The sequence below is a fragment of the Mesorhizobium sp. M7D.F.Ca.US.005.01.1.1 genome (genome assembly GCF_003952545.1).
Lineage (GTDB): Bacteria > Pseudomonadota > Alphaproteobacteria > Rhizobiales > Rhizobiaceae > Mesorhizobium > Mesorhizobium loti.
The window spans coordinates 6,923,646-7,143,606 of sequence record NZ_CP034453.1; the positions used below are offsets into that span (position 1 = coordinate 6,923,646).

The 219,961-nt window shown below is 62.7% G+C and carries 227 protein-coding genes, 1 tRNA gene, 1 pseudogene and 1 riboswitch (1 of these 230 running past the window's edge); of the genes and pseudogenes, 93 read left to right on the forward strand and 136 right to left on the reverse strand.

Annotated elements, in window-relative coordinates; all coding sequences use genetic code 11:
* Window positions 1–76 precede the first annotated feature (76 nt).
* A complete protein-coding gene (locus EJ076_RS33695) occupies window positions 77–751 on the forward strand; it encodes an HAD family phosphatase (protein WP_126070769.1) in 675 nt (224 codons plus the stop codon).
* Between the two features lie 4 nt (window positions 752–755).
* Here EJ076_RS33695 and EJ076_RS33700 read toward each other — a convergent pair whose 3' ends face one another.
* The 9 genes and pseudogenes from EJ076_RS33700 to EJ076_RS33735 all read right to left on the reverse strand — a co-directional run bounded on the left by EJ076_RS33700 (window position 756) and on the right by EJ076_RS33735 (window position 10,960).
* Complete coding sequence (locus EJ076_RS33700; protein WP_126070770.1) at window positions 756–1,880, reverse strand: DUF930 domain-containing protein; 1,125 nt, start codon at window positions 1,878–1,880, stop codon at window positions 756–758.
* Window positions 1,881–1,912: 32 nt separating this feature from the next.
* Complete coding sequence (locus EJ076_RS35390; RefSeq protein ID WP_164548514.1) at window positions 1,913–2,089, reverse strand: hypothetical protein; 177 nt, start codon at window positions 2,087–2,089, stop codon at window positions 1,913–1,915.
* Entirely contained in the window at window positions 2,089–3,168 is a 1,080-nt protein-coding gene (locus EJ076_RS33705) for an ABC transporter ATP-binding protein (RefSeq protein WP_126070771.1), read from the reverse strand. The genes EJ076_RS35390 and EJ076_RS33705 overlap by 1 nt, the downstream gene beginning before the upstream one ends.
* On the reverse strand, window positions 3,156–4,859 hold the full coding sequence (locus EJ076_RS33710) for an iron ABC transporter permease (RefSeq protein WP_126070772.1): 1,704 nt from the start codon (window positions 4,857–4,859) through the stop codon (window positions 3,156–3,158). Before EJ076_RS33710 ends, EJ076_RS33705 begins: the two co-directional genes overlap by 13 nt.
* Window positions 4,860–4,949: 90 nt before the next feature.
* A complete protein-coding gene (locus tag EJ076_RS33715) occupies window positions 4,950–5,936 on the reverse strand; it encodes an ABC transporter substrate-binding protein (protein WP_126070773.1) in 987 nt (328 codons plus the stop codon).
* A gap of 269 nt (window positions 5,937–6,205) precedes the next feature.
* Window positions 6,206–7,599: pseudogene (locus EJ076_RS33720) on the reverse strand (pyruvate dehydrogenase complex dihydrolipoamide acetyltransferase).
* A gap of 3 nt (window positions 7,600–7,602) precedes the next feature.
* Window positions 7,603–8,601 (reverse strand): alpha-ketoacid dehydrogenase subunit beta, encoded by a 999-nt coding sequence (locus EJ076_RS33725; RefSeq protein WP_126070774.1) that lies wholly within the window; start codon window positions 8,599–8,601, stop codon window positions 7,603–7,605.
* A complete protein-coding gene (locus tag EJ076_RS33730) occupies window positions 8,601–9,629 on the reverse strand; it encodes a thiamine pyrophosphate-dependent dehydrogenase E1 component subunit alpha (protein WP_109665283.1) in 1,029 nt (342 codons plus the stop codon). The genes EJ076_RS33725 and EJ076_RS33730 overlap by 1 nt, the downstream gene beginning before the upstream one ends.
* A 2-nt stretch (window positions 9,630–9,631) precedes the next feature.
* Window positions 9,632–10,960 (reverse strand): NAD(P)H-dependent oxidoreductase, encoded by a 1,329-nt coding sequence (locus EJ076_RS33735; RefSeq protein ID WP_126070775.1) that lies wholly within the window; start codon window positions 10,958–10,960, stop codon window positions 9,632–9,634.
* A gap of 308 nt (window positions 10,961–11,268) precedes the next feature.
* Between EJ076_RS33735 and EJ076_RS33740 the strand changes: the two genes are divergently transcribed.
* Window positions 11,269–12,324 carry an acyl carrier protein gene (locus EJ076_RS33740; RefSeq protein ID WP_126070776.1) on the forward strand — a complete coding sequence of 352 codons (1,056 nt, stop codon included), beginning with the start codon at window positions 11,269–11,271 and terminating at the stop codon, window positions 12,322–12,324.
* Between the two features lie 63 nt (window positions 12,325–12,387).
* Here EJ076_RS33740 and EJ076_RS33745 read toward each other — a convergent pair whose 3' ends face one another.
* Together EJ076_RS33745 and EJ076_RS33750 are read right to left on the reverse strand one after the other, a co-directional pair.
* Window positions 12,388–13,152 carry a phosphodiesterase gene (locus EJ076_RS33745; RefSeq protein WP_126070777.1) on the reverse strand — a complete coding sequence of 255 codons (765 nt, stop codon included), beginning with the start codon at window positions 13,150–13,152 and terminating at the stop codon, window positions 12,388–12,390.
* A 72-nt stretch (window positions 13,153–13,224) separates the two neighbouring features.
* Window positions 13,225–14,013: a 3-hydroxybutyrate dehydrogenase gene (locus EJ076_RS33750; protein WP_126070778.1), complete on the reverse strand. Its 789-nt coding sequence runs from the start codon at window positions 14,011–14,013 to the stop codon at window positions 13,225–13,227.
* A 208-nt stretch (window positions 14,014–14,221) separates the two neighbouring features.
* Between EJ076_RS33750 and EJ076_RS33755 the strand changes: the two genes are divergently transcribed.
* Window positions 14,222–14,968 carry an acetoacetate decarboxylase gene (locus EJ076_RS33755; protein WP_126070779.1) on the forward strand — a complete coding sequence of 249 codons (747 nt, stop codon included), beginning with the start codon at window positions 14,222–14,224 and terminating at the stop codon, window positions 14,966–14,968.
* Window positions 14,969–15,056: 88 nt separating this feature from the next.
* On the forward strand, window positions 15,057–16,217 hold the full coding sequence (locus EJ076_RS33760) for a patatin-like phospholipase family protein (RefSeq protein ID WP_109665270.1): 1,161 nt from the start codon (window positions 15,057–15,059) through the stop codon (window positions 16,215–16,217).
* 345 nt (window positions 16,218–16,562) lie between these two features.
* On the opposite strand, the gene EJ076_RS33765 is transcribed toward EJ076_RS33760, so the two are convergent.
* The 8 genes from EJ076_RS33765 to EJ076_RS33800 all read right to left on the reverse strand — a co-directional run bounded on the left by EJ076_RS33765 (window position 16,563) and on the right by EJ076_RS33800 (window position 28,320).
* Complete coding sequence (locus EJ076_RS33765; RefSeq protein WP_126070780.1) at window positions 16,563–18,164, reverse strand: inorganic phosphate transporter; 1,602 nt, start codon at window positions 18,162–18,164, stop codon at window positions 16,563–16,565.
* Window positions 18,165–18,265: 101 nt separating this feature from the next.
* Window positions 18,266–18,937 carry an SDR family oxidoreductase gene (locus tag EJ076_RS33770; protein ID WP_126070781.1) on the reverse strand — a complete coding sequence of 224 codons (672 nt, stop codon included), beginning with the start codon at window positions 18,935–18,937 and terminating at the stop codon, window positions 18,266–18,268.
* 28 nt (window positions 18,938–18,965) lie between these two features.
* Entirely contained in the window at window positions 18,966–20,369 is a 1,404-nt protein-coding gene (locus tag EJ076_RS33775; RefSeq protein WP_126070782.1) for a GH1 family beta-glucosidase, read from the reverse strand.
* A complete protein-coding gene (locus EJ076_RS33780; RefSeq protein WP_126070783.1) occupies window positions 20,350–21,999 on the reverse strand; it encodes an amino acid ABC transporter permease in 1,650 nt (549 codons plus the stop codon). The genes EJ076_RS33775 and EJ076_RS33780 overlap by 20 nt, the downstream gene beginning before the upstream one ends.
* 58 nt (window positions 22,000–22,057) lie before the next feature.
* A complete protein-coding gene (locus tag EJ076_RS33785) occupies window positions 22,058–22,804 on the reverse strand; it encodes a transporter substrate-binding domain-containing protein (RefSeq protein WP_126070784.1) in 747 nt (248 codons plus the stop codon).
* A 22-nt stretch (window positions 22,805–22,826) separates the two neighbouring features.
* On the reverse strand, window positions 22,827–23,897 hold the full coding sequence (locus EJ076_RS33790) for a LacI family transcriptional regulator (protein ID WP_109665513.1): 1,071 nt from the start codon (window positions 23,895–23,897) through the stop codon (window positions 22,827–22,829).
* A 229-nt stretch (window positions 23,898–24,126) separates the two neighbouring features.
* The gene (locus EJ076_RS33795; RefSeq protein ID WP_126070785.1) at window positions 24,127–25,140 is read right to left on the reverse strand and encodes an amino acid ABC transporter substrate-binding protein; all 1,014 of its coding nucleotides are present in this window, start codon (window positions 25,138–25,140) and stop codon (window positions 24,127–24,129) included.
* A gap of 123 nt (window positions 25,141–25,263) precedes the next feature.
* Window positions 25,264–28,320 carry an aminotransferase class III-fold pyridoxal phosphate-dependent enzyme gene (locus EJ076_RS33800; RefSeq protein ID WP_126070786.1) on the reverse strand — a complete coding sequence of 1,019 codons (3,057 nt, stop codon included), beginning with the start codon at window positions 28,318–28,320 and terminating at the stop codon, window positions 25,264–25,266.
* Window positions 28,321–28,452: 132 nt separating this feature from the next.
* Here EJ076_RS33800 and EJ076_RS33805 point away from each other — a divergent pair, with 132 nt between their 5' ends.
* On the forward strand, window positions 28,453–28,893 hold the full coding sequence (locus tag EJ076_RS33805) for an Lrp/AsnC family transcriptional regulator (RefSeq protein ID WP_126070787.1): 441 nt from the start codon (window positions 28,453–28,455) through the stop codon (window positions 28,891–28,893).
* Between the two features lie 19 nt (window positions 28,894–28,912).
* Here the strand turns inward: EJ076_RS33805 and EJ076_RS33810 are convergent, their stop codons facing one another.
* Window positions 28,913–29,446, reverse strand: a complete 534-nt coding sequence (locus EJ076_RS33810; RefSeq protein ID WP_126070788.1) for a TetR/AcrR family transcriptional regulator — start codon at window positions 29,444–29,446, stop codon at window positions 28,913–28,915.
* A 145-nt stretch (window positions 29,447–29,591) separates the two neighbouring features.
* Here EJ076_RS33810 and EJ076_RS33815 point away from each other — a divergent pair, with 145 nt between their 5' ends.
* Together EJ076_RS33815 and EJ076_RS33820 are read left to right on the forward strand one after the other, a co-directional pair.
* Entirely contained in the window at window positions 29,592–30,929 is a 1,338-nt protein-coding gene (locus tag EJ076_RS33815; RefSeq protein ID WP_126070789.1) for an efflux RND transporter periplasmic adaptor subunit, read from the forward strand.
* Window positions 30,926–34,009, forward strand: coding sequence for an efflux RND transporter permease subunit (locus EJ076_RS33820; protein WP_126070790.1), 3,084 nt, complete (start codon window positions 30,926–30,928; stop codon window positions 34,007–34,009). Before EJ076_RS33815 ends, EJ076_RS33820 begins: the two co-directional genes overlap by 4 nt.
* 227 nt (window positions 34,010–34,236) lie before the next feature.
* Here EJ076_RS33820 and EJ076_RS33825 read toward each other — a convergent pair whose 3' ends face one another.
* Window positions 34,237–34,698 carry a L,D-transpeptidase gene (locus tag EJ076_RS33825; RefSeq protein ID WP_126070791.1) on the reverse strand — a complete coding sequence of 154 codons (462 nt, stop codon included), beginning with the start codon at window positions 34,696–34,698 and terminating at the stop codon, window positions 34,237–34,239.
* Between the two features lie 353 nt (window positions 34,699–35,051).
* Between EJ076_RS33825 and EJ076_RS33830 the strand changes: the two genes are divergently transcribed.
* Both EJ076_RS33830 and EJ076_RS33835 read left to right on the forward strand, forming a co-directional pair.
* Entirely contained in the window at window positions 35,052–35,384 is a 333-nt protein-coding gene (locus EJ076_RS33830) for a hypothetical protein (protein ID WP_109665243.1), read from the forward strand.
* A 56-nt stretch (window positions 35,385–35,440) separates the two neighbouring features.
* Entirely contained in the window at window positions 35,441–35,608 is a 168-nt protein-coding gene (locus tag EJ076_RS33835; RefSeq protein ID WP_081738724.1) for a hypothetical protein, read from the forward strand.
* 72 nt (window positions 35,609–35,680) lie between these two features.
* Here the strand turns inward: EJ076_RS33835 and EJ076_RS33840 are convergent, their stop codons facing one another.
* Window positions 35,681–36,367 carry a response regulator transcription factor gene (locus EJ076_RS33840; protein WP_126070792.1) on the reverse strand — a complete coding sequence of 229 codons (687 nt, stop codon included), beginning with the start codon at window positions 36,365–36,367 and terminating at the stop codon, window positions 35,681–35,683.
* A 46-nt stretch (window positions 36,368–36,413) separates the two neighbouring features.
* Between EJ076_RS33840 and EJ076_RS33845 the strand changes: the two genes are divergently transcribed.
* Complete coding sequence (locus EJ076_RS33845) at window positions 36,414–37,187, forward strand: response regulator transcription factor (RefSeq protein ID WP_206438756.1); 774 nt, start codon at window positions 36,414–36,416, stop codon at window positions 37,185–37,187.
* 79 nt (window positions 37,188–37,266) lie between these two features.
* Window positions 37,267–39,354 carry a sensor histidine kinase gene (locus EJ076_RS33850; RefSeq protein ID WP_164548798.1) on the forward strand — a complete coding sequence of 696 codons (2,088 nt, stop codon included), beginning with the start codon at window positions 37,267–37,269 and terminating at the stop codon, window positions 39,352–39,354.
* A gap of 121 nt (window positions 39,355–39,475) precedes the next feature.
* Here the strand turns inward: EJ076_RS33850 and EJ076_RS33855 are convergent, their stop codons facing one another.
* Window positions 39,476–39,886 carry a hypothetical protein gene (locus EJ076_RS33855; RefSeq protein WP_109665235.1) on the reverse strand — a complete coding sequence of 137 codons (411 nt, stop codon included), beginning with the start codon at window positions 39,884–39,886 and terminating at the stop codon, window positions 39,476–39,478.
* A gap of 510 nt (window positions 39,887–40,396) precedes the next feature.
* Between EJ076_RS33855 and EJ076_RS33860 the strand changes: the two genes are divergently transcribed.
* Complete coding sequence (locus EJ076_RS33860; RefSeq protein ID WP_126070793.1) at window positions 40,397–41,599, forward strand: aromatic ring-hydroxylating dioxygenase subunit alpha; 1,203 nt, start codon at window positions 40,397–40,399, stop codon at window positions 41,597–41,599.
* Window positions 41,600–41,653: 54 nt separating this feature from the next.
* Here the strand turns inward: EJ076_RS33860 and EJ076_RS33865 are convergent, their stop codons facing one another.
* On the reverse strand, window positions 41,654–42,169 hold the full coding sequence (locus EJ076_RS33865) for a hypothetical protein (RefSeq protein WP_245462935.1): 516 nt from the start codon (window positions 42,167–42,169) through the stop codon (window positions 41,654–41,656).
* Window positions 42,170–42,284: 115 nt separating this feature from the next.
* Here EJ076_RS33865 and EJ076_RS33870 point away from each other — a divergent pair, with 115 nt between their 5' ends.
* Complete coding sequence (locus EJ076_RS33870; RefSeq protein ID WP_126070794.1) at window positions 42,285–42,509, forward strand: hypothetical protein; 225 nt, start codon at window positions 42,285–42,287, stop codon at window positions 42,507–42,509.
* 78 nt (window positions 42,510–42,587) lie between these two features.
* On the opposite strand, the gene EJ076_RS33875 is transcribed toward EJ076_RS33870, so the two are convergent.
* Entirely contained in the window at window positions 42,588–44,009 is a 1,422-nt protein-coding gene (locus EJ076_RS33875; protein ID WP_109665497.1) for an aminotransferase, read from the reverse strand.
* Window positions 44,010–44,281: 272 nt separating this feature from the next.
* Between EJ076_RS33875 and EJ076_RS33880 the strand changes: the two genes are divergently transcribed.
* From EJ076_RS33880 to EJ076_RS33890, 3 genes are read left to right on the forward strand one after another with little or no spacing between them, the layout of a single operon-like run.
* Window positions 44,282–45,199: an ABC transporter permease gene (locus EJ076_RS33880; protein WP_109665225.1), complete on the forward strand. Its 918-nt coding sequence runs from the start codon at window positions 44,282–44,284 to the stop codon at window positions 45,197–45,199.
* Window positions 45,196–46,020, forward strand: a complete 825-nt coding sequence (locus EJ076_RS33885) for an ABC transporter permease (protein WP_126070795.1) — start codon at window positions 45,196–45,198, stop codon at window positions 46,018–46,020. The genes EJ076_RS33880 and EJ076_RS33885 overlap by 4 nt, the downstream gene beginning before the upstream one ends.
* Window positions 46,021–46,051: 31 nt before the next feature.
* A complete protein-coding gene (locus EJ076_RS33890) occupies window positions 46,052–47,125 on the forward strand; it encodes an ABC transporter ATP-binding protein (protein ID WP_109665219.1) in 1,074 nt (357 codons plus the stop codon).
* Here EJ076_RS33890 and EJ076_RS33895 read toward each other — a convergent pair.
* The 5 genes from EJ076_RS33895 to EJ076_RS33915 form a co-directional block, all read right to left on the reverse strand.
* Complete coding sequence (locus EJ076_RS33895) at window positions 47,089–48,399, reverse strand: flavin monoamine oxidase family protein (protein ID WP_109665217.1); 1,311 nt, start codon at window positions 48,397–48,399, stop codon at window positions 47,089–47,091. The genes EJ076_RS33890 and EJ076_RS33895 overlap by 37 nt on opposite strands.
* Window positions 48,396–49,472 carry an extracellular solute-binding protein gene (locus EJ076_RS33900; RefSeq protein ID WP_126070796.1) on the reverse strand — a complete coding sequence of 359 codons (1,077 nt, stop codon included), beginning with the start codon at window positions 49,470–49,472 and terminating at the stop codon, window positions 48,396–48,398. Before EJ076_RS33900 ends, EJ076_RS33895 begins: the two co-directional genes overlap by 4 nt.
* 118 nt (window positions 49,473–49,590) lie before the next feature.
* Window positions 49,591–50,673 carry an ABC transporter substrate-binding protein gene (locus EJ076_RS33905; RefSeq protein ID WP_126070797.1) on the reverse strand — a complete coding sequence of 361 codons (1,083 nt, stop codon included), beginning with the start codon at window positions 50,671–50,673 and terminating at the stop codon, window positions 49,591–49,593.
* A gap of 29 nt (window positions 50,674–50,702) precedes the next feature.
* Window positions 50,703–51,416, reverse strand: a complete 714-nt coding sequence (betI, locus tag EJ076_RS33910; protein ID WP_126070798.1) for a transcriptional regulator BetI — start codon at window positions 51,414–51,416, stop codon at window positions 50,703–50,705.
* A gap of 6 nt (window positions 51,417–51,422) precedes the next feature.
* Entirely contained in the window at window positions 51,423–52,217 is a 795-nt protein-coding gene (locus EJ076_RS33915; RefSeq protein ID WP_126070799.1) for a methyltransferase domain-containing protein, read from the reverse strand.
* A 201-nt stretch (window positions 52,218–52,418) separates the two neighbouring features.
* Between EJ076_RS33915 and EJ076_RS33920 the strand changes: the two genes are divergently transcribed.
* The 4 genes from EJ076_RS33920 to EJ076_RS33935 are packed head-to-tail and all read left to right on the forward strand — an operon-like array spanning window position 52,419 to window position 57,131.
* Entirely contained in the window at window positions 52,419–54,038 is a 1,620-nt protein-coding gene (locus tag EJ076_RS33920; protein ID WP_126070800.1) for an NAD(P)/FAD-dependent oxidoreductase, read from the forward strand.
* On the forward strand, window positions 54,025–55,590 hold the full coding sequence (locus EJ076_RS33925; protein ID WP_126070801.1) for an NAD(P)/FAD-dependent oxidoreductase: 1,566 nt from the start codon (window positions 54,025–54,027) through the stop codon (window positions 55,588–55,590). The genes EJ076_RS33920 and EJ076_RS33925 overlap by 14 nt, the downstream gene beginning before the upstream one ends.
* A gap of 3 nt (window positions 55,591–55,593) precedes the next feature.
* Window positions 55,594–56,868, forward strand: a complete 1,275-nt coding sequence (locus tag EJ076_RS33930; protein ID WP_126070802.1) for an aminomethyltransferase family protein — start codon at window positions 55,594–55,596, stop codon at window positions 56,866–56,868.
* A gap of 2 nt (window positions 56,869–56,870) precedes the next feature.
* A complete protein-coding gene (locus EJ076_RS33935) occupies window positions 56,871–57,131 on the forward strand; it encodes a hypothetical protein (RefSeq protein WP_109665191.1) in 261 nt (86 codons plus the stop codon).
* Window positions 57,132–57,137: 6 nt separating this feature from the next.
* On the opposite strand, the gene EJ076_RS33940 is transcribed toward EJ076_RS33935, so the two are convergent.
* The 4 genes from EJ076_RS33940 to EJ076_RS33955 all read right to left on the reverse strand — a co-directional run bounded on the left by EJ076_RS33940 (window position 57,138) and on the right by EJ076_RS33955 (window position 60,214).
* On the reverse strand, window positions 57,138–58,196 hold the full coding sequence (locus EJ076_RS33940) for a dipeptidase (protein WP_126070803.1): 1,059 nt from the start codon (window positions 58,194–58,196) through the stop codon (window positions 57,138–57,140).
* A gap of 143 nt (window positions 58,197–58,339) precedes the next feature.
* Window positions 58,340–58,639, reverse strand: coding sequence for a GNAT family N-acetyltransferase (locus tag EJ076_RS33945; RefSeq protein ID WP_109665182.1), 300 nt, complete (start codon window positions 58,637–58,639; stop codon window positions 58,340–58,342).
* Between the two features lie 2 nt (window positions 58,640–58,641).
* Complete coding sequence (locus tag EJ076_RS33950; RefSeq protein ID WP_109665179.1) at window positions 58,642–59,277, reverse strand: alpha/beta hydrolase; 636 nt, start codon at window positions 59,275–59,277, stop codon at window positions 58,642–58,644.
* Window positions 59,278–59,281: 4 nt separating this feature from the next.
* On the reverse strand, window positions 59,282–60,214 hold the full coding sequence (locus EJ076_RS33955) for a VOC family protein (RefSeq protein ID WP_126070804.1): 933 nt from the start codon (window positions 60,212–60,214) through the stop codon (window positions 59,282–59,284).
* A 226-nt stretch (window positions 60,215–60,440) separates the two neighbouring features.
* Between EJ076_RS33955 and EJ076_RS33960 the strand changes: the two genes are divergently transcribed.
* Window positions 60,441–62,003, forward strand: coding sequence for an alkaline phosphatase family protein (locus EJ076_RS33960; RefSeq protein WP_126070805.1), 1,563 nt, complete (start codon window positions 60,441–60,443; stop codon window positions 62,001–62,003).
* Between the two features lie 93 nt (window positions 62,004–62,096).
* On the opposite strand, the gene EJ076_RS33965 is transcribed toward EJ076_RS33960, so the two are convergent.
* The gene (locus EJ076_RS33965; RefSeq protein WP_126070806.1) at window positions 62,097–63,440 is read right to left on the reverse strand and encodes a PRC-barrel domain-containing protein; all 1,344 of its coding nucleotides are present in this window, start codon (window positions 63,438–63,440) and stop codon (window positions 62,097–62,099) included.
* A 289-nt stretch (window positions 63,441–63,729) separates the two neighbouring features.
* Here EJ076_RS33965 and EJ076_RS33970 point away from each other — a divergent pair, with 289 nt between their 5' ends.
* On the forward strand, window positions 63,730–64,650 hold the full coding sequence (locus EJ076_RS33970; RefSeq protein ID WP_126070807.1) for a diacylglycerol kinase family protein: 921 nt from the start codon (window positions 63,730–63,732) through the stop codon (window positions 64,648–64,650).
* A gap of 29 nt (window positions 64,651–64,679) precedes the next feature.
* On the opposite strand, the gene EJ076_RS35395 is transcribed toward EJ076_RS33970, so the two are convergent.
* A complete protein-coding gene (locus tag EJ076_RS35395; protein WP_164548799.1) occupies window positions 64,680–64,853 on the reverse strand; it encodes a hypothetical protein in 174 nt (57 codons plus the stop codon).
* Between the two features lie 160 nt (window positions 64,854–65,013).
* Here EJ076_RS35395 and EJ076_RS33975 point away from each other — a divergent pair, with 160 nt between their 5' ends.
* Entirely contained in the window at window positions 65,014–66,546 is a 1,533-nt protein-coding gene (locus EJ076_RS33975; RefSeq protein WP_206438757.1) for an HWE histidine kinase domain-containing protein, read from the forward strand.
* A gap of 13 nt (window positions 66,547–66,559) precedes the next feature.
* Here the strand turns inward: EJ076_RS33975 and EJ076_RS33980 are convergent, their stop codons facing one another.
* From EJ076_RS33980 to EJ076_RS33990, 3 genes are all read right to left on the reverse strand, one after another.
* On the reverse strand, window positions 66,560–67,024 hold the full coding sequence (locus EJ076_RS33980; RefSeq protein ID WP_109665163.1) for a hypothetical protein: 465 nt from the start codon (window positions 67,022–67,024) through the stop codon (window positions 66,560–66,562).
* 11 nt (window positions 67,025–67,035) lie between these two features.
* The gene (locus EJ076_RS33985) at window positions 67,036–67,362 is read right to left on the reverse strand and encodes a DUF883 family protein (protein ID WP_109665160.1); all 327 of its coding nucleotides are present in this window, start codon (window positions 67,360–67,362) and stop codon (window positions 67,036–67,038) included.
* 128 nt (window positions 67,363–67,490) lie between these two features.
* Window positions 67,491–68,252 (reverse strand): Crp/Fnr family transcriptional regulator, encoded by a 762-nt coding sequence (locus EJ076_RS33990; RefSeq protein WP_109665157.1) that lies wholly within the window; start codon window positions 68,250–68,252, stop codon window positions 67,491–67,493.
* 151 nt (window positions 68,253–68,403) lie between these two features.
* On the opposite strand from EJ076_RS33990, the gene EJ076_RS33995 reads away from it, so the two are divergent.
* Entirely contained in the window at window positions 68,404–68,784 is a 381-nt protein-coding gene (locus tag EJ076_RS33995) for a response regulator (RefSeq protein ID WP_245462936.1), read from the forward strand.
* Window positions 68,785–68,817: 33 nt separating this feature from the next.
* Here EJ076_RS33995 and EJ076_RS34000 read toward each other — a convergent pair whose 3' ends face one another.
* Both EJ076_RS34000 and EJ076_RS34005 read right to left on the reverse strand, forming a co-directional pair.
* Window positions 68,818–69,369 (reverse strand): sigma-70 family RNA polymerase sigma factor, encoded by a 552-nt coding sequence (locus EJ076_RS34000; RefSeq protein WP_056587392.1) that lies wholly within the window; start codon window positions 69,367–69,369, stop codon window positions 68,818–68,820.
* Between the two features lie 3 nt (window positions 69,370–69,372).
* A complete protein-coding gene (locus EJ076_RS34005; RefSeq protein ID WP_126070808.1) occupies window positions 69,373–69,576 on the reverse strand; it encodes a NepR family anti-sigma factor in 204 nt (67 codons plus the stop codon).
* Window positions 69,577–69,799: 223 nt separating this feature from the next.
* On the opposite strand from EJ076_RS34005, the gene EJ076_RS34010 reads away from it, so the two are divergent.
* The 6 genes from EJ076_RS34010 (at window position 69,800) to EJ076_RS34035 (ending at window position 73,287) form a co-directional block, all read left to right on the forward strand.
* Window positions 69,800–70,594: a response regulator gene (locus EJ076_RS34010; RefSeq protein ID WP_109665145.1), complete on the forward strand. Its 795-nt coding sequence runs from the start codon at window positions 69,800–69,802 to the stop codon at window positions 70,592–70,594.
* A 205-nt stretch (window positions 70,595–70,799) separates the two neighbouring features.
* The gene (locus tag EJ076_RS34015; protein WP_013529282.1) at window positions 70,800–70,967 is read left to right on the forward strand and encodes a DUF1328 domain-containing protein; all 168 of its coding nucleotides are present in this window, start codon (window positions 70,800–70,802) and stop codon (window positions 70,965–70,967) included.
* 183 nt (window positions 70,968–71,150) lie between these two features.
* Window positions 71,151–72,182 carry a sensor histidine kinase gene (locus EJ076_RS34020; protein WP_164548801.1) on the forward strand — a complete coding sequence of 344 codons (1,032 nt, stop codon included), beginning with the start codon at window positions 71,151–71,153 and terminating at the stop codon, window positions 72,180–72,182.
* 139 nt (window positions 72,183–72,321) lie between these two features.
* On the forward strand, window positions 72,322–72,501 hold the full coding sequence (locus tag EJ076_RS34025) for a hypothetical protein (protein WP_126070810.1): 180 nt from the start codon (window positions 72,322–72,324) through the stop codon (window positions 72,499–72,501).
* A 129-nt stretch (window positions 72,502–72,630) separates the two neighbouring features.
* A complete protein-coding gene (locus tag EJ076_RS34030) occupies window positions 72,631–72,957 on the forward strand; it encodes a hypothetical protein (protein ID WP_109665132.1) in 327 nt (108 codons plus the stop codon).
* A gap of 84 nt (window positions 72,958–73,041) precedes the next feature.
* Window positions 73,042–73,287, forward strand: a complete 246-nt coding sequence (locus EJ076_RS34035; RefSeq protein ID WP_109665127.1) for a YMGG-like glycine zipper-containing protein — start codon at window positions 73,042–73,044, stop codon at window positions 73,285–73,287.
* 94 nt (window positions 73,288–73,381) lie between these two features.
* Here EJ076_RS34035 and EJ076_RS34040 read toward each other — a convergent pair whose 3' ends face one another.
* The 4 genes from EJ076_RS34040 to xylF all read right to left on the reverse strand — a co-directional run bounded on the left by EJ076_RS34040 (window position 73,382) and on the right by xylF (window position 78,608).
* Window positions 73,382–75,028, reverse strand: a complete 1,647-nt coding sequence (locus EJ076_RS34040; RefSeq protein ID WP_126070811.1) for a CHASE domain-containing protein — start codon at window positions 75,026–75,028, stop codon at window positions 73,382–73,384.
* A 128-nt stretch (window positions 75,029–75,156) separates the two neighbouring features.
* Window positions 75,157–75,957 (reverse strand): ATP-binding cassette domain-containing protein, encoded by an 801-nt coding sequence (locus tag EJ076_RS34045; RefSeq protein WP_109665486.1) that lies wholly within the window; start codon window positions 75,955–75,957, stop codon window positions 75,157–75,159.
* 11 nt (window positions 75,958–75,968) lie between these two features.
* A complete protein-coding gene (locus EJ076_RS34050) occupies window positions 75,969–77,321 on the reverse strand; it encodes a sugar ABC transporter permease (protein WP_109665119.1) in 1,353 nt (450 codons plus the stop codon).
* Window positions 77,322–77,567: 246 nt separating this feature from the next.
* On the reverse strand, window positions 77,568–78,608 hold the full coding sequence (gene xylF, locus EJ076_RS34055) for a D-xylose ABC transporter substrate-binding protein (RefSeq protein ID WP_126070812.1): 1,041 nt from the start codon (window positions 78,606–78,608) through the stop codon (window positions 77,568–77,570).
* Window positions 78,609–78,878: 270 nt separating this feature from the next.
* Between xylF and EJ076_RS34060 the strand changes: the two genes are divergently transcribed.
* A complete protein-coding gene (locus tag EJ076_RS34060; protein WP_109665113.1) occupies window positions 78,879–80,126 on the forward strand; it encodes an ROK family protein in 1,248 nt (415 codons plus the stop codon).
* Window positions 80,127–80,142: 16 nt separating this feature from the next.
* On the opposite strand, the gene phoB is transcribed toward EJ076_RS34060, so the two are convergent.
* The 9 genes from phoB to EJ076_RS34110 form a co-directional block, all read right to left on the reverse strand.
* Window positions 80,143–80,832: a phosphate regulon transcriptional regulator PhoB gene (phoB, locus tag EJ076_RS34065; protein ID WP_010911896.1), complete on the reverse strand. Its 690-nt coding sequence runs from the start codon at window positions 80,830–80,832 to the stop codon at window positions 80,143–80,145.
* A 19-nt stretch (window positions 80,833–80,851) separates the two neighbouring features.
* Window positions 80,852–81,559 carry a phosphate signaling complex protein PhoU gene (gene phoU / locus EJ076_RS34070; RefSeq protein ID WP_109665110.1) on the reverse strand — a complete coding sequence of 236 codons (708 nt, stop codon included), beginning with the start codon at window positions 81,557–81,559 and terminating at the stop codon, window positions 80,852–80,854.
* A gap of 25 nt (window positions 81,560–81,584) precedes the next feature.
* Entirely contained in the window at window positions 81,585–82,388 is an 804-nt protein-coding gene (gene pstB / locus EJ076_RS34075) for a phosphate ABC transporter ATP-binding protein PstB (RefSeq protein WP_126070813.1), read from the reverse strand.
* Window positions 82,385–83,236 carry a phosphate ABC transporter permease PstA gene (gene pstA, locus EJ076_RS34080; protein WP_126070814.1) on the reverse strand — a complete coding sequence of 284 codons (852 nt, stop codon included), beginning with the start codon at window positions 83,234–83,236 and terminating at the stop codon, window positions 82,385–82,387. The genes pstB and pstA overlap by 4 nt, the downstream gene beginning before the upstream one ends.
* Window positions 83,237–83,239: 3 nt before the next feature.
* Window positions 83,240–84,223 (reverse strand): phosphate ABC transporter permease subunit PstC, encoded by a 984-nt coding sequence (gene pstC / locus EJ076_RS34085; RefSeq protein WP_126070815.1) that lies wholly within the window; start codon window positions 84,221–84,223, stop codon window positions 83,240–83,242.
* A 69-nt stretch (window positions 84,224–84,292) separates the two neighbouring features.
* Complete coding sequence (gene pstS / locus EJ076_RS34090; RefSeq protein WP_109665098.1) at window positions 84,293–85,348, reverse strand: phosphate ABC transporter substrate-binding protein PstS; 1,056 nt, start codon at window positions 85,346–85,348, stop codon at window positions 84,293–84,295.
* A 513-nt stretch (window positions 85,349–85,861) separates the two neighbouring features.
* A complete protein-coding gene (locus EJ076_RS34095) occupies window positions 85,862–90,427 on the reverse strand; it encodes a PAS domain-containing protein (RefSeq protein ID WP_164548802.1) in 4,566 nt (1,521 codons plus the stop codon).
* Between the two features lie 623 nt (window positions 90,428–91,050).
* Window positions 91,051–91,287: a hypothetical protein gene (locus EJ076_RS34105; protein WP_109665088.1), complete on the reverse strand. Its 237-nt coding sequence runs from the start codon at window positions 91,285–91,287 to the stop codon at window positions 91,051–91,053.
* 119 nt (window positions 91,288–91,406) lie between these two features.
* The gene (locus EJ076_RS34110) at window positions 91,407–92,336 is read right to left on the reverse strand and encodes a DUF2865 domain-containing protein (RefSeq protein ID WP_126070818.1); all 930 of its coding nucleotides are present in this window, start codon (window positions 92,334–92,336) and stop codon (window positions 91,407–91,409) included.
* A gap of 318 nt (window positions 92,337–92,654) precedes the next feature.
* Here EJ076_RS34110 and EJ076_RS34115 point away from each other — a divergent pair, with 318 nt between their 5' ends.
* The gene (locus EJ076_RS34115; protein ID WP_109665080.1) at window positions 92,655–92,870 is read left to right on the forward strand and encodes a hypothetical protein; all 216 of its coding nucleotides are present in this window, start codon (window positions 92,655–92,657) and stop codon (window positions 92,868–92,870) included.
* Between the two features lie 55 nt (window positions 92,871–92,925).
* Here EJ076_RS34115 and EJ076_RS34120 read toward each other — a convergent pair whose 3' ends face one another.
* The 4 genes from EJ076_RS34120 to EJ076_RS34135 form a co-directional block, all read right to left on the reverse strand.
* A complete protein-coding gene (locus EJ076_RS34120; protein WP_126070819.1) occupies window positions 92,926–93,294 on the reverse strand; it encodes a hypothetical protein in 369 nt (122 codons plus the stop codon).
* Window positions 93,295–93,657: 363 nt separating this feature from the next.
* Window positions 93,658–94,521, reverse strand: coding sequence for a glutathione S-transferase family protein (locus tag EJ076_RS34125; protein ID WP_126070820.1), 864 nt, complete (start codon window positions 94,519–94,521; stop codon window positions 93,658–93,660).
* Window positions 94,522–94,543: 22 nt separating this feature from the next.
* On the reverse strand, window positions 94,544–95,125 hold the full coding sequence (locus EJ076_RS34130) for a VOC family protein (RefSeq protein ID WP_126070821.1): 582 nt from the start codon (window positions 95,123–95,125) through the stop codon (window positions 94,544–94,546).
* A 217-nt stretch (window positions 95,126–95,342) separates the two neighbouring features.
* On the reverse strand, window positions 95,343–95,675 hold the full coding sequence (locus tag EJ076_RS34135; protein WP_245462937.1) for a hypothetical protein: 333 nt from the start codon (window positions 95,673–95,675) through the stop codon (window positions 95,343–95,345).
* A 118-nt stretch (window positions 95,676–95,793) separates the two neighbouring features.
* Between EJ076_RS34135 and EJ076_RS34140 the strand changes: the two genes are divergently transcribed.
* Window positions 95,794–96,522: a glycosyltransferase family 25 protein gene (locus EJ076_RS34140; RefSeq protein ID WP_126071213.1), complete on the forward strand. Its 729-nt coding sequence runs from the start codon at window positions 95,794–95,796 to the stop codon at window positions 96,520–96,522.
* Between the two features lie 121 nt (window positions 96,523–96,643).
* On the opposite strand, the gene EJ076_RS34145 is transcribed toward EJ076_RS34140, so the two are convergent.
* The 3 genes from EJ076_RS34145 to EJ076_RS34155 form a co-directional block, all read right to left on the reverse strand.
* Window positions 96,644–96,718 (reverse strand) — tRNA-Glu (locus EJ076_RS34145).
* Between the two features lie 90 nt (window positions 96,719–96,808).
* The gene (locus tag EJ076_RS34150) at window positions 96,809–97,216 is read right to left on the reverse strand and encodes a VOC family protein (RefSeq protein ID WP_109665064.1); all 408 of its coding nucleotides are present in this window, start codon (window positions 97,214–97,216) and stop codon (window positions 96,809–96,811) included.
* 30 nt (window positions 97,217–97,246) lie between these two features.
* Window positions 97,247–97,630 (reverse strand): fimbrial protein, encoded by a 384-nt coding sequence (locus EJ076_RS34155; protein WP_109665061.1) that lies wholly within the window; start codon window positions 97,628–97,630, stop codon window positions 97,247–97,249.
* Between the two features lie 26 nt (window positions 97,631–97,656).
* Here EJ076_RS34155 and EJ076_RS34160 point away from each other — a divergent pair, with 26 nt between their 5' ends.
* Both EJ076_RS34160 and rpoH read left to right on the forward strand, forming a co-directional pair.
* Entirely contained in the window at window positions 97,657–98,706 is a 1,050-nt protein-coding gene (locus tag EJ076_RS34160; RefSeq protein ID WP_126070823.1) for an RluA family pseudouridine synthase, read from the forward strand.
* A gap of 190 nt (window positions 98,707–98,896) precedes the next feature.
* Window positions 98,897–99,808 carry an RNA polymerase sigma factor RpoH gene (gene rpoH, locus EJ076_RS34165; RefSeq protein ID WP_013529255.1) on the forward strand — a complete coding sequence of 304 codons (912 nt, stop codon included), beginning with the start codon at window positions 98,897–98,899 and terminating at the stop codon, window positions 99,806–99,808.
* A 141-nt stretch (window positions 99,809–99,949) separates the two neighbouring features.
* On the opposite strand, the gene EJ076_RS34170 is transcribed toward rpoH, so the two are convergent.
* The 4 genes from EJ076_RS34170 to EJ076_RS34185 all read right to left on the reverse strand — a co-directional run bounded on the left by EJ076_RS34170 (window position 99,950) and on the right by EJ076_RS34185 (window position 102,509).
* Entirely contained in the window at window positions 99,950–100,822 is an 873-nt protein-coding gene (locus EJ076_RS34170) for an MBL fold metallo-hydrolase (protein ID WP_126070824.1), read from the reverse strand.
* A 150-nt stretch (window positions 100,823–100,972) separates the two neighbouring features.
* Window positions 100,973–101,632, reverse strand: coding sequence for a peroxiredoxin (locus EJ076_RS34175; protein ID WP_056586735.1), 660 nt, complete (start codon window positions 101,630–101,632; stop codon window positions 100,973–100,975).
* Between the two features lie 218 nt (window positions 101,633–101,850).
* A complete protein-coding gene (locus EJ076_RS34180) occupies window positions 101,851–102,216 on the reverse strand; it encodes a cell division protein ZapA (RefSeq protein WP_109665049.1) in 366 nt (121 codons plus the stop codon).
* Between the two features lie 20 nt (window positions 102,217–102,236).
* Window positions 102,237–102,509, reverse strand: a complete 273-nt coding sequence (locus tag EJ076_RS34185; RefSeq protein ID WP_013529251.1) for a DUF4164 domain-containing protein — start codon at window positions 102,507–102,509, stop codon at window positions 102,237–102,239.
* A 261-nt stretch (window positions 102,510–102,770) separates the two neighbouring features.
* On the opposite strand from EJ076_RS34185, the gene tkt reads away from it, so the two are divergent.
* From tkt to EJ076_RS34220, 7 genes are all read left to right on the forward strand, one after another.
* Window positions 102,771–104,762 (forward strand): transketolase, encoded by a 1,992-nt coding sequence (gene tkt, locus EJ076_RS34190; protein WP_126070825.1) that lies wholly within the window; start codon window positions 102,771–102,773, stop codon window positions 104,760–104,762.
* Between the two features lie 158 nt (window positions 104,763–104,920).
* Window positions 104,921–105,931, forward strand: coding sequence for a type I glyceraldehyde-3-phosphate dehydrogenase (gene gap, locus EJ076_RS34195; protein WP_109665044.1), 1,011 nt, complete (start codon window positions 104,921–104,923; stop codon window positions 105,929–105,931).
* A 218-nt stretch (window positions 105,932–106,149) separates the two neighbouring features.
* Window positions 106,150–108,039: a potassium/proton antiporter gene (locus EJ076_RS34200; protein WP_126070826.1), complete on the forward strand. Its 1,890-nt coding sequence runs from the start codon at window positions 106,150–106,152 to the stop codon at window positions 108,037–108,039.
* 146 nt (window positions 108,040–108,185) lie between these two features.
* Entirely contained in the window at window positions 108,186–109,382 is a 1,197-nt protein-coding gene (locus EJ076_RS34205) for a phosphoglycerate kinase (RefSeq protein ID WP_109665038.1), read from the forward strand.
* Between the two features lie 133 nt (window positions 109,383–109,515).
* Window positions 109,516–110,541: a class I fructose-bisphosphate aldolase gene (locus tag EJ076_RS34210; RefSeq protein WP_126070827.1), complete on the forward strand. Its 1,026-nt coding sequence runs from the start codon at window positions 109,516–109,518 to the stop codon at window positions 110,539–110,541.
* Between the two features lie 177 nt (window positions 110,542–110,718).
* On the forward strand, window positions 110,719–111,459 hold the full coding sequence (locus EJ076_RS34215; protein ID WP_126070828.1) for a thioredoxin family protein: 741 nt from the start codon (window positions 110,719–110,721) through the stop codon (window positions 111,457–111,459).
* A gap of 62 nt (window positions 111,460–111,521) precedes the next feature.
* Complete coding sequence (locus EJ076_RS34220; RefSeq protein WP_126070829.1) at window positions 111,522–112,235, forward strand: SGNH/GDSL hydrolase family protein; 714 nt, start codon at window positions 111,522–111,524, stop codon at window positions 112,233–112,235.
* Between the two features lie 34 nt (window positions 112,236–112,269).
* Here the strand turns inward: EJ076_RS34220 and EJ076_RS34225 are convergent, their stop codons facing one another.
* Together EJ076_RS34225 and EJ076_RS34230 are read right to left on the reverse strand one after the other, a co-directional pair.
* Window positions 112,270–112,431: a hypothetical protein gene (locus tag EJ076_RS34225; protein WP_082525434.1), complete on the reverse strand. Its 162-nt coding sequence runs from the start codon at window positions 112,429–112,431 to the stop codon at window positions 112,270–112,272.
* Window positions 112,432–112,548: 117 nt separating this feature from the next.
* A complete protein-coding gene (locus EJ076_RS34230; protein WP_126070830.1) occupies window positions 112,549–113,496 on the reverse strand; it encodes a ring-cleaving dioxygenase in 948 nt (315 codons plus the stop codon).
* 311 nt (window positions 113,497–113,807) lie between these two features.
* Between EJ076_RS34230 and EJ076_RS34235 the strand changes: the two genes are divergently transcribed.
* The 4 genes from EJ076_RS34235 to EJ076_RS34250 all read left to right on the forward strand — a co-directional run bounded on the left by EJ076_RS34235 (window position 113,808) and on the right by EJ076_RS34250 (window position 115,977).
* On the forward strand, window positions 113,808–113,975 hold the full coding sequence (locus EJ076_RS34235) for a hypothetical protein (protein ID WP_109665021.1): 168 nt from the start codon (window positions 113,808–113,810) through the stop codon (window positions 113,973–113,975).
* An 83-nt stretch (window positions 113,976–114,058) separates the two neighbouring features.
* Window positions 114,059–114,649, forward strand: a complete 591-nt coding sequence (locus tag EJ076_RS34240) for a DJ-1/PfpI family protein (RefSeq protein ID WP_126070831.1) — start codon at window positions 114,059–114,061, stop codon at window positions 114,647–114,649.
* A gap of 74 nt (window positions 114,650–114,723) precedes the next feature.
* A complete protein-coding gene (locus EJ076_RS34245) occupies window positions 114,724–115,131 on the forward strand; it encodes a hypothetical protein (RefSeq protein ID WP_126070832.1) in 408 nt (135 codons plus the stop codon).
* A gap of 126 nt (window positions 115,132–115,257) precedes the next feature.
* Window positions 115,258–115,977, forward strand: coding sequence for a YafY family protein (locus EJ076_RS34250; protein ID WP_126070833.1), 720 nt, complete (start codon window positions 115,258–115,260; stop codon window positions 115,975–115,977).
* Between the two features lie 65 nt (window positions 115,978–116,042).
* Here the strand turns inward: EJ076_RS34250 and EJ076_RS34255 are convergent, their stop codons facing one another.
* From EJ076_RS34255 to EJ076_RS34265, 3 genes are all read right to left on the reverse strand, one after another.
* Window positions 116,043–116,738 carry a DUF1013 domain-containing protein gene (locus EJ076_RS34255; RefSeq protein ID WP_056586700.1) on the reverse strand — a complete coding sequence of 232 codons (696 nt, stop codon included), beginning with the start codon at window positions 116,736–116,738 and terminating at the stop codon, window positions 116,043–116,045.
* A gap of 359 nt (window positions 116,739–117,097) precedes the next feature.
* The gene (locus EJ076_RS34260; protein ID WP_013529236.1) at window positions 117,098–117,238 is read right to left on the reverse strand and encodes a DUF1127 domain-containing protein; all 141 of its coding nucleotides are present in this window, start codon (window positions 117,236–117,238) and stop codon (window positions 117,098–117,100) included.
* 257 nt (window positions 117,239–117,495) lie between these two features.
* Complete coding sequence (locus EJ076_RS34265) at window positions 117,496–118,506, reverse strand: NAD(P)H-quinone oxidoreductase (RefSeq protein WP_126070834.1); 1,011 nt, start codon at window positions 118,504–118,506, stop codon at window positions 117,496–117,498.
* A gap of 123 nt (window positions 118,507–118,629) precedes the next feature.
* Between EJ076_RS34265 and EJ076_RS34270 the strand changes: the two genes are divergently transcribed.
* The 3 genes from EJ076_RS34270 to EJ076_RS34280 all read left to right on the forward strand — a co-directional run bounded on the left by EJ076_RS34270 (window position 118,630) and on the right by EJ076_RS34280 (window position 120,458).
* The gene (locus EJ076_RS34270; RefSeq protein ID WP_027047479.1) at window positions 118,630–118,824 is read left to right on the forward strand and encodes a DUF1192 domain-containing protein; all 195 of its coding nucleotides are present in this window, start codon (window positions 118,630–118,632) and stop codon (window positions 118,822–118,824) included.
* A gap of 90 nt (window positions 118,825–118,914) precedes the next feature.
* A complete protein-coding gene (locus EJ076_RS34275; RefSeq protein ID WP_109665479.1) occupies window positions 118,915–120,162 on the forward strand; it encodes an MFS transporter in 1,248 nt (415 codons plus the stop codon).
* 32 nt (window positions 120,163–120,194) lie between these two features.
* Complete coding sequence (locus EJ076_RS34280; protein ID WP_109664997.1) at window positions 120,195–120,458, forward strand: metalloregulator ArsR/SmtB family transcription factor; 264 nt, start codon at window positions 120,195–120,197, stop codon at window positions 120,456–120,458.
* 34 nt (window positions 120,459–120,492) lie between these two features.
* Here the strand turns inward: EJ076_RS34280 and EJ076_RS34285 are convergent, their stop codons facing one another.
* From EJ076_RS34285 to EJ076_RS34300, 4 genes are all read right to left on the reverse strand, one after another.
* On the reverse strand, window positions 120,493–120,957 hold the full coding sequence (locus EJ076_RS34285; RefSeq protein ID WP_109664994.1) for an SRPBCC family protein: 465 nt from the start codon (window positions 120,955–120,957) through the stop codon (window positions 120,493–120,495).
* A gap of 11 nt (window positions 120,958–120,968) precedes the next feature.
* The gene (locus EJ076_RS34290; RefSeq protein ID WP_109664991.1) at window positions 120,969–121,304 is read right to left on the reverse strand and encodes a metalloregulator ArsR/SmtB family transcription factor; all 336 of its coding nucleotides are present in this window, start codon (window positions 121,302–121,304) and stop codon (window positions 120,969–120,971) included.
* A 5-nt stretch (window positions 121,305–121,309) separates the two neighbouring features.
* Window positions 121,310–121,966: a glutathione S-transferase family protein gene (locus EJ076_RS34295; RefSeq protein WP_126070835.1), complete on the reverse strand. Its 657-nt coding sequence runs from the start codon at window positions 121,964–121,966 to the stop codon at window positions 121,310–121,312.
* A 123-nt stretch (window positions 121,967–122,089) separates the two neighbouring features.
* On the reverse strand, window positions 122,090–122,926 hold the full coding sequence (locus EJ076_RS34300) for an alpha/beta hydrolase (RefSeq protein WP_126070836.1): 837 nt from the start codon (window positions 122,924–122,926) through the stop codon (window positions 122,090–122,092).
* Between the two features lie 99 nt (window positions 122,927–123,025).
* Here EJ076_RS34300 and EJ076_RS34305 point away from each other — a divergent pair, with 99 nt between their 5' ends.
* The 3 genes from EJ076_RS34305 (at window position 123,026) to EJ076_RS34315 (ending at window position 124,455) form a co-directional block, all read left to right on the forward strand.
* Window positions 123,026–123,547, forward strand: a complete 522-nt coding sequence (locus EJ076_RS34305) for a helix-turn-helix domain-containing protein (RefSeq protein ID WP_109664981.1) — start codon at window positions 123,026–123,028, stop codon at window positions 123,545–123,547.
* Between the two features lie 77 nt (window positions 123,548–123,624).
* Complete coding sequence (locus EJ076_RS34310) at window positions 123,625–123,858, forward strand: hypothetical protein (protein WP_023810948.1); 234 nt, start codon at window positions 123,625–123,627, stop codon at window positions 123,856–123,858.
* Between the two features lie 165 nt (window positions 123,859–124,023).
* Window positions 124,024–124,455: a heme-binding protein gene (locus EJ076_RS34315; RefSeq protein WP_023810947.1), complete on the forward strand. Its 432-nt coding sequence runs from the start codon at window positions 124,024–124,026 to the stop codon at window positions 124,453–124,455.
* Window positions 124,456–124,476: 21 nt separating this feature from the next.
* On the opposite strand, the gene EJ076_RS34320 is transcribed toward EJ076_RS34315, so the two are convergent.
* The 3 genes from EJ076_RS34320 to EJ076_RS34330 all read right to left on the reverse strand — a co-directional run bounded on the left by EJ076_RS34320 (window position 124,477) and on the right by EJ076_RS34330 (window position 126,209).
* The gene (locus tag EJ076_RS34320; RefSeq protein ID WP_013529226.1) at window positions 124,477–124,878 is read right to left on the reverse strand and encodes a hypothetical protein; all 402 of its coding nucleotides are present in this window, start codon (window positions 124,876–124,878) and stop codon (window positions 124,477–124,479) included.
* Window positions 124,879–125,123: 245 nt separating this feature from the next.
* On the reverse strand, window positions 125,124–125,306 hold the full coding sequence (gene rpmF / locus EJ076_RS34325; protein ID WP_008834724.1) for a 50S ribosomal protein L32: 183 nt from the start codon (window positions 125,304–125,306) through the stop codon (window positions 125,124–125,126).
* A gap of 141 nt (window positions 125,307–125,447) precedes the next feature.
* Window positions 125,448–126,209: a transglycosylase domain-containing protein gene (locus EJ076_RS34330; RefSeq protein WP_126070837.1), complete on the reverse strand. Its 762-nt coding sequence runs from the start codon at window positions 126,207–126,209 to the stop codon at window positions 125,448–125,450.
* Between the two features lie 222 nt (window positions 126,210–126,431).
* Here EJ076_RS34330 and EJ076_RS34335 point away from each other — a divergent pair, with 222 nt between their 5' ends.
* The 3 genes from EJ076_RS34335 to EJ076_RS34345 all read left to right on the forward strand — a co-directional run bounded on the left by EJ076_RS34335 (window position 126,432) and on the right by EJ076_RS34345 (window position 130,812).
* Complete coding sequence (locus EJ076_RS34335; RefSeq protein ID WP_126070838.1) at window positions 126,432–127,349, forward strand: polyprenyl synthetase family protein; 918 nt, start codon at window positions 126,432–126,434, stop codon at window positions 127,347–127,349.
* 167 nt (window positions 127,350–127,516) lie between these two features.
* Window positions 127,517–128,323 carry a class I SAM-dependent methyltransferase gene (locus tag EJ076_RS34340; protein WP_126070839.1) on the forward strand — a complete coding sequence of 269 codons (807 nt, stop codon included), beginning with the start codon at window positions 127,517–127,519 and terminating at the stop codon, window positions 128,321–128,323.
* A 149-nt stretch (window positions 128,324–128,472) separates the two neighbouring features.
* Window positions 128,473–130,812, forward strand: coding sequence for a response regulator (locus EJ076_RS34345; RefSeq protein ID WP_126070840.1), 2,340 nt, complete (start codon window positions 128,473–128,475; stop codon window positions 130,810–130,812).
* A 15-nt stretch (window positions 130,813–130,827) separates the two neighbouring features.
* On the opposite strand, the gene EJ076_RS34350 is transcribed toward EJ076_RS34345, so the two are convergent.
* From EJ076_RS34350 to EJ076_RS34370, 5 genes are all read right to left on the reverse strand, one after another.
* Complete coding sequence (locus tag EJ076_RS34350) at window positions 130,828–131,565, reverse strand: class I SAM-dependent methyltransferase (RefSeq protein ID WP_126070841.1); 738 nt, start codon at window positions 131,563–131,565, stop codon at window positions 130,828–130,830.
* 9 nt (window positions 131,566–131,574) lie between these two features.
* Complete coding sequence (locus EJ076_RS34355; protein WP_126070842.1) at window positions 131,575–132,126, reverse strand: chloramphenicol phosphotransferase; 552 nt, start codon at window positions 132,124–132,126, stop codon at window positions 131,575–131,577.
* 44 nt (window positions 132,127–132,170) lie between these two features.
* Window positions 132,171–133,025, reverse strand: a complete 855-nt coding sequence (locus tag EJ076_RS34360) for a lytic transglycosylase domain-containing protein (protein WP_126070843.1) — start codon at window positions 133,023–133,025, stop codon at window positions 132,171–132,173.
* A gap of 5 nt (window positions 133,026–133,030) precedes the next feature.
* Window positions 133,031–134,281, reverse strand: a complete 1,251-nt coding sequence (gene ispG, locus EJ076_RS34365) for a flavodoxin-dependent (E)-4-hydroxy-3-methylbut-2-enyl-diphosphate synthase (protein ID WP_056586899.1) — start codon at window positions 134,279–134,281, stop codon at window positions 133,031–133,033.
* 333 nt (window positions 134,282–134,614) lie between these two features.
* Window positions 134,615–134,794 carry a YdcH family protein gene (locus tag EJ076_RS34370; protein WP_056586668.1) on the reverse strand — a complete coding sequence of 60 codons (180 nt, stop codon included), beginning with the start codon at window positions 134,792–134,794 and terminating at the stop codon, window positions 134,615–134,617.
* Between the two features lie 241 nt (window positions 134,795–135,035).
* Between EJ076_RS34370 and EJ076_RS34375 the strand changes: the two genes are divergently transcribed.
* Window positions 135,036–135,239, forward strand: a complete 204-nt coding sequence (locus tag EJ076_RS34375) for a DUF465 domain-containing protein (RefSeq protein ID WP_023757446.1) — start codon at window positions 135,036–135,038, stop codon at window positions 135,237–135,239.
* Between the two features lie 24 nt (window positions 135,240–135,263).
* Here the strand turns inward: EJ076_RS34375 and EJ076_RS34380 are convergent, their stop codons facing one another.
* Window positions 135,264–136,052, reverse strand: a complete 789-nt coding sequence (locus EJ076_RS34380) for an IclR family transcriptional regulator (RefSeq protein WP_126070844.1) — start codon at window positions 136,050–136,052, stop codon at window positions 135,264–135,266.
* A gap of 121 nt (window positions 136,053–136,173) precedes the next feature.
* Between EJ076_RS34380 and EJ076_RS34385 the strand changes: the two genes are divergently transcribed.
* The 12 genes from EJ076_RS34385 (at window position 136,174) to EJ076_RS34440 (ending at window position 145,766) form a co-directional block, all read left to right on the forward strand.
* Window positions 136,174–137,046: a transporter substrate-binding domain-containing protein gene (locus tag EJ076_RS34385; protein WP_109665470.1), complete on the forward strand. Its 873-nt coding sequence runs from the start codon at window positions 136,174–136,176 to the stop codon at window positions 137,044–137,046.
* Window positions 137,047–137,261: 215 nt separating this feature from the next.
* Window positions 137,262–137,927, forward strand: a complete 666-nt coding sequence (locus EJ076_RS34390; protein WP_109664951.1) for an amino acid ABC transporter permease — start codon at window positions 137,262–137,264, stop codon at window positions 137,925–137,927.
* 1 nt (window position 137,928) lies between these two features.
* Window positions 137,929–138,579, forward strand: a complete 651-nt coding sequence (locus EJ076_RS34395; RefSeq protein ID WP_109664948.1) for an amino acid ABC transporter permease — start codon at window positions 137,929–137,931, stop codon at window positions 138,577–138,579.
* A 4-nt stretch (window positions 138,580–138,583) separates the two neighbouring features.
* A complete protein-coding gene (locus EJ076_RS34400) occupies window positions 138,584–139,378 on the forward strand; it encodes an amino acid ABC transporter ATP-binding protein (RefSeq protein ID WP_109664945.1) in 795 nt (264 codons plus the stop codon).
* A 38-nt stretch (window positions 139,379–139,416) separates the two neighbouring features.
* Window positions 139,417–139,878, forward strand: coding sequence for a RidA family protein (locus EJ076_RS34405; RefSeq protein ID WP_126070845.1), 462 nt, complete (start codon window positions 139,417–139,419; stop codon window positions 139,876–139,878).
* 27 nt (window positions 139,879–139,905) lie between these two features.
* Window positions 139,906–141,111: an aminotransferase class V-fold PLP-dependent enzyme gene (locus EJ076_RS34410; protein WP_126070846.1), complete on the forward strand. Its 1,206-nt coding sequence runs from the start codon at window positions 139,906–139,908 to the stop codon at window positions 141,109–141,111.
* A gap of 153 nt (window positions 141,112–141,264) precedes the next feature.
* A complete protein-coding gene (locus tag EJ076_RS34415; protein ID WP_126070847.1) occupies window positions 141,265–142,212 on the forward strand; it encodes a metallophosphoesterase in 948 nt (315 codons plus the stop codon).
* A gap of 24 nt (window positions 142,213–142,236) precedes the next feature.
* Window positions 142,237–142,581 carry a cupredoxin family copper-binding protein gene (locus tag EJ076_RS34420; RefSeq protein WP_245462938.1) on the forward strand — a complete coding sequence of 115 codons (345 nt, stop codon included), beginning with the start codon at window positions 142,237–142,239 and terminating at the stop codon, window positions 142,579–142,581.
* A 46-nt stretch (window positions 142,582–142,627) separates the two neighbouring features.
* Window positions 142,628–143,167 carry a sigma-70 family RNA polymerase sigma factor gene (locus EJ076_RS34425; protein WP_126070848.1) on the forward strand — a complete coding sequence of 180 codons (540 nt, stop codon included), beginning with the start codon at window positions 142,628–142,630 and terminating at the stop codon, window positions 143,165–143,167.
* Window positions 143,164–144,096 (forward strand): anti-sigma factor, encoded by a 933-nt coding sequence (locus EJ076_RS34430; RefSeq protein ID WP_126070849.1) that lies wholly within the window; start codon window positions 143,164–143,166, stop codon window positions 144,094–144,096. The genes EJ076_RS34425 and EJ076_RS34430 overlap by 4 nt, the downstream gene beginning before the upstream one ends.
* Before the next feature lie 99 nt (window positions 144,097–144,195).
* Window positions 144,196–144,693, forward strand: coding sequence for a 5-(carboxyamino)imidazole ribonucleotide mutase (purE, locus tag EJ076_RS34435; RefSeq protein WP_109664925.1), 498 nt, complete (start codon window positions 144,196–144,198; stop codon window positions 144,691–144,693).
* Window positions 144,690–145,766 carry a 5-(carboxyamino)imidazole ribonucleotide synthase gene (locus EJ076_RS34440; RefSeq protein WP_126070850.1) on the forward strand — a complete coding sequence of 359 codons (1,077 nt, stop codon included), beginning with the start codon at window positions 144,690–144,692 and terminating at the stop codon, window positions 145,764–145,766. The genes purE and EJ076_RS34440 overlap by 4 nt, the downstream gene beginning before the upstream one ends.
* A 14-nt stretch (window positions 145,767–145,780) precedes the next feature.
* On the opposite strand, the gene EJ076_RS34445 is transcribed toward EJ076_RS34440, so the two are convergent.
* A complete protein-coding gene (locus EJ076_RS34445; protein ID WP_126070851.1) occupies window positions 145,781–146,203 on the reverse strand; it encodes a lysozyme inhibitor LprI family protein in 423 nt (140 codons plus the stop codon).
* Between the two features lie 228 nt (window positions 146,204–146,431).
* Here EJ076_RS34445 and ykgO point away from each other — a divergent pair, with 228 nt between their 5' ends.
* The 3 genes from ykgO (at window position 146,432) to EJ076_RS34460 (ending at window position 148,480) form a co-directional block, all read left to right on the forward strand.
* Entirely contained in the window at window positions 146,432–146,557 is a 126-nt protein-coding gene (gene ykgO / locus EJ076_RS34450) for a type B 50S ribosomal protein L36 (protein WP_006327841.1), read from the forward strand.
* 108 nt (window positions 146,558–146,665) lie between these two features.
* Window positions 146,666–147,271, forward strand: a complete 606-nt coding sequence (locus EJ076_RS34455) for a hypothetical protein (protein WP_126070852.1) — start codon at window positions 146,666–146,668, stop codon at window positions 147,269–147,271.
* A gap of 141 nt (window positions 147,272–147,412) precedes the next feature.
* Window positions 147,413–148,480: an alpha/beta hydrolase gene (locus EJ076_RS34460; protein ID WP_126070853.1), complete on the forward strand. Its 1,068-nt coding sequence runs from the start codon at window positions 147,413–147,415 to the stop codon at window positions 148,478–148,480.
* Window positions 148,481–148,541: 61 nt separating this feature from the next.
* Here the strand turns inward: EJ076_RS34460 and EJ076_RS34465 are convergent, their stop codons facing one another.
* The 3 genes from EJ076_RS34465 to EJ076_RS34475 all read right to left on the reverse strand — a co-directional run bounded on the left by EJ076_RS34465 (window position 148,542) and on the right by EJ076_RS34475 (window position 151,376).
* Window positions 148,542–149,276, reverse strand: coding sequence for a L,D-transpeptidase (locus EJ076_RS34465; RefSeq protein ID WP_126070854.1), 735 nt, complete (start codon window positions 149,274–149,276; stop codon window positions 148,542–148,544).
* Between the two features lie 202 nt (window positions 149,277–149,478).
* On the reverse strand, window positions 149,479–150,915 hold the full coding sequence (gene pyk / locus EJ076_RS34470; protein ID WP_109664909.1) for a pyruvate kinase: 1,437 nt from the start codon (window positions 150,913–150,915) through the stop codon (window positions 149,479–149,481).
* Window positions 150,912–151,376 carry a DUF1036 domain-containing protein gene (locus tag EJ076_RS34475; protein ID WP_206438842.1) on the reverse strand — a complete coding sequence of 155 codons (465 nt, stop codon included), beginning with the start codon at window positions 151,374–151,376 and terminating at the stop codon, window positions 150,912–150,914. The genes pyk and EJ076_RS34475 overlap by 4 nt, the downstream gene beginning before the upstream one ends.
* Before the next feature lie 269 nt (window positions 151,377–151,645).
* Here EJ076_RS34475 and EJ076_RS34480 point away from each other — a divergent pair, with 269 nt between their 5' ends.
* The 3 genes from EJ076_RS34480 to EJ076_RS34490 all read left to right on the forward strand — a co-directional run bounded on the left by EJ076_RS34480 (window position 151,646) and on the right by EJ076_RS34490 (window position 154,073).
* Window positions 151,646–152,443, forward strand: coding sequence for an N-formylglutamate amidohydrolase (locus EJ076_RS34480; RefSeq protein WP_109664903.1), 798 nt, complete (start codon window positions 151,646–151,648; stop codon window positions 152,441–152,443).
* A gap of 14 nt (window positions 152,444–152,457) precedes the next feature.
* Window positions 152,458–152,766: a DUF1244 domain-containing protein gene (locus EJ076_RS34485; protein WP_109665457.1), complete on the forward strand. Its 309-nt coding sequence runs from the start codon at window positions 152,458–152,460 to the stop codon at window positions 152,764–152,766.
* A 131-nt stretch (window positions 152,767–152,897) separates the two neighbouring features.
* Window positions 152,898–154,073, forward strand: coding sequence for an MFS transporter (locus tag EJ076_RS34490; RefSeq protein ID WP_126070855.1), 1,176 nt, complete (start codon window positions 152,898–152,900; stop codon window positions 154,071–154,073).
* Here EJ076_RS34490 and EJ076_RS34495 read toward each other — a convergent pair.
* Window positions 154,037–154,945 (reverse strand): LysR family transcriptional regulator, encoded by a 909-nt coding sequence (locus EJ076_RS34495; protein WP_126070856.1) that lies wholly within the window; start codon window positions 154,943–154,945, stop codon window positions 154,037–154,039. The two genes, EJ076_RS34490 and EJ076_RS34495, sit on opposite strands and share 37 nt — an antisense overlap.
* Before the next feature lie 115 nt (window positions 154,946–155,060).
* Here EJ076_RS34495 and EJ076_RS34500 point away from each other — a divergent pair, with 115 nt between their 5' ends.
* Both EJ076_RS34500 and EJ076_RS34505 read left to right on the forward strand, forming a co-directional pair.
* On the forward strand, window positions 155,061–155,270 hold the full coding sequence (locus EJ076_RS34500; RefSeq protein WP_126070857.1) for a DUF680 domain-containing protein: 210 nt from the start codon (window positions 155,061–155,063) through the stop codon (window positions 155,268–155,270).
* A gap of 71 nt (window positions 155,271–155,341) precedes the next feature.
* A complete protein-coding gene (locus EJ076_RS34505) occupies window positions 155,342–156,301 on the forward strand; it encodes an SDR family oxidoreductase (RefSeq protein WP_126070858.1) in 960 nt (319 codons plus the stop codon).
* Between the two features lie 74 nt (window positions 156,302–156,375).
* Here EJ076_RS34505 and EJ076_RS34510 read toward each other — a convergent pair whose 3' ends face one another.
* The 6 genes from EJ076_RS34510 to EJ076_RS34535 form a co-directional block, all read right to left on the reverse strand.
* Window positions 156,376–156,534 (reverse strand): DUF3309 family protein, encoded by a 159-nt coding sequence (locus EJ076_RS34510; protein ID WP_082525418.1) that lies wholly within the window; start codon window positions 156,532–156,534, stop codon window positions 156,376–156,378.
* A gap of 141 nt (window positions 156,535–156,675) precedes the next feature.
* Window positions 156,676–159,855: an efflux RND transporter permease subunit gene (locus tag EJ076_RS34515; protein ID WP_126070859.1), complete on the reverse strand. Its 3,180-nt coding sequence runs from the start codon at window positions 159,853–159,855 to the stop codon at window positions 156,676–156,678.
* Between the two features lie 81 nt (window positions 159,856–159,936).
* Window positions 159,937–161,112, reverse strand: coding sequence for an efflux RND transporter periplasmic adaptor subunit (locus EJ076_RS34520; protein WP_126070860.1), 1,176 nt, complete (start codon window positions 161,110–161,112; stop codon window positions 159,937–159,939).
* A 154-nt stretch (window positions 161,113–161,266) separates the two neighbouring features.
* Window positions 161,267–161,875 carry a hypothetical protein gene (locus EJ076_RS34525; protein ID WP_126070861.1) on the reverse strand — a complete coding sequence of 203 codons (609 nt, stop codon included), beginning with the start codon at window positions 161,873–161,875 and terminating at the stop codon, window positions 161,267–161,269.
* Window positions 161,872–164,145, reverse strand: a complete 2,274-nt coding sequence (locus tag EJ076_RS34530) for a xanthine dehydrogenase family protein molybdopterin-binding subunit (protein ID WP_126070862.1) — start codon at window positions 164,143–164,145, stop codon at window positions 161,872–161,874. The genes EJ076_RS34525 and EJ076_RS34530 overlap by 4 nt, the downstream gene beginning before the upstream one ends.
* Before the next feature lie 2 nt (window positions 164,146–164,147).
* Window positions 164,148–164,609, reverse strand: coding sequence for a (2Fe-2S)-binding protein (locus tag EJ076_RS34535; protein WP_126070863.1), 462 nt, complete (start codon window positions 164,607–164,609; stop codon window positions 164,148–164,150).
* 123 nt (window positions 164,610–164,732) lie between these two features.
* Here EJ076_RS34535 and EJ076_RS34540 point away from each other — a divergent pair, with 123 nt between their 5' ends.
* Window positions 164,733–165,329 carry a TetR/AcrR family transcriptional regulator gene (locus tag EJ076_RS34540; protein ID WP_126070864.1) on the forward strand — a complete coding sequence of 199 codons (597 nt, stop codon included), beginning with the start codon at window positions 164,733–164,735 and terminating at the stop codon, window positions 165,327–165,329.
* Between the two features lie 33 nt (window positions 165,330–165,362).
* Here EJ076_RS34540 and EJ076_RS34545 read toward each other — a convergent pair whose 3' ends face one another.
* The 3 genes from EJ076_RS34545 to EJ076_RS34555 form a co-directional block, all read right to left on the reverse strand.
* Complete coding sequence (locus tag EJ076_RS34545) at window positions 165,363–166,493, reverse strand: patatin-like phospholipase family protein (protein ID WP_109664873.1); 1,131 nt, start codon at window positions 166,491–166,493, stop codon at window positions 165,363–165,365.
* A gap of 49 nt (window positions 166,494–166,542) precedes the next feature.
* The gene (locus tag EJ076_RS34550) at window positions 166,543–167,334 is read right to left on the reverse strand and encodes a 3-hydroxybutyrate dehydrogenase (RefSeq protein WP_164548921.1); all 792 of its coding nucleotides are present in this window, start codon (window positions 167,332–167,334) and stop codon (window positions 166,543–166,545) included.
* Between the two features lie 178 nt (window positions 167,335–167,512).
* A complete protein-coding gene (locus EJ076_RS34555; RefSeq protein WP_126070866.1) occupies window positions 167,513–168,601 on the reverse strand; it encodes a citrate synthase/methylcitrate synthase in 1,089 nt (362 codons plus the stop codon).
* 93 nt (window positions 168,602–168,694) lie between these two features.
* Between EJ076_RS34555 and EJ076_RS34560 the strand changes: the two genes are divergently transcribed.
* Complete coding sequence (locus tag EJ076_RS34560) at window positions 168,695–169,834, forward strand: citrate synthase (RefSeq protein ID WP_126070867.1); 1,140 nt, start codon at window positions 168,695–168,697, stop codon at window positions 169,832–169,834.
* A 201-nt stretch (window positions 169,835–170,035) separates the two neighbouring features.
* Here EJ076_RS34560 and phaR read toward each other — a convergent pair whose 3' ends face one another.
* The gene (phaR, locus tag EJ076_RS34565) at window positions 170,036–170,647 is read right to left on the reverse strand and encodes a polyhydroxyalkanoate synthesis repressor PhaR (RefSeq protein WP_126070868.1); all 612 of its coding nucleotides are present in this window, start codon (window positions 170,645–170,647) and stop codon (window positions 170,036–170,038) included.
* A gap of 299 nt (window positions 170,648–170,946) precedes the next feature.
* Between phaR and EJ076_RS34570 the strand changes: the two genes are divergently transcribed.
* From EJ076_RS34570 to EJ076_RS34595, 6 genes are all read left to right on the forward strand, one after another.
* Window positions 170,947–172,125, forward strand: a complete 1,179-nt coding sequence (locus EJ076_RS34570; RefSeq protein ID WP_126070869.1) for an acetyl-CoA C-acetyltransferase — start codon at window positions 170,947–170,949, stop codon at window positions 172,123–172,125.
* 94 nt (window positions 172,126–172,219) lie between these two features.
* Window positions 172,220–172,945, forward strand: coding sequence for an acetoacetyl-CoA reductase (gene phbB, locus EJ076_RS34575; RefSeq protein WP_109664861.1), 726 nt, complete (start codon window positions 172,220–172,222; stop codon window positions 172,943–172,945).
* Between the two features lie 731 nt (window positions 172,946–173,676).
* A complete protein-coding gene (locus EJ076_RS34580) occupies window positions 173,677–177,099 on the forward strand; it encodes a helicase-related protein (RefSeq protein ID WP_126070870.1) in 3,423 nt (1,140 codons plus the stop codon).
* 126 nt (window positions 177,100–177,225) lie between these two features.
* On the forward strand, window positions 177,226–177,612 hold the full coding sequence (locus EJ076_RS34585) for an RNA-binding S4 domain-containing protein (protein WP_126070871.1): 387 nt from the start codon (window positions 177,226–177,228) through the stop codon (window positions 177,610–177,612).
* A gap of 228 nt (window positions 177,613–177,840) precedes the next feature.
* On the forward strand, window positions 177,841–178,179 hold the full coding sequence (fdxA, locus tag EJ076_RS34590) for a ferredoxin FdxA (RefSeq protein WP_013529180.1): 339 nt from the start codon (window positions 177,841–177,843) through the stop codon (window positions 178,177–178,179).
* Between the two features lie 367 nt (window positions 178,180–178,546).
* Window positions 178,547–179,128 carry a CarD family transcriptional regulator gene (locus EJ076_RS34595; protein WP_013529179.1) on the forward strand — a complete coding sequence of 194 codons (582 nt, stop codon included), beginning with the start codon at window positions 178,547–178,549 and terminating at the stop codon, window positions 179,126–179,128.
* Between the two features lie 85 nt (window positions 179,129–179,213).
* Here EJ076_RS34595 and EJ076_RS34600 read toward each other — a convergent pair whose 3' ends face one another.
* The 3 genes from EJ076_RS34600 to EJ076_RS34610 all read right to left on the reverse strand — a co-directional run bounded on the left by EJ076_RS34600 (window position 179,214) and on the right by EJ076_RS34610 (window position 181,576).
* Complete coding sequence (locus EJ076_RS34600; RefSeq protein ID WP_126070872.1) at window positions 179,214–179,987, reverse strand: amino acid ABC transporter ATP-binding protein; 774 nt, start codon at window positions 179,985–179,987, stop codon at window positions 179,214–179,216.
* The gene (locus EJ076_RS34605; protein WP_109664849.1) at window positions 179,984–180,664 is read right to left on the reverse strand and encodes an amino acid ABC transporter permease; all 681 of its coding nucleotides are present in this window, start codon (window positions 180,662–180,664) and stop codon (window positions 179,984–179,986) included. The genes EJ076_RS34600 and EJ076_RS34605 overlap by 4 nt, the downstream gene beginning before the upstream one ends.
* A 138-nt stretch (window positions 180,665–180,802) precedes the next feature.
* Window positions 180,803–181,576 (reverse strand): amino acid ABC transporter substrate-binding protein, encoded by a 774-nt coding sequence (locus EJ076_RS34610; protein ID WP_109664846.1) that lies wholly within the window; start codon window positions 181,574–181,576, stop codon window positions 180,803–180,805.
* Between the two features lie 325 nt (window positions 181,577–181,901).
* Here EJ076_RS34610 and EJ076_RS34615 point away from each other — a divergent pair, with 325 nt between their 5' ends.
* A complete protein-coding gene (locus EJ076_RS34615) occupies window positions 181,902–182,765 on the forward strand; it encodes an RNA polymerase factor sigma-32 (protein WP_109664843.1) in 864 nt (287 codons plus the stop codon).
* Between the two features lie 68 nt (window positions 182,766–182,833).
* Here EJ076_RS34615 and EJ076_RS34620 read toward each other — a convergent pair whose 3' ends face one another.
* The 4 genes from EJ076_RS34620 to thiB form a co-directional block, all read right to left on the reverse strand.
* Window positions 182,834–184,303, reverse strand: a complete 1,470-nt coding sequence (locus EJ076_RS34620) for a M48 family metalloprotease (RefSeq protein ID WP_126070873.1) — start codon at window positions 184,301–184,303, stop codon at window positions 182,834–182,836.
* Window positions 184,304–184,564: 261 nt separating this feature from the next.
* Complete coding sequence (locus EJ076_RS34625; protein ID WP_126070874.1) at window positions 184,565–185,365, reverse strand: ATP-binding cassette domain-containing protein; 801 nt, start codon at window positions 185,363–185,365, stop codon at window positions 184,565–184,567.
* Window positions 185,358–186,983, reverse strand: a complete 1,626-nt coding sequence (thiP, locus tag EJ076_RS34630) for a thiamine/thiamine pyrophosphate ABC transporter permease (RefSeq protein ID WP_126070875.1) — start codon at window positions 186,981–186,983, stop codon at window positions 185,358–185,360. Before thiP ends, EJ076_RS34625 begins: the two co-directional genes overlap by 8 nt.
* Before the next feature lie 8 nt (window positions 186,984–186,991).
* Window positions 186,992–187,990, reverse strand: coding sequence for a thiamine ABC transporter substrate binding subunit (gene thiB / locus EJ076_RS34635; RefSeq protein ID WP_126070876.1), 999 nt, complete (start codon window positions 187,988–187,990; stop codon window positions 186,992–186,994).
* Between the two features lie 43 nt (window positions 187,991–188,033).
* Window positions 188,034–188,148: riboswitch (TPP riboswitch) on the reverse strand.
* A gap of 87 nt (window positions 188,149–188,235) precedes the next feature.
* Here thiB and EJ076_RS34640 point away from each other — a divergent pair.
* The 4 genes from EJ076_RS34640 to EJ076_RS34655 are packed head-to-tail and all read left to right on the forward strand — an operon-like array spanning window position 188,236 to window position 191,302.
* Window positions 188,236–188,880, forward strand: a complete 645-nt coding sequence (locus EJ076_RS34640) for a thiamine diphosphokinase (protein ID WP_126070877.1) — start codon at window positions 188,236–188,238, stop codon at window positions 188,878–188,880.
* 1 nt (window position 188,881) lies between these two features.
* The gene (locus EJ076_RS34645; RefSeq protein ID WP_126070878.1) at window positions 188,882–190,702 is read left to right on the forward strand and encodes an ABC-F family ATP-binding cassette domain-containing protein; all 1,821 of its coding nucleotides are present in this window, start codon (window positions 188,882–188,884) and stop codon (window positions 190,700–190,702) included.
* 58 nt (window positions 190,703–190,760) lie between these two features.
* Complete coding sequence (locus tag EJ076_RS34650) at window positions 190,761–191,003, forward strand: type II toxin-antitoxin system CcdA family antitoxin (protein WP_109664821.1); 243 nt, start codon at window positions 190,761–190,763, stop codon at window positions 191,001–191,003.
* The gene (locus EJ076_RS34655; protein ID WP_126070879.1) at window positions 191,003–191,302 is read left to right on the forward strand and encodes a CcdB family protein; all 300 of its coding nucleotides are present in this window, start codon (window positions 191,003–191,005) and stop codon (window positions 191,300–191,302) included. The genes EJ076_RS34650 and EJ076_RS34655 overlap by 1 nt, the downstream gene beginning before the upstream one ends.
* Before the next feature lie 29 nt (window positions 191,303–191,331).
* Here the strand turns inward: EJ076_RS34655 and EJ076_RS34660 are convergent, their stop codons facing one another.
* Both EJ076_RS34660 and EJ076_RS34665 read right to left on the reverse strand, forming a co-directional pair.
* The gene (locus EJ076_RS34660; protein ID WP_126070880.1) at window positions 191,332–192,993 is read right to left on the reverse strand and encodes a hypothetical protein; all 1,662 of its coding nucleotides are present in this window, start codon (window positions 192,991–192,993) and stop codon (window positions 191,332–191,334) included.
* A gap of 74 nt (window positions 192,994–193,067) precedes the next feature.
* A complete protein-coding gene (locus EJ076_RS34665) occupies window positions 193,068–194,366 on the reverse strand; it encodes an adenylosuccinate synthase (protein ID WP_126070881.1) in 1,299 nt (432 codons plus the stop codon).
* A 300-nt stretch (window positions 194,367–194,666) separates the two neighbouring features.
* Here EJ076_RS34665 and EJ076_RS34670 point away from each other — a divergent pair, with 300 nt between their 5' ends.
* Entirely contained in the window at window positions 194,667–195,578 is a 912-nt protein-coding gene (locus EJ076_RS34670; RefSeq protein ID WP_126070882.1) for a DMT family transporter, read from the forward strand.
* Between the two features lie 55 nt (window positions 195,579–195,633).
* Here EJ076_RS34670 and serA read toward each other — a convergent pair whose 3' ends face one another.
* Both serA and EJ076_RS34680 read right to left on the reverse strand, forming a co-directional pair.
* Entirely contained in the window at window positions 195,634–197,235 is a 1,602-nt protein-coding gene (gene serA, locus EJ076_RS34675) for a phosphoglycerate dehydrogenase (RefSeq protein ID WP_126070883.1), read from the reverse strand.
* Window positions 197,236–197,297: 62 nt separating this feature from the next.
* Window positions 197,298–198,473, reverse strand: coding sequence for a phosphoserine transaminase (locus EJ076_RS34680; protein ID WP_126070884.1), 1,176 nt, complete (start codon window positions 198,471–198,473; stop codon window positions 197,298–197,300).
* A gap of 71 nt (window positions 198,474–198,544) precedes the next feature.
* On the opposite strand from EJ076_RS34680, the gene EJ076_RS34685 reads away from it, so the two are divergent.
* From EJ076_RS34685 to EJ076_RS34700, 3 genes are all read left to right on the forward strand, one after another.
* Entirely contained in the window at window positions 198,545–199,417 is an 873-nt protein-coding gene (locus tag EJ076_RS34685) for a site-specific DNA-methyltransferase (protein WP_206438758.1), read from the forward strand.
* Window positions 199,418–199,431: 14 nt separating this feature from the next.
* Window positions 199,432–199,617 carry a hypothetical protein gene (locus EJ076_RS34690; protein ID WP_126070885.1) on the forward strand — a complete coding sequence of 62 codons (186 nt, stop codon included), beginning with the start codon at window positions 199,432–199,434 and terminating at the stop codon, window positions 199,615–199,617.
* Between the two features lie 371 nt (window positions 199,618–199,988).
* On the forward strand, window positions 199,989–200,309 hold the full coding sequence (locus EJ076_RS34700) for a hypothetical protein (protein ID WP_126070887.1): 321 nt from the start codon (window positions 199,989–199,991) through the stop codon (window positions 200,307–200,309).
* A gap of 3 nt (window positions 200,310–200,312) precedes the next feature.
* On the opposite strand, the gene EJ076_RS35400 is transcribed toward EJ076_RS34700, so the two are convergent.
* The 27 genes from EJ076_RS35400 to EJ076_RS34825 form a co-directional block, all read right to left on the reverse strand.
* A complete protein-coding gene (locus tag EJ076_RS35400; protein ID WP_164548803.1) occupies window positions 200,313–200,486 on the reverse strand; it encodes a hypothetical protein in 174 nt (57 codons plus the stop codon).
* A gap of 1,343 nt (window positions 200,487–201,829) precedes the next feature.
* Window positions 201,830–202,135 carry a hypothetical protein gene (locus EJ076_RS35405; RefSeq protein WP_164548515.1) on the reverse strand — a complete coding sequence of 102 codons (306 nt, stop codon included), beginning with the start codon at window positions 202,133–202,135 and terminating at the stop codon, window positions 201,830–201,832.
* A 16-nt stretch (window positions 202,136–202,151) separates the two neighbouring features.
* The gene (locus tag EJ076_RS34715; RefSeq protein WP_126070890.1) at window positions 202,152–202,337 is read right to left on the reverse strand and encodes a hypothetical protein; all 186 of its coding nucleotides are present in this window, start codon (window positions 202,335–202,337) and stop codon (window positions 202,152–202,154) included.
* Window positions 202,322–202,561 (reverse strand): ABC transporter permease, encoded by a 240-nt coding sequence (locus tag EJ076_RS34720; protein WP_126070891.1) that lies wholly within the window; start codon window positions 202,559–202,561, stop codon window positions 202,322–202,324. The genes EJ076_RS34715 and EJ076_RS34720 overlap by 16 nt, the downstream gene beginning before the upstream one ends.
* Window positions 202,562–202,657: 96 nt before the next feature.
* Window positions 202,658–202,882, reverse strand: coding sequence for a hypothetical protein (locus tag EJ076_RS34725; protein WP_126070892.1), 225 nt, complete (start codon window positions 202,880–202,882; stop codon window positions 202,658–202,660).
* Window positions 202,882–203,544 carry a lysozyme gene (locus EJ076_RS34730; protein WP_126070893.1) on the reverse strand — a complete coding sequence of 221 codons (663 nt, stop codon included), beginning with the start codon at window positions 203,542–203,544 and terminating at the stop codon, window positions 202,882–202,884. Before EJ076_RS34730 ends, EJ076_RS34725 begins: the two co-directional genes overlap by 1 nt.
* Before the next feature lie 291 nt (window positions 203,545–203,835).
* Window positions 203,836–205,572, reverse strand: coding sequence for a hypothetical protein (locus EJ076_RS34735; RefSeq protein WP_126070894.1), 1,737 nt, complete (start codon window positions 205,570–205,572; stop codon window positions 203,836–203,838).
* A gap of 9 nt (window positions 205,573–205,581) precedes the next feature.
* On the reverse strand, window positions 205,582–205,824 hold the full coding sequence (locus tag EJ076_RS34740; RefSeq protein WP_126070895.1) for a hypothetical protein: 243 nt from the start codon (window positions 205,822–205,824) through the stop codon (window positions 205,582–205,584).
* Window positions 205,824–206,951 (reverse strand): hypothetical protein, encoded by a 1,128-nt coding sequence (locus EJ076_RS35520; RefSeq protein WP_206438759.1) that lies wholly within the window; start codon window positions 206,949–206,951, stop codon window positions 205,824–205,826. The genes EJ076_RS34740 and EJ076_RS35520 overlap by 1 nt, the downstream gene beginning before the upstream one ends.
* A gap of 1 nt (window position 206,952) precedes the next feature.
* A complete protein-coding gene (locus tag EJ076_RS34750; protein ID WP_126070896.1) occupies window positions 206,953–207,711 on the reverse strand; it encodes a hypothetical protein in 759 nt (252 codons plus the stop codon).
* Between the two features lie 213 nt (window positions 207,712–207,924).
* Window positions 207,925–209,697 (reverse strand): hypothetical protein, encoded by a 1,773-nt coding sequence (locus EJ076_RS34755; protein WP_126070897.1) that lies wholly within the window; start codon window positions 209,695–209,697, stop codon window positions 207,925–207,927.
* Window positions 209,697–211,055 (reverse strand): hypothetical protein, encoded by a 1,359-nt coding sequence (locus tag EJ076_RS35525; RefSeq protein ID WP_206438760.1) that lies wholly within the window; start codon window positions 211,053–211,055, stop codon window positions 209,697–209,699. The genes EJ076_RS34755 and EJ076_RS35525 overlap by 1 nt, the downstream gene beginning before the upstream one ends.
* Window positions 211,056–211,070: 15 nt before the next feature.
* Window positions 211,071–211,400 (reverse strand): hypothetical protein, encoded by a 330-nt coding sequence (locus tag EJ076_RS34765; protein ID WP_126070898.1) that lies wholly within the window; start codon window positions 211,398–211,400, stop codon window positions 211,071–211,073.
* Window positions 211,400–212,089, reverse strand: coding sequence for a hypothetical protein (locus EJ076_RS34770; RefSeq protein ID WP_206438761.1), 690 nt, complete (start codon window positions 212,087–212,089; stop codon window positions 211,400–211,402). The genes EJ076_RS34765 and EJ076_RS34770 overlap by 1 nt, the downstream gene beginning before the upstream one ends.
* A 162-nt stretch (window positions 212,090–212,251) precedes the next feature.
* Window positions 212,252–212,683 carry a hypothetical protein gene (locus EJ076_RS34775; RefSeq protein WP_126070900.1) on the reverse strand — a complete coding sequence of 144 codons (432 nt, stop codon included), beginning with the start codon at window positions 212,681–212,683 and terminating at the stop codon, window positions 212,252–212,254.
* The gene (locus EJ076_RS34780; RefSeq protein WP_126070901.1) at window positions 212,680–214,140 is read right to left on the reverse strand and encodes a hypothetical protein; all 1,461 of its coding nucleotides are present in this window, start codon (window positions 214,138–214,140) and stop codon (window positions 212,680–212,682) included. The genes EJ076_RS34775 and EJ076_RS34780 overlap by 4 nt, the downstream gene beginning before the upstream one ends.
* On the reverse strand, window positions 214,137–214,301 hold the full coding sequence (locus tag EJ076_RS35410) for a hypothetical protein (RefSeq protein ID WP_164548804.1): 165 nt from the start codon (window positions 214,299–214,301) through the stop codon (window positions 214,137–214,139). The genes EJ076_RS34780 and EJ076_RS35410 overlap by 4 nt, the downstream gene beginning before the upstream one ends.
* The gene (locus EJ076_RS34785; RefSeq protein WP_126070902.1) at window positions 214,298–214,921 is read right to left on the reverse strand and encodes a hypothetical protein; all 624 of its coding nucleotides are present in this window, start codon (window positions 214,919–214,921) and stop codon (window positions 214,298–214,300) included. Before EJ076_RS34785 ends, EJ076_RS35410 begins: the two co-directional genes overlap by 4 nt.
* Window positions 214,921–215,244 (reverse strand): hypothetical protein, encoded by a 324-nt coding sequence (locus EJ076_RS34790; protein WP_126070903.1) that lies wholly within the window; start codon window positions 215,242–215,244, stop codon window positions 214,921–214,923. The genes EJ076_RS34785 and EJ076_RS34790 overlap by 1 nt, the downstream gene beginning before the upstream one ends.
* A 5-nt stretch (window positions 215,245–215,249) precedes the next feature.
* Window positions 215,250–215,423 (reverse strand): hypothetical protein, encoded by a 174-nt coding sequence (locus tag EJ076_RS35415; protein ID WP_164548805.1) that lies wholly within the window; start codon window positions 215,421–215,423, stop codon window positions 215,250–215,252.
* 70 nt (window positions 215,424–215,493) lie between these two features.
* Window positions 215,494–215,832 carry a hypothetical protein gene (locus EJ076_RS34795; RefSeq protein WP_126070904.1) on the reverse strand — a complete coding sequence of 113 codons (339 nt, stop codon included), beginning with the start codon at window positions 215,830–215,832 and terminating at the stop codon, window positions 215,494–215,496.
* An 11-nt stretch (window positions 215,833–215,843) separates the two neighbouring features.
* The gene (locus tag EJ076_RS34800) at window positions 215,844–216,833 is read right to left on the reverse strand and encodes a DUF5309 domain-containing protein (protein WP_126070905.1); all 990 of its coding nucleotides are present in this window, start codon (window positions 216,831–216,833) and stop codon (window positions 215,844–215,846) included.
* A 5-nt stretch (window positions 216,834–216,838) separates the two neighbouring features.
* Window positions 216,839–217,837: a hypothetical protein gene (locus tag EJ076_RS34805; protein WP_126070906.1), complete on the reverse strand. Its 999-nt coding sequence runs from the start codon at window positions 217,835–217,837 to the stop codon at window positions 216,839–216,841.
* Between the two features lie 75 nt (window positions 217,838–217,912).
* Entirely contained in the window at window positions 217,913–218,290 is a 378-nt protein-coding gene (locus EJ076_RS34810) for a hypothetical protein (RefSeq protein ID WP_126070907.1), read from the reverse strand.
* 10 nt (window positions 218,291–218,300) lie between these two features.
* Window positions 218,301–218,549, reverse strand: a complete 249-nt coding sequence (locus EJ076_RS34815; protein ID WP_126070908.1) for a hypothetical protein — start codon at window positions 218,547–218,549, stop codon at window positions 218,301–218,303.
* Window positions 218,550–218,645: 96 nt separating this feature from the next.
* Complete coding sequence (locus EJ076_RS34820; protein ID WP_126070909.1) at window positions 218,646–218,888, reverse strand: hypothetical protein; 243 nt, start codon at window positions 218,886–218,888, stop codon at window positions 218,646–218,648.
* Window positions 218,885–219,961 carry the 3' portion of a hypothetical protein gene (locus tag EJ076_RS34825; RefSeq protein ID WP_126070910.1) on the reverse strand. It continues 1,161 nt past the right edge of the window, so 1,077 of the gene's 2,238 nt are visible here — the last part of the coding sequence; the start codon falls outside the window, past its right edge; the stop codon is at window positions 218,885–218,887. The genes EJ076_RS34820 and EJ076_RS34825 overlap by 4 nt, the downstream gene beginning before the upstream one ends.

Below are 219,961 nucleotides of genomic sequence, written 5' to 3' on the forward strand. Positions count from 1 at the left end.
CCCAAAACACCCGCGCTATTGAACATTTGACTTTTTGCCGATAGCGATGTGCGGAATTGACTCGATGGAGAAGCTCGTGGCTCGACCAAGGCCTATCATTTTCGATTGCGACGGCGTTCTTGTCGACAGCGAGCCTCTGGCCGCCCGGGCCTATGAGCGCGTCTATGAAAAACACGGCATGCCCGGCGTCAACACCAGCATCATCGCCCAATGCATCGGCATGAAGCAGTCCGATATCATCGCCAAGATCAGGGAATTGACCGGCCACCAGTTTCCGGCGGCGGCAGACAGTGACATCTGGGCCGAGACCAAGGCGCTGTTCTCCGAAGAATTGAAGCCGACACTGGGCATCGCCGCGTTTCTGCAGACGCTTGTGGGCGACCGATGCGTGGCCTCGTCATCCTCCGTCGAGCGCATAAACCACAGCCTGGCCGTGACCGGACTTGCGTGGTTTTTCGGCGACGCGATCTACAGCTCCTCGATGGTCAAGAACGGAAAGCCCGCACCGGACATCTTCCTGTTTGCGGCCGACAAGATGGGCGCCAACCCCGCTGACTGCATCGTCATCGAGGATTCGCCCTTCGGCATCCAGGGCGCGATCGCCGCCGGCATGACGGCGATCGGTTACACAGGCGGCGGTCACACCTATCGCGAGCACGGTGCGCGGCTGACGGCGGCCGGTGCCGATTTCATCTGCGCCGACTGGCAAGAAGTTAGCCGGCAATTGGCTGGACTCGGTGTCCCCGCCTAGGCTGTTAGCGAACAGGCAGTCCAAGGCGGACCCATTGGTCGGGCGGGATCACTGGCCCGACACGGAAGTTGAAGGACAAGACTTTCGTCGCATCGGTGTCGACCTCGCACCGGAAGCCCAGATGATACCATGTGGTTGTGGTGCGGAAGGCGACATCCGGAGCGTCAAGGATATTGCCGGCCTTCAGCGGAACACTTGGGATCAACTCGGGGAAATAGGAGGCGTCCAGCAATTGCTGCTGCAACGCGCTGGCACAAAGTTGGGCTGCCCGTTTGCCGCGAGGCACACCGGCCATCGAAGTCGTGGCCGACGCATCGCCGGTCGCGCCTTGCGAATAGAGTCTGTGAACACCCGGAAGTCCGGAGTAAGTCCGCGACTTGGCAACGGCCACCTCCTTCGAGCTTGGCTTCCCGGCGCCCCCGCTTCCGGATTTCGAGACCTTTGACGGGCCGGGTTTCGGCGTATTTGCGGGTTTGGGCTTCGGCGCTTCTGCCGACGTGGGAAGCTCGATCTCACCTTCGCCGGCAGCCAATGGCGTTGGTGACGCTTCCGGCTCTTGTTTGTCGGCGTCGTGCGCTTCCGCCTCTTGTTTGTCTGCCTGCTGTTTGTCCATCTCCTGGATCGGAGTTTCCTGCTTCTCCGCATCCTGTGTGGGCTCGGCCGATTTGTTCTCTGTCTGCTTCGGCACGACAGGCGGCTTCGACGCGTCATCCTTGGTCGGTGATGGCGAGTTGTCCTGAGCGCTGTCCCCATCCAGGGATTTCCTCGGGCCGGTATCCTTCTCGCCGAACTGAAAAACAGGTTTCAGCACCTCGATTGGCGACGGCTTCTGCGGCTGCTTTTCTGGCGGAGGTGGCTTTTCAACCTTCTGCTCGGGCGGTTTTTCAACCTTCGGTTCCGGCGGCTTTTCGGTTTTGGGTTCCTTTGGCGGTGGTGCAGGAGCTGGTTTCGGTTTTGGCTGATCGGACGCAGGCACGAGCGCGACATTGACCGGCTGCTCCTCCTGCGGCTGTTGAGGAGGACTCCGCAGGCCGTAGACCACGAGCGCTACGATGAGCGCATGCATGATCAGCGATGCGGGCAAGCCCCACAACAGATTCCGACGCCGTTCTCCTGTCTTGCCCTTCATCCTGACCGATGTGGAATGAAATGGCGGCGGCTTCAAGCATAAGCACTGGATTGGCGCAATTTAGCCGCTGACAGGTTGGTGATCTGGATCACCACGCGCAGGGCCGTGTTACCGAGGCCGACGTCGAGCAGGATGCGGTCGTTGCCGCTGCTGACAGCGAGGCTGGTGCGGCCCTTTTCCCCAAAACCACCGAGCAGACCGAGCATCATCACGATGCTGCCCCCGCCGCCGGGATCAGCCAGCCGGACCGTATCCGCAGACGCGCCCTGGCTCCGCTCTCCAGCACGACCGGGTCGGGCTGTTCGAAATGCAAGGTAAGGTCGGGACTGGTCGAAGGCGTGAATTCGATGCGCGCCGAGCCGCCTTGGTAGATCACCCGCTTGACCAGGCCATCGAAGCCGGGGCCATCCGGCGACACGTCGAGATCGGCCGACCGGCAGCAGATATTTGCCCCAGCGCGCGGCCGCTCGCCAGGCCGGCAGCGGACAACCAGCTCCGCGCCGAGAACCCGGACCTTGCAGTGGCCCGCCTGCTCCGCGCTCAGCACATCGGCGGGCAGCAAAATCCCTTGCGAAATGAAGGACGCCACCATTTCATTTGCCGGCTCATGATAGAGTTCACGCGGCGTTGCCAGCTGGGCGAGACGCCCGCTGTCCATAACTGCGATCCGATCGGCCAGCGCCATTGCCTCGGCCTGATCATGGGTGATGTAGACGATGGTCGTGCCGGTGCGCTTGTGGAAGGACGCGAACTCGTCCTCCATCGAGGCCCTGAGATGCACGTCGAGATTGGCGAGCGGCTCGTCGAACAGCACCAGCGAGGGCGTGGCGACAAGGCAGCGCGCCAGCGCCACGCGCTGGCGCTGGCCGCCGGAAAGATTGGCCGGCCGACGGTCGCCCAGCCCTTGCAGATTGACCAGGGCGAGGGCATCTTCGACCTTCTGGCGCGCGACCGCCTTGTCCAGCCTCGCGACCTTCAGCGAATAGCCGATGTTCTCGGCGACCGTCATGTGCGGCCACAACGCATAATTCTGGAAGACGATGCCGACCCGCCGCTTTTCCGGCGCAACGCTGCCGCCCTTGCCCGATACGACCTCGCTGCCGATGCGGATTTCGCCTGACGTCACTTTCTCGAATCCGGCCACCAGCCGCAGCAACGTCGTCTTGCCGCAACCGGAGGGGCCGAGCACCGCCAGGAACTCGCCGTCGCCGACATCGATCGACACGTCCTTGACGGCATCGAAATTGGCGAAGCTCTTGGTCACATTGTCCAGGCTCAATCGCGCCATGGCAGCACTCCGCTGGGAAGGTAGGGGGCAAGCAGATTGGTCACCAGCATCAGCACGAAGGTGACCGCGACAGTGATGACGGACATCGCCGCTGCGTAGTTGGAATCGCCGCCCTGCTCGAAGGAAAACATCACCACGCCGATCGTTTCCGAGCCCGACGACCACAGCAGCGCCGAAACCGTGAGCTCGCTGAGCGCCGTCATGAAGATCAGCAGGCCACCGGCGATCGCCGCCGGCGCGACGAGCGGGAAGATGATGGTGCGCATGCGCGTGAACAGCCCGGCGCCTGCCATTTGCGCTGCTTCCTCCAGCGCCCGATCGATCTGGTGATAGCCGCTGATGGTCGGCCGCAGCGCCAGCACCAGGAAGCGGGCAAGATAGGCGTAGAGGATGATCCAGACGGTGTTGTAGAGCTGGATGCCGATCAGCGGGATTGGCCGCAGGAACAGCAGTAGCGAGGCGATCGCCAGCACCACACCAGGCAAGGCATAGGGCAGTTCGACCGACAGATTGAGCAGCCGCACCCAGCGCTGCTTGCCCCAGGCGATCAGATAGCCGATCGGCACGGCGACGAGGACCGCGAAGAAGGCCGCCGCGATCGACAGCCAGAAGCTGTTGAAGAAGGCGCGGCTGGCCGCGTCATGCTCGAACAGCACGAAGCGATAATTATCGAGCGTCGCCGTCGTGGCGGTGAGCGCAATGCCGTAGCCAGGCACCAGCGATGTCAACACCAGCCCGAACAGCGGCAGCAACAGCACCACCACGATCAGCAGCCACATGCCGGCCTGGACGGTGGGCCGCCAGCGGCCGAGTTCATAGGGTTCGGCCGCCAGCGAGGAGGAGCTGATGCGATAGTCGCGGCGGCGGCTCATGACCTCCTGGGCAAGGATGCCCGCCATGGCAATGACACCGATCAGCACCGACAGGAACGCGGTTTCGCCGAGCACGGCGGGGCCACCGCCTGCCAGCCGTTGATAGATCAAGGTTGGCAGCACCAGATAATTGGCGGGAATGCCGAGAAAGGCCGGAATGCCGAAATTGCCGACGCAGGAGACGAAGGCGAGTGCGGCGGCCGCCATGATCGACGGTGTCATCAACGGCAGCACGATGGTCACCAGCACGGTGAACCAGCCGGCGCCGCCGGCGCGCGCCGCCTCGACCAGTTCACGCGGCAGCTTGCGCAGGCCGGCGCGCACCAGCAGGAAGACCAGCGGACCATACTGCACGCCGAGCAGCAGGATGATGCCTGACGTGGAATAGAGCGGGTTTTTGGTGCCGAGTGGCGGTGCTGCGCCAAAGAGCTTCAGGAACGGGCTTGCCGGGCCGAACAATTGCAGCCAGGCCAGCGCCGTCACCTGCGGCGCGATCATCAATGGCATGACATAGCAAAGCACCAGGGCGCTGCGGCTGCGTATGTCGGTCAGCGTGATGAGGACGGCCACCAGCGTTCCCGACAGCACCGCAAGCAGGGTGCCGCCAACGCCGACGACCAGCGTATGCCAGGTTGCGATCCAGGTTGCAGGACTGGCGAGCCCGGCCTTTATCGCGACGGTCGACAGCGTGCCGCCAGGTGCCACGATCTCCTTGATAAGACGCAGCACCGGCAGCAGGGATAGCAGGACGATGACGACGGTTACCGCCGCCGTCAGGGCCATTTCCTGCCCCCGGCTTTCCCTGATCCGTGTTGACATGATTGCGTTTCCTGGGATCGATCAGCCGATGCGATCGGGTTTTGCCGGTCAGGGATGCCGCTGGGACGGCATCCCGCCGGGATTGCCGTCTCAGCCGCCGAACAGGTCCGAGAACTTCGCCTTGTCGGCGTCGGTCGTGGCAACGATTGCCTTGGTGTCGAACGGCATCACCTTGACCTTGACGCCTTCCGGCAGCCATTCGGGGCGGCCGACCGAGGCGCGCGCCGGCAGATAGCCCATCGACAGCGCCAGCTTCTGGCCCTCATCCGAGAGAATGAAGTCGACGAACTTCTTGGCGCCGTCGACATTCTTGGCCGTCTTCATGATGGCGACCGGCTCGGTTACCGCCGGCACGCCTTCGCTGGGGAACACGAACTCGACCGGCGAGCCCTTCTTCTTGGCGTTCATAGCCATGAAGTCGACGAGGATGCCATAGGGCTTCTCGCCTGATGCCACCGACTTCAGCACGGCGCCATTGCCGCGCACGCTGACGGTGTTGTTGGTCTTGAGTTTCTGAAAGAAATCCCAGCCATAATTGGTGTCGCCGACAAAGCCCGAAAGCAGGTAGGCGGCCGCACCCGAATAGAGCGGGCTCGGCATGACGAGGCCATCGGCATAGGCCGGCTTGGCGAGATCGGCCCAATGCTCCGGCTTTTCAGCAGCCGCGGTGTTGTAGACGATGCCGGTGGTGATCAGCTTGCTGCCGAAATAGGTCTTGCCGACGTCATAGGCATCCGCCTCGATGCCGTCGAGCTTGGCCTCGGGATAGGGCAGCAGCCGGTCGTCCTTCTTCAACAGCTCCATCGAGACCGCGTCGGCGATCAAAAGCACATCGGGCTGCGGGCTGCCGGCGGCGAACTCGGCAGCCATCTTGGTCAGGATGTCGCTGGTTCCCGAGCGATAGATGGTCACGTCGATGCCGGGCTGCGCCTTCTTGAAGGCGTCCACGGTCTTGGCCGCGTCGGCCTCCGGCTGGGACGTATAGAGCGTCAGTGTTTCGGCGCTTGCCGCGCCGGCAAACAAAGTTGCCGCGAGCGCCAGCTGGCTGGCCAGCAGCTTGATGAAGTGCGTCTTCATGAGACCTCCTGTCTTGTCTGTGCATGACCGGTCCGGCTCTCGGCCGGCTCCCCGTCCCTTCCTCCCTGCACGGTGCATATGACTGGTGGATGACAGTGCGCATGCGCGACCCGATCAGGCAACAGCTTCGCGCGAAACGCTCTCACGGCAGAACAATTATGGCCCGCGGAACCGGCGTTCCACGAGCCTCATGGCCCTCTGGCGGGCTGGCGATCCTTCGATGCATCTGGCCCCGCCCTCACCCGAGGGTTTCGCGGCCTCGACAGGTCCTAGACCAGCATGCCCATCGGGTTCTCGATCAGCCGCTTGAAGGCGACCAGCAGTTCTGCACCAAGCGCACCGTCGACGGCGCGGTGGTCGGTCGACAGCGTCACCGACATCACGGTGGCGATCTTGATCTCGCCGTTCTTGACCACTGCCCGCTCCTCGCCGGCACCGACCGCCAGGATGGTCGCATGCGGCGGGTTGATGACTGCGGCAAAATCCTTGATGCCGAACATGCCGAGATTGGACACCGCCGTGGTGCCGCCCTGATACTCTTCCGGCTTCAGCTTGCGGCTGCGCGCGCGGCTGGCCAGATCCTTCATCTCGTTGGAGATGGTGGACAGCGTCTTTTCGTCCGCCTTGCGGATAATCGGCGTGATCAGCCCACCGGGGATCGACACGGCAACGCCGACATCGGCATGCTTGTGCTTGACCATGGCGCTTTCGGTCCATGACGCATTGGCATCGGGCACCGCCTTCAGCGCCAGCGCCATCGCCTTGATGACCATGTCGTTGACCGACAGCTTGTAGGCGGGTGCGTCGCCCTTGTCGGTCTTCTTCACTGGCGCTGCCGCATTGATCTGCGTGCGCAGCGCCAGCAGCGCATCGAGCTCACAGTCGAGCGTCAGGTAGAAATGCGGGATGGTGGTCTTGGCCTCGACCAGCCGGCGCGCAATGGTCTTGCGCATATTGTCATGCGGGACGAGGTCATAGGAGCCAGCCTCGAACAAGCGCAGGACGTCCCCCTCCCCTTGAGGGGAGGGTGGCCGGCCAAGGGCCGGTCGGGTGGGGTCGTTTCGACTGGGCTCGGCGCGAAGGTGGTGCCTTCTGAGGCGACCCCCTCCGTCCGTTTCGCGGACACCTCCCCCTCAAGGGGGGAGGAAAGTGCGGCGTCGATGTCCGCCTTGACCACGCGGCCGTATGGGCCTGTGCCTGATATGTTGGAAAGAACGATGCCCGCCTCACGGGCAAGGCGCCGCGCCAAAGGTGTCGCGCGGGTTTCCCCCTCCCCCTTGAGGGGAGGGTGGCCGGCCAAGGGCCGGTCGGGTGGGGTCGGTTCGACCGGACTCGGCGCAAAGGCAGTGCCTTCTGAAGCGACCCCCTCTGTCGACTTCGCCGACATCTCCCCCTCGAGGGGGGAGATTGGCGCATAGCTTTCACCGTCGGCATAAATCCACGCCACGGCAGCACCGACAGCAATGTCTACCCCCTCTTTGCCAGTGACGTCGCGCAAGACGCCGCTGGCCGGCGCGTCGATCTCCATCGCCGCCTTGTCGGTTTCGATCTCGAACAGCACATCGCCCTTCTTGACGTGCGCGCCTTCCTCGGCAAACCAGCGTGAGATCTGTCCGGTCGCCATGTCCATGTCGACCTTGGGAAGAATGACTTCGGTCGGCATGGGTCAGCGGACCCCTTTCACGAGGTCGCGCGCGGCAGTGATGATGTCGGGAATTTGCGGCACCGTCGCTTTCTCGAGTTCCGGATTGTAGGGGATCGGCGTCTCGGCGCCGCCCAGCCGCACGATCGGCGCATCGAGATAGTCGAACGCCTCGCTCTCGGCGATCATGGCGCTGACCTCGGCGCCAATGCCCAGCGTCTTGACCGCTTCGTAGACGCACATCAACCTCGACGTCTTCTTGACGCTGTCGATGACGGTCTGCTTGTCCATCGGCCTGATGGTTCTGAGATCGACGACTTCGACGTCGATGCCTTCGCTCTCCAGCGCGGCAGCGGCGTCGAGCGCCTTCTGCACCATGATCGAGGTGGCGACGATGGTCAGATCCCGGCCCTCGCGGCGGATATCGGCCTTGCCGATCGGCACGGTGTAATAGCCTTCGGGCACCGGGCCTTTCATCTTGTAGAGCAGCTTGTGCTCGAAGATCATCACCGGATCGGGATCGGCGACCGCCGCCAAAAGCATGCCTTTGGCATCATAGGGCGTCGCCGGCTGGATGACTTTCAGGCCCGGCACATGGCCGAGCCAGGCTTCCAGGCTCTGGCTGTGCTGGGCCGCCGCACCGGTGCCGGAACCGGCGGGAAAGCGCATCACCACGGGAACCGAAACCTCGCCGCCCAGCATGAAGCGCATCTTGGCCGCCTGGTTGACGATCTGCTCCATGGCCAGCGTGGCGAAATCGGAAAACTGGAATTCGAAGATCGGCCGCATGCCGGTCAGCGCAGCACCGACGGCGACGCCCGCCCCGCCCAACTCCGAAATCGGCGTGTCGATTACCCGCTCGGTGCCGAAACGCTCGACCAGATCGCCGGTCACCTGGAAGGCGCCGCCATAGACGCCGATATCCTCGCCCATCAGGAAGACGCGTTCGTCCATGTCCATGGCGATCGCCATGGCCTCCTGGATCGCCTGGGCGTAGCTCAGTTCACGCACCATCGCGTCCATCACGCCTGCTCCGTATAGACATAATTGCCCGTGTCGCGAACGTCAGGCGACGGGCTCGCCTTGGCGAACTCGATGCCGTCGGCGATCTCTTGCGCCACGGCGTCGCGAATGGCTTCGATGCCCTTGTTGTCGATGAAGCCGAATTCCCTGAGCTCGCTTTCAAACAGGGTGATCGGGTCGCGATTCGACATCCAGTCCTCGATCTCCTCCTTGGTGCGATAGCGGTTGCGGTCGCTCTTGGAATGGCCCCTATGGCGATAGGTCTTGGATTCGATCAGCGTCGGCCCCTCGCCCGCGCGGGCTCGGGCGACAGCCTGATGCGACGCCTCGGCGACCTCGGAGAAGATGTTGCCGTTGACGATGACGCCCGGCATCGAATAGGCGGCGGCGCGTTCGGCGATATTCTTGACGGCGGTCGAGCGGGCCGTCGATGTCGACATGCCGTAGCCGTTGTTCTCGCAGACGAAGATCACCGGCAGCTTCCAGATCGCGGCCATGTTCAGCGCCTCGTGGAAGGCGCCTTCATTGTTGGCGCCATCGCCGAAGAACGAGACCACGACTTTGCCGGTCTTCATCATCTTGGAGGACAGTGCCGCCCCGACGGCGATCGGGATGCCGCCGCCGACGATGCCGTTGGCGCCGAGATTGCCCTTGCCGACATCGGCGATATGCATCGAGCCGCCACGGCCCTTGCAGTAACCGGTGGTCTTGCCGAAGAACTCAGCGAACATGCGCTTGACCTCGGCGCCCTTGGCGATGCAGTGGCCATGGCCGCGATGCGTCGAGGTGATCTGGTCATCCTCGGCAAGCGGCATGCAGATGCCCATGGCGCTGGCTTCCTGGCCGATCGACAGGTGCATAGTGCCGTGGATGAGGCCGCGCGTGTAGCACTCCTCCGCGCCCTCTTCGAAGCGGCGGATGAGGTACATCTTGTAGAGCACCTGCCTGAGCTGCTCGGCGCTGTACTGGCGGTAGACGAAGGGCAGATTGGCGCGACTATCAGTGACGGCTTTGCTGGCTCCGGCCATGATCACGCTCCCACGGACCCGTAGACGAGCTTGTCCTGGCGCGCGCGCAGTTCGGCGATCTTGGAGCCCGCTGCGGGAGCGGCATTCGCATAGGTGATGAGCTCGCCCTTCTTGATCGGCTGGGTGACCGAGCCGCCCTGCAGCAGGCCGCAGGGAATGGCCTTGGCGGCGCGCGCCTCCGGCGTCGTCATGATCCAGGCGCGGTAGCAATATTCGCCGATCGCATCGAGCTTCTCGCCCGGCTTCATGTCCTTCTTGGCCACCGCGCAGACCTCTGCCACGGGCTTCGCCAGCGGCACCATGTCGGCCTTGCCGTAGAGCACGACGCGGGCGCAGGTCAGCGGCACCTCCAGTGAGGTCAGATGATAGGGACGGTGGAAGGTGAAGTACGGGCCTTTGCCCATCTTCAGATCTTCCATGCGCTCCGAGATGCGCGGATGCGACATGTCGGCGACGACGAAGACGCCGGGCGCGACACCCTTGCCGATCGAATAGTCGACAACGCCAACCTTCGACAGCACGCCGCCATCCTTCTGCGGCACCAGCACCTTGGACAACTCGCCAAGCGTCGCCGCCGGGCCATGCATGCCGGCCTTGTCGGGAACCAGCCCGGTGGCATTGGCGATCGCCGCCATCTCGACCATGGTCTTGGAGCCATCGACGAATTCGACCAGCATGCGCACATTCATGTGCCGGCGCTTGGCTTCCTCCTCATAGTCGGGGGGAATGGCGTCGATGTTGAGCGGATTGTTCTTGCCCTTGCCGGCAGCAACGATCGGATGCCCCATGGCCGAGACGAACTCGATCAGCTCCATGCAGGAAGACGGCTCATCGCCGGCGCCCAGCGAATAGGTGACGCCGAGCCGGTCGGCCTCGCTCTTCAGATAGGCGCCGATGGTGACATCGGCCTCGACATTCATCATCACCAGGTGCTTGCCATGTTCCATGGCGCGCAGCCCGATCTCCGCGCCGACGGCGGGAACACCGGTGGCGTCGATGACGACGTCGATCAGATCATTGTTGATGACCAGGCTGGCATCATTGGTGACCGCCACCTTGCCAGCCTCCATCGCCGCCGTCATCGCCGACGCGTTCGAGACTTCGCGCGCATGCCCGGTTTCCTGGAAGGCGATATCGACCGCCTTGCTGGCCGCGGGCAGGTTCAGTTCGGAAATGGCGCCGATCTCGATGCCTGACATATGGGCGACGCGGGTGACGATGTCGGTTCCCATCTCGCCGGAGCCGATCAGGCCGATGCGGATAGGCTTGCCCGACTTGGCGCGTTCCTCGAGATCGCGGGCAAGACCCGTCAACGAAACATTGGAAGCCATACCGCTTATTCCTCCCACATTGCAGGCTTGTTCAATTGCTTGACGGGTATTGAACATCTGTATTTCTGTCAAGACTAATGTCCAAATCCGTGCGCATTTAGGGCACTTTCCCGGCAGCCCGGGCGGGGGCGAAAAAGCGCTGGGCAAAGCCTGATGTCGCGCAGTCAAGCGGTTCACCGCAGGCCCGGATGAACCCCATAGAAGTCAGGCGATTTGACGCCGCTTCTCCCGGCACAAGGCAGCCGGGGTTGTTCGCTGGACTGTCAGTGCGTAAAAGGCGCATAGAGGCATCGGTTAGGGGCTTTCCGATGAACGTTCAACAATGGGTGCGGCCCGCCGCGCTGCCGGGCGATGGCCCGGCGCATGCGATCGCCGGCATCTTCGCCGCGGAACTGCAAATACCGACGGTTCAGCTCGACGACAACTTCTTCGATCTCGGCGGCGACTCGCTGACGGCCGAGACTTTGGTACTAGCCGTGCAGAAGCGGTTCGGCGTCAAGTTGCAGACCTCTGTCCTGCTCGGGGCGCAGACACCGCGCGAGTTCGGCCGGCTGATCGCAGCGCTGGTGCCGGTCCATCCTGCCCGTCAACTGATCGTGCCGGTGTCGGGCAATGTCGGCCATGAGCCGATCGCCATGATCCATGGCATTTCCGGCTCGGCCCTGTTCGCCAATCGTTTCGGCAAGCGACTGAAGCAGAAATACGCCGTCATGGCCGTGCGCGGCATGGGGCTCGAGCCCGGCGAGACGCCCTATTCCAGCATGGCCGAATTCAGCTCCAACTACTTTGAAGCACTCACTTCGGTGACCGGCCAGCATCCCGACATCGTTGGCGGCATATGCGCAGGTGGCCTGCTGGCGATCGAGGTCGGCCGGCTGAGCCATGAAGCGACCGGCAAGCGGCCGGCGCTCGTGCTCATCGATCCGCCCTCGCCCGGCTCGGCCTGGCTGAAACCGATGCCGGACGATCGCATGACCGAGAGCAGGCGTCGCCAGATCGCCCGCAAGGTGACCTACTGGCGCCTGTTGCGCGATGGGCTCAGCGCGTTAGGCCTGGGACAGACGCGCCTTGGGCGACATCTGCGCAGGAAGGCGTTCAAGAGCGCGCTCTTGCAGGCAGCGGCCGGATTCGTGCCCTCGTCCTATCCCTGCGATATCCTCATTCTCGCCAGTTCCGAATGGGGCGCCACGACAGTGGCGCAATACAAGGGCTGGGCATCCGACATGGCCACTATGAAAACGGTCGTCATGCCTGGCGCGCATGAGAAGTTCCGTGCGGCCAACATGGATGCGATCGACGCTGAGATCATCGCTTTCCTCGCCGCAAGAGACACGGCAGCGCGCGACGTCCAGCACCAGCAATGAGTTTTGGCCAGCGAGAAGTCGCGTCCATCGCACCGGAGAAGCTGGTGCCGTGGGTAACGGGTGTTATTCCGCCACACCGACGGGAAAATCGTGGAAATGGACGACCACCCCGTCCGCATCGATCAAGATCACGGCATAGGCGGGAGGCTCGTGGCCAAGGCTCCAGCTGTTCGAAAAATCGAGCGCGGTCTGATGGTTGGTGCTGCGTAGCGTGCTGACGGGAATGCCGCGCCAACTGCCGGCGATCAGCCGATGGACATGTCCGGCGAAGATATGACGGACATTGCCGTGACGCAGCAGGACATCGTGCAACGCATCGGCGTCAGTGAGCATGACCCGGTCAAGTTCGGGGATGTGAATCCTGAACGGCGGATGGTGCATGAACAGGAAGGCCGGCCAGTCGCGCGCCTCTTCCAGTCTCTCGCCCAGCCAGCGCAGGCGCGCGTCGCAAAGCCTGCCCTCGACATGGCCGCTGTCCAGCGTGTCGAGCAGGATCAGGCGACCCTCGCTTGTCTCGACAACGCTCTGGACGAAACCGCGCTCGGTGGCAGCTTTCGGGAACATCTCGACAAACAGCGCTCGGTCGTCATGATTGCCGAGCATCAGTCGGCAAGGCGGAACGAACCCCGCCAGTCTTTCCTTCAGCGCAACGTAGGCGGCCCGTTCGCCGTCATTGGTCAAGTCGCCGGAAATCACCACCAATTCGGCATCGGCATGGTTGCGGCTTATGTCGGCAAGGCAGGCGTCCAGCCTGGAGAGCGGATCGGAACCGTACAGAAGACCGCCCGGTGTCATCAGATGCGGATCGGAGACCTGGATGATTTTCATGACCCTACTCGGAATGCCTTCTTGCTGGCGCGGCGCGACATCAGCCGGCAAACGAAACGCCTCGACTCCGCTTTACTGTGCCGTCCAGCCGCCGTCCATCGGCAGGGTCGTGCCGGTGATCTGCTTGGCTGAGTCCGAGCACAGGAACAGCGTCAGCGCCGCAAGCTCGTCGACGGTAACGAATTCCTTGGTCGGCTGTGCGGCGAGCAGCACGTCATGCTTGACCTGTTCCTCGGTCATGCCGCGCGCCTTCATCGTGTCCGGGATCTGCCTTTCGACCAGTGGCGTCCAGACATAGCCTGGCGCGATCGCGTTGACGGTGACGCCGTCGAGCGCCGCTTCCAGCGCCACCGTCTTGGTCAGGCCTGATATGCCGTGCTTGGCCGACACATAGGCGGACTTGAACGGCGAGGCGACCAGCGCATGCGCTGAAGCCGTGTTGATGATGCGGCCCCATTTGCGCGCCTTCATGCCGGGGAGTGCAGCCTTGATGGCGTAGAACGCCGCGAGCAGGTTGATGCGGATGATGGCTTCCCACCTGTCGTCTGGAAACTCCTCGATCGGCGCGACATGCTGGATGCCGGCATTGTTGACCAGGATGTCGAGACTGCCGAACGCTGCCTCAGCCTCGTGCACCATGGCGCTCACCGCCGCGCCGTCCATCATGTTGGCATCGGAGTAACGGCACTTGACGCCGAAATCCTTCTCGATGCCGGCCCGCTCCTGCTCGATGGCAGCCGCGTCGCCGAGACCGTTGATGGTGACGTTGGCGCCTTCGGCGGCGAAGGCGCGGGCGATGGCCAGGCCAATGCCACTGGTCGAGCCGGTGACGAGCGCGTTCTTTGAAGACAGGAAACCCATGATGATCTCGCAGGAGGTAGGAGGGAATGAACGTGGCGGCTTGTGCGCCGCACCATGACACTGCCACGGTCATATGTCGGTGCGATTACAGTGTTGCGACGGCGTCGACGGGCCTGTCAGGCGGCTGACACGGCACTGTCATGGTGCCGTGCAACATAATTCGGAGCGCATTCGCGCAGTCATTCCTGAACCGAATGGGGCTACAGCCTTGCAGATCGCCGATGTCGTGAAGCGCGCCTATGCGATGCCGCTGACTAACCCCTCCTTCCCGCCCGGGCCGTACCGTTTCTTCAACCGCGAATATATCATCATCACCTATCGCACGACGCGCGAGGCGCTTGAGGCCGTGGTGCCGGAGCCGCTGGAAATCGACGAGCCGCTGGTCAAGTACGAGTTCATCCGCATGCCGGATTCGACCGGCTTCGGCGATTACACCGAGACCGGCCAGGTCATCCCGGTGCGCTACAAGGGTGAGCATGGCGCCTACGTCCATTCGATGTATCTCGATGACGATGCGCCCATCGCCGGCGGCCGCGAGCTTTGGGGTTTTCCCAAGAAGCTCGCCAGCCCCAAGATCGTGCATGAAGGCGAGGTGATCGTCGGCACGCTACACTATGGCAGCGTTCTGTGCGCCACCGGCACGATGGGCTACAAGCACAAGGCCACCGATCACGGTTCTGTCCTCGCTTCGCTGGCGGCGCCCAATTTCCTGATCAAGATCATCCCGCATGTCGACGGCACTCCGCGCATCTGCGAGTTGGTCCGCTACCACCTCACCGACATCACGCTGAAGGAAGCCTGGACAGCGCCCGCCGCACTCGATTTGCGGCCGCACGTCATGGCCGACGTGGCGCGGTTGCCGGTGCTCGACATCGTGTCATCAGTCCACTTCACCGCCGACCTGACGCTTGGACTGGGCGAAGTGGTTCACGACTATCTCGCCGACCGCACCTGAGCGCATCAGCCATTCAGACATGATCCCGAAAAGCGGGAACCGGTTTTCGCTAGAGATCGTGCCCAAACAAAAGTCGGAGACCAAAGCCGTGCTCGAACGCAATCGCAAGAAGGAGGCCACCGCCACCATCGCGGAGATCTCGGCGCAGTATGACCGCATCGCGCTGGTGTTTCAGGGGGGCGGCGCGCTCGGCGCCTATCAGGCCGGGGTCTACCAGGCGCTGGCCGACGCCGGCTGCGAGCCGAGCTGGCTTTCCGGCGTGTCGATCGGTGCCATCAATGCGGCGATCATCGCCGGCAATGAATCAAGCCGCCGCCTGCAGCGGCTCGAGCAATTCTGGCAGACGATTTCGGGCCGCAAGATATGGGCCTATACGCCGGAAGGCGACATCTATCGCGACATCCGCAACCGTACCAGCTCGTGGATGACCATGGTCATGGGGCAGCCGGGTTTCTTCAAGCCGCGCAACCCCAATCCGTGGATCGAGCAATCGGGCGCCGAGGGCGCCACCAGCTTCTACGACACAGCCGAATTGAAGGAGACGCTGGAAAGCCTGATCGACTTCGACATCTTGAACGACGGCAAGAAGCGGCTGAGCGTCGGCGCGGTCAATGTTCGGACCGGCAACTTCGTCTATTTCGACACCGACAAGGTCCGCATCGAGCCAGAGCACATCATGGCCAGCGGCGCGCTGCCGCCCGCCTTCCCGTCGATCCGCATCGAAGGCGAATATTACTGGGACGGCGGCATCGTCTCCAACACGCCGCTGCAGTATCTGCTCGACCAGGAAGAGGACCGTTCTTCGCTGGTCTTCCAGGTCGACCTGTTCAGCGCGCGTGGCGTGCTGCCGCGCAGCATGCCGGACGTGTTGTCCCGCCACAAGGACATCATGTATTCGAGCCGCACGCGGCAGAACACCGACAATTTCAAACGCATCCATGGCCTCAAGATGCGCCTGCTCGATGCGCTGAAACGGGTGCCGAAGGAGTTGCGGACGCCGGCCGAGGAAGCGCTGATCGAGGACTATTCGGACGCCGGCATTGTCAACATCGTGCATCTGATCTACCAGCACAAAGGCTATGAGGGTCACGCCAAGGACTATGAGTTCTCAGGCACCTCGATGCGCGAGCATTGGGATACAGGGCTTGAGGACACGCAGCGCACCTTGCGCCATCGCCAGTGGCTGACCATGCCGACCAATGTCGACGGCGTCGCCATCCACGATCTGCATCGCGAAGATCCGACCTGAGATCTTCGCCGGGGCGTTGGCCGGACGAAGGCCATCGGCAAAACCCACAGCTCACACCGGCCAATGCCTTCAGCGCATAGGAATATGCCTGAAGGCATTGCCTTGAATGACAAGAGGTCAAACACAGCCCGGAACGAGCTAGGCCCCAAACGAAAACGGCGCCGAACCCGGCGCCGTTTCCATGTCCATGCGTGACTGTGCTCAGAGACTGTTTCGAAACTCGCTCTGGCGAGTCATTTGGTGGTGGTTTCGAGAACCGGAGCGCAGCGGACATTGGTCCGTGAGCACCGAAAGCGCAGAAAACGCCACCAAATGGCCGCCAGAGTAGAGTTTCCAAACGGTCTCTCAGAACACCTGGCGGAAGATGATGAACAACACGAAGGCGAGGGTGATCGAGCACGGCAGCGTCAGTACCCAGGCAAGCAGCAAATTGCGTACCGTCGCCCATTGCAGCCCCGAACCGTTCGCCGCCATCGTTCCGGCGACACCCGACGACAGCACATGGGTTGTCGACACCGGCAGCCCCAGCCGGTCGGCCATGCCGATGGTCACCATCGCCACGAGTTCGGCCGCCGCACCCTGGCCGTAGGTCAGATGGCTCTTGCCGATCTTCTCGCCGACCGTGACGACAATGCGTTTCCAGCCGACCATCGTGCCGAGGCCGAGCGCCAGCGCAACGGCGACTTTCACCCAGATCGGGATGAACTTCGTCGCGTTGTCGACCGCCTTGTGATAGTCGGTGACCGCTTTCAGATCGGCGGCCTCCATCGGCAGCAGCTTCTTCTTGTCGATCAGCTTGAGCGCCTCGCCGATCAGATAGATGTCGTTGCGGGCGTTGCTGACCAGGTCGGTCGGCACCGTTTCGACCGAGGCATAGGGCTGCAGGCCCGCCGTCGTACTGTGGATATAGGTCTGCAGCGCGACCGTCGTCTGGTCGCTCCAGGTCCTGGTGCGCACGGCGTCCTGGACAGCTGCCTTGGCATCAGTGACGGTGATACCTGGCTTGGCATATTTCCCCAGCGCCGTTTCGACGCTGACCGACGCCGACTTGTAGGCTTCGAGATAGTTGATGTCGGGGGTGCGGTTCAGCGCATAGGCCGTCGGCACGACACCGATCAGGATCAGCATGATCAGGCCCATGCCTTTCTGTCCGTCGTTGGAGCCGTGCGCAAAGCTGACGCCGGTGCAGGTGAAGATCAGCAGGGCGCGGATCCACCAGGGCGGCGGGGCGTTGCCTTTCGGGGCTTCGTAAAGCGCCGGATTGCGGATGAGAAGCTTCATTGCATAGAGCAGGATCGCGGCGGCGAAAAAGCCGATGATCGGCGACACCAGCAAGGTCACGCCGACATTGGTCGCCTGCGACCAGTCGACGCCGCTGGTGGCGCTGCCGGCTGGCGCCATGAACTGGTTGGCGAGACCCACGCCGATGATCGAGCCGACCATCGTGTGCGAGCTCGACGCCGGCAGGCCGAGGAACCAGGTGCCGAGATTCCACAAGATCGCGGCAACGAGCAGCGCGAACACCATAGCAAAGCCGGAGGAGGAGCCGACCTGCAGGATCAGCTCCACCGGCAGCAGCGACAGGATGCCGAAGGCGACCGCGCCACTCGAGGTGAGCACCCCGAGGAAATTGAAGGCGCCCGACCACATGACGGCGAATTCGGCCGGCATCGAGCGTGTGTAGATGACTGTCGCCACCGCATTGGCGGTGTCGTGGAAACCGTTGACGAACTCGAAGCCGAGCGCGATCAGCAAGGCGATGCCGAGCAGGATCCACGGCACGGTCTTGGCCACCGCCAGATCCTGGCTGAGCGCATAGCCGACATAGACGATACCGACGAGCACCAGCACGCCGAAGGCCGGCAGGAACCACTTCGCGCTGCCCGATTGATCTAGCGGATGATCCGGTCTCGGAATACCCGCCTCACTAGAAACTATGTCCACCATGTCCCACTCCTATTGCATCGCAGCAAAGAACTGAGAAAGACGCTATGTCCGCACGATGAACCCTGTATGACGCCGGCGAACACGGCGGATGTGCCATGCGGCTACCATCCGATATGCACGCCATCGAAAGTCCGGAAGGAGCCGCTATCCCTGGGCGTTGCGTCGTCGATGACCCTGCGCAGGCCCCGCGCGCTGTCCTCGACCGCCAGGACCGCCTGATCGCCACCCATATCCGTCTTCACCCAGCCCGGATGCAGCGACAGCACCGTTATCCTGTCGGCAAGCAAATCCTGCGCCAGCTGGGCGCCCACCATGTTGAGCGCAGCCTTTGAGCAGCGGTAGGCATAATCGTTATCGTAGTCGTCGAGCAGCCCCTCCGCCATCGAACCGGCGCGGCTGCCGATGTTGGCGATGATCCGCATGCGCCCCGCAACCAGGTTCGGGCGCAGGGCCCTCGCCAGCAACAGTGGGCCAAGCGTGTTCGTCCGCATAACCTTCAGGAATTCGTCCGGGGCGAAATCGTGCAGGCCACTGATTTCGCTGCGGATGGCGGCGTTGTTGACAAGCACATCCAGCGGCCTGCCGGCGAGACGCGTGGCAAGGTCGAAGATGGAAGTCGGATCGGCGACATCGAGTGGCTGGAACTCGATGCTACGTTCGAACCTTTGGGCCGGAGGGGTGCGCCCGCAAGCGATCACGCGCCAGCCATCTTGGGCGTATTGCCGTGCCAGTTCGCGGCCGAGGCCGCGGCCAGCGCCGGTTATGAGGACCATGCGGTCGCCTTGCCCGTCTCCGGCCAAATCAGGCGCTCTTCGCGACGGGCGCGGTCTCCTGCCGGGCGATCATGGCGTAGACGCCGCCGGAATATTTGATGTGGCGTTGCTGTGTGGCGAAATCGACATGGGTGATGCCGAAGGGCGTGGTATAGCCATAGGCCCACTCGAAATTATCGGTCAGCGTCCAGGCGAAATAACCGCGCACCGGCACACCCTCGGCCGCCGCCTTGGCCACTTGCTCCAGGTGATCGACGTAGTACGCAGCGCGCAGATCGTCCCAGACACACCCGTCTTCGCCAACAGTCTCCGGCATCGTGGCGACGCCGTTCTCGGAAATGTAGATCGCCGGCGGTGCGTAGCGGTCATTCACATAGCGCAGGATATCATACATGCAGCGAGGCCAGATTTCGTAGTCGACCGCGGAATAGATGCCTTCTGGCTGCACCCGCCGATAGCTGAGCGGCGCCAGTTCATCACCCGCCGCGATCACCGAGCGGCGGTAGATATTGATGCCCAGATAATCTACCGGCGCGGCGATGATCTCGTTGTCTTGCGCCTGGATCGGCGGCAGCAGATCGCCGTAGAGCGCCAGCATGTCCTGCGGGTATGCGCCCTTGAAGACGGCATCGAGAAACCAGCGGTTCTGGGCGCCATCGAAGCGCCGTGCCGCCGCGACATCGCGTGGATCGTCGGTAGCGGCCTCCGCGACATTGAGATCGAACACGATGCCGACGCAGGCGTCCGCCACCTCGGCCCGGATGGCTGGAACAGCCAGGCCATGTCCCAGCAAGGCATAATGGCTGGCGGTCACGCCGCCTTTCACGCCGTCCCGCAATCCCGGCGCATCCTCACCGGTCGCGTGTCCCGACCAACAGAACGTCCAAGGCTCGTTGAGCGTCGTCCATCTCTTGACGCGATCACCGTAGCTGCGGGCGGCAAGCCGGGCATAATCGGCAAAGGCGATGGCCGTTTCGCGGCTATACCAGCCGCCACGGTCTTGCAGCGCCTGCGGAAGATCCCAGTGATAGAGCGTTGCATAGGGCTCGATACCGGCTTCAAGCAGGTCGTCGATCAGCCGGTCGTAGAAGGCGATACCCCTAGCGTTGGCCTCACCAAGACCTTCCGGAAGAAGCCGTGTCCATGCGAGGGAAAAGCGATACGCACCAAGGCCGAGCGCCTTGAGCAGGGCGATATCCTCCTTCCAGCGATGATAATGGTCACAGGCGACATCACCGTTCGAACCGTCCACGATCACGCCGGGAACGCGGCAGAACCGGTCCCAGATGCTTTCGCCTTTGCCATCCGCGTCATGCGCACCCTCTATCTGATAGGCTGCCGTCGCGGCGCCGAACACGAAGCCGTGCGGGAAGACCAGTCCGGAGGCGCGGGCTTCGAGGGTCCGTCGAGCGTTATCGGTGCTTGATGTCATATTTTCTCTCGATGGTGCTGACGAGGCTTGCCGCGGCCAGCGTCAGGAAAATGTAGAAGATGGCGGCTGAGTTGTAGGGCGCGAACGGCAGGAAACTTGCCGACTGGAATTCCCGCATACGCTGCGTGATGTCGCGGATAGACAGGATCGACAGCAGCGACGTGTCCTTGAGGATTGCGATTAGTTCGTTGCCGAGCGGCGGGATGATGATGCGGAAAGCCTGCGGCAGCACGACCAGCCGGGCGGTACGCCAGCCGTTCAGACCAAGGCTGTGCGCGGCCTCGATCTGGCCGGCGGGGATTGCATTGATGCCGGAACGGAATATCTCGGCCAGATAGGCCGAATAGGCGAGCGCCATGGCGGCAATGCCGCGCACCAGGTTCGGCGGATCGACCACGCCCTGGGTCGCATCCTTGAGCGCTCCGGCGAGCGGCAGGCCGACATAGAGCACGATAACCAGCATCGGGATGCCGCGGATCGTATCGACGACGAACTCCGACCCGATCGAGAGCGGATGCCTGCGGTGGATATGGCCGCCGAAGGTCAGCAGGCCAAGCACGATCGCCAGCGCGGCGAGCGTGATGCCGAACGCCCTGTCGCGATCGTTCAACGCGTCCGTCTGCCACAGCACCGGCAAGCTGGCCGGCGCTGTTGCCGCCGGGACAAGCGCTGCGCTGACGCCGGGGATCTTGCCGATCGCATCGATCGCTTCCGGCGCGCCGCGAGAGGTGCGCAGCGGCACCTCGCTGTCGGGGCCGCCGGGAAATTGCCCGTAGCGGACGGCGTCAAGTATGCCGGACGGCGTGCCGGGCGTGACTGCGACCTTCCCGGCGAGAGAACCCACGAGCACAAAGCTTTCGCGCGGCTGAAGCAGGAACCACGCGGCGGCGCAGATCATGAGGATGGTTGCCACGATGCAGATCAGGTCTGCCCGCCAGCTGTATTTGAGCTTGAGGAGCCCAACCCAGAGCAACCCCATCATGGCCGCCAGCATGTAGGCCGCGACGGCCGCGCGGATCGTCGTGGCAACACCCGCCGCGAATGCGATATGCGCGAAAAGCAGGATGAAGACCAAGCCGGCGCCGTTCACCACCGCCAGCACGAGGCGGGAAAAACGATACGTCGCCTTACCGGTCCCGTTGCGGGCGGCGATGAAGAACGCACCGAGGATCACGACCGTCAGGCCGAGATAGGCTCGCAACAGGAGTGCGGCCTGGCCGTGCACCATGAGGTCGGCGGCATCCGTCAATCGCCGCGGCGTAACGCCCTGAACCACCAGATCGGAGGTGAACGGATCGACAGCGTTCGCCACGACCGATGCCATAAAGGGATAGACCAGGCCGGTTGTCGCAAGCAGCACGGCGGCGGCAAGATTGATCCCGGCGGCAATCGTCGCAAGACGAGGCGATCTGGACGAAGCGCGCGAAAACACGAACACGGCAAGGCCGGCGGAAAAAGCGACAGCCAGCGTCAGGAAGCCGGGCACGAAGGCCGACGAGCCGTTCTCCACGCCGAGGATGGCGCGAAGCGAGCGCTGGTAGTTTGCCGACGAAGCAAAGAGATAGACGATGAACGGCAATGCCGCGACGATGATCAGATTGCTCGGCCGCAGGCGCATCAGAAACTGCATCCGGTCCCGTCCTCCCCAACGACAGCTCCGGCGCCAGGCGCCGGAGCCTTTCAAGCAGCTATTTAGCGCCCCAGTATTTGGCGATCAGCACGTCGAGGCTGCCGTCGGCTTTGATCGCCTTCAGCCCTTCATTGAAGGCGGCGACATTCTCGTCGCCCTTGCGGAAGACCAACCCCAGCGGATCGGACTGGAGATCCCGGATCGGCACGACCAGCTCACCCGCAAATTCCTTTTCATACGCGGCGGCATTGGCGCCGTTGATTACAACGCCGTCCACGTCCTTGTTCTTCAGCGCGATGACGGAGGCCGCGAAACTGTCATACGCGACCACATTGTCCTTGCCGACGATGCTTTCGGCGACCTGTGCGTCGGTGGTGTTGGCCTGCGCCGAGAGCTTCTTGCCTTTTGCCTTGAAGTCATCGAGGGACAAGCCCTCGTCTTCCACGCGCATGAGGACAGCCTGGCTGTTGACGATGTAGGGGTCCGAGAAATCCATGGCCTTCTTGCGTTCATCGGTGATGGACACGCCGGAGGCGACCAGGTCGAAACTGCCTTGGTCGAGAGCCGCGAAGATGCCGTCCCAGCCGGTGGTGACGAATTCAGCCTTGCAGTTGATCTTGCCGCAGACCGCCTTGATCACATCGACGTCGAAGCCGACGATCTGGCCGGTCGCCGTGTCGACGCTTTCCATCGGCGGCGAAGTGGTGTCGGAACCCACCTTCAGCACCTTGCCGCCAAGGTCGGCGGCGCTGGCAGCGCCGGCCGTCAACAGCGCCAGCGCAAGTCCGATCAGGATCTTCTTCATGCTCTTCCTCCCATTTTGATGATTAGCGGCGGTTTCGCCCGCCGAGATTGTCCGGCTGCCGGCCGATGAGCTCGGGCCTCGAGACCATGGCGAGCTTGGCCGGGTCCTCGCCCGCCATGCGCCGCAGCAGGAACTCGCCCAGCTTGCGGCCGAGAAGTTCGATTGGCTGGTAGAACGTCGTGATCGGCGGGGTGAAGTAGGCGCTGACGTTGATGTCGTCATAGGCGATGACGTCGACATCCACCCCGACGCGCCGGTCAAGGCTGCCCAGCGCCGACAGGACGCCCAGGGTGGTGGATTCGTTGATGCACACCAGGGCCGTGGGCGGACTGGGCAAGCCAAGAAGCCTGAGCGCGCTGTCACGGCCGAAGCGGGTGGACAGATCGCCGCCAGCCACAAGGTCCGTCGATGCGGCAAGCCCCGCCTCGTTAAAGGCGCGCGAAAATCCGTCAATCCTGTCGAGGGCGTAGGAAAGACGGCGATCGGCGTTGATCAGGGCGATACGTCTATGTCCGCCCGCGATCAGCCGCGCCGTGGCGGTGAACGCCGCCCACTCATTGTCGACATCGACATGGGCGTAGATGAGGGGCTTGCGGCAACGGCCGAGCGACACGAATGGGAAATCGCTTTCGACCAGCATATCGATACGAGGATCGTCGGCCTGCACGCCGGAAAAGATCAGCCCGTCGGCCGCGCTCTGGTCGACGATGCGGCGGGCTGTGTCGAAGGCGTCGCCGAAATCCCGGAAGCCGTGTACGGAGAGTTGATAGTCGCTGCCTTCCAGGGCCTGGCTTATGCCGCTGAGGATCTGCGTGTATTCGACGCCGTCCCATTCATAGCCGGCCGCGGACGTTATCGGCATCAGCACCGCCGCCCGATAAGTCTTGCCCGTCCTCAGCGCCATGCCTCGCGCATTCGCCTGATAGCCCAGTTCCCGCGCCGCGGCGACGATAGCGTCCCTTGTGGGCTGCGCGACGACCGGCGATCCCCGCAGGGCCTTGGAAATGGTGGCGATCGAATAACCGGTATGGGCCGCCAACGTCTTGATCGTCGGCGAAAGTTCTCGGCGGTCGGATTTTTCGGTCTCTGCCATGGACGATTCCATCCTGATGTCGGGATTCGTATCATCGCATAAAAACGTTTTCAACCAAAATAAAAACGTTTTTATTTACTTTCAAAACGGCAGAGGTGGTGACGTGCGAGGCCGCACATCACCACCTCTTTTTAACAGGCCGGATTAACAGGCTAGACATCGCCGGGCGCGCGGGAGCCCAAGGGCACCACGCTTCGGCAACTCCGGTCGGTCGTTCCGCTTTCTGGTCTCAGCGCGCCGGTGGCGCGTACATCAGGCCGCCGGCGTTCCACAGCGCATTGATGCCGCGCGCTATTTTCAGCTGGCTGGACTGACCGAGATTGCGCTCGAACATCTCGCCATAGTTGCCGACCTTGGCGACGATGTTGTAGGCGAAGGCAGGCTCGAGCCCAAGCTGCTGGCCATTGTCACCGTCGACGCCGAGGAAGCGGCGGATCGTCGGATTCTGTGACTTCAGCGAGGCTTCCGCATTGGCCTGGGTGATGCCTTCCTCTTCCGCCTCGATCAGCGAGAACAACGTCCAGCGCACGATGTCGAACCACTTATCGTCGCCCTTGCGAACGGCCGGGCCGAGCGGTTCCTTCGAAATGATCTCGGGCAGCACGGTGAAGGCGGCGGGGTTGGTCAGCTTCAGGCGCTGCGCATAAAGCGCCGATGCGTCCGTGGTGTAGACGTCGCAGCGGCCGCTATCGAACGCCTTGATGATGCTGTCGGCAGAATCGATGACGACCGCCTCGTACTTCATCTTGTTGGCCGTGAAATAGTCGGCGACATTCTGCTCCGTGGTCGTGCCCTGCTCCGCGCAGACCGTGGCTCCCGACAACTTGAGCGCGCTGTCGACGCCGAGGTCCTTGCGCACCATGAAGCCCTGGCCGTCATAATAGGCGGTGCCGGCGAAGTGGATGCCCATGCCGGTGTCACGCGACAGCGTCCACGTCGACTGCCGCGACAGGATATCGACGGTGCCGGCCTGCAGGGCGGTGAAGCGTTCCTTGGTCGACAGCGCCACATAGCTCACCTTGTCGGGGTCGCCGAAAACGGCGGCCGAGACAGCGCGGCAGAAATCGATGTCGAAGCCGCCCCATTTCCCTTGGTCGTCGGGTGACGAAAAACCGGCAACGCCCTGGCTGACGCCGCACAGGATCGAACCCCTCTGCTTGACGATGTCGAATGTGTCCGCTTTCGCCGGAACGGCCAGCGTGGCCGATGCAAGCACGAGCGCGGTGATGACTGCATGTCTCATGATTTGTTTCCTCCCTTGATGAGGCAAAAGCCTCTCCTGCCGCCGGCACGTGGAGCGCCGGAAGTTCGTGAAAATCGCTGTCGTGAATCCGTCCGCGCGCCGCCTGGGCTTGCGGGATCTGCCCTAAGTCCCTTCCGCCAGAACCGCCGCCAGCGTCTCGTCGAGAACGCCGACCAGATGATCGGCATTGGACCGGCTGAAGATCATCGGCGGGCGCATCTTCAGCACATTGTCGTGCGGCCCTTCGGTGCCGATCAGCACGCCGCGTGCCCTGACCCCGTCGTTGACGCGTCGGGCAAGAGCGGTCGCTGGCGCCTTGCTGTTGCGGTCCTCGACCAATTCGATGCCGAGGAAGAGCCCCTGGCCGCGCACGTCGCCGATACTGTCGTAGCGGGCCTGCAAGGTCTTGAACCGCGCTATGAGATAGTCGCCGATCTCCAACGCATTGCGCCTGAGGTTGTCCCGCTCGATGACGTCGAGCACCGCAAGCCCGGCCGCGCAGGACACCGGATTGCCGCCGAAAGTGTTGAAATACTCCATGCCGTTGTTGAACGAGGCGGCGATCTCGGTGGTCGTCACCAAGGCCGCCATCGGATGGCCGTTGCCGATCGGCTTGCCCATGGTGACGATGTCGGGCGTCACCCCTTGCGTCTCGAAAGCCCACCAATGGCTGCCGACGCGGCCAAAGCCGACCTGCACCTCGTCGGCGGCGCAGATGCCGCCGGCGGCGCGCACCATCGCGTAGACTTCCGCGAGATAGCCGTCCGGCAGGAACACCTGGCCGGCAACGCTGGGGATCGATTCCGCCAGGAACAGGCCAGGCGCCCGGCCCTCTTTCGCCATAGTCGAGATCTGCTCGGCGACACTTTCGGCAAAGCGCTTTGCATGTTCGCCAACCGGCCATTCGGCCGGCGCACGGTAGCTGTCGGGAATGGTCGCCTCGAACACATGCGGCGGACGCCCCTTGCCACCCTTGCGCTTGTATTTGTAGGGGCTGAGGTCGATCAGTTCCTGCGTCGTGCCGTGATAGCCCCAGTCGAGCACGATCGCCTCGCTGCGGCCGGTGTGGATCCGCGCCATGCGCAGCATCAGGCTGTTGGCCTCGCTGCCCGAGCAGGCGAAGGATGCCACCGACAGGCCGGCAGGCAAGGTCGCCGTCAGCCGTTCCGCATAGGTCACGATGGCATCGTGCAGATAGCGCGTGTTGGTGTTGAGTTTTGCCGCCTGCCTGGCGATCGCCTCGACCACGTCGGGATGGGCATGGCCGAGATGGCAGACATTGTTGAAGCAATCGAGATAGGCGCGGCCAGTGTCGTCGATCAGCCAGACGCCTTCGCCGCGCACGAACTTGATCGGCTCGGAATAGGAGATCGAGAGATTGGGCAGCAGCGACGCCTTGCGCGCGGCAACGATCTGCGGACGGGAACGACCGCTTTTGTGGAAGGCTTCGGGCGGAATGCCGGCCAGATTGGCGGCGTCCGGAAACAGCTCTTGCCAGACCGGGAGATAGCGTTCTTCGCCGACACCGAGGATATCGCGCACGGCGAGGCTTGTGTCCGTCGATATCTGGAAATGCAGATGCGGCGCCCACCCGCCATTTTCTGCTGGTGATCCCATCTCGCCGACAAGCGCACCGGCTTCGAGGTGCTCGCCGGCCTTCAGCCGTCTCCCGGCCTCATGCGCCATATGCCCCCACAGAGTGATGAAGGGCGGACACCCCGGCGGGGCATGCTCCAGCGCCACCAGGCAGCCATAGCCGAGCGGATCCTCCTCGATCTCGACGCTTCTGACGGTGGCGGCTAGGGGCGTGTAGAGCCGCGTGCCCGCCGGCATGAAAAGATCGAGGCCCAGATGATTGGCGCGGCGGGCGCCTTCGACGAACCGAGAGTGGAAGATGTCGCTGGTGTAGACCGAGCGCGCCTCGCCCCACGGGCCGATGCCGAGTGCAATGCCATGCTCGGCGCAATAGGCGTCCCACCATGCGCTCGCCTTGTCGGGTTGCTGCGCGGCCGATGTCACCGTCATCGGATTTTGCGGATCGCCATAAGGCACCAGCGCCTTGGCAAGCGTCGCCGGGTGGCGGTCGAGGATGGGCGCAAGCTGCGCGCGGTTCGCCGCGATCCAGCTCGTGACAGCGCGAGCTCCGGGCGCGGCCTCAAAGCCGCAGGCATGGCGCAGGATCGCCGTCGCGAAGCGCCGGTTCATCGCTCCCAGGCGTCGCAGCAGGCGCCAGGCCGGCGCTTCCGAGATGGACAGATAGGGATTGTCGGTGGTCCGCTCCTTGCGCGCCGCCGACAGCGTCACCGAGGTGACGAGACGCATGGCAATGAGATCGAAGAGCAGATCGAGCTCCTCTTCGCGCAGCGGATATTCGGCATGGAACCCGGCGGCAAGACGGGCTGCGGCGGCGATCGGATCCTCGGCATCGAGGATGGCATAGGCACAGGCGACGGCTACCTCGGCGATCAGCACGCTGTGCAAGGCATCGCCGAAATCGATCAGCCCGGCGACACGCTCGGGCCGCTCCGGATCGACCAGCACATTCCAGTCATTGGCATCGTTGTGGATCACCTGCGCCCGCAACGCCGGCAGCCGGGGCGCGATCGCAGCATCGAAATGATCGAGGAACCGCTCCAGCAACAAGCGATCCTGGTCGTCGTCGATATGGTGAAGGCGTTGCCGCGCGGCACCGGCGCGGCGAATGTCCCAGTCGAACGTGCGCAGCGCACCGGGGTGGATGAAGCCTTGCAGGGCGCGGTCCAACCGGCCGAGCGCGCCACCGAGGCTTTCAAGCAGCTCCGCAGTGGACGGGCTCTCGGCCAGCGGCCGGCCGGCAAGCCACGACACCAGGCGCACGGCATGGTCTTCGCCGCCGGCACCGGTGGCATGAGCCAGTGATGTTCCCCGCGCCGTCATCCTGAGACGCGGCACGGCGAGATGAGGGCTGTTGCGCTCCAGGTGGTCGAACAGCGCCGTCTGGAATTCGCTCTCGCCGAGCGGCTCGCTGGCGTTGACGATCTTGAGGATCCACAGCGACCGGTCGGGCGCGGTCAGCTTGAAATTCTGGTCGCGCTCACTGTCCAGCGGCGTGACGCTGCCGGCAATGCCGAAATGCCGCGCGGCGATATCGATGGCCTCGCTTTGCGAGAACTGAGGCGCTGGGTGGGAAACATTGGTCATCGGCCATCCGCATCTGCTTTCGCAAAGCTTGGCATGGGCTTAAAAATGGGGCATCCGGCAAAGCGTCGGTTGCGCCGGCACAATGACTGCATTGGCCGGCACATTAACGGAAGCGGATGGGAGCGTGGTGTGATGAGGGAACTGGACGCCAAGGACAGGGACATTCTCGGCATCCTGTCGAAGGAGGCCCGCATCCCGCTGAAGACGCTTGCGGGACGCATCGGCCTGTCGCGCAGCGCGACGAGCGAGCGGGTCGCCTCGCTGGAGAAAAGCGGCGTCATCCGTGGTTACCGCGCCGATATCGGTCAGATGGACAAGGGGCTGATCTGCGCCTTCCTGCTTGTCACGCTGATACGCACGCCGTCGATCGGTATCCTCGACCAGCTGGCGCGCTATCCGGAAGTCCGGCGGGTGTCATCGGTCAGCGGCCAGCTCGATCTCATCGTCGAGATCGAGGTGCCGTCCATCGACAGGCTGAACACGCTGCGCGATCTGATCGCCAGTCATGGCGGTGTCGAGGACCTGACAACCGCGATCGTCCTGCGCCGCGACATCGAGCGCGCCGTGGATTGAGCCCCTCGATCAGCCGTGCCTATCTGGCAATCTCGAGCAAGGACGTTACCAGCAGCTCTCGCTCGTCTTTCGACAGGACATCCGAATCGAAGAGGTTCATGCTGCGCAATCCCTCGATGGCGAGGTAGCAGACCAGCAGCGATTTGAGATCAGGCGTCTCGCCTTTCAGCCGCTCGAAAAGTTGCCGCTTGAATGTCTTTATCGGCGTCATGAAATCGGGATCCTCGGCGATCGCCGAGAAGATCCAGGACGCGGACGGCTGCTTGTCCTCGCAATCATTGGCCGACAGCCTGATGTAGACGGCCAGCGGATTTTCGTCCTTGTCATTCGTGCGGGCGGAGTCCAGCGCGTGCTCGAATTCACGCAGATAGCCTTCGACCAGACCTTGCATCAATTTGGCCTTGGTCGGGAAATTGTAGAGCAGCCCGCCCTTCGATACACCGGCGCGGCTGGCGACCGCTTCCAGCGACAGGCTGCCGGGCCCGGATTCCCGTGCGACATCGGCCGCCGCAGCGAGAATTTTCTCGCGCGAGTTCGTTCGTTGGGCTCTCATGGCGCCTCCCTTGGCAAGCTTAGGCCCAATTGACAAGACCGTCCAGACGGTACAGTAAGACCGCCACTATTTGAAATCGGGACCCGCAGTCGATATGTGTCCCGATGTCCGCGCTTCGCGCCGGATTTCGACTGAGGGGACCTCCTTGTTCAAGCGCATACTCCGTATCTTTATCATCGTTCTGGTTCTGGCCGTGCTCGTTGTCGTGGTCGGCGGTATCGTCGGCTTCAACTTCCTGCGCGACAACGGCATCAAGCAGTATTTCGCATCGATGAAGCCGCCGGCGGCAACTGTGTCGACAACCATCGCAAAGCCTTCAACCTGGACGCCGGGCGTCGAGGCGATCGGTACGGTCAAGGCCGTACGCGGTGTTGACCTGACGGTTGAGACCACCGGCATCGTCAAGGACATCCTTTTCCATGCCAACCAGAAAGTGGCCGACAATGCGGTTCTGCTGCAGCTCGACGACGCCGTCGAGCGCGCCGATCTCGACGCGCAGAAAGCGCAGGCCGCGCTCGATCAGACATCGCTGGCCCGCGCCATCGAACTGACGAGGCGTGGCGTCGGCTCCGACTCGACGCTGGACACGGCGCGTGCGGCGGCCTCGGCCTCGGCTTCTCAGGTCACCAAGCTGCAGGCCGTGCTCGACCAGAAGCAGTTGACGGCGCCTTTCGGCGGCACGGTGGGCATTCCGAAGATCGATATCGGCCAGTATCTGGCGCCCGGCACCGCCGTGGTGACGCTGCAGGATCTCGACACGATGCGGGTCGATTTCTCGGTTCCCGAACAGCAACTCGCCTTGCTCAAGATCGGCCAGACGGTTCGGTTGGGCTTCGGCGGTGAGGACAAGCCGTTTGCCGGCGCCATTCGCGGCATCGACCCGAAGATCGACTCGTCCAGCCGGCTGGTGAACGTCAGGGCGGAAGTCGCCAATCCCGACGGCAAGCTGACCCCTGGCCAATTCGTGCAGGTGCGTGTCGAACTGCCCGAAGAGCAGAACGTGCTGACGCTGCCGCAGACGGCACTGACGACAAGCCTCTATGGCGACTACATCTTCGTGGTGCAGCCGGCGAAGCCCGCCGAGGCGGCCCCGGCGCAGGCAGCCAAGCCGGAAGAAAAACCCGCTGCTTCAGCCACGGACAAACCGGCTGACGCCAAGCCGGCAGACACCAAGCCGGCCGATGCCATGAAGCCGGCAGCTGATGCAGCCAAGCCTGCCGCCGATGCGGCAAAGCCGGCGGCCAAGGCTGCCGACCCGGCCAAGCCGGCGGCGGAAGGTGACAAGCCTGCGCTGGTGCTGTCGCAGGTGTTCGTCAAGCCAGGCCGCCGCAATCAAGGCATGGTCGAGATCGTCGAGGGGCTGAAGGCAGGCGACGAGGTTGTCACCGCCGGTCAGAACCGCCTCATCAACGGCATGTCCGTCGCCGTAGACAACACCATCGACCCGACCAAATCGGCGAACAAGCAGGCCGACCAGCAATGAGCTTTTCCGATCTCTTCATTCGCCGGCCCGTCCTTTCGACGGTCCTTGCCTGCATGATCCTGCTCCTGGGTTTCCAGGGCATCTTCAACCTGTCGATCCGGCAGTATCCGAAGGTCGACGAAACGGCGATCACCATCACGACGGCCTATCCAGGCGCCAGCGCCGATCTGATCCAGGGCTTCATTTCCGCCCCGATCGCCCGCGCCGTCGCCTCGACCGAGAACATCGACTACGTCACCTCGTCCAGCCGTCCGTCGTCCAGCACCGTGACGGTGCAGATGAAGCTCGGTTCCAACCCCGACGTCGCGCTGACCGAAGTGCTGTCCAAGGTCCAGGGCGTGCGCGGCACCTTGCCCGACGCCTCCAAGGATCCTGTCATCGTCAAGGGCACCGGCCAGCAGTTCGCGATGATGTACATCTCGATGCAGAATCCGAACATGACGAAGGAGCAGCTGACGGAGTATATCGAACGCGTCATCAGGCCGCGCATGTCGACGGTCGAAGGCGTCGCCGACGTGCAGATCTTCGGCGCCCAGGAATACTCGATGCGCGTCTGGATCGATCCGATCAAGCTTGCCGCGCGCGGCGTGACGGCCTCCGAAGTGCTGACGGCGATCAACAATTCCAACTTCCTGTCGGCGCCCGGCAACACCCAGAACGAGTATGTCGTCTCGTCGATCACCGTGCGCTCGACGTTGCAGACGCCAGAGGCGTTCGCCGAACTGCCGCTGCGCTCGACCGATGGCAATGTGGTGCGGCTGCGCGACGTGGCTCGGGTCGAGCTCGCTGCCGAGAACACCGACACCAGGGTCAGCTTCAACGGCAAGCCCGGCACCTTCCTCGCTATCTTCCCGACGCCGGCCGCCAATCCGCTGACCACGGCGGCGGCGCTCACCAAGCTGGTGCCGCAGATTCAGGAGACGCTGCCGAAGGGCATGACGATCGAGGTAGTCTACGACGCGACCGGACAGATCAGCGCCTCGATCGAAGAAGTGTTCAAGACCATCGCCGAGGCGGTTGCCATCGTCGTCGTCGTCATCCTTTTGTTCCTTGGTTCTTTCCGTTCGGTGATGATGCCGATCATCACCATCCCGCTGTCGCTGATCGGCGTCTGTTTCCTTTTGTTTGCGGTCGGCTATTCGATCAACCTCCTGTCGCTGCTGGCCATGGTGCTGGCGATCGGCCTGGTGGTCGACGACGCCATCGTGGTGGTGGAGAACATCCATCGCCATATGGAAGAAGACCACATGTCGCCGATGCAGGCTGCATTCAGCGGTATGCGCGAAATAGCGTCGGCCATCGTTGCCATGACCATGACGCTGGCCGCCGTGTTCGCGCCGCTGGCCTTCACCGGCGGCCTGACCGGCGCGCTGTTCCGTGAATTCGCGGTCACGCTCGCCGGCTCGGTGGTCCTGTCGGGCGTCATCGCCATCACCATCACCCCGATGATGTCGGCACGCCTCCTGAAGTCCGGCACGCCGGGCCGTTTCCAGCGCATTGTCGACGGCGCCTTCGCGCGCGTCGAGCATGTCTATGAACGGGCCGTCACCGGGTCGCTGAACTATCGCCCATTGACACTGATCATCGTGCTTGCGCTTGTCGGCGTCACCGGCTTCATGTTCACCAAGACCTCAACCGAACTGGCGCCGGAAGAGGACCAGGGCTTTCTGCTCTCGCTTGTGACAGCCCCGCGTTATGCGACCTCCGATTACACCGAGACATACGTCAACCAGATTCTCGGTCTGGTGAAGGATATTCCCGAAACACGGGCGCAGTTCTCGGCCGTCGCCTTCGGCGGCACGACAAACAGCGCCTTCGTCGGCTTTGCCTTCAAGGACTGGGCGGAACGCAAGCGCAATTCGAAGGAACTGCAGGCCGACATCACGGCTCGTATCGCCAAAGTGGCGGGCGTCCAGGCCTTCGTCTTCGCGCCGCCGACGCTGCCGGGCTCCGGCGGCGGCCTGCCCATCTCCATGGTGGTGCGATCGACCGGCGATTCCTCGGAAGTGTACGAGGTGGCCGAGCAGATCAAGAACAAGGCGCAAGCCTCCGGCCGCTTCATCGTCGTGCAGAATTCGATGGCCTATGACGCACCCGAGGTGACGGTGACCATCGACCGTGACCGCGCCGCGGCGCTCAACCTGCCGATCGCCGATATCGGCCGCACGCTGACCTTGCTGGTCGGCGGCGCCGAAGTGGCCCAGTTCGATCGCGACTCCAACAGCTACGACATCATCCCGCAGGTGCCGCAGGAATTTCGCGACAACCCCGACAAGCTCGGCGAATACTTCGTGCGCAGCGTGACGGGCGAGATGGTGCCGCTGTCAGCGGTGGTCAAGATTTCGACCAATGCGGCGCCGGCCGCCATCGAGCAGTTCAACCAGCTGAATTCGTCGACGATTTCAGCGCTTCCGCTGCCCGGCGTCACCACCGGCGACGGGCTGAAAGCGCTGGAGGACATCGCCAACGAGAGCCTGCCCGACACCTTCTTCGTCGACTATTCCGGTCAATCGCGACAAGAAAAGGAACAGGGCAACACCATCCTGATCGCTTTCGCGGCGGCCGTTGTCGTCATCTATCTGGTGCTGGCGGCGCAGTTTGAAAGTTTCCGCGACCCGCTGATCATCATGATGGCGGTGCCGCTGTCGATCTTCGGCGCGATCGTGCCGCTCAATCTGGGCCTCGGAACGCTCAACATCTACACGCAGGTCGGCCTGATCACACTGATTGGTCTGATCACCAAGCACGGCATCCTGCTGGTCGAGTTCGCCAACCAGCAGCGCGAAATCCATGGCATGCGACGGCGTGACGCCATCATCGCCTCGGCCAAGGTGCGCCTGCGGCCGATCCTGATGACGACGGCGGCGATGGCGCTGGGCGTGGTACCGCTAATCACGTCCAGCGGCGCTGGTGCTGCGGCCCGCTATTCGATGGGCCTGGTTATCTTCACCGGCATCCTGGTCGGAACCATGTTCACGCTCTTCGTCGTGCCCATGTTCTACACCTTCATCGCCAGCAAGGACCTGCCTCACCTGGCCGAGAAACCGGATCCCAAGCTGATGCCGGCGCTGCCGAGCTAGAGCAATTCCAAAAGTGTGTAACGGTTTTTCTGGGAAAAGCGCATAGCGCTTTCCCTTGGGAATTGCGCAAGACAAGTTGGAAACAAAAGAAAAGAGGCCGGAAATCTCCGGCCTCTTTTTTGGCTGGGCTCGATACCGCCGGTTTGCGCTGTACTCAATACCGCAGCGTTTTCCGGTGGGAGCTTTGAGGCGCGGCAGCATGCTGACACGCCGTCGGTCACAGCCTGCTACTTGACGATGACGATGCTGGTGTTGGTCGCCCCGAAGGTTTCGACGAGCTGGTAGAAATCGGCGGCGTTGTCGGGATGCAGCCGCACGCAGCCATGCGAAGCCGGCTGGCCGAGATGCTTGATCGCATAGGTCGCATGCACCGCATAGCCGCCGCTGAAGAAGACCGAGTGCGGCATCGGGGCATTGTCGTATTTCTTCGAATACCACATCTCATGCATGCGCGTCGGCTTGAACGAGCCGGTCGGCGTCACATGGGCCCGGTCGCCGGTGGAAACCTTCCAGGCGAAGGTCGGCCGGCCGTCGATCGAGACTTCCATGACCTGCTGTGAAAGCGAAACGCGCGCCACGATCTTGTTGGCGGCGTGCGCTACGCCCGAGCCGGCGCCGAACAGCAGTGCGGCGCCCGTCAGCGCGGCGGCGGTGATGTTGATGAGCTTGGCGGAAATGGCGGTATGCATGATGACGTCCCCTCTCTCTGCCGGTTCGGCCGGCTCCAATTCGATGGCTGCTTATCCCAACGTCATGTTTCGGGGAGATTTCGCAAAATGCTCATTTGTGTTTCGAATCTGTTTCCTCAGGTTAACGAACGCTGTCTCCATAGAAGCGAATGAGAGTCGGCCCGCTCGTCAGCCGATGAGGCCAAAGTCAGGAACATGAGTATCCGCCTCTAAACGAAAGTGCGAGTTGGTCGCATACGAAAGAAGAGCCGGCGATCTCGAAACCGAACTGCAACAAAACGAGGCTTCAAGCGGCATGATCCGGATACGGGCCGCAAGCAAAGTTGACGCAACGAAAACAGCCGGTAACGAACATGGAAACGAAATCGAACGCACTGTCCTGGCTTCTCAGGATCAGCATCGCGGCAGCGGTCATCGGCGGCGTCGGCACGGTTGCCGGCACCCCGCTTACAAGGCTCGGCGCGATGACGTCAGGCGAGATTTCGACGCTGCATGCCGCACTGTTTTTCGCCACGGTCTGGATTGTTTCCAGCCTGCGCATCGCCCGGCTAAAGGCCCTCTGGCGGGTCGGCCTTAGGCTGACGGGTTTGCGCGGCGCCTCCGGCTACTTGCTGCCGAGAGGACCGAAGGCCCGCGCCGCGACGGGGGGCTCCGTGGGCGGCGCGGGCACTTCGGGGGTGTCCTGAAGCGACCCGCAATACATTCATTTTTGAAGAATTGGCACTTTTGGGGAACTGCTACGATGAAAACGAAATTTGCCGCTTCGGTGCTGTCCGCACTGCTCTACGCACAGGGCCTGCTCGGTTTTGCCGGCCTTGCCACCGTGCTGCTCAGGGACCGCGCCCATGCAAGCGAACTGACCATGGGCAGTGACATGCCGGTGGGCCCGTCACTTCTGCTGGTACGCTGAGCCCCAAGAGCATCGGGCCCAGAGATGGAAAACCCGATGCTCAGCCAAACAAGTTGCCTGGGTGTCCGGCAATCAACCGGCGAATTGCTGCGGCGGATCGAACCGGTAGCCGGCGCCGCGTATGGTGGTGATGGTTTCGGTGTCAAGCTTGCGGCGCAGCCGCACGATGCGCGAATCGATCGAGCGATCGAAGGCGTCGGCGTTTTCTGCTGGTGCCGCGGCAATGATGTCGTCACGCGTCAGCACCTTGCGCGGACTGGCAAGGAACAGCCTGAGCAGCGCCACCTGACCGGGCGAGAGCTGTTCCTCCGTGCCGGAGCGATGCATGACCATGGCCGACCTCAGATCGACAGTCGCGTTCTCCAGCACGATCAGTTCCTGGGTGCCCCTGCCGCGTCGCGAAAGCAGACCGCCAACACGGGCAGCCAGTTCCCGGACATTGAGCGGGCTCTCGACGACGTCGGCCGCACCAAGCTCGAGCGCCAGCACCTTGTCGACGAGATCGGCCGGCCGGCAGATCAGGATGAAATCCGGTCCGCCCTCGCCACCATGGCGCCGCAGCAGGTCGCGCCCTTCCGCCTGGCTGAGGCTGTCGCCGACGACGACGACGTCGATGCCCTTCCCCGACAGCAGCGATTCGGCCTCCCAAGGCTGGCGCGCCTGACGCACATCGTGACCGCGCCGCTCGAGATGGTCGGCGAGTTCGGTCGCGACCACTTCGGCAACGGAAACAAGCGCGATGATCGATCGTGCGGCCATGTTTTCCCACCCTGCAACAGACATCCCGAGATGAGTGCTGGACATCATGTTTATACCCAATCTACTTTCCACTGAAAGTGGGAGCGAAAGCATCGTGCGGGCAAGAATTGTCATCGTCGAGGATGAGCCCGACCTGAGGGACGCGGTTGCCGAATATCTCGAAGCCGCCGGCTATGAAGTGGTCACCGCTGAAAGTGCTGCCGCCGCGCGCAGCCTCGTTGAAACGCAGTCGTTCCATCTCGCCATACTCGACATCGCCATGCCTGGCGAGGATGGCCTGTCGCTCGGCCGCTGGCTGCGCTCGAAGCTGCCGATCGGCATCATCTACGCCACCGCCGCCGGCACCGCGCTCGACCGCATCGTCGGGCTGGAGCTTGGTGCGGACGACTACATCGTCAAGCCTTACGAATTGCGCGAAGTGCTGGCGAGGGTCCGCAGCGTGTTGCGCCGGGTTCCCCAGCCGCAGGAACTTCAGGACAAGAAGGCCAGGACCGATCGCCGTTCCGTTGCTTTCGGACCTTTCCAGGCCGATCTCGACGGCAGGTTGGTCACCGGCGCCAATGGCGCGGTGGTCGAGATGGCCAAGAGCGAATTCGACGTGCTGGAGGTTTTCCTGACCCGCGCCAACCGGTTGCTGACCCGCGCCGCGATCTCCGAGGCGATCGGCTTCACCGAAGATCCGGAATCGTCGCGCGCGGTCGACATTCGCATCATGCGGCTGAGGAAGAAGATCGAGACCGATCCGGCCAATCCGAAATTCCTGCGCACGGTGCGCGGCGAAGGCTATATCTTCTCGCTGCCGACCGGCGACGGCAACTGAGCAGCGAGGCCAGAGGGTTTCAGGTTCGGGCCGTTGCTCGTTGATCGAATTGGCATGACCTGTGGAATGACGGCTGACAATGACCGCTGAAGCAGCAAGCACGGAGATGCAGGGTTTCAGGCAGGGCGCTGCGATGGCGGCCGTGCGTGTCGTTCGCCGGCTGCGCGAGGCCGGCGACTGGCAGCGCGAGATGGAAGGTATCCTGGAAACGCTCTGCCGGGCCATGGATTGCCAGCGCGGCATCCTGTTTCGCTTGCGCGAATTGCCTGGCCAGGGCTTCGCCCAATCCGTCGCCGCCTACTGGATCGACCCGCTCTTTGGCGGCGAACTGGCGTCACCGACCGTCATCATGCAGTCGATCGTCAATTCGGACCCGCTATTGGAGCGGCTGGCAGAGGACGAGCGGCAAGGCAAGATCTTCGCCGGCCATACGCGCAACCTCGAAGGCTTTCTGAGAACCGATTTCGAGAAGCAGAACATCAAGTCGTTCCTGTCGGTGTCGGTCTTCGCACACGGGCATCTGTGGGGCACGCTGGCGGTCAATGACTGCGTCAACGAGCGCGAGTGGACCGACGAGGAAGAGGCGACGCTGCACATCATCGCGCTGGCCATCGGCGATGCCATCGAGCGCTCGCCCTCCGAAGCCCATGCCAGCGAGGTCATTCGCCGCACCATGCTGCAGGCCTCGCTCGACGCCATCGTCGTCATCGATGAGACGGGCTCGATCATCGAATTCAATCCGGCCGCCGAGAAGATGTTCGGCTTCCAGCGCAGCGACATCCTCGGCAAGGACCTGCTCGATACCATCGTGCCGATCTACTACAGAAAAGGTTATGCTTCGGGGGCCGAATACATGTCCGGCCGCGGCGCGCCGATGGTCGGCCAGCGGCTCGAGACGGTGACCCAGAACGCCGCCGGCGAAGTGTTCCCGATCGAGCTGACCGCAACCGAGATGCGGGTCGCCGACCGCCGCCTGATCTTCGGCTCCATCCGCGACCTGCGCGACAAATTGCGCGCCGAGGAGGAGATCGGCCGCCAGCGCGAGAAGCTGCACCAGAACGAGAAGATGGCGGCGATGGGTTCGTTGCTGGCCGGCGTGTCGCATGAGCTCAACAACCCGCTGGCCGTGGTGGTGGCGCAATCGACGCTGCTGCACGAATTCGCCTCCGATCCGCAGACCAAGGTGCGCGCAGAGAAAGTCCGCGCCGCCGCCGAGCGCTGCGGCCGCATCGTCAAGAGCTTCCTGTCGATGGTGCGCCTTCATCCCGCGGCACAGGCCGAGACCGACCTCAACCAGGTGATCCGTGCGGCGTTGGAAGTGACCGCCTATGGCGCGCGCTCAAGCGGCATCATCATCGACACCGACTTCGCCGCCGGCCCGCTGCTGGCCATGGCCGACGCCGACCACGTGACGCAGGTGGCGGCCAATTTCCTCATCAACAGCCAGCACGCTTTGGCTGGCATTGCCGGCGACCGGCTGATCAAGGTGCGGACGTTCCGCAGCGACCGGGGCAACCCCTGCTTCTCGGTCGAGGACAACGGGCCCGGCGTGCCGGAAGCGATCCGCAGCCGGATTTTCGAATCCTATTTCACCACCAAGCCGGTCGGCGTCGGCACCGGCATCGGCCTGTCGATCTCGAAATCGATCATCGAGCGGCACAATGGCAATGTCTGGTTCGAGGAAGTGCTGCCGAGAGGGGCGCGTTTTGTCGTCCATCTGCCCGCCATCGTAGCCGGCCTTGTCGCTGCCGGCGAGAACCAGCCGCGATCGAGCGGCCTGCGCCACGCCTTGATCATCGACGACGAGCCGGATGTTGCCGGCTCGCTCTCCGACATTCTCGAATTGATGGGCATCAAGTCGCGGATCGTTCCTGTCTGGGAATCGGGCACCGCCACCTTGAGCGGTCACATGCCGCCGGACATCGTCTTTTCGGATTTGCGCATGCCCGGCGTCAGCGGCATATCGATCTATCGCGAGCTGCTCGCCGAAAAGCCCGACCTGGCGCGGCGTTTCGTGCTGGTCACCGGCGACCTGATCGGCGCGAAAGCCGAAATCGAGGCCCTGCCGGCACAGCAGCGGCCGCAGATCCTGGAGAAGCCGTTCAGTACGCTGGATGTGCGCAGCGTGCTGTCCGCCATTGCCGAACAAGCGGCAATAAAAGGATAAAAAAGCGGCCCCCAACCGACGTCGCGGCGGGAGCCGAAAGGAGCGCTGGAGGCGCTCGGGGAGGGTCAGAGCACGATCCCCAAAGTGGGAACCGGTTTTCGGGATCATGCTTCGACAGAAATCAGAAAATGTTCGGCGTACTGGTCAACGGCGCGGCATTGGCGATCATGCGGATTGCGCGGCTCTTGTGTGCTCCGGACTGCTCGGCAATGGCGCGCAGGCAATCGATGCTCTCGGCGCCCCAGGCCTGGCCCTTGCAGGCGAAGTCGGTCACCGGCATCGGCAGACGCGCGGTCCTGGTCGTCGTCTGCGCACCCTGGACGACGTTGGCAGGCGGATTCAACGAAGCAAAGGCCGGCCCGATTGTCGGCGTGAACGCCATGCCGGTGAAGGCGCAAGCAGCCAGCACCATGAACATCGCCATGGGGTGGTCGCTGGCCCGCTGGCGCAGCGCCAGTTTCGGACGGCGGTCATTGCGCTCTGGAGCTTGAAGGCGGCTCTCGCCGCGGATCGTCTGGATTTTCGCATGCATTGCCTTCCCCTTCGCTAAGTTTCTTTTGGTGGTAAAACGAATTTAATCGCACTTGGTAACGGGCGGATGATACGCAGAGCGTGCCCGTGTAACAGCATCGCAACGCTGGATACGGGCACATTCGGGCAAAACCGGCCACAGCCGGATACGCTGGTCTGTTTTGCGAAGCTGTTTCATCGATCAGGATATTGCTGGAACGTCGATATCCGGCAGCAAAGCCCAACCTCGCCCAGCGAACTATGAGCAACCTCACACTCTGGACAGGGAAGCAGCAATTCTTGCGGGAAAACGGGTGAGATTTTCTCGGCATCGAGCGCTGCCCCTCGCCCAAGAGGCTCGCTCCACAAGCCATGTTAAGGCTTGGAATTTCCGGGATTTTCCTCGGCTGCATCGGTCGAAAATCGACTTCGGCGCGGATGAACGAACATTCGATACTTTCACAAGCCATTGCATTTCAATGAAAAATATGATTTTATTGAATGAGTATTCAATAAAAAGAAGAGACGTTTTATGAACCCGCACCTCCGTGACGTGGCGATCCCCAACGATTGGGACCGGCGGGGACTGCCGGGCTGGAGTTACCATTCCGATGCCCTTCTCGAACTCGAGAAGGAGCACGTCTTTCGCAATCACTGGCAGATCGTCGGGCACGTCTCGGACGTCCCTGACGCCGGCGACTATCTGACCATGGACATCGTCGGCGAGCGCGCCTTGATCGTGCGCGGCAAGGATGGCGTCGTGCGCGGTTTCAACAACATGTGCCGCCACCGCGGCAGCCGCGTCGTCGCCGACAGCCAGGGCAATTGCAAGAACGCACTGGTGTGTCCGTTCCATGGCTGGGTCTACAATCTCGACGGCACACTGCGCGGCGCTGCACGTCCGCGTTCCTTCCCCGACCTCGACAAGACCGAGTTCGGCTTGATGCCACTCGATCTGGAAGTCTGGATGGGCTTCATCTTCATCCGCTTCCGCAATGGCGGGCCGCAGCCCTCGGTCGCCGAGCTGATGAAGCCGATCGAGCCCGAATTCGCGCATTACAACGCCGCCGACATGGTGCCCTCCTGGGGCATCTGGAACCAGAAGACCCCGGTGAACTGGAAGTCGGTGCGCGACGTCGACAATGAGGGCTATCACGTCGCCATGGCGCATCCCGCCTTGCAGGATCTTTATGGCGCCACCTATTTCGATGAGCCCTTCATCAACGGCGTGTCGCGCTCATTCGCCACCTACAACCCGCATGCCGGCCGGCGCTGGAGCGTCAAGAACTACGTCAAGATCGCACCCGAGCCGACACATCTGCCCGGCTATCTGAAGAAGGCCTGGGTCTATTACGGCATCTTCCCCAATGCGGTCATTTCGGTGATGCCGGAATCGGTGCAGTTCTATCAGGAGTTTCCGCTGTCGACGGGTGAGACGCTGCTGCGCGGCGCCATCTACCGCTACCGCGACGAAAGCCGCGAGCAGGCCGCCGCCCGCTACCTCTCCTTCCGCATCGACCGCGACACCATGTCGGAAGATGTGCAGCTCTCGGTATGGTCGAACGAATCCATGCTGTCCGAAGCCTTCGAGGGCTTTTATCTCTCCGACCTCGAATATGGCGTGCGCACCCACCACGATCATCTGCGCAAGATGCTGCCAGTGCTGGGCCTGGAGACCGCGCCCGAGGAGAAGGACATGTGGAATTTGAACGACGCGCTCAGGTCGCGGTCTTAGAAGGCTTGGTTCAAAACAGATTGCGGGTGTGGTGCCAAGCGGACACCACTAGCTTCAGGGTTTTGTTCGGCGAGCTAGATGTTCATACGTGATTTTCCAAGGGTCGCTCTCGGAAGATCTTTCCTCGCCGATCCAATGGAAGCTGTTGGCGGTGATCTCAGTGAAACGCCATCGCGTTTTCAGACCGCGCGAGTCATTGCCGAGCTGGACGATGTCCTTGCCTTCGGCCCGCCCTATCTGGCGCGAGTGGTCCTGGTTGAGCGGGTCGTTCCATATGATGTGCCAGCCATCGATCTCAGGATCGAAGATGCGCAAGGTCGTACCATACATCGTCGACGGCGCGGGGCGTTTGGGCCTGATCCAAATATCCTGAATCGCGCGGCCTTCGAGCACCCAGCCAAAATGGCATTCTCCATCCCATTTCTGGATTGTGCCGTCGTCGAGGTGGTGGACCGAATCCATTTCCCAGTTTCCAATCAGCCATCCATAAAGGGCCATGTCTTTCGCCCGATCGGCTGGCGGACCTTCGAATCCGAGAGCGGTGAGAAACGAAGAAATCGTCATCGTCATTACTGCCCTTCGTTTCCAGGCAGATGAACTCAACTGCCTAGCGCAGCCCCGGCGGTCCATGTCGCGTCCGGCAAGCGCGCCTTGTGGAACTTTGCGACGGAAGCCCCTTTCGGCGTTGGAACATCGCCGCCACAACCTGCAGCATTGCGATGTCCCGGGCTTGGGGAAAATTGCTATAATCGCTGGCTTCAACGTCGTTCTGAGGGACAACATTCTTGACTCGATCTATGAGATCGTGCCGCCGGCACCGATGTCGGGTCGCTCCGAAATGGCCTACAACCCGGCGATCCTGAAGGCGGACCTGCACCGCCGGCCGCTCGCCAGGCGAGCAGCTGGCTGATCGGACGGAATCGCCCGCCGCCGCCCCTCATCCGCCTGCCGGCACCTTCTCCCCGTGAAACGGGGAGAAGGGAGAAAATCACCCCCGCCACACGCCCTCTTTCCTCAAATCATCCATCGTCCTTGAAATGCCTTCGTGCAGGATGCCAACCATGTCGTCGATCTGCTCGCGGGTGATGACCAGCGGCGGCGACATCACGCACATGTTGATCAGTGGCCGCACCAGCAGGCCGAGTTCATGGCAATGGGCGTCGATGCGTTTTCCGACATCCTTGTCGAGCTGCAGCGGGTCCTTGCTTTCGCGGTCCGCCACACATTCGACGCAGCCCATCAACCCCATCCCGCGCACCTCGCCGACGAGCGGCAATTCTTCCAGCGTCTTCAGCTGCGCCTGGAAATAAGGCGCGACCGCCTGCGTGTGGGCAAGCACGCCCTCTTCCAGCAGATCGAGGTTTTTCAGCGCCACTGCGCAGCCGACAGGATGGCTGGTGTAGGTCAGGCCATGGCCGAACATCGCGTCGGGATGGTTCGACCTGCGCAACTCTTCCAACAGCCGTTCCGAAATGATGACGCCGCCGAGCGGGAAATAGCCCGAGGTGACGCCCTTGGCGAAGGTGATCATATCCGGATCGATGCCGAACACATCGCCGGAGGCAAAGACATGGCCAAGCCGGCCGAACGCCGTGACCACCTCGTCGGATACATAGAGGATGTCGTTGTCGCGGCAGATCTCGCGGATACGCTTGAGGTAGCCATCGGGCGGCACGACGACGCCACCTGATGCCTGCACCGGTTCGCCGACGAATGCACCGATCTTGTCGGCGCCGACACGAGCGATCATGTCGCGGAACTGATCGACGAGGAAATCGGTGAAGGCTGTAAGGCTCATGCCGCGCGGGCGGCGGAACGGATCGGGCGAAGACAGCTTGATGACCAGCTCGTCGGCACCGTCCATCCAGTCGCGGTCGCGCGGGCGGCCGTTGAGCGAGGCCGACAGGTAGGTCGAGCCGTGATAGGCGCCGCCGCGGCTCAGGATCAGCTTCTTTTCCGGTCGGCCGCGCACATTGTTATAGAACTGCATGAAGCGCAGCGCCGTCTCGACGGCCGAAGAGCCGCCGGTGGTATAGAAGACATGGCTGAGATCGCCCGGCGCGTGGCCGGCGATGCGCATGGCGAGTTCCGCCGACGGCGCGTTCATCGTGTACCACGGCGTGTTGTAGGACAGCGCCATCGCCTGATCGTACATCACCTTGGCGAGCTCCTCGCGGCGGTGGCCGACATTGACGCACCACATGCCGGCCGGCCCGTCGATCAGCCGCTTGCCGGTGCTGTCGGTGATGTAGATGCCGTCGCCTTCGCCGATCAGCGCGCGTGCTTCCGCGCCGACCGAACCGGCGAACGGCCAAGGCTGGATAAGATGGCGCTTGGCCAGTTCGATGGCATCGTCACCGGGTTCCGCGCCAGCCATCTCGGTCGCCTTCAGGTCTCTTGCCGCAGCCATCATCGCCTCACATTGCTTCACAGAATTTCATCGGACATGAAGTGAGATGCCAAGCATTGGAAACAGCGGCTTTCTTCACTTCATTTTGAATGTCCGTTCAATCAATATTGCAGAAATAGCGCTTGATTTCAATCCAAGGATGCGCGCATGATGAAAGAAAGCCGGCAAGGGGAACAAGCAGCCGGCGCCAGCACAATGGGATGCCGCATGGCGGGACAGTCCAGGCCAGCAACCGAGATCACACCCGGAGCCCTGCCCCCCGGAGTCTGGCAATGACGGCGGCCGCGGAAGGGTCGCCCCCGTTGCGGATGACGCGGGCCAGACGAAATGCCCTTCTGCAGTCAGAACCCGTACAGGGCCTCGCCCTGATCAGCCCGACCTTCATCTACGCGCTCATCCTTCTGGTGCTGCCGATCCTGGTGGTCATCGCGCATTCCTTCTGGACGCAGCACTACCTGACCATCGACCGCACCTTCACGCTGGAAAACTACCGCGTCGCGCTGACCGAGCCGATCTACCGTGATCTGTTGTGGCGCTCACTCTACATTTCGCTGACGGTCAGCCTGCTCACCGTCCTTCTGGCCTATCCGATCGCCTATTTCATTTCTTTCCACGGCGGCCGCCACAAGAGCCTGTGGCTGTTCCTCATCACCATCCCGTTCTGGACCAGCTACCTGCTGCGGGTGATGTCGTGGAAGGTCATCCTCGGCTATAACGGCGTCCTCAATTCCGGCCTGATGGGCCTCGGCATCATCGACGAACCGTCGACCGCGCTGCTCTACAATTCGAGCGCCGTCATCATCACGCTCACCCATGCCTGGGCGGCCTTCGCCATCCTGCCGATCTTCGTCTCGCTGGAAAAGGTCGACCGCACGCTGGTCGAAGCAGCCACCGATCTCGGTGATGGTCCGCTGCGCTCGTTCCTGCGCGTGACCTTGCCGCTGTCGGCGCCTGGCGTCATCTCGGCAGCACTGATCGTGATGATCCCGACCGTCGGCGACTACGTCACGCCGAAGCTGGTCGGGGGCAAGGACGGCGTCATGATCGCCAACGCCATCCAGGCGCAGTTCGGCAAGGCCTCCAACTGGCCGCTGGGCGCCGCCCTTTCCGTCACCACCATGCTGATCGTGACGCTGATGGCGGGTGCCACGGTGCTGATCATCCGCGCCGTCCAGAGGCTGGCGCGATGATTGCGGTGCGGCGTTTCCTGTCCGGCGGCTGGCTGGCGACCTATGCGTTTCTCTACGTCGTGTTCCTCTATCTGCCAGTGATCTTCCTGCCGATCTTCTCGGTCAACACGGCAGCGACACCGAAATTTCCGCTCACCGGCTTCACCTTGCATTGGTATGAGGACCTGCCGCGCACGCCTGCTTTGCTCGACGCCGCCTGGAACAGCCTGATCGTCGGCGTGTCGGCCGCTCTCCTGTCCACCCTGCTTGGCATCCTCGCCGCGCGCTCGATCACCCGCTATCGCTATCCCGGCCGCAGCACCATCCACGGGCTGATCATGGCGCCGCTGGTGCTGCCTGAAGTGATCGTCGCCATCTCCATGCTGCTGGTGATGCTGCAGCTTGGCCTCAGCCTGTCGCTGTTCACCGTCGTGCTCGGCCATGTGCTGGTCTGCATTCCCTATTCGATGACGGTGCTGACCTCCGGCTTCGAGGGCTTCGACCGCAGCCTCGAAGAAGCCTCCGCCGATCTCGGCGAGAGCGCCTTCGGCACCTTCCGGCGGGTGACGCTGCCTATGGTGGCGCCGGCCATCATCTCCAGCCTGCTGGTCTGCTTCACCATCTCGCTCGACGAGTTCATTATCGCCTTCTTCCTCACCGGCACCGAGGCGACTCTGCCGATCTACATCTGGGGCCAGTTGCGCTTCGCAGCCAAGCTGCCGGGCGTGCTGGCGCTCGGCACGCTGCTGCTGGTCGCCTCGTTTCTGCTGATGACCGTCGCTGAAATCCTGCGTCGCCGCGCGGCCAGACGCACCCAGAACGAGGGAGGCCTCTATGCCTGAGCAACCCCAAATCTTCCAATCCGACCGATCCATGATCGAAATCAAGAACGTTACCCGCAGCTATGGGGCGTTCAAGGCGCTCGATGACGCCTCGCTGACCATCCGGGAAGGCGAGTTCTTCTCGTTGCTCGGCCCATCCGGTTGCGGCAAGACCACGCTGTTGCGCATGATCGCCGGTTTCGACAATCCGACCAGCGGTTCGATCTCTGTCGGCGGTCAGCCGATGGAGGGCATCCCCGCCAACCGCCGGCCGACCAACATGGTCTTCCAGAGCTATGCGATCTTCCCGCACCTCAATGTCGAACAAAACGTCGCCTATGGGCTGAAGCGGCTGAAGCTGCAGGGCGGCGAGGAGAAGCGCCGGGTCGAGGAGGCGCTGGCGCAGGTCTCGCTGACCGGCCTCGGCAAGCGCTTGGCGACAGAACTTTCCGGCGGCCAACGGCAGCGCGTGGCGCTGGCACGCGCACTGGTGATGCGGCCCAAGGTGCTGCTGCTCGACGAACCGCTGTCGGCGCTCGACAAGAAGCTGCGTGAGCAGATGCAGGTCGAACTGCGCCGCCTGCAGCAGGCGGTCGGCATCACCTTCGTGCTCGTCACCCACGACCAATATGAGGCGCTGGCCATGTCCGACCGCATCGCCGTGATGTTCGGCGGCAGGATTGCGCAGGTCGCCTCGCCCAAGGAAATCTACCAGCGGCCGGTCACCCGCCAGGTCGCCGACTTCCTTGGCGGCATGAACTTCGTCAAGGCGCAGATCGTCGAGGAGAGTGGCGCCTCACTGGTTGTCGACACGCTGGGCTTTGGTCGCATCAAGACCGACAAGCCCAAGGCTTTTGTCCGCAATGGTGGCGGCGCGACACTCGGCATCCGGCCGGAGCGGCTGCGCGTGCTGTGGGACAATGCGACGGCCAAGTTCGAGGTCGCCGGCAAGGTGGTCGAACGCCATTATTTTGGCGAGATCACCCATCTGATCGTCGAGATACCGGGACTGGAAAAGCCGCTGTCGGTGACCGAGACCAACGATTTCGGCGCCGACGACATCCCTGTCGGCACCTCGATCCGCCTCGCCTACGATCCCGAGGCTTTGGTGGCGATGGCCGATTGAAGCTCGGCGATCATCTTGCGCGCCGCGATGCGCCCGGCGACGATGGCGCCTTCGACATAGCCCGGAAATGACGGCGACAGTTCCGAACTGGCGAAATGCAGGGATGGTGAGCCAGCCAGGATTGTCGACTCGGCATCGACAGCCGTCACATCGACGATGAGGTCGCTGTAAGCGCCGCCACTCCAGCGATCATCCGTCCAGTCCCGATAGCTGAAATCCAGGACGTCCGCCGCCTCCTGGCCAAGGGCGTCCTTCAGCCTTGCCGTCACTTCGGTGCGCAGCGCCGTTTCGCCGAGCGTATGCCAACGCAGCGCCAGCGGCCCGCCGACGAAGACGACAAGCGCGGCATGGTCCGCATCCTTGCTGGCATCGCAGGCAAACAGGCCAGGCAGATCGCGCCACATCACCATGCCGCACAAGTCGCGATCACGCCAGAACGGCCTGGCATAGCGCACCTGGATCTTGATCACCGCTCCGCTTTCCCACACGCCAAGTGCTTTCCTAAGCAACTCCGGCAAGGCAGGTGCGAAATCGAGTTTCGCGGCCGTTGCCGGTGGCACGGCAATCAACGCCGCCCGTGCTTCGACAATGCCGTTGGGCGAGACGGTGCGAACACCATACAGTCCATGTTCGATGCGCGTGACCGGTTCGTTCGGCCGCACCCGGCCAACGAGATCCCCGGCCAGATCCTCGGCCAGCGACTGCATGGTGTCGCGCAGGAAGTATTGCAGCTCCGGCACCTCGTTGGTGATGCGCCGGTCATTGTCGATCAGGTGCCACAGCGGCACCTTGTCGAGCGCCAGGCACCACAGGCCCTCGATCATCGACCGGAACGCCGCCTTGGCATCGGTTGCGTCCTTCTGACGATCGAGCCAGACGTTGACGGTCAGCCCTGCTATCGAGGGATCGTTCGGCTCAATCCTGTTCATGCGCTCGCGGATTGCCATCGCGCCATGATAGGTCCGCTCGGCCTGTTCGACCGACATCGATGGATGGGTGATGAAATCGCCATTCACATAGGTCTCAACGAAGGTCTTGCCTCGCGCCTCGGCCAGCGCCATCACCTCGAGCATGTCTTCGCAGAAGAACTGACCGCCGCTATCGAGCCGCTTACCAAGCCCGTCGAGAACGGCTTCCACTCGCCCGCCGACGCGGTCGCGCGCTTCGAGCAACAGAAAGCCGATGCCGGCTGCCTTCAGCTCAAGCGCCGCCGACAGGCCGGTGAAGCCGGCGCCGACGATAACGACATCGGTTCTTTCCGGTTCGCCCGTCAATAGCCGGCCTTGATCTTCTCGAATTCGGCGACCATGCGCTGCTTGAGCTCTGGCGCCACCGGCTGCTGGAACAGCGTCTTGTCGAGGAACTTGTCGAGATTGTCGAAGCCGCGATCGACCAGCACCTTGTGGTCGATCGCTGCCATGCCGGCGCCATTGCCATGGCCATAGCCGAAGGTCTTGACCATGTAGTCCGACACGCCGGGTGCGTTGACGGCGCTGAGGAATTCATAGGCTTCATCGAGCTTACCAGGCGCGTCCTTCATCAGCACATAGCCGCACACCCAGGTCGAAATCCCTTCCCTGGTGTCGCGGTTCATGGCGATCGGCATGCCTTGCCCCTTGAGCGTGACAAAGGTCTCGTTCCAGCCCCAGACCAGATCGACCTCATTGCCGATAAAGGCCTGGTTGAGGTCAGTGTCGTCGGTCCAGTAGAAGCGGATGTTCTTGTGCACGTCGCGTAGGAAGGCGGACGCCTCCTGGAACTGCGCGTCAGTCATCTTGGTCCAGTCCTTGAGACCGATCACCAGGCTCGCCAGCGCATAGGCGTCATCGACATTGTCGCCGATCGTGACACGGCCCTTGTATTTCGGATCGGCGAAGACCCTTAGCGACTGCGCCTCCTCAGCCGTCACCTTGTCGGTGCGGTAGAGCAGCGAGGTGTTGCCCCAGTCGAACGGCATGAACCAGGCCTTGCCGTCGGCGGTGACGGCGAGATCCTTCATCGCCATGATGCCGGGATTGAGGTCCTTCCAGCCTGATATCCTGGAGGTGTCGAGCGGCTGCAGCATGCCGGCCTCGCGCCATTTGACCACGCTTTGCGAGCAGGGGTGGGCGATGTCGGCCTTGAAGCCGGCCCGCATCTTCTCGAACGCTTCGTCCTCGTCGCCGAAGAAGGCGAAGGTCGGCTCGGCGCCGTATTTGGCGGTGTAGGCTGGGTGCAGCAGCGGATCCTCATAGCCCGACCAGTCGAACACGACGAGATCGCCGCCGCCTTCGGCGAAGGCATAGACCGCACCGGCGCCAATCATGCACGCGGCGGCAAGGGCAAGGCGGCGTAGCATCGATTTCATGGCTGAGAATCCCCCCGGGATCGCGCAAACGTCCCCTAAAGGTTAGGAGAATTCCCAGACTTTGGCGAGCCCGTCTGCCGCCCTGTCGACGCGCAGACGGGACGCCCGGAACAAGGGCTCAGTACCCGGCTTTGATCTTCTCGAATTCGGCGATCATCTTGAGCTTGAGGTCGGAAGGCACCGGCGACTGGAACAGCGTCTTGTCGATGAATTTCTGCACGTCGTCATAGCCCTTTTCCTTCAAGACCGCCTGGTCGACGCCGGCCATGCCCTTGGCATTGGCCTGGCCGTAGCCCCAGTCCTTGACCAGCACCTTGGCGGTCTCCGGGTCGTTGACGGCGTTCAGATAGTCATAGGCCTTGTCGACATTGCCGGGCGCGTCCTTGAACAGCACATAGCCGCAGACCCAGGTCGAGATGCCTTCGTCGGTGTCCTTCTTCGCCATGATCGGCACGCCGGCGGCGACCGACTGCACTGTTGCGTCATTCCAGGCCCAGGCGAGATCGACCTCGCCGCCGCTCAGCAGCTGCACGACGTCGGTCGTGTCGGTCCAGTAGGAGCGGACGTTCTTGTGCACCTGGCGTAGGAAATCCGATGCCTGCTTGAACTGGTCGTCGGTCATCTTGGTCCAGTCCTTGAGGCCTATGGCGAGGCTCGCCAGCGCATAGGCATCGTCGACATTGTCGCCGATGGACACCCTGCCCTTGAACTTGGGATCGGCAAAAGCCTTCAGCGACTGCACGTCCTTGGCATCGATCTTGGAGGTGTTGTAGGTGAGCTGGGTATTGCCCCAGTCCCAGGGCATGAACCAGGCCTTGCCGTCCGATGTCGTGGCAAGATCCTTCATCGCCATGATGCCGGGATTGAGGTCTTTCCAGCCCGTGATCTTAGACGTGTCGAGCGGCTGCAGCAGGCCGGCCTCGCGCCATTTTACCACGCTCTGCGAGCAGGGGTGGCCGAGATCGGCCTTGAAGCCGGAGCGAACCTTTTCGAACGCCTCGTCCTCATCGCCGAAGAAGGCGAAGGTCGGCGAGTCGCCGTTCTTCTCGACATATTTCGGGTGGAAGCTGGGGTCTTCATAACCGGACCAGTCGAACACGATCAGGTCCTTGTCGGCGGCGACCGCAAGTGCCGCGGCCGAAGCCGCCAGCGCACCAGTCAGCGCCAGGGTCAATGTCAGGCGTCGGGTCAGTTTCTTCATTGTTCCATCCTCTGTCTGTTCTGGTGTTCTTATGGTTTTGTCGCGCCGGCGGCCTTCGACGGATAGTGTTTCGGGAAGGCCACCGACAGGAATTCATTGGCCGCCTGCAAGGCGGTCTCGCGGGTGGTGTCTTCGGTCCCCATCATCAACCGCAGCCACAGCCCTTCCAGCATCGCACTAAGCGCCAGCGCCATGACCTGCGGCTCATAGGCATAGGAGCCGCTTTGCTTCAGCGTCGCGCACAGGTCGATGAAGATTGTCTGGTAGACGGCATCGCGCGCACTGCTCAGCGCCTGGTAGGTCGGCCGCGACTTGGCCTCGCCCCAGAAGGCACACCAGGCGGCAAGCTTGCGCTTGTTGCAGATCGACCGGTCGAAATCGGCGGAGACCAACGCGTGAAGCTGATCGGCGGGGTCATCGCCCGCCTTCTGCAGGGCGTTGCGCCAATGCGACGAATACTCGTCATACATATGCTGCAAGGTCGCGATGAGCAGCTTTTCCTTGCTCTCGAAATGGAAATTGACGATGCCGCGCGACAGGCCCGCGCCGTCGGCAACATCGGCCATCGTCGTTTCCGAATAGCCGCGCTTGGCCAGCGAATCGATCGTCGCCTCGATGAGCTGAAGCTGCCTGACCTCCTTCGAGGCCTTGCGTCCGCGCTTCTCGGCCTCGCTTTTCCGCACCGATTCAAGGAGGGCTTCCCTGGCGACTGAAGTCTTCATGGGTCTGATGGTCTCCAGCATCGCCGGCTATCCAACCGGCTTTCGACCGCGAAGATGAGTGGGACGGTGCTCACCACTGTCAAGCACCTTCTGCATGGCTTCCCAGGTTCGTATGTTCTTGTCGACATAGGCTGCGCCAACCTCGGCGGCGACCATCGGGTAGAGCGGCCCTTTCAGCTTTTCCAGCTCACCGCGCGCGACGTCGCGATACCAGGGATTGCGATCCCTGGCAGTGACATCGGCAAAGCCGGCGCTACGCATCGCCTGCGCATAGCGCGCCGGCGATGCCATGGCGAAGGACAGCCCTTCCGCCGCGATATAGGCCCTCATCTCGGGTGACGGTTCGCCGTCATGTGAGATCATCCAGTTGGAGGCGGCAAAGACGCCGCCCGGCCTGAGAACCCGGAAGATTTCTGCAAACAGCGCGTCCTTGTCTGGCACGTGCAGCAGCGCATCCTTGGAGAAGACGACATCGAAGGAGCAATCGGCGAAAGGCAGCGGTCCCGGTGGCGCCTGGATGAAGCTGACACGATCCGCGAGCCCACGCGCGGCGGCTCGCTGCCTCGCCGTTTCGATCACCGGCTGTTCGACATCGAAGCCGGTAGCGTGAGCGGCGCCGTGGCGCTCGACCAGATGCAGCGTGATGCCGCCGGAGCCGCAGCCGATATCGAGGATCGTCTTGTCCTTGAGCGAAAGCCCTTCAACCACCCGGTCGACCTCGTCCGGGCCTCCCGGCGACAGATAGCCGTCGCCCCACAGCGACTCGAGGAAGCGGATGGCAGTGTCGTCATACCCCGGCTCGGCATCTGCCGTCTCAATCATCGGATGTCGTCCCCGTCAGCCGATTTAAGCACTTTGGAAAGCCCGCAAAGTGTATCTCAAGGCTGAGAAAACGCAACACCATTTGTTGAACATTCATTCAGTATGACTGGACAGAATGGCTGATACCGTGCCAAATTCCGCGCATTCGGGAACAGATCACGCAAAAATGAAGAGCGGGTCGTGCGGGAAGACTGGGCCAAAATGAAAGCTTGGGATGCGATCATCATCGGCGGCGGGCACAACGGACTGGTCAACGCCTGCTACCTGCAGCGCGCCGGCCTCGACGTGCTGGTGGTCGAGAAGAACGACTGGGTCGGCGGTGCCGCCACGAGCAGGGAACTGACACCGGGCTTCCTCTACTCCAACTGCTCCTATGTCTGCTCGCTGTTTCGCCCTGAGATCATGCGCGACCTCGAACTGTCTCGCTTCGGCCTGCAGGTCATCTCATACGAGGGCGGCGCGGTGTTCACCCGGGATGGCGACTACCTCGCCAACTATCGCGACCACGATGCGCACCGGCGCGAATTCGCCCGCTTCTCCAAGCGCGATGCGGAAGCCTATGACCGCTATGCCCGCGACGTGACGCGGCAGTGCCGCTTCATCCAGCCGCTGTTGATGCGTACCGCGCCCGACCCGACCAGCCTGCGGCCGCGCGACCTCGGCGAACTGCTCTATCTCGGCAAGAAATTCGCCGGCCTGTCGGCGCAGGAAATGGCGCTGACGCTGCGCTTCTGGACCATGTCGATCTCGGAGTTCCTCGACGAGTATTTCGAGACCGATGTCATCAAGGCGAACTTCGCTTTGTCCGGCATCATCGGCACCGCGCTCGGGCCGATGTCGCCCGGCACGGCTTACGTGCTTTTGCACCACTATATGGGCGAGGTCGACGGCTCGGTCGGTGCCTGGGGCTATGCGCGCGGCGGCATGGGCGCCGTCACCAAGGCACTCGCGGCATCCTTCAAGGCGTCGGGCGGAACCATCCGCACCGGCGCCGAGGTCGACCGTGTGCTGGTCAAGCGCGGCAAGGCCAAAGGCGTGGTGCTGGCCGGCGGCGAGGAGATTTACGGCAAGCTCGTCGTCTCCAACGCCGACGTGAAGCGCACCTTCCTCAAGCTGGTCGAGGAAAAGGAACTGCCCGACATCTTCCTGCGCCGGGTGAGGAACTTCAAGATCCGCGGCTCGTCCGGCAAGGTCAACATCGCGCTCGATTCGCTGCCGGAATTCCCAGCGCTGCCGAAGGATTCGCCGGTCTATCGCGGCGACATGCATTTCACCGATTCGATGGAGCGAATGGAGCGCGCCTATGACGACTGGAAGGCCGGGCGCTGGTCGGCCGATCCCTTCCTCGACATGGTCATCCCGACGACACTCGACCCGACCATGGCGCCGCCCGGCAAGCATTTCATGAGCTGCTTCGTGCAATACGCCCCGCCCAAGATCGGCGGCCGCGAGTGGACCGATGCCGATCGCGACGGCTTCGCCGAAAGCGTGATTGCCCAGATCGCTGAATACTCGCCTGGCTTCCGCGACCGCATCGTCCACATGGAGGTGCGCACGCCGCGCGAGATCGAGGCGGAAGTCGGCCTCACCGAGGGCAACATCTTCCAGGGCGAATTGACCTTCGACCAGCTTTTGTTCAACCGTCCGGTTCCGGGCTACGCGCAGTACCGTTCGCCGGTCGATGGGCTCTATATGTGCGGCTCCTCGACCCATCCCGGCGGCGGCGTCATGGGTGCGCCCGGCCGCAATGCCGCGGCGGAAATCCTGCGCGATCTCGCCAAGTCGACCTCCCACATGAGCCCGGCCCATGACGTCATTTGACGCAATCATCATTGGCGGCGGCCACAATGGCCTCGTCGCTGCTGCCACGCTGGCCAAAGCCGGCCGCAAGGTGCTGGTGCTGGAAGCCGGAAGCGAAGCCGGCGGCGCCGCGCGCACCGAAGAATTCGCGCCCGGCTTTCGCGCATCCTCCATTGCCCATCTGCTGAACCGGCTGCATCCCGATGTGGTGAAGACGCTGGAGCTGGAAAAGCACGGGCTGCAATTTGGTCGCGCCGACTTCATGCCGTCGGTGGCGCTGTCGAAAGACGGCCCGCCGCTTGTCCTGCATGGCGCCTATGGCGAGGTGCTGACTGGCGCCAGTTCGTCCGAGCAATCGGCCTGGAAGGAGCTGCGCGCGCAGCTGCTGCGCTATACCGGCATATTGAAACCATTCCTGTCCCGCCGGCCGCCCGATCTCGCCGGCATATCGCTGCTGGAGACCGCTTTACTCGGCAAGACCGCACTGGCGCTGAAAAAGCTCGGCAAGGAAGACATGCGCGACTTCCTGCGCGTGCTGTTGATGAACGTTGCCGACCTGCTTGACGAACAGCTTGCCGATAACAGGCTGAAAGGCCTGCTCGCCTTCGATGCAACGCTGGGCAGCCATCTCGGCCCGCGCTCGCCGACCTCATTGCTCGGCCTCTACTACCGGCTGGCCGGCGAGACCGATGGTGCGGCCGGCGCGCAGATCCTGCCGCAAGGCGGCATGGGCGCGGTCGTCGCCGCCATCCGTGCCTCGGCGGAGAATGCTGGCGTCGAAATCCGCACATCCGCGCCGGTAGCAAAAATCATCATCGAGAAGGGCCGCGCCGTCGGTGTCGCGCTCGACAATGGCGAGGTGCTGCGCGCCAACACGATCGTCTCGGCCATCAATCCGGCGATGACTTTCCTCGACCTTGTCGGACCGCGCGAGATCGACACCGGCTTCGCCCGGAAGGTGAAGAACATCCGCATGAAGGGCGATGCGGCCAAGCTCAATCTGGCACTCGACCGGCCGCCGCAATTCAGCGGTGTCGATGCCGCCGGCCACAAGGGTCGGCTGGTCATCGCCGCCTCGCCCGACCACGTCGAGCGTGCCTTCAACCCGTCCAAATATGGTGAGTTCTCGCCTGAGCCGGTGATGGAGGTCACGCTGCCCAGCCTCGCCGATCCGTCGCTCGCGCCCAGCGGCGCCTGCGTGCTGTCGGCGGTCGTGCAATATGCACCCTACGCCCTCAAGGAAGGCTGGGACGCCGGCAAGCCGAAATTCCTCAAGGCAATCATGACGCAGCTCGAGTCTTACGCGCCCGGCATCAGCGAGAGCGTGGTCCATGCTGAACTGTTGACGCCGGCCGATATCGAGACGCGCTATCGCATGCCGGGCGGCCATTGGCATCATGGCGAATTGCAGGCCGACCAGATGCTGGTCTCGCGCCCCGTCTCCGGCTGGTCCGGCTACGACACGCCGATCGATGGGCTGTTCCTGGCCGGCGCTGGCTCGCATCCCGGCGGCGGCGTCTCCGGCGCACCTGGCCTCAACGCCGCACGACGCATCATCGCGATGAAGGGATAGGCCATGGCCCAGGCAACCAAGAAGAGACCCGTCGCAAAGGCAGCCGGCGCGCCCGTTTCCGCCCGCATCGCAGCGCAGGCTCATTTTCACACGCTGCGTCTGGGCACGCCATTCCAGCCGCGCATCGACGCGCTGGCCAGAACCCAGGACTGGTACAATTGGGCCGGTTACCGCGCGCCCCACTCGCTGTGGGACGAGGAGCTCGAATACTTCGCCATCCGCAGCCAGGCGGCACTGTTCGACATTTCGCCGATGACCAAATACCGGATCGAGGGGCCGGACGCCGAAGCCTTGCTCAACCGCGTGACGCTGCGCGATGTCACCAAGCTCAGGCCCGGCCGCGTCCACTACACAGCCTGGTGCGACGACGAGGGTTTCGTCCTCGATGACGGCACACTGTTCCGTCTGTCGCCGACCCGCTTCCGGCTGTGTTCGCAAGAGCGGCATCTGCCTTGGCTGCTCGACAGCGCCGTCGGTTTCGATGTGATCGTTGAGGAAGAGACTGAGGCGGTGGCCGGCCTCGCCTTGCAAGGCCCGACCTCCTTTGCGGTGCTGCGCGATGCTGGCTTTGCCGGCGTCGAGAGGCTGAAAATATTCGACCTCGCCGACTTCCCGCATGATGGCGGCCCCCAAGGAAACACCCAGGTAACCATCTCGCGCACCGGCTTCACCGGCGATCTCGGCTACGAACTGTTCGTTTCGGCCGACAAGGCGCTGAGCCTGTGGGACCGGCTGATGACATCGGGCGACCTGCGCGGCATCCGCGCCATCGGCTACACCGCGCTCAACCGCGCCCGTCTGGAGGCAGGGCTGATCGTTGCCAATGCGGATTTCACAACCGCCGAGCACGCCATCCGCGCCGACCGCCTGCGCATGCCCGACGAGATCGGGCTCGGCTTCATGATCGATCTGGAAAAGGGCCATTTCAATGGCCGCCGTGCCATCCTCGAGGCGAGAGCGAAACGCAAATTGCGCTATGTGCTGGTCGGGCTGGAGATCGAAGGCAACATCCCTGCCGAACACGCCATCGTCTACCACAAGAAAGCCCACGAGGTTGGCCTGGTCAGCGCCGCCATGTGGTCGCCGATGGCCAAGCGCAACATCGCCATCGCCTCGCTGGCGCGGCCATACGGTGATACCATGGTCGAGGACCTCTGGGTCGAGATCTACGCCATGCGCGAGCTGCAGTATCAGAAGCTGATGAAGCGAGCCAAGGTGGTGGCGCGTCCGTTCATCAAGCTCGACCGCCGCACTGCCAATCCGCCGGCGGACTTCTGATCATGACCGACGAAGCCGACAAGCAGCAAGAAGATGGGGAAGCCGCCGAACAGTGGGAGCTGGTCAACACACCGCTCGGCGAGAAGTGGTCCGGCCGCACGCGCTATGCCGCCGCCATGTTCTTCTACAAGCGCGACGAGATGACCTCCGAGACGCTCGAAGTCTACCGCATCTGCGCGCGGCTCGATTCGGAAGATCCGCTGCCGATCATCCGCGACCGTGGTGTCGGCAAGGACTGGCTGAAGCGCATGGGCTTCCAATAAGTCGTTCTAACCTATCGTTTTCTCGAGCATGCCAAGCCAGTTGCGATAGGCGATCTTTTCGATCAGCGCGCGGCCGAAGCCACGTGCCGCCAAGGCATCGATCAGCTTCGGCAGGCCGGCGACGTCGCCGATGACGGCCGGGATCATCGCGCCGTCGAAATCGGAGCCGAGGCCGACGCCGTCTTCACCCAGAGCCTGCAGCAACGAATCGACATGGCGCACCATGATGTCGAGGCTGGTGTCGGCATTCATGCGCCCGTCCTCGCGCAGGAAGCCTGTGGCGAAGTTCAGTCCGACCATGCCGCCGGACTCGCGGATCGCGCCGAGCTGCCAGTCGGTGAGATTGCGCGAATGGCCGCAGATCGCATGCACGTTGGAATGGGTGGCGACCAACGGCGCATCGCTGAGCGCGGCGACATCGCGAAAACCCTTCTCGTTGAGATGCGAGAGGTCGATCATGATCTTCAGCTGGTTGCAGGCCTTGACCAGCGCCTTGCCCGCATCGGTCAGGCCGGGCCCGGTGTCAGGCGAGGACGGAAAGCGGAACGGTACGCCGTGACCGAAGGCGTTCGGCCGGCTCCAGACGATGCCGAGCGAGCGCAGGCCGGCTGCGTGCAGCACGTCGAGCATGGTGAGATCGGGATCGATCGCCTCGACCCCTTCGATGTGGAACACCGCAGCGATCGAACCCTGCGTCATGGCATTGCGCACATCGCCGGCACTGCGGCAGACGGTGAGCGCTCCGGCCCGCTCCAGCCTGAACAGGATCGAGGCCATCGCGACCGTCGAGGTCAGCGCTTCATTGCGCGGGACCTCCGGCGGCAGCGGCTCGGCTGCGCTCGGCGCCAGGGGCACGGCGCTGCGTCTGGATTTCTCGACTGGCGGCGGGAAGATGGCGAACATGCCGCCGGCAAAGCCACCGGCTTTGGCACGCGGCAGGTCGATATGGCCGCCCGATTTCCCCTCGATGAACAGCTTTTCGATGTCCGTGTCTTTCGACTGGTAGAGTCTGAGCAACGTATCGTTGTGGCCGTCGAAGACGGGAACGAGGTCGGTTTCGGTCATAGGGGGATCATTCGGTTCGTTTGTCGGCAAGGGGCTGAGATACACCATATCTACTTAGGCAGGATGCGCCACCCGCGCAAATGCCAAAGCCATCCCGGTGGGATGGCAGCCACTTGCCGCGCCGTTTCCCGGTGACAAAAATCCTACCGCTTCAGCACGTCGGCCCACTCCTGATGGCGGCGGAACTGGGCGTTGGCGAAGGGGCAGAGCGGGATGATCTTCTTGCCTGCCGCCCGCGCATCCTCGACGGCGCGGGTGACGAGCCGAAGCCCGGCACCCTGGCCACGAAATGCGTCCGGCACCTCGGTATGGTCGATGATGATCTGGTGCTCGCCGATCTTGGTGAAGGTCATCTCGGCCTCGGCGCCACCGGGCCCGCGCAGGACATAGCGACCCTTGGAACCGCGATCCTCAAGCTCGATCTCAGGCAGTTGGTCAGGCATCGCTATACTCCTTGGGCAGCATCGGCAAAGAACCGCCGCGCCGCCTCGATCTCGTTTGGCCGCACCTCGTGCCCGCCTTCATGCCACTCCACTGTGACATCGGCGCCGTCGGCACGCAAATAGGCTTCGAGCCGCGTCGTCAGGTTCGGCGGGCAGATCGGATCGCGCTTGCCGGCGGTCAGCAGAATATGGCGGCCGGCAAGGCTGCCCTTGACCTCCGGTTCGAACGGGATCAGCGGATGCATCAGCACCGCTGCGTCGAACAGCGCCGGTGCCGCAAACACCACCGAGGCCAGGACGTTGGCGCCGTTGGAGTAGCCGAGACCAAGCACGATCGACGGCTTTGCCGCCCCGACATGGGCCGCCTCGACATGCGCCTTGACGAAGCCCGCCATCTTGTCCGTCGCCCGTGCCAGATCGTCCATGTCGTAGACGCCCTCGCCGGTACGGCGAAAGAAACGCGCAGCACCTTGTTCGGACACATCGCCGCGCGGCGAGATGATGGTTGCCTGGGGCGCGAGATCGCGCCCCAGCGACAGAAGCTGGTTCTCATCGGCTCCCGTGCCATGGAAGACGAACAGCAGTGGACCGCCCGGCGAACCGGGCAGCAACTTGTGGATGTAAGCGTCCTTGCTCATGACCTCAGCCTTCCAGCTTCTGCAGATGCTGTTCGAGATAGGGCCGCAGGTGCTGGTGCTGCGTCGGCAGCTTCAGCGCCTCGCCGAGATGAGCGGTGTCCTCATCGCGATCGAAACCCGGCTCGTTGGTGGCCACTTCGAACAGCACCCCACCCGGCGTGCGGAAATAGATCGCCCAGAAATAGTCGCGGTCGATCACCGGCGTCACGCCATAGCCGGTATCCATCAACGCCTTGCGCACTTCGAGCTGCTTGGCGCGATTCTCGACGGCGAAGGCGACGTGATGGACGGAGCCGGCGCCGAGATCGGCGAAGGCAGCAGCCGGCAGGGATTCGATGTCGACGACATCGGCGCCATTGCCGTTCTTCACCGCCAGCCGCCTGACGTTGCCGGACTTGTCGACTTCCTCATAGCCCATGAACTTCAGCAGCTCCTCAGTGGCGCCGCCATCCTTCAACCGGAGCGACACGGAATGAAAGCCGCGGATCGCCTCATCAACAGGGACGCCGCCTTTCGCCCATGGCGCTCTGCTGTCAGCCTTGTCCTCGACCAGCGCGAAACCGTCGCCATCCGGTCCGGCAAAGGCCAGACGCTTCTCGCCGAATGTCTCTTCGCGCGACAGGCCGGAGACGCCCTCATCGGCAAAACGCTTTTCCCAGTAGGCGAGCGTGCCTTCCGGCACCGAGTAGGCCGTGGTGCCGACTTCGCCGACGCCATGCCGGCCCTTGCCAATGTCGGGGAACGGGAAATAGGTCATCACCGAACCGGGCGTCCCGGCCTCATCGCCGTAATAAAGGTGGTAGACATCAGGCGCGTCGAAATTGACGGTCTTCTTGACCCGGCGCTGGCCGAGCTTTTTGGTGAAGAACTCATTGTTCTGGCGGGCATCCCTGGCCATCGATGTGACGTGATGCAGGCCTTTGATCTGGTCGAGCATTGTCTTGCTCCTTCCCTTGGTGCTTGTGCGGCCCTCGCCGCTGTCCACGCCAATATGAGGACGCGGCCGCTCTGGGCAAAGGCGGCAAACACAGAATGGACTGTGCTGTAAAAGTGAACAATACAAAGAGTTCTGTTCACCAATTGACTCACATGACAGGCTTGCGCCAGCGCCAGAATTCGGTTCCATGAGCGGCGTTCGACCATCCCAGGACAGAGTATCGCGCGTGATTGGAAAAACCAGGCGGCCTAACATTCTGCTGATCACATGCGACCAGTGGCGCGGCGATTGTCTGTCGTCTGCGGGCCATCCGGTTGTGAAGACGCCGAATGCCGACGCACTGGCCGCAGAGGGTGTGCTGTTCAAGCGGCACTATGGCGGTGCGGCGCCCTGCTCGCCGGCCCGCGCCTGCCTCTACACCGGCCTCTACCAGATGAACAACCGCGTCTGCCGCAACGGCACGCCGCTCGACGCCCGACACGGCAACATCGCGCTGCACGCGCGCGCCCTCGGCTATGATCCGACGCTGTTCGGCTACACCGACGTCTCGCTCGATCCGCGCCTGCTGGCGCCGGGCGACCCGCGGCTGCAAAGCTATGAGGGCGTGCTGCCGGGCTTTACCGTGCGCCAGTTGCTGCCCGAACATCAGAAACAGTGGCTTTCCTGGCTGAAGCAGCGGGGTATCGATGTCAGCACCGGATCTCCCGACATCCATCGACCGGTGAACGGCGACAAAGCCGGCGCTGTCAGCAACGCACCGCCCGTCTACTCCAGGGACGAAACCCCGGCCGCCTTCCTGACCGGCGAATTCACGCGCTGGCTTGGCGAGCAGGATGCCGCCGCGCCGTGGTTCGCGCATCTTTCCTTCATTAGCCCGCACCCGCCCTTCATTGTGCCGGAACCCTACAACACGATGTATCAGCCTGCCGATGGCCCGGCCTTCCGGCGCGCGACAAACTGGCAGGAGGAGGCTCAAAGCCATTCCTACCTCGCCTATGACATTGGCCGGCAGAAGCAGGCAAAGTTCCGTGCCGACGCCAATGGCAAGGTGCATGACTGGAGTGATGACGACTTCCGCCGCATCCGGGCGATCTATTACGGCATGATCTCGGAGGTCGACGCGCAGCTCGGCCGCATCTGGCAAGCAGTCAGGGCCGCGGGCGCGTGGGACGACACCATCATCGTGCTGACGTCAGATCACGCCGAGATGATGGGCGACCATTTCATGCTGGGCAAGGGCGGCTACTTCGACGGCAGCTACCACATTCCGCTGATCATCCGCGACCCCAGCCACCGCAAGGCGGCTGGCGGCAGCGTCGATCGCTTCACCGAAGCGGTGGACATTGTGCCGACGCTTCTCGACCTGCTCGGCGCGGACCCCGCGCCGCACCTCGACGGCACCTCGCTGAAGCCGTTTTTGAGCGGCGGGAGCCCTGCAGACTGGCGCGATGCGGCGCATTGGGAGTTCGATTTCCGCTCGATTGCCGAAGGCGAGGCCGAACGCCATTTCGGCATCACCTCACGCCAATGCAACCTCGCCGTCATCCGCACGGAAAAATTCAAATATGTGCATTTCGGCGGCGGCTTGCCGCCGCTGCTGTTCGACCTAGAAACAGATCCGGGTGAATTGAACAATCTGGCCAAGCACCCTGCTTATCTGGCCGTACGGCTGGAGTTCGCCGAACGGCTTCTCGCCTGGCGGGCTGAGCATCTTGACCAGTCGCTAGCGCTGGCTGAACTGACGGAACACGGCGTTGTCGGCCACGTCGCCGGGGCAGTACGCGAATAGGGCAGTAGGGAACCGAACCGGTACGACGACGGTCCTGCCCTACTGCCCTACTGCCCTACTGCCCTACTGCCCTACTGCCCTACTGCCCTATTCCTATTTCACAATCATCCGCTGCTGGTCCCGCTTCTCGGCATAACTGCCCTTGTCATAGGCGGTTTGAGCCTTGAGCTGTTCCTTGGTGAAGGTCGTATACAGGTACTTCTTGCCGTTCTTGTCGGTCATGAATTTGAGATTATCCACGCCGACCGCGACTTCCTTTTCGCCAATGCCGAGGAAGCCGCCGACATCGACGATCACCGCGTCGGTCTTGTTGTCGGGCGCGAGCACGACATCGCCGATTTCGCCGACCTTGGCGTCGTTGGCGCCGTAGACAGTGGTGCCCTTCAGATCGTCGCCACGGATCTCGCCAACCGGCATTTCCGTCAGCGTCGACTTGTCGATAGCTGCCGTTTGCGTCTGGTCGGGAGCCGAGGCATCAGGGGTCGTCGCTGCCGGGGCCTCGGCCGTCTTGTCTACGGGAGCGGCAGCAGGAGCCGGGGCGTCGGACGGCACAGCGGCCGGGGCGGTTGCAGCCGGCTCATTGGATGCCGTGGTCGCGGGTACCGGATCATAGGCCTTGCGGTTGAAATCCGGCTGCGCCTGCAGCTCTTCCTTGGTGGTCTGGGCCACCAGCCAGCGGTCGCCATTCTTCTCGGCCCACTGCGCCTTGGAGAAATCATAGGTGACATTCTTGGCGCCGAGGCCAAGGAAACCACCGACGCCGATGACAAGCGACTCGGCCTTGCCTTCCCTGGTCAGAACGATGTCGTTGACGCTGCCGATGTTCTGCGCGTCATCGCCGGTGCCGTTGTAAACGGTTTCGCCGATGATGTTGGTGGCAAGGTTGCCGTCGGCCCGCTTCACGGGTTCCGCCGGAGCCGCATTCAGGTCGACAGGCTTCTGCGCCGTATCCGTCGTCGCGGGTGCCGTCGGTGCTGTTGCGTCAGTCGATGCAGCAGGTGCTGGAGCCGGAGCATAAGGCTTGCTGTCGAACTCCGGATGCGCCTTCAGCTCGTCCTTGCTCGTCTGGGCAACCAGCCAGCGATCGCCGTTCTTCTCGGCCCATTGCAGCTTGTCGTAATCGAAAGCGACGTTCTTCGCTCCGACACCCAGAAAGCCGCCGACGCCGATGACGACGGATTTCGCCTGGCCATCTTTGTCGAAGACGACGTCGCTGACCTTGCCGATGTTCTCGGCATCATCGCCGGTGCCGTTGTAGACGGATTCACCGATGATGTTGGTGACAATGCTGCCCTCGGCGCGCGGCAGGGGAGCGGCGGCAGCCGGCTCCTGAACGGCAGGCGCGTCCGCTGGTGCCGGCGTTGTCGCGCTCTGCGCATGGGCGCCGGTCGCGATCAGCGTTGCGAGTGCGGTCGTGGCTAGAAGATTGCGGATCATGATCGTCTCTCCTGGTGCGTGATTTCGTGCACGCCGCGCCCGGTTGAACCCGTCGCTGGGGAGATCTGACGCGGCAGCTTCTACAGTTCACAACGTCGTGAGCATGCTGTTGTTCCGACAAAAAGCGCGTGGAGTCCGTGGCAAGAAATCGACAAGCGTCTCCGTCACAGCCTTAAGCCCGATCGCGGATTTCGCCACACACGGAACCTTTCCCACCTCGCCGCGTTGCAGCCTACGGCTGGGTTTGTCTTTGTCCCGGTCCGACCATGGTCGAATAACGGAGTGGGGCATGAAATTCGCAGCGGTGCTGAACCGGGACGGCGGCACCTTGCGGACCATTGACCTTGCCGCTTTCTCCGACAGGATGCGCCAAGCGCTGGAGACGGCAGGCCACTCTCTCAGCATCGAGATTGTCGACGGCAAGGATGTGGTGGAAACGCTCGACAGCGCGGCCTCACGCCGCTCTGTCGATGTCGTGCTGGCCGGTGGCGGCGACGGGACCATTTCTGCCGCAGCCGCCCGGTTGATGGGGACGAAGAAGGCGCTTGCCATATTGCCGGCCGGCACCATGAACCTGTTCGCGCGCGGGCTGGGCATTCCGCAGTCCCTGGATGCCGCGCTCAAATCCTTCACGGACGGCGAAATCATCGCGGTTGACATAGCGACCGCCAACGGCCGGCCGTTCGTTCACCAGTTCTCGATCGGCATGCATGCGAAGATGGTGCAACTGCGCCAGAAAATGGAGTTCGGTTCTCGCCTGGGAAAGATCCGTGCCTCGGCCAAGGCGGCTTGGGCGACGATCAACAATCCACCGGCGATGAACGTGACGCTCAGCATCGGCGAAGCCGAGATGGCGGCCCGCATTACCGGCATCGGCATCACCAACAATTTGTTCGGCGAAGGCCACTTGCCTTACGCCGACAACCCGGCGGGCGGCGTGCTTGGCGTCTATGTCACGGTGGCGCAGCAGCGCGCCGAACTGGTCAAGTTCTTCTTCAACATGGCGCGCGGCAAATGGCGCGACAACGAACATGTCGAAATCCATCAGGCGGGCAGAACGGTTCTGAAAATCCATTCGGGGAGCCGGAAGTTTCGCGCCGTGATGGACGGAGAACTGGTCAGGCTTGAGCGTGAAACGACGATCGAAATCCAGCCGGGCGCGCTCAATGTCCTGGTGCCAGCCAGTGTCGCCGAGGCAAAGGCTGCCTGATGCGTTTCGAACCCATTGCAGCTGACAAGCTAGCCGCTGGGGGCACTGCCCTGTTGGGTCGTGTCTTTCTTGATCAATTCGCCATAAATCTCGGCGGCCCCCCAAGCGACAAAGGCCAGCAGCAACGCAGCGATCAGAATGCGCAAGCCATGCCGGCCCCAGCGCCCCTGACGGGCTTTGTCCTCAGGAATGATCTTGATCATGGTCGGCCCTCGGATCGGTTTGCGCCAGCCGGCGCGTCCGGCAAAACAACATGGTCGGGTAACGGTTCCTCGCTAGGATGGTTCCGGCCAGCCGGCTGGTTCTGGACCGACAGACCGGCGAAGCGGCGACGCGGACCAAGACGGGGCAACGGGGACCTGGGTGAATAACAACGCGGAAAGAGTGCCGGATCTGCCGGCTGACGTTACGCTGGCGGTCAGTGCCGAAGACCGGCTGGCCGTGCTGCACGGGCTGGAGATGCTGGATACGGCGGCCGACCCGGATTTCGACCGCATCAGCAGCCTTGCCGCGGCGGTGATGCAGGCGCCGATCGCCCTGGTCACGCTCGTCGACCACGAGCGGCAATGGTTCAAATCCTGCTTCGGCCTGGACCAGACCGAAACCGCGACCGAAATCTCCTTTTGCGCCCATGCGATTGCCGCCGGCGAAGAGCCGATGGTGGTGGTGGATGCAACGACGGACCCTCGTTTCAAGGCCAACCCGCTGGTCACCGGCAAGCATCATGTCCGCTTCTATGCCGGCGCGCCGATGGTCGTGGCAGGTGCCCGCATCGGCACGCTCTGCGTTCTCGACCGCAAGCCGCATGCCTTTCCATCCCGCGCCGAGCTCGACCAGTTGAAGGCGCTCGCCGGCCTCGCCGCCAGCCTGTTCACCTTGAAGGACGCGACCCGCAGCGGCGCCATCGCCGAGGCCGCACTGGTGCGTGAGGAAAAACGGCGCGCCATCGCGCTCGATGCGGCGTCGCTCGCCAGCTGGGCGTGGGACATCCGCACCGACATCATCGAATGCGACACCTTGCTGTCGGAGCTGTTCAACCTGCCGCGCTCGAACCGGCTGCGCGCGCGCGACATCCTCACCGCCATCGATCCGCGCGACGTCTACCAGACCGAAACCCGCTTTCGCGACGCCTTGACCGGCAGCGACGACTATTTCGGCGAATACCGGGTGAAGGGCTTTCATCCGCCGCGCTGGCTCGCCACGCGCGGCCGTGTCATCGAACGTGACGGTGACGGCAAGCCGACGCTGATCTTCGGCGTCAACTACGACATCTCGGAGCGCAAGCTTGGCGACGAGCGGCAACGGCTGCTGCTACGTGAGCTCAACCATCGCGTCAAGAATACGCTAGCGACCGTCCAGGCGCTGGCGACACAGACCGTGCGCCATGCCCGCCAGCCGAGCCAGTTCCTCGAGGCCTTCGGCGCCCGGCTTCAGGCCCTGGGCATCGCCCACAATCTGTTGTCGGACCGCGAGTGGCGCGGCATCGGCATCCGTGAACTCGTCCAGATCGAGGTCAGGCCATTCGAAACGGCCGAGCAGCCGCGCATGACGATCTCCGGCGACGACTTGCTGCTGTCGCCCGACCAGGCCGTCGGGCTTGGCCTGATCCTGCATGAACTGGGCAGCAATGCACTGCAATATGGATCGCTGTCGGTGGTATCAGGCAAGGTTGATCTCGGGTGGAAGACGCAAGGCAGGAAGGGTGCCCGCCGCCTTGTGCTGACCTGGCGCGAAAGCGGTGGCCCGCAAGTCGCCCCGCCGGAACGGCACGGCTTCGGCTCGATCCTCATCCGCCGCAGCCTTGCTAAGGTCATTTCAAGCGAAGTGACCCATGAGTTCCGGCCGGAAGGGGTGTTTGCTGAAATATCGATGCCGCTGGAAGACCTGTCGAAGTGACCTCCCAGCGCCTTTAGTTACGCCCGCTTTCATCCCCATCGTCTGCGCCCGGCTTCACGTTCTCGCGGTAGATCGCGTAAGCCGCGAGCGCTACGGCTGGACCCAGAATGACGCCGAGACCACCTTTTCCCTTGAGCAGTGTCGGCAGCACGGCGAGTGCGGCGGTGATGCCGATCGCCTTCATGTCGGCATTGCGGCGTTGCGCCCGGCGCCGGGCGCGCGAGCCTGCGGATATCTGGTAAATCAACAGGATCAGCCCGGCAAGCACCAGAAAACCGACGCCAAAGCCCAGTGCGGCGGCAAGCGACCCGTAGCGCATCGCCGACCAGATATAGGCTGCGCCGACCAGAAAGCCGAGACCACAGAGCGCTGCCGATAGGGCGAGCCCATAAACGATTGCCGCCGTGCGCGCCCGGCGCATGGCGGCAACGGTTTCGCCCGAGGCGAGACCCGAAATCAGGGATGCCAGCATTCCCATCTGCAATGCGACTAGCGACGCGCAATGAGCGCGAAGAGGAAGCCAACGCCGGCAGCGATCGCCAGTGACGTCACCGGCTTTTCACGCACGCTCGCCATCATCTGCGCTTCGATGTCCTTGGCGTTGCTGCGCAGACTGTCAAAGGCTGCTTCGCCCTGCGCGCGCAGTTGCTCGACACCTTCCGTGGCCGCGCGACGGGCAGTGCCATAGCCATGCTCGCCGGTCTTGGCCAATTGCTTTGTGAGCTTGTCGATGTCGGCCTTCAATTGCCTGATGTCGGCTTCCAGGTCCGCATTTGCACGGGAGTCGTTTGCGGTCTTTCCTGCGGCAGTTGCCATGGCTTAACTCCTTGTGATTGCTCGATTTCAAACGCGCCGCGCGCCTCAAGGTTCCGGCACTGGGGACAAAGTAGCCGAAAACGCGTCCGCGCGCACCCGATCCGCCGGCTCTGGCAAAAAGGCCTTCGTCAGATCAGCGGCCGGCGCGCCTCGCCCAGCCCTTCCCAGCCAGCGAGCCGCTTGAGCCCTTCAATGTCTGTGACCTCGCAACCGCCGTCGCGCCAGACGATCAGCTTGCGATCCATCAGCTTGCGGATCGTCTTGTTTGTATGAACCAGCGACAGGCCGAGCGTGTCGGCGATGTGTTGTTGCGTGATCGGTATCTGGATGGACTGCTTGCCGTTCAGCCCGACGACCTTGGCCCGGCTGGCGATGAAGGCGATAAGATAGGCAGCGCGCTCGATCGCGCTGCGACGCCCGAGGCTGAGCAGATTTTCATCCAGCATGCGCTCTTCGCGCGATGCGATCCAGGTGATGTCGTAGGCGAGCCCTGGATGATTGCGGTAGAGCTCGTGCAGATACTCGCGTTCGAAAACACACAGCAGCATCGGCGACAGGGCCTCGACGGAATGCTGCATCTCGCCCATTACACTGCCCTGCAGGCCGATCAGATCGCCGGGCATGAGATAGTTGAGGATCTGGCGGCGGCCGTCTCGCAACAGCTTGTAGCGGAACGCCCACCCGGAGAGCACGGTGTAGAGATGGGCGCTGTGGCTACCCTCGACCAACACGGTAGCCGCCTTGTCGACGGCGAGTTCGCCCTTCTTGAATGTACTGATGAAGGCCAGCTCCTGTTTTTCGAAGTCGCGAAAAATCGGCAACGGCCGCAACGGGCAGTTCTCGCAAGGGTACTGGAGGTTGGAAAAGGCGCGATTGTTCTGGGCTGACATTTCGACCCCTCTTCGAAAGCCCGCTCTTTGGAAGAGCTGCATTTCAACGCGTTGCAAGGATTGAGGTTCCGCCGCCGGCCACATGTCTTTTTTAAATGACAGCAGGCCAATTAGCGATCATGACTCCATGCGTTTCAAGGAGTCGTTGCCTGTGCCCACATTGCTTGACGGATTGCGGATTCTCGTCCTGGAGGACGAATTTCTCATCGCCATGGATGTCGAGCAGCTTTGCCGTGACCATGGCGCCGGTGATGTGGTCATCGCCCGCGATCTGACAGAGGTCGATGGCCAGGAGGTCGCCACGCAATTCGACGCGGCCATTGTCGACCTCATGCTGGGTGGCGCCTCGACACTCGATTTCGCCTCGGGGCTGCGCGCGGCAGGCGTACCTTTCGTGTTTGCGTCGGGCTATTCGGATGCCGATGAAATCAAGGCATCCTTTCCAGGCGTCAGGCTGGTCGGCAAACCCTATTCGGGTGAAGACCTCGTGCAAGCGGTGGCGGCAGCCTGCGGACGCGCCTCTCTAGGTTGAGACGCGACCCCCTACCCGCCTGGCGATCGCAGGTCAGCTGGCCGGCGAGCCCGTTACCTGGGTCGAAATCGCATCCGGGCCATACTCGTCTTCGCCTGATATTTTCAGGATCTCCTGCAAGCGCGTGCGGGCTCGGCTGACGCGGCTCTTGATCGTCCCGACCGCGCAACCGCAAATCTCGGCGGCCTCCTCGTAGGAGAAACCCGACGCGCCGATGAGGATGATGGCTTCGCGCTGGTCCTCCGGCAATTGCTCCAGCGCCCCGCGAAAATCCTTCAGGTCGAGCTGGCCATGCTGAGCGGGATGAACGGCAAGCCTGGCCGTCATGATGCCGTCGCTATCTTGCACTTCACGTCCACGCTTGCGCATCTGCGAATAGAATTCATTGCGCAGGATGGTGAAAAGCCACGCCTTGAGATTGGTGCCGGGTTGGAAGCTTTCGTGCTTGTCCCACGCCTTGACCAGCGTTTCCTGGACGAGGTCGTCGGCCTTGTCGGCGTTTTGCGTCAGCGACACCGCAAAGGCACGCAGGCTTGGGATTGCCCCAAGCAGATCTGTCTTGAAGCCTTGGGAGACCGCAGCCATGCCTCAGTCCTTTTTCTGTGCGGGTTCGGCCTGTTCCAGCTGGCTAAGCAACTGGGAAAAGCGATCCGGCACATCGTCGGAGACCAGCTCGTCGTAATATTGTTTGAGTTTGCGTCCGATTTCGGAGTTCGGCCCAAGAGCGTCACTGGAACCGTTCCGGCGCCTGCTTTCGGCGCCAGCCAGAATATCTTTCGTCATATCCTTCATTTTGCCCTTGTATTCCCAGCGCCCAAGCCGCTCATAATATTACTCAACACAACGCAAGCGACACCCTCGTCTGGTTGCCCATCCCGACCTCAAACGCCGTCCCGACGTATTAGTTCCATCAAGGCCGGAACTTTTTCTCAAGATCGGCGTTGTTTGACCGGGCTTGCAATCAGCTTGACCTGCAATCTATGCAATCACGTCATTCTGAGGGAGACGTCTTACCATGAGCTTATCCGCCACCATCGCGCCAAACCTGCCATTCCTGCGCCGCTTCTCGCGAGCCGTTTCCGGATCGCAGGAGAGTGGCGATGCGCTGGTCGCCGCGATGCTCGAAGCCATCATCGCCGATGTTGAAATCTTTCCCGAGGCATCGAGCGACCGCATCGCTCTGTACAAGGTTTTTGCCAAGCTGTTCACATCGGTCGCCATCCGCGTTCCACAGGAACACGCGCAATCAGCATGGGAACAGCGCGCCGCCGCCAATCTGAATGCAATTGCGCCGCGCCCGCGCCAAGCCTTCCTGCTTGTTGCCGTCGAAGGCTTCAGCGAGGACGAGGCGGCCGAGATCCTCGATGTCGGCGACCAGGAGTTTTCAGAGTTGCTTGCCCAGGCAAGCAACGAGATATCCCGTCAGGTGGCAACCGATGTGCTGATCATCGAGGATGAACCGCTGATCGCCATGGATATAGAAGAAATGGTCGAGAGCCTCGGGCACCGCGTCGTTGGAACGGCTCGCACCCATGCCGAGGCGGTGACGATGTTCGGCAGGACACGGCCGAAAATGGTGCTGGCCGACATCCAGCTTGCCGACGGCAGTTCGGGCATCGAGGCCGTGAACGAGATCCTGTCGTCGACGTCGGTGCCGGTCATCTTCATCACCGCCTTTCCCGAGCGTCTGTTGACTGGCGAGCGCCCCGAGCCGGCCTTCCTGGTCACCAAGCCGTTCAATCCCGACATGGTCAAGGCGCTGATCAGCCAGGCGCTGTTCTTCGACCGTCAGGCGAAAGCCGCCGCATAGGCTCGCAGCCCCTGACAGCACGGCACGACATTGAAGGCCGCTCGATGCGATGCATCGGGCGGCCTTTTTACAAGCCGGAACCGTCGTCAGCGAAATTCCCGCGCCTCCTGCTCCGAACGATTTGCAAGCAGCGCCTTTTTCGGCAAAGGGTGGAACAAACCGCATCTACCCACGTTTTCATTACACCATTCGAAGGAGGTGGATCATGCTCTACTGGGCGCTCGTATTTCTCGTCGTGGCGATCATCGCCGGCGCGCTTGGTTTCGGCGGCATCGCCGGTACGTCTGCCGGCATTGCGCAGATATTGTTTTTCATCTTTCTCGCCTTTCTGGTCATTTCGCTTCTTGCGGGCCTGTTCAAACGGGCATCGTGAGGACGAACGGCTACCGAACACTGGAAGCCGCACCCCTCAAACGGTTTCCAGCCACCGCCGGGCGGTATCCTGCAAAGGACACCGTCCGGCGGACCGTTTTTGGCGGCTGATTTTCGGGAGACCTCTTTTGGAACCCATTCAACCGTGAGCCGTTCAGCCTGAGTTGGGTGGACAGATTGGCCGATGCGTTCCAAAACCGGAGATAGGAAGGACGACGTGCAAAGCGATGAAGTCATCGCCCTGCATCCTGCCGAAAGCGGCATGCAGCTTGGACGGGCTCTTCTCCATGCGTTGCACAATGCCGGTATTTCCGTTCTCTACCAGGATCGGGAGATGAAAACCGTATGGGCGCGCAACATGCGCGCGCCCTGGGTTTCCGACACCGCCGACAGCAACGGCATCCTGCCGGCGGCGCAGGCCGACCGCATTGGCGCGGCCAAGCGCGACGTCATCGCATCCGGTAACCCCCAACGTCTGGAGATCAGCGTTCCCGTCGAGGATGGCATCCGCTGGTTTCAAGTCTGGATCGATGCCGACCACGGCGATGGCGGCACGGTGCAAGGCGTCGTCACCACGATGGTCGAAACGACCGAGCAGAAGCGCCGTGAGCAAACCCTGACGACGCTGCTGCGCGAAGTCAGTCATCGCTCGAAGAACCTGCTGGCGATCATTCAAAGCATAGCCACCCAGACCGGGCGCTACTCCGATGGCATCGGTGATTTCCTGACACGCTTTCGCGGCCGGCTGCAGTCGTTGGCTTCGTCTCAGGATCTCGTCACCTCTTCCAACTGGCGGGGTGCTGCACTTCGCGAACTGGTATCGGGGCAGGTTGGTCGCTACGGCGGGGATCCGGTTCGCAGTCTGCGTTTTCAGGGAGCAAACCCTTATCTCAATCCGAATGCTGCCCTGCATATCGGCCTTGCCATGCATGAGCTCGCCGTCAACTCGGTGAGCTATGGCGCCCTGTCGCGGCCCGACGGATTCGTAGAGGTTACAGCCAACCTGACCGCCGACGACACTGGGACCTCCCTATCTCTGACATGGGCCGAAGCAATCGGAGCCAATGATAACAGGCGTAGCGAGAAGCGCTTTGGCAGTGTCGCACTCGAACGGGTCGTGCCGGCGTCGCTGAATGGTACGGCGACGCTTGAAATCGCGGCCGGGCGCCTCGAATACCGCCTTGTCGTTCCGCACGGCAATTTCGAGACGGATTGAGCGACCCACACCTGCGCCAAGTCCTTAACCGACTGTTCACCATAAAAGCCGATGCTATATTTCCCAGATACCGCTGGAACCTGTTGCATCTTCGAACATTTCCGCAGCAGGACTTGCAGCATGGTGCGGGAGGAATGCCTTGACGGTTGCGGACATGAACAGACTGGAACAGGCCGCTCGGTTCTCCATGGGCGAGTTTGAAGACTCCGAGGCATCCGCGCCGCCGCCGCCTCCTGTTCCTCACGCTTCGTTGCGCCTTGTCGTTCTCGGTCTTGCCGCGCTGATCGTCGCGGCCGTCCTCTTCCAGCTGGCTTACTGACCTCCGCGCAACCTGCGGCCTTGGTCGATTCATGTTAATTCGCTGGCCATGTTAATTCGCGGATAGGTCTTGCAGTGCAGGAACTTTGCGGAATGTGGACCGTTACTGTGGCGAGAGGACGTTTTCGCCATGGAACACATCGCCGCATTGCTGCTGGTCATCGGCTGCTCGAACACGATGGCCGATTGCCGTGAGCTTCAAGTCCCTGTCAGTGTTTTCGAAACCGCCGACCAATGTGTCGCCGAACGCCCGTTCGCCATGGGCGACGTGCAGGGGCAGGCCGAACATATCGTCGCCAAATGCCTTACGGTCGACCCGGCGCTCGAAGACGACTACGACCAGGTGGTGTGGAAGGTCGGCCCGGACGGCAGTCTTGACGCATCCTTGGAGATCTCAAATATCGTCGTTGCGTCAAACACGGCGCGCCCCGAAAAAGACTATCTTAGCCAACAATAAATTCGAGCGGGCAACGGGCGCCATTTCATGCTAAATGGCGGTTGGAGCTTATTAAAGTGAGGACACAAAGTGAGGAGTGACTCTATGCGGAAGATGCTTATTGCCATGGTTGCTGTGGTCGCGGTCAGTGGCTGCACCTCGACCGAGCAGGACGTGGTTGGCGGCGGCTTGATCGGCGCCGGTGTCGGCGGCTTGGTCGGCGGCGGCAAGGGCGCGCTGATCGGCGCGGCCGTTGGTGCCGGTTCCGGCCTGCTGGTGCGCAATCTGCGCAATGGCTATTGCCAGTATCGCGATCATCGCGGCCGGATCTACACGGCGCGCTGCAACTAGTTCGGCGATAACCGAGACCTGATCCGGAGACCGGTTCGCCGGCCTCCGGATTTTGATTGTTTGGTGCTTGATCCTGGCCGCCTGACGATCACTGTCAGTTTGCCAGAGGGATTTTGATTTCCACGTTCAGCCCATTGGCCCGGAAATCACGCTTGATCGTGCCGCGCAATTCGCGCGTGACGTTGAGATCGATCAGCTTGGTGCCGAATCCGGTCTTGGCGGGTGCTTCGAGTTTCTTCTGCCCGGTTTCGCGCCAGTTGAGAGCCAGCGTCCTGTCGCGCCCGCGCCCTTCGAGCGACCAGTCCACCTTCAGCGCCCAGTCGCCCTTCAGGGTATTGGCCGAATTGCCGGCTTCGCCGTATTTCAGCGCGTTCGTCGCCAGTTCGTGGAAGGTGAGGCCGAGCGCTTGCGTCGTGGTTTCGTCGAGCAGCACCTGTGGCCCCGACAACAGCTCATCGGGCAGATCCTTGCCGAACACCTGACCCAGTTCGATGCGCAGGAGATCGCCAAGATCGGCCTTCTGCCAGCGCGAGCGCGTCAGCATGTCCTGGGATGCCGCCATCGCCTGCAGCCTGGCCGAGAAGGATGCGGAAAACTCGTTGACGTCGGTGGCCCGCGATGCCGTCTGGCGCGCGATCGCCAGCACCCTGGTGATCGAATTTTTGATGCGATGCTTCATCTCCTGCAGCATCAGGTCTTTGTCGAGCAGGCTCTTTTCCGTCGTTTCGTGCAAGCGCGACGCCGCCTCATAGGCCCGCTCCTGATAGCGCGCCACCAGCGCGATGGCGCCCGCCAGCAACAGGCCGAACAGCCCCAGCATAACCGGAATGGCGCGCGACGACGGCTGCGAGAAGGCGCTCGTCGGCCGGAACAGGACAGTCCATGGCCGGCCGGCCACCATGATCTTGCGGGTGACCAGCAGCCTGTCCCCAAAGGTCGAAGCCGGTGGCGTCTCCGACCGGAACAACAGATTGTCGCCGTTCACCGCGCCGTCGCCATCGTAGATTTCGGTGTTGACAGGCAGCAGCGGCGACCGGCTGAGCGCGGTCTGGAACAGGTCGCGAGCCCGAAAGGCCGCATAGAGAAAACCGGCTGTGGAGGATCTGGACGCATTGATGACGTCGGGTGCGGTTTCGACATTGAGCCGCACGAAGACGAGGAAGCCGGTGAACGTCTGCGCGGCACCTGTGTCCTGGCCCAGTTGCACCAGCCCGCTGGCGTGCTGGTGGTCATCCGACATCGCCTTTTCGATCGCCGCGCGCCGCACCGGTTCACTGAACATGTCATAGCCGATGCTGCCCTGGTTGGACGGGTCGAGCGGCTCGAACAGCACGATGGGGGTGCGCCAAGGCTGCGTGGTGTCAGGATAGATTGGATGGTTGACGCCATGGTCGCGCAGCATATCGCGTTCGACCGCCGCCTCGTCTCCAGCCTTCGCCAACCTGACATAGCCGATGCCGCGCAAGCCGGCAAAATTGTTGTCGGCATCGAGCGCTTTGAAGAACGCCTTGAACTCGTTGCCGGAAATATCGCCGTTGCGGGCGTCGAACAGGGCCTGCGTCGAGCGCAACAGCGACAAATGCAGGTCGATGCGGCTCTCGATTCGGTTGAGCGCGTCGTCGGCCGTCGCTTCGAACTTGATGCGGGCGGCTTCTTGCGTCGCGAAATAGGCAAACCCCGCCATCGTCATGCTGATCAGCGCAACGGCGATGAACGCGACGATTGGAAAAAGCTTCTTCAACGGATGATGTGGTCCCTGAGCGAATAGGGACCTTTATGGGCAAGTCGCCGTGCCAACACAATGGCAGGGCCAAGCCATGCTGACGGCTAGCATATCACGAGTCTGGCAACCCGCGACCTGGTCTGACCTCAGGCAGCGATCTTCAGCGCCCCCGGTCCGGGAATGGCACCGGGCGGGCATTTGCCCAGAATGATCATGCCGAGCACCTCGTCCTGGGTCACATCGGTGGTGCGGGCTGTGCCGACGACCTGGCCGTTCTTCATGACGCAGACCCGGTCGGCAAGTTCGAACACATCGTGGATATCGTGGCTGATCAGGAAGATGCCGATGCCGTCGGACTTGAGCTGCTTGACCAGCTCGCCGACCTGCGCCGTTTCCTGCGGACCAAGCGCTGCCGTCGGCTCGTCCATGATCAGGATGCGTGCGTTGAACAGGATGGCGCGCGCGATCGCCACCGATTGCCGCTGGCCGCCCGACAGTTTGATCACCGGCTCCTTGAAGCGCTGGAAGCGGGGATTGAGCCTCCCCATCACCTTGCGCGCCTCCGCCTCCATGGCAACGTCGTCGAGCGTGCCCCAGGCGGTCATCAGCTCGCGGCCGAGGAACAGATTGGCGGCGGCATCGACATTGTCGGCCAGCGCCAGCGTCTGGTAGATCGTCTCGATGCCGTATTTCTTGGCGTCGCGCGGGTTGGAGATCGACGCTTCCTCGCCATTGACGAAGATCTGCCCGGCATCGCGCTTGTAGGCGCCGGACAGGATCTTGATCAGCGTCGACTTGCCGGCGCCGTTGTGGCCGAGCAGCGCCACGACCTCGCCGGGGAAGAGATCGATCGAGGCGTCGTCGACGGCGCGAATGCCGCCAAACGCGATCGAGATGTTGCGCATATCGATCAGTGCTGTGGCCGCAGGAGCAATCTTGTCAGTCATGGCCATGCCTCCTAGACGCGCTTGCGATAGACGGTGTCGAGCCAGACGGCGATGACCAGCACGGCGCCGACGACAATGCTCTGCAGCGGCGAGTCGACGCCGAGCAGCACCATGCCGGACTGCAGCGACTGCATCAGCAGCGCGCCGAGCATGGCGCCGATGATCGTTCCCGAACCACCGGCGAGCGACGTGCCGCCAATGACGGCGGCGGCAATGACCAGCAGCTCGTCTAGCGTTCCAAGCACGTTGGTCGCCGAATTCTGCCGGGCCGAGGAGATCGCGGCGGCGATCGTCGCCAGCACGCCCATGATCATGAACACCTTCATGGTGATCCAGCGCGTGTTGATGCCGGCGAGATTGGCAGCCTCGGGATTGCCGCCGATGGCAAAGACATAGCGGCCGAAACGCGTGCGGTTGGTGATGAAGGTCATGACCAGCCCGACGGCGATCGCCATCAGCACCGGTATGGCGATGCCGTGAGCGATGAACAGGCCGCCTTCGGGCACGGTGATGTTGTTGGCGGCCGCATACCGGTTCACGATGCCGATCGGCCACGGATAGGAGTTGGCGAGCCAGACCGCACCCATGATGACGGCACAGGTGACGACGCCGAGCAGCGTCTCGGCCCAGATCGGACGCAGCGGAAACCGGAAACGCTTGCGCTGCACCCGCCCGTTGAAAAGCGCAAACACCACGGCGAGGCAGGCCACGATCCCGACGACCCAGCTCCAGGTCGCGCCGATCGATCCCGACGGCCCGCCGCCCATGAGCTGGAAGGTGGCGTCAAGCGGTGCCACCGTCTGGCCTGATGTGACCCACCAGGCAGCACCGCGCCAGACCAGCAGTCCGCCCAGCGTGACGATGAACGCCGGCACTTCGAGATAGGCGATGACGAAGCCTTGAAAGGCCCCGATCAGCAGGCCGAGCGCCAGGCCGATGACCAGCGCCAGAACCCAGATCCACGGATTGCCGAGTTCGAGCCCGACAAACCGCACCAGGAAATGCACCTGGGCAAATCCCATCACCATGCCGATCAGGCCCTCGGCGGAACCGACGGACAGGTCGATGTTGCGCATGACGATGACCAGCACCATGCCGCAGGCCATGATGGCGACCGCCGATGTCTGTACCGACAGGTTCCAGAGATTGCGCGGCGTCAGAAAGGTGCGGCTGTCGAAATCGAGCGGATTGACGCCGAGGCGCAGGCTGGAAATGACATGCAGCCCGATCCAGATGATCAGCAGGGCGCCGACCATGCCGAGCATGCGGGTGTCGATCTCGGTCGCCTTCAGGAACCGGGCGACCACGCCGAGCTCCGACGCACGCGCGGTGTCGGCCTGCGGGTTGGACGTCGTGTCGGTCATGATTTCCTCCCACCGGCTGGCCGTCTGACGCGGATGCCGGAACCCAGCCTTGAACGGTTCACCGATTCCCGGAAACGCCGAACCGTTCTATCTCTTTGTTTTGACGCAATTCCGGACGGAAAACCGCTACGCACTTTTCCTGGAATTGCTCCCGAAGCTATCCGCGTGATGCGGAAATACAAATCTTTTTGAGAAAACGCCGCGGCTTTTGGGCCGCGGCGTTCAGATATTTCGACGTGATCCAGATCAGTTACAGGCCGCGACGGTGCCGGCGGCGACGCCCGCGCAGACTTCGTCCTTCTTGATCCAGCCGGCGGCGATGACGACGTTGAGATTGTCCTTGGTGATGGCAACCGGGGTCAGGAACAGCGACTTGACGGTGTTGCCGCCCGGTGTCGTGAAGTCCTTGGCGCCGGCAATGTCGCTCGTCTTCTTGCCGTCGGCGAGCTGCGAGGCGATCTCGGCGGCGTTCTTGCCGAGTTCGCGCGCGTCCTTCCACACCGACACGGTCTGCGTGCCGAGTGCGATGCGGTTCAGCGCGGCGTGGTCGCCGTCCTGACCCGAGACCGGCACGGTGCCGGCAAGGCCCTGCGCCGTCAGTGCCGCGACGACGCCGCCGGCGGTGCCGTCATTGGCCGCGACCACGGCGTCGACCTTGTTGTCGTTGGCGGTGAGGAACTGTTCCATGTTCTTCTGGGCGTTGGCGGGCAGCCAGCCGTCCGTATAGGCCTCGCCGACATTCTTGATCTTGCCGCTGTCGATGGCTTCCTTGAGCACTTCCATCGAGCCCGAGAACAGGAAGTCGGCATTCGGATCGGCACCCGAACCCTTGATGAAGACATAGTTGCCTTCCGGCTTGACCTTGAACACTTCGCGGGCCTGCATGCGGCCGACTTCCTTGTTGTCGAAGGTCAGGTAGAAGACGTCCTTGTTCTCGATCAGACGGTCATAGCCGACGACCGGAATGCCTTCGTCCAGCGCCTTCTGCACCGCTGGGCCGATGGCCGAGGCATCCTGCGCCAGGATGATCAGCGAATTGGCGCCCTGCGAGATCAGGCTTTCGACATCGGTAAGCTGCTTGCCGGGATTGGACTGCGCATCGGCGGAGATGTACTTGTCGCCGGCAGCCTCGATCGCCGTCTTCATGGCGGCCTCATCGGTCTTCCAGCGCTCTTCCTGGAAGTTGGACCACGAAACGCCGATGACCTTGTCCTTCGCCTGCGCGACCGACGCGAGCGTCAGCGACATGGCGACACCCGCCAGGATGGCGGCTGTGAATCTTTTCATAATATCCTCCCTGCGCCGCGTATGGCGCGACCAAACTGACCCGAAGGCCGGCACAGAGGCCCTATTTTTTCGAGCCCCGAAAAAATACTGGTCCAACACCCGAACGCTGTCAACATCGATTCTGATGGATTTTGATGTGCTCGCGAATTTTTTTCGAGCCCCGGAATAAATAAATGACAGAGTGGGCGGCTTCTGCCAGTATTTGACTGCGTTGCCGACAGCGTTCGAGGGGCACGGAGAACCGCGGCGACCGGGAGGACTTGAAGAAACATGTCGGTCGGAATCCGCCACGACGATTTGCGCCGGCGCAACCGGGCGATGGTGATTGCGGCCGTGCGCCGCGCCGGACAGCCGTCCCGCACCGAGATCGCAGCGACAACCGGCCTTAGCCACTCGACCATATCGGCTATCTCTTCCGACCTGATCGGGGAAGGCATCCTGACCGAAAGCAAACCAAGCGAGGCCGGCTCGCTCAAACGCGGCCGGCCGCAGGTTGGCCTCAGCCTCAATCCGGAAGCGGCGGCGGTGATGACCGTGGTGCTGTCGCTGAATTTTCTCTCCGTCGCCGTCATCGACTATGCCGGCCAGGTGATATCAGAGGAACAGCGCCGGCTGGACACGCTGACCATGTCGCGGGACGCGCTGATCGGCGAATGCACGGCAATCGTGCGGCGCCGTCTCGAGGACCCTGATCTCGACGTCCGCAGCATCGCCCGCATCGCGCTGGCAATCCAGGGCATCACCGACACCCGCTCCCGCGCCATGCTGTGGTCGCCGATCACGCCGCACACCGACATCGCCTTCGCCGACATACTCGAGGACGAGTTCGGCATCCCCGCCACCATGGAGAATGACTGCAACATGATGGCGATAGCGCTACGCTGGCGCGATCCTGATCGCTACCGCGACGATTTCATCGCCATCCTTTTGTCGCATGGCATCGGCATGGGCCTGGTGCTGAAGGGCGAGCTGTTCACCGGCACCCATTCCTCGGGCGGCGAGTTCGGCCACATGATCCATCAGCCGAAAGGTGCGCTCTGCCGCTGCGGGCGGCGCGGCTGCGTCGAGGCCTATGCCGGAAACTACGCCATCTGGCGCAACGCCAGGCAGCTGGGCGAGGACGCAGAACCCGTCGCTGATGTCAGCGACGCCGACATGCGCGCGCTGGCGACCGCGGCCCGCGAAAGGGATGGCCCCGAGCGCGAGGCCTATCGCAAGGCCGGCGAAGCGCTCGGCTACGGTCTCGGCAGCCTGTTCGCACTGATCGATCCGGCGCCCGTCGCCATGGTCGGCGTCAGCGCCGCTGCCTTCGACCTGATCGAGCCGGCATTGCGCGAGGCGATTGCCCAGACCGCCGGCGGCCAGCACTCGAAATCGATTTCCTTCGACACCGAGCCGAACGAACTGCCGCTGATCCGCGAAGGCTGCGCCATGCGCGCACTGACCTTCGTCGACCAGGAGATTTTCGCACCGGGCGTGCAGGCGAGAGCTGGCCTCGTCGGCAAGAACGTGGCGTGAGTTCAAACGAGGGAGCTCAGTCTTCCCTGATCGCGTAGCCCGCGCCTCGGATCGTGCGGATGACATCGGGCATGCGGCCGTTGTTGACCGCCTTGCGCAGCCGGCCGACATGAACGTCCACCGTGCGCTCGTCAATATAGATTGTCTCGCCCCAGACATTGTCGAGCAGCTGGCTGCGCGAGAACACACGGCCGGGATGACGCATCATGAACTCTAGCAGGCGGAATTCTGTCGGTCCGAGCCGGATCTCGCTCTTCTTACGATAGACCCGGTGCGACTCACGATCGAGCACGATGTCGCCGACCTTGAGCACGCTGGATAGCACTTCCGGCTTGGCCCGGCGCAGCAGCGCCTTGACCCTGGCCATGAATTCCGGCGTCGAGAACGGCTTGACCAGATAGTCGTCGGCGCCGGTCGACAGGCCACGCACGCGGTCGCTTTCCTCGCCGCGCGCGGTCAGCATGATGATCGGCAGCCGCTCGGTCTCGGGACGCATCCTTAGCCGACGACAGAGTTCGATACCCGAAACCGCAGGCACCATCCAGTCGAGCACCAGAAGGTCGGGAACGTTCTCCTGCAGCCGGATCTCGGCCTCGTCGCCGCGCGTCACCACCTCGACCTGGTAACCCTCGGATTCCAGATTGTAGCGGAGCAGCACGCCTAGCGGCTCCTCATCCTCCACCACCATGATGCGTGGCGCGATCATCGACTGGTCACCCCTGTCGTCATGCCGCCGGCGCGGACATTGCCGTCTCGTCCTGCTTCGGGCGATTGGCGGGCAGCTGCGTGCCGGTCAAAACATAATAGGCATTTTCAGCGATGTTGGTCACATGGTCGCCGATGCGCTCGAGGTTCTTGGCGCAGAACAACAGATGCGTGCAGGCAGTGATGTTGCGCGGGTCTTCCATCATGTAGGTCAGCAGTTCGCGGAACACCGAGGTGTATTTGACGTCGATGCGCTCGTCGGCGGCGCGCAGTTTCGCCAGGGCCGCGGCGTCGCGCGCCGCATACTCCTCGATCACGCCCTGCACCTGGATCAGCACCAGCTGGGCCATTGCGTCGATGGAATGCGACAGGTCACGCGGTGTGACGCTGAGGCCGACGGTGCCGACGCGCTTGGCGATGTTCTTGGCAAGGTCGCCGATGCGTTCGAGATCGCCGGCCATGCGGATCGAACCGACGACATGGCGTAGATCGTCGGCCATCGGCTGCCGCTTGGCGATCAACGTGATGGCGCGGTCGTCGAGCTCGCGCTGGCGCGCGTCCATGATCGCATCGTCGGAGACGACGCGCTGTGCGAGGGCGTTATCGGAATTCAAAAGCGCCTTGGTGGCACCACCGACCATCGAGCCGGCGAGATCGCCCATATCGCTGATGAGCCTGCTGATTTGTCCGAGATCCTCGTCGAAAGAAGCGACTGTGTGTTCGCCCATGATCTTGTCCCTCGTATGCCTGAACTCAGCCGAAGCGGCCGGTGATGTAGTCCTGCGTGCGCTTCTCGCGGGGCGACGTGAAGATCTTCTCGGTGCGGTCGAACTCGACCAGTTCGCCCAGATACATGAAGGCCGTCTGCTTCGACACGCGCGCCGCCTGCTGCATGTTGTGGGTGACGATGACGATCGTGTAGTCGGCTTGCAACTCGTCGATCAGCTCCTCGATCTTGGCGGTCGACAGCGGGTCAAGCGCCGAGGCCGGCTCATCGAGCAGGATGACTTCCGGCTTCACCGCCACGGTGCGGGCGATGCAGAGCCGCTGCTGCTGACCACCGGAGAGGCTGAGGCCGCTGGCGTTGAGCTTGTCCTTGACCTCGGTCCAGAGTGCTGCGCGCTTCAGCGCCTGCTCGACGCGGCCGTCCATCTCGGACTTGCTGAGCTTCTCATAGAGCCTGACGCCGAAAGCGATGTTTTCGTAGATCGACATCGGAAATGGCGTCGGCTTCTGGAACACCATGCCGATCTTGGTCCGCAGCAGGTTGAGATCCTGCGAGCGGTCGAGAACGTTCTGGCCGTCGAGCAGCACCTGACCTTCGGCGGTCTGCTTGGGATAGAGTTCGTAGATGCGGTTGAAGACGCGCAGCAGCGTCGACTTCCCGCAGCCCGAAGGCCCGATGAAGGCGGTGACGCTGCGCTCGGGCAAGGACAGCGTGATGTCCTTCAGCGCCTTCGACTGGCCGTAGTAGAAGTTGAGGTTCTTGACCTCGATCTTGGCCTTGGCGGTGGCCTCGGCGGCGATCGTCATGTCTGGAGACAACATCTGGCTCATTTGTCCTCTCTGCGTCCGGTCAGGCTGCGAGCAACGATGCTGAGCGCGAGAACCGTCAATGTGATGATGAGTGCACCGGTCCAGGCCAGTTGCTGCCATTCCTCGTAAGGGCTGAGAGCGAACTGGAAGATGGTGACAGGCAGGCTGGCCATCGGCGCGTTGAGATTGCTCGACCAGAACTGGTTGTTGAGCGCCGTGAAGAGCAGTGGCGCCGTCTCGCCGGAGATACGGGCGATCGACAGCAATATGCCGGTGACGATGCCGGAAAGCGCGGCGCGGTAGGCGACCGACTTGATGACCACCCAGCGCGGCGCGCCGATCGCGGTGCCGGCTTCGCGCAAGGCGTTCGGCACCAAATTGAGCATGTCTTCGGTGGTGCGCACGACAACCGGGATGACGAGGATGGCGAGCGCGACTGCACCGGCGATCGCCGAGAAATGCCCCATCGGCCGCACCATCAGTTCGTAGACGAACAGGCCGATGATGATCGATGGCGCCGACAACAGGATGTCGTTGATGAACCGCACCACGGTGGTCAGCTTGGAAAAGCGACCGTACTCAGCCATGTAGGTTCCGGCCAGCACGCCGATCGGTGTGCCGACGATGACGGCGATGACGGTCATCACCACGCTGCCATAGATGGCGTTGAGCAGGCCGCCGGCGTCGCCGGGAGGCGGCGTCATCTGCGTGAAGACGTCAAAGGACAGGCCGGCGGCGCCCTTGTAGACCAGCGCGCCGAGGATGAGCGCCAGCCAGGCTAGGCCGATGCCCGCCGCGGTGACGCACAGCGTCATCATCACGGCATTCTTCCTCTTGCGGCTCTGGTGAAGCGATGTGGCTGTCGACATCGGTCAGGCTCCGGTGCGGGCGTCGATGCGCATCAGCATGTAGCGGGCGATGGCAAGGATCAGGAAGGTGATGACGAACAGGATCAGGCCGAGCGCCACCAGCGAAGAAGTGTAGAGGTCGCCGACGGCTTCGGTGAATTCATTGGCGATGGTCGCCGAGATCGTCGTCGCCGGCGCGAACAGCGACGTCGAGATGCGGTGCGCGTTGCCGATGACGAAGGTCACCGCCATGGTTTCGCCGAGCGCGCGGCCAAGGCCGAGCATGACGCCGCCCATGATGCCGATCCTGGTGTAGGGGATAACCACGCGGCGGGTCACTTCCCAGGTCGTGCAGCCGATACCGTAGGCCGACTCCTTCAGCACCGGCGGCACTGTGTCGAAGACGTCCTTGGTGATCGAGGTGATGAAGGGCAGCACCATGATGGCAAGGATGAGCGACGAGGTCAGCAGGCCGATGCCGTAGGGCGGACCGGCAAACAGGCTGCTAAGCCCTGGAATACCGTGGAACACGCCGATGATGAAGGGCTGCACGGTCGTCTGCAGGAACGGCGCCAGCACGAACAGGCCCCAGATGCCGTAGATGATCGACGGGATGCCGGCGAGCAGCTCCACCGCCATGCCGATCGGCCGTCGCAGCGGGCGCGGGCAAAGCTCGGTGAGAAAGATGGCGATGCCGATGCCGAGCGGCACGGCAATCAGGATGGCGATGGCGGAGGTGATGATGGTGCCGTAGATCGGCGCCAGCGCACCGAATTTCTCCGTCACCGGGTTCCAGCTTTCGCTGGTCAGGAAGGAGAAGCCGAAGGTCGACAGGGCTTGCCAGGATCCGGCAAACAGCGAGATCGCAACGCCGCCGAGCAGGACCAGCACCAATATGGCAGCGGCCCGGGTCATCCCGTGGAAAATCGAGTCCGTCAGCGCGAACCGTCTGACAATCGCGTCGCGCGAACCTCGAATGGCTGGCAAGGCTTCCTGGACAGCGCTCATGTGAAGCTCGGCTCTTTGTGTTGAGGGACGAATAAGGAGCGCCGCGGTGCGGCGCTCCTTTGGAGGATGTTATTCGCCAGCGTAGACGGGCTTGCCGTCGGCCTGGATGTCAGCCTTCCAGGAGGTCTTGATCAGGTCGACGACGCTATCGGGGATCGAGACATAGTCGAGCGCCTTGGCGGTTTCCTTGCCGTCCTTGTAGGCCCAGGCAAAGAATTTCAGCGCTTCACCGGTTGCGGCAGCATCGTCCGGAACCTTGTGGATCAGCACCCAGGTCGAGGCAGCGATCGGCCAGGTGGTGTCGCCGGGCTCGTTGGTGATGATGACGTTGAAGTTTTTCGCGCCCTTGAAGTCGGCATTCGAAGCAGCCGCGCCGAAGGATTCGAGCGACGGCTCGACGACCTTGCCGGCGGCATTCACCAACTTGGAGTAGGACAGGTTGTTTTGCTTGGCATAGGCATACTCGACGTAGCCGATGCCGCCGTCGGTCTGCTTGACGGTGTTGGCAACGCCTTCACTGCCCTTGGCGCCGACGCCGGTCGGCCATTCGACCGCCGTGTCCGAACCGATCTTGTCCTTCCAGTCGGGCGACAGCTTGACCAGGTAGTTGGTGAAATTGAAGGTCGTGCCCGAGCCGTCCGAGCGATGGACAACGGCGATCGCCGTCGATGGCAGGGTCAGGGTCGGGTTCAGTGCCTTGATCGCGGCGTCGTCCCAGGTGGTGATGGCGCCGAGGTAGATCTGAGCGATCGTCTTGCCGTCAAGGACGAGTTCGCCCGGCTTGACGCCGGTCAGGTTGACGATCGGCACGATGCCGCCCATCACCATTGGAAACTGCACGAGGCCGTTCTTTTCCAGGTCGGCGTCGGACATCGGCTTGTCGGTGGCGCCGAAGGTCACGGTCTTGGCGATGACCTGCTTGATGCCGCCGCCTGAACCGATCGACTGGTAGTTGAGGCCGATGCCGGTGTCTTTCTTGTAGGTGTCGGCCCACTTGGCGAACACCGGATAAATGAAGGTCGAGCCGGCGCCGGAAAGATCAGCTGCCATTGCCGCGGAAAGGGTGAAAGTAGACGCCGTAGCCATTGCGATCGCAACGGCCGCCGAGCGGATGAAATGTCTCATGTGGCCTGCTCCTGTTCGGAAGATGGTCTCTCGGCGCCATTCCTCTCGGCGCCCGCTGAGGCCAATAGCCTTCGATTATTACAGTCGCATGACAGTTTGATGTCACCCCGGTAACGCGTCATTGGGGTGGGGAAAACGCCGGCCAGCCGGCACTCCCGACTGAGCCCGGCTTTGCTCCCGGAATCAGGCACTTGCGCCGTTTCAGGCCGAGACCGGCCCGCAGTTACGGGACTGCCGCCTCGGCAAAGAAAATCCGGACGGGAGCGCGTTGCTCTCGGCCAGACGGTGTCGTGGCCGGGCCATCGCCGAAAACAGGTCCGTTGGGGTAGGTTGACGCTGTCTCATGCCGGCGGTCGCTGCTCCCGCCCGTAACTGGGAAGAGCGGAATTCGAATATAGTTATTGTCTCGATTAGGCACAGTTTTGATATGGTGCGATCGCACCATGGTGCTGCGCACGGGACGCGTCGCGAATCTCCGCATAGTTTCTCGCCAACAGGTGCGCCGAGAGCCCCTTACCCGGCGTTGCGCTGAGCCTGGCGGCTGGCGCCGACCCAGCGCTCGACCTTCTCGAGCAGGGCTCGGGGACTGATCGGCTTGGGCAGATAGTCGTCCATGCCGGCCTCCAGGCAGCGCTCGCGATCGCCCTTCAGCGCATGCGCGGTGACGCCGACGATCGGCACATGCGTGCCGGTTTCTTCCTCCAGCCGGCGAATGGCGGCGGTTGCCTCGAGCCCGTTCATCTCCGGCATCGAGACATCCATCAGGATCATGCACGGATTGAGCCGGCCGAAGGCGTCGAGCGCCTTGCGGCCATTGCCGACGATCTCGAAACCATAACCGGTCTCACCGAGAATCTGGGTGAACACCATCTGGTTCACCTCATTGTCCTCGGCCACCAGGATGTCCAACCTGTCGCCGCCACCCGCCACGGGTGGCCGGGGGCGAATCGAAGGCGGCTGCAGCAGCGCCCGCTGTTCAGACGGCGCCGAGGGCTGTGGCCGCACCACATTGCTCGCAGCGACGTCGGCTGCGAGCGGCAGCGCGTCGCTGCCGCTCGTGTTGTGGCGATGCCGCTGGATGGTGGCGACCAGCGTTTCCAGCAGCACCGAAGAGCGCGCGGGCTTGATCAGCTGGGCATCGATGCCAAGATCGCGATAGCTGGTGTTGGCGAGCGACTGGTCGACCGAGGTCAGCATGATGATCGGCGTGCCGGCAAGGCCGGCAGTGTTGCGCACGATCCGCGCCATTTCGGCGCCGCTCATCTCAGGCATCTGGTAGTCGAGCACGACGCAATCGACCGGCACGCCATAGGCGGCGGCGGCGATCAGCACCTTGAGGCCCTCGGCGCCGCTTTCGGCCGCGCAGGAATCGAACGTCCACGATGTCATCTGCTCCGTCAGGATGGCCCTGTTGACGGCATTGTCGTCGACGATCAGCACGCGCGCGCCGGTCACGTCGATCGGCGTGATGCGTTGCCCGTTCTGCTGTCCGGCCCTCGGCAGCGTCACCGTGAACCAGAAGGTCGAACCTTTGCCTTCGGCGCTCTCGACCCCGATGTCGCCGCCCATCAGCTCGACCAGCCGCGAGGTGATGGCGAGGCCGAGGCCGGTCCCCTCGTGGCGCCTCGTCGACGAGGTGTCGACCTGGCTGAACTTCTCGAACACCAGTTTCAACTTTTCCTCGGGGATACCGATGCCGGTATCGGTGACCGAGATGGTGAGCTTCGTTCCGGTCGGAACCCTCTCGCCGGTGACGTCGACCAGCACATGGCCTTCATCGGTGAATTTCACCGCGTTGCCGAGCAGGTTGGTGACGATCTGCCTGATGCGGCCGATATCGCCGACGAACAGGCTTTCGAGACGAGGCTCGATGCGCACGATCAGCTCGAGGTCCTTCTCCTTGGCGCGTGTCGACACCAGCGTCGCCACATCCTCGATCGCCTCGGCAAGATTGAAGGGCGCCGGATCGAGCACCAGCTGACCGGCATCGATCTTGGAGAAGTCCAGGATGTCGTTGATGATGGTGAGCAGCGCGTTGCCCGATTTCACGATGATGTCGGTAAACGTCTTCTGCTTCGGGTCGAGGTCCGATTTGGCCAGGAGTTCGGCCATGCCGAGCACGCCGTTCATCGGGGTGCGGATCTCGTGGCTCATATTGGCGAGGAATTCCGACTTGGCGCGGTCGGCGAGCACGGCGCGCTGCCGGGCCTCGCGCAGTTCGGCCTCGCGCGTCTTCAACTCGGTGATGTCGGTGGTCGAGCCGATCAGGTAGAGCGACCCATCGGAGGCGATCATCGCCCCCTTGCGGGCAAACTGATGCCTGACGCTGCCGTTGGCCGCCGTCACGGTCTCTTCGACCTCTTGCGTTTCACCAGTGCGCAGGACCGCAAGGTCGCTGTCGACGAAGGCCTGGCCATCCGGCCCGAAGATCTCGATGTCGGTCTTGCCGGTAGCCTCTTCCTTGCTGAAGCCGGTGAGATCGCACCACCCCTTGTTGACGTAGAACTGCCTGAGGTCGGAGCGCTTGGCGTAGATCGACACCGGCACATTGTCGATCAGGCTGCGGAACACCTCGTTCTCGCGCATGCTCTCTTCCAGCGCGCGCTCGCGCGCCTTGACGTCGGTGATGTCGGTGCTGGAACCGACCAGATGCACCGATCCGTCCAGCGCCACCAGGCGGCTCTTGCGCGTCATCAATTGCCGAACCGTGCCGTCGCGATGGGTGACGGGTTCCTCGACCTCCTTGACGGCGCCGGTCACGGCGACTTGCGTGTCGTCCTGACTGTAGCCATCGGCGTCCTGCGCACCGAACAGCTGACGGTCGGTGCGGCCGATGACATCCTCCTTGGCGAAGCCGGTTATCGCGCACCAGGCCTTGTTGACGAATTCGATGCTCAGGTCCTGCGCCTTGATGAAGGCGGCGACCGGCAACTCGTCCAGCACGTGCCGGAACAGGTCGATCTGGCGCATCGAGTCGCGCAACGCCGCCTCGCGGCTCTTGATCTCGGAGATGTCGACCCGCACGCCGATGAAGGTGCCGTCGTTGGTCCGCATGTCGTAGACCTGATACCAGCGGCCGTCGGGGTTGTGACGCTCGTAGGAGGAATTGGGCAAGCGGTAGCGGGCGAGGATCGCGTCCAGCCAGCGATCGGGATCGTCATCGTAGAGCTTGTCGACTTGCGGGTCGCCGCTGCTGCGGAAATAGCCGTTCGCATGGCCGAGGACGAGCGCCTCGCGGAATGTACAGCCGGGCTGCCATGCCGGCTTCAAGGCGGGCAGCGTATCCTGGATCTTGCGGTTGGCGAAAACGAACTTGTCATCGCGATCGTAGATGATCACGGCGGCCGGCAAGGATTCCAGCACGCTGGCGAGATGCTGGCGCGCATCCTGCGCCTCGGTTTCGCGGCGCTTCATGTCGGAAATGTCAAACAGGAAGCCGGCAACGTAGTTGCGGCCGCTGGCCATGCCGACGCGGCTCTTCCTGACGATGCGCGAGCGCTTGGCGCCATCGGCCTCGAAATTCTCTTCCACTTCGTACGGGTGCCCCGTCGCAAGCACGTCCAGTTCGCTCCTCTCGAAAAGCGCGGTGTCGTTCGTTGTCAGGAAATCGCCACCGGGCTTGCCGAGCATGGCTTGCGGCGTTTGGCCAAACAAGGCGGCGAACGCCTCGTTGACGAAGACGAAGCGCAGATGGTCGTCCTTGACGAAGATCGGATCCTTGACGGCGTTGATCACCGCTTCCGCCAGTCGCGCTTTCTCCAACGCGTCGGCAAGTTCGGCCTCGCGGTCTTTCATATCGGTGACATCGACATAGGAGATCAGCCGCCTGCCGCCGGCCAACGGCGCCGTCGACGATATCAGCGTGCGGCCGTCATTGCGCGGGAACTGCCGCGATCCGACAGTCCCGGCCCTGATTTCCGCCTCGCGCTCGACTATGTGTCGCTGCCATGTCGCATCGTCGGAACCAAACGGATCGATGTCGCGGCTGGCGTCCATCAGATCGCGGAAACTGCAGCCGATCTCGGCGCGCCGGGCGTCGATCTGCCAGAAATCGTAGAAGGCGCGGTTGATGACTTCGGCGCGCATATCAGCATCGAGGACGAGGACACCGATCGGCATCTGGTCGACCATGGTGTGGAGATTGGCGAAGGTCTCGGCGATCTTGGCGTTGGCGCTCTCGATCTCGGCATCGCGGTTCTTGATCTCGGTGACCTCATAATAGGTCAACAGCCGCTTGCCGCCGGACAGCGCCGTCACCGAGAACATCATCGTCCGGCCGTCGGCATGGGGAAACTCGCGTGGCGCGACGGAGCCGGCGCGAATCTCCTCGATGCGGGTGGCGAGGTAGCGCTGCCATTGCTGTTCGTCGATGTCGCCATAGATGCCGTTACGGCGGTTAAGTTCCATCAACAGGCTGAACGGAGCGCCGACGGTGACAGCGCCGTCCGGAATCCTGGAGAGGTCGCGATAGGCCTTGTTGACGATCAGCGTGTCGAGCCTGGCGTCGAGGAGCACGACGCCCATGTGCATGGCGTCCATCGTCCGCTCGAGATCGGCCAGATGCTGGTCGGGTTCGCCGACCGTCGACGGTCCCTGCCCCGGACTTTTGAAGGCGCTGGCCAGTGCCGTAACGTTGCGGCCGATGCCGCGATAGCCGGCAAATCTTCCCTCGCCGTCGAGCCTTGGAAAGCCCGATGTCAAAACCCAGCGGCAATCGGCGCTGCCACCCTTGAGCTCATAGACGAAGTCGCGAAAAGGCCGGTGCGCCTGCAGATCCTCCAGATGCGCGGCGCCACTGCGGTCGCCGTTCAGGACCTGGTTGAGGAAATCGAAGCGGAACCGGCCAAGCACGTTTGCCGGATCGATGCCGGTGGCTGCCTGATAGTTTTGCGAAAGCCAGGAGAAGCGCAGCTCGGCGTCGGTCTCCCAGACCCAGTCCGAACCGGCTTCGACGAGTTGGCGAAGCGCATCGTTCGAATCCATGCAAGCGGCGGACGACGACGCATCATCGCCATGCGCTGTGGGTTTGCGAGGCCCGCGCTTGCCGCGCGCGCCAACTGTTTCGTCCGCTTCCGCCATGCCGTCCCCACCCCGAAAACCAAGGCCGAACCCTCCTCCGCGGTTCGTCGGCGGAATGTGCCCGAGAAGCATTAACGATCCGCTAACCTTAACGCCCGGTTAGACATATCGGCCGACACGGCCTGCGTTGTTCCGCCCCGGTTGTCGGCGGGGTCGAAGCCGCTATATAATCACCGGCAGGGGTATTGCTGATGCTTGGACGGATTGTGCCTTTTTTCATGGGGCTAGCGCTGCTTTTCGGCAGCGGCTGCTCGCGCAGTTATGACGGGACCGTCGTCATCCCGAGACCGCTCGATGTCCGGCGTTTCTGGGATCGTCCGCCAGCGAATGTCAACTATGGGCCATCCGAGGTCGAAAACGGCGCCTTTCCGGTAGCGCCGCAGCCGCCGACGCGGTTTTCAGAGCGCCGGGTCATGACGCATGCCGCGCCGCCCAGACGGCACCAGACGAGGCTACCCGCGTCAGCGTCCCTGTCTGCCCCCGCAAAACCGCTCACATGCAGGAACGTCAGCGAACCCGGCAAGAGGGCTCGCATGCTCTGCGACTAGAGCAGGCCCCCTGGAAGGGGAACTGGTTTCGGATAAGAAGAAAACGATTGGCAAATAGCTTTCGGTGGGCCTGCGTCACAGCGAGGCGGCGCCCTTTTTCGGCTCTTTCGCACCGAGCTTGTCGAGTGCAAGACGAACCTGGCGCAGATCGTCCTGCCAGCCATCATCGTCGCCCATCGGGCTCTCCGAGGCGGCCCGCTGAAGCCCGCGCGCCTCGGATTCAATCCCGCGGAGTTCAGCGATTTTCTGTTCGGCGGTCAGGGAGCCGTCTTCGACGATCTCCAGCACCCGCATTTCCCTGAACGTGGCCATGGCGTTTCTCCTGGCTGATGTCGATCACAACGCCGTGAGCGCCCCTCTGTTCCAGGCAGATTTCAGGATCCAGCCGGATCGCAACAGGCTTGCGGCAGCCGGTCATCCGCAAATGGTGCTCAGTCGGCAGGGAAGAAGGCCGGGCCGACCACACGCACCGCCCGCTTGCTGGCCTCGATCGACTGGTGCTGGGCGGCGCCCTGGGCTTCGGCATCGGGCACCGGAACGGCTGCAACGGTGCTAAGATCCGGGGTGCCAAGATCCGGCTTTACCGTCGGCAGCGGAATGATGGCGTTGCTCATGTCGGCGGGGGTCACCGTCCTGGCTCGCAGTTCGGTGACCCGCTGGTAGTAGCGCTTGACGTCGCATGCCTTGAAACTCGCGTCATCGCGGTATCTGAAGGCCGCCGGCAGCTCGGTATACGGCTTGTGCGTATCGAGCGCGACCATCTGGTCGGTTTCGAGGTTGGCGTCACTCAACGTGTAGAGGTCGACGCTGGGATCATCACAGATGTAACGGCACTGATCGGCCGTCTCCTTCAGATCGCCGCTGGCCGCGAATTGCGACTTTGGCGCCGGGAAGAAATACCCGTTCGACAGGCGCACGCAAAACAGCATCGCATTGCCGCCGAGCGTGGCCCCCGCCGATTGGGTGCCGGGCGCGGCGCGCGCCGGCCGTTGCTTTGCCGAAGGCGCGCAGCCAAGCGCGACGAAGCGCGCCTGCAGGCCCGATGTGTCCCGGTCCGAATTCGCCGCGGCAGCGATCCGGCGCTGCACATCCGCGCGGCTCCTGGCAAGGTCGGCGCAAGCGTTGAAGAGGCCACCGAGCGAACTTTTCGCCGAGCACTGTCGCTGTCTCTCGATAGTCTGGATGGCGGCAAGTTGCCGGCGCAACTGGCCAAGCTCCGGGCTCGCCCCGCCGCTGCGGCCGGCCGAAAGCAACTGGCTTCTGATCGCGCCGCAGCTGTCCGCGTAGGACGAAAGCGTACCGAACAAAACCACCGCCAGCGATATCAGCGCGATCATCATGAGAGGCCAGAAACGGATCATCTGGACGACTTTGTCCTTGTTGCAGAGAACCTGGAATTACAATTCTTGACTTCGGAAAGTTTCGGCTAAATAAGTAACACCTAATTTCTACAAGCTTTTCAGCCTGAAGAGACTTTCGCCTAGTGTATTAGGTCGCCTCATGTAAATTCGATATTACATTTTTATTTCAAGATTGAGACGAACTCCAAAACAATGCGGCAAGCCCCACGATCGCCGAGAGCCACGGCGCAACGGGCCGGAGTCAATCCGTCGTTACCGCCATGTGCCTTTGAAACCTTTGCCCGGTCTCCGGCGTTGAATGGCCAAAGGAGAACGCAGATGTCGATCCACTTCACTGTCTCCGACCTGACAAGAAACCTGTTTCACTCGCTGGGGCTGGATCATGAGCGCGCGCCAAGGCCTCTCAACCCCGAGCAAAGCCTGTTGCTGGAATGCTATCTGGCCGGCCAGGTTCCGGAATCGGCCTGGAACGACTACGTCTTCGAGACGCCCGATCTTGCCCGGCACGCCAAGGCAAGGCGCAGTCACCACTGAGCCGTGCAGCACGGGCCAAGCGCATCTTGGCAATGCGGCTTGCGCCGCTCGTGAGCTACTTGGGAGAGGCGAATTGCAACGTGAACACGTTGCCGGCGATCCCTTGCGCCAGCTTCGCTGAGAAGGTCAGGGGCAGGCAATTCTGCAAGGCCGTAGTTGCGGCATCGACAAACGATTTTTTCGCCTTGGCATCGCCATCCACCTTGATGGCTGTCGGCCTCGGTGGGCCGATCAGCGTGCCGTCCCGCTTGAAGCTGAAGCTCAAGGTGACGCTGGCAGGTCCGGCATCCGCCGGCGGCGTCCAGCATGCCTGGATGGCAGCCCCGACATCGTTCATGGTGTTCAGTTCAGCCGCATCTGAAGAATGAATGGCGCTCGCCAGCATCACGCCCGCAACCGCAACCCGCCTCACAACGCTTTTCATCGCCAGCCCTCATCCCGCGCCTGACCGACAATCCATGCCGGACTGCCGAAATGGATGGTAGGGCCAACGCCGGCAATGACAATATCTCTCCGCAAAAGTTGACGCCAAAAAAGCGACAGCGGACGAGGCTTACGTGGCCCGATCGCTGCTCGACCACGCCCCGGCAATAGAGCAATTCCAAGAAAAGTGTGAAACGGTTTTCCGTCCCGGAATTGCGTCAAACAAAGAGATGGAGTGCGAAAAGCAAAAAGGCCGGCATTGCGCCGACCTTTCCTATCGCTACGACGTTCTGCGCCAGTACATCCGTGGTCGCGGGCCGAAAGCGAATTGCCTCCAGTAGACAGGGCTTTGGTTAACGAATCCTTAAGCTGAGGCCTTGGCCTGCGACTTCACATAGGCGATGTAGCCGCGCACGTCGCCGGCCGGCTCGCTATAGGCCTTGCCGAGCTTCTTCTCGACCGCTGCCACATAGTCTTTCGCCCATTTGGGCAGAGGATAGTCGATGACGGCCAAGAATTCGAGCGTCGCCGCCAGGCGAATATCGGCAATGGACGGGTTCTTGCCGCCGATGAACGGCTTGCCATCCCTGAAGAAGGAGTGAAAGACCTCCAGCGGCTCGGCGATCGCGGCCATCGCCGCCTTCTGGGCTTCGGACTTCCTGTCGGGGTGGGCGTCGCTGTGGCCGACCTCGCCGGCATATTGCGGAAAGCCGAGGAACGGATAGGTGGCGCGCGCCACATAGGGGTAGAGCGTACCGACCAGGTAGAACATGGCGCTGTCGATCATCGCCCGCTTGGCCGGCGCCTTGGGATAGAATTTCTCCAGCCCGTGCTTGTTGGAGAGGTATTGCATGATGGCGCAGCTTTCCCACAACACGCCTCTGGGAAGGCCCTTGTCCTCGATCATCGGCGTCAAATGGGCGGGGTTCCGCGCCATGAATTCCGGCGAACGGGTGTGGCCCCAGGCATCGGTCTCGGCGGTGTCCAGCCCGGCCGCGCGCGCGAACACCCGGACAGTCATGTTGTTGACGCTGGGCTTCAGCATGCTGAGCTTCACGGCCGGTTTCTTCGCCGGCTTCGCCTTGGCCCCAGGCGCGGCTTTTGCCGTCGCCTTCACGGCGGGCTTGGCGGCTGCCTTGGCCACCGGCTTTGCCGCAGCTTTCGCCGCCGGCTTGGCGGCTGCCTTGGCGGCTGTTTTCTTCGCACTCTTCGTCGCTGTCTTGGCCATCTTGTTCCTCCCTCTGGTCTGTTCAGTATGGGTTCTTCGCTGCCCGGTCGTCCGACAAGGTTGCGCGGAAACGCTCGACGAGCGCCTGGATCGCATCGGCGAGATGCACTTCCGCGATATTGTAGTCGCCGCGCGCGACCCGCAGCCTGTGCGCTTCCATCAACACGTCGGCATGGGTGAAGCCCGCCGGCGGCTCGAAGCGGTAGGAGGCGAGCTCGATCAGCAGGCCGAGCGGATCCTCGAAATAAATCGAATCCATGAAGCCGCGATCCTTGACGCCACTGTGCTTGATGCCGCGCTCGTCAAGCCGGGCGACCGCCTGCAGGAAGGTCACGCGCGACACCGAAAAGGCGATGTGGTGGACACAACCCGGATCGGTCGGCGTGCGCCGCTTCTCCGGCGTGCGACTCTCATCGGTGAAGATGGTGATCAGCCGGCCGTCGCCCGGATCGAAATAAAGATGGCTTTCCCTCGGCTTGTCGAGGTTGGGCTGCTCGAAGACGAACGGCATGCCGAGCACGCCTTCCCAGAAATCGATCGAGGTCTGGCGCCCGGCGCCGACCAGCGTGATGTGATGGACGCCCTGCGATTGCAGTTTCCGCATTGGCCTTCTCCCCCGTGGCATCAACTGCCCGTCCGGATCTTGCCGGCACCCGGCGTTCTGCGCGCCGCTGGAGCCTCAGGATCCCTGACGTGATGCTAATGCAATCAGCCCCGCTGCGCCAGAAGCCACGAACGCGGTCAGGATCTGGCGATTGAAGGAGAGATCTAAGAGATTCGTGGTCTAGGATCGAAAGCGAATTGCGTCCAATGCCGGCACGCTAGTCGAGAAATCTGATCTTTGTGAAAGACATCATCTCTCCCATGACGTTGCCGCTGTCATCGACCTGCTGCCCCTGCCCGACTGTAACCGTCACGCGTTTTCCCTTGTAGCGGGACGGCATCACGGTTTGCTCGTTCCAGCTTTCGCACTCGGGCGCGGAACACAGGCCGACTTGCTCGGCCTTCTTGCGGTCGACAAGGGTCAGGTAACAATTGTCGCCGCATTCAAAACCTCGAATGGTGCCCGTGATCTTGCTGTCCTTGGAGAAGGACGGGCCACACTGGGCAATCAGGGACACGGAGACGAGGAGGGCCAAGGCCAGTTGTTTCATGCAGCCAACTTGCTGCAACATGCCGTGCCACGCAAGCACTGCACGCCGGAATACGCTTTGTGGTTATGGACGTTCAGGGCCCGTAGATTTCCAAAACGCCAGTGGCTATATGGATCACATGCTGAAATTTCCCGCCGACCAAGTTTATGTGCGTATTTGCCACGTCAAGAGGGGCTATGAGGACCGAGAACAGCACATCGCGAAGCAGATCGGACGCCATGGTATTCCCGCCACTTGGTACCTTCACTGGGATGTTTCGGACATTACTGATGAAGACGTCGAAAGACTTACCACGCCAGGCGCTCTTAAAATGGCGGAACTGTCCTGCTCCTTGAAACACATCGGGATCTGGCGCGATTTTCTGAAGACCGACAAGCACTATTGTCTGGTCTTAGAGGACGACGTGTTCCTGGCGGCCAATTTCAATACAAAATTCAACGCGGCTCTGGCAGAGCTCGGCGATCCAAACCGCAAAGCCGTTATCTATATCGGCAATGCCGGCACCTACTACATTTCGGCGTTCAAGTTGAAGCGCGGACAACATCTCTATCCAGCCCCCCACGGCAAAGCCACCGATTCCTACATCATCACCCGCTCCGTGGCAGCGGAGAGGTGCGCCTGGTTTGACGAACGCAAGATGTCCGGGCCGATCGGTCACGAGATCGACAGTGCCGACGCGGCGCTGGGCGTGGAGGTGCTTTGGTTCGAGAGACCTTTTGTTGAGCAGGGCACCCACACTGGCGCCTTCCTGACGTCTATAAACCCCGACAAACAAAGGCCGCTTTGGTACAAGCGCATGGAGTGGCTCTATAAAAAATATCGCCGGCAGCTGGTTGGCCATATCTAGAGACTTGCTGCGACCCGGGTTCTGTTCATATGCCGCGCCGGCCATCCAACGGAGACCGCGTCAAACTTTGGCCTGCAGGACCAGATCCTCAAAACCTGTACGACTAAGTCGTTGAAATCCTTGGTACGCCCAAGGGGAATCGAACCCCTGTTCCCGCCGTGAGAGGGCGGTGTCCTGACCGCTAGACGATGGGCGCGTTCAAGAACCGGCGATATAGGCTGAGCGCTGGGAAAAAGCAACTGGGGTTCGGCCGCTTTCCCTTGTCGGGGAAAAGTCGGCTGCAGGTCTAGCGTTTCGGCTCGATCAGGTCCCAGAGATTGCCGTGGAGATCGGCGAAAACCGCCACCGTGCCGTAAGGCTCGAAGCGCGGTGCTTCACGGAATTCGACGCCCTTCTCCAGCATCGCCTTATGGTCGCGGGCAAAGTCGTCGGTTTCGAGGAACAGGAAGACACGCCCACCGGTCTGGTTGCCGATGCTTTTGCTTTGTGCCTCGTCGGAAGCTTCGGCCAGCAGCAGCCTGGCGCCTTTGCCATTGGCCGGCGCCACCGTGACCCAGCGTTTTCCCCCGCCGAGATCGACATCTTCGACGAGCAGGAAGCCCAGCCGCTCGACATACCAGGCTATCGCCTCGTCATAGCTGGCGACGACCAGGGCCACGGTCGCGACACGGCGATGTTCGGCGAACCCGGTCATGCCTGAGGCTTGTTCATCGTTGCTGACCGGTCATTTGTTGCGGATCGCAAAGCGGCCGATCAGGCGGCGCTCGGCGATATCGTAGACGAAGATCGTGCGGCTGCCGTCGGCAAGTTCGGCGTCGATGGAGAGGCGATTGCCGGACAGCGACTGGCTGACCACCTTGGCGCCGATCGGCAGCACGATGTCGCCGCTGACCGGTTCGCCGGCGGGTGTCTGGATATCGCCGGCCAACGGCGGGTTCTCAGGAGATGCTTTGCGGGATTTGTAGACAATCGCCGCGATCACCACCATAAGAGCCAGCAAAAGCAGGCCGAGATTGATGGCCATGAAGCGGATGAGCTTGCCGCGTACCTTGTCGATCTCGGGGTCGAGCGGCTTTTCTTCGTTTTCGTCGGCGTCAGGCCGGGCCATGGCAAATAATCCGGAACGGTTTTTCAATGAGCGCTCATAGCGAAGAGGCCCCTGAATTGATAGAGCACCAGTTCATGGAGCCAACCGTGCTGGTGGCGGGCGCGGATGCGGCCGGCCTGCGCCTCGACCAGTGGCTGGCGGTGAGCCTCGGCCCGGATATGTCGCGCAGCCGCGTGCAGATGCTGATCAGGCAGGGCGCGGTCTCGGTCAACGGCAAACCGGTCGACGAGACCAAGCGCAAGATGACGCCAGGCGAAAGCGTCTCGGTCGCCATGCCGGAGCCGGAGCCGGCAGAGCCGCAAGGCGAGAACATCGCGCTCGATGTGCTCTATGAGGATGACGAGCTGATCGTCATCAACAAGCCGGCGGGGCTTGTCGTGCACCCCGGCGCCGGCAACTGGACCGGCACGCTGGTCAACGCGCTGATCCATCATTGCGGCGACAGTCTTTCCGGCATCGGCGGCGTGCGCCGGCCGGGCATCGTCCACCGCCTCGACAAGGAGACCAGCGGCGTCATGGTAGTCGCCAAGACCGACCGCGCCCACAAGTCGCTGTCCGAAGCCTTCGCCGATCACGGCCTAACCGGCGACTTGGAGCGCGCCTATCTGGCGCTGGTCTGGGGTATACCGCAGAGGCCGACCGGAAGGGTCGACGCGCCGCTCGGCCGCGCCGCCGACCGCGTGCGCCGTGCCGTGGTGCCCGAAGGACGCGACGACGCCCGCCATGCGGTCACCCATTTCGCCGTGCAGGAGCGCTTCGGCGAGAACCAACAGGAGTTCGCCACGGCCAGCCTGGTCGAATGCCGGCTGGAGACCGGCCGCACCCACCAGATCCGTGTCCACATGGCGCATATCGGCCATCCGGTGATCGGCGACCCCGACTATGGCCAGGCCTTTCGCACCAAGGCCAACCGGCTGCCCGAACCGCTGAAAAGTCAGGTCAAGGCATTTCCCCGGCAGGCTTTGCATGCCTGGCTCCTTGCATTTCGCCACCCGGCTACCCATCTAACGATGAGGTTCGAAGCGCCTATACCGGGGGACATGGAGGAACTCGTAGGCGGTTTCCGCAAGCTCTGAACCTGCCACAGAAAAACCTGAGCGGCATTGTTCACTTCAGCGTGACACACTGTTTCGTGTTGAACAAATGCCTGTCTTTTCTGGTTTTGTTCCTGTATAAGATCCGATGTCGCGGGCGAGCCTTTTGGTGCTCGCGTCACATGCCCGCCGCGTTTCGGGGGCATCACTCCAATAGAGAGGGGGCGCTATCATGGCCCAGTCATTACCCAGTATCGTTTCCGGCGAAGGCGGCCTCAGCCGCTACCTGGAAGAAATCCGTCGCTTTCCCATGCTGCAGCCGCAGGAAGAGTACATGCTCGCCAAGCGTTACGCCGAGCATGAAGATACCTCCGCTGCGCACAAGCTCGTCACCAGCCACCTCAGGCTCGTCGCCAAGATCGCCATGGGCTATCGCGGCTACGGCCTGCCGATCGGCGAAGTGATCTCTGAAGGCAATGTCGGCCTGATGCAGGCCGTCAAGAAATTCGAACCCGAGCGCGGCTTCCGCCTCGCGACCTACGCCATGTGGTGGATCAAGGCCTCGATCCAGGAGTACATCCTGCGCTCGTGGAGCCTGGTCAAGATGGGCACGACCGCCAACCAGAAGCGCCTGTTCTTCAACCTGCGCAAGGTGAAGGGCAAGATCCAGGCACTGGATGACGGCGACTTGAAGCCCGACCAGATCGCCGAGATCGCCACCAGGCTGAACGTTTCCGAAGCCGAAGTGGTGTCGATGAACCGCCGCCTGTCCGGCGACGCCTCGCTCAACGCCCCCATCCGGGCGAGCGAAGGCGAATCCGGCGAATGGCAGGACTGGCTGGTCGACGACCACGAAAGCCAGGAAGAGATGCTGATCGAACAGGACGAGCTGGAAAACCGGCGCGGCATGCTGTCGGGCGCTCTTGCCGTGCTCAACGAGCGCGAGCGGCGCATCTTCGAGGCCCGTCGCCTCGCCGAGGAGCCGCTGACGCTGGAAGAGCTGTCGTCCGAGTTCGACATCAGCCGCGAGCGCGTGCGCCAGATCGAGGTGCGCGCCTTCGAGAAGGTGCAGGACGCGGTCAAGGCCGCTGCCAAGCGCCAGACCCAGGCGCTGCGCACCATCGAGGCCCAGCCCGCGGCGTAAAGCCGGCATCGGCAATGAACATCAAGGCGGCGTCAGGAAACTGGCGCCGCCTTTTTCTTCGGGGGTTCTGCCTTCGCGATTGGCGCTTCCGTGGGGCGAAGACCCAAGTTCTGAAAAAGGCGCCGGGGCCGGCAAAGCCCCTCAAAGCCCATCCAGCGGAAATTTCAGGTACCGCCGGCCATTCGCCTCGGGTTCCGGCAGCCTCCCGCCATTCATGTTGACTTGCAGTGCGTGCAGGATCAGCCGCGGCATCGGCAGCGTCCGGTCGCGTGCCTCGCGAAGGGCGACGAACTCGGCCTCGCTGCGGGCAGCGACGAGATGGATGTTGGACGCCTTCTGTGTGGCGACCGTGCTTTCCCACAAGGGCTCGCGGCCGCCCGCTTGATAGTCATGGCCGACAAAGACGCGTGTCTCGTCCGGCAACGCCAGAATGTCCTGGATCGAGCGCCAGAGCCGCGCGGCACTGCCGCCGGGAAAGTCAGTCCGCGCCGTGCCGCTGTCGGGCATGAACAGCGTATCGTGGACGAAGGCGGCATCGCCGATCACATAGGTGATCGAGGCCAGTGTGTGGCCGGGTGAGAACAGCACCTTGACCGGAAGGCTGCCGACCTGGAAGGTTTCGCCTCCACCAAACAGCCTGTCCCACTGCGAACCGTCGGCGGGAAAATCCGGCCAATTGTAGATTGCCTTCCACAGTTTCTGGACGTCGACGACCCTGTCGCCGATCGCTGTCGGCGCTCCGGTCTTCTCACTCAGGTAATGCGCCGCCGAGAAATGATCGGCGTGCGGATGGGTGTCGAGGATCCACTCCAGCTCCAGCCCGTTTTCCCGGATGAAGTCGAGCAGGGCGTCGGCATTCTTCGTTGCCGTGGCGCCGGATTTCTCGTCGAAATCGAGGATCGGATCGATGATGGCGCAACGTTTCGTCGCCTGGTCGGCGACGACGTACTGAATGGCCCCGGTCGGCTTGTCATAGAAGCCGCTGACCTGCGGTCTGGCCAAAGCTACGTCCAATTTTGGCTTCCCCACCACCTTTAGCCGGCAGGAATGATTTTCTCTGACGACATCCGAGAGGAGTATGGTTGTCCTCTCGGATGCCTCAGTCAAGCATCATTTCGCTCGCGGCGACGGGAAAGCCAAAAACCGTTCCAAAGCGCCTGGGGGTCAGGCGGAGGGCTGCTTGGTCTTCCTGAGATACGGCAAGATGGTCTCGTAGGCGCCGAAGCGCTTGATCGCATCCTCGTTGGAGACGGCGGCGGTGATGATGACGTCCTCGCCTTGCTTCCAGTTTGCCGGCGTCGCCACCTGATGCTTGGCGGTGAGCTGCATGGAATCGACCGCCCGCAGGATCTCGTCGAAGTTGCGGCCCGTGGTCATCGGGTAGGTCAGCACCAGTTTGATCTTCTTGTCCGGTCCGATGACGTAGACGGAGCGCACCGTAGCGTTGTCGGCGGGAGTGCGGCCCTCCGACGTCTCGCCGGCACCGCCTGGCAGCATGTCGTAGAGCTTGGCGACCTTGAGGTCCTTGTCGCCGATCAGCGGGTAGTTCACCGTGTGGCCGGTCGCCGTCTTGATGTCGGCCTGCCACTTGTCATGGCTCGCGACCGGATCGACGGAAATACCGATGATCTTGACGTTGCGCTTCTTGAACTCGCCTTCCAGCCCGGCCATCGTGCCAAGCTCGGTCGTGCAGACCGGCGTGAAATTCTTCGGATGGCTGAACAGGATCGCCCAGCCGTCGCCGATCCATTCATGGAATTTGATCGTCCCTTGCGTGGTCTCGGCGCTGAAGTCCGGCGCAATGTCGTTGATACGAAGGCTCATGGCACATCTCCCCTGCAACAAATTCTGTCAGGAGCGAGGGGCGGCAAACCATGCCGCCATCACGACGTCCACGCTCCGGCATCGCCGCATCTTAGCGCAAAAATCGTGACCGCGAGATAATTTGAAACTCTTGTCGGCGGCGGAGCGAGCATTTTTATGCTGCCGTCGAGCCAAAAGCGCAGGAAAGACTTTTGGCTGGGCGGAGAGACCGCGCCGCCTCAGGTCTTGTTGACCGCCAGCGTCACGGTCAGGTCTTCCATGCGCTGTGCCAGCGCGCCAAGCGCGTTGGTCAGCACGCTATCGTTCTTGTCGGCCTTGGTCAGCGCATCGTCGCGCGTCTTGCGCAAGGTCAGCACTTCGCTTTCCATGCCCTTGACGCGTTTCTGCAGCTCCGAAAGCTCGTCCATCACCATGATGCCTGCCATCACGGTCAGCCGCTGGTCCCCGATCTCGCCAAAGGAGTCCTTCAGATGCGAGACATAGCGGTCGAAACGTTCGGCAAGGTCGATCAGATGGTCTTCCTGACCTTCGTCGCAGGCCATCCGATACTGTTTGCCGTCGATGGAAACCGTGACTTGAGCCATGAGCCTACCTGTCCAGCCCCCTACCTGTCCAACACAGCGCGGATGGTTTCCATGGCGGTCACCAGCCGTCGCGACACTTCCTTGTTGGCGTCTTCCAGCCGTTCGGCGCGCGCTTCGGAATTGTCGAGTTCCTGCGCCAGCCGGGAGCGATCGGCATTCATCCGCTGCACTTCAGCCTCGGCTTCCGAGTAATCGCGTTCATGCTCGAGCTTGGCCGCGACGGCGTTTTCCAGCCCCTCGATGGCCTTGCCCAGCCTGGCGATGACTTCCTTGAGTGTGGCTTCCCCGGTCATGGCTTCGTCCTGTGCCCTGCCCATCACCGAATCGTTCGCGTTCAGAACGCGTTATCCGGGAAACATTAGGCACCGGGTGAAGGCAACGTCAACAAAGCTCTCGCGACTGTCCCCTGCTAACGCTAATGTAGACCCGCCGCCGGCATCACAAGACCGGCAAATGTGCACCCGATTTGTTGACTAAAAGCCCGCGCCTGCTATGTGTCGCGCACCCTTTTCAGGGCTCTCCCAAGCCCCCAAACCCCCACTTCTGGAGGAACCATGACGTCGCGTGAACAACATGACCGGATGGCCAATGCGATCCGCTTTCTCTCCATGGATGCCGTCGAGAAGGCAAATTCCGGCCATCCCGGCCTACCCATGGGCTGTGCCGACATCGCCACGGTGCTGTTCACGCGCTTCCTGAAATATGATCCCAAGACCCCGCACTGGGCCGATCGCGACCGCTTCATCCTGTCGGCCGGCCATGGTTCGATGCTGCTCTATTCGCTGCTGCATCTGACCGGCTACGAAGATATGACCATCGACCAGATCAAGCATTTCCGCCAGTTGGGCTCGAAGACCGCCGGCCATCCCGAATACGGCCATGCCACCGGCATCGAGACGACGACCGGCCCGCTCGGCCAGGGTCTGGCCAATTCGGTCGGCTTCGCGCTCGGCGAGCGCATCATGAACGCCGCCTTCGGCAATGACCTCGTCGACCACTACACCTATGTGCTGGCCGGCGACGGCTGCCTGATGGAAGGTGTGTCCCAGGAAGCCATCGCGCTTGCCGGCCACCTCAAGCTCAACAAGCTGATCGTCTTCTGGGACAACAACAACATTTCGATCGACGGTCCGGTCTCGCTGTCCGACAACACCGATCAGGTCGCCCGCTTCCAGGCTTCCGGCTGGAATGCCAGCCACATCGACGGCACCGATCCGGAAGCGATCGCCTATGCCATCGAAGCCGCCCGCCACTCCGACAAGCCGACGATGATCGCCTGCAAGACGACCATCGGCTTCGGCGCGCCGACCAAGGCCGGCACCAACAAGGCGCACGGTTCGCCGCTCGGCGCCGACGAGATCGCCGGCGCACGCAAGTTCTTCAACTGGGATTCGCCGCCCTTCGAGATTCCGGCCGATATCCTCGACGCCTGGCGCACTGCCGGCAAGGCCGGCGTTAAGGCACGTACCGACTGGGAAGGCCGTCTGGCCAAGGTCGACGCCAAACTGAAGGCCGAGTTCGAGCGCCGCCTCGCTGGCAAGCTGCCGTCCAATTTCGACGCTGTTATCGCCGACTACAAGAAGAAGCTGTCGGCCGACAAGCCGAAGGTCGCCACCCGCAAGTCTTCCGAGATGGCGCTGGAGGTCATCAACGGCGCCGTGCCCGAGACCATCGGCGGTTCCGCCGACCTGACCGGCTCCAACAACACCAAGACCAGCCAGACCAAGAACATCACGCCGGACGATTATGGCCAGCGTTATGTCCACTACGGCATCCGCGAGCACGGCATGGCCGCCGCGATCAACGGCCTGACGCTGCATGGCGGCCTCATCGCCTATGGCGGCACCTTTATGTGCTTCTCCGACTATGCGCGTCCGTCGATGCGGCTGGCCTCGCTGATGGGCATCCGCTCGATCTTCGTCATGACCCATGATTCCATCGGTCTGGGCGAAGACGGCCCGACCCACCAGCCGGTCGAGCATCTGGCCGCATTGCGCGCCATCCCCAACCACAATGTCTTCCGTCCGGCCGATGCGGTGGAAACCGCCGAATGCTGGCAGATCGCTCTCGAGTCGGAAAGAACGCCGTCGACCCTGGCGCTGACCCGTCAGAACCTGCCGACGGTACGCACCGAATTCTCCGCGAAGAACCTGAGCAGCCAGGGCGCCTACGAACTGGCCGCGGCCAGCGGCGAGGCGGCGGTGACCATCTTCGCCACCGGCTCAGAGATCGAGATCGCGCTCGGCGCCCGTGACCTCCTCGAAAAGCACGGCCACCCGACCCGCGTCGTCTCGGTGCCTTGCTTCGAGCTGTTCGACCAGCAGAGCGCCGACTACCGCAAGAAGACGATCGGCAACGCACCGATCAGGATGGCGATCGAAGCCGGCATCCGCCAGGGCTGGGACCATCTGATCGGCAGCGACGGCATCTTCATCGGCATGACCGGTTTCGGCGCCTCGGGCACCATCGAACAGCTCTATCCGCATTTCGGCATCACCGCCGAGGCGGCGGCCAAGGCGGCGGAAGCACGCTTGCACGCCAAGTAAGATTCTGGCCAGCCCGGCGAAAACACGAAAAGCGGTTTCGCCGGGCTGGCCCAACCTAATCGATTTAAATCCACGTCGCTGCGGCTGGATTCTTTCCGCTTCCGCCGCTATGAAACTGCGGACCCATCGTCTGCCCTACAGCTCCCAGGGAGAGAATAATGACCGTCAGAGTTGCCATCAACGGATTCGGCCGCATCGGCCGCAACATCCTGCGCGCCATCCATGAATCCGGCCGCAAGGACATCGACGTCGTCGCCGTCAACGACCTCGGCCCGGTCGAGACCAACGCGCACCTCTTGCGCTATGACAGCGTGCACGGCCGCTTCCCGCATGAAGTCTCGGTATCTGGCGACCAGATCACCGTCGGCAAGGAGACGTTCAAGGTCACCGCGATCAAGGATCCGACCCAGCTGCCGTGGAAGGAACTCGGCATCGACATCGCGCTCGAATGCACCGGCATCTTCACCGCCCGCGACAAGGCCGCCGCGCATCTGACCGCCGGCGCCAAGCGCGTCGTCGTTTCGGCCCCGGCCGAGGGCGCCGACCTCACCGTCGTCTACGGCATCAACCACGACCAACTGACCAAGGACCACATCGTCATCTCGAATGCGTCGTGCACCACCAACTGCCTGGCGCCGCTGGCAGCAGTGCTGCACGAAACGGTCGGCATCGAAAAGGGCATGATGACGACGATCCATTCCTACACCGGCGACCAGCCGACGCTGGACACCATGCACAAGGATCTCTACCGCGCCCGCGCCGCGGCCCTGTCGCAGATCCCGACCTCGACCGGTGCCGCCAAGGCGATCGGCCTGGTGCTGCCCGACCTCAAGGGCAAGCTCGACGGCATTTCGATCCGCGTGCCGACCCCGAACGTCTCGGTCGTCGACTTCAAGTTCATCGCCAAGCGTGCGACGACCGTGCAGGAGATCAACGACGCCGTGATCGCCGCCTCCAACGGCAAGCTCAAGGGCATCCTCGGCGTCACCCATCACCCGAACGTCTCGATCGATTTCAACCACGATCCGCGTTCTTCGATCATGGCGCTCGACCAGACCAAGGTGATGGACGGCAACTTCGTTTCGGTGCTGTCCTGGTACGACAATGAATGGGGTTTCTCCAACCGCATGGGCGATACCGCGGTCGCCTTCGGCAAGACCATCGCCTGATCGCAAAGCTCTCTTTTCGAAACCTGGAACGCCCGGCTTTGTCCGGGCGTTTTTCATGAGGGCGGCTGGCGCCCTGCCGATTTGTGTCCTGAGCGCCAAAACATCCGAAAATCAGCGGCATAGGTCAAAAAGCCACCCTGCCGCCTTGCACTGGTCACGTCTTCGCCCCACTCTCTCGTAAAGCAGGAGACAGACGAATTTGAGGGGCTGATTTCAGGATGGAGCATGCGATCTATCTCGTTACGCTGGTCGGCACAGCGCTTGTCGTCGCCGCCGCGTTTTCGAGCCTGATCGCCTTCCGCTTCGGCGCCCCTCTTCTGCTCCTGTTTCTCTGTATTGGCCTGGCGAGCGGCACCGACGGCCTCGGCATCCAGTTCGACAACGCCCGCATCGCTTATTTTGCCGGCTCACTGGCACTGGCCGTCATCCTGTTTGATTCCGGTTTCGGCACGCCGCTAAACGCCTTGCGGCAGGCTGCGGGCCCGGCTTTGTCGCTGGCGACCTTCGGCGTGCTTCTGACCACCGGCCTGTTCGGTGCCGCCGCCCACTATCTGCTCGACCTCACCTGGCTGGAATCCTTCCTGCTCGGCGCTGCCGTCGCCTCCACCGATGCGGCCGCCGTGTTCTTCCTGCTGCGCGCCGGCGAGATCAACCTGCGCGAACGCGTGCGCTCGACGCTCGAGGTGGAATCCGGCACCAACGACCCGATCGCCATCTTCCTGACCATCACGCTGGTCGAGATCATCGCCGCCCATGCCAACCCCGAGACCAATGTCCTGGTCACCAGCCTGTTCCTTGGCTTCCTCCTCAACATGGGCCTCGGCGCGGTCGTCGGCGTGCTCGGCGGCCTCGCCATCGTGCGCCTCGTCGACCGGCTCAATCTCGACCACGGCCTGTTGCCGATCTTCGTGCTGACCTTGTCGCTGATGGTCTTTGCCGCCGCCGGCGCCATTGGCGGCTCGGGCTTCCTGGCGGTCTATATTGCCGGCCTCATCGCCGGCAATTCCGACATCCGCGCCGTCACCATCCTCAAGCGTTTCCAGGACGGCATGTCCTGGCTGGCGCAGATCATCATGTTCCTCATCCTCGGCCTGTTCGCGACGCCGTCGCAGTTTCCGGCGATCATGGTGCCGGCGGTAGCGCTCGGCCTGTTCCTGATGTTCATCGCCCGCCCGATCGCGGTCTGGCTCTGCCTGATCCCGTTCCGTCTGCCGCGCCCCGAGGTTGCCTTCGTCTCCTGGGTCGGCCTGCGCGGCGCGGTGTCGATCCTGCTCGCTATCACTCCGCTGCTCGGCGGGCTGGAAAACGGCCGTGTCATCTTCAACACTGCCTTCATCATCGTGCTGGTGTCGCTGGTCATCCAGGGCTGGACGGTCGGACCGCTGGCGCGCCGTCTCGGTCTCATCGTGCCGGCGCGGCTTGGGCCGCTGGACAAGGTCGAGTTGGAACTGCCGGGCTCGGCCCATCACGAGCTTCTCGCCTATCGCGTTGCCCACGGCAGCCCGGTGGCGCGCGGCGAGCGCATCCCGCGCTGGGCACGGCCTTCGCTGGTGCTGCGCGACGGCCGCTCGATGCGCTTCCAGGACATGGGCAGGCTCGCCGCCGGCGACCAAGTCTACATCTTCGTGCCGGACCGCTATCCGCGCCTGCTCGACAAGCTGTTCGCCAGCCGCGCCGTGGTCGATCCCGAGGATGCCGATTTCTTCGGCGCCTTCGCCGTCGACCCCGCGCGCTCCGCCGCCGAACTGGAAGCGGCCTACACGCCGGGCTTGACCGAAGCGGAGCAAAAGCTCACCGTCGGCGCACTGGTCACGGCGCGGCTCGGCGGCCATGCCGAATATGCCGACCGCGTGCTGCTCGGTCCGATCGAGCTGATCGTTCGTGACGTCGACGACAAGGGCAAGATCACAGGCCTCGGCCTGTCCTTCGAGCCGACCGCGCCGGTGGCGCGGGTGCCGGTTTTCCTGAGCGCCGGCGAAATCGGCGACCGTGTCTCCGCCTTCATCCGCAACTGGCGCAAGCCGACCGAGATGCAGTTGGCAGAGGTGCAGGCGGACGAGAAACCAGCCTCCGAGCCGAAAGAGGAGAAGGCAACGACCGAGAGCTGACAGCTTCGATTGTGGGTGCTGCCCTTAATCCGCCGTCGGCACAGAATCGTGCCAACTTCAAAATTTTGTTTCGAATCCGGCCTAAGCCTTGCATCATCGTTGGCGCGGGGTATGTTCCCGGCGATTTTTCGCGAAAAGGAACCCGCATGGCCGCCTTCAAGACCCTCGACGATATCGGCAACATCAGCGGCAAGCGCGTGCTGGTGCGCGTCGACCTCAACGTGCCTGTCGCTGACGGCAAGGTCACTGACGCCACCCGCATCGAACGCATCGCGCCGACCATCGCCGAACTGTCCGGCAAGGGCGCCAAGGTCATCCTGCTTGCCCATTTCGGCCGACCGAAGGATGGCCCTTCGGCCGAATTCTCGCTGGAGCCGATCGCCAGGGCGACGGCTGAGGTGCTCGGCCGCCCCGTTGGGTTTGCCTCTGACTGCGTCGGCGATACGGCGGGAAGCGCCATCGCCGCCATGAACAAGGGCGACGTGCTGCTGCTGGAAAACACCCGCTTCTACAAGGCCGAGGAGAAGAACGATCCGGCCTTCACCGAAAGGCTCGCCGCCAATGGCGATATCTTCGTCAACGACGCCTTCTCGGCGGCGCACCGCGCCCATTCCTCGACCGAGGGGCTGGCGCATCTGTTGCCGGCCTTTGCCGGCCGCACCATGCAGGCCGAACTCGAAGCGCTGGAGAAGGGTCTGGGCAAACCGGTCCGTCCGGTCGTCGCCATTGTCGGCGGCGCCAAGGTCTCGACCAAGATCGACCTGCTGATGAACCTAGTAAAGAAGGTCGACGCACTCGTCATCGGCGGCGGCATGGCCAACACCTTCCTCGCCGCGCGCGGCACCGATGTCGGCAAATCGCTGTGCGAGCATGATCTCGCCTCGACCGCCAAGCAGATCATGATCGAGGCGGCAGAGGCCGGCTGCGCCATCATCCTGCCGGTCGACGGCGTCGTCGCCAGGGAGTTCAAGGCGGGCGCGGCCTGCGAGACCGTCGCCATCTCCGACGTGCCGGCAGACGGCATGATCCTCGACGTCGGCGCCAAAACCGTGACGACCATCGGCGAATGGATCGACCGCGCCGCGACACTGGTCTGGAACGGTCCGCTCGGCGCCTTCGAGATCGCGCCCTTCGACCATGCGACGGTGGCGGCGGCCAAGCACGCGGCGGCGCGCACCAAGGCCGGCAAGCTGATCTCGGTCGCCGGCGGCGGCGATACGGTGGCGGCGCTCAACCATGCCGGCGTCGCCGACGACTTCACCTATGTCTCGACCGCAGGCGGCGCTTTCCTGGAATGGATGGAGGGCAAGCCGCTGCCAGGCGTCGATGTGCTGAAGCGCTGAGGCTCTGACGATCAACACTCGGAGAGCGAACAAGGGCGCCAGCAGCTTTCAATCGATTCGCGCTTTCCGATGCCATTCCTTTGGCGGTAGACTTCCGTTAAGCGCGGAACGAACCCCTTCAGGAGAAGCAACAATGAGCGAACGTCTCGAAGACATTGCCGCCGCGATCGTCGCCGATGGCAAGGGCCTGCTGGCCGCCGACGAAAGTTCCGGCACCATCAAGAAGCGCTTCGACGTCATTGGCGTTGAATCGACCGCCGACAGCCGACGCGACTACCGCGAGATGATGTTCCGCGCCAGGGAGGCGATGACCCGCTACATTTCCGGCGTCATCCTCTATGACGAGACGATCCACCAGAAGGCCGCCGACGGCACGCCGCTGGTCGACATCATCAAGGCGGCCGGCGCCATCCCCGGCATCAAGGTCGATACCGGCGCCAAGCCGCTGGCCGGCTTTCCCGGCGACACCATCACCGAGGGCCTCGATGGCCTGCGCGAGCGCCTTGCCGACTACTACAAGCTCGGCGCCCGCTTCGCCAAATGGCGCGCGGTGATCGACATCGACCAGGCCAAGGGCGTGCCCTCGGCCAACTCGATCAACTCGAACGCCCATGCGCTCGCCCGCTATGCAGCCCTTTGCCAGGAGGCCGGCATCGTGCCAATCGTCGAGCCGGAAGTGCTGATGGACGGCGCCCACGACATCGACACCTGTTACGAAATCTCGAAGGCGACGCTGATCAAGCTCTATGACGAGCTCCATGCGGCGCGTGTCGTGCTCGAAGGCACCATCCTGAAGCCCAACATGGTGCTGGCCGGCAAGAAATCGGGCAAGGTGAGCAGCCCGGAAGAGGTTGCGGAAAAGACCATAAAACTGTTCCGCGAGACCGTGCCGGCGGCGGTGCCGGGCATCGCCTTCCTCTCCGGCGGCCAGGAGGACGAGGAGGCGACCGCCAACCTCAACGCCCTCAACGCCATCGGGCCGCACCCGTGGAAGCTGACCTTCTCCTATGGCCGCGCGCTGCAGGCCGCACCACAGAAAGCCTGGAGCGGCAAGGCCTCGAACGTCGCCGCCGGCCAGGCCGCCTTCACCCATCGCGCCCATATGAACCATCTGGCGGCGCTTGGAAAATGGAAGGCGAGCCTGGAACAGGCCGCCTGATCACAGTTCTTTCTTCCCCCTTCGAACCCGGGCCGATGCGCCCGGGTTTTTTGTTTGTGACGTGCCGGGCTTGGGATGGAGCCTCTCCGTCCTTATTTCCCCTTCGGCAAAACCCGACAGCAATGTCGGGTTGCGCTCATTCCAAACGTCCTTGGGGTGACAGACAGGGAGAGGTTCATGCATCGCAACAAGATCGTTTCGCGCGAAGACTGGTTCCAGGCGCACAAGGCACACCTGGCCCGCGAGAAGGAACTGACACGGCTTCGCGAGCGGATAGCAGCTGAGCGGCGCGAACTGCCCTGGCTGAAGATCAGGAAGGACTATGTCTTCGAGACCGAGCAAGGGCCGAAGAAACTGACCGGCCTGTTTGCCGGCAACAGCCAGCTGATCGTCTATCACTTCATGTTCGGGCCGGGCTGCAGCCATCATTGCGAGGGCTGCTCATTCCTTGCCGACCATATCGACGGCGCCAATCAGCACCTTAGACATCACGACGTGTCGCTGGTCGTGGTTTCGCGCGCGCCGCTGGCGGAACTTCTGCCCTACAAGCAGCGCATGGGCTGGAAGTTCGACTGGGTGTCGTCCTATGCCTCGGATTTCAACTTCGACATGCAGGTCTCCTTCACCGACAGGCAGATCGCCGCCGGCGACACCACTTACAATTTCGAGACCCGTCCCAGGACATCGAAGGAGCTTCCCGGCAGCAGTGTTTTCTACAGGGACGAGACCGGCGACCTCTTCCTCACCTTCATGTCCCGCGCCCGCGGCGGCGAGGCACTGATCGGCACGTATGACTATCTCGACATGACGCCGAAGGGCCGCAACGAAACCGGCCCCTATCAAGGCCTGATGGATTGGGTGCGCCTGCATGATGAATATCAGGGCAAGCAAGCGGGGCAGGCGAATTGCTGCGATTGAAGATCGTTCACGTCAGCCCAAACATGCGCTAAGGCTGCGGCTGATCGTTTAACGGTATTACCATGCGCTTCCCGGCACTCCTCACCTGGCTCGCCTTCCCGGTCTATATCTGGCAAGGCCTCGGCGTGCGACGCCGCACCACGCGCATGCTGCCGGCGCAGGGGCCGGTCATGCACGAAGTATCAGGCAAGGCGCCAGCGATCTCGCTTCTGGTGCTGGGCGATTCCTCCGCCGCTTCGGTCGGCATCGGCAATTCGGAAGATGGGCTTGCCGCGCAACTCGCCGTGCTGATTTCACAGAATACAGGCCGCGCCGTGCGCTGGCGTGCTGCCGGCTTCAATTCGGCGACGTCGGGCCAGATTCGCGACCATGTCCTGCCCAATCTGTCGGCCGATCCATGGACGCATATCGTGCTGGCCATCGGCACCAACGACACCAAGAATTTTCACTCCGTGCCGCGCTTCAAGAAGGAGTTCGGCGGGCTGCTCTATGGCCTGCGCGCCAAATGGCCGGAAGCGCGTGTGGTGTGGTCGCCGGTGCTGGAGTTCACGCGGGCGCCGGCGATGCCGCCACTGCTCGGCAAAATCCTCGAAATCCGCGCCACCGAAATGAACCGGATGGGTGAACGCCTTTGCCTGGAGCGCGGTGCGGTGTCGGCGCCGCGCCTGCCGATCACCAATCCCGAGGCCGGCTTTGCCTCCGACGGCTTTCACGCATCGGAAGCCGGTTACCGCGCCTGGGCAGAACATCTCGTCGACCTTGTGCTAGCCAATTAGAGGGCCGGCACGGCCCACCTTGCCGGGTGCTGGTCTATGTCCAATGCCCAAGCACGGCTGTTATCGAAATCGCGGCCATCGCCAGCAGCGCCAGCTTCCAGAAGTCGCTGCGCCGTTTCAGCCCCGGCCAGCCGAGCGGCTTGATCAACTGGATGACCATGATGCCAACAATGACGAGCGCGAGGAGTTTCGACATGCCGCCTTTGACCAGCAACGCGGCCGGCTGTCAAAGCACGTCCTTCGTTGCCTGAGAAAGAATGGGCGCCGCGATCCCGAACCGGAAACGCGGCGCCCCCCTTTGACCGCGAGCGATCTACTTCAGCGGCTTGAGGCCGGCCTCGATCGATGCGCGCTTCGGTTCGAGGAATGGCGGCAGGGCCAGACTTTCACCTAGCGTTTCCAGCGGCTCGTCGGCAGTGAACCCCGGCCCGTCGGTGGCGATCTCGAACAGAATGCCGTTCGGCTCGCGGAAATAGAGCGAGCGGAAATAATAGCGCTCGACTTCGCCGCTCGACGGCAGCCGGAACTCGGCCAGCCGGGCAGTCCATTGATGCAGCGTCTCCTGGTCCGGCGCCCTGAAGGCGACATGGTGAACCGCACCCGCCCCTTGCCGTGCCGGCGCCAGTCCCGGCTGCACCAGGACATGCAACTCCGCCGCCGGCCCACCCTCTCCCATTTCGAAGACGTGAACCTGGCCCTCCGGCGAGGCATAGTCGCGGGCCTTGCGCATGTTCATCACCTTGGTCACCACCGCCTCGGTGTTGGTGATGTCGGGAACGCTGATGACGATCGGCCCGAGCCCGCGAATCTGGTGCTCGGCCGGTACCGGACTTTGCACCCAGGGATGGCTGTCGCCCTTGCCGCCATCGCTGACCAGGCGCAGACGCTGGCCTTCGGGGTCTTCGAAATCCAGACAGGGGTAGCCGCCGATGTCGGCGATCTCTCCTGTTACAATGCCTTCGTCTGCCAAGTGCTGCTTCCACCAGGCAAGGCTCTCCCGGCTGCCGACCCTGAGGCTGGTCCGCGCAATGCTGTGCGTGCCGCGCTTCTCGCGGCCAACCGGCCAGTCGAAGAAGGTAAGGTCGGTGCCCGGCGTCGCTTCGCCGTCGGCATAGAAGAGGTGGTAGGCCGAGGTATCGTCCTGGTTCACCGTCTTCTTGACCAGCCGCAGGCCCAGCACCTTCGTATAGAAATGAAGATTGCCCGGCGCATTGGCGGTGATGGCGGTGAGATGGTGGATTCCTGTCAGTTGCAGGCTCATGGTCGTCTCCCTGGTTTTGGGGAAGAATTTTCTCCCTTCATATCAGAACTGCTGCACCATTGCTGAAGGCCGCGCATTCCGACAGTCCGTCGCCGGAAGCTGAACAACGGCGCCTCAATTAGGGTCGCTCCGGTGAACAATCGACATGAAGCAAGCCTGTGCCAACCACCGTCTGACGTCGTGAAAGAAGTATCCCCTTCCTGGCAAATACACCGGTCGGAATTATAGTCGCCGCCCTGCCATCCTCCTGACAGACTGCTGTCAGGAGGGGTGTGCGATAGTGTCTCCATCAGAGAGAGAGGAGACTAGCCATGAACGGTTCCACCATTCTGCGCGGCGTGCAGCACTATGTCGGCAAGATACGCACGATACGCAACGAGATCCGCACCCAGCGGTTCATGAACTCGTTGCCGGCGGACATTCGCAAGGATATCGGCTGGCCGGACATGTATGCCGAACGTCGCTTCCGCGGCAATTGAGACGAATTTTTCGACACACGGTTGGATGTGGGCGCGTCAACGCCCAGATAACAGGTCCGGTGCGTGAGGATGGGAGCGAGCTTATGCCCGAACAGAAGACAATCGGCTTCCTTTTCATCGAAGGTTTTGCCGACTGGGAGTATGGGCTGTTGGCGGCCTCGGCGGTCGAATGGTTCGGCGCCCGTGCCGTGTCGCTAACGCCTGATGGCAAGCCAGTGACCGGGATCAGCGGCTTTCGGCTGACGCCCGATCGATCGGGCGCGGCGGATGAGAATACCGATCTCGACGCCATCGCCGTCATCGGCTCCGACGAGTGGGCCGGCAAGGCGCCGCCGGATGTCGCCGATCTGCTCAACGCTGTTGCATCGCGCGGCAGCGTGGTCGGCGGTATCTGTGCCGGCACGCTGGCATTGGCCCGCGCCAGCCTGTTCGAGAAAGCCAAACACACCAGCAATGGCCGTGACTGGATCAATGGTCATGAAGCCGGCTATGCCGGCGACAGCAACTACCAGGATGTGCCGTATGCCGTGACTGACGGCAAAATTGTTTCCGCGCCCGGTTCGGCACCAGGGACATTCGCGCTTGCCTTTCTGAAGACGCTCTACCCCGAAAGAGCCAATGATCTCGCGCAGATGCGGACGCTGTTCGCCAAGGAGTATGCTGAAGCCTCCTGACAGTATGCTGTCAGGAGGAGCGTGCAATGGTGCAAGCCTAAGACACTGTGCATCGGCGGTCGAAAGGACGATCGATGAAGAGTTGGAACGACAGACTGAACACACCAGGCATCAACGGCGTGAAGCCGACGCCGCGCACGATGGCCGATGTCATCGAAGGCCAGCCGATGCTGGTGCCGACAGCGCGCCAGGTCGATGATTTCATCCGCTCGATTCCCGAAGGCGTCGAGATGGATGTGCGTGCGCTACGCACGGCGCTCGCCATCGAGCATGGCGCCGAAGTGACATGCCCGGTTACCATCGGCTACCATCTGCGCACCGTTGCCGAAGCCGCCAAAGAGGATTTGGAGCGCGGCATGATGTTGAGCGATGTGGCACCGTTTTGGCGCGTGCTCGATGCGAAAACGCCAACGACGAAGAAACTTTCCTTCGGCGCGGCGTTTGTTGCCGCGCAACGCAAGCGCGAAGGGCTGAAACCATGATGCATGCCACCCAAAAGCGTTCTGCGGTTTTGGGATAACGGCATGCGCAAAACACGATGAGCACCGCCTAAAAGTGTTCTGCGGTTTTGGGCGACATGAAAAGAAACAACGCCGAGGGACCATACGATGCGCCGCGCCGACAGGCTCTTCCAGATCGTGCAGCATCTGCGCGGTGGCCGTTTGGTCACTGCCCAGAAGCTCGGCACGTGGCTCGAGGTTTCCGAGCGAACCATCTACCGCGACATTGCCGACCTGCAGTCGACCGGAGTGCCTATCGACGGCGAGGCCGGCGTTGGCTACATGATGAGGGAGGGTTTCGACCTTCCGCCGCTGATGTTCACGCGTGACGAAATCGTCGCGCTGGTTGCCGGCGCCCGCATGGTGCGCGCCTTTGGCGGTGCTACCATGGCGCGCGCCGCCGACGAGGCGCTGGTCAAGATCGGCGCCGTCCTGCCCGATGCCGAAAAAGACCGCATCGCGCGCACCGAGATCCACACGCCGATGTGGGTAGTCAGCGACGCCGCCCGCGAGGCGATCGACCTGATCGAGCGCGCTGTCGAAAAGCGCCAGGTGCTGACCATCGACTACTCCGACGAGGCCGGCCGCGGCACCGCTCGCGATATCCGACCGCTTGGCCTGTGGTTCTGGGGCAAGGTGTGGACGCTGGTCGCCTGGTGCGAGATGCGTGATGATTTTCGCGCCTTCCGCATCGATCGCATCGCCTCCGTGGTCATCGCCGGCCGCATCTTCAAGCCGGAGCGCGGCAAGCAGCTTGCCGACTTCTACCGGGCGGTGGAGCGCAGCGAGGATTATGGCATGACGCCGGATCGTGCCGCGCGGACCTGAGACCTGACGCACCCCATAAAAAAGCCCGCTCGAAGCGGGCTCTTTTATTGGAATGTCAGACAATCTCACTCGTCGTCGTCGTTGTCCGTGTTCTTCGACTTCAAGGCCGAGAGCTTGGCGAACACGGCGTTGGCGTCGAGTTCGGCATCCTCGTCCTTCGGCTTCTCGGGAGCCGGCACAAGCCGCTCGGTCAGGGCCGCCGGCAGCAGCGTGTCACCGACCGGCTGCGCCTGTTCGCGACCGCGCGAGGCGCGGTTGACTTCCATGTCGAGGTCGATCTGCGAGGAAAGGCCCAGCGTCACCGGGTCCATCGGCTGCAGATTGGCCGAGTTCCAGTGCTTGCGCTCGCGGATCTGCTCGATCGTCGACTTGGTGGTGCCGACGAGGCGCGAAATCTGCGCGTCCTTGAGTTCGGGATGGTTGCGCACCAGCCAGAGAATGGCATTCGGCCGGTCCTGACGCTTCGACAGCGGCGTGTAGCGCGGCCCCTTGCGCTTGGATTCGGGCACCCGCACCTTGGGGTCTGAAAGCTTCAGGCGCTGGTTGGAATCCTTCTCGGCGCGCGCGATCTCGTCGCGGGTAAGTTGGCCGGTCATGATCGGGTCCATGCCTTTGATGCCTTGCGCCGATTCGCCGTCGGCGATCGCCTTGACCTCGAGCGGATGCAGCCCGCAGAACTGCGCAATCTGCTCGAAAGAAAGCGCGGTGTTGTCGACCAGCCAGACGGCGGTCGCCTTGGGCATCAGCAGCGTATTGGCCATTTAAAAATCCTTCTCGTTCGCCCGCGTTCCCGCGCGGGCGGTGGTTTAGAGCCACCAAAATGGGAAATTCGCGGTCTGTATAACCGCTCTCGGGTCGTTTCGCAACGTTTTTGGAAGCAATCGACCGGACAGCGCTCGCGCCATTGCAGCAAGCCAGACCGAGTGTGCACATGATCCAAATGCCGTGCGGAGAGCTGAGGTCAACCGCTGATTGCCGGCGAGCCACATTCGGCTGTTGCCGGCCCTAAAACGACAAAACCCGCCGGACTAGGTCCAGCGGGCTCGGAACCGCGACGAAAGTCGTCTGATGCGGCTCTGGCTTCTACGGCTTGGTCCGACGGGGCGGACCAGACCCGACTTCAGATGGCCCTGCGGGCGATCTTTTCGATGTCGGCGCGGTTGATGCCGAGATCGCTGAGCTGACGCGCGTTGAGACGGTTCAGTTCGCGGACGGTCTCGGTGTACATACGCCAGTTACGGAAAGCGCGGATCGGGTTCATGGTAGTCCTCCAGAATGATGTTCGTTTCGATGGTGCTCAAATAGGCGTCATCGATGACGACTTGAATGGCCGATTTTGCATAGCAATGATGCAAATGCTGCATTGCAGCATTAAGCTTCTGTTCATCTTATAGGCAGTGAGGCGCATGCCCCGGGACGTGTTGAGATTCAGGTCAGGCCGAGACGGAGTCGAAGACGGGCGCGCAGCGACTAAACTGGGGTGGCTTTCGGGGTCGCCCTTGCGAATATCGATACGGCCTAGCCGACGTCGAGGACGATCTTGCCGATATGCTCGCCGTCCTCCATCCGCTCGTGCGCCCGCCAGGCTTCGCTGAGCGGGAAGATCATGTCCATGACGGGGGCAACCTTGCGGGTGCCGAGCAGCGGCCACACCTGCGCTTCCAGCGCCGCCGCGATCGCCGCCTTGAACTCCACGGTGCGCGGCCTCAGCGTAGAACCGGTGTGGACGAGCCGCTTGACCATGATCTTCGAAAAGTCCGCGCTTGCGACAGCGCCGCCTTGCACGGCGATCTGGACGATGCGGCCTTCGACCGCCGCGGCCTCGTAGTTTCGCTCGACATAGGAGCCGCCGACCATATCGAGGATGACATTGGCGCCCTTGCCGCCCGTCGCCTCCTTCACCGCGGCGACGAAATCCTCCTCGCGATAGTTGATCGCCCGGTCGGCGCCGAGCTTCAGGCAGGCATCGCACTTCTCCTTGCTGCCGGCGGTGGTGATGACATAGGCGCCGAAGGCCGAGGCAAGCTGGATTGCCGTGGTGCCGATGCCGGACGAGCCGCCATGGACAAGCAGCGTTTCGCCGCGCTTAAGGCCGCCGCGCTCGAACACATTGTGCCAGACGGTAAAGTAATTTTCTGGCACGGCGGCGGCTTCGGTGTGGGTAAAGCCGGCTGGCAGCGGCAGCACGCTGCCGGCATGAACCTTGACATATTCGGCATAGCCGCCGCCGGGCGTCAACGCGCAGACGCGGTCGCCGATGCGCCAGCGCGATATGTCGTCGCCAAGGGCCGCCACTTCGCCCGATGCCTCGAGGCCCGGCAGGTCCGACGCGCCGGGCGGCGCCGGATAGGCGCCCTTGCGCTGCTGGATATCGGGCCGGTTGACGCCGGCGGCATGCACCTTGATCAGGATCTCGCCGGGACCAGGCTGCGGCACGTCGCGCGTTTCCGGCTTCAGCACCCGTGGGCCGCCTGGCTCCGAGATCGCGATGGCCGTCATTCTTGCCGGAATTTTCTGTCCGCTCGCCATGAGATTTCCCGTCTTTTCTCGCCGTTATCCGACCGGCTGTTTGCATCGACGCCCCCGCTCTATGTATGCTGATTGCCAAATCAGGCAAATGGCCAATCTGGTCTTGGCGGAGGAGGAGCGACGATGGCGATCTTCGACGACGAACCCAAGAAGAAGGCACGCCCGCACGAGATCGGGCAGGACCTGTCCTTGCTTTCCGTTGGCGAGCTGTCGGAACGCATCGGCATCCTGCGCGACGAGATCGCCAGGCTGGAGGCCGAGCTCAAGGCCAAGGACAACACCAAATCGGCGGCCGAAGCACTGTTCCGTCGCGGATAGGTGCGCGAGCGCAATGAGCTCGCCGCCGAAAAGCCCGAATGCGACTGTCTTCAGACCCAGCGCCCCGCCACACTTGAGCCGGATCAAACAATGTTCGCAACCTACCGACCGATCCTCTCGCTGCTTCGCGGCACTGCCTTCCTGCTCGCGGCGTCTGGATTGCACGGGTTGCTCCTGCCGCTGCGCGGTCAGCTGGAAGGCTTCTCGACCGCATCGCTCGGCCTGATGGGCACGGCCTGGGCCGGCGGCTTCGTCACCGGCTGCTTCTTCGCACCGCGCATTGTGCGCCGCGCGGGCCACGTGCGCGCCTTCGGCGCCTTTGCTGCATCCGGCGCCATCGTGGCGCTACTCACCGGGCTGATCATCGACGAATATGTCTGGATCCTGCTGCGCGCCTTCACCGGCTTCACTATGGCCGGCGCCTTCATGGTCATCGAAAGCTGGCTGAACGAGAAGGCCACCAACGAGAACCGCGGCACCGTCTTCGGCCTCTACATGATGGTCACCTATGCCTCGATCATGGGCGGGCAGATGATCGTCGCCGGCGGCGACGTGAAATCGGCGTCGCTGTTCATGATCACCGGCATCCTGTTTTGCCTGTCGCTCATTCCAACCGCGGTCTCGAGCGCTTCCCACCCTAAGCCGCTGCAGGATGTTTCGCTCGACGTCAAAGGCCTTTATGCCAACTCGCCTGTGTCGGCGGTCGCTTGCGTGTTGATCGGCATCGCCAACGGCGCCTGGGGCACGCTTGGCGCGGTTTACGGCGCCCGCATCGGCATTTCCACGGCCGAGATCGCCCTGATGATGAGCCTGGTGGTCGTTGCCGGCGCCGCCATGCAGCTTCCGGCCGGGCGCCTGTCCGATAAGACCGACCGGCGTTTCGTGCTGGCGGGGGCAGCTTTCGGCGCGGCCTTGTTCGCGCTCTTGATCTTCCTGTTCGAGCCACGCTCCAGCGTTTTCGTTATCGTCTTCACCGCAGCCTATGGCGCCTTCGCCTATACGCTCTATTCGATCGCCGTAGCCCATGCCAACGACCACGCGCGCTCGGAGGATTTCGTCAAGGTGTCGGGCGGCCTGCTTCTGCTCTACGGCTTCGGCACGATGATCGGCCCCTTGCTGGCCGCCGCCCTGATGGGCTGGATGCGCCCGGAAGGCTTGTTTCTCGCGACCGCCTTCGCGCATCTTTGCCTGGCAGGCTATACGCTGCTGCGCATCAGCCGCCGCGCGCCGGTGCCGATCGGCGACCGTGACGCCTTCAAGACGCAGCCGGCCGACCGCTCAGTCACCCCGGAAGCATTGCGGCTTGATCCCAGAAGAAAAGCAGAAGCAGACGGTTGAGATTCGAAAGGCTTTGCCTCACTAATACAGGCATGATGTTTTCCGACGCCTTCATGGCGATTGCCGACCCCAACCGGCGCCATCTTCTGGAAGAACTTCGCCGCGGCCCGAAAACCGTCACCGAACTGGCCGCCGGCTTGCCGGTCTCACGTCCGGCCGTGTCGCAACATCTGAAAGTGCTGCTCGATGCCGGCCTGGTCCACGCCAAGCCGGAAGGAACAAGGCGTGTCTATACGGTGAGCAACACCGGCTTCCTCAAACTCAACATCTGGCTCGATCAATTCTGGGAAGCCTGACCCGTTCGGCCAGCCGCAACACGCGCTGCGAAGCTCAAGCATCGCTCCTCAGGAACGCGCCGAGCGCGTCGAGCAGTTCGCCCGTGCCATGCTCGCGCGTGGATGACGTGTCATGGCCGTCGAAGAAAGCGCCCTGCTCGGTCAGCACCAGCCGCGTGCCCTTGCCCTCGGGAAGAATTTCGATCGTGGCCAGCGATACCGATACGCGGATATCGCCAAACAACAGCTCGTAGCTATAGACGATACGCTGGTTCGGCACGATGTCCTGATAGACCGCGTTGTAAAAATGCATCTGCCCGTCGCTCGGGCAGCCGGCATTGACCTCTTTGCCGCCGACGCGGAAGTCCATCTCGTGCCGGCTCGGCATCGGGTTGTCGGGGTCGGCGAACCAGCGTCGCTTGGCGGCCGGATCGCTCAGCGCGAAGTAGACTCTTGCGGGCGCCGAAGGGTAGCTGCGCTCGATGACAAATGTGGAGTGGACGACGGAACGTTGGGTCATGATTGCCTCCTTCAGGTCTCATCCTTGGTTTCCGCGAGAAAATCACCGAGCCGGTCAAGCCGACGTTCCCAGGCGAGACGCCGCTCATTGATCCAATGCTCTGCCGCTCTCAATGCCGTGGGCTCGATCTGGCAGGTGCGCACCCGGCCAAGCTTTTGCGTGCGCACGAGGCCGCTTGCCTCCAAAAGATTCAGGTGCTGGACGACAGCCGACAGCGACATCGCCAGCGGCTCGGCCAGCTGGCTGACCGAAGCGGGGCCGCGCGACAGCCGGTCGACCATCTGTCGCCGCGCCGGATCGGCGAGCGCCTGGAACATCCGGTCGAGCTGGGCAGGATCGTGCAGCATTGCGATCAGCCGTTGTTGTAGGGGAAGAACTTGAAGTAGGGCTGCGCCTCCTCGATCACCCGGGCGAAAGAAGGCCGCTGCACCAGGCGGTCGTGATAGCGCTTCACGGCCGGATAATTGTCGCCGAACGGCTCGACCTTGTTGGCATAGAAAAGCGCGGGGGACGCCGCACAATCGGCCATGGTGAAGGTGTCGCCCATCGCCCAGGTCTTCGACTGCATGTCCTGCTCGATGATGGCGTAGGAATTGCGCAGCTGATCGCGGGCCTGCTCGACGCCGAATGGATCGGTCTTGTGCTGCGGCCGCAACCGGTCGCCGACGATCTTTTGCATCGGCTCCTGCACATAGAAATCATAGAAGCGATCGGCCTGGCGGACTGCCAGCGCCAGGTCGATATCGGCGGGCACGAGGTCGACCGACCCCGGATAATGCGCGGCCAGATATTCGACGACGATGGTCGATTCCAGCACCGTGCGGTCGCGCGCATCGTCGCGCAACGCCGGCATCTTGCCGGTCGGCGAAATCTTCAGGAAGGCCGCGCGCGACTCTGCATCGCCGAGATCGACGATGGCAGGCGTGAACGGCGTGGCGTTCTCATACAGCGCGATCAGCGGCTTCCAGCAGAAGGAGGCCAGCGGATGGAAATGAAGCGTCAGGGACATTTTTTGCTCGTCTGTTTGGTGGTCGTCGGTGGCCGGCGCTGTTCTGCTTGCCAGGATTAAACACTGAAGCACCTACTTAACTATTGCGACAGGCGCCGTCCGTCAAGACCCGCCTGTGCCGCCTCAGTTGGCTTGGATGTGAGCAACGATTGCCGCGCATATCCCCGCCCAATCGTCCGGATGCAGCTCATGGCCGCCGCCTTCGATGCGGATGAGTTTTGCGCCAATGACCGCCTCGGCCAGCGCCTCGCCATGTTCGACCGGAAAGATCGGATCCGCCGTGCCGTGGATGACCAGCAGCGGAGCCTCCATCTCGTGAAGGCGGCCCTTCCATGCGGCGCCGCCCTTGAGCATGAAATGGTTGGTCGCGCTCAGGAAGCCGCCGGAGCGGTCGTAATCCTGCTCGATGAAAGCCCGCGTCCCGGCCTCGTCGAATGGATGCGCGATGCTGGCGATCGCCCGCGCATCCCTGACGATGAAATCGACCACCTGGCCACGGTCCGACCAATCCACTTTGGCCCCCTCGGCCGAATGCTTGATATAGGCATCGCTCGTTTGCGGCAGATGCGAGGTATCTGTCCCCACGGGCGAGCTGCTGATGACGGTCAGCGATGCGACGCGGGATGGGTGCTTGAGACCCACTAGCTGCGCGATCATGCCGCCCATCGACATGCCAACGACATGCGCCTTGCCGATGCCATGCTCGTCGAGAATATGCATCGCATCATCCGCCATGTCGTCGAATGTGTAGGGCGGCCCTCCCAGTCTGTATTTGGTCGACAGGCCGGTATCGCGATTGTCATAGCGGATCACGAACAGGCCGGCATCGGCCAGTTTTCGGCACAGCGCCTCCGGCCACCAGAGCATGGAGGCCATGGCTCCCATGATCAGCAAAAGCGGCGGGTTCGCCTGGTCGCCCAAGGCTTCGGACATGATTTCGGGGCGTTCGATCGTCGTCATGGCGCGGTCTCCTCTCTGCAATACTGATTGCATTTTGCAATCAGTTGCACGATAATAAAACTGATACGATAATGCAACTGGTTTTGCTGGAGAAATCTCATGAGCATGGATCGCCGGTCCGGATGCCCGATCAACCTGTCGCTGGAAGTGTTCGGGGACCGCTGGAGCCTGATCATCCTTCGCGACATGATCTTCGGCGGCAGGCGTCATTTTCGCGAGATGCTCAACGGATCGATGGAAGGCATTGCCTCCAACATCCTCGCCGACCGGCTGAAGCGCCTGATGGAGCTGGGCATGCTGACCAAGGCCGATGATCCCTCGCACAAGCAGAAGGCGATCTACAGCCTGACCGAGATGGCGATCACGCTGGTCCCTATCCTGGCCCATCTCGGCGCCTGGGGCCGCGTCTGGCTGCCGGTCAGCGACGAACTGTCGATCCGCGCCGAACTTCTGGAAAAGGGCGGACAGCCGATGTGGGACAAATTCATGGACGAGTTGCGCCACGAACATCTCGGCATGCCGCTCGATACGATGTCTGGCCCTTCTGTCCGCGCGACCCTACAGGCCGCCTATGAGGCGGTGGTCGCCAGCAAGGCCCTCGCCGCCAGCACGGCCGCGTAACCAACTTATTTTCCCGTTTTGGGGCCGGCTCTGCTAGAAGAGGCGGAAAATCACATTTTACGGGATTGGATAAGGTCTTGGTTGAAAACTCTCGGGATGCTGCCCGCGCGCGCGCCGACCTGCGTTTCAAGAAGCAGGAAGAGGCGGCAACCGTCCGCCAGAAGGCGATGGCCGAATACGTCGCCGAGAGCGACGCCCGCCAGGCCAAGACCAACAAGTTGCGGGCGCTCCGTCTCGCCAAGGAAGCGGAAGATCTCGCCAACGCGCCGGCGGCGCCCGCCAAGAAGCCGGCCCGCGCCAAGAAAAAATAGACCAGCCACGCCTGGAGCCAGACAAGCGTCAAGGCCTATCCGCATGGTGTCGGCGAAGGCCGCTTTCCATCCCGCCTCTTCACGCGAAGCAATTTCAACCGAAACCGGGATGTTATCTCGCCCGTCGACGGTCAATGATCGACGCGTTTCAACCAGGAGACTGCCATGACCGCACTGCCGCTCGAAAAAGCCAGGCAAATCATCGATGCCGCCTTTGCCAAGGGCGCCGATCTCAAGCTCAAGCCGCTCGGCGTCTCGGTGCTCGATGCCGGCGGTCATCTGGTCGCCTTCCAGCGCCAGGACGGCGCCTCGTTCCTGCGCCCGCAAATGTCGGCCGGCAAGGCCTATGGCGCGCTGGCTATCGGCATGGGCTCGCGTAAGGTCGAGGCCTTCGCCAAGGAGCGTCCGCATCTCGTCGCTGGCATCTCGGACGTCTCGGGCGGACGCGTACTGCCGGTCGTCGGCGGCGTGCTGATCCGCGACAAGGCCGGCGCCATCATCGGCGCCGTCGGCATTTCAGGCGACACGTCGGACAATGACGAAGCGGCGGCAATCGCCGGCATCGAGGCAGCCGGCTTTACCGCCGATCCGGGCTGAGCGCTGGCGTCGGCGCCGGCTCTAATTCAGATTGATGTCTCTGCTGGCCGACCGCATCGACACCGCGAATCCGGCCAGCACATCGAACAGCGCGATGACCATCAGCGTGAAGAAGACGGAGTGGGCGGCGCCCTTCACCAGCAGGAACTCGACCAGGAACGCCACGAAGACCAGCGTCGACAGAAGGTGGTCCATGATCGAGGCATTGGTCGTGCGCACCGACTTCGCCATTTCGAGGAACAGGAAGATCAGCCCAATCAGCACCATCAGATCGCCAAGCGTCATCGAGAACACGCCGCCCGACATCATGCTGAACGAGAAGACCTCGCTCGCCCACGGATCGTCACCGCTGCCGAATATTCCCAGCAGTCCGAGATTGTAGAGCACGAAAGGCACGATCAGCAGCGGAATGGCACCGAACATCTGGCGTCTCCATGTGGGGGCAATCCTTTGTAGAATGCGCCACAGGCACGCCGTCAAGATGTTTCGGTGGCAGCCCTGAACACGGTCGAAGACCGCACGCAACAACCATGTCAGCCGGTTGCTCGGCTGGAGAGCTGCGACGATTGCCGCCCACGCTTCGAGATGCGCGCCACCCGGCCCCCAAACGCAAAAGGACCGGCCACTGGCCGGTCCTTTTGTAATTCAAACCTTTGGAAAAGCTGGTCTCAGCTTTCCTTGGGCGTCAACACCTGACGGCCGCGATACATGCCGGTCTTCAGGTCGATGTGGTGCGGACGGCGCATTTCGCCGGAATTCTTGTCCTCGACATAGGTCGGGGCCTTGAGAGCGTCGGCCGAGCGGCGCATGCCGCGCTTGGACGGAGAGGTTTTTCGTTTCGGAACGGCCATGGATATGCTCCATTACATGGTCAAAAAGCCCCGCCCGCCCTCGTGAAAGGGCCATGTCGGGGCCGGAATCTGAGAAAGTCGAGTGCCTATACACGCCCTGTGCCGTTTTGGCCAGCACTGCCGCGAATTTTTTTGAGTTGTCTAGCGGAGACAACCGACATAGGCGCCCGAGCGGCCGGCGCGCCGCTCGATAAGGTTGGCGAGTCTTCTCAGGCCCGGTCCGGGCTTGGCCGGATTGCGGGCGATCGGATTTGGCAAGGAGACGGCAAGCAGCGCGGCCTGCCGTCGCGACAGCTGTTTTGCCGAAACGCCGAAATGGTGCTGTGCCGCAGCCTCGATACCGTAGATGCCCGGCCCCCACTCGGCGATGTTGAGATAGATTTCCATGATGCGCCGTTTCGACATCACTGCGTCGAAATAGACGGCCAGCGGCAATTCGACCACCTTGCGCACCGAGCCCAGTGGTCGTGACCAGAGAAACAGGTTCTTGACCGTCTGCATGGTGATGGTCGAGGCGCCGCGCGTTGCTTCGCCCGCCAGCGCGTCGTCGACGACGCCTCGCAGCTCGCCGAGATCGACACCACGATGGAAGCAGAATTGCCCGTCCTCCGACATGATGACGGAATTGGCCAGCACCGGCGCGACATCGTCGATCGACACCCAGCGGCGCTCATAGCCGGAGAACGTCGCCAGGTCCTTCAGCATCAGCGTCGAGACCGGATGCACGAAGGATGGCAAATAGAGGAATGTCAGCACCACCGGAATCAAAGCCAGCACCGCGGCCACGACGATGCCGCGCCGGACCCAGCGCTTGAGACCGCGGCGGTTTACGCCTCGCGATCTCGTCGCCATGTCCAGCTTTTCGGTTTCATGATCGACGATCGGTTCCGCCAAGCCGCCCAACCCGTGCCAGAGAGCTCGTTTTGAAACGCGCTCCTGTGAGTCATATGACGGTGTTTTCGAGAACCGGGGCGGCGCGTACATGAGAGTACGTGAGCACCGGAAGCGCGGAAAACGCCTTCAGATGACCGCAGGAGTAGAGTTTCCAAACGGGCTCTTACTGCTCCGGCATAATGGCGCTTGCCTTCTTGCGCAACGTCTGAGTGTCGGCTACCGGTCCCGGCCATGACAAATGACGACGAAATGGCGTTCGAAATGGCGCTCATCAGACGGGCAGCCGCCGTCGAGGTGCTGCTGCGGCGGTTGCTCGACGACCGCGCGCTTTCAGGCGAGATCGCCCGGCCCGACCGTTTGATGGCCGCGATGCGGCATGGCGTCCTGAACGGCGGCAAGCGCCTGCGTCCCTTCCTGGTCATGGAAAGTGCGGCGCTTTTTTCCGCCGACGGCGAGGCGGCACTGCGCGTAGCCGCAGCGCTTGAATGCGTGCACTGCTATTCGCTGATCCACGACGATCTGCCCGCCATGGACGATGACGACCTGCGCCGTGGCCAGCCGACCGTGCACAAGGCCTTCGACGAGGCGACTGCCATCCTGGCCGGCGACGCCTTGCTGACGCTGGCCTTCGACATCATCGCCAGCGAGGCGACCACCCTGCCGGCGGAGCGGCGGGCGGCCCTGGTGCTGGCGCTTGCCCGCGCGGCCGGGGCGGGCGGCATGGTCGGCGGCCAGAAGCTCGACCTCGAGGCCGAACAGACGCCACCGGACGAGGCCGGCATCATCCGGCTGCAGGCGATGAAGACCGGCGCGCTCATCCGTTTCGCTTGCGAGGCCGGTGCCCTCATCGCCGGCGCTGCCGCCGAGGATCGCGAGCGGCTGGCCGAATTCGGCTCCGCGATCGGCCTTGCCTTCCAGCTTGCCGACGACCTGCTCGACCTGACCGCCGATGCCAGCCAGATGGGCAAGGCGACCGGCAAGGACGCTGCCGCCGGCAAGGCGACGCTGGTCGCTCTGCATGGCGCGAATTGGGCGCGCAGCCAGTTGCACGGCCTCGTCGACCAGGCGTATGCACTGCTTGAGCCCTATGGCGACGACGCCCAATTGTTGAAGGAAGCGGCGACATTCGTGGCGGCGCGCAACAGCTGAGGTTGGGGCCAACCAAGACATCGAGCTGATCGCTGATCAAAGCACGCTCGTCCCCGCCGACCGGTTCAGAGATTGAACTTGAACGGAAGCCTGCCGAAGCAGAGGATCGACATCGCTTTGCCATCCTCACGGCAACCACGCGGTGCGGACAGAGTTGGAGGGATGCCATGTCGACCACCGACAAGCTGTTCAGCGGTTCCATTGCCGAGGTCTACGACCGGGCGATGGTGCCGCTGATCTTCGAGCCATATGCGCGGGATCTGGCGGAGCGGGCGTCGAAACTCGGACCGCAATCGGTGCTCGAAGTGGCTGCGGGCACCGGTGTGGTAACACGTGCACTCGCAGCAAAGCTGCCGGCGAAAGCACGCATCGTGGCCACCGATCTTAACCAGCCCATGCTTGACCACGCGCGCACGCGGATGGCGGACGATCCTCGGATCATCTGGCAGCAGGCCGATGCCCAGGCGCTGCCCTTCGAGGACGCACAGTTCGACGCCGTGGTCTGCCAATTTGGTGCGATGTTCTTCCCCGATCGGGTAGGCGCCTACGGCCAAGCGCGGCGGGTGATGCGGCCGGGCGGGCATTTTCTGTTCAACGTCTGGGGCGCCATCGAAGAGAACGAGTTCGCCGATGAAGTGACGCGGGCGCTCGGCGATTTCTTCCCCACCGATCCGCCGCGCTTCATGGCGAGGACGCCGCACGGCTATCACAATGCGGACGCCGTCCGTGGCGACCTGCATGCCGCCGGGTTCCGTTACGTCACCATCGAGCCTTTGGATGCCGTGAGTGCCGCTCCGTCGCCTTATGAGGCGGCCGCGGCCTATTGCCAGGGCACACCCCTGCGTGCCGAGATCGAGGCGCGCGGCGGCTCGCTGGAGGAGGCGACGCGATACGTGGCGAATGCCATGGGGAAACGGTTCGGGGAGGGCCCGGTGAGTGGCCGCATCCGCGCCCTCGTCGTCGTGGCGGCCTGACACCCGAAAGTGACCTCGGAAGGATTGTCAGGGTCAAGAAGCTGTCATCCATCCGGCGGTTCGCATGGCTCGCCTATCCACACGAAATTTTAATGTAAATGAAGCGTAATCCCGACCATTAAAATGGTGCGTATGTGTTGGGGTTGCGCATGCCGGAATATTCGTCCTTCATCCGGTCAGTCCGGATTCGCTATATTTCGGGGTTGCTGATCTTCGCGCTGGCTTCCGCGGGCATCGTGATTGCGCTCGATCGTGTCAATTCCTTTCGCCGTGACATCGATGCGCTGAGCAGCAACCTCGTCATCTTCACCCGCGACCTGCGCAACGCGACCAGCTTTGCGGAAACGACCGGCACAGCCTGGCGGGCGGAGACACGCGATGCGCTGACCACATCGGCGCGCGGCCATTCGGAACGCCTGACCGGCGAGATCGAGACGCTGACCGCCCAGCTTGCCGCGATCAAGCCGCGCCTGTCGACCAAGACCGTCAACGAACTCCAATCCACTTCCGTCAACGGCGACCTGTTCTGGTCGCCGCGCGACATGGTGCGCAACTTCAACCTGATGTCGGTGGCGCAGAAGGTCGACGAGTGGAGCTATCGCGAAATCCGCAACCAGAACGACCTGTTCGCCCAGCCCATGCTGGTCCGCGTCCGCACCGCCATGGACGATGAGCGCCAACTGGCCGATGCCTCCTCAGACAGGCTGCTGTTGTGGGCGAGCGGCATCCTGTTCGCAGCCCTTGCCATCGTCGCCTTCTGGATCTTCCGCCCGATGGAAGTGGCGATCCGCCGCGCCTTTGCCGAATCCGCCGAATCCCTGTTCAAGGCCGAGGCCGCCGACCGCGCCAAGTCGGAATTCCTGGCCAATATGAGCCACGAAATCCGCACGCCGATGAACGGCGTGCTCGGCATGGCCGAACTGCTGGCCAAGACCGATTTGACGGCGCGCCAGAAGACCTTCACCGACGTCATCGTCAAATCGGGCAATGCGCTGCTCACCATCATCAACGACATCCTCGATTTCTCGAAGATCAATGCCGGGCAACTCACCCTCGACCCCGCTCCCTTCCGCCTTTCCGAGGCGGTCGAGGATGTGGCGACGCTGGTATCGGCGCGCGTCGCCGAAAAGAACCTCGAACTGATCGTGCGCGTCGACCCGCGCCTGCCGGCCCATGTCGTCGGCGACGCCGGCCGGTTCCGGCAGATCATCACCAACCTGCTCGGCAACGCGGTGAAGTTCACCGAAAAGGGTCATGTGCTGATCGATGTCGGCGGCGAGATCGTCAACGACGTGGTCCAGCTCAAGGTTCGCGTCGAGGACACCGGCATCGGCATACCGGCCGAGAAACTGCAGAACGTGTTCGAGAAATTCGCGCAGGTCGACGGCTCGTCCACCCGCCGCCATGAGGGCACGGGGCTGGGCCTCGCGATTGCCGCACGCCTCGTCGACCTGATGGCAGGCAAGATCGGCGTCGAGAGCGAGATCGGTCGCGGTTCCGTGTTCTGGTTCGCTGTGCCGCTGCCCGCGCATCAGGCCGCGGCGCGTGACGAAATCGTGCCGGTCGACGTAACCGGCGCGCGTGTGCTGGTCATCGACGACAATCCGGTCAACCGCGAAATCCTGCTGGAGCAACTCAGGAGCTGGAGCTTCGATTGTGCCGCCGCCGAAAGCGGCGCCGTCGGGCTGGCCTTCCTCGACCGCGCCTTTCAGCTGGGCGCCGCCGTCGACTGCATCATCCTCGACTATCAGATGCCGGGCATGAACGGCGCCGACGTCGCCAGAGCCATTGCTTCCGACAGTCGGCTATCCTCCATCCCGGTGGTGTTGCTGACCTCGGTCGACCAGGTCGATTTCGGCAAGATGATCATCGACTTCGGCATTGCCGCGCACCTGACCAAGCCGGCGCGCTCCGCGGTCCTGCTCGGCACCGTCATCTCGGTCGTGCAGAAGGCCCGCTCGCAGGTCGGCAAGGCGCAGTTCGTCCGCGAACCGATCGTGCAGGCTCCCCCGGCAGCACCACCTGCCTTTACCGTCATCCGCGGCCCGGCGATGCCGGTCGCGGTAGTGCCGGAATCGACAACCACGCCGAACGGACCGATCGACATCCTGATTGCCGAGGACAATGACGTGAACCAGCTGGTGTTCGGCCAGATCCTCAATGGGTTGGGCTTGAGCTACCGCATCGCCGGCAACGGCCGCACGGCGGTCGAGATGTACCGGGCGCTGCGCCCCAAGCTGATCCTGATGGACGTCTCGATGCCGGAGATGAATGGCTACGAAGCGACCCGCGCGATCCGGGCCATGGAGACCTCGACGGGCACCCGAATACCGATCATCGGCGTCACCGCGCATGCGCTGAAGGGCGATCGCGACAAGTGCATCGAATCCGGCATGGACGACTATCTGCCGAAGCCCGTTTCGCCCGACCGCCTCGGCACCAAGATCGGCACCTGGCTCAGCGAGACGGTGGTGGCGAAGACGGCGTAAGGCCCGGCTGCCGGATCAGCGCAGCCGGCCTATGGGAATGATCTCCGGCGAGGTGTCGACATAGGCTTCGCCCTGCCAATCCCCCAACCATTGCTCGACCAGCAGGCCGGCCTCATCAAGCATCGCGGCGATGTCATCCTTTGCCGGAAACGCAATTTTCGATTCGGCGCCCAGAACCTGCCTGCCTCCTGGAATCTCATAGAAGGTCGAATAGGTGACAACGCTGGTGGCGGGATCGTGTTCGACATCATTCCAGGCCTTGACGGTGCCAAGACCGGGATGCGCCACCATCCGTTCGGAACGCTGCGGCGTCCATTCCAGCCAATCTTCCATGGCGGGGTTTCGCGTGTCGAAGATGAAGCGGCCACCGGGAGCAAGATGCGCAGCAATGGTGTGCAGCACCGCGCTCTGATCCTCTCCCGTCAGAAACACCTGGAACGCATGCCCAGTCAGCACTACCAGATCGAAGCTTCGTCCGAGCCGAACGGTTCGCGCGTCGGCCTCGACCCAGTCGACCTTGTCCCCGCCGGTCCTGCGCCGCGCAACGTCAAGCATCGCCGACGCGGGATCAACGCCGGTGACCCTATGCCTGTCGGCCAGTTCGGCAGCCAGTTGTCCGGTGCCGCAGCCGAGATCCAGGACCGAGCCACCATTTCTGGCAAGGCCGATGCAGTAGTCAAAATCGGTGCGGCCCTGGTTCTCGATGTCGTAGAACTGGACGAGGTCGGGATCACTGTAGAGAAGATCGGTCATGGCGGCCGCCTATAATGCAAATCTCTGCTGGATGCGACGGGCGCATTCGAGTGGCGTGAGGACGCTAGTGTCTAGTTCGAGGTCGTAGTCTACATTCACGTGCACGCGTTCATATTGCCAGCGCGCCAGCCCTGGCATTCGGTCGCCCCGCAGGGCCTCACGCGCTTCCAGCACTTCCAGCGGCGCCCGGACACCAACGACATGGAGATCGAAGGCCGACAGCAGTTCGAGATAATCTGATATTTCGCCATTGCAAAGCACGTCATCGACGATGAGGTTGTTGCCTTGCCCGGCCATCGCCGCGATGGCGTGGCGCATGCCGCGCAGGGTTCGCGCCCCAACCGGTCCGGTCCTGATCACGACCGAAGGCTTGCCGTCCCGTTGGATGGTTTGATAGGAAAAACCATCCGCATGGTCCTGCAAGGCGTCCGGCAGCATCGCGATGAAAATGTCCATCTCGACATGCAGGAAGGGCGCGGCGGTGATTGTCTGCAACGCCTTGGCGATCGAGCTCTTGCCGGCACTGCCGACGCCGTTGAGCAAAATGATCCTGGCTTTCACCTACAGCCCCTCTCTCAGACAAGACATCGTGCCGGCAGGTCAAATTACCGGTTGCGCACCACCACACACGCCCCACCGACACTTTGCAATTTCTGGCAGATGACGTTGGCATCTGCGCGGTGGTCGACACCGATCCTGACTGCGTAGATGCCTCGCCGGCCGATTGGTGTGCGCACCCGGCTGACCACCGGATCGTGCCCGTTGAGCAGGGCCGGGAACCGGCTCCTTACCCTCAGCCACTGGCTGATCGCGGCACTGCGGCGGAAGTTGCCAGCCACCTGGATGCCCCACGGCTTTATGTTGATCGAGGCCATCGCCACGGTCCGCGACATGATCACCGGCAGTCTGCGGCAGGCGATGGCAAAATCCGTCTTTGCATCGAGTGGCTCGATCTTTCCGGCATAGGCCCGGTCGGTGAACTTGTCGGCCGGCTCGCCCATGATGTCGAAAACATAGCTTTCAGTTTCCATCGGCAGGAAGCCGCCGGAGCTTAGCCAGCGCGACACCCGGCTCTCACCGGCATTGTAGGCGGCCGCCGCCAGGCCGAGATTGCCATAGCCGGTTTTCATTTCGGCGAGATATCTAGCCGAGGCCGGGATCGCCTGGTCGATGTCGAAGGAATTGGCCAGCCCCCGCATCTTGGCGGTGCCCGGCATGAACTGGGCGATGCCTTCGGCGCCGACCGGACTGACGGCGTTGGGATCGAAACGGCTCTCCTTCCAGATCAGCCGGGCGAAGAAATCCCTGGGCAGGCCGTTCTGATCGGCATGCGCCTGAATCAGGGTGCAGACCTTGTCGATCAGCCGCTGCTTGGCGGATTGCGGCGGATCCGCTTGAACAGCTGTCGAGCAGACCAGGGCGCAAAGTAAAACGAGCGTCGCCCTGAGGAAACGCTGCATCGCACCTACTCCGCCGCGGCCTTGCCGCGACCAAACCGTTGCTCGATATAGTCGGCGACCATTTTCTCGAAATCCGCCGCGATCGATGGCCCGCGCAGGGTCGCCGCCTTCTTGCCGTCGACGAAGACAGGCGCGGTCGGTGTCTCGCCGGTGCCGGGCAGCGAAATGCCGATGTCGGCATGCTTGGACTCGCCCGGACCGTTGACGATGCAACCCATCACGGCGACCTTGAGGTTCTCGACGCCTGGATATTTTTCGCGCCACACCGGCATGTTCTTGCGCAGATCCGCCTGGATGTTCTGGGCAAGTTCCTGGAACACGGTCGAGGTCGTGCGGCCGCAGCCCGGGCAAGCGGCGACGATCGGTACGAACTGCCTGAACCCCATGGTCTGCAGCAACTCCTGCGACACCTGCACCTCACGCGTGCGGTCGCCGTTCGGCTCCGGCGTCAGCGAGATGCGAATGGTGTCGCCGATGCCTTGCTGCAGCAGGATGCCCATCGCGGCCGACGAAGCGACGATGCCTTTCGAGCCCATGCCAGCCTCGGTGAGGCCGAGATGCAGCGCGTGGTTGGAGCGGGTGGCGAGCTCGGTATAGACGGCGATCAGGTCCTGCACGCCGCTGACCTTGGCCGACAGGATGATTTTCTCGCGGCCAAGGCCGATCTCTTCCGCCATCTCGGCCGACAGGATCGCCGACTGCACGATCGCCTCGCGCGTCACCTCTTGCGCGGTCAGCGGAAAACCCTTGTCCTGGTTGTCGTCCATCAACCGGGTCAAAAGCTCCTGGTCGAGCGAGCCCCAGTTGACGCCGATGCGCACCGGCTTGTCGTGTTTGATCGCCATCTCGACAATCGCGGCGAACTGCCGGTCCTTCTTGTCCTTGAAGCCGACATTGCCTGGATTGATGCGATATTTGGCCAGCGCCTCGGCACAGGCCGGATGATCGGCCAATAGCTTGTGGCCGATATAGTGGAAATCTCCGACCAGCGGCACGTTGATGCCAAGCCGCTGAAGCCGCTCGTGAATGCGCGGCACAGCAGCAGCACTCTCGTCGCGATCGACGGTGATGCGCACGATCTCCGAGCCGGCCCGGTGGAGTGCTGCGACTTGCGCAACCGTCTGGTCGACATCGGCCGTGTCGGTGTTGGTCATCGACTGCACGACAACGGGCGCGCCGCCACCGACGACCACGCCGCCGACGTCGACGCCGACCGAGGTGCGGCGGGGAAAAGGAGAGGAAAAATATCCGGTCATGCCGGCAGCCTTTTGTCTCTGGAGCGCCATGCGTCCAACTGGACGCACAAAATGCGCTCCGGGCCGATGCGCTAAAGTCTGGGCATGAGGTGGAGGAGCAAAGATGGCTTGTCAATGGCGACAGGTCGCCACTGGCCGGAATCGGTCCGCCGCCATGGGCCAGAAACAATCGATGATCTGGCGAAAGCTGGCGACGGCCGAAGTGGAAATTGAACGGATGGCAGTCCAGACTCGACCGATAGCCCAGTACTGGAAATCAAAACCCACCATGCCGGCGGCGGGAACCGCCGGGAAAAAAGGCCGCGGATCGTAAGCGGCTAGGTCAGCAGGGCATCAATGCGTGGTCGGTTTCCCTCTTAGTTTTTCAATCGCATCCTTGAGTGCCAGCTTGCGTCGCTTGAGATTCACGATTTCGAGGTCGTCGACCGATGGATGGTTCATCGCGTCATCGATTTCACGTTCGATGTCGCCGTGTTTCCGCTGCAACTCATCAAGATGGGATGCAAGAGACATGATTGGTTCTCCCTTTCATGGTTTCCTCGATTGCAACCGTCACGGCGCGTCCACCGCAGGTTCGCTTTCTGTGACGGCACGATGACAGTGTGCCACCTTCCGGCAACGATGTCGAATGATCCGTGGTAGCATTCCACGACAATGTGAAATGTGATATGGGCTGCGCGCCGGTTGCAAAATCACGCCGGCCCCGCCCAATCAGGCCCATTTTTGGGCGCCGCAGACGTGCAGACGGTAGATAATGTCCGATCAGGAACAGGCTGATATCCGCCTCGAATATTCCCGGCTGAAGCAGGAGCACGCGGATTTCGATGCGGCCATCAACGCGATGATCGCCATGGCCTGCGATCCACTGCAGATCCAGCGCATGAAGAAGAAAAAGCTGTTCCTCAAAGACCGGCTGATGGCGCTGGAAGACAAGATCATTCCCGACATCATTGCCTGAACCAGCATTGGCTGGCTGGCGCGCCTAGGCCACGGTCGAAAGCTTCGCGGCGCGGTTGCGCAGCAGGCCGATGAGTTCGCCGGTCCGCTCCTCGGACGTATCGATGGGAACCACCAGGCACATCGTCGCTTCGACCTTGCCCGGCGCTGAAAACACCGGCGCGGCAAGGCACTTCGTATAGGCATCGACAAGGCCCGAAGTGACGCAATAGCCGGTGATCCGCGCTTTTGCGATATCGGCGACGAAATCGTCGAGCCGCAGTTTGCGCCCGTCGGGCAGCACGAGATCGTCGTCCGACACCATGTCTTCGATCTCAGCCTTCTCCAGTCCCGCCAGAAGCAGCCGCCCCGAGGCCGTCCAGGGCAGCGGTATCTGCAAGCCGGTGGCGGAACTGATGCGGAACGGCCTGGTGCCGGGACTCGCGTGGACGATCGTATAGCGCCCGCTTTGCAGCATGCACAGTTCGGAGGTCTCGCCGGTCTCGCGCGACAGGTTGTCGACCTCCTGGCGCCCCCGCCTCAAGAGGTCGTTGCCCCGCACATAATCCATTCCATAGAGATAGAGCTTCTTGCCGAAATAGACGCGATTGCCGTCGCTTTCCATTTCCAGCAGTCCCGCATCGACCAGCGACCGCACCAGCGTGTAGGTCGTCGAGCGGGGCGCATTCACGCCTCTGGCAAGGTCGCCAATGCCGATCGCCCGCTGGGTCGTGTGAAGAAACTCCAGAATCTCGAGCACCCGGTTGAGCCCCTTTTCACGGGAGCCCGAGATCTTCTCGCCGGCCGAAACTGCCGAGGCATTGCCATCTTGCATTGTCGATTCCTAGTGTTAATATCTGTCTTGTACAGGGTACACTCGTCTCTTGTAAGAGACAAAATTACCAACGCGTGTCTTGCCTGTGCACAAGGGGAACACAACACGAAAGGAGGTCGCCGTGAACGACACATCCGGAAGACGTGATTTTCTGAAATTGGGAATGGCAGGGCTGGCCACGGCTGGCGTGCTGGCAACCGTCGATGCCCAGAAGGCCGCTGCCCAGGCGGCACCCGACAGCTTGCTGCGCACCGTGCTCGATCGCGGCAAGCTGATCGTCGGCACCGGCAGCACCAACGCACCCTGGCACTTCGAGAATGATGCCGGCGAACTCGTCGGCATGGACATCACCATGGGGCGCATTCTCGCCAAGGGCCTTTTCGACGATCCGACCAAGGTCGAATTCGTCATGCAGGATCCGGCTCAGCGCATTCCCAACGTGACCACCAACAAGGTCGACATCACCATCCAGTTCATGACGATGAGCGCCCAACGCTCGCAGCTGGTCAATTTTTCCCGGCCTTACTACGTCGAGGGCATCGCCCTGCTGAGCCTTCCGACCGCCGAGAACAAGACCTTCGACAAGCTGCTTGCCGGCGGCGCGGCAACACGCGTCTCCATCCTGCAGAATGTCGATGCCGAAGCGCAGGTGCATTCGGTCCTGCCCCAGTGCCAGGTCATGCAGATCGATACCCAGGCCAACGTGCTGCAGGCGCTGGAATCGAAACGCGTTGACGCCGCTGCCGTCGATCTGTCCACGGTGCGCTGGCTCGCCTCGCGCAATCCGGACAAATATTTCGACGCCGGCAAGAGCTGGCTGAGCATGCTTTATGGCGCAGCCCTGCGGCAAGGCGACCTCGACTGGCTGACCTTCGTCAACGCGACCTTCACCATCGCCATGTTCGGTCACGAAAACGCACTCTACGATGCCGCCTTCAAGGACTATTTCGGACAGGAGCCGCCGGCGCGCCATCCCGGCTTCCCGGCCATCTGACCTGCATCGGGCGGAAGGGCGTATCCAGCGCCCTTCCACCTCCGACAACCCTCGGCACCAAGGCTTGTTGAGATTCAGGCCAGGCCGAGTCGAAAACGGTGGTTTTCGAGAACCGGAGCGGAGCGTACTTAAAGTACGTGAGCACCGGAAGCGCAGAAAGCCGGCGTTTGCAGGCCGGCATCACCTGAATATCAACAAGCCTTTAAGGCGGACGCATGGGCTATGCCCTTAATTTCAACCTGATCTGGCGGCACTTCGACAAGCTTTGGGGCGGCCTGCTGCTCAGTCTCGAGCTTGCCGTCATATCGATCGCCATCGGCATCGTCATCGGCCTGGTTCTGGCGGTCTGGTACGTGTCTGCCGGACGCATCGTGCGCACCATCATCGCCGCCTATGTCGAATTCATCCGCAACGTGCCGCTGATCCTGCTCGTCTATCTCGTCTTCTACGGCCTGCCGACGGTGGTCGATATCGCCTACAGCGCGCCGACCTCGTTTGTCGTGACGCTGTCGCTCTACAGCGGCGCCTATCTGGTCGAGGTGTTCCGCTCCGGGCTCGAAGCCGTTCCGCGCGGACAGCTGGATGCCGGCAAGGCAATCGGCCTGACGCCGTGGCAAAGGCTGCTCAACGTGCGCCTGCCGACCATGCTGCGCATCACGCTGCCGGCGCTGTCCAACACCTTCATATCGCTGTTCAAGGACACGTCCATCGCGTCGGTCATCTCGGTGCCGGAGCTGACCTATGGCGCCCAGTGGATCAACTTCAACACCTTCCGCATCGTCGAGGTCTATCTCGTGGTCACCGCGATGTATCTGGTGACCGGCTACATCCTGCTTTTCGCGCTTCGCCTTGTCGAGCGCCGGTTCAGGGCGGCGCGCTGACATGCTCACCCAGATCGCCTATGCCTTGCCTTTCCTCGCCCAGGGCTTTGCCCTGACACTGTGGGTGTCCCTGCTGGTCGTGGTGTTTTCACTGATCGCTGGCGTGATCATGGGTGTCGGCCTCGTCTATGGCCCCATACCGTTGCAATGGGCCGTGCGCATCTTCAGCGACACCATTCGCGGCATCCCGATCCTGGTGCTCATCTTCTTTGTCTACTACGGCCTGCCTGCGGTCGGGCTTCATCTGCCATCCTTCTGGGCAGCGGTGCTGGCGCTGACCCTGTTCAAGACGGCGCAGGTGGTCGAATATCTCAGGGGTGCGGTCGGCTCCATTCCGAGAGGGCAATCCGAGGCGGCCATGGCGATCGGACTGACCTTTCGCCAGCGGCTCGCCTACGTCATCTTCCCACAGGCGTTCAGGCGCTTCCTGCCGCCCTGGATCAACGGCGTCACCGACGCGGTCAAGGGCAGCGCGCTGGTGTCGCTGCTCGGCATCACCGACCTGATGCAGGCCATCAACCAGGTCATCGGCCGCACCTACGAAGCCATGCCGCTCTATGTTCTCGGCGCGCTCATCTACTTCGCGGTCAACTACGCGCTTTCGCTGGCCAGCCGGCGGCTAGAGCGGCGTTTCTCCTTCATCCGGGAATAGCAAGATGTCCACCAGCTCGACCAACATCCCGGCCCTTCTCGATGTCACCGATGTTTCCAAATCCTTTGGAACCGTCCAGGTCTTGCGTTCGGTCAGCCTGCGGGTGGCGCGCGGCGAAGTGGTGACGGTCATCGGCCCATCGGGCAGTGGCAAGACCACGCTATTGCGCTGCGTCAACTTCCTCGAAAGCTATGACAGCGGTTCGATCCGCATCGACGGCAAGGAGGTCGGCTTTCGCGAAACAGGAGCCCGCCAGCGCCGCGGCGAACGCGACCTCGCCGCGATGCGCGCCGAGACCGGCATGGTGTTCCAGAGCTTCAACCTCTTTCCGCACCTGACGGCCGCCGGCAACATCATGCTCGGCCTCACCAAGGTGCGCGGCAAGAGCCGTGCGGAGGCCCGCACCATCGCCGACCACTGGCTCGGTCGGGTCGGCCTCGCCCACAAGGCCGACAGCCTGCCCGCCGAACTGTCCGGCGGCCAGCAGCAGCGTGTCGGCATTGCCCGTGCCGTGGCCATGGGGCCGAAGATCCTGCTTCTCGACGAGATAACCTCCGCGCTCGACCCGGAACTGGTCGGCGAGGTGCTCGAGGTTGTGCGCAGCCTGGCCGAGGACGGCATGACGATGGTGATGGTCACGCACGAAATGGCCTTTGCCCGTGATGCCTCGAGCCGCATCATCTTCATGGCCGATGGCGGCGTCAGCGCGGCGGGTCCACCTAGCGAAATCCTGGCGGCGGACACCGACAACGAGCGCCTGCGCACCTTCCTGGCACGCTTCCGCGCCTCGCATTTCTAGAACGAGACAGCAAAAGCTGTCGCAAGGAGCCTTCTTTCATGACGCCTTATATCCGGCTCGCCGCGTTGGGCCTGACGCTGCCCGAGCCGCCGACCCCAATCGCCAATTTCGTCACCCATGCCGAAAGCGGCCGGCTGATCTTCCTGTCCGGCCAGGGACCGCTGCGGACAGACGGCACGCTGTTCACCGGCAAGGTGGGAGACGATGTCACCGTCGAGCAGGCCTATGGCCATGCCGGCCTCACCGGCCTCAATCTGCTCGCCGTCATGCACGCGGCCACTGGCGACCTTGGCCGGATCGTGCGCATCGTCAAGCTGCTCGGCTTCGTCAACGCGATACCGACCTTCAGCGACCACCCGAAGGTGGTCAATGGCTGTTCCGATCTGTTCGCCGATGTGTTCGACAGTATCGGCGGCCATGCCCGCTCGGCGATCGGCGTCGGCTCCTTGCCCGGAAATATCACCGTCGAAATCGAGGCGGTCGTCGAGATCGCCTCCTGACCTCTTGAGAAAATGGGAACCGCAGAAATGAAAACCTATTCCGCCGACGGCTCCAACACCACGATCCGTGAACGGCTCGGCCTTCGCCCGATCATCAACGTCTCCGGCACGATGACGGCGCTCGGCGCGTCGATCATCGTCCCGGAAGCAATCAGCGCCATGGCGGAAATGGCCTCGCAATGGGTGGAGATGGACGATCTGCAGCGTGCCGCAAGCACGATCGTCGCGCGCCTCACCGGCGGCGAGGCCGGTTTCATCACTGCTTGCTGCGCCAGCGGCATCACCATGGCGATCGCCGGGGCGATGACAGGAACCAACCTGCTTGCCATCGAACGCCTGCCGGACGACACAGAAGGCCTAAAATCGGAGGTGATCGTCCAGCTCGGCCACATCGTCAACTACGGCGCGCCGATCGACCAGTCGGTCCGGCTGGCGGGTGCCAAGGTCGTGCCGGCCGGCACGGTCAGCGTGACGCAGGACTATCATGTGCGCGACGCGATCAACGACCGTACGGCGGCGGGCCTCTATGTCGTCGCCCACCACACCGTGCAGTACGGCATGCTGTCGCTGGAGGAATTCTGCGAGATCTGCCACGCCAGGGGCGTTCCGGTGATTGTCGATGCGGCTTCCGAATATGACCTGCGCGGCTTCCTCGCGCGCGGCGCCGACATTGTCATTTACAGCGGCCACAAATTCCTGAGTGGGCCGACCAGCGGCATCGTCACCGGGCGCAAGGATCTGGTTCGAGCCGCCTATCTGCAGAACCGCGGCGTCGCGCGCGCCATGAAGGTCGGCAAGGAAAGCATCGCCGGCACCATGGCCGCACTGGAAGCCTGGGAAAAACGCGACCATGCCGGCATCCGCCGCCGCGAAGAGGCAGCACTCAATTTGTGGAAGGACACGGTGCAGGGGCTGCCGGGCATCATTGCGCAGATCATTCCCGACCCGACCGCCAACCCTCTCGATCGGTTGCAGATTTTCGTCTCGCCCGAAAGCCGGTTCACCGCGGCCGGTCTCACCTCGGCGCTGGCCGCCGGCTCGCCGCCGATCATCGTACGCAACCACGAAGTGGAGCGCGGCCATTTCTTCCTCGACCCCTGCAATCTTCATCCCGGCGAGGCCGAGATTGTCGCCGAACGCCTGCGCGCCATACTGACCGCGGCCGAGCGGCCCGCCAATGCCATGAAGATGCCTAACAAGGATTCGTCCGGCGCCTTGCGCTGGCCGGATTGAAACGCCAGCAGGCCACTGCCTGAAATGCGCCGGTCGCAATCGGCACGCGCGATCACGCGACCGTGAACGGCTGGACTCGCACCAGCCGGGAATAAACCGCCGCCGTCCCGGGTCTCCTCAGCATACGCCACTCCTGGCGTTGAGGAGACCGACATGACCCATCATCACGACGACGAGAACGGGCACATCAGCCGCCGCCATGCGCTGGAATGCATGATCTGGGCCGGCACCGGCGTGCTGTGGACGATTTCAGGCGGCATACCGGTGTCGCTCAACCTGCTCGGCGCCGCACAAGCTGCCGAAGCCATGGCCACGGGCTTCACCTTCCTGCAGATATCCGACAGCCACATCGGCTTCGACAAGGCGGCCAACCCGCATGCCATCGACACGCTGAAGGAAGCGATGGGCAAGATCCAGGCGCTGCCGCAAAAGCCGGCTTTCATGATCCATACCGGCGACATCACCCATCTGTCCAAGCCCGCACAATTCGACAATGCGGCTGAGATCATCAGCGGCGCCGGCTTCGACGTGCACTACGTGCCGGGCGAGCACGATCTGATCGACGACGGCAATGGCAAGGCCTATCTCGACCGCTACGGCAAGGGCACCAGGGGTGCCGGCTGGTATTCGTTCGACCAGAACGGCGTGCATTTCGTGGCGCTGGTCAATGTCGTCAACCTCAAGGCGGGTGGGCTCGGCAATCTCGGGCCTGAGCAGCTGGCGTGGCTGGCGGATGATCTGAAAGCGGTCAGCGCCTCGACGCCGATCGTCGTCTTCGCCCACATTCCGCTATGGGCGGTCTATCCCGAATGGGGCTGGGGCACCGACGACGCGGCACAGGCGCTCGGCCTGCTCAAGCGCTTCGGCTCGGTCACCGTGCTCAACGGCCACATCCACCAGATCATGCAGAAAGTGGAAGGCAACGTCACCTTCCACACCGCGCGCTCGACCGCCTTCCCGCAGCCGGCGCCAGGCACCGCCGCCTCGCCCGGGCCGATGACAGTGCCGGCCGGACAGCTGCGCGGCCTGCTCGGCACCAGCAGTGTCACCGTGAAGCAAGGCGGGCAGGATCTCGCCATCATCGACTCGACGCTGGCTTGAGCCGGAACAGCAAAGGAAATCAACATGCTTTGCATACGCCTTCCGGCCCGGCATATGGCCGCGATCCTCGCCGCCTTCACCTTGACCACGGCGACCTGTCAACCGCTGCGCGCGGCCGATGCGCCGATGATCAGAATCGAGAATTTTGCCTTCACGCCGCCGGCACTGACGGTCAAGCCCGGCACCACGGTGACCTTCAGAAACGACGACGATATTCCGCATCTGGTCGTCGCCAGCGATTCCTCCTTCCGCTCCAAGGCGCTTGACACCGGTGACACTTATGAATTCACCTTCACCAAAGCAGGCGACTTTGCCTATTTCTGCGGGCTTCACCCGCATATGCAGGGCAAAATCACCGTCGCTCCCTGAGCGGGCGCGGCAAATCCTGCCCGGAGTGCCGGATCATGCTGTGGTGTTGAGCGAGAAGGCCTTGGCCGAGCGCTTCGGCGAGGTGGTGCTGCCCCATCTCGGTGATGCGCTTGCGCTCGCCCGCTGGTTGACCGGCAACGCCGCCGACGCCGAGGATGTGGTGCAGGAAGCCTGCGTGAAAGCGCATGCCGGCATATCAGGCTATGCCGGCGGCAATGCCCGCGCCTGGCTGCTGACCATCGTGCGCAACACCGCCTACACCTGGATGTCGCGCAACCGGCCGCGCGGCATGCTCGCCGTCGGTGACCTCGGCGATCTCGACGAGATGGCGGCGGCACACGGCACCAGCCTGCCCGACGAGGATGGCCCGGAAGCAAGCCTGATCGCAAGGGCCGATACGGCAGCCCTTGAGGCCGCGATCTCAGCATTGCCGCAGCCGTTCCGCGAGACGCTGGTGCTGCGCGACATCAACGGCCTCAGCTACCGCGAGATAGCGGCCATGCTGGGGGTACCGATGGGCACCGTGATGTCACGGCTGGCGCGGGCTCGTGGCCTGCTTGTATCTGCACTGGGGAGAGCGCCATGACCATGCATGACGACGGACTGCCCAACGATCCCGAGGGCATCAGGCTGATGATCCATGCCCTCGTCGATGGCGAACTCGACGCGGCAGCCGCACTCGCGGTCGAGCGGCGCATCGCCGCCGACCCGCAGCTTGCCGCCGAACATGCCCGCATCATTGCCTTGCGGGGCGCACTCGGCCGTTTGCCGCGCCCCGATGTCAGCGACGCCTTTCGGGCGCGCATCGCCGCACTTGGTGCGACAGCCACGGCACGTCCGGCGCAAGACGTGCCGACGCAGGACGAAGCGGCCGGGCCGCTGCGGGGTACACCGCCGCCGCAACCGGGACTGATCGCGGGTGCACCGGTCGGGGGCGGCCAGAGACGAAACGCCGAGACACGTCCGTCGCAGACGCGGGCGCTGCCAAGGGCGCGCCGCTTCGGCTCGTTCGACTGGCGCGCTCTGGCTGCGTCGATCGTGGTCAGTGCGGTGCTGGCCAGCGGGGCGACGCAATGGGTGATGGTCGACAACGCGTCCGATAGTTTCGCAGCTGGAGTCGCCAGCGGACATCGCCGCAGCCTGCTTGCCGCCAGCCCGATCGACATCGTCTCGTCCGACCGCCACACGGTCAAGCCATGGCTCGACGCCCGGATCGGCGTGTCGCCGCCAGCGCCCGACCTCGCACAGGACGGCTACACACTCATCGGCGGTCGGGTCGAGGTGATATCAGACCGGCCGGTGCCTGCGCTGGTCTACCGCCACCGCGAGCACCTGATCACGCTGGTCGCCGAGCCGCAGCAGGGCGGCAGCACCATTGAGCCGGCCGATCTCTCGTCGGGCGGCTTTTCGCTGGTGCACTGGAGCGACGGCGCCTTCTCCTACTGGGCGATCTCCGACATGGAGCGGCCAGAACTCGACGACTTCGTCGCTCGCTTCCGCAAGGCGGCGGTATAGGCTGGTTTGCGTCTCAACAAACAGCTGCGGCGGCCGCCTATCCTTGCGGCTTCGCGCGAATTCCGCTAAGGCGCGCCTTTGTCGCCGGGGAACACAGACTTGGACGATCAACGCGCCGACGTCGCCATCATCATGGGCAGCCAGTCCGACTGGGCGACGATGCGTCATGCCGCCGAAACGCTGGAAGCACTGGGCATCCCGCACAAGCGGCTGATCATCTCCGCGCATCGCACGCCGGACCGGCTCTATGATTTCGCCAAGGGCGCCAAGGCGGCCGGCTACAAGGTGATCATCGCCGGCGCCGGCGGTGCGGCGCATCTGCCCGGCATGACGGCGGCAATGACGCCGCTGCCGGTGTTCGGCGTGCCGGTGGAATCGAAGGCGCTTTCCGGGCAGGATTCGCTGCTGTCCATCGTCCAGATGCCGGCCGGGATTCCCGTGGGAACGCTGGCCATCGGCAAGGCCGGGGCCACCAACGCAGCCCTTCTGGCCGCGGCCGTGCTGGCGCTGAACGATGACAAGCTTGCCGTCCGCCTGGATGCCTGGCGCGCCGCGCAGACCGCCAAGGTCGCCACCGAACCGACGGATACGCCGTGAGCCTGCCCGCCGGATCGACCATCGGCATCATTGGCGGCGGCCAGCTCGGCCGCATGCTGGCTGTTGCCGCCGCCCGCCTCGGCTACCGCACCGTGGTGCTGGAGCCGCAAGCGGACTGCCCCGCCGCGCAGGTCGCCAACCGGCAGATAATAGCCGCCTATGACGACAAGGCCGCCCTTGCCGAACTGGCAGCGTCGAGTTCCGTCGTCACCTACGAGTTCGAAAACGTGCCGGTCGCGGCGGCCAGCGCGTTGGCCGCCAAGGTTCCGGTCTATCCGCCGGCGCGCGCGCTGGAAGTGGCGCAAGATCGGGTGGGCGAAAAAGCATTTCTCAATGGCATCGGCATTGCCACCGCGGATTTCCACGCCGTCGACAATGATGATGAGTTGACGGCGGCGCTGAAGGCGTTCGACGGCAGCGGCATCCTGAAGACGCGCAGCATGGGCTATGACGGCAAAGGCCAGCGCGTCTTCCGCAACATGGAAACCGGCGGCTTTGCCGGCACCTGCGAGGCGATGGGCAATGTGCCGCTGATCCTGGAGTCCTTCGTGCCGTTCGAGCGCGAGATATCGGTGATCGCGGCGCGTGGGCTGGACGGCGCGGTCGTCGCCTACGATCCGGCCGAGAATGTCCACCGCAACGGCATTCTCCACACATCGACCTTGCCGGCCGCCATTATGCCCGAGACGGCGGAAGCAGCACGAACGGCCGCATCGAAGATCCTGTCGGCGCTGAACTATGTCGGTGTCATCGGCGTCGAGTTCTTCGTGCTGGCCGACGGCTCGCTGCTGGCCAACGAGATCGCGCCGCGTGTCCACAATTCCGGCCATTGGACGGAGGCAGCCTGCATCGTTTCGCAGTTCGAGCAGCACATCCGCGCTGTCGCCGGCCTACCGCTGGGCAGCCCGGACCGCCATTCCGACTGCGTGATGGAGAACCTGATCGGCGACGATGTGCTGCGTGTCCCGGAGCTTCTCGCCGAGCCCGATCTGATGCTGCATCTCTACGGCAAGGCCGAGGCGCGCCCCGGCCGCAAGATGGGTCATTTCACCCGGATCAGCCGTCGCGCCTGACCCAATAAACCCGCTTATTGGAAGTCGTCGCTCTCGTCCTCGCCGGGACTGGCGCAACTCGCATCGCCTTCCTCGCAGTTGGCCGCGGCGGCGAGCTGCTTGATGCGATCGTTGGTCAATCTGGTCAGGCACTGCGAAACCTCCATCGGATGGATGGAGCCGCCCTCGCTGGCGGCGGTGGAATGCGCGCACTCGGCATCGCGGAAAGTGATCCAGGCGCGTTGCGCCACCTGCAGCAACCTCTTGCCGTCGGCGTCATCCGAGCTGATGAGGTCCTGATAGGCCGTGTTGAGCCTGGCGTCGGCCGCCTGGTAATCTTCGCCGGCGCAGATGTTCATCATCTGCTGGCTGTCGTCGCTGCGGTCGCATTCCTGCGCATGGGCAACCGAGGCTCCCGCCAGCAAGACAAGGCAGGCGGACAGAAACATTCGGCGCATGGTCATCTCCAAATCACTTCGCGGCAGCCGCATCATCCCAGCCGGCTAGAGGCCGCGCAATGCCGCCAAGTGGAGATGGCGGATATTTGATGATATGGAGAGACGGAGCACGCTTGCGGTTGACACGGACAAGGCTCCTCGTTTATGAGCCACCCACAGTTCAAAGGCGCGTCTCTGGCGCGCCTTAAGATTTCGACCCGAAGCGGGTCCACACCGACAGGCAAGACCATGAAGATCAAGAATTCGCTCAAGGCGCTGAAGGCGCGTCACCGCGACAACCAGCTGGTTCGCCGCAAGGGCCGCGTCTACATCATCAACAAGACTGCCCCGCGTTACAAGGCGCGCCAGGGCTGAGTTTTCGGGCTGGAGGCTGTTGTTGTCTCCGCCCATTTGATGTTTGTTGCCGGCCTTCTCACGCTAAAATCACTTTGATGTTCCGCCGCCCGGGACTAGAGTCCGGCGATGCGGATTCTTTTTGCATTTTTGACATCCCTGCTCGTTTCCGGCGCCATTTATGGCCCGGCATGGGCGGATGATGCCGTCGCGCCGCCGGCCACCCAGGACGCGCCGCCGGTGGCAACGACGAAGCAGGCCCGGCTCGACCAGTTGTTCAGCGACCTGAAACGCGAGCGCAACGAAAAGGCGGCCGAGCGCATTGCCGGCAACATCTGGAATGAGTGGTCGCAATCCGGCAGCGCCTCGATCGACCTGATGATGCAATGGTCGCAAAAGGCCATCGAAGGCCAGAAATTCGACGTCGCGCTCGATTTCCTCGACCAGGTGGTGACCTTGCAGCCGACCTATGCCGAAGGCTGGAACCGGCGCGCCACGGTGCATTTCATGATGAAGAACTACGGTAAGTCGATGTCCGACATCGACCATGCGCTGCAACTCGAGCCGCGCCATTTCGGTGCGTTGTCCGGCCTGGCGCAGATCATGGCGCTGACCGGCCACAAGCAATCGGCACTCGAAGCCTGGCAGAAGGTGCTGGCCATCTATCCGATGATGCGCAGCGCCCAGGACCAGGTCGGCACGATTTCGGAAGAGCTTGCCGGCGAGGGCATTTGATATTCGAAGGGAGTAAGGGCAGTAAGGCAGTAGGGGCAGATTGTACTGCGGAACACACACCCTAGTGCCCCACTGCCCTACTGCCCTACTGCCCTACTGCCTACCCACAACTTATCCCTCTCCACCCCCGTATCTCTCCCCATGAACCTGATCTACGCCGTCCTCGCCTTCCTGATGGCGCTTGTGTTCAGCCTGGCTGGCGTCACCCGCGTCGGCTCATGGCTGATCGAGCGCCGCAATCCGCCGATCGGCGAATTCGCCGACATCAACGGCGCCCGCATCCACTACGTCCATGTTCCGGCACCCGCCAATGCCGAGTTGCCGCCGATCGTCTTCATCCACGGCGCCAGCGCCAATCTCAGGGACCAGATGCTACCGCTGCGCCCGCTGTTGGATGGGCGCGCCGAAATGCTGTTCTTCGATCGGCCAGGCCACGGCTGGTCGGGGCGCGGCCCCGGCAACAACGAGGATCCGTCGGCGCAGGCCAACACCATTGCCGCGCTGATGGACCGTCTCGGCATGAAGAAGGCTGTCATCGTCGGCCATTCCTTCGGCGGCGCCGTGACCACGGCGTTTGGCCGCGAGCATCCCGACAGGACGCTTGGCCTGGTCTTCCTTGCACCGGCGACCCACCCCTGGCCGGGCGGCGCAACGTCCTGGTACTACAATCTGACCACCATGCCGGTGGTCGGCTGGCTGTTTTCCGAAACGCTGACCTACCCGGCAGGAACGCTGCAGATGGCAGACGCCACCACCTGCGTCTTCTCGCCAAACAAGGTGCCGAACAACTATGCCGGCGAGGCTTCGATCCCGCTGGTGCTGCGACCGTCGGCCTTTCGCGCCAACGCCACCGACGTCGCCGGGCTCTATCGCTATGCCCTTGGCGCCGCACCCCACTACGCCGAGATCGAGGCGCCTACCGTGGTGATTTCGGGCGATCGCGACAAGGTGGTCTACGCGCATATCCACTCGGTCGGCCTGGTGCGCGACATTGCCGGCGCCGAACTCGTCTGGGTGCACAATCTCGGCCACAAGCCGGACTGGATCGCGCCCGACCTCGTCGTCGGCGCCATCGAGAAGGTCGCCGGCAAGGACATCGACCTGCAGGCACTGGCAAAGACCGTGGAGGCGCGCATCGCCGGCGACGCTTATGGCACCGACAGATGCGCCGACATCAAGGTGCCGCAGGCGGAGCTCGCGCCGACCTGAAGCACGTCCTCTAACGGCTGGGGCAGCAAGCTAAGCGCAGACACGCGGCGCCATACTCTAACTAGATGACCAGCAATGGTGTTTTGCTGGGAACGCGATCGTAAAGGTCCATGACATCCTGGTTGAACATGCGCACGCAACCGGACGACGCGGATTTGCCGATGGACTTCCAGTCCGGCGATCCGTGTATTCGATAGAGTGTGTCGACGCCGTCCTTGAAGATGTAGAGCGCGCGCGACCCCAGCGGATTGCTGATGCCCGGCGGCATGCCCTGACGCCATTTCTCCAGCTTTGGATCCCGGCTGATCATTGTCGACGGAGGCGTCCAGGTCGGCCATTTGCGTTTCCACTGAACGATCGCACGACCCTTCCAGGAATAGCCCTGGCGCCCCAGCCCGACGCCATAGCGCATGGCCTTGCCATCCTTGAGGACCCAGTAAAGGTATTTGTCGGTCGTGTTGACGACGAGCGTGCCTGGCTTTTCTCCCGTCGGGTCGTCGACGACGATCTGTCGCAGAAACCGTTCATCGACCTTGGCGAAGGGAATCGCCGGCAGCGCCCGGCCGCCGTCTTCGACCGCGGCATACATGTTCGCATAGTCAGAAGACGCACGGGCAGCTTCAGGCCCTGCAACCTCAATCGGCCCCTTTTCCGGTGTCGGCTCAAGCGGCGCTGGAATCAGCGGACTGGCGACACTGAGCGACTGCTTGGGAAATTGGGCACATGCCGAGATCGTGGAAACCCCAATAAGCGAGAGCCCGGTCAGAAGTGACCGGCGCGAGACGAGAAATGACATTCAGTATACTTTCAAGCGATGGGAAATGCAGGCGGGTGCAGAGCCACTGTTAACGCCGCTTCATCCTGTTTTGTGGGGGCGAACACGGCAACCCTGTGTCGAGACAAAGGCTGGGATCATTGTCCTTGCCTTTGTTGTATTATAGCCACAGCGACCTCTGCACAAAGTCGCGCGACACGCTTCCGTCAGGAAATGAGCGGGTTTACCGGTTGCCCTGCGTGTCCGACCCGATATAGGCGATGCGCAGCATGTTGGTCGAACCTGGCGTCCTCAGCGGCACGCCGGCGGTGATGATGACGCGGTCGCCCGGCTTGCCGAAGCCTTCGTCGAAGGCGATGCGGCAGGCGCGGTTGACCATATCGTCAAGATCGCTTGCATCCGGTGAAACGACGCAATGCGTGCCCCACAAAAGCGACAGCCGTCGCGCCGTGTTGAGGATCGGCGACAGCGCGATGATCGGCACCTGCGGCCGCTCACGGGCGGCGCGCAGGCCTGTGGTGCCGGACGCCGTGTAGGTGATGATCGCCGACAGCTTCAGCGTTTCGGCGATCTCACGCGCGGCCAGCGAAATGGCGTCGGCGCCGGTCGCTTCCGGCTCGGAGCGCTGGGCATTGATGATGCCAGCATAGGTCGGATCGGTTTCGACCTTGGTGGCGATACGGTTCATCATCGCCACGGCTTCGACGGGATAGGCACCGGCCGCCGATTCCGCCGACAGCATGATGGCATCGGCGCCTTCGAAGACGGCGATCGAAACATCGGACACCTCGGCGCGGGTCGGCACGGGTGCTGTGATCATAGATTCCAGCATCTGCGTCGCAACCACCACCGGCTTGCCGGCGCGGCGCGCGGCGCGCGTGATCTGCTTCTGGATGCCGGGCACCGCCTCGAGTGGCATCTCGACGCCGAGATCGCCACGGGCGACCATCAGCGCGTCGGACAGTTCGATGATCTCGGCCAGCCTGGCGACAGCCTGCGGTTTTTCGATCTTGGCCATGATCAGCGCCCGGCCGCGCGCGATCTTGCGTGCTTCCGCCAGATCCTCCGGCCGCTGCACGAAAGACAGCGCGACCCAGTCGACGCCTGTCGCCAGCACGGCATCGAGGTCCTTGCGGTCCTTCTCGGTCAGCGCGCCGACCGGCAGGTCGGTGTCGGGCAGGCTGACGCCCTTCTTGTCGGAAATCGTGGTGCCGGCGACGACGGTGCAGACAATCGACTTGCCGTCGCTCTTCACCGCCTTCAGCTCGAGCTTGCCGTCGTCGATCAGCAGGCGATGGCCGGCTTCGACCGAGCTCAGGATTTCCGGATGCGGCAGATAGACCCTGGTCGAGGTGCCGGGCTCGGGACTGTCGTCGAGCGTGAAGGTCTGGCCTTGCGTCAGCACTTCCTTGCCATTGGCAAACTTGCCGACGCGCAGTTTTGGTCCTTGCAGATCGGCCAGGATGCCGATCGGCCGGCCGACCGCCTCCTCGACAGCGCGGATGCGCGCGACCAGCGTGCGCATCAGTTCGTGATCGGTATGGCTCATATTGATGCGGAACACATCGGCGCCCGCTTCGAACAGCTTCTTCAGCATCTCCTCCGACGAGGACGCCGGACCGATGGTGGCTAGGATCTTGACCTTGCGGCTACGTCTCATTGACTGTTTGTTCCCGGGGCGGCTGGAGCGCCTCCCGTTGTGGACTCATCGGTCAGCTGGACCATCCAGCTTGCCTGTTCGCCCGTGTCATATTCCTGGAATCCGGCGCGCTGGAAGCCCCGGGCGACGCAGTCGGTTACGCCGGCGATCTTGAACTCTTTTTCAGCCACGCACATGTTGATCGGGCCGTCCCAGCGTCCACCGCGCTCGGCGTCTTCTGCATAAAGATAGTAAAACCTTGATGACAGCGGCCCTTCGATCAGCGTCTTGCAGCTCGATCCCTCGATGTGCCACCAGCCCTCGGTGATCCAGCCGGCCTTGGCGCGATAGCCGATGCCGACGCCGACCAAGTTCTGCGTGGCGTTGCAGACGCGGAAATCGGCACGCGCCGGCGAGGCCATGGCCATCGCCGCCAAGCCCACGGCAAGGCTCAGGAGCGGCATGGCAAAGGCAGAGCGCATGCGCTGCCTGCCGGCGGAACTCATCCGAAAACCCCTCAAGAACCACATCAGCATCTCTCTGCGCCCCTTTTCGGAAAAGTCCGGGCGCATGTCAACGCACCGTTTTGTTCAATTCCAATCGATTTAGAAAGGCTCCGGCGCACAATTCGCCGACTCCTGCCAGATTTCTCGGGAAACCTTGGCCAAACAACGGCATTGCGCAAGCGTCGTCTTCGTGGAATGACGATAGCACCCTCCCCGGAAGCCAGCGAACAGACCATTTCCCGCCAATGACCCGATCCACAGTTTTCGCGCCTTTCGATGTTGTCGAAGGCGACCGCAAGCGAGGCATCGTGCTGTTGGGCGATCATGCCCGCCGCGACCTGCCCGACGAGTATGGCAGCCTCGGCCTGCCCTTGGCGGAGTTCGACCGCCACATCGCCTATGACATCGGCGTCGAGACGGTGACGCGCGAACTGGCCGCCCTGCTTGGCGTGCCGGCGGTGTTCGCCAATTTTTCGCGGCTGCTGATCGATCCCAATCGCGCAGAGGACGATCCGACGCTCATTCGCCAGCTCTATGACGGCACCGTCGTACCCGGGAATTACCCCATAGCTCCCGAGGAGCGCGAAAGACGGCTCGACCGCTTCTACCGGCCCTATCACGACGCCGTCGGCGCCATGATTGCCTCGGTCGCACAGGCCTCTGCCCGAGCACCCTTCATCTTCTCGGTGCATTCCTTCACCCCTGCCATGCAAGGGATCCAGCGTCCCTGGCATGTCGGCATCCTGTGGGACCTCGACGACCGGGTGGCGCGGCCGCTGATCGACATGCTGGCGGAGGACAAGAGCCTCGTTGTCGGCGACAATGAACCGTATGACGGCGCGCTGCACGGCGACACCATGTACAAGCACGCCATCGTCAACGGTTTCGCCCATGCGCTGATCGAGATCCGCCAGGACCTGATCGCTGACCAGAAGGGCGCACTCGCCTGGGCCGAACGGTTGGCGCCGATCGTTGACGCCATCGACCGCCGTCCCGATATACATGTGGTCAAGCAATTCGGCTCCCGCACCGGGCCGCTATGACGGAGGCTGTGACCATGACCGAACTCAGTGACGAGCAGCAACGCGATTTCGAGGCTGCCGCCTTTCGCCGGCTGGTCGAGCATCTGCGCGAGCGCAACGACGTGCAGAACATCGACCTGATGAACCTCGCCGGCTTCTGCCGCAACTGCCTGTCGAACTGGTATCGCGAAGCGGCCAATGCCGAGGGCGTCGACCTCAGCAAGGACCAGTCGCGCGAGATCGTCTACGGCATGCCTTACGCACAGTGGCAGGCGCTCAACCAGACCGAAGCCTCCGACGCCAAGAAGGCCGAATTCGAGGCAAGACGCCCCAAGGACCACTAGGTCAACCGTCGACACCCTCGATCGCCTCCAATCCTCTGTTTGGCCCAAATGCTTTCCCGAAAGAGCGCTTGACTGAAAATTGAATCGATCTAATTTGCCGCGCGAAGCCATTTTCTGACCGGATTCGCCTCATGAACGCGTCGAACGCCATGCAGACTGCCATTCGCGGACGATGGGCCGTCGCTGCCATTTTCCTCGCCAACGGCTTCCTGACCGGCAGCTGGGCGCCGCAGATCCCGGTGTTCCTGACCCGGCTCGACATCTCGAAGTTCACGCTTGGCCTGCTGATCCTGCTGTTCGGCGCCGGCGCCGTCGCCGCCATGACCTGGTGCGGCCATTTGATCTCCAGACATGGTTTCCGCACCGTGCTGCGCTGGTTCGGCCTTTGCGGCAGCCTCGGCCTGCTGGTCGTGGCGCTGGCGCCCAACGTGCCGCTGGCGGCCATCGCCATGTTCATCTTTGGCGGCTCGATCGGCGGCATGGACGTCGCCATGAACGCCAATGCCGTGGTGGTCGAACGGCGACTCTCCCGCGCGATCATGTCGTCATCACATGGCTTCTGGAGCCTCGGCGGGTTCGCCGGCGGCGGCCTCGGCGGCTTCGCCATCCAGACTTACGGTCATCTCGTCCACGCGGCGGTGGTGACCGCGCTCGCCTTCGCGGTTATCGCGGTGGCGGTTCGCCATCTGGTCGGCGAGGACAGGCCGCAGGCCGCGGAGCCTCACAAATTTACGCTGCCGGCAAATCCGCTGGTTTATCTGATCGGCCTGATGGCCCTGCTGACGATGATCTCGGAGGGCGCGGTGCTCGACTGGGCAGCGCTGTATCTCAGGCAGGAACTCGGCGCCGACCTTGCCATCGCCGGCCTCGCTTACGCGGCCTTTTCCGGTGTCATGGCAATCATGCGCTTCTTCGGCGACGGCGTGCGCAACCGCTTCGGCGCGGTGACGACTCTGCGCGGCTCGTCGGTTGTCGCGGCGGCCGGCATGCTGATCGCCGGGTTGTCACCCTCGCCCTGGCTTGCGATCGCCGCCTTTGCCCTGTGCGGCTTCGGCATCGCCAACATGGTGCCGATCATCTTCTCGGCCGGCGGCAACCAGGAAGGCATGTCGTCGGGCACCGGCATGAGCGTCGTCACCACAATGGGCTATTCCGGTATCCTGGTGGCACCGTCGGCGATTGGCTTCGTTGCCGAGCATTCCAGCTTCGGCCCGATTTTCGTCGCTATGTCGGGGTTGCTGATCGTCGTGCTGCTGATGGCCGGCCTTGCTCACCGCGCCGAATTCGCGGCCGCGCCGGCCGAATAGCGCTTCAGCTCCTCGTAGAGGAAATCCACTACCCGGCGGATGCGCACGCTGGTGCGTACGTCGCGATGCATGGCCAGCCACACCGGCAGGACAGGTAACGGCAGGCCGGGCAGCAATTTCTCCACCGATGGATCACGGTCGACCAGCGGCTGCTGGCCGAGACCGATGCCGTTTCCCGCCCGCACTGCCTCCCACAAAACGATCTGGTTGTCGGTCCTGACGCGAAAACTGCTCCGGGTGACCGGGATGCCATACTGGGTGAAGCCTCTGATGATGTCGTCGCTGCGGTCGAAGCCGACCAAATCGTGATCGACAAGGTCGGCGGGCTTCAGCGGGTGGCCGCGCCTGTCGAGATAGGATCTGGCGGCGCAGGCGCAGAGGGGAATGTCGCAGACCTTGCGCGCCGTCAGCTCATTCTGCGCCGGCTTGACCATGCGGATGGCGATGTCGGCATCCCTGCGCAACAGGTTCTCGACCTGGTTTGAAGCAACGATCTCGACCTCTATGCCGGGCTCCTCGATCCCCAGCCGCATCATCATCTCGGGCAGCACATAGGCTGCCACCACCTCGCTGGCGGCAATGCGCACCGTGCCTTCGATGGCCTCGACCGAACCCAGCGCCAACAGTGAGAAGGCGCTCGCCTGCTCGCTGACCGCCTTGCCGCGTTCGAACAGCGTGCTGCCGGCCTCCGTCAGTTCATAGCCGCGCCGCCCACGCCGGAACAGCGTGATATCAAGCGCCTGTTCGAGCTCGCCGATGTGACGGCCAAGCGTCGGCTGGCTTGCCGAAAGCTTTCGCGCGGCGGCCGACAGGCTGCCGGTTTCCGCCACGGTGACGAAGCTCTTGATCAGGTTCCAGTCGATTTCAGCCATTCAAGAATGAATACCGAAACCCCATTCATAGTCAATTTCCATTCGCATTCGTAGCGACGATATTCCGGATGCAGACACCAACACGGACTGCAACCACCAACCAGGAGAACATGAAATGACCAAGATCGCCCTCATCGCCGCCGCCATCCTCATTTCCGCCAGCACCGCTTTTGCCGGCAGCGACAAGTTCGGCTCGAACAATGCAAGCCAGCCGGCTGTCACCAGCACCGATAACACCAACACAAGTTCGATCGAGAAGGTGGACGCGACCGCCAAGAAGCCGGTCGCCCAGGGCAGCAACCGCGAACTCTTCGGCAACCGCTGATCCCGATCGCGCTTGTCGCTGATCGGACCTCCCGAGCCGACCATGAAAATTCCAGATCAGGAGTACTCGAAATGACCAAGATCGCAATTCTGGGTGCCAATGGCCGGCTCGGCCGCGTTGTCGCCAAGGCCTTCATCGATGCCGGCTATGATGTCCGGGCAATCACCCGCAGCGGCAAGGTGCCGGACGAACTCAAGGGGGCCACCGCCGTCGCCGGCGACGCGCTCGACCGCGAGGGGCTGATCCGTGCCACGCAAGGCGTCGACATCATCTTCAACGGCCTCAACCCGATCTACACCGACTGGGGCAAATGCCTGCCGATGGCCGAGAACGTCATGGCCGCCTGCCATGCGAACGGCACGCTGCATCTCTTCCCCGGCACCGTCTACAATTACGGATCGCCGATGCCGGCGGTGATATCAGAAGACACACCTTTCCACCCGACCACGCAAAAGGGTCGCATCCGCTGCGCCATGGAGGAGTTGTTTCGCCGCGAGGCCGAAGCGGGCCGGGTCCGCACCATTCTGCTGCGAGCCGGCGACTTCTTCGGCGGCACCGGCAGCGGATCATGGTTCGATCTGGTCGTCGCCGCCAAGATCAACAAAGGCGTCTATACCGCGCCCGGCCCGGTCGACCTGGTGCATGAATGGGCCTATCTGCCGGATCTGGCCAAGGCTTTCGTCGGGCTGACGCAAAAACTGGACAAGCTCGGCGCCTACGAAGCGCTGAACTTTCCGGGCCATGCCGTCACCGACCTGCAGATCAAGGCAGCAGCCGAAAAGGCGCTTGGTCGCCCGCTCAAGATGACCTCGATGGCCTGGTGGGTGCTGCGCGCCGGCAGCCCGTTCGTGGCGATGTGGCGCGAGATCGTGTCGATGTCCTATCTGCGCTTCGAGCCGCACCAACTGGCTTCGGCAAGGCTGGAAGGCATCATCGGTGCGATCCCGCACACGCCTCTCGATCAGGCGGTCATCGAGGCGCTCGAGGATATCGGCATCGCCACCGTGAACGGTCTTGCGAAAGCTGCCTGACAGGCAAGGCGGGCGCAGCTACGGGCCTGCCAGCCCCGTCCCTGTAGACTGAAAAGTCTTTCTTCGGCTGAGGCTCAGAGCCGCCCCATCAACAGCAACACCAGAAGCACCACCAGCACCACACCGACAATGCCCGACGGCCCATACCCCCAGGAGCGCGAATGCGGCCAGGCCGGCACCGCGCCGATGAGGACTAGGATCAAGACGATGATGAGAATGGTGGTGATCGGCATAGGAACCCCGCGCTTTGACGTTTGCCACGAGACGACGCTTTCGCATTGCTCCGGTGACAACGCTTTGCGTTGCACCCGGGACAATGCAAAAGGCCGCCCGGTTGTTCCGGGCGGCCTTTGCCGGTCAAATCGGCAATGGGTCTATTCGGCGGCTTTCGGAAAGGCGATTTCCGGCTCGACTCCGGTATCCTGCCCCGGCGCATCGGTCGATGAGATCTCACCCTTGCCGCGCTGGAACAGCCGGCTGAACCAGCCGCGCCGTGCGCCCGGCTTGACCTTGGCACGGGTGAACACCATCAGCATCGACGGCGTCACCACCAGCGTCAGCACCGTGGCGAAGGACAGGCCGAAGACGATCGCCGAGGACAGCGAAATCCACCATTGCGTCGACGGCGCGTTGATCGTCGTCTCGTGACGGAAGATTTCGAGGCCGAGGCCGAAGGCGATCGGCAGCACGCCGAGAATGGCCGACACCGCCGTCAGCACCACCGGGCGGGCACGTTCGCGGCAGGTCTGCAGCACTGCTTCGACCTTGTCCCAGCCCTCTTCGCGCAACCGGTCATAGGTGTCGATCAGCACGATGTTGTTGTTCACCACCACGCCGGCCAGCGCGATGACGCCGATGCCCGACATGACGATGCCGAACGTCTCGCCTGTTATCAGCAGCCCGAGGAACACCCCGATCGTCGCCATGACCACGCAGGACAGCACCAGCCAGACGCTGGTGAACTTGTTGAACTGCGCCAGCAGCACCAGGAAGATCAGGAAGATCGCCGCACCAAAGGCCTTACTGAGGAAGGCGCTGGCTTCGGCGCTGTCCTCGTTCGAGCCGGCCAGCTTCCAGCGGATGCCGCTGCCCAGATCCATCTCCGAGACAGCCTTGGTGACCTCCTGCTGTACGGCCGCGACCTGGGTGCCGGCGGCGACGTTGGCCTGGACGACCACCGTACGCGCCCCGTCGATGCGGTTGAGGATGCCGACCGTCGGCTCGGGCTTGCGCACGACAAAGTTCGAGATCGGCACCGAGCCTTGCGAGGTCTGCACCCGGAGTTCGTCGAGCGTCGACAGCGTGCGCCGGTCCTCGGGTAGGCGCAAACGGATGTCGACGGCGTCATCGGCGCCGGCCGGACGGTATTCCGAAAGCTTCAGGCCGTTGGTCACCAGCTGCACCACGGTTCCGACCGAGGTCGGACTGATGCCGTACTGCGCCGCCTTGGCGCGGTCGACCTCGAGCGCCCAGTCGACGCCGGGCGGCGGCAGACCATCGGAAATGTCGATGACGCCAGGCACCTTGCCGATGCGCGCCGCGACAGCACGGGCCTTGTCGTCGAGCCCCTTGGGGTCGACGGCCGAAAGCCTGATCTGGATCGGCTTGCCGGTCGGCGGACCGGCCTCCGGCACGCGCACCTCGACATCGACGCCGGGAATGCCGGCCATCACGCCGCGCAGGTCATCCAGGATGTGGTTCGCCGACTTGCGCTCGCGCCAGTCGATGAATTCGTACTGGATGACGCCGACAACGTCTTCGGGAACGTCCTGACCGCCGCCTTGCGTCTTGCCGACGCGGGTATAGACCGACTTGACGCCCGGCCAGCCGAGCAGCCTGTTTTCCGCGATCTTGGTTGCCGTATCCATTTCGGCCAGCGAGAGATTGCCGCGCGCATGCACGTAAAGCAGGCCGTAATCCGGCTCGACATTCGGGAAGAACTCGACGCCGGCGCCATATTTCGAATAGGCAAAGCCGACGCCGAACAGCAGCGCGACGGTCAGCACCAGCACGGTGATGGGGAAGCGCACCGCCTGCTTGACGATTGCCATGTACCAGCCGTCTCGATTGTCATCCTCGTGATGCGGCGGCGCCTTGGCGAAGATCGCACCCAGCGTTGGTGCGAAGACCAGCGCGTAGAGCATCGAGGCCGACAGCGTGACGATCAGCGTGATCGGCATGTACTTCATGAAGTCGCCGATGATGCCCGGCCAAAACAGCAGCGGCGAGAAGGCGGCGATGCGCGTCATCGTCGCGGCGATGACCGGACCGGCCATGCGTTTGGCGGCAAGCGCGAAGGCTTCCTCCTTGGGCATGCCTTCGCTCATCCGTCGTTCGGCGAACTCGGTGACGATGATGGCGTCGTCGACCAGCATGCCGACGGCAAGGATCAGGCTGAACAGCACGATCATGTTGATCGTGTAGCCCATCATCGCCAGGAGCAGGATGCCAATCAGGAAGGATGACGGGATGGCCAGGCCGATGAGCAGCGAGGCGCGGCCGGACAGCGCGTAGAGAATGACGATGAACACCAGGATGACGGCGATCATGACGTGGTTCTGCAGATCGCCCAGCAGTTGGTTGACGAAGACCGACTTGTCCTGCGTGTAGGTGACGTTCATGCCCTGAGGCATGGACTTGACGAACTCGTCGGACACCGTCCGCACCTTGGCGATGGTGTCGATCAGGTTGGAGCCGATGCGCTTCTTGACTTCGATGGCGATGGCCGGCTTGCCGTTGAGGCGGGTCACCGTCTCGGCATCCTTGAAGGTCGAGCGGATCGTCGCGATGTCCTTGGCCTGCACCACGGCATTGGGGCCGGCGACCACCGGCAGTGCCGCGACATCCTCCGGCGTTTCGATCAGCGACGGCACCTTGACCGCGTATTTGCCTTCCGAGCCCTCGATGTTGCCGGCGGCGACCAGACTGTTGGAGTTGCCGACCGCACCGATCAGCTGATCGAGCTGCAACCCATAGGAAGACAGCTTCATCGGATCGATGACGACCTCGACGAGATCGTCGCGCGCACCCTGCAGCGAACCTTCGAGAACGCCGGGCACCTCCTCGATGCGGTCGCGCAGTTCGCGGGCGGCGGCGGTCAGCACACGTTCCGGCAATTCGCCCGAGAGTGTGACGACGAGCACGGGAAACTCGGAAATGTTGACTTCGTTGACTGTCGGTTCCTCAGCCGCCTGCGGCAGGTCGGCCTTGGCGTCCTGCACCTTGCTGCGCGTGTCCTGCAGCGCAGTGGCCAGATTCGTCTGCGGCTGGAATTCGACCAGCACGTAGCCGCCGCCTTGGAAAGCGGCCGAACGCATCTCCTTGAGGCCCTTCAAGCTCTTCAGCTTGCTTTCCATCGGTCGCAACAGCAGCCGTTCCGAATCCTCAGGCGAAATGCCCTGATAGATCAGGCTGATATACATCATCGGAATCGGAACATCGGGCTCCGCTTCCTTCGGCGTCGACTGGTAGGCGACCGCGCCGGCAAGGATGAGGAAGACCAGGACCGAGATGGTCAGGCGGGCATTGTTGATTGCGAGTCTGACGATATCCATGGCTAACGCCTGTTCTTGAATTTCAGGAGCTGCGTCGCAGCCGATTGTCCCCGCCCAGGGCTAGTCCGTCACGGCCCCTTGCTACTGCGTGCCGGCAGTCGCCTCGCCGAGCAGTTTCTTGATGGTCGCCTGGTCGGCCTCGACCGGATTGACCAGATCGCCTTCCTTCACCAGTTCCTGGCCGGCGACGATGATGCGCGCGTCGGCCGGGATGCCGCCGAGCACGAGGCCGGTCGGCGTGTCGTCGACGAGGTCGATCGGGAAGAACGCCACCTTGTTGTCCTTGCCGACGGCACGGATGCCGAGGTCGCCCTTGTCGCCGAGCGTCACCACCGAGCGCGGCAGCAGGACTGCGTCGGTCGGTTGTGCGTTGAGCGCGATTTCCGCCGTCATGCCGGCCGGCACTGAGCCGTCACCATTGGGGATCGCCACCTCGACGCGGAAGGTACGGGTCGCCGACGATGCGTCGCGGCTGATGTAGCGCACTGTGCCTTCAACCGTCTGGCCGCTGACCAGCCGTACATTGGCCTTGTCGCCGAGCTTGAGGTAGCCGAGGTCGCGCTCGCTGACTTCGCCGCGGGCAATCACCGGATCAAGCTTGAGGATGGTTGCCACCTCGCCGCCCTGCATGATGGAACTGCCGAGTTCGACCGGCACCCGGTCGATGACGCCGTCAAACGGCGCCTTGACTTCGTTGCGGTCGAGCTCGGCCTGCGCGGTATCCAGCTGCGATTGCGCCAGGGTCAGATTGGAGCGGGCGGTGTCGAGCTGCAGCTTGGGCAGATTGCCTGTTTTCATCAGCCGCAGGGCGGCGTCCAACTCGGCCTGGCGCTGCACCACGAGCTGCTTGGCGTTGTCGACCATCGAGATCTTTTCTTCCGCCGCAAGCATCAGCACCAGATCGCCGGTCTTGACGTGATCTCCTTGCTTGACCGGCAGTTTGTCGATGACGCCGGCGACGCGCGTTGCCAGCACCGCCCGCTTGTCGGCTTCGGTCAGCCCGGAAACACGGATGGCGCGTGCATAGGTCTTGCGCGGCGGCGTCACCACCGCGACGGTGCGCAGCGGTGCCTTCGGCTCGGCTTCGGCCGCCTTGGGCTTGGCCGCGTCCGGCGCCTTGGCCTGCTCGACTTCGGCTGCCTTGGCTTTGTTGGCGGCTACGCTGCCGACCGACGAAAACTCACCTGTCGCCATCCACGCCGCGAAACCAATGAGCACAACAATGGCTGCAAGCTTGTGAAACCTGATTCTCGGCATCGTCGTTTTTTCCACTGCGGGTTCGGCCAGCGTCCTCATAACGCGGGCGCGTCGCCGATATGGGTGCGCGCCAAGCCGTGTTCAATTTGCCGTGATCGGCGAAGCGCGCTTCTACATCAAAGTTGCATCGCAATATAGTGCGAAAGTTGCGGGATCATTGCGCCACCGGACAAGATGCGCCCGCCGCAATCCAATTTTCGATCGCTTGATAGGTTGCTTCGGCAGAGCCCGGAGCCGGCTCACGATCAGACCCCGGCGCCCAGCCCCAGGCGACCAATTTGTCGTCGCGAACATGCAGCGCGATATCCTTCAAGCTGCGGTTGCCATTGCGCAGGGGATCCTTGATCTGACTGCAGATTTCGGCCGAGGATTTGCCGAACCAGGCCATCTCGGTTGGCGCCAGATGCCAGTTGTCGGCCCCGGGCGGCCCATGCAATGCATTGGAATTGCTGGAAAAATGGCAGGTTGTGCAGCGCAGGCCCGGATTGCCGAAGCCCGATCCGTCAGCACCGCGCTGGACATTGAAGGCGTGAACGCGGGTGCCGCCATAATGCGCACCGGACCAGCGCGGCCGGTCGTCCGCGACATGACAGTCGGCGCAGCGCGGATGCGAGAACACCGCATAGATCTTGTCCCATTCGGACAGGCCTTTTGCAGCGTCGACCGTCACCGGCGTCGGCGTCTGGCTCTCTTGCGCGATCGCGAACGGCGCCGCGAGAACGAGCATGGCAGCAGGCGTCAGCATGATGAGGAGCTTCTTCATGCGAAGGCCACCGTTTTCGACAGTGGCAGCGTGCGGATGCGCTTGCCGGTGAGCGCGAAGATGGCGTTGGCGAGTGCTGGAGCCGCCGGCGGTGTGCCGACCTCGCCGACGCCGCCCATCTTGTGGAAGTTCTCCAGAATGGCGACTTCGAAGACCGGGCACTGGAAGATCCGCATGGCGTCGAAATCGTGGAAGTTCGACTGTTCGACCATGCCGTCGGCGAAGGTGATTTCCTGACCCATAGCCGCCGAAAGACCGTAGATGGCGGCCGAGATCAGCTGCGCCTCGATGATGCCGGGATCGAGCGCGGTGCCGACATCGGCAGCGATCCACACCTTCTCGATGCGGATGCCGGCCGGCGTGTCCGCCACCTGGACGATCTCGCCGACCCAACTGCCGAAGGACAGCGTGAAGGCCATGCCCTTGGCCTTGCCGGCGGGCAGCGCCTCGCCCCATTTCGCCATCGCGGCGACCTTCTCAACCACCTTTACCGCCGAGGGATAGGCGGCCATCAGTCTCTTGCGCATCTCGACCGGATCGATTTTTCCGGCAACGGCGATCTCGTCCATGAAGCCCTCATGGAAGAAGCCGTTGACCGAACTGCCGACCGAGCGCCAGGAACCGACAGGGATGGAGACCGGCGCCGCGACACCACTGACCCGGTAATTCGGGATGGTATAGGGCTGGTCATAGGCGCCATCGACAATGGTCTTGTCGGGACCGAGCGGCGATATCGAGGGAAACAGCCGGCGCAGCGTCCCGGCAATCACTGATGGCGAGGCCATCTTCATGTCGACGGCGACCGGCATGCCATCGTCACCGAGCCGCGCCTGGAACTTGCCTATGGCGGCCGGCCGGTAGGCGTCGTGGCGCATGTCTTCTTCACGCGTCCAGGTCACCTTGATCGGACGCCCGCCTGTTTCCTTCGCCATCAGCGCGGCGCACAGCGCGTAATCCATCTCGACGCGCCGGCCGAAACCGCCGCCCATGAAGGTGGTGTGCACTGTGATCTTGTCCTGCTCGATGCCGACCGCGTTGGCGCAAAGCTGCCGCACCAGGGTCGGCGCCTGGTTGCCGCACCAGATATCGAGCACGCCGTCCCTGAGCTGTGCCGTTGCGTTCATCGGCTCCATCGTCGCATGCGCCAGATAGGGCACCGCATAATCGGCCTCGACGATCCTTTCGCGCGGCGCGTCGGCGAAGGCGGTGTCGACATCGCCATTGTCGCGCATCACCGAGCCCTTGGTGCCAAGTGCCTGCTTCAGCACATCTGAAATGGCGGCGCTGCTGAGCGGGTATTCGGGATCGGACCACTGGGCGTCGATCGCCTCGGCCGCCTTGAACGCCGCCCACGTGTTGTTAGCGATGATGCCGAATCCATGGCCGTAATTTGTCTCGAGCGGCACAATCTTGATCACACCAGGCATTTTCTCGGCCCTGGAGAGGTCCGCTTTGACCGGCCTCGACCAGAAGCGCGGGCTCATCTTGACCGTGCCGTAGAGCATGTCCGGCAGCCGGACATCGATGCCGAAGATCGGCGCACCGGTGACCTTGGCCAGCATGTCGATGCGCTTTTGCGGTTTTCCCAGCAGTTTCCAGTCGGCCCGGTCCTTGAGCCTGACTTCGGCAGGCGGCGCCATCGCGGCGGCGACCGCGGCGACCGCGCCGTAGGTCAGCGACTTGCCCGACGGCTTGTGCAGGATCGAACCGTCGGCCGTTTCCAGATCGGCCGCGGCGACACCCAGTTTTTGCGCCGCCGCGGCGATCAGCATCTGTCGGGCGGCTGCACCAGCTTGCCGCATCTTGTCAAAACCGTCGCGTGTCGAAGCCGAGCCGCCAGTGCCTTGCAGGGCAAGGAATTTGCCGACCACGCCAAGACCCGAGCGCACCGCTTGCGCGGTCATGCTCTCGTCGAAAAAGGCGAACGGACCGCCCTCTTCGAGGATCGCGGCGTTGTAATAGGCGTAGGAGGCGGGGCCATGCTCGACCTTGACCCGGTCGAGGCCGACATCGAGTTCTTCGGCGACCATGACGGCAAGCGTCGTCGATATGCCTTGCCCCATCTCGGCGCGCGGCGCGACGATGGTAATGGTGTTGTCGGCGCCGATCTTCACATAGGGGTTGAACGTCGCCTCGCCCTTGCCGAGTTCGGCCTCGAGCGGGTTCGGGAACGGCTTGCGATAATAGTAATAGCCGACGGCAACGCCGCCCGCGACAGCAGCCGCGCCGATCAGAAACGTGCGGCGGGCGATCTTTCCGACACTGGCCATGCTCAGAGCCCCGCCGTCTTGAGCGCCGCGGCCTTCTTGATGGCCGAGCGGATCTTGGGATAGGTGCCGCAGCGGCAGAGATTGCCGCCCATGGCGTTGTCGATGTCGGCGTCGCTCGGGTCGGCGACCTCGTCGAGCAGCGCCACCGCGCTCATGATCTGGCCGGCCTGGCAGTAGCCGCATTGCGCAACCTGTTCCTCCAGCCATGCCTGCTGCACCGGATGCAGTCTGCCCGCTGTACCGATACCTTCGATGGTGGTGACAGCGCCGTTGACCTGGCCAACGGGAAGCGAGCAGGAACGCACCGGCTGACCGTCGACATGCACCGTGCAGGCGCCGCAGGCAGCGATGCCGCAACCAAACTTCGGCCCGGTCTTGCCGATGAGATCGCGCAGCGCCCACAGCAGCGGCATGTCCGGATCGGCGTCGATGTCGAATGATTGTCCGTCGACGGTGAGGCGCATGGGGATACCCTTTGTTGTCGTCCACTGCCGTTGGCGAAATGGCCAACCGGTCATTTCGCCTCGATACAGATTGACAAATTACGTCATTTTGTCAATAACGATTTTGCAGGATAGAATTGTTCCATGAATCAGATCGAAGACATCGCCGCCGCCGACCCCAAACGCGTCCGTATCCTGGATGGGGCGATGAAGGTGTTTTTGGCCTATGGCTTCTCCCGCACCACCATGGACGACATCGCCCGCGCCGCAGAGATGTCGCGCCCGGCGCTCTATCTCCTGTTCAAGAACAAGACCGATATTTTCCGCGCCATCGCCATGATGATCCTGTCGCGCTCGGTCGAGGCGGCAAAGATGGCTCTGGCCGGCGATGGCATTTTCACCGAGCGCATGATGCAAGCCATCGACGGGGCATTCATCTCGATGATGAGCGCGGTCATTGCCTCGCCGCATGGCGCCGAACTGCTGGACATGAAATCGAGCCTTGGCGATCTGGTGGGCTGCTGGCGCGGCAGGCTTGGCGAACATATCGCCGGCGCGATCGAGGGCGAAGCAGCCAGGAATGGTGTCGATCTGGCGGCCAGGGGCCTGTCGACGCAACTGCTTGCCGACATGCTGCTCGACGGGCTGGAAGGCATGAAGGCGCGGATCAGCGATCCCCAGGGGCAGCGGCAGGCAGCCGCCGCCCTGATCAGGGTGATCGACCTGACTTTGAAGGCATGATCGCGGACCAATCGACGAACATCGATTGGTCGTTCAGGCCCGGCGGCGCTCCGCCTCGGGGTTCTTCCGCGCAGCAAGAAATTCCTTGACCCGCCGGCCGGGTGCCGGACCACGCACCGGCTTGAAGCCGTCGTCGAGTTCGCCGGAGAGATCGAGCGTTGGACGCTTGCCGACGGCGTCGTAATTCTCTTCCAGCCAGTCGCTGGCGGCGGTGCGGCCGAGATCGCGCAGATAAGTCAGGAATGCCCATTCGGCATTGACCTTGGACGATGCCGACAGGTCCTTGAACGCTTCATCGGCATCGATGCGATGCATGCGGATGTCGCGGTATTCGCCATGCGGCAGACGGCCGGCGGCGATCAGCTCCTTGACGAAGGCGATCGAGCGGAATTCGCGCAGCAGCCCGGCGTTGAAGGTGATCTCGTCGATGCGGTTCTGAATCTCGTTGGCGCTCCTTGGTGTTCCCTCCCGCACCACTGGATTGATCTGCACCAGAAGCACGTCCTCGGTCGCCGCCGTCTTGAAGAACGGATAGAGCGCCGGGTTGCCGCCATAGCCGCCATCCCAATAGGGCACGCCCTTGATCTCGACGGCACGGAACAGCTGCGGCAGACAGGCCGAGGCCATCACCGTGTCGAGGTCGATCTCGCCATCGGAAAAGACACGTAACTGTCCGGTCTCGACATTGGTCGCCGAGATGAACAGTTCCATCGACTTGCAGGCGCGGACATTCTTGAAATCGATCTCCTGCTGAACCACGTCGCGCAGCGGATTGAGGCCGAGCGGGTTGGCGACGTAGGGCGAGAACACCCGCGACATGGTGTCGAAGAAGAGATAGCCCGGTGTGTTCTCGATCGACCAGTTGCCCCAGGCGACATCCCACGGCATGCGCTGCACCGGGCTGAACCGGCCTTTCGCCGCCACCGCGCGCCAGAAATCGTCGAGTTTTTGCCGTGCGCCTTCAACACCGCCGCGGACAAAACCGTCGGCCAGCGCCACCGCGTTCATGGCGCCGGCGCTGGTGCCGGACACCGCTGATATCTCCAGCCGTCCGTCCTCCAGCAGCCGGTCGAGCACGCCCCAGGAAAAGGCCCCGTGCGAACCGCCGCCCTGAAGCGCTACGTTGATCTTCTTCGTTTCCTCCGCCTTGCCGTTTTTCGTCATGGCGTCGTCCTTGATCTGTCTGTTTGGGTAGATGATAAAATTTTGCGCCTCACGCGGCGGTCCAGCCACCGTCGACCGAGAGATGCGTGCCGTTGACCTGCGCCGCCGCGTCCGAACACAGGAATACCGCCGCTGCCGCGATCTGCTCGACCGTGACGAATTCCTTGGTCGGCTGCTTGTCCAGCATGACCTCGCGGATGACCGTCTCGCGGTCCATGTTGTGGGCTTTCATCTGGTCGGGGATCTGCGCCTCGACCAGCGGCGTCAGCACATAGCCCGGGCAGATGGCGTTGCAGGTGATTTTTTCACGCGCTAACTCGAGCGCGACCGTCTTGGTCAATCCCATGATGCCGTGCTTGGCCGAAACATAGGCCGACTTGAACGGTGACGCGACCAGGCCGTGTGCCGAGGCGATGTTGACGATCCGGCCGCCGCCGGCCTTTTTCATCAGCGGGATCACTGCCGCGATAGTGTGGAACGCCGACGACAGGTTGATGGCGATGATGGCGTCCCATTTCTCGATCGGGAAGTCTTCCACCGGCGCGACATGTTGGATGCCGGCATTGTTGACGAGAATATCGACCGACCCGAATGTCTCAGCCGCCTTGGCGATCAGCGCCCGGCATTCGGCCGGCTTCGACATGTCGGCCTTGATGTAGGCGGTCTTCACCTTGTGCTGCCTGGCGATCGCATCGGCGACGGCGTGGTCGGCGGCCGTGTCGGAGAAGGAGTTGACGACGACGTTATGGCCTTCGGCCGCCAACGCCTGGGCGATGGCCAAGCCAATGCCTGATGTGGAGCCGGTGATAATCGCGGTTTTTCTGGCGGCCAAGGGCGGAATCCTCTGGTTGCGGCAAGAGCGGACTTATGTTGCAGTGCAGCATATATGCTCAATGCGACGCAATAACAGCGGCCAGAATTTGCGGCGAGATGAAATTTTCGTCATGAGCGGTCACACAACCGCTCCCAGGAAGACGTCGGCTGGATCGCCCCGTCCTTCCCTGCAAAACAAAAAAGCCTCAGGCGACGAGGTCCGGCACCGGCCCGACATAACGCGACTGCGGACGGATCAGCCGTCCGGTCGTCTGCTGCTCGCGTGCATGCGCAATCCAGCCGGCGACACGCCCGGCGGCAAAGACATTGCTGAAGGCTGACGGTGGAAAGCCCGCCGCCTCCAGCAGCAGCGCGGTGTAGAACTCGACATTGGTCTGCAGCGAGCGCGACGGCTTGGCGACCCGCAGCACGTCAAGCGCTGCTTGCTCCACTGTCTCCGCGAAGACCAGCCGGCGGCCGGTTTCGCCCTCGCCGCCGAGTTGCCGTACGACCGCTTTCAGCACGTCGGCGCGCGGATCGCGCACGCGGTAGATGCGATGTCCGAACCCCATGATGCGCTCGCCATGCGCGACCTCGTCGCGCAGCCAGCCGGCGGCATCGCTATGCTTCGCGATCGCATCCAGCATCTCGATCACCGGCCCTGGCGCGCCGCCATGCAGCGGCCCCTTGAGCGCGCCAAGCCCGGCCAGCACGGACGATGTCAGGCCGGCCAGTGTCGAAGCGACCACGCGGGTGGCAAAGGTCGATGCGTTGAGGCCATGGTCGCAGACGGTCACCAGATAGGTGTCGAGCGCGTTCGCCAGTGCCGGTGAGGCGACGCTGCCGCTCAGCATCCGCAACATGTCGGCGGCATGGTCGGCGCGGCTGTCCGGCGCGATCGGCTCCTCGCCACGCTGCAGGCGCAACAAGGCCGGCGTCAGCACGGCGGGCGCCGCGATCAGCAGCAAGGCGTCCGTCAGCCTGTCGCCGTCCGGCAGCAGCGCCATGCCGGCGCGCATGGCACTGTAGACATCGAGCGATGCCAGCAGGGGCAACGAGGGCAAAAGCCGCTCAAACACGTCCGCACGTGCTTGGCCTAGCGCCCGGGTCAGGTCCGCATCGCCGTGAAGGTCGTCGAAGAAGCCGTCGAGCAGCAGGCGCACCACCTGGGCATAGTTCCAGCGGCCGGCCAGCTCCGGCAGCGAATGACCTCGGATCGTCAGACGACCGCCAAGACCATCCACGTCGGAAAGCACGGTTTCCGCCGCTACCACGTCATCGAGCCCATTCGCCATAGCCTTGTCTCCTTGAAGCATTTCCAGATCGGAGATAAGGCTGGGCAACATGTCCATCAATCTTGATCAATAGAATCAATATCAAAGGTCGATATGTCCGAGTGGTTGTCCAGGGAAGAAGCGCTCGAGCGCCTCAAGGTGCGGGCACAGACGCTGTACGCCTATGTCAGCCGTGGGCGCATCGGCATGCGGCCCGACCGCGCCGATCCGCGCCGCAGCCAGTATCGCGCCGACGACATTGCAGCCCTGGCGACCCGCCGGGCACGCGGCCGCAGCCCTTCGGCTATCGCCGAAAGCGCGATCGCCTGGGGTGAGCCGTCGATCGCAACGGCGATCTCGACCGTCTCGCACGGTCGACTCATCTATCGCGGGCAGGACGCCGCAGCGCTTTCTGCATATGCCACATTGGAAGAAACAGCCGCAGTGCTCTGGGCTCTGCCTGAACCGGTGACTTTCGAAGCACCGTCACCGGATGCGCCCTATCAGCCTGGCCGAGCCTCGGCCTTTGCACGACTTGCCGTGCTTGCCGGCCAGGGGCGCCCATCGCTTGGGCGCAGCGCCGCCTCGCTGCATGCCGATGCCGCGCACGCGGTCGGCGTGCTGGCCGGCGCGCTGGGCGCGCCGGCGGGATCAGGTCCGGTCCACCAGCGGCTGGCGCAGGAGTGGTTGGTGGATGCTGGCGGCGCGGACGCGATCCGCCGGGCGCTTGTCCTGCTTGCCGATCATGAACTGAATGCGTCGACCTTCGCCGCGCGCGTCGCAGCCTCGACCGGCGCGCCGCTGGCCGCTTGCCTGCTCGCTGGGCTCGCGACGCTATCGGGGCCACGTCATGGCGGCGCCGGCGAGGCGGTGATGCAACTGGCCGAGGATGCGGCGCGACATGGCGCTGAGGCGACGATCCGGCGCTGGCTCAGCCATGACCGGCCGCTGCCGGGATTCGGTCATCAGCTCTATCCCGACGGCGATCCCCGAGGGGCGGCGCTGCTGTCGGTGATCGAGGTTGACGGCACACTATCGTCCCTGCGCGATGCTGCCCTTGCCGCTACCGGTGCGCTTCCCAACGTCGACTTTGGGCTGGCCGCCCTGACGCGCAGCCTTGCCTTGCCGCGCGATGCACCGTTCCGCCTGTTTGCGCTCGCACGCAGCGTCGGCTGGGCCGCGCACACGGTCGAACAGATAACAAGCGGAAGTGTCATCAGGCCGCGCGGCCGCTATGAGGGGGTGCTGCCTTAGAGCAATTCCAGGAAAAAGTGTGAAACGGTTTTCCGTCCGGAATTGCGTCAAAACAGAGAGTTAGAGCATGATCCCGAAAAGTGGGTACCGGTTTTCACGGACAAACGGTTTCCGTTTGTCCAGCGATCATGCTCAAACAAACAGATAGAGGGCGCAGCAATCCGATGGGCCGTTGCGATCGGATCTTTCGATCCGTAATTCTCACGACATCGTGTCGAGCTTGCGCTGCATGGCCGCGATCTGATCCTTCAACTCCTGAAGGTCGTCAGGTTTTTCTTGCGTTTCCTTCCTGGCCGGCTCGGGCGTTGGCGCAGCCGCTGGCGCGGAGCCAGCGGGCGGGAACGGCGTGAACAGCCGCATCGCATTCTGGAACATTTCCATATTGCGGCGTGTCTGCTCCTCCAGCGCCTTGATCGGCGTGGTGATCTTCATCATGTCGAGCGGCGATTTGCCGATCGCACCCTTCATCTGCTCGCGAAAGCGCTCCTGCTCCTTGGAGAAGGCGAGCATCGACTGTTCGAGGAAGCTCGGCACGATCATCTGCATCTGGTCGCCGTAATAGGCGATGAGCTGGCGCAGGAACGGGATCGGCAGCATGTTCTGCCCATCCTTGTTCTCCAGTTCGAAGATGATCTGTGTCAGCACCGGATGCGTGATGTCGTCGCCGGTCTTGGCGTCCTGGACGGTGAACTCCTCGCCCTTCTTGACCATCTCGGCGAGGTCCTCGAGCGTCACATAGGTGCTGGTGCCGGTGTTGTAGAGGCGGCGATTGGCGTATTTCTTGATGATGATCGGATCGTCTTTAGCGGCCATCTACATCCTCCCAGGGACACCGGCGCGCCTCTGAGTAAGCCGCCGATAACGATTGTGCCTTTTTTGAGGATATGCGCAAAAGCCTCACAATTCCAAGCAGTTTGTGCAGTGCGGGATCACTAAATGCTGCATAGCGGGCAAAATATGCTGCGCAGCAATGGACGAATGGCCGCCACGGCAAGGCGCGACCTGCTTGCCGCGCATGGGCGCCATGCCTATTTCCGGTTTGACTTGGGGTTGGGAAAGGGCAAGAAAAGTCCTCAACGACAGAACAACACCTTTGAAGTCTGGAGAAGAAAATGTCCGCTTCCATCGTCATTGCCAGTGCAGCGCGCACGCCGGTCGGTTCCTTCAACGGCGCCTTCGCCGCCACCCCGGCGCATGAGCTCGGTGCCATCGTCATCAGGGAATTGCTGTCGCGTGCCGGTGTCGAACCAGGTGAGGTCGACGAGGTCATCCTCGGTCAGGTGCTGACTGCCGCTCAGGGTCAGAACCCGGCCCGCCAAGCATCGATCAATGCCGGCCTGCCCAAGGAAACCACCGCCTGGGGCCTCAATCAGGTTTGCGGCTCGGGCCTGCGCGCCATTGCGCTCGGCATGCAGCAGATCGCCACCGGCGATGCCAAGGTGATCATCGCCGGCGGCCAGGAATCGATGTCGCTTTCGACGCATGCCCAGCACCTGCGCGCCGGTGTCAAGATGGGCGACTTCAAGCTGATCGACACCATGATCAAGGACGGGCTGTGGGATGCCTTCAACGGCTATCACATGGGCAACACCGCCGAAAACGTCGCACGTCAGTTCCAGATCACCCGCGAAGACCAGGACCAGTTTGCGCTCGCCTCGCAGAACAAGGCGGAGGCCGCGCAGAAGGCCGGCAAGTTCAAGGACGAGATCGTCGCCGTCACCATCAAGAGCAAGAAGGGCGACACCATCGTCGACCAGGACGAATACATCCGCCACGGCGCCACGATCGACGCCATGACCAAGCTGAAGCCGGCTTTCGACAAGGACGGCACGGTGACCGCCGCCAATGCCTCCGGCATCAATGACGGCGCCGCTGGCGCGCTGCTGATGAGCGAAGCGGAAGCGGTGAGGCGCGGCATCACCCCGCTGGCGCGCATCGTGTCCTGGGCAACCGCCGGCGTCGATCCGCAGATCATGGGCACCGGACCTATTCCCGCCTCGCGCAAGGCATTGGAAAAGGCCGGCTGGTCGGTCGGCGATCTCGACCTGATCGAGGCCAACGAAGCCTTTGCCGCCCAGGCCTGCGCCGTCAATAAGGACATGGGCTGGGATCCCTCGATCGTCAACGTCAATGGCGGCGCCATTGCCATCGGCCACCCGATCGGCGCGTCGGGCGCCCGCGTCTTCAACACGCTGGTCTTCGAAATGCGCCGTCGCGGCGCCAAGAAAGGCCTCGCCACCCTATGCATCGGCGGCGGCATGGGCGTCGCCATGTGCGTCGAAGCATTCTGAAGAAAGCCACTAACCCGGGCGGCGCGAGCCGCCCGTTCTGTATCCAGTGCCTGCCAAGCCCGACAACAGGGCGATATCAAAAAAGGGGAAATGCATGACCAAGGTAGCAATCGTCACAGGCGGATCGCGCGGTATCGGCGCGGCGATCTCGATCGCATTGAAGACCGTCGGCTATTCGGTTGCCGCGAACTATGCCGGCAATGACGAAGCGGCGGCGAAATTCAAGGCCGAGACCGGCATTCCGGTCTACAAATGGTCCGTCGCCGACTATGACGCCTGCGCCGCCGGCATCAAGCAGGTCGAGGCCGATCTCGGCCCGGTCTCGGTGCTGGTCAACAATGCCGGCATCACCCGTGACGCCATGTTCCACAAGATCACGCGTGAACAGTGGAAAGAGGTCATCGACACCAACCTGTCCGGCGTCTTCAACATGACGCATCCGCTGTGGGGCGGCATGCGCGACCGCAAGTTCGGCCGCGTCATCACCATCTCCTCGATCAACGGCCAGAAGGGCCAGGCCGGCCAGGTCAACTATTCCGCCGCCAAGGCCGGCGACATCGGTTTCAGCAAAGCTCTCGCTCAGGAGGGCGCGCGCGCGGGCATCACCGTCAACGTCATCTGCCCCGGCTACATCGCCACCGAGATGGTCAAGGCGATCGACGAGAAGGTGCTCAACGAGCGTATCATTCCGCAGATCCCCGTCGGCCGCCTCGGCGAGCCCGAAGAAATCGCGCGCTGCGTCGTCTTCCTCGCATCCGAAGATGCCGGCTTCATCACCGGCTCGACCATCACAGCCAATGGCGGCCAATACTTCGCCTGACGACGTGGCGATTTAGGTGGAGAGATCGACGGGCCGGCACACTGGCCCGTTTTTCGTTGCCGGCATGATCCCTTTGACGTGCTCGCGACGGCAGCTGACCCAATCCGGCACGCAGAGGTTAACAGCCACCCGCTGCCCTGTGCGAAAGCTGCTTCGCAAGCTGTGGATTCTCGGTGGATAAGCTGTTCACAACACAAGATATTGGGGTGAACAAACCAAGAAAATTCCGGCATCGCTGATTCGTCGCCGATTCGTTCCGGCTTTGAGCGGAACGTTAACGACGACAGCCGGAATCGCCAGCCAGTTCCTTAACGTCGATTAAGAAAGATCAACAATTTCATAATCTTGGCCGAGGTGCGCCAAGCCAATATGATCGTTCATCGGCAAAGGTTAACGACAACGCCCTCTTAGCATCAAACGGGCCAGTTCAGCGATTCAGCATGTGGTGCGACTCGCGGTCGCAAAATCCACATGTAGCCGTGAACAAAAGCTGAATCTGCAGGAGTCACTGATTCGTCGCTGATTCGTTCCAGACTCGTTCTATCTGTTAATCCGCAGCCGATTGTGAGCTTGACAAAAACACCTTCTGGCCGCTGGCGGAACATTCCGCTTTCGCTTCGCGCCCGAAATCCCTATGTGTCGCCTGTCATACGCGCCACTTGAGGCACGCTCCCGACAACCAGAGGCCAGAAAGCCTTATTTCCAGGTCCCAGAAGCCTTATTCTAGGTCGATGAACATCCAGCCCAAACACACCGAGCCGCTGATCCTGTCGGGCCGCGACGTGACCGCCGTGCTTGGGCCGACCAACACCGGCAAGACCCATCTCGCCATCGAGCGCATGGTGGCGCATGAGAGCGGCATCATCGGCCTGCCGCTCAGGCTGCTGGCGCGTGAAGTCTACGCCCGTGTCTGCGAAAAGGTCGGCGCCCACAAGGTCGCGCTGATCACCGGCGAGGAAAAGATCCAGCCGCCGGACGCCAGATATTCGGTCTGCACCGTCGAAGCCATGCCGCGCGAGACCGACGCCGCCTTCGTCGCCATCGACGAGGTGCAGCTTGCCGGCGACCTTGAGCGCGGCCACATCTTTACAGACCGCATCCTGCATTTGCGCGGCCGCCAGGAGACGCTGCTGCTGGGTGCGGCCACCATGCACGGCATCTTGCAGCGCCTGCTGAGGGGGGTCTCGGTGGTGACGCGGCCAAGGCTGTCGCATCTTGCCTATGCCGGTTCGAAGAAGCTGACACGCCTGCCGCGGCGCACGGCGATCGTCGCCTTCTCCGCCGACGAGGTCTACGCCATCGCGGAACTCATCCGCCGCCAGCAAGGCGGTGCCGCCGTCGTGCTCGGCGCGCTCTCGCCGCGCACCCGCAACGCCCAGGTGGCACTATTCCAGTCCGGCGATGTCGACTATCTCATTGCCACCGACGCCATCGGCATGGGCCTCAACCTCGATCTCGACCACGTCGCCTTCGCCCAGAACCGCAAGTTCGATGGCTTCCAGTATCGCAACCTGACGGCGGCCGAGCTTGGCCAGATCGCCGGCCGTGCCGGCCGGCATCTGCGCGACGGTACCTTCGGCGTCACCGGTCAGGTCGACCCCCTGGACGAGGAGCTGATCAAGAAGATCGAAGGCCATGATTTCGATCCGGTGAAGGTGCTGCAGTGGCGCACCGCGCATTTCGACTTTGCTAGCCTCGATGCGCTGAAGCGCTCGATTGAAACCAACGCCCCGGTCGAGGGCCTGACGCGGGCATTGCCTGCCGTCGACGCGCAGGCACTCGAGCATCTGTCGCGCGACGAGGACATCCGCGCACTCGCCACCAATGCCAAACGGGTGGCGCTGCTGTGGGAAGCCTGCGCGCTGCCCGACTACCGCAAGATCGCACCGGCCCAGCATGCCGACCTCATTGCCTCCATCTACACGGACCTCGCACGCCACGGCCATGTCGACGAGAATTACATGGCCGAGCAGGTGCGCCGCGCCGACACAACGGAGGGCGATATTGACACGCTGTCGCATCGCATTGCCCAGATCCGCACCTGGACATTCGTGTCGAACCGGCCCGGCTGGCTGGCCGATCAGGCACACTGGCAGGAAAAGACGCGCGAAATCGAAGACAGATTGTCGGATGCGCTGCATGAGCGGTTGACGAAACGCTTCGTAGACCGCAGGACTTCCGTCCTCATGCGGCGCCTTAGAGAAAATACCATGCCTGAAGCCGAAATTAGTCCTACCGGAACCGTCCTTGTCGAAGGCCACCATGTCGGCGAGTTGCAAGGGTTCCGCTTCACCGCTGATCAGACCGCCGGCGGCGAAGACGCCAAGGCGGTGCGCAGCGCTGCCCAGAAGGCGCTGGCCGCCGAATTCGAGGCACGCGCCGAACGCTTCGGCGCCTCGGCCAATGGCGACATCGCGCTTGGCTCGGACGGCACGCTGCGCTGGATCGGCGCGCCGATCGGTACGCTGGTCTCGGGCGAAGACGCGTTGAAGCCGCGCCTAGTGCTGCTCGCCGACGAACAGCTGACCGGCCCGGCGCGCGACAAGGTCGCCGCGCGTGCCGAGCGTTTCGTCAATTTCCAGATCGAGTCGCTGCTGAAGCCGCTGGTCGACCTGAAGAACGCCGACCAGATTTCCGGCATCGGCCGTGGCATCGCCTTTCAGCTGGTCGAGAATTTCGGTCTCATCAACCGCCGCGACATCGCCGAGGAGATGAAGTCGCTCGACCAGGAAGGCCGCGCCGCGCTTCGCCGACTTGGCGTGCGCTTCGGCGCCTACCATGTCTTCGTGCCGGCGCTGATCAAGCCGGCGCCTGCGGGGCTGGTGACGCTGCTGTGGGCGCTGAAGAACGACGGCAAGGACAAGCCAGGCTTTGGCGACGTGGTCCATGCGCTCGCCTCGGGTCGCACCTCTGTGGTCATCGACCCGGCCTTCGACAAGACCTTCTACAAGCTGGCCGGCTACCGCAATCTCGGCCGCCGCGCCGTGCGCATCGACATTCTGGAACGGCTGGCCGACCTGATCCGCCCGGCGACCAACTGGAAGCCCGGCCTCGGCCAGCGCCCGGATGGCGCCTATGACGGCCAATCCTTCATGGTGACGCCGCCAATGATGTCGATCCTCGGCGCTACAGCCGACGACATGGAAGAAATCCTCAAAGGTCTTGGCTACCGTTCCGAGCCGAAGCCGGCCGTCGAGGTCAAGGCGCGGCTCGAAGCGCAGGACAATGCCGCGCGCGAAGCGGCGGTGGCGAAGCTGGCGGCGGAAGAGGCTGCACGAGCCGAGCAGGCCAAAGCGGCCGAAGCCACGGCAACTGATGCCGCGGCAGAGGCAGCAATCGAAGGGTCGGAGCCGGCATCGGACACAGTGGCCGTTTCGGAAACGGCGGCCGAGATCGTCGCGGACGCTGCGGCCGAACCTGCTGTGCCTGCCGTGGAAGAACAGGCGGACGCTCCGGTCGAAGCCGTGCAAGACGAAGCGCCGGTAGCCGAGACTGCTGCCGAAGCCGCTGAACCGGCGCCGGTTGAACCGCAGGCAGAGGCTGAGACTGGCCAGATTGGAGCCGCGGCGGCAGAAGAAGCCGCACCGGCCGAGCTGGTGTTGGATGCCGCGCCCGCGACGGACGCGGTCCCGGACGAACCTACTGCGGTGGCTGAAGCAGCCGTCGGCGAACCCGCTCCGGAAGCCGAAGCGCCAAAACCCATCCTGTTGTGGCGTCAGGGGCGGTTCGAACAGCGCCCGCGCAACCGCGACGACAACCGCAGGAACAATCGCCCGCGCAACGGACAAGCGCGCGGCCGAAGTGATGCGCCTGCGGATGCCGCCGGCGCACCGGCCGCAGCTGCACCCGGAGAACGTCCGGCCCATGAAGGACGGCGCGATGGAGCCGGTAAGCCGCGCTTCGACCGCTCGAAGTTCAAACCCAAGCCGCAGGCCGAAGGCGAACAGCGGCGTGATGGCCGGCCGCAAGGCGAGCGTCCCGACCGCCGCGAAGGCCGGCCCGACTGGAAGGGCGGCAGGCCGGATGGCAAGGGTGGTCCGCAAGGCGGCAAGCCCGCCTTCCAGCCGAAGCCACGCGAGGAGCGCCCGGTGCGCTTCGATCCGGATTCGCCCTTCGCCAAGCTCGCCGCGTTGCGCGACCAGCTGAAGAAGTAGGCCAGAGCCGGATGATTTCAGGTCGAATCGACCTGAAATCTGATTCCGCCTCTAAACTAAGAGATGGAGCATGATGTCGTCCGAAAACCGCTTCGCACTTTTCGGCATCATGCTCTAGGCGCTTCGATGGTTGCTGAAGGCCGCCAGCGTATCGACAAATGGCTGTTCTTCTCGCGCGCCGTGAAATCACGCTCGCTGGCGGCAAAGTTGGTCATCGCCGGCCGGGTCCGCATCAATCGCGACAAAGCAGCGCAGGCCTCCGATCAGGTCAAGCCAGGCGACGTGCTGACCATCACGCTTGAGCGGCGCATTTTCATCTGGAAGGTGCTCGGCGCCGGTGCACGACGCGGCCCGGCCGAGGAGGCCCGCACGCTCTACGAGGATATCTCGCCACCGCCCGCACCGAAGGGCGAAGCCCCTCCTGATGCAATTCCGGGGCTGCGTGAGGCCGGTAGCGGCCGCCCGACCAAGAAGGAACGCCGCCAGACCGACCGACTGCTCGGCGAAGATTGATGCCTAGCGTACGCAGCGGTTTTGCGACAGCGATACGCCTAAGGCAAGAACTGAGCCCGGCAAACAAGACGTTCTGCGGGACATGACTGACTTCCGCCGGCGCTGCCGTCTGGAATTCCATTCCGGAAACACCGGCACCGCCCGCAATGGCTACCCTTGCAAGCGGTCGATAAAGGCGTTACCTGACGGAAAAAGCCCAACAAAAATGGGACGTCCCGGAGCCGACCGATGACCTATGTCGTGACCGACAATTGCATCAAATGCAAATACATGGACTGCATCGAGGTCTGTCCGGTCGACTGTTTCTACGAAGGCGAGAACATGCTCGTCATCCATCCCGACGAGTGCATCGACTGCGGCGTTTGCGAGCCGGAATGCCCGGCCGACGCAATCAAGCCCGACACCGAGCCGGGCCTCGACAAATGGCTGCAGGTCAACACCGAATACGCCGAGAAATGGCCCAACATCACCGCCAAGAAGGAACCGCCGGCAGACGCCAAATCCTTCGACGGCGAGGCCGGTAAGTTCGAGAAATACTTCTCGGCAGAGCCCGGCGAGGGCGATTGACAACACGGCCGCAAAGGCCGGTATTACGCAAGGTAAGAGGCAGGTCACATTAACCGGCTTGACAGCTGGCGCCGACCCGTGGCCTTCGCGTATGCAGCAAAACCTTGATTCTTCCGACTTTTTGTGTTACATCAGCCAAACATGCCGGTGACACAACGTCGATTTATGGCGCAGACGCCCCAAATCACTGAAAGGTGAAAATCCCATTCCGGACCAGAGCGATCTGGGCCAGGCGGCCGCAATATTGCGTTTGCCGGTCCGGCTTTTCCGATGGGTTCATCTGTTGTGCGGCTAACGATCGGTTTCCCCGATCGCGCGAGTTCGGGCCGGCAGGACGCCGGTACCACAACAAGGAGTTCAGGGCGTAATGGCAACGATCACCCCGCAGAAGAAGTCCACCGCTGCGCGTCACGGTTTCAAGACCGGCGAATACATCGTCTATCCGGCGCATGGCGTCGGCCAGATCGTCTCGATCGACGAGCAGGAAGTTGCTGGACACAAGCTGGAACTGTTCGTCATCGACTTCTCGAAGGACAAGATGCGCCTGAAGGTGCCGGTCGCCAAGGCGACCTCCATCGGCATGCGCAAACTGTCGGAAGAGGATTATGTCGAGCGCGCGCTGAAGGTCGTGCAGGGCCGCGCCCGCGTCAAGCGCACCATGTGGTCGCGCCGCGCCCAGGAATATGATGCGAAGATCAATTCGGGCGACCTGATCTCGATCTCGGAAGTTGTGCGCGACCTCTACCGCGCCGACAACCAGCCGGAGCAGTCCTATTCCGAGCGTCAGCTCTACGAGGCGGCGCTCGACCGCATGGCCCGCGAGATCGCGGCCGTCAACCGCATGTCGGAAACCGAAGCCGTGCGCCTGATCGAGGTCAACCTCAACAAGGGCCCTAAGCGTGGCGCCAAGGCCGACAATGAGGAAGCCGAGCAGGAAGAAGCTGCCTGAGCTTTTTCGCCTTTGAATTCATGAAAAACCCGGCCTCGCGCCGGGTTTTTTGCTTTCTGGCGTGACGCTCAACCGAAGGCAGCGCTTACACCTCGCCGCCACCTTCCCTCATGGCCTCCTGCTTCAGCGTCGCAATGAAGCGCTTGGTCCGTTGCTGCTCAGGGTTGTTGAACAGCACCGCGGCCGGCCCCTTCTCGACGATGACGCCGGCGTCCAGGAACACCACTTCCTGGGCGATCTTGGAGGCGAGCCGCAGATCATGTGTCGCCATCACCATGGTCGTGCCTTCGCTGGCCAGCTTGCCGAGCACGTCGACCACCTCTTGCGCCAGTTCCGGGTCGAGCGCCGAGGTCGGTTCGTCGCAAAGCAGCACTTTCGGTGACGGCGCCAGGGCGCGGGCGATCGCCACGCGCTGCTGCTGGCCGCCGGACAGCGTCGCCGGCCAGGCATCGGCCTTGTGCGCCATGCCCACCTTCTCCAGCAAAGCCAGCGCCCGCTCGCGGGCCCTCTCAGGCGGCCATTTCAGCACCGTCACCAGCCCTTCCATGACATTTTCGATCGCGGTGCGATGCGGAAACAGCTGGAAGTTCTGGAACACCATGCCGGTCTGCAGGCGCAGGCGCTGGATATCCCTGGCCGGAACCCTGCCGCCAGGGTGGAATTCGAGCGTCTCGTCGCCGATACGCACCCTGCCCGAGGTCGGGATCTCCAGGAGGTTGATGCAGCGCAGTAGGGTGCTTTTTCCGCCGCCCGAAGGGCCGACAAGCGCCGTGACGTTGCCTTCGGCAATGGTGACCGTCACACCCTTCAGCACGAGATTGTCGCCAAAGCGCTTCTCGATTTTGGTAAGGCCGATCATGAGCGTGCCTCCAGGAAGCCGCCATAGCGATTGAGCCGGGTCTCCAGCCGCGTCTGCAAGGCCGACAGCACCGAACTCAACGCCAGATAGAGGATCGCCGCCTCGACATAGAGGATCAGCGGCTCATAGGTGGTGGCGACGATGCGCTGCGCCGCCTGGAACATCTCCGGCACGGTGATGGCGGCGGCCAGCGAGGTGTCCTTGACCAGCGAGATGAAGGTGTTGGAAAGCGGCGGCACCGCGACCCGGCCGGCCTGCGGCAGGATGGTGCGCCGCATCGCCTGGCTCCAGGTCATGCCTATCGAATAGGCGGCTTCCCACTGGCCTTTCGGCACCGAGCCTATTGCCGCGCGGATGATTTCCGACGTGTAGGCGCCGATGTTGAGCGTGAAGCCGATCAACGCCGCCGTGAAGGCGTCGAGCAGGATGCCGACCGACGGCAGGCCATAGAAGATCAGGAACAGCTGCACCAAAAGTGGCGTGCCGCGGAAGATCCAGACATAGAAGCGCACAAGCGCGACCAGCGGCTTCGGCCCGAACAGCCGGGCAAGTGCTGCACCCAGGCCGACCGTCAAGCCAAGAGCGAAGGACAACAGCGTCAGCGGCACGGTGAAGATCAGCGCCGCCCACAGGAGCGAAGGCAGCGACTCCAGCATCAGTTGCAGCCAGTGCGGCACGTAAGACCCTCCAAATTGGTCGAGGCAGTTGGTCAAGACGCGAATGCGTCAGCCATATCACGACAAAAGCGGCGGGCCGTCAAAGACGGCTCGCCGCTCGATATCTCTCGTGGCCGGAGACCAGCCCACCTCATTAGATTACTTCGAAACGTCCTGGCCGAAATAGGTGTCGGCGATCTTCTTGTAGGTGCCGTCGGCCTTGATGTCGGCCAGCGCCTTGTTGATCGCCGCGACCAGCTCCGGATCGCCCTTGCGCACGATGACGCCGGAATAGTCGGCGTTTTCCTCTTGTGCGGCGATCTTCACATTGGCGTCGGGCTTGTGCTTCTTGAAGTCGAGGAACGACAGGCTGTCATTGATGGTGGCATCGGCACGGCCTGTCAGAAGCAGCTGGATCGACTGGTCGAAGCCATCTGTGCCGACCAGCTCGGCGCCGTTCGTTTCGGCCAGCTTGCCGAAATTCGAGGTCAGCGACTGCGCAGACTTCTTGCCCTTGAGATCGGCGAAGCTCTTGATGTCGGTGTTGTCACCGCGCACGATCAGCACTGCCTTGGAGGCAATGTAGGGATCGGAGAAGTCGTACTTGGCTTTGCGGGCGTCAGTGATGCCGACTTCGTTGATGACGGCGTCATAGCGATTGGCGTCGAGACCGGCGATCAACCCGTCCCACTTGCCTTCGAGGAACTCGGCCTTGACGCCGAGCTTGTCGGCGATCGCCTTGGCGATTTCGACGTCGAAGCCCACCAGCGCGCCGGAAGTGTCATGATAGGTGAATGGCGCATAGGTGCCTTCCGTGCCGATCTTGATGGCCCCGGCCTGCTTGATCTGGTCGAGATTGGCGCCGGCATGGCCTGCGGTGACAGCCAGAGCCTGCAGCGTTCCGGCGATGATGAGCGACTTGAGCCATTTCATTTTTCTGTGATCCCGTCCTTGGCCGGATATCCGGCATGTTGTGAGCGCTGGAAACTGGCAGATGCAAGGCAAGAAAATAAGGAATGAAATTTCAAAAACAAACCGCTCTTGAAATCGGATACTCAAGATTCTGCTTTTTCGACGAGAGTCGGCGCCATTCCAGACCATCCCGCAAGCCGTCTGGACAGCGCGTCAGGCGCGGCGCCGGCCAGGGAACCATTCCCCTGCATGGCACGTTCTGGCTGTTCTAGGGCACGACGCCGCCATTTCAACCCGGGCGCCAGCCAAGTTTGCAAAGTCATCCGCATCGCCCAGGGAGCGCCTCATGATGGAAGACACGGCAGGACGGATCATGGTCCGCGCGGCAATGAGGGCCCCCTACCTCGAACGTGACGAGGAGCATCGGCTGGCATTGCTCTGGAAAGAGGACAACGACCAGAACGCGCTGCACAGCATCACCGTCGCCCATATGCGGCTGGTCATTTCCATGGCCTCCAAATTCCGCCATTACGGCTTGCCGCTTGGCGATCTGATCCAGGAGGGTCATGTCGGCCTGCTTGAAGCCGCCGCCCGCTTCGAGCCCGAGCGCGAGGTGCGGTTCTCGACCTATGCGACGTGGTGGATCCGCGCCTCGATGCAGGACTACATCCTGCGCAACTGGTCGATCGTGCGCGGTGGCACCAGCTCGGCGCAGAAGGCGCTGTTCTTCAACCTGCGACGCCTGCGCGCGCGGCTGGCGAATGGCGCCGAGCCGCTGTCCAACGCAACGCTCTATCGCGAAGTGTCGGAGGCACTCGGCGTCTCCGAAGCCGATGTGGCGATGATGGATTCGCGGCTGTCGGCACCCGACTCCTCGCTCAACATGCCGATTGCCGACGATGCGGGTTCGACTGAGCGGATGGACTTCCTTGTCTCGGACGATCCCTTGCCCGACGAGATCGTCGGCGACAAAATCGATGTCGCGCGCCGCTCGCTCTGGCTGAGGGAAGCGCTTCGCGCGCTCAACGCGCGTGAGCTGAGGATCATCGAAGAACGCCGGCTGAACGACGAGGGCGCGACACTCGAAGCGCTCGGCGAGACGCTCGGCATTTCCAAGGAACGTGTCCGCCAGATCGAGGCGCGCGCCATGGAAAAGCTCAAGGTGGCGTTGGTGAAGCAGAACCCGGAGTTCATGGCGACGGCCGCCTGATCTCCTGACGCCCCCGATCTGCTGAAGCAAGGACGACGGTGTCAGACATCCGGCAACTCGCGACGAGCTTATTTGTCGGTGACGATCTTGACCTTGTCGCCGGCCGAAACCGCGGCGCCCGGCGACAGCGCATTGAGCACGCGGAACAAATCGAGCTTGCGGTCGACGCCAACCATCTGCGCCGAAAGCGAGCCCATCGTCTGCCCCGGCTGAACGGTGACGACGCGGATATGCAGCGGCTTCAAAGCCGCCTTTTCGGCAGCGCTGAGGATCCGGAACGAGCCGCTGACCGAACGCGCCACGGTGTCCAGCGAGGTGCTGGCCGAAGGGGCAGCGGTCAGCAGCCGGTAGACCTGGCCGCCGGCGCGGATCACGGCGATGTCGAACTGCCAGCCTTCAGCGCCGGCATGCGCGGTCGCCGCCTCATTGCCGTTGATGGTTTCCTGCTTGACGGTGCTGTCGTCGAGACCGGCCACCCAACCACTGCGGATATAGTCGGTGAGCGCGCGGTTCTTGTCGATCGAGACGCCGTCGAAGCGGATCGCCATGTCACCGGGACCGGTTGCCGTCACTGCCGCCGCCGAATTGTCGATGATGAAGCCCTGCGGCACCGAGAAGGACACGCCAAGACCCGGATGCAGGAAGGTTTCGCCGCGCACATAGCCTTCCTCGGGTGTGTCGCCATAGAGCAGGCCGTCTATGCCGGCGAGAAAGGAATCGCGGTCGCGCGTGCCGAAGCCTGGCGCGCCAAACTGGCGGGCATGGCGCTGCGCCAGATCGATGCGCTGCGGCGTGTTGGGGTGCGTGGCCAGGAAGTCGAGGCTGGCATCGGTGGCGCCGCTGATCGAACGGAAATCGGTGTAGGCCGACATCGACTGCAGAAAGCGGCCGGCGGCGAAAGGATCGTAGCCGGCTTCACCGATCGACTTGATGCCGATGGCGTCGGCTTCCAGCTCCTGGTTGCGCGAGAATTGTGCCAGCCTCAGCTTGCCGCGGATCAGCGCTGCTTTGGCGGTCGGGCTGTCGCCGAGCACATCGGAAACCACCTTGGTCGCCAGGCCTTCTTCGGCCTCGAGCTGCTGGCGCTGCAGGCCGTGATTGGCGGTGACGTGGCCCATCTCATGCGCGATGACCGCGGCAAGCTCTGCCGAATCATTGGCCAGCGCCAACAGGCCGCGCGTGATGTAGAGATAGCCGCCCGGCAGCGCGAAGGCGTTGACGTTGGGCGAATTCAGGATGGTGATGCGATAGGTCTGCGTCGGATTGGCCGAGACCACGGTCAGATTGCCGACCACCTTGGCAACCATGCGCTCCAGCTTGGGATCGGAATATTCGCCGCCATAGGTCGCCAGGATGCGCGGATGCTGCGCCTTGGCCAATTCGGCGAGCTTGTTGTTGGCGCCGACATTGTCGACGGTGATCGGCTTGTCGGATGGCTGGAAGCCGGATTCCTGAACCGCCGGCGGCGTGAACATCTGGCAACTCGCCAGCGCCACGGCAAAGCCGGCCAGCGCAAGAAAGCGCGCCAGCGGTTTCATTCCTAGTGTATTAGCGCCGATCGCCAGAACGGCTTCCTTTCGGGTCCCGGCGCATGATCACGAAAATCGGGGGCGATCTTCGGAATGTGTCATGCGCCATATCTCAAACTGCTGCAGTATCCGTTGCACGTCCCCCAGGGGCGGGCGGCGGATACTGCAGGCAAATCACGTCCTGTGCCGGACCAGTAGGGCGGACCTAGCCACACTCCTCCAGTCATGGCAAGCAAGCGCCACATCGCCCGGAACCGGTTTGACCGTAAATTATGTCCGCTTCCGGGCAACATCTCGTGATACGGCACCCCCGGCACCTGCGCCGATATAGCGCCGGAACGCTTCCGGGCCAGCCCCGGCAAAGAAATCATCCGCCTTGCCGGTTGCGGCAACCAACCCATTGTCCAGAAACACCATGTGCTCGCCGATACGGCGGGCGTCTTCGGGCTGATGGGTGACGAACAGCACCGTCATGCCCCGCTCGGCATGAACGGCGGCGACCAGATCGAGCATGTCGTCGCGCAAAGCGGGTCCGAGCGAGGCGAAGGGTTCGTCGAGCAGCAGCACCGGCCGGTCGCGCACCAGCACCCGGGCCAGTGCAACGCGCTGGCGTTCCCCCCCGGAGAGCTCGCGCGGCAGGCGTCGTTCCTTGCCGGCAAGACCGGTGCGAGCAAGCGCCTCGGCGATCGCGGCGCGGTCTGCCTCGGTCAGCCGCAAGGATGGCGATCGGCCGAGCCCGACATTCTGCTCGACGGAAAGATGCGCGAAGAGATTGTTCTCCTGGAACACCATCGACACGGACCGCACCGAGGCCGGTTCGGCGCTGACATCGACCCCACCGATCAGCACGCGGCCCGACTGCGGGGTCTCGAAGCCGGCGACCAGATTGAGCAGCGTCGACTTGCCCGAACCGCTCGGCCCCATGATGGCGTTGATCCTTGCCGTGGCGAAATCGACGTCGAAGACAAGCGGCGCTTCGCCATAGCTGCCATGACTACCATAACTGAACGACACCTTGTCCAGCCGCACCGGTGCGCCCTTTTCAAGCCCGCTGGCCACCCCCTCAGGCATCCCGGACCTTCTCCTTTCCCAGCCAGTGCGCCGCCACGATCAACGCGAGGCAGACGAGGCCGAGCAGCAATGCCAGGCCGGCGGCGTCCTCGGTGCGGTAGCTGCCCATCCGCGCCAGGAGAAGGTAGGGCAATGTCTGCACGGAATCACTGCCGAACAAGGCAATGACGCCGAGATCGCCGAGCGACAGCGCCATGGCGAAGGCGAAGGCCGTGGCGAGCGGCCGCCGCAGCGACGGCCAGTCGACCAGCATCAGCCGGTTCCAGCCAGCAATGCCGAGCTGTGCACAGAGCCGTTCGTGACGCTCGCTCGCCGCATCATAGGCGGGACGGATGGCGCGCAGGGCGAACGGCATCGCCATCACCGCATTGACGGTGACGACCATGATCGGGGCAATGGCGAAGACATCGCCGACATGGCGCAGCAACAGGAACCAGCCGGCGCCAACGACGATCGGCGGCACGACCAGGACAAAGCCGGCCCCAGTATCGGTGGCATGCTCGAGCATTGTCTTGCGGCCAGCCCGGCGGTTCAGCGCTAGGGCCCGCCGCGCCATGGTCAGTGCCAGCGACAGCGTCACCGAAAGCAGCGCCGACAGGAAGGCCAGCACCATGCTGGTCAGCGTCGCCTGCCGGACGGTGGCCTCACCGGCCAGCCGGCCGAGATCGGCGCCCAACCCGGCCGTCACCGTCGCCGCCATCGGCCCGACGACGAACAGCAACGCCAAGACGATGAGCATTGCGTTCAGCCAGGTCTCGGCCCCGTTGACTGAGAGATAGCGGCGTTGCGCGACCGGCAGGTTAGTATCGCCGACCACATTGGCGCCTAGCCGCGTCAGTGCCAGCACCACGATAAAGGTTAAGGCGATCTGCAGCAGCGTCAGCGTCACCGCGCGCGCGGGATCGAAATCGAAACGAAGCGCCTGGTAGATGCCGACCTCCAGCGTCGTCGCGGCCGGCCCGCCGCCCAGTATCAGCACGATCGTGAAGGATGTGATGCAGAGCATGAACACCAGCCCGGCGACTCCTGGCATGGCGGCACGCAGCGTCGGCCATTCGATCAGCCGGAACGCCGGCCGCGCCGACATGCCAAGCTGGCTCGCCAGCCGCCATTGGTCGGCTGGAATCGTTTGCAGCGCCTCGAGGAACAGCCGCGTCGCCAACGGCAGATTGAAGAAGACATGGGCGACGAGAATGCCGGACAGGCCATAGATCCCCGGCCAGCTTCCGCCGCCGATCACGGCGAGCACGCCGGCGAAATAGCCGGCGCGGCCATAAAGCGCCAGGATGCCGAGGGCCGCGACGATGGCCGGCAGCGCCAATGGTACGGCGAAGAGCTGCAGGATGAAGGCGCGGCCAAAGAAGCGTGGATGCCGCGACAGAGCGCGCGCCACGAACAGCGCCGGCACGACGGAAAGCAGCGTCGACAGCGCCGCTTGCCAGAGCGTGAAGCGAATGACGCGCAACAGATAGGGATCGAAGGCTGCCCAAGCGCCCGAGAAATCATGGGCGCCCTCGAAAAGCAGGCCAGCAAACGCGCCGCCGATCAGCAGCGCGATTGCGGCGAGCGCGACAATGCCGGCGCTGACGCGGGAATCCGTGGAATACGCCGGCGTCATCGCGCTGCCTACTTGCTCATCACCGCCAGCCACTCATCCACCCAGGCCTTGCGGTTGGCGGCGACCTCTTGCGGGCTGAACAGCAAGGTCTTGGTTGGCTTGACCAATTTGTCAAAGGCCGGGTTGAGCGGCTTGTCGGTCTTGCCTGCCGGGAACATCCAGTTGGTCTCGGGGATGGCATCCTGGAATTTCGGTCCGGTCATGAAGGCCATGAACTTTGCCGCCAGCGGATTCTTGGCCCCTGTCGTGGTGATGCCCGCCACCTCGATCTGCAGATACTCGCCCTCCTCGAAGGAGGCCGCCTGATAGCGCTCGGTGTTCTCGGCGACCATGTGGTAGGCCGGCGACGTCGTGTAGGACAACACCATCGGCGCCTCGCCCTTCGTGAACAGGCCATAGGCCTCGCTCCAGCCCGGCGTCACCGTCAGCACCTTCGGCTTGAGCTTGGCCCAGGCCTCCGGCGCCTTGTCGCCATAGACCGACTTGACCCACAGAAGCAGGCCGAGGCCGGGCGTCGAGGTGCGCGGATCCTGGATGACGATCTTGTCGTCGGCACTGCCTTCGACCAAGTCCTTCAGGCTCTTCGGCGGCGTCTTCAGCTTCTCGGTGTCGTAAACGACAGCGAAATAGCCGTAATCAAAGGGGACAAAAGTGTCGTCGCTCCAACCGCCCGGCACATTGACGTCGGTCACCGCGCCATGCGGTGCGAACAGGCCTGACGCCTTGGCATCGGCGGTAAGATTGGTGTCGAGGCCAAGCACGATATCGGCCTTGGTCGACGCGCCTTCGAGCTTGACGCGGTTGAGCAGCGCGACGCCATCGGCGACCGAGACGAATTCGACATCGCAGCCGCATTCGGCCTCGAATTCCTTCTTCACCACGGGACCCGGACCCCAGTCGGCGGTGAAACTCTCATAGGTGTAGACGGTGAGCTTGTCCTTGGCCAAGGCCGGTCCGGACAGGACCACGGTCATTGCTGAGACAAGAGAATATAAAAGCGTGCGCATCGGCGCCTCCTTCGTTCGAATTGAAAGGAATTGAGGCGTCGGACTGTCCGAAACGTCTAATCCCTCCGCCGGTACAAACCGGATCAGGTTCAGCGGGTTGGCGAGATTGCCTCTCAGCCGGTCCGCGAAGATCGCGTCCGGCACCCCGTTAGAGCGTTTCGACACATAGGCCGGGCCGATCCCCCACGCAAGTGGGAGTTTGCCGCCTTCCGTTTCCCGTGCCGGGCTGGTAAGGGCCACACGATATGAGCACATTCACCATCCTGCTTGGCGGCGATCTCATCCGCACGCCACGGCTCGACCGCCAGGTCGAAGGCTCCCGCGTCATCGCCGCCGACGCCGGCATCGGCCATGCGCGGCTGCTGGGTCTCGTGCCGGAGCTGTGGGTGGGTGATTTCGATTCGGTGCCTGCCAACCTGCCTGACGATCTCGCTGCCGTGCCGCGCCGGACCTTCCCGACGGAAAAAGACCAGACCGATGGTGAGCTGGCCATCGCCGCCGCACTCGAGCGCGGCGCGACCAGACTGGTGCTCGCCGGCGCCTTCGGCGGCAAGCGCGCCGACCACGCTTTCCTGCATCTGGCGCTTGCCCTGCGGCTGGCCGAGGCCGGGACGGATGTGCTTCTGACCAGCGGCGCCCAGGAAGGCGTCCCCCTGCTGCACGGAACCGCTGGCTTCGACTATGCCGACGGCACGCTGTTTTCGGTGCTCGGCTTTTCCGAGCTTGCCGGCCTGACCGTCACCGGCGCCAAATGGCCGCTCGATCACGTCAAGGTGGCCTTCGGTTCGTCGCTGACCATTTCCAACGAGGTCAAGGGCCGCCTCGAAATCGCGCTGGACCATGGCCGCGCGATGCTGCTCGCTCATCCCTACCCCTTACCTGAAAGCTGACATGGCCCCGCCCCTTCTCAACCTCGACGGGATAAAGCTGACCTTCGGCGGCACGCCGCTGCTCGATGGTGCCGCCTTGACGGCTTCGGCCGGCGACAAGATCGCACTGGTCGGCCGCAACGGGTCGGGCAAGTCGACGCTGCTGAAGATCGCCGCCGGCCTGATCGAGCCGCAGGACGGCGAGGTGTTCCGCCAGCCTTCGGCGACCGTACGCTATCTGCCCCAGATGCCCGACATGGAGGGTTTTGCCAGTGTCCGCGCCTATGTCGAGGCCGGACTTGGCCCCGCCGACGATCCCTACCGCGCCAGCTATCTGATGGAGCATCTCGGTCTGTCGGGCGAAGAGCGTCCGAACGATCTTTCGGGCGGCGAAGCAAGGCGCGCCGCCCTTGCCCGCGTCATGGCGCCGGAGCCGGACATCCTGCTGCTCGATGAGCCGACCAATCATCTCGATCTGTCGGTGATCGAATGGCTGGAAGAGGAGCTCATCCGCACCTCCTCGGCACTGATCGTCATCTCGCACGACCGCCGCTTTCTCGAGCGCGTGTCGCGCGCCACCGTCTGGCTCGATCGCGGCCAGACCCGCAGGCTGGACAAGGGTTTTGGCCATTTCGAGGAATGGCGCGACCTCGTGCTGGAAGAAGAAGAGCGCGAGCAGCACAAGCTCGGCCGCCAGATCGTGCGTGAGGAGCACTGGCTGCGCTACGGGGTGACGGCGCGGCGCAAGCGCAACATGCGCCGGCTCGGCGAACTGCAGACCATGCGCCAGCGTTTTCGCGGCCATCGCGGCGCCGAAGGGTCGGCCACCATGGTGGCGAGCGACGCTACCGAATCCGGCAAGCTGGTGATCGAGGCCAAGAACATCGAGAAGAGCTTTGGCGATCTCACCGTGGTCAAGGGGTTTTCAACCCGCATCCAGCGCGGCGACCGCGTCGGCCTGGTCGGGCCGAACGGCGCCGGCAAGACGACGCTGTTGAAGATGCTGACCGGCGAGATGAAGCCTGACGCCGGCTCGATACGGCTCGGCACCAATCTGGAGATCGCCACGCTCGACCAGAAGCGCGAGGCGGTCGACCCGCAAGAGACGCTGGCGCAGTATCTCACCGACGGTCGCGGCGAAAACCTCGTCATCAATGGTGAGCAGCGCCACGTCGTCTCCTACATGAAGGATTTCCTGTTCAAGCCGGAGCAGGCGCGCACCCCGGTGCGCGAGTTGTCCGGCGGCGAGCGGGCACGCCTCCTGCTGGCGCGCGTGCTGGCGCGGCCGGCAAACCTTCTGGTGCTCGATGAGCCGACCAACGATCTCGACATGGAGACGCTGGAACTGCTGCAGGAACTGGTCGCCGGGTTTGCCGGAACGGTCATCCTGGTCAGCCACGACCGTGATTTCCTCGACCGCACCGTGACCAGCCTGATCGCGCCGGACGGTGACGGCCGCTGGATCGAATATGCCGGCGGTTACTCCGACATGCTGGCGCAGCGCGGCGGCACCCGGCTCGACGACCGCAGGGCGCGCGCGAAGGCCGAAAACGGCGATGCGCCAATGACGACCAAAAGTGAAGCTGCTGCGCCAAAGGGGCCGGCGAAGAAACTGTCGTTCAAGCAGAAATTCGCGCTGGAATCCCTGCCCAAGAAAATCGAAGCTGTGATGGCTTCGATCTCACGGTTGGAGAACAACATCGCCGATCCGGCCTATTACGAGCGCGACCCGGCCTCCTTCCAGAAAACCATCGCCGCCCTCGACAAGGAGCGCGCCACGCTGGCCGCGCTTGAAGAAGAGTGGCTGGAGCTGGAGATGCTGCGGGAGGAAATGGAGAGGTGAAGGATTGCGTGCGGGCTTTTATGCGCCTACATTATGCGCATAAAAGGAGGCAGTCTCTATGCTTCAATCGACGCCAAAACCTCAGCGAAAGTCCGTTAACACATCCATTGATTCTCAGCTGATCAAAGACGCCAAGGCGTTGGGCATCAACATCTCCCGCGCCGCAGAGGCAGGTATCGCAAAAGCGATTGCGGCGGAAAAGACGCGTCGTTGGCAAGAAGAAAACAAGGAAGCTATTCAAAGCTCCAATGAGTATGTCAGGCGCAACGGGCTGCCATTGGCCAAACACCGGCTGTTTTGATGGCACGCTACGATCTCTATCGAAATGCCGAAGGTAGCGGTTATCTTCTCGATGTTCAGTCCGACCTTCTTGAGGGACTGACCACGAGGGTCGTCATTCCGTTGATGCCGCCCGACATAGCCCCGGTTCCGGGCCGCCGTCTAAACCCGACCTTCGCAATCGACGGCAGGAATCATGTGATGGTCACACAATTCATGTCAGCCTTGATGGCCTCAGAATTGCCTGATGCCGAGGGAAATCTCTCCAGACACCACGACGACATCGTCGCTGCGCTCGACATGTTGTTCCAAGGCTTCTAAACCAAAGGGGCTCCGGGCCGGCGCCCTTCTCAGCCCGCCGTTTTCGCCTGCCAGGCCTTGATCGCCTCGTCGAACACCTTCTCGCCGGGAATGCCCTTTTCCATGGTCAGCAATGCCCGCCGTCCGGTCTTGTAGACGACCGGCACGTCGATCCAGTCCTGGCCGCGAAGCAAGGTCATGTTGGCGTCTTCGTCGGCCTTGGTGTCGTTGAGCGCGACGAGGAAGAAACCGTCGGCGATCTTGGCCGGAATGCCGATCAGCGGGCTGCCGGCATCCTGTTCCGAACTTTTCATGGCGACGCGCAGGATGTTGTCGACACCGCCGCCCTCAAAACCGTCGGGCGTCAGAAAGATCATCTCGATGATATGGCTGGCCGGCAGTGTCTGGTCGGTGTTGCGACGGATGGTCATGCGCAACTGGATGTCCTTGCCAGGAATGGTGGCCTCGGCGCGGATCGCCGGCTCCGGCGGCAGGTCGCCACCGGGCGATTCCTGAACCAGCGACCAGACGATGTTGCCGGGCTCGGCAGAACCCTGTGCGGTGCTGGTGCGCTCTTCATAGAAGATCGCCTTCTGGCCAACCGGCAGAGCGGTTTCCGTCGGCGCGGCTGCCGGTGCCGCCGGCGCAGCACTCGCCGGCGCTGGCGGGGTGGCGGCCGCCGCCGGCGCAGCTCCGGTGGCAGGTGGCGTCGCGGGCGCGGCGCCCGGTGCCGGCGTTGCGGCAGGTGCGGCCGCGGCAGGCGTGCCGGCGGCCGGTGCGGAAATCGCCGGCGCGTTGGTCGCCGAGGGCGGCGTGGTCAGCGCGGCGACCGATTCGCCTTCGCCGATGCCGCTTTGACCACCGGCCGGGCCGGGATCGACTTCGCTGCCCTGCGGCGTCAGCCGCTGGGTGAATTTCGTGCTTTCGGCTTCCGTGCCGCCGCCGGTCGCGGGCGCCGGCGGCGTTGCCCCCGCATCGGTTGCCGGCTTGGCGGGTGCCGGTTTCACCGGTTCGGTCTTGGCGACCTGGTTGCCGCCAAGCCCGAGCATCTTGCCGAAAGCGTCCTTGTTCAGCCAGATGCCGTAACCGCCGCCGGCAACGACCAGCAGCGCAACCACGGCGGCGATCAGCCCACCATAGCTGCGCTTGCGCTCCGCGGGACGTAGCCGCTGGAAGGTGTCGGACACCGGCTCTTCGTTGCTGGAAAAGATATCGGCCCCGTCGTCCGCCTCGTCGGCGTCCATACCTGCAGCGTCCATGCCTGCAAGAGGCGCGTCGGCGCGAGCCGGCTGGGAAGGTGCGGCTGCGGGCTTCCAGCTTGGCTCGACCTTGGCGGCAGGTGGAGGTGCCGGTCGATAAGGTTCAGGCTTGGCCGCGGGCGGTGCCGGCAAGGCGGGTTCCGCCTTCGCCGGTTGCCGTGTATGGCTCGGCTGGTTCTTGTTGCGATCGATCGAGGAAAAGATGTGTTCCAGTTCCGCGAGCGGGTCGGTCTCCGGCACGCTCTTGGCATAGTCCCGCTCGACACTCGCGATGGCGTCTTCCAGACCGCGTTTCTGCTTGGCGACATCCTCCGGCGAAAGCGGCGGATCGCGCTGGGCAATCTTCGCTGCGATCGTAGAGCGGGCCTTGTCATAGACCTTCGCCCGCATCTCTGGCGACTGATCGCCGAGACCGTCTATCGCTTTTTTCAGAACAAAAACGAAATCTGCCATGCTTCAGTCGACCTGTATTTTGTTTCCGCGCCGGCCCCCGCAAATCAGCCGCGATGCCCGGAAAGGCTGAGAAACTAGTCTTGAAACGGATCGGTCACAAGTATCGTGTCGTCGCGTTCCGGGCTGGTGGAAAGGAGCGCGACCGGGGCGCCGATGAGCTCCTCGATGTAGCGGACATATTTGACGGCCTGGGCCGGCAGATCGTTCCAGCTGCGCGCGCCGGCGGTGGTGCCTTTCCAGCCCTCGAGCGTCTCGTAGACCGGCTCGACACGCGCCTGTGCGCCCTGGCTGGCCGGCAGATAGTCGATCATCTCGCCGTCGAGCCGGTAGCCGGTGCAGACCTTGATCTCGTCCAGCCCGTCGAGCACGTCGAGCTTGGTCAGCGCGATGCCCTTGATGCCGTTGACGGCAACAGCCTGGCGCACCAGCACCGCGTCGAACCAGCCGCAGCGGCGCTTGCGACCGGTGACGACACCGAATTCATGACCGCGCGTGCCGAGGAATTCGCCGATCTCGTTCTTCTGCTCGGTCGGGAACGGACCTTCGCCGACGCGCGTCGTATAGGCCTTGGTGATGCCGAGCACATAACCGATGGCGCCCGGGCCAACGCCGGAGCCTGCGGCCGCTTGGCCGGCGACAGTATTCGACGAGGTGACGAACGGATAGGTGCCGTGGTCGATATCGAGCAGCGTCCCTTGCGCGCCCTCGAACAGGATGCGCTCGCCGGCGCGGCGCTTGTCGTCGAGGATTTTCCAGACCCGGTCCATATAGGGCAGGATCTCGTGCGCAACCGAAGTCAATTCCTGCATGATCGCATCATGCGTGACTTCGGCATGGCCAAGCCCCCGACGCAGCGCATTGTGGTGCGTCAGCAGCCTGTCGACCTTCAAGGGCAGCGTTTCCAAATCCGCCAAATCCATCACCCTGACCGCGCGCCGGCCCACCTTGTCCTCGTAGGCGGGGCCGATGCCTCGACGGGTCGTGCCAATCTTCGTTCCGGAATTGGAGGCGGCGTCCTCGCGGAATCCGTCCAGTTCCCGATGCAGGGACAGGATAAGCGCTGTGTTTTCGGCTATTTTCAGGCGATCCGGCGTAACCTCGACACCTTGCGCCTTGAGCTTGGCCACTTCCGCGACAAAAGCGTGCGGGTCGAAAACGACGCCATTGCCGATGATGGACAGCTTGCCCTGGCGCACGACGCCCGACGGAAGCAACGACAATTTGTAGACCTTGCCATCGACGACCAGCGTGTGGCCGGCATTGTGGCCGCCCTGGAAACGCACCACGACATCGGCGCGCTCCGACAGCCAGTCGACGATCTTGCCCTTGCCTTCGTCGCCCCACTGCGAGCCGACGACCACCACATTGGCCATGTTTCTTTTCCCTTGAGACGCCGCCGAGCGGCTTGGATATGGTTCGAAACGACAGGCCTCTATAACGTCAAGACCTCGCGAGCGCGACCTTTCTTTGCCGCCGAAAATACCTTGAGGCACAACAATTTTCGGCTTCGACATCATTTACTTGGGCGCACGGGGGCAATAGGCCGACAAACACCGCGGCTTGTCCTCAAAGCGCGTCATGACGTGCTTTGAGTTTTTTGTTTCAATGCATGTCGTTGTCCCAAAACCGCTGCCCACTTTTGGGCGACATGCAATAGTGGCCGGAATCCCGCGATGCATCGAAGCGCTTACATATTCCTGCTGCTCACCACCTTGCTGTGGGGTGGCAACTCGGTGGCCGGCAAGCTGGCGGTCGATCACGTCTCGCCAATGACGCTCGTCTTCCTGCGCTGGGTGCTGGCCGTGTCGATCATGCTGCCGATAGGCTTGAAGACAATACGCAAGGACTGGCCGGTGGTGCGCAAGCACTGGCTCGTGCTGGCAGCGCTGGGCGCCAGCGGCTTCGCCTTGTTCAACACCATCTTCTACACGGCGCTCAACTACACCACAGCGATCAACGTCTCGATCGAACAGGCGGCGATGCCGATCCTGATCATGACAGCCAATTTCGTCTTCTTCCGCCTACGTGTGAACTGGGCGCAAATTGTCGGTGTCGTGCTGACCATCGCCGGCGTGATCCTCACCGCCTGCCACGGCGATCCGCGCCGGCTGTTGACGCTGGAGCTCAATTTCGGCGACGCCATCATGCTGGTCGCCGTGTTTCTCTACAGCGGCTATTCGGTCGGGCTGCGGCTGAAGCCGGTGATGCATTGGCAGAGCCTGATGCTGGCCCTGTCGGTTGCCGCCCTCGCCACCTCGCTGCCGTTCTTCCTGTGGGAGGTCGCCGCCGGCAGGGTCATCGTGCCTGACGCGCGCGGCTGGGCCGTCATCGTCTATACCGCGATCGGCGCCTCGGTCATCTCGCAGATCTTCTACATCAGGGGCAACGAACTGATCGGCGCCAACCGCGCCGGCCTGTTCATCAATCTGGTGCCGATCTTCGGCACGCTGCTGTCAGTGCTGATCGTCGGCGAGACGTTCCAGCTCTATCAGGCACTGGCTTTGGTGCTCGTGCTGGGCGGCATCGGGCTTGCCGAATACAGCGGGCGCAAGATGGCGATTCAGCGATCCGCCAGGACACGCTGAACGAAAAAAGGCGCGGCCCGGTCCGCGCCTTTGGATCTTTCACAGCAGTCCGGGATCACATCGCGTTGACGTCGAACTGCAGCCGCTTGGCCGAGTCGATCGACTTGTGCGCCTTGACCTTTTCCAGCACGTTCTCCGGGAACGGCGCGTCGAGATAGAGCAGCGCGATGGCATCGCCGCCGGGCCGGTTGCGGCCGAGCTGGAAGTTGGCGATGTTGACGCCGTTCTCGCCGCACACGGTGCCGAGCAGGCCGATGATACCCGGCGCGTCGGCATTGGTCGTGTAGAGCATGTGCTGGCCGACCTCGGCATCGAGATTGATGCCCTTGATCTGGATGAAACGCGGCTTGCCGTCGGAGAAGCAGGTGCCGGCGATCGAGCGCGTCCTGTGCTCGGTCGTCACCGTCAGCTTGATGTAGCCGTCGAACACGCCCGATTTGTCGCGCTTGACCTCGGCGACGATGATGCCGCGCTCCTTCACCATGATCGGCGCCGACACCATGTTGACGTCGGAGACCTGCGGCCTGATCAGCCCGGCAAGCGCGGCGCTGATTAGCGCGCGTGTGTTCATCGTCGCGGTCGAGCCGTCGAACAGGATCTCGACCTCCTTGATCGGATCCTCGGTGACCTGGCCGACAAAGGCGCCGAGCACTTCGGCGAGCTTGACGAAGGGCTTCAGCCGCGGCGCTTCCTCGGCGGTGATCGACGGCATGTTGATGGCGTTGGAAACCGCGCCCTTGATCAGATAATCGGCCATCTGCTCGGCAACCTGCAGCGCGACATTCTCTTGCGCTTCCGCTGTCGAGGCGCCGAGATGCGGCGTCGCCACCACGTTCTCCATGCCGAACAGCTCATTGTTCTCGGCCGGTTCGACCTCGAACACGTCGATACCGGCTCCGGCCACCTTGCCGCTCTTCAGCGCCGCGACCAGGTCGGCCTCGACGATCAGCCCGCCGCGGGCGCAGTTGATGATGCGCACGCCTTTCTTCATCTTGGCGATCGCCGCCGCATCGATGATGTTGCGCGTCTTGTCGGTCAGCGGCGTGTGCAGCGTGATGAAGTCGGCGCGGGCGAAAAGCTCATCCAGCTCGACCTTGTCGACACCGAGTTCCTCGGCACGCTTGTCCGACAGGAATGGGTCGAAGGCGATGACATGCATCTTCAGCCCGACGCCGCGCGTCGCGACGATCGAGCCGATGTTGCCGCAGCCGATGACGCCCAGCGTCTTGCCGGTGATCTCGACGCCCATGAAGCGGTTCTTCTCCCATTTGCCGGCGTGGGTAGAAGCGTTGGCTTCCGGGATCTGGCGGGCAAGCGCGAAGATCATCGCCACCGCATGTTCGGCCGTCGTGATCGAATTGCCGAAGGGCGTGTTCATCACGATGATGCCCTTGCGGCTCGCCGCCGGGATGTCGACATTGTCGACGCCGATGCCGGCGCGGCCGATAACCCTGAGTTTGGTGGCGGCGTTGATCAGCTTTTCGGTGACCTTGGTCGCCGAGCGGATGGCGAGGCCATCATACTGGCCGATCACTTCGAGCAGCTTTTCCTTGTCCTTGCCGAGATCGGGCAGATAGTCGACCTCAACGCCACGATCCTTGAATATCTGCACGGCGGTGGGAGAAAGTTTGTCTGAGACGAGAACGCGGGGCGCCATGGCGGCCTCCTTGAAATGGATTTGATGGGAATGGGCGGCCCGAAGGCCGCCACCGAAAGATGTCAGGCTGCCGCTTTGAGCGACGCCTTCTGTGCGGCGAAGGCCCAGTCGAGCCAGGGCAGCAGCGCTTCGAGATCCGATGTCTCGACCGTCGCGCCACACCAGATGCGCAGGCCGGGCGGTGCATCGCGATAGGCGCCGATATCATAGGCGACACCTTCCTTGTCGAGCACCGACACCAGTCCCTTGGCGAAAGCCGCCTGCCCGTCGGCGTCGAGCGCGGACACATCCGGGTCGGTGAAGTGCAGGCAGACCGAGGTGTTCGACCGCGTCGCCGGCAAGGTGGCGAGATGACCGAGCCATGAGGACTTGCCGACAAAGTGATCGAGGACGGCCGCATTGGCATCCGCCCTAGCGATCAGCGCATCGAGGCCACCGATCGACTTCGCCCAGTTGAGCGCATCGAGATAGTCCTCGACGCACAGCATCGAGGGCGTGTTGATGGTTTCGCCCTTGAAGATGCCCTCGATCAGCTTGCCGCCCGAGGTCAGTCGGAAGATTTTCGGGAGCGGCCACGAAGGCTTGTAGGTCTCCAGCCGCTCGACGGCACGAGGCGACAGGATGAGCATGCCGTGTGCGCCCTCGCCGCCCAGCACCTTCTGCCAGGAGAAGGTGACGACATCGAGTTTTTCGAAATCGAGCCTCTGTGCGAAGGCGGCCGAAGTCGCGTCGCAGATGGTCAGGCCCTTGCGGTCCGCGGGAATGAAATCGCCGTTCGGCACACGCACGCCGGACGTGGTGCCGTTCCAGGTGAAGACCACATCGCGGTCAAAATCGATCTTTGTGAGGTCCGGCAGTTCGCCATAGGCGGCTTCGATCTTGCGCACGTCGGCGAGCTTCAATTGCTTGACCACGTCGGTGACCCAGCCGGAGCCAAAGCTCTCCCAGGCGACCATGTCGACGCCGCGCTCGCCGAGCAGCGACCACAGCGCCATCTCGACAGCGCCGGTGTCCGATGCCGGCACGATGCCGATGCGGTAACCCGCCGGGACCTGGAGAATTTCCCGCGTCAGCTCGATCGCCTGTTCGAGCTTGGCCTTGCCGATCTTGGCGCGGTGGGAACGGCCGAGCGCGGCATTGTTCAGCGCCTCGACCGACCAGCCGGGGCGTTTTGCGCAGGGACCTGAGGAAAAATTGGGGTTTGCCGGACGGAGTCCGGGCTTCGTATGCGTCGTCATCGTGGTCTATCCTTCCAGATAGTGGCCCCTCGTTGGGGAGGGGTGGCCCGTTCCGGGAGATACCGGAAGCCATGGAAAACCGCAATAGCCAAAAGGAATTGGAGTTCGATGCCCTGCAAGATCGTGCAGGCTCATGCGGAACGATGCAGGAACAGGTCGGCACGGTTGACACATGGCTGGCACAGCCTGTTCCTCAACCGTTCCGCAGAGGGCAATATCAACTCCATTGCGGCGACTGCCTGCAGATCATGCCCTGCCTTGTCCAAGCCGGCAGCGTCGATCTCATTCTCGCGGATCTGCCGTATGGAACGACGCAAAACCCATGGGACAGCAAAATCCCACTGGTCCCGCTTTGGAAGGAATATTGGCGCGTCCTCAAGCCCGGTGGCGCTGTCGTGCTATTCGCTCAAACACCGTTCGACAAGGTGCTGGGCAGTTCTTGCCTGCCCTTCCTGAAATACGAATGGATATGGGAGAAGACGCATCCGACCGGACATCTCAATGCCAAAAAGGCCCCGATGAAGGCCCACGAAAACGTGCTAGTCTTCTACCGGCAGCAGCCGACATACAACCCCCAGAAGACGACCGGGCATGTGCGGAAGACGGCAACGAAGCGGCAGGATTTGACGCCGACATACGGGGCGCAAAAATTCGAGCCAATCCCTTACGATTCGACGGAGCGCTATCCTCGCAGCGTGCTTGTCTTCCCGAGCGATAAGCAGCGCTCGAACCTTCACCCAACGCAAAAGCCGCTGGATCTGGCGCGCTACTTCATCCGCACATATAGCGACCCTGGGGAGGTCGTTCTGGATAACGTGATGGGCTCCGGGACGGCTGGCGTTGCGGCGCTTCTCGAAGGGCGGCGGTTTCTGGGCATTGAGAAGGACCAGCCCTACTTCGAAACAGCCAAGGCAAGGATTTCAGATGCCAGCCTTAACCCCTGAGAGGAACACCGAGAATGGCTAAGGTCACGAACTTTCGTTTTGCGCAGTGGTGTACGAGAATTGCAACGAAGTCGTCGGGCTGGGCAGGTGATATCTTGGACAGCCCGAACGAGCCGGCACGGACAGAGAGCGTCGAGCGGTTCATCAAAGAGATGCGCGACCGCCTGACATTTATGGAAGACGAGATGCGGGAGTCCTAACCCACCGCATGTTCGCACCACCGTATAGGAGATGAAGGATGAACTGGAAACCGATTGAGAGTGTCCCCCACAACGAGCCAGTACTGCTTGCGCGCAATGGGCCTATCGGCTGGCAGGTTGTCGCCGGCTTCTATGACGAAGGTGCTGACGTCCTCGATTACCCATGGCCATTCATTGACCCAGAATGCTCCGGAAACCTGAATTCGTTTCACACTGATCATGGGCCGTCGCACTGGATGCCATTGCCAGCACCGCCAGCGCCATGAGAGTCCGCACCGCCCTTGCCATCCTGCCGATCGGCCTGGTGTTCCTTGCAGCGTACAGGGGGATTAAGCTGGTTTGGTGAGGCGGATTCTGATAGGATTTTGACCATGAACGTATTTCTCATGCCGGCATACGAAGTCGTGAAATTGACGGACGGAATGGACGTTCTGCGTTCCCTTTTCCCGGACGGCGAGGCCAACGACCTCAACTTCGTGATGTTCTCCACCAGCGGCACTCACGGCAGCTACCTGACGATTGAGGACGTCGCGGCCAGCCTCGGAACCGTCGAGCCGTGCAAGCTCACTGTGCTGGTCATCCAGCCGCGTGTGGTCCGCATGCTCTATGGCGAGGTCGAGATCACGGCAGAGGATGTGCCGTACCTTCTGAAGCTTCGGGAGAGTAGCAAGCGCGTCTTTGCCGAGCAGTGATGCCTAGCGCTTCGGCGCAAGCGTCTCAATCCGCGCCTTTACCCCTTCATCTGCCACCAGCGATTCATACAGGGCCTTTGCTTCTGCTTCATCCTTGGTTTTTAGCAGGATATGACGACCTAGACGCCCGCCTACATCTTCCATGACTGAGACTTCGTAGGTAGGTTTATCGATCATGACTTCACCCGCCAGACCTTGGCCCGCTCTATCTGACGCTCCCTAGGCCATTCTGAGTGATCTGCGGTAAGGGTATGGTGGATGAACCCTACGCGCTTGTCATCCCTGCCAGAGGACGCTACCCGTCGCAAGGGTCCGGTGTTGCGACCACCGGCAGGCAAGGTGCCTCTCGCGCTAAATCCCTGCGAATTACATAGCGCGAATCCGTCGAAAATGCTAATCCTTTTCAGATGCGCTGCACTCATTTCGTGGGCTTTAAGGGCGATGAATACCTCTCAGCGGTCCGCGTGTTCGGCAAGCCTGACTTTGTGCACAAAGGCTGGGATTTGCGGGCTCGACGCGAGATAGCGGACGGCGATCTGATCGTGTTCGCGCAAGGCGGTCCGGAGCAAGAGCCACGCGTCAAGAGCTATGACGACATCCGGGAGCCTGCCCCATAAACGAAAAAAACCCGCCCCGGCGTTAACCGAAGCGGGCCCTGTCTGGGGCAAAGGGGAAAGCGTCGTCAGATCGGAAGCGCGTTCGCTATCTCTAGATAGAGCAGCACGCCTAGCATCCCGGCAAGCGTGAACACCAGCCAGGACAGGACATCGAAATTTGAGCGAGGAACCCTCACACTTTCGGTCCCTTCCAGTGGGTCATGTTCCGATCCTCTCTGTTATTGAAATCATATAGGGCGGATGCTACAAAGGGCGAACCCGCCGAGCCTTGCAGGGCTGCGAGCGGGTTCTGACCAAGGAAGCATGGAGCGCTCCACATGGCTACCCAACGTTTATGTTCGATCCTTGATTGCGGCAAGCGGCATTATGGACGCGGCTACTGCTCGAAGCATTTGTCGCGCTTGGTCAACCACGGAGACCCAATGGGAGGGTCTACGCCAAAGGGTGCCACATTGCGCTTTTTGCATGAGGTCGTCTTCCCCTATGCCGGCGACGAATGCCAAATCTGGCCGTATTCTAGAAATGGGCATGGTTATGGGAAGATGAGGTACAATGGCCGATTCTACGCAGCTCACCGCATTGTTTGCGAGCACGTCCATGGTCCCGCGCCCTCACCAGACTATGATACTGCGCACTCCTGCGGCCGAGGTCGCGACGGGTGTGTGACCCCAAGCCATCTTCGCTGGGCGACACACAAGGACAATTTGGCTGATAGACATGCCCACGGGACGGCCCAAATCGGGGAGAAGTGCTACGCCTCGAAACTGACAGAGCGTGAGGTTCTGCTCATTCGCGCGAGCATTGGGAAGGTAACCCAAGCCACCCTCGCCTCCCAGTACAATGTCAGCAAGTGGACGATTTCAGATATCCAAACCAGAAGAAATTGGGGTTGGTTGGAATCCCCTACAGATGGGGAGGGCGCCAGCGGTCCACGATCTGCGTCATAGCGATCAGAAGACCTGCTACTGTCAGGATTATCCACATACTGGTAGATCCGAGCCATCTCATGCGCGTCCAGAGCTTGACCACGGCAAAACCGGCTTCGAAATGATCCCTGTCCAAATCGAGAAATTGGTCGAGCCGGTCGCGCTGATGATGATCGAGGCGCCCAGCCCAGATCAGGGCTTCCCGCTGCTGTGCGTCCAATCGATCTAGCCATAGGATTGTGTCGGGATGCAGGTCACGCAGGCGGCTCGGAATATCTGGCATTTCACCCCCTGCCACTTCACGGCTTCCAGTGGCACAGCTTGGCGCCCTTTTCGTTATGGGCCAGGATCGCATTGACCGACGCATCCGAGAGCGTGGCGACTTCAGCCTTCGTGGGGCGGATAGGATGCTCCACGGTGCAAAAGCTGCCACCCGTCGCAGCGCAGCCGGCCAGCATGAGCGAGAGCGCTATGACCTTGACCATTTGCCGAGCTCCTTTCGATTGTCGTCAGGAGCGCGACCGGCCACGGCGTCATCGATCTTCTGGGCTTCAGTGCCGGCCGCCGCGTCTTTCACTGCCTGCTTGTTCCGTTCAGCCTTGGCACCGGCCAAGCGCTGCTGGAAGGCAAGACCGACCGCGCCGACGATTGCGGCGCCAATGGCGATGACGGTTGGATTGCTGAGAAACCAGACAAGCAGCGCGGTCATAGGAGCAGCCCCACGACGACACCCGCGACAAAGACGGCGCCCCAAGGCCAATAGGCATTGATGTAGGCGGCAACGAGAGTTTGCAGACCTTCCATCTCACTTCTCCTCTGCCGGAGGCGGTGGTGCGACCATGCCATGGAGCCCGTCGCGGTAGCCGTTGATGACCAGCTTGGCCAACATGATGCCGCCCGAAATCTTCATGGCGGTATGGTCCGTCATGCCGAACAGGGTCCAGTCGAAGCCGGTGAAGGCCCCCGTCAGGATCAGCCCGACGAAGATATTCAGTGCATTGTGCAGGGCGTTGGTGTTGAACCATTTCATCAGAAGAAGCCTCCAACAAATGCGGTGATGTGGTGCCAGAGGGCCGCAATAGACCCGCCGATGACTACGAGGATTCCGACCGTTGCCGCTGTCTTGTCGTTGCTCTTGGCCACAGGAAGCACCACAGGAGGCTCAGGAGCGACGGGAGTTGGCGGGGGTGCCTGTGGAACAGGTGTAGGCTTCGCGGGCGCTGGCGAGGCAGGGGACGCAAGACGCAGGAATTGCATGCGCTCTTCCTGCCGGCGATTGGTGAGGCCCGGAAGCGCTACCTTCTTGCCCTTCACGGTGCCCTTGTTCCATGCAAGCATGGCATCGGCCGCACCGGCCCGGTTGCCCGCGTTCAGATTGCGCAGCACCGAGGAGCCTTTGAAGTCACCCGCGCCAATGTTGAACACCAGCGACACCAGCGCATCGAATTCGTTCTGGTTGAGCGGGACTTTGACCATCGCTGAAACAGAGGCTTCGACGCCAGCCAGATCCCGAGCAAGGATCGCATCCGATTCCGCAGCGGTGATTGTCAGGCCCTTCGTGACCTTGGGCGGGCCGGCAGATGACGTGTGCCCTACCCCAATGGTAAGCACGCCGACGCTATCGAGATAGGCTTTCAGCACGTTGCCTTCACGACGAGCGATTGCCGCCCGTCCGGCTGGACTGGTCTGCATGGTGTTATCCTTTGTTGGAGGATTGGCTGTGCGCCGGCTGGTCAGCGACTATATTTTCGGTTAGCAATAAGTCGGGTGGAGATACCACCGGGCGCGGGGAGTGAATGAAATGGCGGAAAGTCTAGACGCGCGCGTTTTGCGCCTGGAACGGTTGGTGAAGCCTTCTTTGGTGAGGACGGCACACAGCGGAGACCGCTCCGAAACGGAAGCGGCGCCCGGAACTGTCGGTGACCGGGTTTCCGAAAACGCGCCGAAACCCCCTGTAGACTATCTGTTTGGCGCCTTCCGTAGCTAATTCGCAACGCGCAGCATCTTGAACCCGACGCCGCCACTATCAGCCGCTCCGCACACGACGCGCTGTAATGTACCTTTGGTCACGTCCCAAAGCATAAGACTCGTCTCGCCAGCAGTCGTGGACTTATCGATGCGAACCACTTCGGTCATGGAGGCGGAACCGTTTGCGCAGACGAACGCCGATAGCAGAGTCCCTTGCGCAGACCCCAGCGTCCAAGCTTGATTAGCCCGCGCAAGCCAGCGCCCGCCGATATTGCCTGCGGTATGCCCGAAATCCAGCAGTCCTATGGTATCGCCTTGCGCTGTCGGCGTCGTGCTGGTCTCTGCGAAGTAGTTGCCGCCCGCTGTCCCGGATAGGTGCATCTGCGTATTGGCAAAAACCGTCCCGGTACCGGTCACGCCAAAGCCACTCGAAATGAACGAGTACTCAGAGAAGGCCCAACTCGTCAGATCGATGCCGCGCTTGACGGTCAGGCTCCCTCGGGTCGCCATGATGGTGCCGGTGGTGGAGATCGTCTGGACGCCGCTATCGGCGGAAAACAGCAAGCCGTTATCCCAACCAACTGCCCCGCCCTGATTCTGGAACCAGATCATTGCATCGGTGGTAGTGCCTTTAACGGCATCGCTGGAGCCGAGTGAGGCCAACTTGGCGAGCGATTTGTGAAGAACGGAGGCGCCAGTTTCCACCTTCACGTTGATTTCGGTGCCGCTGACGTGCAGGAACCCTGTCGCACCAGCGTTCAGAGCGCCTTGCGGGTTTGAGCCAAATACCGCTCCCTTGGCTGATCCCGGCAGCGTCCCGCCATCAGTAGCGTAGGCCACGCCTGTAAACTGAGCGCCGCAATAGTTCCGGCTCGTGTTTGTGCTTGCGGTCGCAGATGTCAGCGCAGCCGTAGAAGCGAACGCTATGCGCGTCCCGTTAACGGCTGCGCCACCGAACGAGTGAACTAGGTTAATCCCGGAGACCTGATCCGCAGACGATGCGCCGCCAGCTACGAGGGTGTCGTTGATCACCCAAGAGTTTATGAAGTAGCTTGACGCTACGGTGCCACTCACGGTCATGGACAAGGCAAAACTTGGCCACGCCCCGTCTGACAGGCTTGTGCGCGTTTGCGCGGTTGTCTTGGCGTCATAGGCCGTGTTGCCGGAATTGCGCTGAAGGAATGTGCTGGCGACGGCGGGGGATGGCATACCGACCGCAGCGGCGGCCAGAGCCTCGGTCAGACCTGTGGCATTCGTTAGATTGATCGCGGTTGGCGTTCCTAAGGCTGGGGTAACCAGCGTCGGGCTTGTTGCGAAGACGAGCGCGCCCGAGCCGGTCTCATCCGTTACCAGCGCCTTGAGGTTGGCAGAGGACGGCGTGGCTGCGAACGTGTCCAATCCAGCAGCGCGGGTGACGCCGGCCCATGATGTCAGATCGGCGTCAAGCGGCTGATAAAAGGCCGACAGTTCACCAGAAAGCGCAGTGGAATTGGCAAGAGCCAGCAGGCCGCGCCCATATGCCGTAGTGGCGAGCTTTGCCAGTGTGGTGGCGCCCGTCGCATAGAGAATGTCCCCAGCGGTGTAGGATGATAGCCCGGTGCCACCATCGGCCACGGCAACATCGGCTCCGCCAACCGTGTAGAAGCTGGCCGCAGTCGTCTTGCGGCTGTTGCCACCTTGGACGACATACATCACTTCCGTTCCGGCAAGCGGAAGGGTTGCGGCGGTTAGGCCGGTTCCAGTTTTGCTCATGTGAATTCCTTATTCGAGCAGCAGAATGCCGCTCTCGTCGCCTTCAAGGAGCAGGAAGCTCAAGCCGAGGCCGTATTCGTCGCCCTCAAGTAGAAGGCCCTCGCCAACGATGTCGCCAATGACGCCAGCGATAACGTCGATGATCTGCTGGAGAGGGGTGTGAACGAACTGGCCCGATTGATACAGAACGAGCCGGGTATCCTTGGCGTTGGATATCCCGTCGATTGCTGGGATGTTGACAAGATCGGCCATCAGGCCCAAGCCCTAACGATGAGTTTCCAACTGGTAATCGTAATGGCAGCGATTGCGCCGGTATCTTTGCGATTAACCGCAATGCCGAATTGACCGATTCTGACGGTCACATTTGTAGCATCGGCCACCAGATTGATACCGAGACCAGACCCATTCTCACGGTCAGGACCTGGGTTAATCGCGGTTTCATCACCAACAGAAAACCCGATATCGGCGGTCGTACACACGATGAACGCAGCATAAAGCGTGGGGGCTACTGTCATGCCATGGGCCAGCGTCAGCGCGCCGCCATTGGTCATTACCTGCTGACTGCTTTCGAAGGATCGCGAGAACGGGAGCGTAGTCCAAACGGGAGCCGTGGCGGCGCTGTTCATCAGCAGCGCTTGCAAGGCCGTCCCCTTGGCACGACGCGCCCATGTCCCGGCACCGCTCGCATAGATGACATCGCCGGCAACCGCCGTTCCGATGCCGGCTAGAGCCGTGAGGACCGCTGAAGCGCCCTGATAAACGGTCGACAGCGCAGCAACGGCGGCAGTGACAAAAGCCGTCGAAGAAATCTGCGTGGTGTTGGTGCCTGGTGCAGCAGTGGGCGTCGTCGGCGTACCGGTCAAGGCCGGACTGGTGAGCGATTTGTTAGTAAGGGTCTCAGAGCCCGTCAGGGTGACAAGGTTGGGAACATCGATCGTCGGGTTGAGCAGCAACCATCCGCCTGCCGCCGCATTGAGTGCCGCCGAATACCGAAGCATGTAGATGCCGGTCGCTTGGAGTTCCGCACCGGACAGAGCCACCTCGCCGGCTCCAACCATTTTGCGGATGGACTTTGCGCCGATGCCATTTACATTGAGCGTTGCGGCAGTCGTGTTGTCTGTCGCGATCCGAAGGGCCAGGATCAGACCGTCCGCATAGGTTGTAAAGGCCGAATTGGCTGTGACCGTGAGGGCGTTGGCCGTGCCGCCAGCAACAAGCGCGCCGCCATTGTCCCCCAGGTATTCGGCAACCCGCGCCATAGCCTGGCGATTGGAGTTGTTCAGCGTGCTCGGGGCTTGGCCCTCGGCAAAATTGATGTCACCATCAGAATTGCCGTTGGATGCCGCAGTCGTGGACCAACTGTAGATAGATCCGGTCATGTTAGCCCACCAGTCGCTTTTTCGAGAGGAGATCGGAGAGGGTTGGAGCGTTCAGCGCCTTGAGAAGGCTATCGCCGGATTGTCGGGCATCGCCCATCGGGCCAAAGCGGACGGCCGGTGCGTCGGGTGTTTTTGCAAGGCCCTTGAACGCCGATTGCAAGCGATCGCCGAGGGTCAGGGAGTTATCGGCTGCGTAGGCGGCTACGTCCTGCGGGATACCAGGGATGCCAAGCGGGCTCGGTTGTTGAGACGGCCCAAGGATGGGGGAAGGAGGCGCATTCGGATCTGGAACGCCCGCGCCATAGCCGCCCGGCTGAGGGTTGTTTTGGACAAATGCAGCGGCTTGCGGGCTGAGCGGCGGGGAAGGAGGCGGATAGGCTGATGGATCGCCCGGGCCGTGATAGCCAGCCCAAGCGCCAGTGCCTTGCTTGGAATAAATATACTGTCCCATCTTCTCCTGAAGGTCAGGCGTCATCCTCTCGTTGCCCGAAAGGCCCATTCCGGATTTTACGGTACCGAGAGTGGAATTGATGATTTGGTAGGCCCCCATCGGGGCCGCAGTGATGCCCTTGCTGGCAGCCCACTGGCCGTACGGCCCGTTCCGTGAGCCAAACTGAAGCGCTTGGTCCACAGTCATGTCCGAAAGCTTGGTCCCGGCGAAAGGGCCGCTCTTCTCAACGTGGCCGTAGAGGGTGTTATAGTCCCCGCCACTCTCACCCTTGAAGATGCCGGCTCTGATTGCAGGCCAGTTGGTTGCCATGGGCATGCCTCAAAGAAAAAGGCCGCCCGAATGGACAGCCCTTTGGTTCATGTGTATTGTTTTTGCCCTATGGGCTTTTGGATAAAACTCGGCCAGTTGGCCATCGCGTGCGCCGTTGGCGGTTCAGCAATCTATTTCCAGCAAAGCACTGGATACCCACTCAATCCGTACATCATCGCCGCATGGAGCTTCATGGCTGCCTATGGCGTGACGCTATTGGCCGTTAAACTGGCGGACTGGCGCCGGAATCGCCGGCTGCGGCTGGACTGACAGTTTCGCCTGCATCATTGCTTGCAAAAGCGCCTGCTTTCCCGCCGCGCTGGATTGCGCCATTGCCTCAGAAAACAGCCGGCTTGCATCCGGGCCTGCCTTGACCAAAGCTTCCGCAAGTAGGGCGCTTTTGCCCGTCATGGCGCTTGAAGCCTGCTTGGCCAGCGTTCCGGCAGCAATGAGTGCCGGGCCGCCAACCGCCGCGCCAACCGGGCCGGCCACCGCCGCACCCAACGTGCTGCCAACGCCGCCGCCCATGACAGAGCCGAGGAAATTGCGCCCATTATCGAGCGGGACACCGAAGCCGCCAAGGAACCGAAGTGCATTGCTGGTTGGCGTGCCCCGAACAACCTGTTGCAGCGCAACACGCTCCGTATCGTTGAACGTGCCCTTGTAGGTCTTGTTGTTCAGGAGTTTGCGGAATTCGTTGCGGAGGCCGTTTTCATAGCCGGAGGCTGCATTTTTCGCCCGCTCCACAGCCTGTTCGATGATGTCGGATTTTACCCCGGTTTTCCAGATCGAGCGGGCATCCTGAAGGGCCGAAAGTGTTTCATCCGCCGTCTGCCCTCCTGCGTTGACAAGATTGGCCCCGCCTAGACCGTTTACGGTCTCGTCCAGCTTGCCGATCAACTGGCGCGAAAGCTCGCCGGCCGATGGATTGAGCGGGGCTTTGCCTGCATTGAGTAGCGAACGACGCAGGATTTCGAGATCCTGGAGCGAGGCGCCGCCCTTTTCAGCATTGGCAGCATGGCGGGCAAGAATGGTCTCGAAAGCGCCATGCTGTTCGGGAACCATGCCGAAATCCTGGGCAACGCCGTCAAGTTGGTTGACGATGCCCTGATAGGTCGGCTTATCAACCACGGCGGCCTTCATCGGCGCCTTGAGATCCTTGTAACCGGCGCTCGCCTTGATGTCTTCCGCAGTCGGCAAAGCCTGTGCGCCTGGCTGAAGCATCTTGTTGACACCCAATCCGCCGGCAATCGCCGCGCCAGCGCGTGCGTAAGGCTCGAACGGTGTGCCTTTGGTAAGCTGGCCGGCCGTCTCCGAGGCAACGGCTGGGATGACAGTCGATGCCGTGCGCTCAAGGAAGCCAGCCGGCCCCATAAGAGCGTTGGGTGCAAATTGGCCAATGGTGCGGACGTACTCTCCCGGTGTGGTCTTAGGCTGGTAGGCAGGCCCGACAACCGCATCTGTGAGCGATCGCACGTCGCTAGTTGTCGGCATCATGCCGGCCCATGGATTGAGTTTTCCAGTAAGATCACCGATGGTCTGCGCCGTTTCAGGCGAGGCGCCGAGATGCTGCGCAGCCCATTGGGCCGCATCGTTGCTCATCTGCGAGGCATCGCCCATCATGCCGCCGATGCCCTCGACACCTTGGCGAAGGCCGGAAACACCGGATTTGGCGGCATCGGTCCCGTAATTCGTATAATCGCCGGTCTTGGGATCATAGGAATCCGTCACACCCGGAGGCTGGTATGTCGGGACACCGGGAGGCTGCACGGTCTGTGGGTCTGCCTGCGGGCCTCCTTGAGCCATAAGATGCTGTGCATTGGCAATCCCGGCTTGCGCGCGTGCGTTGGCCTGATCGATAGGGTTTGGCGGCGGTGCGGCCGGCTGGCTGTTCATGCCATGGAAGGCATTGACCGCCGCATTCTGGTCCGGCGCGTCGACCTCATAAGTCGAGCCGTCCGGTCCTTGAATTTCGAAGATCGGCATTACTGCTTCCTCCGAATCTTCACGCCGTTGCCGACATCTTGCCAGCCGTCACTGCCGCCCATCGGTTGTGGATTGGTCATCTGCTGGATGACCCGTTGGCCGCCGGGCGTGACAGCCGCCGGGGCGCCCGGCGTATAGCCTGGCTGTTGACCGGCATCCGGAAGCCCTGCCTGTACCTTGGCGCGGGCAAGGCCGGTCTTGATGACGCTCTCGAAGTCGTCAAGAGCCTTGGTGAATTCCTCATCAGACTGCGCTGTGTTGAGACGAGCAATTGCCGCCGTGGCCTTTTCGCCCTCGATATCCGTGATCGAGCCGCCGCCCTTGAGAGCATTGTACGCCTGGAGGAAGGTCTGGCCCTTGGCTTGGTCGAGCGCCACCTTGAAGTTTGTCGCATCGGTGCCGGCGACATAGTTGCGCGGGTCCCATGTGCCGCTAGCACCTGTAGCAGTTGCGCGGCCGGGATGCGTCTTCAACTGCTGGATCACGTCGAGCGTCTGCTGGGCGTTCTGCTCGATGCGCGGGAGGTCGAAGGCGGCCGCAGCTTTGGATTTTCCGGCTTCGGTCTGCGCGGCCGCGCCGGCAAGATCCTTCGGCACATTGCCTATCAACTGGCGCGTGATTGGGTCAATAAGGCCCCATGTCGTGCCGAGATCGACCTTGAGCGGCTGCTTGGAGAGATGCACGCCGGGAGGCATAGTCGGCTGAACGACCTTGCCGTCCTTGCCCAACTGCAACAGCACCGGGTTGCCTTGGTCATCGACGCCGTATTGTGGCGTGAGACCGAGTTCTGACGGCGCACCGCGCGCTTCAGGCAGCTTCCCGCTGAGAATGAAGTTCTTGCCGTCCTGCGATTGGGGATCAAGCCCATATTGCGCAGCCGCAGCCGCGCGCTGGTCATATTCGGTTGCGCCGCCGCCCTTTGCCCTTTGAAGCATGTAGGTTCGAAGCGCGCCCTTATCCGAGGCAAGGACAGTTGCCGTGCCGGGATCAAGACCCTGTTCCTGAAGCCAGCCGATCGTGCGTGTCTTGGCGGCCTGCTTCGGTGCAAACAGATTGGTCAGGAAGTCGCCTGCACCACCACCCTGGGCCATAGGTGCGGCCTGTGGTGCGTTCTGTGGCATTGGCTGGCCTTGCGGAGCCTGCGGAGGCATCTGCTGCTGTGGTGCCTGCTGTGGTGCCTGCTGTGGTGCTTGCGGCTGCTGGATCTGTGGCGGCTGGGCAAAGCGGGACATCTGAGCCTGAAGCGCTGCCGGGTTGGCGTGATCGCCCACAGCGGTTGCTGCCTGAGCGGGGGCGCCAAGGATGGACTGTGACCCGTTCGGGTTCAGCAATTGGGCAAGAAGCGCAGTAATGTCCATTATGGACCCCTCAAGTCAGTGACCGCCCCAGCCGTTGCCATTACCGCCGCTGGAGGCGCCGCGAGGGCCACCGCCATTGCCGTGATCGATATAAGCGGGAGTTTTCTGCGTCTGCTGGACCACAGGAGGGATAAGCGGGTTGCGGGCCTGCATCCTCGCCTGGGTGGCCAATGCCGCCTGTTGAGGCGTCAGGGCCGGCATGCCATAGCCGGGCTGTTGGAGCGCTGGCGGCGGCGGTGCCATCTGCTGCGGTTGCTGTGGCTGCTGATAGCCCTGGCTGCCGGCAAAGAGCGAAGCCAGCGGGTTGCCGTTCGGCTGAATGGTCGAGGGTGAGTTCCCGCCCATTATTTACCTCCGAACAGGCCACCGAGAGCGCCAAGAGCCGCCATCGGGTTGGATGAGGATGAATTGCCAGTTTGCGTGCCGTAGTTTCCGGCGGCCCCCGCTGCTGCCTGCTGGAGCATCCCGAGGCGCGTCCAGTCCTGATTGTCCTGGCTATAGAACTGGTTCACCTGGTCAGTCAGTTGCTTCTGCGCTTGGCTATCAAGCAAGCCGCCGGCCTGAAGCGTGGCCCCTGCCCCGGTGAGAGCGTTCTGGAACTGCTGTTGATCCTGGGCGCCCATGGCATTTGTCGCCTGCAAGCTTCGATCGAGGCCGGCATTGCGCGAGGAATCCATCTGACCGTTCGCCGCCAGCATATTTTGGCTATCGCGGTTGAACTGGTCGGAAAGTGCCGAAGAGCGGATATTGCCGAGCGAGTTGGCTAGGACACCGGTATTCGCGCCTGAGCCATACCGCCCTGCCCCGGAAAACTGGCTCTGGACCTGGTTGGCCGTCTGGTCGAGTTGGCCTTTCAGCGCGTCGTTGAAATACGGGTTGCCGCTCTGGAGATAAGAGCCGTTGGCCATGCCCTGCAAATTCTGCTCGGCATAGGATGGCGACGCCGACGCCGCGCCGATACCCTGCAACAATGGCCGCGTTCCTGCCGTGTTGGTGTTGGCGCCGGCCGTGGCAAGTTGGTTTACGCCGCTCATGGTCGTGCCGGACAGATCGGAGACGGTTGGCCCCGAATAGGTGTTGCCGCCCGAGCCCGAATTGTAGAGGTTTGTTGCCTCTTTCGCGCTCGTCTTGAAAAGGGGCTCGGCCCATGCTGGCGGGCTTGATGTCTGTTTCGAACTGGTTGAAGAGCCCATGGCTTACCTCAATTTCCGGTAAAGGGTGGCGTGCGTCTTGTAACCGCGCGGTTTCAGGAACTTTTCCCAGCCCGATCGGCCCTCAACGGCGATGACGGAGCAGTCGTTCTGCGCGGCGCTGTCTTCCATTGCCGTGGTCAGTTCATCGGCGAATCTGGCCACGTCTTTGCCTGCCAGGTCGCAGAGCGTGAAAATCCTAGTCGCGGTGGCGTCGACCGTCTTGATGGTAGTCAGGGCCATGGCAACGAACGCCTCTCCGTCCCTGACCAGCCAAAGCGTTTTCCGGCCGGCGAGAAACTCCTGGAATAGCGCTGTGGTCGACGTGTCCTTGGAGTAGCGCTTGGCCAGCCTGCCCATCTCTCGCAGAACGTCGCTCATGTAGGGCGCAAGCTGCTCCAGCGGCCATGCGCTCGCATTTTCAACGGTGTAGCTCATTGCCGGCCTGCCGGTTTGGATGGCACTTCGATACCCTGGGCATGGGTCCACAACACGCCAGCCGGAATGGTCATCCTGATCTTGAGAAATCGTGCCGCCAGCATCTTGGTCACGCGGCCGGAGATGGAATGCGGCGACAGTTCCGGGGTCCACGTCGAAGCCCCGCCGCGCTTCATCCTTGATCCGATGGCAACCGTATAATTGTCGGTATCGACCACGCCGTAGAAACTCGAGAGCATGGTGATGGTGCCGGCGACATCGCCCTGCTCCTGCGTCGTCAACGTCGCCTGCTTCGGCGTGCCGTTGAAGAAGCCGAGCCGGTAATCAGTGGTCCATGCTGCAAGGAGTGGTGCCCCGCCCTGCCAAACCTTCGAATCCAGCGAATAGGGCAGCAGATCGATGTCGGTCGAGACGCTATCAAGCCCCTCCAGCGTGTAGCCGGCGGTTGCTGCGGGAAAGATGCCAACGTTATCCTGAGCGGCGATCGTCCAGCGTGTTTGCAGCCAGTCATAAATCAGGATGAAGTTGTTAGAGCCCGTTCCGGTGAGATCGAAGGTCCAGTAAACGCGGGAATAGAAGGGATCGATCGCGCCAACCATCGTTGCAAGGTTCGAGGCCGCGATCTGCCCGAAATAGGTGCGATCGACCTTTTCAAAGCCTACTCCAGAGATCGAACCATCGGCGCCGATCTGGAAAAACCCGCCTTCGTCAGCGAAAAAGGTGTTTTCGCCCCTGGATGCGATGGAATAGGGCGATTTTGCCCCACGCCCGTCATGGATCTTGATGAAGGAAAAGATGATCGAAGAGCCGGGAACGAAGGTTCCCAGGTAAATGGTCCGCTCCAGAATGATAATCGGATTCGTTGCCCGCGATGAGCCCTGAACGGCGCCGCCCTCCGGGAAATCCTGGAAGTCGGAATTATTGGTGCCCGGTGTCCAGCCGGTGATATCGTTCAGGGATGACCAATGGACACGATTGGGGCTCGTAGCGAGCTGCTGAAGAACGAGGAAGTCACCCCAGGCGCGCACAAACGCCGCACGAGGTGGCGAGCCGGCGAGAGTGTCGAAATTGGTCGAGACGCCAAGCTGGAAAACCTGCGGGTCATCATTCAGATTGACCGCCACGACGTACTCGCCGAACTGTTCGAATGACCAGCGCGCAACATCGGTGGCGCCATATGTCGTTGCCGGCTTGGAAATGTCGGTCCATGACAGCGTAGTGTTGTCGAGCCGATAGAGTTTGGTTGCCGTACCGGCGAAGATGGTGATCGATCCGCTCAGGCTGCGCGCCGTGAAATAGCCGAGAGGTTTTGCCGCCAGCGCCGTGGTGAAAGGAGCCAGATCGGGGAATGGCAGATAGGAATCGACTGACGGCAGCACGTTCAGAATGTCGCCTGTGTCCTGGGTGTTCAAATCCGCGGTATCAGGAGCCCAGGGTGTGAACGCGACAAGCGTCATGGGGTCTTGTCCGCTACCCAGGCGCGGGCTTCAGCTTCCGATGACAGGCGCTCATAGGCCCAGCCCTTAGCGGTCTTGACCTTCACCAACGTCTTGCCGTTCTTGCTGCCGAGGTCTGTGGCTTCAAAGCCCAGAGAGGTCAGGGTTTCAATGACGGTCATGGCGTCGGACCCCTCATGGAAACACCAGCGCGGCGATATTTGCCCATCATATCGGAGCGGTTCAGCCCGGCAATGAGAGCCCCGGCAAGCTGCGCCTGCTTGGTCAACTCGCCATCGTCCTTGGTGTAGTCGGCAGCCTGCATCAGCGAGGCGCGCAGATAGACGCTTGGGGACTTGTCGAGCAGCCAGTTGGTGGTGTTCGAGGCCAGCGGCGGGATGGCTTGGTAATAGACCAGATTGACGTTGTTGGAGACCAGCGGGAAGGTGTAAAGGCTGGTTCCGATGATGGAATATGCCGTCCCCAAGCCGGCAGCGCCGTCAGGATAGAGCCGTTCTGCCTCGTCCGAGGTGATATAGTTCAGCGTGCGCTTATAGGAGGTGTTTTCCGAGACGCGCAGTGCCTCCAGATAGTCGGCCGGCAGCGAAACAACGCCATTGACCGGGACAAGCGAGACGACCGCTTCCATCTCCCGCGTTCGCAGCGGCGAAACGCTTTCCGACCCATAGTTGAGCCAGTTTTCCGCCATGCTGATGAAGTCGGGAATGAACGGGCCGAGATCCGTGCGGGCGAGATAATCAGAAATCGCGGTCTGCAACTCGGCATAGGTCGTGATCGCCATTAAACGCGCCCTCGACTGGTCCGAAACTTCTGGTTGTCGCTGTCATTGAAGAACCGCTTCAGCCACTTGCCGTCTTTCTGCGTCATCGCATCATCCAGCCCGTTTTTGTGGACCAGATGATGCGGGACGGAGGCAATGCGGCGCCATTCGCCAAACTTCTTGCCGATCGTGTCGACCAGCGCATCGTTGTTGGCGTCGAGAATGTCGTTGATTGGCATGTCTACCCGGAAGAGGTATTTGCCATCCTCTTCCTTCATCCATGTGGACCGACCGGTCGCGAGTTCGTGGTCGATCAGCGTCCAATCACCGTCCCGGATTTCCATGCGCGTTACTCGCCAGGAAGCGGGTCGGCACGTTCGGCGACGCCGGCCTCGATCAGGCGGCGGGCATCCTTGGCAGGCATATTGATGACCGTGCCATCTGCCTTGATGCGCTCTTCGCCCACCCAAGTATCGCGGATGAGCTTGATCGGGGCGAGCTTTTCGGGTTTTTCGTCAGCCATTGCGGTCTCCTTTGGGTTGCATAGAAAAAGGCGGCCACCGGAGCAGCCGCCTCTAATGCTGTCTCGGCGATTAAGCCGGGAACGACGCGTAGGACACGACCAGCGTGCCGTTGACCGCCGCAGCCGCATCGCGGTTGACGATCTGGATAACCAGAGAGCCGGCGGCCGGAGTGACCGTGCCGACAGTGGGCTGGCCAGTCGTCGCCGTGCCCAATGCGACAGAGACGAACACCTGATCGGTGGCCGCGATTGCCGTGTTGGTCAGGGTGATGACATGGTTGGCAGCCGCCGCCGTGGTCAGAGCCGCAGTAGTGAGCTTGCCGAAACGATTGGCAAGGGTTGCAGTGGAGGTGGCGCCGGTGCCCGTGCAGGAGGCCGTGCCACCATTGGTGCGATTCATGGTGCTCATGATGGTTCTCCTTACGTGCTGGCCGTGAGACCGAAGATGTCGGCAACGACGCCCATTGCGGCTTCGTTCTTCACCTTCAGTGTCAGTTCGCCGATGATCACGCCCTTCTTGTTGTCGCCGGTCTTGGCAAGATCCGGGTCTTCCTGGATGGGGCGCAGGGTGTCGATCGCGATGTAGTTCGAATCGACCAGGTAGGCGCGACGAGCCACGTTTGCCGAAGCAGCCATGACGCGGTTTGGCTTCACCTGGACGGTGCCAAACGGGCCTTCGTAGAAGTCCGCCGTACCGACGATGGTGTTCTTGCCTCGGGTATCGGCCGCATAGCGGAACGAAGCTACGTTGGCATCCGACATGAAGGTCACGAACACCGACTTCACGTAGGGGGAAACAACGACGGTATCGACGTTGGCGCCGGAGTTGTAGCAGGAGCCCATGACGGTATCGAGCAACGCCTTGGTAAAGGCGCGCAGGGTGCCGGGGGTTTCCGCGACAGTCAGGCCGGTACCGGACGAAAAGCCGCCGTTCGAGCCTGAGTTGCGCGAGACGTTGGTGGTCAGCCAGGACGGCAGGCCGCCCAGGAGACGGGTTGCACCAGCCACGGAGGCCGTGTTGGTCACGATCGCCAGCTCAACATCCTTGCGGACTTCGATGGCGGCCTTGATCTTCTTTTCGGCGACCTTGACCACATTGCCGGCGTTTTCGACCGCCTGCTGCGTGCCGGAGAACACCCAGCCCTGAGAGAAGATCTGCGTGTAGTCGCCGACCCGAGACGGCTGGGTCAGCGCGTCGAACACATAATCGTCACCTTCCGTCTGCGCATTGGCCTGCGGAGCGCGGAGAGTATCGATTTCCCATTCAGGGTGCGTGCCCTTGGTCTTTTCCTTGCCTGCCATCGTATAGATGGGGGTATCTTCAGGCGTGATGCGGGAGACGATATCGCTGAGCTGTTCGCGATTGCCGACCGCCACCGTCGACAGGACGGTATTGAGTGGTGCAGCCATGATGGCTATCCTTTTTCGAGAGCGAGGAGGGCGGCAACTCCGTCACGGATGCTGCCGGATGATTTCAGGCGGTCCATAGCTGCTCGGGTATCCCTGGAGCGCGTTGCCTCTGGTGTTGGACGAGTGCCGCCGCGTTGAACGGGCGGGCGTCCTTCGACCTTGGCCGCGACCTTGGATTTGCTGGCCTGAAGATTTCTCCACTTGATGGCGTCCGCAAGCACCCTCACCTGGCGGTGATCAAGACCGACATTCTGGATTTCCTGCGGGGAATAGCCGTAATCGGCTGCCACTTTCTGGATTTCGCCGACGAACGAATTCAGTCGGGTTGCGTCCTTCAGTTCAGGCAGATGGTCGAGTGTGGCTTGCCATTCACGAGCCCGGATTTCCTTGACCGTCTCTGCCTGCTCCTGCTGCCTTCGCTGGGAAAGCTGCTGCTGTGAGCCGACGAGATAGTCCAGTTGTTCCTTGCGGGCTTCGTATTGCGCCTTCTGTTCGGCGTAGCCGATCGGATCGACGCTAACCATGGAGTAGTCAGGCTTTTGCGGCATGATCGACTGCATGAGTTGGACCATGAAGTCGCGGTCACCCGCTAGCTGCTGTTCGAACTGCTGGATTTCAGAAGCCTTGGCTTTGTACGAGCGTTCAAGCTCGGCCGTCGCCATGGTCTTCTGCCTGTAGTCACGATCGCGGAGGTTGCCTTTGATGAGTTCTTCAACAGTGGCCTCGGAGCCGTCAGGCAGCTTTACCTTTGCCTCTGGGGCAACGTAGGCTGGCGTTTCGGGCGCGGCTTCCTGTTCTTCCTCACCGGCTTGACCTTCGTCTTCGTCGGCGCCTTCTTCGCCATCGGTTTCATCCGTGGCGAGTGGGGCATCATCCTCCGCTGGCTGCTCGGATTCGGATTGGCCTTCTGGGGCTTCCTCTTCCTTGACGGGCGTTGCGTAGGCTGCTGCGGCTTCGGAAAGCGACAGCGAACCACCGATCCCTTCCGGGGTGTCGTTGGGCATGTTCAGTCCTCTTGGGATATGGCTCCGCGCTCCGGATTAACCCGAGGGTTTCCTGTGCGGTTGGCCGGGGTGGATTTAAGCGTAGTATCCGTGCGCGACGACAGTGTTATTCGTACCGCCGGCGCCGGATGCCGGGCACGTCACCACGATCGCCGTATTGACGGCCGATGCGGGTAACGCCGGGAAATACGTGACAGCCAGCGCTTGGTTCGGGACCAGTGCACCGACCGCGAAGGTATAGGTGTAGGACTGTGTGCCGCCGAGCAGGCCGGCAACAGTGACCGTTACAGGGAGGCCCGCTGTTGCGCCCGATCCGCTCACTTCAAAGCCCGTGATGAAGGCCGTGGTAAGTGCCGTTGGCGTCAATGTCGCGGCCGCCGAAGCATTGGCCTTGTTGCCAGAGCCCGCAATAAGCGGGACGGCTGCGGCTGGATAGTCGCTGTTATATGCCATGGTTGTTCTCCTATGCGACCGCGAGCGGTTTTCTGGGGGCACGCATGATTGCGGTGGCCAATTCCTGGCAAAAGTTGTCGATCGCCCTGATCTCAGCCTGCCGGCAGAGGATGGCTACGGAATCAGTTGCGTCAGTTGCGATAAGCGCATCAACCGCTGCCTTGCGCATCGACAGGATGGCGCGTTCAACGGCAGGATCGCTCTTGAAGCGCATCGCATCGTCGGCGATCTGGGCGAGTTGGTCAGGGGTGAGGTTCATCAGGCTTCTTTCTACTTCTGCAATGGTCGGGCGGCGCCTAAGAGCTTCAACCGGCTTTCGCCTGTGGGTCTTTCGGGCTCACTCGTTTGCGCCGCTCTACTGGAGAGCCTTGTTCGGTACCGACCATTTCAGATGATTTCGGGTGTAGACGACCCACAGCGCTATGTTCATCGGCAGCAAGCCCCATGAGGCTGAAGCGATGATCCAGATCAGCCACAGCGCTTGATTGCCGAGGCCGATCAGCCACGCATAGCGAGCTTTGTTGCCTGCGAGGATGGTCATATAGATCGTGATGGCCGACAGAAGCCATGGAAGGTACTGCCGGACTAACTCACTCATCCGGGCTGGCCTCCAAGATGCACGTCAGACACCGGCACTTGCTGCGCCTTTGCCGAGGCAATAGACTGTGCATGGTTCGCGGCATCACGATTTAGCGCCATGTCATGCACGGCAAGCGTCTGCTTCATCTGGATTTCAGCCGCAAGTTGCGCCTGTTTCAAGCCAAGCTGGCCGGCGACCTTCTGGCGCTCCAAATCCATCTTTTGCGCGTTGGTGGCAGCGTCCTGCTGGATCTTGATCTGCGCCGCCTGCTGGTCTGCCTGCAATTTCGCAGCGGTAGCTGCCTGATCGCCTTGCACCTTGGCCTGGTTGATCTGCGAATCCGCCTGGATTTTCATCTGTGCGGCCTGCATCTTCGGATCGGGCTGTTGCGATGCCTGCTGAAGCCGCTGTTGACCGGCCTGGATGTCCTGCGGCGTCACATCGGGATAGAACATCTCGGGGTTCTTGATGCCGGCCGCTTCCGCCTGCTTCTTCAGCGTGGTCAGGATGAATGGCAGCATCTCCAGAGCCTTGTCCGGGAAGCCGCTTTCCTGCAATTTCGCCGTCAACGCCGTCTGGTTGGCCAAAACCTGTTGAAGCATGGCCAGATCACGGTCGCGTGAGCCTGTTCCCAAGCCAACATTGATGGTGATGTCCATATCCGCATTCCAGTAGCGCGGATCGATCGTAATCGCCTTGCCACGCATGCGGATATCGCGCGGCTTGTCTTGGTGCTTGACCTCCAACTGGAGAATCTTGCGAAAAACCTTCTTCCATCCCAGCTCTGCCTGGTTCCGGGCAACCAACTCGATCTGCGAATAAGCCGCGTCGTGCTGGTTCTGGTTGGCTGTGGCGGACTGGTTCTGAAGCGCCTCGGGGTCCAGCGCCATCGTCTGGCGGGAAACGCCTGTGCGGCGCTCAATGACCTGATCCTGATAGTTGATCGCGTCATAGGCGTGATTGGCAACAAACGGAATGGCCAGCGCTTCTACGCTCGAGCCCGCCTTGCCGAAGATGGCGCCGCCGAAGGTCGGAGAGAACAGTTCCTCCGGGTTGGTGATCTCGCCCGTGACAAACCGCTGAGGATTGTT

Bases quoted from the DNA above. Each gene is read 5' to 3' on its own strand.
- EJ076_RS34375 (WP_023757446.1), top strand. From the start codon at position 135,036: ATGTCCGATCAGGAACAGGCTGATATCCGCCTCGAATATTCCCGGCTG.
- EJ076_RS34480 (WP_109664903.1), top strand. From the start codon at position 151,646: ATGACCCGATCCACAGTTTTCGCGCCTTTCGATGTTGTCGAAGGCGAC.
- EJ076_RS34400 (WP_109664945.1), top strand. From the start codon at position 138,584: ATGTCCACCAGCTCGACCAACATCCCGGCCCTTCTCGATGTCACCGAT.
- EJ076_RS34360 (WP_126070843.1), bottom strand. From the start codon at position 133,025: ATGCAGCGTTTCCTCAGGGCGACGCTCGTTTTACTTTGCGCCCTGGTC.
- EJ076_RS34765 (WP_126070898.1), bottom strand. From the start codon at position 211,400: ATGGGCGGGAACTCACCCTCGACCATTCAGCCGAACGGCAACCCGCTG.
- EJ076_RS34735 (WP_126070894.1), bottom strand. From the start codon at position 205,572: ATGAGCAAAACTGGAACCGGCCTAACCGCCGCAACCCTTCCGCTTGCC.
- EJ076_RS35395 (WP_164548799.1), bottom strand. From the start codon at position 64,853: ATGATCAAGATCATTCCTGAGGACAAAGCCCGTCAGGGGCGCTGGGGC.
- EJ076_RS35400 (WP_164548803.1), bottom strand. From the start codon at position 200,486: ATGATCGATAAACCTACCTACGAAGTCTCAGTCATGGAAGATGTAGGC.
- EJ076_RS33785 (WP_126070784.1), bottom strand. From the start codon at position 22,804: ATGAAGAAGATCCTGATCGGACTTGCGCTGGCGCTGTTGACGGCCGGC.
- EJ076_RS34225 (WP_082525434.1), bottom strand. From the start codon at position 112,431: ATGTCGAAACTCCTCGCGCTCGTCATTGTTGGCATCATGGTCATCCAG.
- EJ076_RS34320 (WP_013529226.1), bottom strand. From the start codon at position 124,878: ATGTTCGGTGCCATTCCGCTGCTGATCGTGCCTTTCGTGCTCTACAAT.
- EJ076_RS34235 (WP_109665021.1), top strand. From the start codon at position 113,808: ATGAACGGTTCCACCATTCTGCGCGGCGTGCAGCACTATGTCGGCAAG.
- EJ076_RS34115 (WP_109665080.1), top strand. From the start codon at position 92,655: ATGTCGATCCACTTCACTGTCTCCGACCTGACAAGAAACCTGTTTCAC.
- EJ076_RS33735 (WP_126070775.1), bottom strand. From the start codon at position 10,960: ATGGCTTCCAATGTTTCGTTGACGGGTCTTGCCCGCGATCTCGAGGAA.
- EJ076_RS34180 (WP_109665049.1), bottom strand. From the start codon at position 102,216: ATGGCTCAAGTCACGGTTTCCATCGACGGCAAACAGTATCGGATGGCC.
- EJ076_RS34205 (WP_109665038.1), top strand. From the start codon at position 108,186: ATGGCCGCCTTCAAGACCCTCGACGATATCGGCAACATCAGCGGCAAG.
- EJ076_RS33700 (WP_126070770.1), bottom strand. From the start codon at position 1,880: ATGAAGGGCAAGACAGGAGAACGGCGTCGGAATCTGTTGTGGGGCTTG.
- EJ076_RS33980 (WP_109665163.1), bottom strand. From the start codon at position 67,024: ATGGGAATGCTGGCATCCCTGATTTCGGGTCTCGCCTCGGGCGAAACC.
- EJ076_RS34390 (WP_109664951.1), top strand. From the start codon at position 137,262: ATGGGCTATGCCCTTAATTTCAACCTGATCTGGCGGCACTTCGACAAG.
- EJ076_RS34505 (WP_126070858.1), top strand. From the start codon at position 155,342: ATGACCAAGATCGCAATTCTGGGTGCCAATGGCCGGCTCGGCCGCGTT.
- EJ076_RS33950 (WP_109665179.1), bottom strand. From the start codon at position 59,277: ATGAGCAAGGACGCTTACATCCACAAGTTGCTGCCCGGTTCGCCGGGC.
- EJ076_RS33880 (WP_109665225.1), top strand. From the start codon at position 44,282: ATGACGGCGGCCGCGGAAGGGTCGCCCCCGTTGCGGATGACGCGGGCC.
- EJ076_RS34720 (WP_126070891.1), bottom strand. From the start codon at position 202,561: ATGACCGCGCTGCTTGTCTGGTTTCTCAGCAATCCAACCGTCATCGCC.
- thiP (WP_126070875.1), bottom strand. From the start codon at position 186,983: ATGACGCCGGCGTATTCCACGGATTCCCGCGTCAGCGCCGGCATTGTC.
- EJ076_RS34015 (WP_013529282.1), top strand. From the start codon at position 70,800: ATGCTCTACTGGGCGCTCGTATTTCTCGTCGTGGCGATCATCGCCGGC.
- EJ076_RS34750 (WP_126070896.1), bottom strand. From the start codon at position 207,711: ATGGCAACCAACTGGCCTGCAATCAGAGCCGGCATCTTCAAGGGTGAG.
- EJ076_RS34455 (WP_126070852.1), top strand. From the start codon at position 146,666: ATGCGGATTCTTTTTGCATTTTTGACATCCCTGCTCGTTTCCGGCGCC.
- EJ076_RS33715 (WP_126070773.1), bottom strand. From the start codon at position 5,936: ATGAAGACGCACTTCATCAAGCTGCTGGCCAGCCAGCTGGCGCTCGCG.
- EJ076_RS34810 (WP_126070907.1), bottom strand. From the start codon at position 218,290: ATGGCATATAACAGCGACTATCCAGCCGCAGCCGTCCCGCTTATTGCG.
- EJ076_RS34345 (WP_126070840.1), top strand. From the start codon at position 128,473: ATGCCGGAATATTCGTCCTTCATCCGGTCAGTCCGGATTCGCTATATT.
- EJ076_RS34095 (WP_164548802.1), bottom strand. From the start codon at position 90,427: ATGGCGGAAGCGGACGAAACAGTTGGCGCGCGCGGCAAGCGCGGGCCT.
- EJ076_RS34245 (WP_126070832.1), top strand. From the start codon at position 114,724: ATGAAGAGTTGGAACGACAGACTGAACACACCAGGCATCAACGGCGTG.
- EJ076_RS33905 (WP_126070797.1), bottom strand. From the start codon at position 50,673: ATGAAGAAACTGACCCGACGCCTGACATTGACCCTGGCGCTGACTGGT.
- EJ076_RS34005 (WP_126070808.1), bottom strand. From the start codon at position 69,576: ATGAAGGATATGACGAAAGATATTCTGGCTGGCGCCGAAAGCAGGCGC.
- EJ076_RS34525 (WP_126070861.1), bottom strand. From the start codon at position 161,875: ATGAAGAAGCTCCTCATCATGCTGACGCCTGCTGCCATGCTCGTTCTC.
- EJ076_RS34290 (WP_109664991.1), bottom strand. From the start codon at position 121,304: ATGCTGCACGATCCTGCCCAGCTCGACCGGATGTTCCAGGCGCTCGCC.
- EJ076_RS34780 (WP_126070901.1), bottom strand. From the start codon at position 214,140: ATGACGCTTGTCGCGTTCACACCCTGGGCTCCTGATACCGCGGATTTG.
- EJ076_RS33790 (WP_109665513.1), bottom strand. From the start codon at position 23,897: ATGGCAGAGACCGAAAAATCCGACCGCCGAGAACTTTCGCCGACGATC.
- EJ076_RS34220 (WP_126070829.1), top strand. From the start codon at position 111,522: ATGCGCTTCCCGGCACTCCTCACCTGGCTCGCCTTCCCGGTCTATATC.
- EJ076_RS34465 (WP_126070854.1), bottom strand. From the start codon at position 149,276: ATGTCATTTCTCGTCTCGCGCCGGTCACTTCTGACCGGGCTCTCGCTT.
- EJ076_RS33705 (WP_126070771.1), bottom strand. From the start codon at position 3,168: ATGGCGCGATTGAGCCTGGACAATGTGACCAAGAGCTTCGCCAATTTC.
- EJ076_RS33805 (WP_126070787.1), top strand. From the start codon at position 28,453: ATGAGGGAACTGGACGCCAAGGACAGGGACATTCTCGGCATCCTGTCG.
- EJ076_RS33920 (WP_126070800.1), top strand. From the start codon at position 52,419: ATGAAAGCTTGGGATGCGATCATCATCGGCGGCGGGCACAACGGACTG.
- EJ076_RS34770 (WP_206438761.1), bottom strand. From the start codon at position 212,089: ATGAGCGGCGTAAACCAACTTGCCACGGCCGGCGCCAACACCAACACG.
- EJ076_RS33765 (WP_126070780.1), bottom strand. From the start codon at position 18,164: ATGGTGGACATAGTTTCTAGTGAGGCGGGTATTCCGAGACCGGATCAT.
- EJ076_RS34570 (WP_126070869.1), top strand. From the start codon at position 170,947: ATGTCCGCTTCCATCGTCATTGCCAGTGCAGCGCGCACGCCGGTCGGT.
- EJ076_RS34475 (WP_206438842.1), bottom strand. From the start codon at position 151,376: ATGCGCTCTGCCTTTGCCATGCCGCTCCTGAGCCTTGCCGTGGGCTTG.
- EJ076_RS33830 (WP_109665243.1), top strand. From the start codon at position 35,052: ATGGAAACGAAATCGAACGCACTGTCCTGGCTTCTCAGGATCAGCATC.
- EJ076_RS34655 (WP_126070879.1), top strand. From the start codon at position 191,003: ATGGCACGCTACGATCTCTATCGAAATGCCGAAGGTAGCGGTTATCTT.
- EJ076_RS34230 (WP_126070830.1), bottom strand. From the start codon at position 113,496: ATGAGCCTGCAACTGACAGGAATCCACCATCTCACCGCCATCACCGCC.
- EJ076_RS34210 (WP_126070827.1), top strand. From the start codon at position 109,516: ATGAGCGAACGTCTCGAAGACATTGCCGCCGCGATCGTCGCCGATGGC.
- EJ076_RS34445 (WP_126070851.1), bottom strand. From the start codon at position 146,203: ATGCGCCGAATGTTTCTGTCCGCCTGCCTTGTCTTGCTGGCGGGAGCC.
- EJ076_RS34020 (WP_164548801.1), top strand. From the start codon at position 71,151: ATGCGTTCCAAAACCGGAGATAGGAAGGACGACGTGCAAAGCGATGAA.
- EJ076_RS34280 (WP_109664997.1), top strand. From the start codon at position 120,195: ATGATGTTTTCCGACGCCTTCATGGCGATTGCCGACCCCAACCGGCGC.
- EJ076_RS34130 (WP_126070821.1), bottom strand. From the start codon at position 95,125: ATGCGGAAACTGCAATCGCAGGGCGTCCATCACATCACGCTGGTCGGC.
- EJ076_RS34265 (WP_126070834.1), bottom strand. From the start codon at position 118,506: ATGGCGAGCGGACAGAAAATTCCGGCAAGAATGACGGCCATCGCGATC.
- EJ076_RS34500 (WP_126070857.1), top strand. From the start codon at position 155,061: ATGACCAAGATCGCCCTCATCGCCGCCGCCATCCTCATTTCCGCCAGC.
- EJ076_RS34490 (WP_126070855.1), top strand. From the start codon at position 152,898: ATGAACGCGTCGAACGCCATGCAGACTGCCATTCGCGGACGATGGGCC.
- EJ076_RS34255 (WP_056586700.1), bottom strand. From the start codon at position 116,738: ATGGCCAATACGCTGCTGATGCCCAAGGCGACCGCCGTCTGGCTGGTC.
- EJ076_RS34560 (WP_126070867.1), top strand. From the start codon at position 168,695: ATGTCCGAGTGGTTGTCCAGGGAAGAAGCGCTCGAGCGCCTCAAGGTG.
- EJ076_RS34725 (WP_126070892.1), bottom strand. From the start codon at position 202,882: ATGAAATGGTTCAACACCAACGCCCTGCACAATGCACTGAATATCTTC.
- EJ076_RS34185 (WP_013529251.1), bottom strand. From the start codon at position 102,509: ATGACCGGGGAAGCCACACTCAAGGAAGTCATCGCCAGGCTGGGCAAG.
- EJ076_RS34625 (WP_126070874.1), bottom strand. From the start codon at position 185,365: ATGCCTGAGGGGGTGGCCAGCGGGCTTGAAAAGGGCGCACCGGTGCGG.
- EJ076_RS34620 (WP_126070873.1), bottom strand. From the start codon at position 184,303: ATGAAACCGCTGGCGCGCTTTCTTGCGCTGGCCGGCTTTGCCGTGGCG.
- EJ076_RS34495 (WP_126070856.1), bottom strand. From the start codon at position 154,945: ATGGCTGAAATCGACTGGAACCTGATCAAGAGCTTCGTCACCGTGGCG.
- EJ076_RS34285 (WP_109664994.1), bottom strand. From the start codon at position 120,957: ATGACCCAACGTTCCGTCGTCCACTCCACATTTGTCATCGAGCGCAGC.
- ispG (WP_056586899.1), bottom strand. From the start codon at position 134,281: ATGACCGGATATTTTTCCTCTCCTTTTCCCCGCCGCACCTCGGTCGGC.
- EJ076_RS34300 (WP_126070836.1), bottom strand. From the start codon at position 122,926: ATGACGACGATCGAACGCCCCGAAATCATGTCCGAAGCCTTGGGCGAC.
- EJ076_RS34660 (WP_126070880.1), bottom strand. From the start codon at position 192,993: ATGGCAGATTTCGTTTTTGTTCTGAAAAAAGCGATAGACGGTCTCGGC.
- EJ076_RS34030 (WP_109665132.1), top strand. From the start codon at position 72,631: ATGGAACACATCGCCGCATTGCTGCTGGTCATCGGCTGCTCGAACACG.
- EJ076_RS34335 (WP_126070838.1), top strand. From the start codon at position 126,432: ATGACAAATGACGACGAAATGGCGTTCGAAATGGCGCTCATCAGACGG.
- EJ076_RS34350 (WP_126070841.1), bottom strand. From the start codon at position 131,565: ATGACCGATCTTCTCTACAGTGATCCCGACCTCGTCCAGTTCTACGAC.
- EJ076_RS34380 (WP_126070844.1), bottom strand. From the start codon at position 136,052: ATGCAAGATGGCAATGCCTCGGCAGTTTCGGCCGGCGAGAAGATCTCG.
- serA (WP_126070883.1), bottom strand. From the start codon at position 197,235: ATGGCGCCCCGCGTTCTCGTCTCAGACAAACTTTCTCCCACCGCCGTG.
- fdxA (WP_013529180.1), top strand. From the start codon at position 177,841: ATGACCTATGTCGTGACCGACAATTGCATCAAATGCAAATACATGGAC.
- EJ076_RS33770 (WP_126070781.1), bottom strand. From the start codon at position 18,937: ATGGTCCTCATAACCGGCGCTGGCCGCGGCCTCGGCCGCGAACTGGCA.
- EJ076_RS34820 (WP_126070909.1), bottom strand. From the start codon at position 218,888: ATGAGTGAGTTAGTCCGGCAGTACCTTCCATGGCTTCTGTCGGCCATC.
- EJ076_RS33990 (WP_109665157.1), bottom strand. From the start codon at position 68,252: ATGTCAGCCCAGAACAATCGCGCCTTTTCCAACCTCCAGTACCCTTGC.
- EJ076_RS34155 (WP_109665061.1), bottom strand. From the start codon at position 97,630: ATGGCCCGGCCTGACGCCGACGAAAACGAAGAAAAGCCGCTCGACCCC.
- EJ076_RS34000 (WP_056587392.1), bottom strand. From the start codon at position 69,369: ATGGCTGCGGTCTCCCAAGGCTTCAAGACAGATCTGCTTGGGGCAATC.
- phaR (WP_126070868.1), bottom strand. From the start codon at position 170,647: ATGGCCGCTAAAGACGATCCGATCATCATCAAGAAATACGCCAATCGC.
- EJ076_RS34615 (WP_109664843.1), top strand. From the start codon at position 181,902: ATGATGGAAGACACGGCAGGACGGATCATGGTCCGCGCGGCAATGAGG.
- rpmF (WP_008834724.1), bottom strand. From the start codon at position 125,306: ATGGCCGTTCCGAAACGAAAAACCTCTCCGTCCAAGCGCGGCATGCGC.
- EJ076_RS33810 (WP_126070788.1), bottom strand. From the start codon at position 29,446: ATGAGAGCCCAACGAACGAACTCGCGCGAGAAAATTCTCGCTGCGGCG.
- EJ076_RS34785 (WP_126070902.1), bottom strand. From the start codon at position 214,921: ATGGCGATCACGACCTATGCCGAGTTGCAGACCGCGATTTCTGATTAT.
- EJ076_RS34135 (WP_245462937.1), bottom strand. From the start codon at position 95,675: ATGAAACAACTGGCCTTGGCCCTCCTCGTCTCCGTGTCCCTGATTGCC.
- EJ076_RS34420 (WP_245462938.1), top strand. From the start codon at position 142,237: ATGCTTTGCATACGCCTTCCGGCCCGGCATATGGCCGCGATCCTCGCC.
- EJ076_RS34530 (WP_126070862.1), bottom strand. From the start codon at position 164,145: ATGGCCAGTGTCGGAAAGATCGCCCGCCGCACGTTTCTGATCGGCGCG.
- xylF (WP_126070812.1), bottom strand. From the start codon at position 78,608: ATGAAAAGATTCACAGCCGCCATCCTGGCGGGTGTCGCCATGTCGCTG.
- EJ076_RS34275 (WP_109665479.1), top strand. From the start codon at position 118,915: ATGTTCGCAACCTACCGACCGATCCTCTCGCTGCTTCGCGGCACTGCC.
- EJ076_RS33865 (WP_245462935.1), bottom strand. From the start codon at position 42,169: ATGACGATGACGATTTCTTCGTTTCTCACCGCTCTCGGATTCGAAGGT.
- EJ076_RS33890 (WP_109665219.1), top strand. From the start codon at position 46,052: ATGATCGAAATCAAGAACGTTACCCGCAGCTATGGGGCGTTCAAGGCG.
- EJ076_RS33825 (WP_126070791.1), bottom strand. From the start codon at position 34,698: ATGCATACCGCCATTTCCGCCAAGCTCATCAACATCACCGCCGCCGCG.
- tkt (WP_126070825.1), top strand. From the start codon at position 102,771: ATGACGTCGCGTGAACAACATGACCGGATGGCCAATGCGATCCGCTTT.
- EJ076_RS33955 (WP_126070804.1), bottom strand. From the start codon at position 60,214: ATGCTCGACCAGATCAAAGGCCTGCATCACGTCACATCGATGGCCAGG.
- EJ076_RS35390 (WP_164548514.1), bottom strand. From the start codon at position 2,089: ATGATGCTCGGTCTGCTCGGTGGTTTTGGGGAAAAGGGCCGCACCAGC.
- EJ076_RS35415 (WP_164548805.1), bottom strand. From the start codon at position 215,423: ATGGCTGACGAAAAACCCGAAAAGCTCGCCCCGATCAAGCTCATCCGC.
- EJ076_RS33940 (WP_126070803.1), bottom strand. From the start codon at position 58,196: ATGACCGAAACCGACCTCGTTCCCGTCTTCGACGGCCACAACGATACG.
- EJ076_RS33750 (WP_126070778.1), bottom strand. From the start codon at position 14,013: ATGGGTTTCCTGTCTTCAAAGAACGCGCTCGTCACCGGCTCGACCAGT.
- EJ076_RS34105 (WP_109665088.1), bottom strand. From the start codon at position 91,287: ATGGCCACGTTCAGGGAAATGCGGGTGCTGGAGATCGTCGAAGACGGC.
- EJ076_RS33840 (WP_126070792.1), bottom strand. From the start codon at position 36,367: ATGGCCGCACGATCGATCATCGCGCTTGTTTCCGTTGCCGAAGTGGTC.
- EJ076_RS34795 (WP_126070904.1), bottom strand. From the start codon at position 215,832: ATGAGCACCATGAATCGCACCAATGGTGGCACGGCCTCCTGCACGGGC.
- EJ076_RS34010 (WP_109665145.1), top strand. From the start codon at position 69,800: ATGAGCTTATCCGCCACCATCGCGCCAAACCTGCCATTCCTGCGCCGC.
- EJ076_RS35525 (WP_206438760.1), bottom strand. From the start codon at position 211,055: ATGGACATTACTGCGCTTCTTGCCCAATTGCTGAACCCGAACGGGTCA.
- EJ076_RS34370 (WP_056586668.1), bottom strand. From the start codon at position 134,794: ATGTCTCTTGCATCCCATCTTGATGAGTTGCAGCGGAAACACGGCGAC.
- EJ076_RS34430 (WP_126070849.1), top strand. From the start codon at position 143,164: ATGACCATGCATGACGACGGACTGCCCAACGATCCCGAGGGCATCAGG.
- thiB (WP_126070876.1), bottom strand. From the start codon at position 187,990: ATGCGCACGCTTTTATATTCTCTTGTCTCAGCAATGACCGTGGTCCTG.
- EJ076_RS34405 (WP_126070845.1), top strand. From the start codon at position 139,417: ATGACGCCTTATATCCGGCTCGCCGCGTTGGGCCTGACGCTGCCCGAG.
- EJ076_RS34515 (WP_126070859.1), bottom strand. From the start codon at position 159,855: ATGGATATCGTCAGACTCGCAATCAACAATGCCCGCCTGACCATCTCG.
- EJ076_RS34260 (WP_013529236.1), bottom strand. From the start codon at position 117,238: ATGAACCCGATCCGCGCTTTCCGTAACTGGCGTATGTACACCGAGACC.
- EJ076_RS34410 (WP_126070846.1), top strand. From the start codon at position 139,906: ATGAAAACCTATTCCGCCGACGGCTCCAACACCACGATCCGTGAACGG.
- EJ076_RS33835 (WP_081738724.1), top strand. From the start codon at position 35,441: ATGAAAACGAAATTTGCCGCTTCGGTGCTGTCCGCACTGCTCTACGCA.
- EJ076_RS34730 (WP_126070893.1), bottom strand. From the start codon at position 203,544: ATGCAGACCAGTCCAGCCGGACGGGCGGCAATCGCTCGTCGTGAAGGC.
- EJ076_RS34295 (WP_126070835.1), bottom strand. From the start codon at position 121,966: ATGTCCCTGACGCTTCATTTCCATCCGCTGGCCTCCTTCTGCTGGAAG.
- pyk (WP_109664909.1), bottom strand. From the start codon at position 150,915: ATGAGACGTAGCCGCAAGGTCAAGATCCTAGCCACCATCGGTCCGGCG.
- EJ076_RS34395 (WP_109664948.1), top strand. From the start codon at position 137,929: ATGCTCACCCAGATCGCCTATGCCTTGCCTTTCCTCGCCCAGGGCTTT.
- EJ076_RS34715 (WP_126070890.1), bottom strand. From the start codon at position 202,337: ATGGTCAAGGTCATAGCGCTCTCGCTCATGCTGGCCGGCTGCGCTGCG.
- EJ076_RS33935 (WP_109665191.1), top strand. From the start codon at position 56,871: ATGACCGACGAAGCCGACAAGCAGCAAGAAGATGGGGAAGCCGCCGAA.
- EJ076_RS34815 (WP_126070908.1), bottom strand. From the start codon at position 218,549: ATGAACCTCACCCCTGACCAACTCGCCCAGATCGCCGACGATGCGATG.
- EJ076_RS35405 (WP_164548515.1), bottom strand. From the start codon at position 202,135: ATGCCAGATATTCCGAGCCGCCTGCGTGACCTGCATCCCGACACAATC.
- EJ076_RS34540 (WP_126070864.1), top strand. From the start codon at position 164,733: ATGAATCAGATCGAAGACATCGCCGCCGCCGACCCCAAACGCGTCCGT.
- EJ076_RS34240 (WP_126070831.1), top strand. From the start codon at position 114,059: ATGCCCGAACAGAAGACAATCGGCTTCCTTTTCATCGAAGGTTTTGCC.
- EJ076_RS34585 (WP_126070871.1), top strand. From the start codon at position 177,226: ATGGTTGCTGAAGGCCGCCAGCGTATCGACAAATGGCTGTTCTTCTCG.
- EJ076_RS33740 (WP_126070776.1), top strand. From the start codon at position 11,269: ATGAACGTTCAACAATGGGTGCGGCCCGCCGCGCTGCCGGGCGATGGC.
- EJ076_RS33875 (WP_109665497.1), bottom strand. From the start codon at position 44,009: ATGGCTGCGGCAAGAGACCTGAAGGCGACCGAGATGGCTGGCGCGGAA.
- ykgO (WP_006327841.1), top strand. From the start codon at position 146,432: ATGAAGATCAAGAATTCGCTCAAGGCGCTGAAGGCGCGTCACCGCGAC.
- EJ076_RS33795 (WP_126070785.1), bottom strand. From the start codon at position 25,140: ATGAGACATGCAGTCATCACCGCGCTCGTGCTTGCATCGGCCACGCTG.
- EJ076_RS34050 (WP_109665119.1), bottom strand. From the start codon at position 77,321: ATGACCGACACGACGTCCAACCCGCAGGCCGACACCGCGCGTGCGTCG.
- EJ076_RS34665 (WP_126070881.1), bottom strand. From the start codon at position 194,366: ATGGCCAATGTGGTGGTCGTCGGCTCGCAGTGGGGCGACGAAGGCAAG.
- EJ076_RS33780 (WP_126070783.1), bottom strand. From the start codon at position 21,999: ATGCAGTTTCTGATGCGCCTGCGGCCGAGCAATCTGATCATCGTCGCG.
- EJ076_RS34270 (WP_027047479.1), top strand. From the start codon at position 118,630: ATGGCGATCTTCGACGACGAACCCAAGAAGAAGGCACGCCCGCACGAG.
- EJ076_RS34110 (WP_126070818.1), bottom strand. From the start codon at position 92,336: ATGATCCGTTTCTGGCCTCTCATGATGATCGCGCTGATATCGCTGGCG.
- EJ076_RS34485 (WP_109665457.1), top strand. From the start codon at position 152,458: ATGACCGAACTCAGTGACGAGCAGCAACGCGATTTCGAGGCTGCCGCC.
- EJ076_RS34545 (WP_109664873.1), bottom strand. From the start codon at position 166,493: ATGACGAAAAACGGCAAGGCGGAGGAAACGAAGAAGATCAACGTAGCG.
- pstA (WP_126070814.1), bottom strand. From the start codon at position 83,236: ATGTCGACAGCCACATCGCTTCACCAGAGCCGCAAGAGGAAGAATGCC.
- EJ076_RS34175 (WP_056586735.1), bottom strand. From the start codon at position 101,632: ATGAGCCTTCGTATCAACGACATTGCGCCGGACTTCAGCGCCGAGACC.
- gap (WP_109665044.1), top strand. From the start codon at position 104,921: ATGACCGTCAGAGTTGCCATCAACGGATTCGGCCGCATCGGCCGCAAC.
- phoB (WP_010911896.1), bottom strand. From the start codon at position 80,832: ATGATCGCGCCACGCATCATGGTGGTGGAGGATGAGGAGCCGCTAGGC.
- EJ076_RS34060 (WP_109665113.1), top strand. From the start codon at position 78,879: ATGTCGGTCGGAATCCGCCACGACGATTTGCGCCGGCGCAACCGGGCG.
- pstS (WP_109665098.1), bottom strand. From the start codon at position 85,348: ATGAGACATTTCATCCGCTCGGCGGCCGTTGCGATCGCAATGGCTACG.
- rpoH (WP_013529255.1), top strand. From the start codon at position 98,897: ATGGCCCAGTCATTACCCAGTATCGTTTCCGGCGAAGGCGGCCTCAGC.
- EJ076_RS34680 (WP_126070884.1), bottom strand. From the start codon at position 198,473: ATGACGACGCATACGAAGCCCGGACTCCGTCCGGCAAACCCCAATTTT.
- EJ076_RS33945 (WP_109665182.1), bottom strand. From the start codon at position 58,639: ATGCCTGACCAACTGCCTGAGATCGAGCTTGAGGATCGCGGTTCCAAG.
- EJ076_RS33970 (WP_126070807.1), top strand. From the start codon at position 63,730: ATGAAATTCGCAGCGGTGCTGAACCGGGACGGCGGCACCTTGCGGACC.
- EJ076_RS34580 (WP_126070870.1), top strand. From the start codon at position 173,677: ATGAACATCCAGCCCAAACACACCGAGCCGCTGATCCTGTCGGGCCGC.
- EJ076_RS34510 (WP_082525418.1), bottom strand. From the start codon at position 156,534: ATGCCGATCACCACCATTCTCATCATCGTCTTGATCCTAGTCCTCATC.
- EJ076_RS34670 (WP_126070882.1), top strand. From the start codon at position 194,667: ATGCATCGAAGCGCTTACATATTCCTGCTGCTCACCACCTTGCTGTGG.
- EJ076_RS34520 (WP_126070860.1), bottom strand. From the start codon at position 161,112: ATGCCGAGAATCAGGTTTCACAAGCTTGCAGCCATTGTTGTGCTCATT.
- EJ076_RS34595 (WP_013529179.1), top strand. From the start codon at position 178,547: ATGGCAACGATCACCCCGCAGAAGAAGTCCACCGCTGCGCGTCACGGT.
- EJ076_RS34250 (WP_126070833.1), top strand. From the start codon at position 115,258: ATGCGCCGCGCCGACAGGCTCTTCCAGATCGTGCAGCATCTGCGCGGT.
- EJ076_RS33885 (WP_126070795.1), top strand. From the start codon at position 45,196: ATGATTGCGGTGCGGCGTTTCCTGTCCGGCGGCTGGCTGGCGACCTAT.
- EJ076_RS34700 (WP_126070887.1), top strand. From the start codon at position 199,989: ATGAACGTATTTCTCATGCCGGCATACGAAGTCGTGAAATTGACGGAC.
- pstB (WP_126070813.1), bottom strand. From the start codon at position 82,388: ATGAGCCAGATGTTGTCTCCAGACATGACGATCGCCGCCGAGGCCACC.
- EJ076_RS34775 (WP_126070900.1), bottom strand. From the start codon at position 212,683: ATGAGCTACACCGTTGAAAATGCGAGCGCATGGCCGCTGGAGCAGCTT.
- EJ076_RS33745 (WP_126070777.1), bottom strand. From the start codon at position 13,152: ATGAAAATCATCCAGGTCTCCGATCCGCATCTGATGACACCGGGCGGT.
- EJ076_RS34610 (WP_109664846.1), bottom strand. From the start codon at position 181,576: ATGAAATGGCTCAAGTCGCTCATCATCGCCGGAACGCTGCAGGCTCTG.
- EJ076_RS33930 (WP_126070802.1), top strand. From the start codon at position 55,594: ATGGCCCAGGCAACCAAGAAGAGACCCGTCGCAAAGGCAGCCGGCGCG.
- EJ076_RS34755 (WP_126070897.1), bottom strand. From the start codon at position 209,697: ATGCCGATCTTCGAAATTCAAGGACCGGACGGCTCGACTTATGAGGTC.
- EJ076_RS34045 (WP_109665486.1), bottom strand. From the start codon at position 75,957: ATGACTGACAAGATTGCTCCTGCGGCCACAGCACTGATCGATATGCGC.
- EJ076_RS33850 (WP_164548798.1), top strand. From the start codon at position 37,267: ATGACCGCTGAAGCAGCAAGCACGGAGATGCAGGGTTTCAGGCAGGGC.
- EJ076_RS33900 (WP_126070796.1), bottom strand. From the start codon at position 49,472: ATGAAATCGATGCTACGCCGCCTTGCCCTTGCCGCCGCGTGCATGATT.
- EJ076_RS33925 (WP_126070801.1), top strand. From the start codon at position 54,025: ATGACGTCATTTGACGCAATCATCATTGGCGGCGGCCACAATGGCCTC.
- EJ076_RS34340 (WP_126070839.1), top strand. From the start codon at position 127,517: ATGTCGACCACCGACAAGCTGTTCAGCGGTTCCATTGCCGAGGTCTAC.
- EJ076_RS34800 (WP_126070905.1), bottom strand. From the start codon at position 216,833: ATGGCTGCACCACTCAATACCGTCCTGTCGACGGTGGCGGTCGGCAAT.
- EJ076_RS34305 (WP_109664981.1), top strand. From the start codon at position 123,026: ATGAGCATGGATCGCCGGTCCGGATGCCCGATCAACCTGTCGCTGGAA.
- EJ076_RS34535 (WP_126070863.1), bottom strand. From the start codon at position 164,609: ATGCGCCTCACCGTCGACGGACAATCATTCGACATCGACGCCGATCCG.
- EJ076_RS34315 (WP_023810947.1), top strand. From the start codon at position 124,024: ATGACCGCACTGCCGCTCGAAAAAGCCAGGCAAATCATCGATGCCGCC.
- EJ076_RS33915 (WP_126070799.1), bottom strand. From the start codon at position 52,217: ATGATTGAGACGGCAGATGCCGAGCCGGGGTATGACGACACTGCCATC.
- EJ076_RS33965 (WP_126070806.1), bottom strand. From the start codon at position 63,440: ATGATCCGCAATCTTCTAGCCACGACCGCACTCGCAACGCTGATCGCG.
- EJ076_RS34640 (WP_126070877.1), top strand. From the start codon at position 188,236: ATGAGCACATTCACCATCCTGCTTGGCGGCGATCTCATCCGCACGCCA.
- EJ076_RS34200 (WP_126070826.1), top strand. From the start codon at position 106,150: ATGGAGCATGCGATCTATCTCGTTACGCTGGTCGGCACAGCGCTTGTC.
- EJ076_RS33710 (WP_126070772.1), bottom strand. From the start codon at position 4,859: ATGTCAACACGGATCAGGGAAAGCCGGGGGCAGGAAATGGCCCTGACG.
- EJ076_RS34460 (WP_126070853.1), top strand. From the start codon at position 147,413: ATGAACCTGATCTACGCCGTCCTCGCCTTCCTGATGGCGCTTGTGTTC.
- EJ076_RS33725 (WP_126070774.1), bottom strand. From the start codon at position 8,601: ATGGACGCGATGGTGCGTGAACTGAGCTACGCCCAGGCGATCCAGGAG.
- phoU (WP_109665110.1), bottom strand. From the start codon at position 81,559: ATGGGCGAACACACAGTCGCTTCTTTCGACGAGGATCTCGGACAAATC.
- EJ076_RS34140 (WP_126071213.1), top strand. From the start codon at position 95,794: ATGCTGAAATTTCCCGCCGACCAAGTTTATGTGCGTATTTGCCACGTC.
- EJ076_RS33730 (WP_109665283.1), bottom strand. From the start codon at position 9,629: ATGGCCGGAGCCAGCAAAGCCGTCACTGATAGTCGCGCCAATCTGCCC.
- betI (WP_126070798.1), bottom strand. From the start codon at position 51,416: ATGCTGGAGACCATCAGACCCATGAAGACTTCAGTCGCCAGGGAAGCC.
- EJ076_RS34160 (WP_126070823.1), top strand. From the start codon at position 97,657: ATGAGCGCTCATAGCGAAGAGGCCCCTGAATTGATAGAGCACCAGTTC.
- EJ076_RS34600 (WP_126070872.1), bottom strand. From the start codon at position 179,987: ATGATCGGCCTTACCAAAATCGAGAAGCGCTTTGGCGACAATCTCGTG.
- EJ076_RS35520 (WP_206438759.1), bottom strand. From the start codon at position 206,951: ATGACCGGATCTATCTACAGTTGGTCCACGACTGCGGCATCCAACGGC.
- EJ076_RS34650 (WP_109664821.1), top strand. From the start codon at position 190,761: ATGCTTCAATCGACGCCAAAACCTCAGCGAAAGTCCGTTAACACATCC.
- EJ076_RS34035 (WP_109665127.1), top strand. From the start codon at position 73,042: ATGCGGAAGATGCTTATTGCCATGGTTGCTGTGGTCGCGGTCAGTGGC.
- EJ076_RS33985 (WP_109665160.1), bottom strand. From the start codon at position 67,362: ATGGCAACTGCCGCAGGAAAGACCGCAAACGACTCCCGTGCAAATGCG.
- EJ076_RS33775 (WP_126070782.1), bottom strand. From the start codon at position 20,369: ATGACATCAAGCACCGATAACGCTCGACGGACCCTCGAAGCCCGCGCC.
- EJ076_RS34555 (WP_126070866.1), bottom strand. From the start codon at position 168,601: ATGGCGAATGGGCTCGATGACGTGGTAGCGGCGGAAACCGTGCTTTCC.
- EJ076_RS34685 (WP_206438758.1), top strand. From the start codon at position 198,545: ATGGAAAACCGCAATAGCCAAAAGGAATTGGAGTTCGATGCCCTGCAA.
- EJ076_RS34415 (WP_126070847.1), top strand. From the start codon at position 141,265: ATGACCCATCATCACGACGACGAGAACGGGCACATCAGCCGCCGCCAT.
- EJ076_RS34125 (WP_126070820.1), bottom strand. From the start codon at position 94,521: ATGGCCAAGACAGCGACGAAGAGTGCGAAGAAAACAGCCGCCAAGGCA.
- EJ076_RS34150 (WP_109665064.1), bottom strand. From the start codon at position 97,216: ATGACCGGGTTCGCCGAACATCGCCGTGTCGCGACCGTGGCCCTGGTC.
- EJ076_RS35410 (WP_164548804.1), bottom strand. From the start codon at position 214,301: ATGACCGTCATTGAAACCCTGACCTCTCTGGGCTTTGAAGCCACAGAC.
- EJ076_RS34740 (WP_126070895.1), bottom strand. From the start codon at position 205,824: ATGGCCGATCTTGTCAACATCCCAGCAATCGACGGGATATCCAACGCC.
- EJ076_RS34790 (WP_126070903.1), bottom strand. From the start codon at position 215,244: ATGGAAATCCGGGACGGTGATTGGACGCTGATCGACCACGAACTCGCG.
- EJ076_RS34805 (WP_126070906.1), bottom strand. From the start codon at position 217,837: ATGCCCAACGACACCCCGGAAGGGATCGGTGGTTCGCTGTCGCTTTCC.
- EJ076_RS34690 (WP_126070885.1), top strand. From the start codon at position 199,432: ATGGCTAAGGTCACGAACTTTCGTTTTGCGCAGTGGTGTACGAGAATT.
- EJ076_RS33820 (WP_126070790.1), top strand. From the start codon at position 30,926: ATGAGCTTTTCCGATCTCTTCATTCGCCGGCCCGTCCTTTCGACGGTC.
- pstC (WP_126070815.1), bottom strand. From the start codon at position 84,223: ATGAGCGCTGTCCAGGAAGCCTTGCCAGCCATTCGAGGTTCGCGCGAC.
- phbB (WP_109664861.1), top strand. From the start codon at position 172,220: ATGACCAAGGTAGCAATCGTCACAGGCGGATCGCGCGGTATCGGCGCG.
- EJ076_RS34215 (WP_126070828.1), top strand. From the start codon at position 110,719: ATGCATCGCAACAAGATCGTTTCGCGCGAAGACTGGTTCCAGGCGCAC.
- EJ076_RS33800 (WP_126070786.1), bottom strand. From the start codon at position 28,320: ATGACCAATGTTTCCCACCCAGCGCCTCAGTTCTCGCAAAGCGAGGCC.
- EJ076_RS33845 (WP_206438756.1), top strand. From the start codon at position 36,414: ATGTTTATACCCAATCTACTTTCCACTGAAAGTGGGAGCGAAAGCATC.
- EJ076_RS33855 (WP_109665235.1), bottom strand. From the start codon at position 39,886: ATGCATGCGAAAATCCAGACGATCCGCGGCGAGAGCCGCCTTCAAGCT.
- EJ076_RS33860 (WP_126070793.1), top strand. From the start codon at position 40,397: ATGAACCCGCACCTCCGTGACGTGGCGATCCCCAACGATTGGGACCGG.
- EJ076_RS34645 (WP_126070878.1), top strand. From the start codon at position 188,882: ATGGCCCCGCCCCTTCTCAACCTCGACGGGATAAAGCTGACCTTCGGC.
- EJ076_RS34120 (WP_126070819.1), bottom strand. From the start codon at position 93,294: ATGAAAAGCGTTGTGAGGCGGGTTGCGGTTGCGGGCGTGATGCTGGCG.